The sequence below is a fragment of the Streptomyces yatensis genome, assembly GCF_018069625.1.
Taxonomy (GTDB): Bacteria; Actinomycetota; Actinomycetes; order Streptomycetales; family Streptomycetaceae; genus Streptomyces; species Streptomyces yatensis.
In genome coordinates this window covers 3,557,321-3,788,006 of the sequence record NZ_CP072941.1, presented here as the reverse complement: position 1 = coordinate 3,788,006, position 230,686 = coordinate 3,557,321, and the positions used below count along the sequence as shown (strand labels likewise).

The window sequence follows — 230,686 nt, the reverse complement described above, 5'->3', positions numbered from 1 at the left end:
CCGACGGAAGGGGGAGGGTGTGATGCCGTTGGTCTAATCCTGCGAAATACTGGTGGAGCTGCGGTAACAACCGCGCGTGGTAGAAACTTTCACGAAGTGAAAACCCGGAGAGGGCTCTGACGTGCACAACAACGGGGCATTGCCACCCGAGCAGGGTGCGGGTGGCACCATGGGCGGCATTGGTGTGGACCATGCATTCCTGGCTCTGGAGCGCGAATTGGCGGTTTTCCTCCGGAGAGCCCGTGCCGCCTCGGGGGAATTGGCCCGGGAGGTCCACCCGGAGCTCGAATCCGCCGCCTATGGGCTGCTGATGCGGCTGGAGGACGCGGGTCCGCAGCGTGCCACCGACCTCGCGGGCTTCGTGGGCGTCGGTAAGGCCACCATGAGCCGTCAGCTCCGCGCCCTGGAGGGGCTCGGTCTGGTGACGCGGACGCCCGATCCGGCGGACGGCCGGGCCTTCCTGATGGAGTTGACCGAGGAGGGCCGCAGCCGCTTCCGCGCCGTACGGGTCGCCCGGCGGGCGCGGTACGCCCGCCGGCTCGCCGCGTGGGAGCGCGACGAGGTCGCCGAACTCGCCAGACTGCTGCACCGGTTGAACGCGGAGCAGGAGGCCGAGGACCCCGGTCAGGCGGCGCGTGCGGCACAGGAGTCCGGGGATTCCGGCCCAGCGGCGCGGGCGGCGCAGGAGTAAGGCGCTCATACACGCCAGGATCGGCGACCCCCGCACATCCGGCGACGCGGATGTGGCAACCGCGCTACCCCGCCCCACACGGCGGTCCGACGGGGGTGCCCCGCCGCTCAGGGCTCCACGAAGACCACGGCCGCGTCGTCGTGGGTCTTGCCCCGCGGAAACGCCGTACCGTCCGGATCGGCGTGCTCGGCCGCCCGTACGCGGTCGATCAGCGCCTGCGAGCCCTCCTTGCGCAGCAGCGCGAAGCACTCGGCCCAGTCGCCCTCGCCGAACCGCTCCACCCAGCGCGTCGCGCCGTCGGTGAGCGCCGCCAGCGCCCGTACCTCGCCGCGCGGGAGCTCCCCGGTGACGGCCTTGGCGGAGACCGCGGGGTCGGCGGCGGCGGTGAAGAAGCCGCCCTCCGCGTTGCGCAGCGGGGCGAGCCGCCGGCCCTCGGCCCGCAGCCGGTCGATGCGGTCGTCCAGGACCGGAGTCACTCCGCCGTGGGCCCGCTCGATGAGCAACACCGAGTCCGAGAGCACCAGATACTCGATCCGCTCGGTGTCCCAGCGCGCCGCGACGGCGGTTGCCTGCGGAGTGAGAAGGTGAGAAAGGTCACACGTTGAACTATGTGCCGCGGCGGTTCGGGCGATCGCCTCCGAGAGGCACTGTGTCAGGGGCATATCCCGTCGCGAACCGGACAGTTCGAGCAGCGATCCGCCGAGTCGCGCGGTGAACCAGCTCACGCTGTGTACGCATCCGTCGTCGCCGGCGGGCGGAGTCACCCCGTCCAGAACCACCAGCGCACCGCCGCTCCCCGAGGCCGGAAGGGCTACCGATGCGTAGTCCTCGTTGGGATATTGCTGATCGCCGGGGGCGGTCGCGAGTTCGATGCGCATTCCCTCAGTCTGCCGGACCGCCGTTGATCACCGCCGCCGCGGCGAGCTGGGCGGGCGTTGGTCCGTACCAAATCCCTCGCCCGTTTCTCGGCTGCCTGATTGGGGTGGGATTGACACTTCTGGGAAGCTGCGGGTGGGCATCTTGTCAGGGCGGTGAGGTCTTTACCAATCCGCGTAAGGTGGCGGGAGGGTATGGCCGCGAGTCAAAGTTGGTGGTCAACTACCCAATGCGGTTCACTCGTTCGGGTGGCCGGGTGGGTGATGCATGCCCGCCCCAGACCCGTCCTGAAAGGGTCGGAATCCCTACCAGAGGTGGGGAAACACAATTGTTGATCCGTCGTCACCTCTGGTCCACAGAGCGGTCGGGCGAGAATGGATTGTGAGCACCGGTGCGGAAGAAGCGGCTTCGGGGCACCACACGCGATGCGGTAAGCGAGCCACGTCAGGACGAGGCGACGTCGCGACGGCACACCGCACGCGTCCGCCGTCGGCTGACCACGTCGGTCGCCCTCGTCTCCGTCGCCGTCCTCGGGGCCGGGACTCCCGCGGTCCTGCTCGCCCTCGATGACACCACCGACGCCCAGCGGCTCGTCGACCTCGCCGAGACCAACCGCGGCGCGATGACCCTCGCCCACGCCCTCGCCGACGAGCGCGACGCCATGACGCGGTACGTCGCCGACGGGCGCACCACCGCCTCCGGCCGCGGGGTCTCCGAGGAGACGCGGGCCCGGGTCGACCGCCGCGTCCGCGAGGTGCGGGGGCAGGTCCCGGCGTCGGTCCGGCGGCTCCTCGACGCCCTCCCCGAGGTGCGGCAGCAGGCGCTGACCGGCAAGGGCTCGGCCCTCGACGTCTTCACCTCGTACACCCGGACCGTCCAGGCGCTGAACGGGATCACCGACACCCTCGCCCGCCGGCTCCCCGCCGACGCCGAGTCCGGCGCCACCGCCGCGCTGGCCCCGCTCGGCCGCGCCGTGGAGGAGGCGTCCGCCACCCGCGGGCTGCTGCTGGCCGCGCTCGACGCGGGCGGCGGCCAGCCCACGCTGGTCTCCGCCGCCCAGCGGACCAACCTCCGCGAGCAGTCCGCGCTGGCCGACTTCGAGCAGCTCGCCCCGGCCACCATGCGCGACGCCTACGACCGCACCGTCAACGGCACCGAGGTCGGCGACGCCGAGCGCTATATCGCCCGGCTCACCGACCAGAACCGCTTCGCGGGCAATGACTTCTTCCTCGACGAGGACCGCGTCGAGGCCGCCCTGGACACCCGGATCAACCGGATGCGCGGCGCACAGTCCTCGCTGGCCTCCTCCGAGGCCGCCCAGCTCGCCCGGTTGCGGGACGACGAGGTCACCGACCTCGAGCTGCGCATCGGCATCGTCGGCGCCGCCCTGCTGGTCGCCCTCGGCGCCGGGGTGCACGGCGCCCGCTCGATGACCCGGCCGCTGGCCGCGCTGCGGCTCGGCGCCCGGCGGGTCGCGGCCGACCCGGCGGCCGAGGAGCCGGTCGCCTTCAAGGGCCGCGACGACGAGTACGCGGACGCCGTACGGGCCGTCAACGAACTCCACGCCAAGGCCGCGCGGGCGTACGAGCGGGTCGCCGAGCTGGAGACCGAGCGCACCCGGCTCGTCGGCGAGCGGCAGCGGATGGCCGATGAGCGGGACGGGCTGCGCGCCGAGCGGGACGCGGTCGCCACCCGGCTGGAGGGGCTGCGGGCCCGGGTCCACGGCAGCTTCGTGGGGCTCGCGCTGCGCTCGCTGGGCCTGATCGAGCGCCAGCTCGCCATCATCGAGTCCCTGGAGGAGCGGGAGCAGGACCCCGACCGCCTCGAGACGCTCTTCCAGCTCGACCACCTGGCCACCGGGATACGCCGCTACGGCGAGAACCTCCTGGTCATCGCGGGCTCCGAGCAGAAGTCCACCCACCCGGGGCCGGTGCCGCTGCTGGATGTGCTGCGCGCCTCGATCAGCGAGGTCGAGCGGTACGACCGGGTGCAGATCCAGGCGCTGCCGCCGCATGCCCAGGTCGCCGGGTTCGCCGCGGACAGCGTCAGCCACCTGATCGCCGAGCTCCTGGAGAACGCGACATCGTTTTCTCCGCCGGACGCGGCGGTCCAGATGTCCGGCTGGCTCCTGGAATCCGGCGAGGTCATGCTCTCCGTCCAGGACGAGGGCATCGGCATGACGCCCGAGCGCTTCCTGGAGCTGAACACCCGGCTCGCCGACCCGGTGCCGGAGTATTGCCAGGGCCCCCAGCCGGAGGACCCGCTGGGCCTCGGGCTGTACGTGGTGACCCGGCTCGCCGCGCGCCACGGCATCCGGGTGCAGCTGCGCGAGCAGCAGCCGGGCGGGGTGGCCGCCGTGGTCGTCCTCCCGACGAAGATCCTCCCGGCCGGTCCGCCCGGCGCCGGGCTGCCGCCCGCCCCGCCGGTGAGCGTGGGCGCGACGTTCGGCGGCGCCGGACCGTCGTCCTTCCTGGGCTTCCCGGGCTCCGAGGCCGAGGCGAACTCCAACGCGCTTCCCGGGCAGACCCGTTCGGTCGCCCGGGACCAGGAGGGTGTGCCGAGCGCGGGCGCCGCGGCGGGGGTCGGCCCCGAGCCGTCGGCCGAGCCGGTCGCGCCGCCCGTGGAGCCGGATCCGGCGCCCCAGGCCGCCGAGCCGGAGCCCGAGCCCGCGCTCGACCCGGAGCCCACGCCCGTCGAGGCGGCCGCGGACTCCGAGCCGGGCGCCGCCTGGGCGGTCCCCGCCGAGCAGTGGGGGCAGACCGCGGACACGGGCCGTGACTACCCCATGGAGCCCACGCCGCCGCGCGGCCACCCGAGCCCGGGGAACGGTGGCCCGCTGCCCACCCTGCCCAAGCGCGTCCCCAAGTCGGCCCGGTCCGACGGACAGGACGGCGCACGGCCCGGTGCGGACGCCCCGGCCCCGGCACCCCAGGCGGCCCCGGCACCCCAGGCCGAGGAGGCGGAGGTCCCGGCCGTCGAGCAGACGATGGAGCTGACCCTCCGGCGCCTGCGCGAGGCCCATGGGGACCCCGAGGACCGCGACGGGCGTTCGGATCGTACGGATCGTACGGATCGTACGGATCGCACGGGCCGCACGGATCACGCCGACGGCGACGGCCGTGAGGACGCCGCGGACCGCGCGGACGCCGACGGCGACGAGTACGCGGACCCCGACTGGCGCTTCGGCGGCCACGGCATCCGCCCGGTCGGCGCGGACGCCTGGGGCCCGGCCGGCGGCGCATCGGCGTGGCCCGGCGGCCCGGCGGCAGGCGGTCCGGCATCGTCCGGCCGCCTGGCGGACGGCGGCGCCCCCGCGTCGCAGGACGGCCCGGAGGACAACGTCCCGTCCTCGCCCGGCGGCGGCCCGGCGGCGGGTGGTGAGCGGGCAGGCGGCGGTCGGCCGTCCCCCGTCGATCCGTACGCCATCGGCCCCGACCAGCACGCCCGCCCGGAGGACCAGGCGGCGCGCACCGACAAGGGGCTGCCCAAGCGCACACCGCGGAACGTGGCCCTCCGGGAGCCCGATCCACGGGAGCGGACCGGCTCGGTGAACGCGGAGGAGCTGCGGCGCCGCCTCGGTGGCTTCCAGCGCGGCGCCCGCGACGGACGCCGGGACGCCGCCGCCGAGGTCGCCGCCCGTGGCGAGCCCGCGCGGCGGCAGCGGGGAACAGCAGGACAAACGGGGGCGCAGAGCGAGGGTGGCACGGTTGAGGAGGCACGCGGGTGAATGCGCCCAGTAGTACGTACGGGTTGAGTCGCGAGGCCCGTAATCTGCACTGGTTGCTGGCGAACCTGGTGGAGGAGGTGCCGGGCGTCCGCTCGGTTGTGGTCGTCTCGACCGACGGGCTGATGCTGCTCTCCTCCGACACACGGCACCATGCCGCGTCGACCGATCCGGCGGCACAGGACGGCCCCAAGGGGTCCAGTGCGGATCTCGCGACGATCGTCTCGGGGGTCGGCAGCCTGACGCTCGGCGCGGCGAAGCTGATGGACGCCGGCGGCGTCAAGCAGACGATGGTGGCGATGGACGAGGGCAGTCTGTTCGTCATGTCGATCAGTGACGGTTCGCTGCTCGGGGTGCATGCCACCCCCGACTGCGACATGACCGTCGTCGCCTATCACATGGCACTGTTCGTGGGCCGGGCCGGACATGTGCTCACCCCCGAACTCCGCAATGAACTACGCAGGTCGCTGGAGCACGCACAGTGACGGCAGCCGGGTCCAGCCGGCCCGCCCGTAAACCCGCTCGCGTACGTCCGTACTCGCTCACCGGCGGTCGCACCCGCTCCGGCCATGTGCTGCTGGTGGAGACCTTCGTGGCGTCGCTGGAGTCTCCGGACGGACGGCTCGACCTGGCCCCCAGTGGGTTGAACGCCCGGATGATGCCGGAGATCCGGGCGATCATCGAACTGTGCGACAGGATGCGCTCCGTCGCGGAGGTCTCCGCGATGCTCAAGATCCCACTCGGGGTGGTGCGCGTCCTGCTCAGCGACCTGGCCGACCAGGGAAAGATCCGCGTCTACGGCACCGGGCGGGGTCCCGGCCAGCCGGACCGCGCGTTGCTCGAAAGGGTGCTCAGTGGACTTCGCAGGCTCTGAGACGATCACGGCGACCCCGCCGGCGACGTCGGAGATACCCGGGGCCGGGATACCCGGGGCCGAGGAGGTGCTCCAGAGGTGGCAGACGGACCGCTCCCGCGCGCCGATCGCCACCAAGATCGTGATAGCGGGAGGGTTCGGGGTCGGTAAGACGACCTTCGTCGGCGCGGTTTCGGAGATCACTCCGCTGCAGACCGAAGCGCTGATGACGCAGGCCAGCGAGAGCGTGGACGACCTCGAGGCGACGCCGGAGAAGCTGACCACCACCGTCGCGATGGACTTCGGCCGGATCACGCTGGAGAACGATCTGGTCCTGTATCTCTTCGGCACCCCCGGCCAGCAGCGCTTCTGGTTCATGTGGGACGACCTGATGCGCGGGGCCATCGGCGCGGTGGTGATGGTCGACACCCGGCGCCTGGACGAGAGCTTCCCGGCGCTGGACTACTTCGAGAGCCTGGGTCTGCCGTACGTGGTGGCGGTCAACCACTTCGAGGGGACCCCGCTCTACGAGCCCGAGGACGTGCGCGACGCGCTCTCCGTGGCGCCCACCGTGCCGGTGGTGATGATGGACGCCCGGCGCCGGATCGCGGTCGTGGACGCGCTGCTGGCGCTGGTGAGACACGCCGTTGACGCCTCACCCGAGTGACGTAACCTCAGCTCCGCCCGCGGGATGGAATGCTCCATTCCCTTTATCGGTCCGAGCTTGAGGGAGAGTCGACAGCCATGCGGAAGATACTCATCGTGGGTGCCGGTCAGTCCGGCCTCCAACTCGCTCTCGGCCTGCAGTCCAAGGGCTACGAGATCACGCTGATGTCCAACCGGACGTCCGATGAGATCCGCGGCGGACGGGTGATGTCCACCCAGTGCATGTTCCGCACCGCGCTGGACCACGAGCGCGATCTGGAGCTCAACTTCTGGGAGGAGCGGGCGCCGCGGGTCGAGGGCCTCGGGGTCTCCGTCGCCGGGCCGCCGGCCTCCGAGGGCCAGGCCCATCCGCGGGTCATCGACTGGGTCGGCCGGCTGGACGGCCACGCCCAGTCCGTCGACCAGCGGATCAAGATGGCCGGCTGGATGGAGACGTTCGAGCAGCGCGGCGGCCAGGTGGTCATCCACGGCGCCGCCGTCTCCGACCTGGACGTCCTCGACCGGAAGTACGACCTGGCGCTGGTGGCCGCGGGCAAGGGCGAACTGGTCTCGCTCTTCGGCCGGGACGCCGCCCGCTCCCCGTACGACACTCCGCGGCGCGCCCTCGCCGTCGCCTATGTGCACGGCCTCGGCCCGCGCCCCGAGCACCCCGGCCTCGAGGCGGTGCGCTGCAATCTCGTCCCCGGCGTCGGCGAACTCTTCGTGATGCCCGCGCTCACCACCACCGGCCGCGCCGACATCCTCTTCTGGGAGGGCGTCCCGGGCGGTCCGGCCGACGTCTTCCAGGGCATCACGGACCCCTCGGAGCATCTGGCGCGCGTCCTGGAGCTGATGGAGCGGTTCACGCCGTGGGAGTACGCGCGCGCCACCAAGGTCGAACTGACGGACGCGGGCGGCACGCTCTCCGGGGGGTACGCCCCGACCGTGCGCAACCCGGTCGGGCGGCTGCCGGGCGGCGGGCTGGTCCTGGGCGTCGCCGATGTCGTGGTGGCCAACGACCCGATCACCGGCCAGGGCTCCAACTCCGCGGCCAAATGCGCGGCGGCCTACCTGGAGAGCATCGTCGAGCACGGCGACCGGCCGTTCGACGAGGCGTGGATGCGGGCCACCTTCGACCGCTACTGGGAGACCGCGCGGCACGTCACCAAGTGGACCAACGCCATGCTGGGCCCGCCGCCGGAGCACATCGTGGACCTCCTCGGGGCGGGGGCCGCCTTCCCCGCCGTCGCCCACCGCATCGCCAACGGCTTCGACGACCCCTCCGACTTCGAGAACTTCTTCTACGAGCCGGAGAAGACGGCCGCCTATCTGGACGAGGTCAGGAAAGAGGCCGAGGCCGAGTCCGCGGAGGCCGAAGGCGAGACCGAGGTCTGCGAAGAGACCGAGGTCTGCGAGGGGGCTGAGGTCTGCGAAGAGGCCGGGGCCGACGGCCGGGCCGGGGCCGAGGCCAGGGCCATTCGGTACGTCGGCTGACACCGGCCGCCGCCGGGGCGCTCAGCGCTTGGCCACGGGGGCCGGACCCGGGCGCACCGCCCCGTGCAGCGGATTGGAGGCGAGCGGGGAGAGCTTCACCCGCTGGCCGGGACGCGGCGCCTGGACCACCTGGCCGTTGCCCGCGTACATCGCCACATGGCTCGCGCCCTTGTAGTAGATCACCAGATCGCCGGGGCGCAGCTTGTTGAGCGGCACCCGTGGCAGCTGGCGCCACTGCTCCTGGCTGGTGCGCGGAATGAGCTGCCCGGCGTGCGCCCAGGCGGAGGAGGTCAGCCCCGAGCAGTCGAAGGAGTTCGGCCCCTCGGCGCCCCAGACGTACGGCTTGCCGATCTGGTTCAGCGCGTAGGCGAGCGCCCGCTTCCCGGCCTCCGGGGTCGCCATTCCGGGGCGGCCGGGGGCCGGGCGGGGGCGGGGCGCGGTGACGGTGGCGACCGGGGAGGGGGTGCCCGCCGGGGTGGCCCCGCCGGGCCCGGGGGCCGGGGTGGTGCGGGTGCCGCGGCCCGGGGTGGGGGCGGGCGGCGAGGCGTTTTTCGTGGGGTCGAGCGCCCCGGAGTCGAGCAGTTTGCGCTGCGCCTTCGCGGTCTGCTCGCGTTCGCGCTGCGCCACCTGGGCGATCTGGCGGGCGGTCAGCGCGGCCAGCAGCTTCTCGATGGAGCGCAGCCGTTTCTCCACCTTGTCCCGCTGTTTCTTGCGCTTCGCCGTCAGGGACAGCTGTTTGTCCAGCGCGGTCCGCGCCCGGGTGGCGATGGTGTCGGCGCGCCGCTCGCCCCTGGTCAGCCGCCGCATCAGGGCGGCCTCGCGGCCGGCCGCCCGCTCCAGCTCACGCGCCTCGTCGGCGGCGCCCTCCGGATGGGGGGTGAGCAGGGTCAGCAGAAAGGCGTAGGAGGAGAGCGAGCTGTGGCCCTGGTACTGCTGACGGGCCAGCCGTCCCGCGTCGTCGTGGCTGTCGGCGAGCTCCGTACGGGCGTGCACGAGCTCGGCCGTGAGCTCCCTGGTTCTGGTGCGCTGCTTGCGCAGCTTCTCCTCGGTCGCGTTGTACGTCTCCGTCGCCTCCTCGGCCTTCCGGTACAGCGTCTTGAGCTGCGTCAGCAGCTCGGACACGGACCGGTCGGCGGGACGGGAGGGGGCGGCCGTCGCCGTGGCCGCCGGAACGGCGGGCACCAGCGCGGCGGTCGCCGTGATCGCCGCCGCGCAGACCGAGCCCACGATCCGTCCTGACACGTGATCACCTCCGGCTCACTGACGCCTCCGTTCGGCGTCCAGCTCAGCAGGATCGTGGCATGACGTTCGTATCTTCAGGAGAATTGTGGGCGAGTCGGGCGAATACGGTCACCCGTCCGGCGGGCCGTCAGCTCGGCTTCGACCACGGCCACTTCGGCCCACCGCCCGGTTTTCCCTCCGGGTCGTACTCATAGGCCCAGCCCCGGACCAGGCCCAGCCGCTTGGAGGTGGCGGCCGGAACCCTGCGGTAGACATGCACCGTCGGCGGTTCGCCCGCCTCGTTCTCCACCGGCACCTCGTAGGTCTTGGGCGGCTGGCCGGTGAGGCCGACCAGCACCGGCAGCACCCGGCCGTCCAGCGGCCCGCCCACGAAGGGCGTCTCCTCGCTTCTCACCGCACCAGTCTCACAGCATCGTCCGCGCCCCGGCCGTCACCGGCCGCGCCCACCACAGCAGTCACCGATCGCACCCGTCACCGATCGCCCCCGTCACAGCAGATGCGACGCCTCGCCCAGCGCGGGCACGACACGGCGGGCCAGCCGCCCGATCGAGCCCTCGGCGGGCTCCATGATGAGCGCGGCCCGCATCACCCGGGCCGCCTGCGGATCGGTGGTCGCGGTGGCGGTCAGCATCGCCACGAACTGGTCCACCAGCCAGTCGCGCAGCTCCTCCACCGGCGGCTGCTTCTCCTCGTCCAGCCAGATCAACGAGGCCGCCTCGACGGCCGTGATCCAGGTGCGCACCATCATCCGCAGCCGCGCACCGGGCCCCTTGACCGCCAGATGGAGCAGAATCTCCTCGGCCGCCGCCCGCCGCACCTCGTCCACGATCGCGTTCGTCCGCGACGTCTCGACCACGCTGCCGCTCTGCAACAGCGCGCTGAACCCGGCGTCGTGCTCGTCCACGAAGGCCAGATAGCGGTCCAGCACCCGGCTCAGCCGGCCGCTGAGCGGACCGCTCCTGGGCTCCTCGAAGCACCGCTCCAGCTCATCGGCGGCGCTGCGCAGCGCCGCCTCGTACAACTGCTGCTTACCGCCCGGGAAGTAGCGGTAGACCAGCGGACGGGAGGCTCCGGCGGCCAGGGCCACATCGTCCAGCGACACGTCCTCGGGCGCGCGATGGGCGAAGAGGCCGAGCGCGGCGGTGAGGAGTTCGGCCCGCCGCGCCTCGACGCTCAGCCTGCGGTAGCTCCCCCGCCGGGCGGCCGGCGGGCGGGCGGTGGCCGGGGATTCCGCCGCAGGGCGCGCGGCGGCGCTCGCCTCCGCCGGGGGTGTCGCCTCCGGGGGCGCCGAAGCGGTGCCGCTGCCTGTCGTCATGCCTGGCAGCGTAACCGGCCAGGGTGACGAAGCGGATGGCCCCTTGGGCCCCGGCCTGGATGGCCCCTTGGGCCCCGGCCTGGATGGGCACTGGGGTCCGGCCCGAACGCGCCCTTGGGCCGGCCGGCCCAAGGCCCCTCGGCCCGGCGGCCGATGCCCCCTGGCCCCAGCCCCGCGGGGTGTCCGCCGCGTGGCCGGGCTTCGCCCCTGGACCCGGGGGTCCGGGGCGGACTCCCCACGCGGTGGAGCCGCGTATCGACGCTGCGTGGGAAGGGGCGGGGAGGGGAAAGCATCGATATGCGGCTCCGCCGCGTGGCCCGCCGCAGGCGATCCCTAGGCCAGCAGTCCCGAGCTCTTCCACAGTCGGCGGCCCACACCCCGCATCACCCCGACGTCGTCGAGGAATTCGGTCAGCTTGCTCGCGCCGCTGCGCATCACCTCACGGCGATGGGCGCTGGCCCGCACTTGAGCGACGGCCGCGCGCCGGTCGAGCCCCACATCCGAATAGACCTTGGGGTTGATGAACGCCTGCGAGAAGATCCGGGAGAACTCGCCCGAACCGATCCGGGTCAGCTCCGCCTCCCAGCGCGGCGCCCGCAGCATCTGGCGGCGCAGCTCCTCGCGTGCGTACCGCACATGGCGCGCCTCCTCGACCACATGGATCCGGGTCACGCCGCGCACCAGCGGCTGCACGCGCTCGTCGGGGAAGGTCAGCCGCTGCATCCAGTCCAGGATCTCCTCGCCGAGGAGGGTCGCGGTGAACGAACCGGGCGTGGTGGAGATCGCCTTGAAGATCCGGCCCAGGTTGTGGTGGAGCCGGGTGACCGGATAGGCCGGGGTGCCGCTCTTGGTGATCAGCCGCGCGAACATCTTGGAGTGGCGGCACTCGTCGGCGATCTCGGTGAGCGCGTACCGCACATGGGCGCTGGTCGCGGGCTTGTCGTAGATGTGCCGGGTCATGAGCTGGATCAGGATGATCTCGAACCATATGCCCAGCGAGGCGAGCGCCGCCGCCTCGTGCCGGGCCAGCAGTTGCCGCTGCTCCTCGGACATCTGCCGCCACATGGGCGTGTCGTAGAGCGAGACCAGCTCCGGTGGCCAGAACCACTTGCCGGGCTCGAACGGCGCGTCCCAGTCGAGTTCGGTGTCGGGGTCGAAGGAGTGCTTGGCGGAGGATTCGAGCAGTCGCTCCGCGACCCGTTCGCGGTCCTTGATCAGCCCGAGCGCGTCCCGGAGCGCGGGCGGTTCGGTCGTGGTGGTCATCGCTGAGGGCACCTCACTGGTGGCTCGGACAAACGCCGGTGGGATGGGTTACCGGTGGATACCTCTTATGAGACTCTGTGTCAGCAAGGGCGTCAATCCCTTGGGGAGGTCTTATTGACCGGCGAGTAACGGTCATGTGAGCCTGCCGAGTACGCATCCGTTCACGGGGGAGCGAGGCGAAGGAGGCGTCGGTGTCGACGCAAGAGCTCTACGCGATGGATCCCGGGGACCCCCACTGGCAGGTGCCCGCCGGTGGCGCCGCCCGATTCAGCTGGGAGTACGACGACCACCGGGCCCGGCTGCTCGCCCTCTACCAGAAGGGCAAGGACAAGCAGTGGGACGCGGTCAAGCGGATCGACTGGGGCCTGGAGGTCGATCCGTACGACCCGCTGGGAACCCCCGATGAGTCGCTCGCCCTCTACGGCACCCGCCACTGGGACCGGATGACCGAGCGGGACAAGGGCGAGCTGCGGCACCACGTCGCCGCCTGGCAGTTCAGCCAGTTCCTCCACGGCGAACAGGGTGCGATGGTGTGCGCGGCCCGGATCGTCGAGGCCGCGCCCGACCTCGACGCGAAGTTCTACTCCGCCACCCAGACCATGGACGAGGCGCGCCACGCCGAGCTCTACAGCCGCTTCCTGCACGACAAGCTCGGCACCTTCTACCCCATCAACACCGATCTGCGGACCCTCCTCGGCGACACCCTCCGCGACTCCCGCTGGGACATGGCGTATCTGGGCATGCAGGTGCTCATCGAGGGCCTGGCGCTCGCCGCGTTCGGCCTCATCCGCGACACCACCGACAAGCCGCTGCCCCAGCAGATCCTCGCCTATGTCATGCAGGACGAGGCCCGCCATGTCGCCTTCGGCCGGATGGCCCTGCGCGACTACTACCGGCAGCTGAGCGATGCGGAGCTGCGGGAGCGCGAGGAGTTCGTCATCGAGGGCTGCTACCTGATGCGCGACCGGCTGCGCGGGGTGGAGGTCCTGGAGAACTTCGGCATCCCGAAGGCCGAGGCCGAGGAGTACTGCGAGCAGTCGCCGTTCCTGCATATGTTCCGCAAGCTGCTGTTCAGCCGGATCGTCCCCTGTGTGAAGGACATCGGGCTGTGGGGCGAGCGGCTTCAGCGGGCCTATGTCGACATGGGCGTGCTGGAGCTGGGCGACAGCAACCTCGACCTGCTGATGAGCCAGGACGAGGAACTCGCCGAGCGGCTGGACCAACGGCGCTTCGCGGCGGAGGAGGCGGCGCGCACGGGCGAGGTCGAGGAGGCGATCGCCGAGGGCGCGGCCGAGGCCCAGGCATGAGACCGGATGGGGCCGGGTGGGCCCGAGTGGGCCCGGGTGGGCCCAGGTGAGACCTTACGGCCCCCTCAACCTCCCCTCGAACCAGTGTCCTTGGTAGGTTCTTGATCACCGCCAGCGGAGAAGGCCGAGGTCATTGGGGTGACCTCGGTCCGATGGCGTTCATATGCCTTCATATGAAGGAACGGCCGAAGGGTGCTCTCCACGGCGGTGGGGGGCACACCTTTGTTCCGGCGTTCCGGAGGATGATGGTGGGGTGCGGATTCGAACGAGCACCAGTGAAGAACTCCCCGTCCTCCAGGACATAGAGCGCGCCGCCGGACTCTGCTTCCGGGACATCGGGATGGACGAAGTCGCCGATGACGAGCCCCTGAGCCTGGAGGAGCTGAGCCGCTACCAGCGGGCCGGACGGGCCTGGGTCGCGGTGGACGACGCCGACCGGGCGATGGCGTACCTGATCACCGACCCCGTCGACGGAAACGTCCACATCGAGCAGATCTCGGTCCACCCCGACAGCGCCCGCCGTGGTGTGGGACGGGCCCTGATCGACCACATCGCGGTGCGGGCCGCCGACGACGGCGTCCCCGCGCTCACCCTGACCACCTTCGTCGACGTGGCCTGGAACGCCCCGTACTACGCCGCACGGTGCGGCTTCCGGGCCCTGACCGAGGCCGAGCTGACCCCCGGCCTCCTGGAGATCCGGCGCTGCGAGGCGGGCCATGGGCTGGACCGCTGGCCACGGGTGTGCATGCGCCGGGATGTGGGCCTGGGGCGGGCCGCGACGGGCTAGGGGCGTCCGACGGATCTTGACGCGTACGGGGCCCGCTCCCCTCCCCGCCTCTTCCCGCGGCGCCGAATGCGGCTTCGCCGCGTGGCGGGACTTCGCACCTCAATCTGGGGTCCAGGGGCGAAGCCCCTGGTAACGGGAAGGGGCGGGGAGGGGAAAGCATCGATATGCGGCTCCGCCGCGCGGGCCGCCTGACACCCCGTAGCGTGGGCCATGGCACAGCACGGGCGCGGCCCCGAGGTGGCGGAGGCCGCCGCCTGGGGTCTGCCGTTCGGATCAGACCCCGCGAGCCCGGCCTCGAACGACGGACCCTAAGCGCACAGCTCCTCCACCGCCCGCCCGAGCGCCCGTATCCGCGCCGTCTCGTCCGCCCGCCGCCACACCAGGCCGAGCATCGAGTCCGGTACCCCCTCGACCGGTACGAAGGTGATGTCCCGGCGGCGGTGATACTCCGCCGTCGGGGCGCACAGCAGCATCCCGCCCCGGCCCGCCGCGACCGCCGCCAGCCCCTCCTGGAGCGTGTGCACCCGCGGCCCGCGCGGGATGGGCCGCCCGCTGGGGGTGAGGGCGGGCGCCATCGCGTCGTGCCAGTAGCGCGGCGCGGGGGCGGACGGGCCGATCAGCGGGCTCTCGGACAGCGCCTCGGCATCCACCCGGGCGCGGCCGGCGAACGGATGGCGGGCGGAGACCACCACCGTCCGCGGCTGCTTGGAGAAGACCGGCCCGAGGACCAGATCGGGCTCGACGACCGGCAGACACACGATCGCGGCGTCCACCTCGCCGGCCCGCACCGCGCCGAACGGATCGGCCAGCGGGACCTCCACGGTCGTCGTCTCACAGCCGGGGTGGCGGTCGCGGAAGGCCGCGATGGCCGCCGTCACCCGTTCATCGGCGGCCCCCTGGAAGCCGATCCGCAGCACGCCCTCCACCCCGCGCGCCGCCCCGCGGGCGCTCTCGACGGCCCCGTACAGCGCCTCGTAGGCGGGCCGGAGATCGGCCAGGAACCGCTCGCCGAACGGGGTCAGCCGCGCCCGGCGGCTGGTGCGCTCCAGCAGCCGGGCGCCGATCCGGCGCTCCAGGGACCGCAGCAGCTGGCTCACCCTGCTCTGCGAGATGTACAACCGCTCAGCGGCGCGCCCGAAGTGCAACTCCTCGCTCAGCGCGAGGAAGCACTCCAGCTCGCGGATCTCCAACCCGGCCATGGCCTCCCCGTTGGTCGCGCTCGCGCCGACGCCCATTGCCTCTCCTGGACGCGCATCGCGTTGACGCGCATCGCGTTGACGCGCATCGCGTTGACGCGCATCGCGTTGACGCGCATCGCGTTGACGCGCATCGCATTGAACGCGGCTCGCGTTGACGCGCATTGATGAGCCTCGCTCATAGAAGTCTGAGAACTTCGGCGTTGTTCCCGCAGGGGCACAGCTGTTCGCTAAAGACATGTCCAATAGCACGGAACTCACCGCTCCGGCAGGCACATCCGGGTCACCTCCGGCAGTGCGCTCGCCGCTCAGGGCCTGGCTGGCCGTCGTCGCCGTCGCGGTCGGCACCTTCTCGGTGGTCACCACCGAGATGCTGCCGGTCGGCCTGCTGACGTCGATCGGCTCCGCGCTCGGCGTCTCGGACGGTACGGCGGGCCTGGCCATGACCGTGCCCGGGCTGGTCGCCGCGTTCGCCGCCCCGCTGCTCACCGTCACCGTGGGCCGCTTCAACCGGCGGCTGGTGCTGTGCGGTCTGATGGGGCTGCTGGCCGTCGCCAACCTGCTGTCCGCACTCGCGCCCGGCTTCGCCGTCCTGCTGTTCGCCCGGGTGCTGGTCGGGGTGAGCATCGGCGGGGTGTGGTCGATCGCCGGCGGGCTCGCGGTGCGGCTGGTGCCCGAGCGGTCCGTGGGCCACGCCACCACGCTGATCTTCAGCGGTATCGCGGTGGCCTCGGTCCTCGGGGTGCCGATCGGGACGCTCATCGGCGATCTGGTCCACTGGCGGATCGCGTTCGCCGCCTTCGCCGCCCTGTCGCTGGCCGTGGCCGCCGCCATGGCCGTCACCCTGCCGCCGCTGCCCACGGCCGGGACGATCCGGCTGCGCGAGGTGCCCGGGCTGTTCCGCAACGTCCGGCTGCGGACCGGCCTCATCACCACCCTGCTGCTGGTCACCGGCCACTTCGGGGCGTACACCTACGTCCGCCCGGTGCTGGAAGACGTCGCCGGAGTCGGGGCGGGCCTGATCAGCACCCTGCTGCTGGTGTACGGCGTGGCGGGCATCGCCGGGAACTTCCTGGCCGGCACCACCGCCCACCGCGATCCGCGCCGCACCCTCATGGTCATCTTCACCCTGCTCGCGGCGGCCGAGCTGCTGATCCCGGTCGCCGGTTCCACGACGGCGGGGGCGGCCGTACTGCTGCTGGTGTGGGGCCTGGCGTACGGCGGGGTGTCGGTGACCTGCCAGACCTGGGTGCTGCATGCGGCGCCGGACGCGCGGGAGGCGGCGTCGGCGCTCTTCGTCGGGGTCTTCAACGTGGCGATAGCGCTGGGCGCGCTGCTCGGCGGCCGGGCGGCGGACGGGATCGCGGTCCCCAGCGTGATGTGGTTCGGGGGCGGGCTCGTGGTCCTCGCCCTGGCGACCATGGCGCTCTTCGGCAGCCGGGGGACCGTCCCGGCGTCCGGCCGGACGGGGGCCTCGTCGGGCCAAGGGGCCACGTCAAGCCATGTGGACCAGGCGCTCAGGTGAGACCCTGAAACCAGGGGACTCGTCTGCGCGGGAGTGGGTCCGATGGCAGTGAGCATGCATGTGGTCTGGAGCAAATGCGAGCCGGGACGCGTCATCTACGAGACGCATGCGATCGAGACGGTCACCGACGGCTCGGGCGTCCACGCGACCGTCGACAGCCACACGTATGAGATCTCCGTGCGCAGCCGTGCCCAGGCGGAGTCCATCGCGGACGAGGAGGGCTACGAGCTGTACCGGAAGGGCGAGGCGTGGGAGAGCCTCCCCGAGGAGGAGGAGTGAGCGGGCTGAGGGGAACGAGCAGGAGCAGCGCCCGCGGGCGCTGCTCCTTGTCGCTGACCCGACGGGCCTGCCCTCGCCTGACGGGCCTGCCCTCGTCGTAGAGCCTTCAGCGGCGGCCCCGGAGCGTGAGACGACGGGGCCGCCGCCGCACGCTCGGGGCCGGAGACGGGGGCCGTCTCAAGTGCCCGGTTTGGACACGGGGCCCCGCCCCGAGCTCCGGGCTCGGGAACGGCTCATCTCAAGCTCCGAGCTCGGGGATGGGCCCGGCTCAAGCTCCGAGCTCGGGGATGGGCCCGGCTCAAGCTCCGGGCTCGGGAATGGGCCCGGCTCAAGCTCCGGGGCTCGGGGACGGGCCCGTCTCACTCCTCGCCGTGACCCAGCAGGAAGTCCACATCCCGCCGCTCGGTGCCCGCCGCGCCGCCGACCGTGATCTGGCGGGTGGCCGGGGCGTAGCCGCTGGCCACCACCGTGTAGTGGTCGCCGGTGAGCGCCTCGAAGCCGAAGGCCCCGTCGTCACCGGTGATGACCTGGCCGACCACGTCACCGGACGCGTCCAGCAGCGAGACCCGGGTGTCCCCGAGCGGCCGGCCGCCCCGGTCCCGTACGGTGCCCCGGACCCGGGCCGCCGGCGGCAGCTCCGCGTCCACCCGCACCGGCTCACCGACGGCGAGCGCCACCTGGGTGGCGTACGGCCGGTGCCCGGCGGCGGCCACGGTCAGCGTGTACGTCCCCGGGGTCAGCTCCGGCAGCGCGAACTCGCCCTTCTCGTCGGCGGTCGCCGTCGCCGCCACCTCGCCCTCGGGCCCGGTGGCCGTGGCGGTCGCACCGGCCAGCGGCTCCCCGCCGACGGCGCGTACGGACCCGGTCAGTCCGCCCCCGCCGGACAGCCGCAGATCGCAGACCACCGGCAGGTCCGTCACCAGCAGTGTGGCGGCCTGCGGCTGGTACCCGGTGGCCGAACCGATGAGGACGACGCTCGCGGTGTCCGGGGCGGGCACGCGGTACCGGCCGTCGCGGCCGGTGACGGTACGGCCGAGCTGACGGCCGCCGGTGTCGATGAGGGTGATGGCGGCGTCGGCGAGCGGGGTGCCGCCGGGGCCGAGGACCCGGCCGTGGATGACGCCGCCGGTGAGGGCGGACACGTCCTCCGCCGCGTAATCGGCGTAGGCGAGGTCCCCGGCCTCTGTCGCAGAATCTGTCGTGGTCCCTGTCGCGGTCTCCGTGGCAGTCGAGGCGGCCGGGGCGCCCACGAGCGCGGGGACGGCCACGGGCGCGGAGTCGGCCACCGGGGCGGAGTCTGTCGCGGGCGCGGGCGCCGAGGTGGCCACGGGAGCCGAGCCCGCCAGCCCGGCGCGCCGGCGCGCGGGCAGGAACAGGGCGATCAGCAGGCCGCCGACCGAGGCGGCACACGCCACCAGGAACGACGTCTGGAACCCGTCCTTGCTCGGCAGCGGCACCCCACCGAAGTCGGTCGTCTGGTGTGCCAGGATCACGCCCACCACCGCGCTGGAGGTGGACATGCCGATGGACCGCATGAGGGTGTTGAGCCCGTTCGCCGCCCCCGTCTCGGCGGCCGGAACGGCGCTGACGATGAGCGTGGGCATCGCCGAGTACGCGATGCCGATGCCGATGCCGAGCGCGGTGGACAGCACCACGATCTGCCAGATGTAGTCCATCATCACCAGGCCCGCGCCGTACGTCGCGCCGATCACGATCAGCCCGAGGACCAGCGAGACCTTCGGCCCCTTCGCGGCGTTGATCCGCGCGGACAGCGGCGAGACCAGCATCATCGCCACGCCCATCGGGGCGAAGTAGAGCCCCGCCATGACCATCGACTGGCCCAGGCCGTAGCCGGTGGCCTTCGGCAGCTGCAGCAGCTGCGGAAGGATCAGCGACATCGCGTAGAACGAGAAGCCGACCATGATCGAGGTGAGATTGGTGAGCAGCACCTGACGCCGCGCCGTGGTCCGCAGATCGACCAGCGGCTCGGCGGTGCGCAGCTCGAAGACGCCCCACAGCAGCAGGATCACCACGGCCGCGCCGAACAGCCCGAGCGTGGTGCCGCTCGTCCAACCCCAGTCACCGCCCTTGGTGATGGGCAGCAGCAGACAGACGAGTCCGGCCGTCAGCCCGAGCGCGCCGATGACGTCGAAGCGGCTGGGGGTGCGGACGGAGGACTCCGGGATGACGGTGAGCACCAGGGCGATCGATATCAGGCCCAGCCCCGCGGCCCCGTAGAAGAGCACATGCCAGCTGGTGTGCTGCGCCACGAACGCGGCGGCGGGCAGCCCCAGCGCACCGCCGATGCCCAGCGACGAGCTCATCAGAGCCATCGCCGAGCCCAGCTTCTGCGGCGGCAGCTCGTCCCGCATGATGCTGATGCCGAGCGGAATGGCCCCCATGGCCCCGCCCTGGATGGCCCGGCCGATCACCATCACCACCAGGTCGGAGGTGACGGCGCAGGTCAGCGAGCCGATAACCATCAGCGCCAACGCGACCATCAGCATCCGGCGCTTGCCGAACATGTCCCCGAGCCGGCCCATGACCGGGGTGGAGACGGCGCCGGCGAGCAGGGTGGCGGTGACCACCCAGGACGCGTTGGAGCTGGTGGTGTGCAGCAGCTGGGGCAGCTCGGTGACGAGCGGAACGACCAGCGTCTGCATGACGGACACGGCGATACCGCAGAACGCGAGCACCGCCACGAAGCCACCGCCGACCTCCCGCGGGAGCGGCGTGCCGGACGGCGCGGCGCTCAGACGTTCCGCGACGCGAGGTGGGGCTGACTGGGGCATGCGAATGCCGCCTCCAAAGAGATTTCGAGAGATGTGCGAAAAGGAGAACGAGGAGAGATGTGCATCCTACACATGGCGTGTATCGTGCACACTTCCAATGAGGGGCGCGGGGGAGGCGAGGAGGAATCGTGCCGGATCGGCGGCTGGAGCGGCTGGAGCGCGAGCTCATGCTGGTGGCCAGGTGTTCAGTGCTGACACCTCGCGAACGGAAGGGCCAGGCCACGGAGGCCCAGGACTCCCCGGCGCAGCCGAACACCGGCCCGACCCCCAAGGAGCCCCACCCGGATCGCTGCACCGACGAGCCCTGCGCCGTCCCCACCCGCCTGGACCGCTCCGGCTATCTGCTCCTCTCCCGCCTCGACGCCGAGGGCGCGATGTCCATCGGCCAGCTGGCCGACGCGTTCCAGCTGGACGTCTCGACCGTCAACCGCCAGACCGGTGCCCTGCTCCGGGCCGGTCTCGTCGAACGCATCCCGGACCCCGACGGCGGCCTGGCCCGCAAGCTCCGCATCACCCCGCAGGGCGCCGACCGCATGGCGGCGGAACGGACGTGCCGGCAGACCGACCTGTCTCGGCTGCTGGAGTCGTGGCCCTCCGACGAGGTGGCCCGCCTCGAGGACATCCTCACCCGCTTCAACCGCGAGGTGGAGCGCCAGGAGGGCCGGGCCTGGCCCCGCGAGCCGGGCGAGGCGTGACGCCTTCGGGAATGACGCGAACGCCTCTGAACGCTTCCGGAATGACGGTGGCGCCGAGGGCGTTGCCGCAGACAGGAGACATGACGCCTGTCCCACCGGGCAGCAGCCGGGAGACACCGGAGGGAGCCGCATGCGAGACACCGGAAGGTGCCGCATGAGAGACACCGGACGGTGCATCACCCGAAACCGAACCGCATACCGAGGAGGCCAGGAAGAGATGACCACCCCCGCTTCCCACCCCAAGACCACCGGCACCGGCGGACACCGCGTAGACGTGGAGCGCGGCTCCCAGCACGTCACGGTCACGATCGACGGCCGCGTCGTCGCGGAGTCGTCCCGCCCCCTGCTCGTCCACGAGACGGGTCTTCCCGTCCGCTACTACCTCCCCCCGGAGGACGTGGACCTGACCCTCTTCCAGCCGACCGACTCCCACACCACCTGCCCCTTCAAGGGCGAGGCCGCGTACTGGACCTACCGCGGCGCGGCAGGCGATGAGGCGGAGCCCCGGCCGGACGTGGTGTGGGCGTACCCGCAGCCGATCGAGAAGGTGGCGGAGATCAAGGACCATCTGTCGTTCTACGACGAGGTGGCAAAGATCGAGATCTCGGAGTAACGACTCGGCCGGACCGGAGGAACGACCCGGCCGGACCGGAGGAACGACCCGGAGCGAAGTAACGACCCGAAGCCGAAGGCGCCACACCAGGCAACACAGCCACCACACCAGGCATCACCCCATCAGGGGCCTTCCGGGAACCCCCCGGAGGGAACCCCTGACGCGTGCACATCCACGCGTACTCGTGGCTCGGCGAGAAGGAACTGTTCGACCGCGAGTCCCTCCGCCGCCCACCGGACCGCCTCCGCGCGCCCGTCACGGCGGAGGACGAGGCGTACGACCGCGAGCACGAGGCATACGACCGCGAGGACCAGGAGCGCTACCGCACCCTCCTGGAAACCTTCCGCCACTCGGATCTCCCTCCACTGGAAACGTCCCTCTGGCTGCTGAAGTCCCCCGCCCTCATCCGCGCCACCTTCGAGGAGCCCAAGGACGCGGCGGCCTGGCTGGGCCGCGAACTGACCGAACACGCCTCCGGCTTCCTCTCCCACCAGGAAGCCGACACCGCCCGCCTGGCCCGCCTGGTCACCACGGCCGCCGACCGCCTGACCCACGGCACGGACGTCTCCTTCGGCTTCTACCTGGGCCGCACCTCATTCCTCTCCCTGGCCCTGGTGACGTGCTCTCCGAACCACTGGGCCCCGGACCTGCCCTGCCCCCTGAGATGACCCCGCCGGAGTGCGTCCGCGCATCCGGCGGGGTCGTGGTGCAGGCGCCTGAGCCGTAAGGGGTGCCGCTCAGCCGAAGTTCACGTCACTGCACAGGAAGTACGTCTGGTCCATGTGCGACGCCTGCCAGATGGTGTAGACGACGTGGCGGCCGGTGTAGCCGGAGGTGCTGACGTCGATCGCGTAGTTCTGGCTGGGGGCGTACTTGCCGGTCGTGGTGACCAGTTGCAGGTCACTCCACTTGAGCGGCTGGGTGGTGGGGTCGTACCCCTGGCGGGACACATACACCTTGAAGTAGTCCGCACCGTGGCTGGCCTGGTCGTACAGCTTGACGGTGAACTTGCCGCCGATGTTCGTCGTCTGCCAGGCGCCCGGCGTGTCCAGCGAGTTGTAGCGGCCGCCCTCGGTGTGGCCACCGCTGCACAGTTGCCCGTCGGGGATCACCGCCGGGAAGTTGCCGGCGGAGCCGTTGCGGTACAGCCCGTTCCAGTTCCACATGGCGTTCGGGTTGTCCTGCCAGGCCTGCCAGCACATGGGGTCCAACTTCGCCATCTCAGGGTTCTGGAAGTCGTCGCCCCAGCGCAGCCAGCAGCCGTAGTTGCGGGAGGCCGGGTCTACGACCGACCCATGGGCGCTCGCGGTGGTGGACCACGGGATCAGGCACAGCAGCGCCGCGGCTAGCAGACCAAGGGCGCGAGACGCCCAACGTAAGGAATTGCCGCGTTCATGACAAAGCATTCGCGATCTTCCTCCATCGTCCGTGGGGAGTGGTGGGGATGTGGTGGGAGCGCTCCCAAGTTGCCTGCTTCCCGAACGACGAGACCTCGAAACATGAGACCTCGAACCTGGAGGCGAGGCGGCAACACCCCACCCCGAAGCGCCGACCGACCCCGAACTGCCCAGAACCCAAGTCAGGTTGACCTCCCCGGCGGTGCAGCCCGCCCCGACCCGGGGTAGTCGGCAGGGCATGGGCGAGATTCTGGTCGGCACCTGTTCATGGACGGACCGCGCGCTGGTGTCCAGCGGCTGGTACCCGCCGGGGCTGCGCGACGCGGAGGGAAGACTGCGGCACTACGCCGCCCGGTTCCCGGTGGTGGAGGTCGACGCCACGTACTACTCCCTGCGCAGCGCCCGTAACAGCGCCCTGTGGACCGAGCGCACCCCGGACGGATTCCGCTTCGACGTCAAGGCGTTCTCCCTGCTCACCGGGCACCCGACGACCCCCAAGGCCCTGCCCGCCGACCTGCGCCCCGCACTGGCCGGACGAAGGGGTGCACGCCCGAGGCCCGCAACCATCGATCCGGGGCTGCTCGACGAGGTATGGCAGCGCTTCAGCGGAGCGCTCGAACCACTGAAGAAGGCTGGGCGCCTGGGCACCCTTCTCTTCCAATTCCCACCCTGGTTCGCCCCGGACGACACACAGGCAAAGCCGTTCCTCGCCCAATGCGCCCAGCGCACGGCGGACTGGCCCGTCGCTGTGGAGTTCCGTCACCCCGCCTGGTGGCAGGAGGACGAGCGCGCCGAGACCGAGGCGTTGCTCAAGGACTGGGACATGTCTGCCGTTGCCGTGGACATGACCCAGAAGCTGCCCGCCTCCATACCCCCGATCACTCCGGTCACCTCACCCCGCCTCGCGGTGGCCCGCTTCCACGGCCGTAACGACGCCTGGGGCACGGGGACCAAGGAGGAGCGGTTTCGCCACACCTACGCCACGGACGAACTGACGGAGTGGATCCCGCGTCTCCGCGGAATGGCCGAACGGGCCGACGAGGTCCACGTCCTGTTCAACAACTGCTGCGCCGACGCGGCCGTCCGCGCCGCGGAGTCGATGCGGCAGCTGCTCGGCGCACCCGTGGGCCCGGGGTGACCACATGGCCATCGCCAGTGCCCGGCCGGCGAGCCGTCGGGCGACGCCGGCGATATGTGTCGCCGGAAGATGGGAGTTGGCGACGCGATGCCAGGGCCTCGGCGACCTCGGCGACGAATCGGCATACCGTAAAAGGCTCGGTGCTCAGCCGGCCCGGTCAGCCGCCCGGAAGGGACATCCGGTGCCGACGCGCTCCTCGAGATCGGCCCGCAGAACGGCGAGCTCGGCCATACGCGTGTCGATGACCCGGATTTTCTCCTCCAACAGCGCGGACAACGCCTCAGCGGCATCCGGAGCGTCGCTCAGTTCCTCGCCGTGCTGTGCGATCTCGGCCAACGAGAAGCCGAGCGTTTGTGCGGTGCGGACGTAATGCAGCCACGTCACCGTCTCCGCCGGGAAGTCGCGATAGCCATTCGCCAGCCGCTGACCTGCGACGAGGCCGATCTTCTCGTAGAAACGAATGGTGTCCTTGGTCATACCAGCTTGCGCGGCCAACTCTCCGATACGCATGGCTCTCCCCCCGAACCGCGACTTGACCTTGGAGAGTACTCCACTGTTTACGGTGAGGCCGTCGCTGCCGTGAGACCAGCAGGAGCCTTGTCGTGATGCGTCTTTTCGCCCCTTCTCGCCGCACCTATCTTCGCCTCGTCCGCGCGAGTGCCTGGTACGACCTCGTGGTCACAGCGGGATTCGCCACACCGTGGAGCTACGCGCTGCTGCACACCGCGCTGTCGTCGCTGGGCGACACACTCGGGATGGGCGTTCTGCCCGCCCGCGACCCGATGCAGACCCTGTACGCGAACCTGATGGGTTCGGTGGTGGTGGTCTGGGCACTCCTGCGGATCGTGAAGCCGCTGCCGTTGCACGGACTCCTCGACGGTGTCGCGCGCACGCTGTTCGCCACGTGGCTGGCGTATGCGATGGCCCACGGTGCCCCGCGGCTGCTGTGGCTCTTCCTCGTCGTCGAGGTGGCGTTCGACGTCGTCCAGCTATTGCCGTGGTGGCGGGCCCGCACCAACCTCACGGACGACCCCGCCGGTCCGGTCGCCGAACACCCGCTCAGCGCCCCGGCTCGGTGATGTCCGGGTCGGGGCAGAAGCGGCGGCCCACGGGCAAGCAGGCACAGCGCCTGGGGCGCGTGGAGCCGTTGGCCCGGTAGTTCCATCGGCGTGGTAGGCCCGTGAGCGGCGGCGAGGCGAGGAGTGCAAGCGCACCGGAAGGCGAATGCCCAAGCCGTCAGCGTTCCCGCCGAGTACGGCGAGGCAGAGTTCCTGATGGCCAATGCCGTGGTGGAGCGGACCGTAGTTCTTCTTCAAGCGTGCTGAGCAGTGTCGCATCCGGCTTGAAGTCGTAAGATTCGAGCCCCGCGATATCCAGGTCACGACGCAGCAGGGCGACGGTGAGATTCCGCCACCTATAGAAGTCAGTTGGCTCGGACCCGGTCCTGGCCCACTTGGAGCAGCATTTCCGCAGGCCTAGTATCGCGCCGCGGGTGGTCTTGTCTGCACACATGCCGCCGGTCGAGTAGAACCACGTGTTCAAGCTGCGCGATACCTCGCTGGCAATCTCACGCGTGATCGGGCTGCTGTAATGAGAGAGTTGGAGGAGTGTGGAGAAGATTTCCGGATAGGACTCCAGACGGGCCTTATGGAGTTCGAGTGCCCATGCGGATTTGAGGTCAACGCGCCACTTGTTCTGATCTCTGCGGAGTTGAAACCACGTCAGGGCGCCGGTGGTTCCGCCCACAACTAACGCGACCAGTCCAGATATCAGCGCTGATGCAACTTGCTCGTTCATGGGGGCGCGTTCCTCCAGTCGTCGACAGCGCTCGCCAGGAAACGTGCGGTTGTGTGCTTCCTGCGGGCCAACGGCCTGTGGCTGAGCGCCGCAGTAGGCGAGTCTGAGCGCCTTACCTGGCGGGCAGGTTAGCGCCGGGAACATGACTCTGCTCCCGATTCGGGCGAAACCGGCACCCTGGGCGCCCACGGTCTCTCGCCCTCGGTCGCCACGACCGGGCCGGCCCCCGCGCACGGTCCGCCGAACCGTTCACCCAGCGAGATGTGCCGTCCCAGGGACAGGGAGGGTGCGGGGCCGGACGGGTGGGGTTATCCCCACCGTGTTCGGGCTCGCTACCCGGATGGCCCGGTAGATCTTGACCAAGCAGGGTGGACGCATCCGGATCTACGAGCGAAGGAAACTCTGGATGTTCAGCTTGAAGTCGGTTCGCCGCCGTGGGGCGCGGATCACCGCCGTCGGCGCTCTCGCCGTCGCGACGTGCGCCACCCTGATGACCGGCAGCGCCGGAGCGATCGTCAGCGGGACCGATCTCACTGAGCGGTACCCGTTCATGGCGACGATCCCGGAGTCGGCCCCGAAGCACGGGCTGTACGACGGTACCTGCGGGGCGTCGCTGATCGATCCGCAGTGGGTGCTGACGGCGGCCCACTGCGTACAGGGCGACGGCCTTGAGCTGGACGGCATCGTCCGGATCGGCAGCGAGGAGCGGAAGTCCGGGGGAACCGTCCGGGCGATCGAACGGACCGTCAATCCACCCCGGCTATGTGAACGGTGACGGAAAGGCCGCCAACCAGGACGACATCGCGCTGATCCGTCTGGACCGCCCGGTCACCGAGAAGCCCATCCGGGTCGCGGAGCGGGCCGCCCAACCCGGCACCCCCACCCGGATCCTGGGATTCGGCACCACCGTCGACACCGAACTGAAGTTCGCGGAGCGGTTGCGGGAGCTCGAGACGCGCAGGGGCGCCGACGCCGAATGCGCCCCCGGCTATGCGGACCGGACCCGGCTGTGCACGATCAGTCGCGTGCCCGAGGCCATGGCGTGCTTCGGGGACTCCGGTGGGCCGCAACTCCAGAAGGGCCGGCACGGGCGGTGGGAACTCGTTGGAGCCACCTCGGGCCCAGGCCCCGGGAGTCGCGTGCTCGGCCGGGCCAGGCCTGTACACCAATGTGCCGGCCTACGCGGACTGGATCCGGGAGACCCTCAAGCGCGACGCCTGACGCCTGAGGGCCGCCGGGCGTCGCATCGATCCGCTGCGATGCTCGGCGGCCACGCCGTAGTGCGGCGCCATGCAGATGATGGCCAGATGGCGGCGAAAACGTGGGCTCTTCGCCTGCAGTCGTCCTCGGCCGCACGTACGCGAAGACCCCGCACTCAGCCGCTGGGCTGATGGCGGGGTCTGCTGGCACCTTCTTCAAGGTGCCCCCGGCAGGATTCGAACCTGCGCACACGGCTCCGGAGGCCGTTGCTCTATCCCCTGAGCTACGGGGGCCTGTCGCTGCTGTCTCGCGGCGACAGGTAGAACACTATCAGCTCGCAGAGGGTGGTCATGAACGGTTATCGGGAGCTGGTGGGAGGGGGAGCGGAGGGGCGTATACCGCATGTGGAGGTGGGGGTGCAGGGGTCTTGGGGAAAGGTCCCTCGCACGGGGCGGAAGTGGGGAAAACCCGGACGCGGCCGTGGCTGCGCGCCTACTCTTCAGGGTGTGCCTGGCTTGTCCGGCCGGGTCCTTGTCGTCGACGACAACAAGGTCATCCGGCAGCTGATCAGGGTCAACCTCGAGCTGGAGGGCTTCGAGGTCGTGACCGCGGCCGATGGTGCCGAGTGCCTGGAGATCGTTCACCAGGTGCGGCCCGATGTGATCACTCTCGATGTTGTGATGCCCAGACTCGATGGGCTGCATACGGCGTCGAGGCTGCGCGCTGATGCTCGAACGTGTCATGTGCCCGTCGCGATCATCAGTGCGTGTACGCAGTACGAGATGGACAGCGGGAAGGCGCTGGGTGTCGATGCCTTCCTCGCGAAACCCTTCGAGCCCGTCGATCTTGTCGAGCTCGTGCGGAGGCTGATGCGGCAGGGCGCGGCCGGTGCGGCGGCTCCTGGTGATGCCGAGCCGGTTGTGGGGCCCACCGGGTAGTGGTGGGCCCCAGGGCCGGCCCGTCGCTTGCGGGCTGGGGGTCTCGGCTTTGGTTCGTTTCGGTGCGCCCCGTGTGCGCGTCCGATGGGCGAAACCGGTTCGCTTCGGTACCCCCCTCCTCCCATACGCTGGTCCCGTGACTCCCGCCCAGCTCTCCCGCACTGTGCTGCACACCGTGCGTCGTGCCGTTGAGGACGACGAGCTGTGCGTTGCCGTGCCGGAGCGGGTGAAGGTGCGGATTCCTCCTCGGCCCGGGTGCGGGGATTACGCCACCAATGTCGCCCTGCTGCTGGCCAGGGGTGAGGGGGATGCGCTCGTTGTCGCCGAGGTTTTGCGGCGGCGGCTTGTACTCGCTCCCGGGATCGCCCGCGTCGATATCGCCGGGCCCGGGTTCCTCAACATCACCCTTGAGGGCAACTCCCACGCTCAGCTCGTGCGGGACGTCCTCTCCCAGGGGCTCCGCTACGGGCACGGCGATGCGCTCGCCGGGGTGTCGGTTCCGCTCGGGGGCAGTGATGAGGTCCGGGCCGCGCTGGTCGCTCATGTGGTGCGGGGGCTCGTCGATGCCACCGGGGGAGTCGTTGTTCCTGGTGACGGGCCCGTCGTGCGGGCCGTTCCGGTTTCCGGGCGCGATCTGCTCACCCGTCTCGGGCCCGACGCCGCCCGCTGGGCGCTGCTTCGGCCCGCCGGGCACGATCTGCCCGATCTCGACCCCGGCCATCTTCTGTCCCAGCGGGAGGACAGCTCCCTCTTCCGGGTTCGGTACGCCCATGCCCGTACCCGGGCCCTGATGAGGAACGCGGGCCAATTGGGCATCGCGCCCGAGCCCGGCGCCTACGACCACCCCGCCGCGGCCGCCCTGCTCGCTCTCCTCGCCGACTACCCCCGCACCCTCGAGGCCGCCGCCCGGCACCGTGCGCCCGATCGGCTCGCACGGCAGCTCGTCGCCCTCGCCGATGCCTTCTTCCGGTTCCATGACGCCTGCCCGGCGCTCCCCGCGGGCGAGCGCAAACCCTCGGCCGTCCACCGTTCCCGGCTGGCCCTCGCCGACGCCGCCGGGGCGGTGCTCGCCGGCGGCCTGCATCTGCTCGGCATCAGCGCACCCGAACATCTGTAAGACCTTGAATGACCTTGAACTTCTGTAAGACCTTGAGAGAGACAGCAGAGACAGCATGAGCCGTTCCGCCCATCCCGCCGGGCCCCGCCACGCCGATGTCCTTCCCGAGGGGCACTACGCCGCGCCGCCCGCCGATCTCAATCAGCTCGACCCCCGCGTGTGGTCCCACACCGTCGGCCGGAACGCCGACGGTGTCGCCACCGTCGGCGGGATCGACGTCAAGACGCTCGCGGAGGAGTTCGGGACCCCCGCCTACTTCCTCGACGAGGCCGACTTCCGGGACCGCTGCCGGGCCTGGCGGGAGGCGTTCAAGGCAGAGGGGGAGGACGCCGACGTCTTCTACGCCGGGAAGGCGTTCCTCTCCCGCGCCGTCGTGCGCTGGCTGACCGAGGAGGGGCTCAACCTCGACGTGTGCTCCGCCGGGGAGCTGGCCACCGCGCTCGCCGCCGGGATGCCCGCCGAGCGGATCGCGCTGCACGGGAACAACAAGTCCACCGGTGAGATCGAGCGGGCCGTCGAGGCGGGTGTCGGGCGGATCGTGCTCGACTCGTTCCAGGAGATCGCGCGGGTCGCGCACATCGCCCAGCGGCTGGGGAAGCGCCAGCGGGTGCAGATCCGGATCACCGTGGGTGTGGAGGCGCACACCCACGAGTTCATCGCGACCGCGCACGAGGACCAGAAGTTCGGCATTCCGCTCGCGGGCGGGCTGGCCGCCGAGGCCGTGCGGCGGGCGCTCAAGCTGGACGGGCTGGAGCTCATCGGGATCCACTCGCACATCGGGTCGCAGATCTTCGACACGTCCGGGTTCGAGGTCGCGGCGCACCGGGTCGTGGGGCTGCTGGGGGAGATCCGGGACGAGCACGGCGTCGAGCTGCCCGAGATCGACCTCGGTGGCGGCCTCGGCATCGCGTACACCTCGGAGGACGACCCCCGCGAGCCGCATGAGATCGCCAAGGCGCTGCGCGACATCGTCCACCGGGAGTGCGACGCGGCCGGGCTCGCGGTGCCGCGGCTGTCGGTCGAGCCGGGGCGGGCGATCGTCGGGCCGACCGCGTTCACGCTGTACGAGGTGGGCACGGTCAAGGAGCTGCCGGGGCTGCGGACGTACGTCAGCGTCGACGGCGGGATGTCCGACAACATCCGTACCGCGCTCTACGACGCGGAGTACTCCGTGGCGCTGGTCTCCCGCTCCTCCACCGCCGAGCCGATGCTCTCCCGCGTCGTCGGCAAGCACTGCGAGTCCGGCGACATCGTCGTACGGGACGCCTTCCTGCCCGCCGATCTGGCGCCCGGCGACCTGATCGCCGTCCCCGCCACCGGCGCGTACTGCCGCTCGATGGCGAGCAACTACAACCACGCGCTCCGGCCGCCCGTCGTCGCCGTACGGGACGGTCAGGCGCGTGAGATCGTCCGGCGCGAGACGGAGGAAGATCTCCTGCGGCTCGATGTCGGCTAGCGAGAAAAGGATCTCGGATACTGGACCCGGGACAGGAAATCCCGTCCAGTGCCTGAGACTGGTGCATTAACGCGCTGATGCATGAACGCGATGGATGAGAAACGAGGTCGGATGATGCGTACGCGTCCGCTGAAAGTGGCGCTGCTGGGCTGTGGAGTGGTCGGCTCAGAGGTGGCGCGCATCATGACGACGCAGGCGGACGATCTCGCGGCGCGCATCGGGGCCCCGGTCGAGCTGGCCGGGATCGCGGTGCGGCGCCCCGGCCGGGTCCGGGAAGGGGTGCCGGCGGAGCTGGTGACCACCGATGCCACGGCCCTGGTCAAGCGCGGGGACATCGATGTGGTGGTCGAGGTCATCGGCGGGATCGAGCCCGCCCGCACCCTCATCACCACCGCCTTCGACCACGGCGCGAGCGTGGTGTCCGCCAACAAGGCGCTGGTCGCCCAGGACGGCGCCGCGCTGCACGCCGCGGCCGAGCAGCGCCGTGCGGACCTCTACTACGAGGCCGCGGTCGCGGGGGCGATCCCGCTGGTGCGGCCGCTGCGCGAGTCGCTCGCCGGCGACAAGGTCAACCGGGTCCTCGGCATCGTCAACGGCACCACCAACTTCATCCTGGACCGGATGGACGGCAGCGGCGCCGGCTACAGCGAGGCGCTGGACGAGGCCACGGCCCTGGGCTACGCCGAGGCCGACCCGACCGCCGATGTCGAGGGCTTCGACGCCGCCGCGAAGGCCGCGATCCTCGCCGGGATCGCCTTCCACACCCGGGTCACGCTCGACGATGTGCACCGCGAGGGCATCACCGAGGTGACCGCCGCCGACATCGCCTCCGCCAAGCGCATGGGCTGCACCGTCAAGCTGCTCGCGATCTGCGAGCGGGCCGCCGACGGCCGCTCGGTCACCGCGCGGGTGCATCCGGCGATGATTCCGCTGAGCCACCCCCTCGCCTCCGTCCGCGAGGCGTACAACGCGGTCTTCGTGGAGGCCGACGCCGCGGGGCAGCTGATGTTCTACGGACCGGGCGCGGGCGGTTCGCCGACCGCCTCGGCCGTCCTCGGCGACCTCGTCGCCGCCTGCCGCAACAAGCTGGCGGAGGCCACCGGACCAGGGGAGTCCGCGTACAGCAGGCTCCCGGTGAGCCCGATGGGCGATGTGATCACTCGCTACCACATCAGCCTGGACGTCGCCGACAAACCGGGAGTTCTCGCACAGGTCGCCACAGTCTTCGCCGAGCATGGCGTGTCCATCGATACGGTCCGCCAGCAGGGGAAGGACGGCGAGGCGTCCCTCGTCGTCGTGACCCACCGCGCGAGCGACGCCGCGCTGACGTCGACCGTGGACGCGCTCCGCCGGCTCGACACGGTCCGCGATGTCGCGAGCATCATGCGGGTCGAGGGCGAGTAGAGGCCGGGTAGCGGCCGCGCTGAGGCCGAACAGAGGGTGAGCGGAGAGTAAGGGAAATCATGAACGCAATCGCCGACGCCGGGCCTCGAATGTCCGGCACCCGCCAGTGGCACGGCTGGCGGGGCATCATCGAGGAGTACCGCGACCGGCTCCCGGTGAGCGAGACGACGCCCGTCGTCACCCTGCGCGAGGGCGGTACGCCGCTGGTTCCCGCGCAGGTGCTCTCCGAGCGCACCGGCTGCGATGTGCACCTCAAGGTCGAGGGCGCCAACCCCACCGGGTCGTTCAAGGACCGCGGGATGACGATGGCCATCAGCGCGGCCAAGGAGGCCGGCGCCAAGGCCGTCATCTGCGCCTCCACCGGCAACACCTCGGCCTCCGCGGCGGCGTATGCCGTACGGGCCGGGATGGTCTGCGCGGTGCTGGTCCCGCAGGGCAAGATCGCGCTGGGCAAGATGGGCCAGGCGCTCGTCCACGGCGCGAAGATCCTCCAGGTCGACGGCAACTTCGACGACTGTCTGACGCTGGCGCGCGGGCTGTCGGAGAAGTACCCGGTGGCGCTGGTCAATTCGGTCAACCCGGCCCGGATCCAGGGGCAGAAGACCGCCGCCTTCGAGATCGTGGACATGCTCGGGGACGCGCCCGACATCCATGTGCTGCCGGTGGGCAACGCGGGCAACATCACCGCCTACTGGAAGGGCTACCAGGAGTACGCGGCGCCGTTCGCCGACAGCGGGCCGCGCGCCTCCCGTACGCCCCGGATGTGGGGCTTCCAGGCGTCCGGCTCGGCGCCGATCGTGCGCGGTGAGCCGGTCAAGGAGCCGAGCACCATCGCCACCGCCATCCGCATCGGCAACCCGGCCTCGTGGACCTACGCCGAGCAGGCACGGGACGAGTCCGGCGGCTTCATCGACGAGGTGACCGACCGTCAGATCCTCGCCGCCTACCGGCTGCTCGCCGCGCAGGAGGGCGTCTTCGTGGAGCCGGCCTCCGCGGCGAGCGTGGCGGGTCTGCTGAAGGCGGCCGAGCAGGGGCTGGTCGACCCCGGCCAGCGCATCGTCTGCACGGTGACCGGAAACGGGCTCAAGGACCCGGACTGGGCGGTGGCGGGAGCGCCGCAGCCGGTCGTGGTCCCGGTCGACGCGGACGCCGCGGCCGTACGGCTCGGGCTGGTCTGATCCGGCCCCGCGCGGGGCTCGGCACGGCGTGCCCAGGCCCGGCCCCGCAGACGGCCGTGACCTGGAGGGATGAGGGTTTCGGCGGGTCGCGGCCGCGCGGCTCGCCGGGCCCCCTCCGGGCCGTTCTCCAAAGATCCACTCAAGTGGTGGCAGAGCAGCGCGAGGGCGCGCGTGGCGACCCAGTAGAGTGGTCGCGGATGGTTGCAGGGAGCGCGACACGCATCGTGCGCCTCCCGTGCGCCCTATGTCGCCACAGAACCTTCCTTCGATAGGCTGTACTGAATCCGCCCCGACGCAGAGCGCTCGCCTCTGCGCGGCGTCGCCGTACGTGTCGCGGCCCCCGCGGTGTTCCGTACCTCTTCGAGCAATCGCACGTAACCACAAGGAGAGTCATCGAGCGATGGCCGGTCCAGCGTTCCGCGCCGCCGCCGTCCGAGTGCGCGTCCCCGCATCGAGCGCCAATCTCGGTCCCGGCTTCGACGCCCTCGGCCTGGCCCTGGGCCTCTACGACGACGTGGTGGTCCGGGTGGCCGACTCCGGGCTGCACGTCGACATCGCGGGCGAGGGCGCGGAGACGCTGCCGCGCGACGAGAGCCATCTGCTCGTACGCTCCTTGCGCACCACCTTCGACCTGCTGGGCGGGCAGCCCCGCGGCCTCGAGGTGGTCTGCGCCAACCGCATCCCGCACGGCCGGGGCCTGGGCTCCTCCTCCGCCGCCATCTGCGCCGGGATCGTCGCCGCGCGCGCGGTGACCATAGGCGGCGCCGAGCGGCTCGACAACGAGGCGGTGCTGGAACTGGCCACCGAGATCGAGGGCCACCCCGACAATGTCGCCGCCTGTCTGCTCGGCGGCTTCACCCTTGCCTGGACGGACGCGGGGTCCGCCCGGGCGATCAGGATGGACCCTGCGGATTCCATCGTTCCGGTGGTCTTCGTCCCTGGCCGGCCGGTGCTCACCGAGACCGCCCGCGGGCTGCTGCCGCGCACCGTCCCGCATGTGGACGCGGCGGTGAACGCGGGCCGGGCCGCGCTGCTCGTCGAGGCCCTGACCAGGCGTCCCGAGCTGCTGCTCGCGGCGACGGAGGACCGGCTGCACCAGGAATACCGTGCTCCGGCGATGCCCGAGAGCGTGAGCCTGGTGAACCGACTGCGGACGGACGGCGTCCCCGCGGTCATCTCCGGTGCGGGCCCCACGGTGCTCGCGCTGGTCGAGGACGGTGCGGCCGACAAGGTCGCACGGCTGGCGGGCGAGGGGTGGGCGGCCAACCGGCTGGCTCTCGACGCCGGGGGGGCGAGCGTCCTGCCGCTCACCTGACACCCCGGTCCGGGGCGTCCCGGACCCGGGAAAACTCGATAGCCGGTCTTGGAAAGGGGGAATGTTTGTTGGATCCGGTAGTGTTAACCTCAAGTCAGCACTTGATGCCTCTTGGATCTATTCGGAGGCGAGGTGCTCAGTGTCCCCATCCGGGACCACCCTTCTTCCGGGAGCCTCCCCCACTGCCTGAGCAGCCTGCCTGAGCAGTAGCGAGCACGCTCCGGAATCGGCGTGGCGGATCTCAGTGAACCCTCCACCGCGTCGGAACCATGAATTGATCTCTCCGCCGTACCCCGGCGGACCACCGCCCCGGCCCGGTCCGTTACGGAAGGACCACAGCCGGACAGCACAACCGGTCGCCGAGCCAGACAGGCCGACGCCCGCTCCAGGGAAGGACCCTTCGTGAGCGACACCACCGATCTGATGGGCGTGAACGCCTCCGGCACCTCCGACAGCGGTGTCGGCAACAACGCGCCCGCCACGGACGCCTCCGCGCCCGCCACCGGTGCTGCCACTGGCGCTGCCCCGCGGCGACGCCGCTCGGGCACCGGCCTTGACGCCATGGTCCTGGCCGAGCTGCAGCAGCTCGCCTCGAGCCTTGGCATCAAGGGCACCGCACGGATGCGCAAAGGCCAGCTGATCGAGGTCATCAAGGAGAAGCAGGCCGCGGGCTCCGGCTCCGCCGAGGGCGCCGAGAGCACCCCGTCCGCCGCGGAAGGCGCGACCAAGCCCAAGCGCCGCGCCACCTCGCGGACCCGCACGGGCGATGACGCCGAGGAGAAGGCCGGCGGCGCCAAGTCCTCGAAGTCCGCCGGGAAGGCGGAGAAGGCCGACAAGGCCGACGCCGAGGAGAAGGCCGTCGCGCAAGCGCAGATCGAGATCCCGGGCCAGCCCGGTGAGCCCGCGGGTGATGAGCAGCCGGCCGGTGAGCGCCGCCGCCGCCGCGCCACCGCGCCCGCCACCACCCCCGACGCCGGGGGCACGGCCACCGCGGTCGAGACCAAGACGGAGACTCGTACGGACGCCTCCGCCAAGACCGAGACCAGGACCGAGCCCAAGGGCGACGGAAAGGCCGAGGCCGCCGTCGACACCGCCGAGGGCAAGGGCGCCAGGGGCGGTGACCGCCAGGAGCGCGGCCAGAAGGGCGACCGCCGGGAGCGTCAGCGCGACCGCGGGGAGCGCGGCGAGCGCGGTGACCGCCGCGGCAAGGGCGACGACGGACAGCAGGGCGGCGGCCGCCAGCAGCGCGACGGGCGCGGCCAGAGCCAGCAGCGCGCCGACGAGAGCGACGAGGACTTCGACGGCGGCCGCCGCGGCCGCCGGGGGCGCTACCGGGACCGCCGTGGCCGTCGTGGCCGCGACGACTTCGGCAACGAGCCGCAGGTGTCCGAGGACGACGTCCTGATCCCGGTCGCGGGCATCCTCGACATCCTCGACAACTACGCGTTCATCCGGACCTCCGGCTACCTCCCGGGCCCGAACGACGTCTACGTCTCGCTCGCCCAGGTCCGTAAGAACGGTCTGCGCAAGGGCGACCACGTCACCGGCGCGGTCCGTCAGCCGCGCGAGGGCGAGCGCCGCGAGAAGTTCAACGCGCTGGTGCGGCTGGACTCGGTCAACGGCATGGCGCCCGAAACCGGGCGCGGGCGGCCGGAGTTCGGCAAGCTGACGCCGCTTTACCCGCAGGACCGGCTGCGTCTGGAGACCGAGGCCGGCGGGCTGACGACCCGGATCATCGACCTGGTCGCGCCGATCGGCAAGGGGCAGCGCGGTCTGATCGTGGCCCCGCCGAAGACCGGTAAGACCATGATCATGCAGGCGATCGCCAACGCGATCACCCGCAACAGCCCCGAGTGCCATCTGATGGTCGTCCTCGTCGACGAGCGGCCGGAAGAGGTCACCGACATGCAGCGGTCGGTCAAGGGCGAGGTCATCTCCTCGACCTTCGACCGCCCGGCCGAGGACCACACCACCGTCGCGGAGCTGGCGATCGAGCGGGCCAAGCGCCTGGTCGAGCTGGGCCATGACGTGGTCGTCCTGCTGGACTCGATCACCCGCCTGGGCCGTGCCTACAACCTGGCGGCGCCCGCCTCCGGCCGCATCCTGTCCGGTGGTGTCGACTCGACCGCGCTCTACCCGCCGAAGAAGTTCTTCGGCGCCGCGCGCAACATCGAGGACGGCGGCTCGCTGACCATCCTGGCCACCGCGCTGGTCGAGACCGGCTCGCGGATGGACGAGGTGATCTTCGAGGAGTTCAAGGGCACCGGCAACATGGAGCTCAAGCTCGACCGGAAGCTCGCCGACAAGCGCATCTTCCCGGCGGTGGACGTCGACCCGTCCAGCACCCGTAAGGAAGAGATCCTGCTGGCGCCGGAGGAGCTGAACATCGTCTGGAAGCTGCGCCGGGTGCTGCACGCGCTCGACTCCCAGCAGGCGATCGAGCTGCTGCTGGACAAGATGAAGCAGACGAAGTCCAACGCCGAGTTCCTGATGCAGATCGCCAAGACCACGCCCACTCCGGGCAACAACGGCGACTGAGCGGACATCTTCCGGAACGCTCCGTAGACGAGGCCCCCCGCACCGCGGGGGGCCTCGCCGCGTTCGGTGAGAGGTGAGCCACAGCGGCAAGCCGGGCCACGGACTGGTCCTGATCATGTTATCGCCCGCGAAAGTGCAGGTCAGAGCGGTAAGGCGGACGAAGGGGACGAACGGAGCGTCCAGCGGCCCGCACGAAAACCGGCCATGGCACGTATGCAACCCTGGCGCACGGCCTTCCATCTGTCAGGTCGGAATACGGGGCCGGAACACAGGCAGACTCCACCGCGAAACCGCGACGCCACGCCTGACCGTGACGGCAGGGGGTACTCGGGCAGCACATAGAGGACTGAGGAGCACATGGCCGAGGACAGCAGCAACGCACCGGGAAACCCGGGCCGCCACCGCGCCCGCGGGGCAGTGTCGGGCCGCCGCCGCAAGCGGCCCAGCACGCGCCGCAGAGCCGTGCTCTACACGGTGTGGACGCTGGCCGCCGTGCTGGTGCTGGGCGGTGCCGGACTCGGCTACCTCTACTACAAGCTGAACGGGAACCTCACCGGCGTCGACGTCAACGCCGCCCTCGGTGCCGACCGCCCCGAGAACGTCGACGACGGCTCGATGGACATCCTCGTCCTCGGCTCCGACTCCCGGGCCGGCAAGAACGCGAAGTACGGCACGGACGAGGGCACATCGCGCTCCGACACGGCGATGATCGTCCACGTCTACAAGGGCCACAAGAAGGCCAGCGTCATCAGCATCCCGCGCGACACCCTCATACAGCGGCCGTCCTGCACCACCAAGGGCGGGCAGGAGACGCCCGCCGTGCAGGCGGCGATGTTCAACAGCGCGTACGAGGCCGGCGGCCCGGCCTGCACCATCAAGACCATCGAGTCCATGACCGGCATCCGCATGGACCACTTCCTCGAGGTCGACTTCTCCGGCTTCAAGCAGCTGATAAACGACCTCGGCGGCGTCAACCTCACCACCACCGCCCCGATCCACGACCCGAAGAGCCACCTCGACCTGGCGCCCGGCCCGCACACGCTGGACGGGGAGCAGTCCCTGGGCCTGGTGCGCACCCGGCACGGCGTGGGCGACGGCAGCGACCTGGGCCGGATCAAGCTCCAGCAGGCGTTCGTCAAGGCGCTGCTGGACCAGGTCAAGCACGTCGACCTGTTCGGCAACCCGAAGAAGCTCTACGACCTCGCGGACACCTCCACCAAGGCGCTCACCACCGACTCCGAGCTGGCCTCGGTGACCAAGCTGAAGGGCTTCGCCGAATCGATGAAGGGCATCGGCTCGGGCGACATGAAGATGACCACGCTGCCCGTCGAGTACGACCCGCAGAACCCGGCCCGGGTGCTGCCCATGGAGCGCAAGGCCAAGCTCATATGGACGGCGCTCCGCAACGACCAGCCGGTCCCCGCCTCGGCCACCAAGGGCTCCGCGGGCGACGCCACCGACGCGGGCAAGGTCGTCAAATAGCCTCCGGGAAGGGCCGGGAATATCCCGGCCCGACCCCCGGTTTTGGGAGATGCGGCCAGTACTGGCAAACTGGATCGTCGGTCCCGGTTCACGACAGGCATCCCGCCCGTCGACCCGGTGCCCTCCCGAACCTAGGAGAATCCCTTGAAGCGCGACATCCACCCGGAGTACGTCGAGACGCAGGTCAGCTGCACCTGTGGCGCCTCCTTCACCACCCGTAGCACCGTGGGCGGCGGCACCATCCGTGCCGACATCTGCTCCGAGTGCCACCCGTTCTACACGGGCAAGCAGAAGATCCTCGACACCGGTGGCCGCGTGGCGCGGTTCGAGGCCCGCTTCGGCAAGAACGCCGGGTCCGCCAAGAAGTAGCGACCCGCACGGCGCCGGTCTTCGGTCGCCCCTTCCCTGGGGCGACCGGACCGGCGTTTTGTCGTCACCGGCCCTTCCGGCACCCCTTCTCCGCAACACCCCCACGCAGACCACCCAGGGAGCCCCCCGATGTTCGAGGCGGTCGAGGAACTGATCGGCGAACACGCCGACCTCGAAAAGCGGCTCGCCGACCCCGCGGTCCACGCAGACCAGCGGGAGGCGCGTCGGCTCAACAAGCGCTACGCCGAGCTGACCCCGGTGATCGCCGCCTACCGCGCCTGGAAGCAGGCCGGGGAGGACATCGAGACCGCGCGCGAGCTGGCCCAGGACGACCCCGACTTCGTGGACGAGGTCAAGGAGCTGGAGCTCTCCCGCGAGGAGCTGACCGACCGGCTGCGGCTGCTGCTGGTGCCCCGCGACCCGAGCGACGACAAGGACGTCATCCTGGAGGTCAAGGCCGGAGAGGGCGGCGAGGAGTCCGCGCTGTTCGCCGGCGACCTGCTGCGGATGTATCTGCGGTACGCCGAGCGCGTCGGCTGGAAGACCGAGATCCTCGACGCCAACGAGTCCGACCTCGGCGGCTACAAGGACGTCCAGGTCGCGGTGAAGACCAAGGGCGGGAACGGCGCCACCGAGCCCGGCCAGGGCGTCTGGGCCCGGCTGAAGTACGAGGGCGGGGTGCACCGGGTGCAGCGGGTGCCCGCCACCGAGTCCCAGGGCCGCATCCACACCTCCGCGGCCGGTGTGCTGGTCACGCCCGAGGCCGAGGAGGTCGAGGTCGAGATCGGCCCCAACGACCTGCGGATCGACGTCTACCGCTCGTCGGGACCCGGCGGCCAGTCGGTCAACACCACCGACTCCGCGGTGCGCATCACCCACCTGCCCACCGGCATCGTCGTCTCCTGCCAGAACGAGAAGAGCCAGCTCCAGAACAAGGAGCAGGCGCTGCGCATCCTGCGCTCGCGGCTGCTGGCCGCCGCCCAGGAGGAGGCCGAGCGGGAGGCGTCGGACGCGCGCCGCAGCCAGGTCCGCACGGTCGACCGGTCCGAGCGCATCCGTACGTACAACTTCCCGGAAAACCGGATCTCGGACCATCGAGTCGGCTTCAAGGCGTACAACTTGGACCAGGTGCTCGACGGTGAACTCGAACCGGTCATCCAGGCATGCGTCGACGCCGACGCGGCCGCCAAACTGGCGGCCGCGGGCTGAGCCACCCACCGTCGTAGGCTTCGTGCTCTTGTCCGGACCGGCTGGAGGAATTCAGTGAACGTGCTGCTCGCCGAGGTGGCGCAGGCCACTCAGCGGCTGGCCGACGCGGGCGTGCCCTCACCGCGCTTCGACGCGGAGGAGCTCGCCGCCTTTGTGCACAGCGTCAAGCGGGGAGAGCTGCACGGCGTGCCCGACGCCGACTTCGACGCCCGCTACTGGGAGGCGGTCGCCCGTCGCGAGGCCCGCGAGCCCCTTCAGCACATCACCGGCCGCGCCTTCTTCCGCTACCTGGAACTCCAGGTGGGCCCCGGGGTCTTCGTGCCCCGGCCGGAGACCGAGTCGGTGGTCGGCTGGGCGATAGACGCGGTCCGCGCGATGGACGTCGTCGAACCGCTCATCGTCGATCTGTGCGCCGGCTCCGGGGCCATCGCCCTGGCGCTCGCCCAGGAGGTGCCGCGCTCCCGGGTGCACGCCGTGGAGCTGGACGAGGGCGCCCTGCGCTGGGCCCGCAAGAACGTCGAGGGGTCCCGCGTCGTTCTCCATCACGCGGACGCGTTGACGGCCCTGCCCGAGCTCGACGGACAGGTGGACCTCGTCATCAGCAACCCGCCGTACATCCCGCTGACCGAGTGGGAGTACGTGGCGCCGGAGGCCCGCGACCACGACCCCCAGCTCGCGCTCTTCTCCGGAGAGGACGGCCTCGATGTGATCCGTGGCCTGGAGCGCACCGCCCACCGGCTGCTGCGCCCCGGGGGCGTGGTGGTCATCGAGCACGCAGACACCCAGGGCGGCCAGGTGCCGTGGATCTTCACGGAGGAGCGTGGCTGGGCGGACGCCGCCGACCACCCCGACCTGAACAACCGGCCCCGGTTCGCCACCGCGCGGAAGGCCATGCCGTGACGGCGGCACCGCACCACACATTGGCCACGTACGAGGAGGTCCGTTAAAGATGGCACGGCGATACGACTGCGGGGACGCGACCGACCGCAAGACCGGCCTGCGCGAGGCCGCCTCCGCCGTCCGCCGCGGCGAACTGGTCGTGCTGCCCACCGACACCGTCTACGGGATCGGCGCGGACGCCTTCAACGCCGAGGCGGTCGGCGATCTGCTCGAGGCCAAGGGCCGCGGCCGCAATATGCCCACCCCGGTGCTGGTCGGCTCCCCGAACACCCTGCACGGCCTGGTCACCGACTTCTCCGAGATGGCCTGGGAACTGGTCGACGCCTTCTGGCCCGGTGCGCTCACCCTCGTCGCCCGGCACCAGCCCTCGCTCACCTGGGACCTGGGGGAGACCCGGGGCACCGTCGCGGTGCGGATGCCGCTGCACCCGGTCGCGATCGAGCTGCTGACGGACTTCGGCCCGATGGCGGTCTCCAGCGCCAATCTGACCGGACACCCCTCTCCGCAGGACTGCGACGCCGCTCAGGACATGCTGGGGGACTCCGTCTCGGTGTACCTCGACGGCGGGCCCACCCCGGCCGCCGTGCCCTCCTCGATCGTCGACGTCACCGGCAAGGTGCCGGTGCTGCTCCGGGCGGGTGCGCTCACCGCCGAGCAGCTCCGGGAGGTCGTACCCGACCTCGAGGTGGCGAATTGACAGCCCCTGAGGGGCGTGGCATAGCGGAACACCGTGAGAAGAAGCCCGAGGCCACCTTCCGCATCCTCCACGTCAGCACCGGCAATGTGTGCCGCTCGCCGATCACCGAGCGGCTGACCCGGCATGCCCTCACGCACCGCCTCGGCACCGTCCGCACCCGCGGTCTGATCGTGGAGAGCGCCGGCACCTGGGGCCATGAGGGCGCGCCCATGGAGGCGCACGCCGCGACGGTCCTGACCGACTTCGGCGCCGACCCGGCGGGCTTCCTCGGCCGTGAGCTGCTGGACGAGCACGTCATCCGTGCCGACCTGGTCCTGACCGCCACCCGCGACCACCGGGCGCAGGTCATCTCGATGGGGCATTCGGCCGGCTTGCGCACCTTCACGCTCAAGGAGTTCACCCGGCTGGTGCGGGCCATAGACCCCGCGACGCTGCCCGATCCGGAGGAGGCGGGCGGTGTGGTGGAGCGCGCCCGCGCCCTGGTGCAGGCGGCGGCCGCGCTGCGCGGCTGGCTGCTGGCGCCCACCGAGGACGCGGACGAGGTGCACGATCCGTACGGGGCGCCGATCACCTTCTTCCGCTCCATCGGGGACGAGATCAACCAGGCCCTGGACCCGGTCGTCACGGCCCTGACGGGGGTCCCCGCCCCCGCGTAGCCCCTGGCGGGGCCCCGGGCGCGCCGACGGGGGTTTCCCGGGGCTCACGGCGCGCCACGAGGGCGCGTGGGGCCTACATTGGGGGTGACCACCTTCGACGACCCGCCGTCCCCTCCCAAGGCTGTGAGCACGCCATGGCCGTCACCCCCCGGGGCCCCGATTTCGGAGCGCTCGCCCGCCAGGACCCGGAGCTGGCGGGGATCATCCTGAGCGAGATCGACCGCGTCTCCTGCGGCCTCCAGCTGATCGCGGCCGAGAACTTCACCTCGCCGGCCGTGCTGGCGGCGCTCGCCTCGCCGCTGGCCAACAAGTACGCCGAGGGCTATCCCGGCGCCCGCCACCACGGCGGCTGCGAGATCGTGGACATCGCCGAGCGGGTCGCCCAGGACCGGGCGAAGGCCCTGTTCGGCGCCGAGCACGCCAATGTGCAGCCGCATTCGGGATCCTCGGCGGTGCTGGCCGCCTACGCCGCGCTGCTGCGGCCCGGGGACACGGTGCTCGCGATGGCGCTGCCGCACGGCGGCCATCTCACCCATGGCTCGCCCGCCAATTTCTCCGGCCGCTGGTTCGACTTCATCGGCTACGGCGTCGATCCGGCGACCGGTCTGATCGACTACGAGCAGCTCCGCGCGCTCGCCCACGCCCACCGGCCGAAGGCGATCGTCTGCGGTTCCATCTCCTATCCGCGCCATCTGGACTACGCCGCCTTCCGTGCCGTCGCCGACGAGGTGGGCGCGTATCTCATCGCCGACGCCGCCCATGCGATCGGTCTGGTGGCGGGAAAGGCGGCGCCGTCCCCGGTGCCGTACGCCGATGTGGTGTGCGCAACGACACACAAGGTGCTGCGCGGGCCGCGCGGCGGAATGCTGCTGTGCGGCGCGGAGCTGGCCGAGCGGGTCGACCGGGCGGTGTTCCCGTTCACCCAGGGCGGCGCCCAGATGCACACCGTCGCGGCCAAGGCGGTGGCGTTCGGCGAGGCCGCGGCGCCCGCCTTCACCGCCTATGCGCGGCGGGTGGTGGCCAATGCCCGGGTGCTCGCGGACGCCCTGGTCGCGGAGGGTCTCGCGGTGGCCACGGGCGGCACCGACACCCATATGATCACCGCCGACGCGGCCCCGCTGGGCCTGGACGGACGGACCGCGAAGGCGCGCTGCGCGGCCGCCGGGATCGTCCTGGACACCTGCGCGCTGGCGTCCGCCACCGAGCCCCGGGGGTGCGTCAAGGGGATCCGGTTGGGCACCGCCGCGGTGACCACCCAGGGAATGGGAGCGCCGGAAATGGAGCGGATAGCGGCCCTGATGGGAACCGTCTTGCGGGACGAGGGCGTGGTACGGGAAAAGGTGGCGGAACTGGCCGGGAGATTTCCGCCCTATCCGGACGAGGGCCGAATCATGCAACCATCCGAAGGTGTAGGACGTCTGTAAGTACGTTCACCGCGAGGCGTCCGACACGCATAAGGTGTGAGGCTGTGATGGCCAGCGATACCTCTGGGGCAGCCTGTGCGTGAATACCTGCTGACTCTGTGCATCACGGCCGCGGTCACCTATCTGCTGACCGGGCCGGTGCGGAAATTCGCCATCGCGGCCGGTGCGATGCCGGAGATCCGCGCCCGTGATGTGCATCGCGAGCCCACTCCGCGGCTCGGTGGCATCGCCATGTTCGGCGGGCTGTGCGCGGGGCTGCTGGTCGCCGCCCATCTGACCAACCTCAAGGACGTCTTCGAGGTCTCCAACGAGCCACGGGCGCTGCTGTCCGGTGCCGGGCTGATCTGGCTGCTGGGCGTGCTGGACGACAAGTGGGGCGTGGACGCGCTGATCAAGCTGGGCGGCCAGATGATCGCCGCCGGTGTGATGGTGCTCCAGGGTCTGACCATCCTGTGGCTTCCGGTGCCCGGTGTGGGGCCGGTCTCGCTGACGCCCTGGCAGGGCACGCTGCTGACCGTCGCCCTGGTCGTCATCACCATCAACGCGGTCAACTTCGTTGACGGGCTCGATGGTTTGGCGTCGGGGATGGTGTGCATCGCCGCCGCCGCGTTCTTCATGTACGCCTACCGCATCTGGTACGGCTACGGCCTGGAGGCGGCCGCGCCCGCCACCCTGTTCGCCGCCGTCCTCATGGGGATGTGCCTGGGCTTCCTGCCGCACAACGCGCACCCCGCGCGGATCTTCATGGGCGACTCGGGCTCGATGCTGATCGGGCTGGTGCTGGCGGCGGGCGCCATCTCCATCACCGGCCAGGTCGACCCGGACGCGATGAAGCTGTTCGAGGGGTCCGAGCAGGCCGCGGTGCACGCCACCGTCCCGGTCTACATCCCGCTGCTGCTGCCGCTGACCGTCATCGCGGTGCCCTTCGCCGACCTGGTGCTGGCCATCGTCCGGCGCACCTGGCGGGGCCAGTCGCCGTTCGCCGCGGACCGCGGCCATCTGCACCACCGGCTGCTGGAGATCGGGCACTCGCACAGCCGGGCCGTCCTGATCATGTACTTCTGGTCGGCGCTGATCGCCTTCGGCGCCGTGGCGTACTCGGTGAACTCGGCCGGTGTGTGGTTCGTCCTCGCGATCGTCGCGCTGAGCGGGGTCGGTCTCGTGCTGTTGCTGCTGCCGCGGTTCACCCCGCGCGTTCCGCGCTGGGCCGAGGCATTCGTGCCGCCGCGCTACCGCCGCGCCAACCGGATCGCACGGGCCGAGCAGGGCGCCGAGGCGCCCGCGGAGCCGGTGGCGGCCGTGGCCGGTGCGGGGTCCGCGGCGTCGGATCCGGAGCCGGCCGCGCCCGAGCCGGTGGGCTCCGGCGTGAACGGCGGCGCGAACGCGGGGATGAACGGCGGGGTGAACGGTGCCACCGCGATCGGCGACCGGTCCCGCTTCACCCACCGCCGCAGGATCGGCTCACCCCAGTAACCGCCCTGGTGATTCCCCCAGAAAGTGCCGGCGGGAACGGTCCGGGGAGAGCGCCGAAGATCACAGGACGGCGTCAGCACGGTACCCAGCCGATAACTCTCCCGTGTGACGTGCAGCACATCCGAAGGGTAAAGACCTCATCAAATAGTTTGTGATACCGTTCACTAAACCCGGTGCTAGACCCGAGGGGCCGTAGGGCGACGGCTCTTCGTCGTGAGGTCTCCTCTGTCCCCGGGGATACGCTCGTCCACGACGAATCGTTGCTTCCGACACTTGCCGGAGAAACCCTTCATGCAGTCCAACGACGCCAGAACGCTCCTGAGTTGCGCCGTGCCCACCGCCGTCGCCGGCGTGGTCGCCGTCGCTGTCGGTGCCGCGTTCGCAGGCGGCAAGGGAGCGATCGGCGCGGGCTTCGGCACATTCGTCGCCATGGTGGTGATGGCTTCGGGGCTGATCGTGCTGGAGCGCACCGCGAAGCATCTCCCGCATCTGTTCCAGGCCATGGGCATGGTGCTTTTCATGACCGAGTTCCTGCTGGTGGCGGTCGTGCTCGCGGTGTTCCAGGACACCACCATGTTCAACGTCAAGGCTTTCGCCCTCGCGCTGCTCGCGGCGACCCTGGTGTGGGTCGGCGCACAGACCCGTGCGCATATGAAGGCGAAGATCCTCTATGTGGAGCCCGAAGCCGAGGACGAACGTAAGCCCGAGGGGGCGAAGAAGTCCGCTCCCGCCGGGTCCACGTCGTGAGAAGTAGGGCCGGGATAAGAGCATGTGCGCTCACCTGCTATCGTCCGGTGCCATCTGAGGCACAGCGGGCGCAGGTAGCTGAACCCCCGGATTCCACGGGACGGAATCGGCGGCCCATGCAGCTGATGCCCGACATACCACTCGGCCACGCGCCGATCAGCCGCCCCCACATCCGCAAGACCAGTCCAGTGCCGTTCCGTGGCCGCGTGCCGCGCCGACACAACGAGGTTGCCGTACCCATGCGCCACGCTGAAGGAGCTCGCGGTGAGTTCTGACCAGACGCTCGCCTTCGAGACGAACTGCCACATCTTCGACGGGTGCGGCTTCCCGGCACCCGGACTCCATTCCTTCAAGTTCGAGCCGCTCTTCTCCGTCGGCGGCTTTGACTTCAACAAGCCGATGCTGCTGGCCCTGCTGGGTACGGTCGCCATCGTCTGGTTCTTCTGGGCCGCTTTCGCGCGGGCCAAGGTCGTGCCGGGCAAGCTTCAGATGATCGGTGAGGCCGGCTACGACTTCGTGCGCCGCGGCCTGGTCTATGAGGCCCTCGGCAAGAAGGAGGGCGAGAAGTACGTCCCTCTCATGGTCTCGATCTTCTTCTTCGTCTGGATCATGAACCTCTGGTCGATCATTCCGGTCGCTCAGTTCCCGGTGACGTCGATCATCGCCTTCCCGGCCGGTCTGGCCGCGATCGTCTACATCCTCTGGATGTACCTGACCTTCAAGAAGCACGGCTTCGTCGGCGGCTGGAAGAACATCACCGGCTACGACAAGGAGCTCGGCGCGATCCTGCCGATGATCGTCGTGATCGAGTTCTTCTCGAACGTCATCATCCGGCCCTTCACCCACGCGGTCCGGCTCTTCGCCAACATGTTCGCGGGTCATCTGCTGCTGCTGATGTTCACCATCGGCACCTGGTACCTGCTGAACGGCATCGGCATCGTCTACGCGGGCGCGTCCTTCGTGATGACGATTCTGCTGACCGCCTTCGAGCTCTTCATCCAGGCTGTCCAGGCGTACGTCTTCGTGCTCTTGGCCTGCAACTACGTCCAGGGCGCGCTCGCCGAGCACCACTGAGCGGACCTGGCTCCCAGACCATCAGACGTCCGGTGGCCAACCCCCACCGGCCCATGAAACGCAAAGGAAGAACCGGCATGTCCGCTCTCCAGACCCTCGCCGCCGACGGCATCACCGGCAACCTCGGCTCGATCGGTTACGGTCTCGCCGCCATCGGCCCCGGCGTCGGCGTCGGCATCATCTTCGGTAACGGCACCCAGGCCCTGGCCCGCCAGCCCGAGGCCGCCGGCCTGATCCGCGCCAACCAGATCATGGGCTTCGCCTTCTGTGAGGCGCTCGCGCTGATCGGTATCGTCATGGGCTTCCTTTTCAAGTCCTGAACGGACCGCTTTAACCACGACAGACGGAAGGCACTGATGTGAACGCCCTGGTACAGGTGGCGGCTGAGGAGAGTGAGAACCCCCTCATCCCGCCGATCCCGGAGCTGGTCATCGGCCTGATCGCCTTTGCCATCGTCTTCTTCTTCCTCGCCAAGAAGCTCCTCCCGAACATCAACCGGGTTCTGGACGAGCGCCGTGAGGCGATCGAAGGCGGCATGGAGAAGGCCGAGGCCACTCAGGCCGAAGCCCAGCAGGTCCTCGAGGACTACCGAGCCCAGCTCGCCGACGCCCGTCACGAGGCCGCGCGACTGCGCCAGGAGGCGCAGGAGCAGGGCGCCGCGCTCATCGCCGAGATGCGCGCGGAGGGCCAGCGGCAGCGTGAGGAGATCATCGCCGCCGGCCACGCCCAGATCGAGGCCGATCGGAAGCAGGCCGCTCAGACCCTGCGCCAGGACGTGGGCAGGCTCGCCACCGACCTGGCCGGCCGGATCGTCGGCGAGTCGCTCGAGGACGTGGCCCGGCAGAGCCGCACCATCGACCGGTTCCTCGACGAACTCGAGGACAAGGCTTCCAAGACGAACGACGGCTCGAAGGCCGAGGCCGGCCGATGAACGGAGCGAGCCGGGAGGCACTGGCAGCCGCGCGCGAGCGCTTCGACGCCCTGACGGACAACACCGCCGTCGACGCGTCGAAGCTCGCCGAGGAGCTGGCCGCCGTCACCGCGCTGCTCGACCGCGAGGTCTCGCTGCGCCGGGTCCTCACCGACCCGGCGCAGCCCGGCGAGGCCAAGGCCGAGCTGGCCGCGCGGGTGCTGGGCGGACAGGTCGGCGGCGAGGCCCTCGACCTGATCTCCGGCCTGGTCCGGTCCCGCTGGTCGCGCTCGCGTGACCTGGTGGACGCGCTGGAGCAGCTGGCCAGCGCCGCCGACCTGGTGGCGGCCGAGCGGACGGGTGCCCTCGACAACGTCGAGGACGAGCTGTTCCGGTTCGGCCGGATCGTCTCCTCCTCGTCCGAGCTCCGGGGTGCGCTCACCGACCGGCGCGCGAGCGTCTCGGCCAAGGCCGGGCTGGTCCGCGAGCTGCTCGGCGGCCGTGCCGACCAGGTGACCGAGCGGCTGGTGATCCGTCTGGTGACCCATCCGCGGGGTCGTAGCCTGGAGGCGGGTCTCGACGAGCTGTCCAAGCTGGCGGCGGAGCGCCGGGACCGTACGGTCGCGGTCGTCACCTCCGCGGTGCCGCTCAGCGACCGGCAGAAGCAGCGGCTCGGCGAGGCACTGGGGAAGCTGTACGGACGGAAGATGCACCTCAACCTCGACGTGGACCCGGAGGTCCTCGGCGGGATCGCCGTGCGCGTCGGCGACGAGATCATCAACGGGACCATCACGGACCGCCTCGAAGAGGCGACCCGTCGGATGGCCGGCTGACACAGCCACCAACTCAACAAGCATGTAAGCGGCCCGAGTTGGGCCGTAGTCAGACACTTCGGGCCCAACAAGGAGAGCAGGGAACCCAGATGGCGGAGCTCACGATCCGGCCGGAGGAGATCCGGGACGCGCTGGAGAACTTTGTCCAGGCGTACAAGCCGGACGCGGCCTCGCGCGAGGAGGTCGGGACGGTCAGCGTTGCCGGCGACGGCATCGCGAAGGTCGAGGGTCTTCCCTCGGCCATGGCGAACGAACTGCTGAAGTTCGAGGACGGCACCCTCGGCCTCGCCCTCAACCTCGAGGAGCGCGAGATCGGTGCGGTCGTCCTCGGTGAGTTCAGCGGCATCGAGGAGGGCCAGCAGGTGCACCGCACCGGCGAGGTTCTCTCGGTCGCCGTCGGCGAGGGCTACCTCGGCCGCGTGGTCGACCCGCTGGGTGCCCCGATCGACGGCCTCGGCGAGATCGAGACCGAGGGCCGCCGTGCCCTTGAGCTGCAGGCCCCCACGGTCATGGACCGTAAGTCGGTGCACGAGCCGATGGAGACGGGCTACAAGGCCGTCGACGCCATGACCCCGATCGGCCGCGGCCAGCGCCAGCTGATCATCGGCGACCGGCAGACCGGCAAGACCGCGCTGTGCGTCGACACGATCATCAACCAGCGCGACAACTGGCGCTCCGGCGACCCCAAGAAGCAGGTCCGCTGCATCTACGTCGCCATCGGCCAGAAGGGCTCCACCATCGCTTCCGTGCGCGGTGCGCTGGAGGAGGCCGGTGCCCTGGAGTACACCACCATCGTCGCCGCCCCGGCGTCCGACCCGGCGGGCTTCAAGTACCTCGCCCCCTACACGGGCTCGGCCATCGGTCAGCACTGGATGTACCAGGGCAAGCACGTCCTGATCGTCTTCGACGACCTGTCCAAGCAGGCCGACGCCTACCGCGCGGTGTCCCTGCTGCTGCGCCGTCCGCCGGGTCGTGAGGCCTACCCGGGCGACGTCTTCTACCTGCACTCCCGGCTGCTGGAGCGCTGCGCCAAGCTCTCCGACGAGATGGGTGCCGGTTCGATGACCGGTCTGCCGATCGTCGAGACCAAGGCGAACGACGTGTCGGCGTTCATTCCGACCAACGTCATCTCCATCACCGACGGTCAGTGCTTCCTCGAGTCGGACCTGTTCAACGCCAACCAGCGGCCGGCCCTCAACGTCGGTATCTCGGTCTCCCGAGTCGGTGGTTCGGCTCAGCACAAGGCCATGCGCCAGGTGTCCGGCCGCCTCCGGGTGGACCTCGCCCAGTACCGTGAGCTCGAGGCCTTCGCGGCCTTCGGCTCGGACCTGGACGCGGCCTCCAAGGCGTCGCTGGAGCGCGGTGCGCGCATGGTCGAGCTGCTGAAGCAGCCGCAGTACGCCCCGTTCTCCACCGAGGACGAGATCGTCTCCATCTGGGCCGGCACCACGGGCAAGATGGACGACGTTCCGGTCGAGGACATCCGCCGCTTCGAGCGGGAGCTGCTGGACTACCTCCACCGTGAGCACAAGTCCCTGCTGACCAGCATCGTCGAGGGCGGCAAGATGTCCGACGACACGATCGCCGCGCTGGGCGAGGCGGTCGACGGCTTCAAGCGGCAGTTCGAGACCTCGGACGGCAAGCTGCTGGGCGAGGACTGAGCATGGGTGCCCAGCTCAGGGTCTACAAGAGGCGGATCAAGTCCGTCTCCGCGACCAAGAAGATCACCAAGGCGATGGAGATGATCGCCGCCTCGCGCGTCGTCAAGGCGCAGCGCCAGGTGGCCGCGTCGACTCCGTACGCCACCGAGCTCACCCGGGCGGTGGGCGCGGTCGCCAAGGGGTCCACCACCCAGCACGCGCTGACCACGGAGAGCGAGAACCCGACCCGTGCCGCGGTCCTGCTCATCACGAGCGACCGCGGTCTCGCGGGCGGCTACTCCTCCAACGTGATCAAGGCGGCCGAGCAGCTCACCGAGCGGCTCACCGGTGAGGGCAAGCAGGTCGACACCTACATCGTCGGCCGTAAGGGCGTGGCCTACTACGGCTTCCGTGAGCGCAAGGTCACGGAGTCGTGGGGCGGCTTCACCGACAACCCCACCTACGCGGACGCCAAGAAGATCGCGGGCCCGCTGATCGAGGCCGTGCTCCAGGAGACGGCCGAGGGCGGCGTGGACGAGCTGCACATCGTCTTCACCGAATTCGTCTCGATGCTGACGCAGACCCCGGTCCAGGACCGGCTGCTGCCGCTCAGCCTCGCGGAGAAGGCGGAGGAGCAGGAGAAGAAGGGCGAGATCCTTCCGCTCTTCGACTTCGAGCCGTCGGCCGAGGACGTCCTGGACGCCCTGCTGCCCCGGTACGTCGAGGCCCGCATCTACAACGCCCTGCTCCAGGCCGCCGCCTCCAAGCACGCGGCCACCCGGCGGGCGATGAAGTCGGCGACCGACAATGCCGAAGAGCTCATCAAGACGCTCACGCGGCTTGCCAACGCGGCCCGCCAGGCCGACATCACCCAGGAAATCAGCGAGATCGTCGGTGGCGCGAGCGCTCTGGCCGACGCCTCCGCGGGGAGTGACTGACACTATGACCACCACTGTTGAGCCAACCGCTGTGGCCGCGGGCCGCGTCGCGCGGGTCATCGGCCCGGTCGTCGACGTGGAGTTCCCCGTCGACGCGATGCCGGAGATCTACAACGCGCTGACCGTCGAGGTTTCGGACCCGGCGCAGGACGGTGCGAAGAAGACCCTGACCCTCGAGGTCGCCCAGCACCTCGGCGAGGGCCTGGTCCGCGCCATCTCCATGGAGCCCACCGACGGTCTGGTCCGCCAGGCCGCGGTGACCGACACCGGCGACGGCATCACCGTGCCGGTCGGCGATGTCACCAAGGGCCGGGTGTTCAACACCCTCGGCAAGATCCTCAACGAGCCCGAGGCCGAGTCCGAGGTCACCGAGCGCTGGTCCATCCACCGCAAGGCCCCGGCCTTCGACCAGCTCGAGTCCAAGACCGAGATGTTCGAGACCGGCCTGAAGGTCGTCGACCTGCTGACCCCGTACGTCAAGGGCGGCAAGATCGGTCTGTTCGGCGGCGCGGGCGTCGGCAAGACCGTGCTCATCCAGGAAATGATCATGCGTGTGGCCAAGCTGCACGAGGGCGTTTCCGTGTTCGCCGGTGTCGGCGAGCGCACCCGTGAGGGCAACGACCTGATCGAGGAGATGGCCGAGTCCGGCGTGCTCCCGCAGACCGCGCTGGTCTTCGGCCAGATGGACGAGCCCCCGGGCACCCGTCTGCGCGTCGCCCTGGCCGGTCTGACCATGGCGGAGTACTTCCGCGATGTGCAGAAGCAGGACGTGCTGTTCTTCATCGACAACATCTTCCGCTTCACCCAGGCCGGTTCCGAGGTCTCGACCCTGCTCGGCCGGATGCCCTCCGCGGTGGGCTACCAGCCGAACCTGGCCGACGAGATGGGCATCCTGCAGGAGCGCATCACCTCGACCCGTGGTCACTCGATCACCTCGATGCAGGCGATCTACGTCCCCGCGGACGACCTGACCGACCCGGCCCCGGCGACCACCTTCGCGCACCTCGACGCGACCACGGTGCTCTCCCGGCCGATCTCGGAGAAGGGCATCTACCCGGCGGTGGACCCGCTGGACTCGACGTCCCGGATCCTGGACCCGCGCTACATCTCGCAGGAGCACTACGACTGCGCCTCGCGCGTGAAGTCGATCCTGCAGAAGTACAAGGACCTCCAGGACATCATCAACATCCTGGGCATCGACGAGCTCGGCGAGGAGGACAAGCTCACCGTCTTCCGCGCCCGCCGTATCGAGCGCTTCCTGTCGCAGAACACCCACGCGGCGAAGCAGTTCACCGGCCTCGACGGATCGGACGTGCCGCTGGACGAATCCATCGCCGCGTTCAACGCGATCGCCGATGGTGAGTTCGACCACTTCCCCGAGCAGGCGTTCTTCATGTGCGGTGGCCTGGACGACCTCAAGGCCAAGGCCAAGGAGCTGGGCGTCTCCTGAGCCCGGTAGCTCCGGGAGAGGGGTGGGCCCGGTCCCACCCCTCTCCGTACGCCCGTTATTCTTTGACGAAAGCCCTGCCCGACCCGGCAGGGAGAGACCCGAGGAGCCACGTTGGCTGCTGAGCTGCACGTCGAGATGGTCGCGGCGGACCGTAGTGTCTGGTCCGGTGCGGCCACCTTGGTCATCGCGCGCACCACATCGGGTGACATCGGCGTCATGCCCGGCCACCAGCCGCTGCTCGGTGTGCTGGAGTCCGGCCCGGTGACCATCCGTTCGGTCGACGGCGGGACGGTCGTGGCCGCGGTGCACGGTGGGTTCATCTCGTTCGCGGACGACAAGCTCTCACTGCTGGCCGAGGTCGCGGAGCTGTCCGACGAGATCGATGTCAAGCGCGCGGAGCGGGCGCTGGAGCGTGCCAAGTCGGAGGCGGACGCCGCCGCCGAGCGGCGCGCCGACGTCCGGCTGCGTGCGGTGGCGGGAGCGCACTGAGCCTGTCACGTACGGTCGGAAAACCTCAGCCGCGGACCTCGCTGGAGCCCTTTCAGCGGTCCGCGGCTGAGGCGATGCAGGTGCGGTTTTTCCGGATGACGCGAGGAGGTCGGTGAAGATGGTCCTCGCTCTGCTTGTGGGCGGCCTGGTCGTCGCGCTGGTGGTGGTGGGACTCTTCGTCTTCGGTCTCCGGCGGCGGCTGATCCAGCGGTCCGGCGGAACCTTCGACTGTTCCCTGCGCTGGGACCCACCCGCAAGCGAATCCGAGACCAGCGGCAAGGGCTGGGTGTACGGGGTCGCCCGCTACAACGGCGACCGCGTCGAGTGGTTCCGGGTCTTCTCCTACGCGCCGAGGCCCCGGCGGATGCTGGAGCGCGCCTCGATCGAGGTGCTGGAGCGGCGCACCCCCAAGGGCGAGGAGGAGCTGGCGCTGCTCTCCGACGCGGTGGTGCTCGCCTGCCGGCACGGCGGGATCCGGCTGGAGCTGGCCATGAGCGAGGACGCCCTGACCGGCTTCCTGGCCTGGCTGGAGGCCGCTCCCCCCGGCCAGCGCGTCAACGTCGCCTAGCTTGAAGGGGCACGGGGCTGTGTCGACGTGCGGCTCCGCCGCGCGGGCGCGACCGGCCACGACACAGCCGCGGATGAACGACCGCACCTCGCGGCACTCCCCGCGGAGCACTTACCGCACACCCAGTTCCTGGGCCAGCACCGCGGCCTGGACCCGGCTGCGCAGCTCCAGCTTGTTCAGCAGCCGGCTGACATGCGTCTTCACCGTCGCCTCCGCCATGCTCAGCCGCGCCGCGATCTGCGCGTTCGACAACCCCTGACCCAGACAGGCCAGCACCTCCCGCTCCCGCGGGGTGAGCGAGGCGAGCGCCGCGGGACTGGGCGTGGTGGGGGAGGGGGCGGCCTGGGGCCGGGCGAACTCCGCGATCAGGCGGCGGGTCACCGCCGTGGCGATCATCCCCTCGCCGCGCCCCACGGTACGGACCGCCTCGATCAGATCGGCCGCCTCGCTGTCCTTGAGCAGGAACCCGGAGGCGCCCGCGCGCAGCGCCCCGAAGACGTACTCGTCGAGGTCGAACGTGGTGAGCACCAGCACATCGGCCAGCTGTTCGGCGACCACCTGGCGGGTCGCCGACACCCCGTCCAGCCGTGGCATCTGGACGTCCATCAGCACCACATCGGGGCGCAGCGCCCGGGCCATCTCCACCGCCTGGAGGCCGTCGACCGCCTCGCCGACCACCTCGACATCGGGGGCGGACCGCAGGATCAGCACCAGCCCGGAACGCACCGCGCTCTGGTCCTCGGCGACCAGAACCCGGATCGGCTCGGACGCGGTGCCGGAGGGCGGGGCGGGCGGGGTCACGGTGGCTCCTGGTCGTCGAAGGGTCATGGCACACTCGGAGCGCTCTCGTCACCCCGGGGCAGCGCGGCCCGCACCTGCCACACCATGCCCCGGGGCCCGGTGACGGGCCCGGCGTCGAGGGTGCCGCCGAGCAGGTTCACCCGCTCCCGCATCCCGATCAGCCCGGTGCCGGAGCCGGGTGCCCGGGGGCCAGAGCGGTCGCCGTAGGGGCTGATGACGCTGACTTCGAGCGGACCGTCCGCGCGATGCGCCAGCGTCACGTCCACCCGGCCGGGCGCGGCGTGCTTGAGGGCGTTGGTGAGCGACTCCTGGACGATGCGGTACGCGGCGAGCTCGACCGGGGCGGGCAGCGGGTCGGCGCCGGCGGGCCGCTCGTCGCACAGGACGATGTCCTGCCCGCCGGGGCGGGCGTTGGCGCGGGCCTGCTCCAGCAGGGTGTCGAGCGCGTCGAGCGTGGAGATGGCGGCCGGTTCCGCCGTGTCCCCGGGGTCCCGCAGCAGCCCGATCAGCCGGCGCATCTCGGCCAGGCCCCGCACGCTGTTCTCCCTGATGACGCCGAGCGCGTCGTCGGTCGCGGCGGGGTCCTTCAGGGAGAGCGCGGCGCTGGAGTGGATGGCGATGGCCGACAGGTGGTTCGCCACCATGTCGTGGAGTTCGCGCGCCATCCGGGAGCGCTCGGAGGCGACCGCCTCCCGCCGGTCCAACTCGGCCAGCAGGGCGACGCGTTCCGCCTCCAGACGGGCCGCCGCGGCCTCCTCGCGGTGGTTGCGGACCACCGTCCCGGTCCACGCCGGGGTGAGGGTGAGCAGCGCGACGAACGGGCCGACCAGCAGCGCCACCGGATCGCCGAAGATGGCCAGCGGCACCACGGTCGCCAGCCCGGTGAGCAGCCCGCAGATCTGGGGGATGCGCCGGGCGGCGAGCGGGCCGGAGTACATGACGGCCGCGTACACCAGGTCGGTGTAGATCAGGAACGTCACGGCCAGCCCGCCGCTGAGGATGTCGACGCCGAGCGCGGCGGTCCCCACGCCCAGACCGACGAGGGGCCGGGAGCGGCGCAGCAGCACGGCCGCCGAGATCACGAACAGCGCGATCAGCCCCAGCCATCGGGGCGTGTGGAAGAACGACTGGTTGTTGTGCACCCCCACCGCCCACATCAGGCCCCCGCCGAGCAGTCCGCAGAGGCCGATCAGGACGTCGTGCCGGTGGGGGCGCGGGAGGTGGGGACGGGACGGCATGGCACCCATCACACCATGTGGCGCGCGGGGTGGGCCTCCCCCTTGAGTCCGGGGCCGCCGCCCGGCGGCGTACATCGAAGGATGCAGCCGGGTTTCATCGCCGACGACGACGCGGGCGCCCTGATCGCCGGGAGAGGGTGGGGCCAAGGGCAGAGCGAGAGAGGAAACATCGTGGTTGTCGCGTTGATCATCGCCTGTGAGGTCGGCTTCTGGGTGCTGCTGGCCATCGGGCTGCTGCTGCGGTACGTGGCGAAGATGCCGAAGGCCAGCACCGCGGTGCTGCTGTGCGAGCCGCTGCTGGAGCTGGTGCTGTTCGTGACGACCGTGATCGACCTGCGGAACGGCGCGGAACCGGACTGGAAGCACGGCCTGGCCGCCGTCTACATCGGATACTCGGCCGCGCTCGGCCATTCGACGATCAAATGGGTCGACGCCCGGGTGGCCCACCGGTTCTTCGGCGGCCCGCCGCCGGTCAAGCCGGCCAAGTACGGCGCGGCCAAGACGCTGCACGAGTGGAAGACGGCCGGCCGCTGGGTGCTGGCGGCGGTCATCGCCATCGCCCTGCTCCAGGGCGCGATCTGGTACGTCGGCGACGACGGCGAGATCGGCTCGCTGCGCGACTGGCAGCTCAAGATGCTCTTCCTGATCGGCATCAACGTGGCCATCGCGCTCAGCTACACACTCTTTCCCAAGCGGGAGCGCTCGGCTTCCTCTGCCCGCTAACCCCCGTAGCGGACAGACCACACCGAGCCCCGCCCCCGCCCCGTCGGCCCCGGCGACGCGCTGCCACGCGCGGCTGGGCCGGCGGGGCCCGTGGTTTTTCAGCGGTTCTCGCCCGGGACCCACAGGACGTCGCCGACCTCCTTGTTGGCCGCGCGGGCCAGGATGAACAGCAGGTCCGAGAGCCGGTTGAGATAGGTGGCGGTGAGCGCGTTCATCGACTCCCCGTGCTCGGCGAGCGCCGCCCAGGTGGAGCGCTCGGCGCGGCGCGCCACCGTGCACGCCTGGTGCAGCAGCGCGGCGCCGGGGGTGCCGCCCGGGAGGATGAAGCTGCGCAGCTTCTCCAGACCCTCCAGGAAACCGTCGCAGTCCGCCTCCAGCTTGTCGATATAGCCCTGCTCCACGCGGAGCGCGGGGTGCTCCGGGTTCTCCACCACGGGGGTGCACAGATCCGCGCCCACGTCGAACAGGTCGTTCTGGACGCGGACCAGCACCTTGACGATCTCGGCGGGCAACTGGCCCAGGGCGATGGCCACCCCGATCGCGGCGTTCGCCTCGTTCGCGTCGGCGTACGCGGCGATCCGGGTATCGGTCTTGGCGGTGCGGCTCATATCGCCGAGGGCGGTGGTGCCCGTGTCCCCGGTACGCGTATAGATGCGGGTGAGATTGACCATGGGTCCGAGCCTACGCGGCCGCCCTACGCCCCGGCCTGACGGAAGAGCCGTGCCCCGAGGGTGACGGCCACCACCGCGAGCGCGGACGCGACCAGCGAGGCCAGCGCGATCTTCCCGTCCCCGTACTCGCCCGCGAAGGCGGCCCGCACCCCGTCCACGAGATAGCGGAACGGCACGAAGTGCGAGGCGATGTCGAGCCAGCGGGGCCCGAGCGACATCGGCAGCAGAATCCCGGACAGCAGCATCGCGGGCATGGTGATGGAGTTGATGACCGGCGCGAACCCCTGGGGGGACGCCACCCGCATCGCCAGCGCGTAGGAGAGCGAGGCGAGCGAGATGGTCAGCACGCCGACGAAGACGAAGCCGATCGCCACGCCCAGCACCGGGGCGCGCAGCCCGAGCACCACGGCGACGCACACCAGCAGCAGCGACTGCACCAGCAGCAGGACGACGTCCTTGAGCACCCGGCCCATGAGCAGCGCCAGCCGGCTGACCGGGGTGACCCGCATCCGCTCGATGACGCCCGTGCGCCGTTCGAGGATCAGCCCGATCCCGGTGAACGAGGCGCTGAACAGGCCGAGTTGGACGAGGATTCCGGGGACGACGGTCTGCCAGGAGCTGGCCCGGCCGCCCAGCGGCAGATCGGTGAGCAGCGGGCCGAAGAAGACGAGGAAGAGCAGCGGCTGGACCATCCCGAAGATCAGGGCGGGCTTGGAGCGCAGCGTCTGGCGGGCGTAGCGGCCGAATATCAGGGCCGTGTCGGAGACGACGTGGGGCATGGGGCCTTCCTTGGGGGGCTTCTTGCGGGGCTTGGGGCGCTGTGGGTGACCGCGCGTCAGACAGCGAGCGGGGCGGGATTCCGCGGGGCGGTGCCGCGCCCGGTGATGGCGATGAAGGCGTCCTGGAGGGTGGCGTCCGGTGAGCCGCCGTGCTCGGCCTTGAGCCGCTCAGCCGTCCCCTCGGCGGCCACCAGGCCCTGGTCGACGATGACCAGACGGTCGGCCAGGGCCTCCGCCTCGTCCAGGTAGTGGGTGGTCAGGAAGACCGTCATGCCGTGCTCGGAGCGCAGCCGGCGGATCAGCTGCCACAGATCGGCGCGGCTGCCGGGGTCGAGGCCGGTGGTCGGCTCGTCCAGGAAGAGGATCTCGGGCCGGTGGACCAGGCCGAGGGCGATGTCCAGCCGCCGCCGCTGCCCGCCGGAGAGCGCGGCGCAGGGGCGGTCCAGCAGGTCGGCGAGGCCCAGGTCCTGGGCCAGCTCCCCGGCGCGGGCGGTCGCCTCGGCCCTGGCCATCCGGTAGAGCCGCCCCTGGGTGACCAACTCCTCCCGTACGGAGACGGTCGGATCGACCCCGCCGGCCTGCGCCACGTAGCCGATCCGCCGGCGCACCCCCGCCGGATCGCGGGCGAGGTCGCGCCCGGCGACGGTGGCGCTGCCGCCGGTGGGCGGGAGCAGCGTGGTGAGCATGCGCAGCGTGGTGGTCTTGCCCGCCCCGTTGGGCCCGAGGAAGCCGAGGATCTCACCTGGCTCGACGGTCAGGTCGATACCGCGCACGGCGGTCACGGGGCCGCGCTTGGTCCGGAAGGTGCGGGTGAGGCCGTTCGTCGTGATGACTGCCATGCGACTCAGAAAAACAGAGACTCACTAATTTTGCAACGACCCCAAAAATCAAGCAGCCCCAGCGAAGCTAGGATGGGGCCATGGCGGAAGGACTCAGGGAGCGGAAGAAGCGGCAGACCAGGCAGCACATCTCGGACGTGGCGACCGGGCTGTTCATGGAGCGCGGCTTCGACGCGGTCACGATCGCGGAGATCGCCGAGGCGGCCGAGGTCTCCGTCAATACGGTCTACAACTACTTCCCGGCCAAGGAGGACCTCTTCGTCGACCGCGAGGAGGAGGTCGTCGACCGCCCCTCCCGGCTGGTCCGCGAGCGCGCGGCCGGACGGTCGGCGGCGCGGGCGCTGATGGACCAGTTGCGCCAGGACATCCGCGAACGGCACGCCTACGTCGGGCTGACCGAGGGCTATGAGCGGTTCCGTCAGGTCATCGTGGAGTCCCCGACGCTGATGGCCAGACTCTTCGCCATCCAGGGCCGGACGGTCCACCAGCTCGGTGCCACCCTGCGCGAGGAGGCCGCCGCCGACCCGCGGGACCCGACGCCCGAGTTCATCGCGCACCAGCTCATCGGGTTGCAGAACGCCGTCCTGCGCTCCATCATCCGCGGGCTCGCGGAGGGCGGCGGCGTGGCCGAGGTCGCCGAGGACGCCCTGCGCAACGTCGATGTCATGGAATCGCTTCTCAGCGACACGGTGCTCAACTATGCGGTGAAGAACACACCGTGACGCGCGTTACGAGGGGCTGCCCGCAGGGGTGAACGGGCGTTAAGGTCCGGCACATCGGACTGTTGACCAGATCAGGTGGAACGAAGGGGTGTGTGTCGTGGCCAAGAAGCTCGCGGTCATCGGAGCCGGACTCATGGGGTCCGGTATCGCGCAGGTCTCGGCCCAGGCCGGCTGGGACGTGGTGCTGCGCGATGTGACCGATGAGGCGCTGCGCCGCGGCACCGACGGCATCAGGGCCTCGTACGAGAAGTTCGTCTCCAAGGGCAAGCTGGCGGCGGAGGAGGCCGAGCGGGCGCTGGGCCGGATCACCACCACGACCGACCTCGAGGCCGCCGCCGACGCGGATGTCGTGGTGGAGGCGGTCTTCGAGAAGGTCGAGGTCAAGCGGGAGATCTTCCGTACCCTCGACGAACTGGTCAAGGACGACACGATCCTGGCCTCGAACACCTCCGCCATTCCGATCACCAAGATCGCCGCGGCCACCCGGCACCCGGAGCGGGTCGTCGGCACCCACTTCTTCTCGCCCGTCCCGATGATGGGTTTGTGCGAGCTGGTCCGCGGTCACAAGACGAGTGACGAAACCCTGGCCGCCGCCCGGGAGTTCGCGGAGGGCGTCGGCAAGACCTGCATCGTCGTCAACCGCGATGTCGCGGGCTTCGTCACCACCCGGCTGATCTCCGCACTCGTCGTGGAAGCGGCGAAGCTGTACGAGTCGGGGGTCGCCACGGCCGAGGACATCGACACGGCCTGCAAGCTGGGCTTCGGCCATGCGATGGGACCCCTCGCGACGGCCGACCTGACCGGCGTGGACATTCTGCTGCACGCCACCGACAACATCTACACCGAGTCGCAGGACGAGAAGTTCGCACCGCCGGAGATCATGCGCCGGATGGTCGACGCGGGGGACATCGGCCGCAAGAGCGGCGAGGGCTTCTACCGCTACTGAGGGCCCTGGTGCGGCGCCAGGCCCGGAACTCACCCTCCTGGGTGAATTCGGTATCGGTTCGCTTACAGACGGCAACTTCCGCGTGTGAGAGGCAGTCAGTTCTGTAGACAGAAATGGCGCATTGACGACACGACGCACCGTATAGGGGAGCGCATATGCACATCAGGGGCGACCACGCCGAGCTGGTCGTCGGGGGCCGACTGGACGTCCGGAGCGCGGCGGACGCCCGTACGGCCCTGCACACCGCCGTCGACGCCGGCGGCGGGGATCTCGTTCTCGACCTGACCGAACTGGACTCCTGGGACGCCACCGGGCTCGGGGTGATCATGGGCGCGCACCGCCGCGCGGGCCGGATGGGCAGACGGCTGGTGCTGCGCGGGGTGCCGCCCCAGATGCAGCGGCTGCTGGTGGCCACCCGGCTGCATCGCATCCTGGCGATCGAAGGCGGGCTGGAGGCGGAGTCACTGCCGCGAGTGTGAGCCGTGCGGGCCGGATATCCGGGGGTGGTGGGTTACCCGGGGTGGCGTGGGCCCCCTCCCGCGCGGTGGATACTGTGAGCAGGTCCAGGCCGTGTGATACGGCCCGGGGTTCGGTGAATGCCGGACACATTCCCTACGGCGGCACCGGACCAGAAGCGAAGGCAGGCCGGGGAGCCTTACAGCACGCCACGCATCTGGGGGGCAAGGACCATGGACCCGAAGAACCGCGGATCGCACGAGCACGGCTGGGACGAGTCCGGGCCGGGCGCGGCGTCCGGTGCGCCGCATGCGGCGGACACCCCCGGCGCCGGCTCGCCGTCACGCCCGCCCGCGCCGTCGGGGCGGCCGGGGGACATACCGACGCCGTCGCTGGGCAGCCCGGTGCCCGGCTCCTCCGCCTCGTCGGCCTCCTCGGCATCTTCCGTATCCTCCGACCCTGCTGGGCCTCCCGCCCGCACCGCGCGCATCGTCACCGGTGACTACCTGCTCACCGTCAACCCCGTCGACGGCAGCGAGATAGAACCCTGCCCGCCCGGACAGCGCCCCGCCCGGCCCGAGCGCCACGGCCCCGACGAGCGGGCCGAGCTGCGCCACGCCGCCGCCGCGCCGCGTCCCTCCGGCACCGTCCTGCCCGACCTGCCGATGCTGGAGCGCGACGAGGAGCGGGAGCGGCTGGCCCGGCTGCTCGCCCGCGGCCGCTCGGTGCGGGTCACCGGGCCCTCCGGCTCGGGGCGCAGCACCCTGCTGGAGGCCGTGGCCGCCGACTGCGAGCGGCTGGCGCCCGACGGTGTCGTACGCCTCTCCGGCTACCACCGCACCCCCGCCGACCTCCTCCACGACCTCTACGCCGCCGTCTTCAGCGCACCGCTGTACCGGCCCGAGCGCGCGGAGCTGCTGGAGGCGGTCCAGGGGGTCGGCGCGGTCGTCGTCCTCGACGACATCGAGTTCGGCGGCGCCGCGCTGGACGAGTTCCTCGACGCGACCCCCGAATGCGCGTTCCTGATCTCCGCCACCCCCGACGTCCCGGCGCCCTCCGCCGAATCCCACCTCGAAGAGGTCTTCCTCTCCGGGCTCAGCCGTACGGCCGGGCTCGACCTGCTGGCGCGGGCCGCGCGACGGCCCCTGGAGGAGGACGAGGCGAGCTGGGCGGCCGACCTGTGGTTCGAGTCCGAGGGGCTGCCGCTGCGCTTCGTCCAGGCGGGCGCGCTGCTGCGGCAGCGCGACGCCCTGCGCGACGACCCCGCCGCGCGGGAGGCGGGCGGGGGCCATGACGTCCCGCTGCCCTCGATCGCCGAGGCGGCGTCCCCCGCCGCGCTGCTCGCCGGACGGCTGAGCGAGGCGGCCCACGACGCCCTGCGGTTCGCGGTCGCGCTCGGCGGCGAATGCCCGCACCAGGTGCATCTGCGCGCGCTGTCCGCGGACACCCACGCGGACGCGGCCCTCGGCGAACTGCTCGGCTGCGGCCTCGTCACCGCGGCCTGGGCGCACCACCGGCTGGCGGCGCGCGTCACCGCCCAGCTCGCGGAGGAGGGCTACGCCGACGCGGACGCCGGGCGCGCCCACGCCGTCGCCGGGCACTACGCCTGGTGGGCCGGGCACCCCTCGGTGGCCCCCGAGCGCGTCGCCGCCGAGGCCGACGCGATCCTCGCGGCCATGACCGCGCTCATCGGCAGCCGCGAGCCGGGCCACGCGGACGCCGCCGTGCTCCTCGCCCGCGCCGCCGCGCCCGCCTTCGCCGCGGCGCTGCACTGGGGCGCCTGGGAGCGCGCGGTGCGGCACGGCCAGGAGGCCGCGCGGCTGGCGGGACAGGTCGCGGACGAGGCGTACTTCCACCATGAGCTGGGCGTCCTCGCGCTGTGCACGGGCCATCCGGACCGGGCCCGTGCCGAGCTGGAGGCGTCCGTCGGGCTGCGGGGCGTTCTCGCGGACAAGCGGGGCACGGTCGCGGGCCGGCGCGCGCTGGCGCTGGTCGCCGACCGCTCGCCCGGTTCGGCGATGGCCGGGGCGTTCGGGGCGGGCGGCGGAAGCCGTAAGGGCGAGGACGTGACGCCCCCGGCGGCGGGCGCCGCACCGGGCGACACCGAGACCACGATCGTCACCCCGAAGGCGGCCACGACGACGCCGATGCCTGCCACGGGTACCCCGGCCCCGGCAAAGGCGGTGACGGCGGTGGTCCCGGCCGTCTCCCGGACCACGGTGGCCGCCACCCCCTCGGCCCTGACCTCCGCTTCGGCCCCCGCTCCTGCCGGGCCCTCGGGCGACGAACCGCGGGGTCTGCGCCGGCTGGCGATGCAGGGTGCCCGGCGCAATGTGGTCGCGGCCTCCGCGGGCGTGCTGCTGGTGGCCGTGCTCGGCACCGTCGTGACCCTGGGCGCCACCTCGGGCGACGACTCCGACAGCCCCTCCGACAAGGTCAAGCCGGACCGGTCGGCCTCTCAGCAGGACGACGACAAGGGCCTGACCGCCGACGAGCCCACCCACGGCACCGGCCAGGACCCCCAGCCCGGCCTCAGCGGGACACCCAAGGCGTCCACCTCCCCGACCGCGCCGAGCGGCAGCGGCTCGCCCAGCGGCACCACGACGTCCAGCGACCCGTCGTCCACCAGCGGTTCGCCCTCCGACACCGAGCAGCCGCCCTCGCCGCCGTCGTCGGACCCGACGACCAGCGGTCCGCGGCCCACGACCAAGCCGCCGACGAGCAAGCCGCCGACGCCGACCGGCGAGCCCACCAAGCCGACGCCCACGACCTCCGCCCCGACGCAGACCCCCACCGGCGACACCTCCACGACGGCGAGCGCGCCCACGACCCACACGGCGTCGGGCACGGCCTCTCCGGTCGCGTAGCCGGGGGAGCGCTGTACGGGGGCGCGAGGGGCGCGCCCTGGGCGCCGGGCGCCGGATCACGCCAGACGGTGTCCGGCCCGCGTGGCGTGATCTCGTCGCCCCACGGAGCCCGTACGACGGAAGGGCGCCGGGGCCCGATGGCCCCGGCGCCCCCGTGTCGGCCCGGCGTCAGCCCCGTGTCAGAACAGGCGGAGCTTGTCGTCCTCGATGCCCCGCAGCGCGTCGTAGTCCAGCACCACGCAGCCGATGCTCCGGTCCGTGGCGAGGACGCGGGCCTGGGGCTTGATCTCCTGGGCGGCGAAGATGCCCTTCACCGGGGCGAGATGCGGGTCCCGGTTGAGGAGTTCGAGATAGCGGGTGAGCTGCTCGACACCGTCGATCTCACCACGGCGTTTGATCTCCACGGCGACCGTCGTCCCGTCCGCGTCGCGGCAGAGAATGTCCACGGGACCGATGGCAGTGGGGTATTCACGCCGAATAAGCGTCCAGCCATCGCCCAGTGTCTCGATCCGGTCGGCGAGCAACTCCTGCAGATGGGCCTCCACACCGTCCTTGATCAGGCCAGGGTCGACGCCGAGCTCATGCGAGGAGTCATGGAGGACCTCCTCCATGGTGATGATGAGCTTCTCGCCCGCTTTGTTCACGACCGTCCACACATCGTCGTCGCCTTCTTTCAGCGTGCACGGCGGAGACATCCAGTTGAGGGGTTTGTAGGCCCTGTCGTCCGCGTGGATGGACACACTGCCGTCGGCCTTGACGAGGATCAGGCGGGGTGCCGAGGGGAGGTGGGCGGTGAGGCGGCCGGCGTAGTCCACGGAGCACCGGGCGATGACGAGACGCATGGTCGGCAACGCTACTCGACCACCGCCGCCCGACGCGATTCGTCCGGCGATGGACCCCTTCGGGGATGGCTGGTTGTGTGCCCATTCTCCTGGTGCGGGCGGAGTGGCCGAATTACCGTTGAAGCGGGCGGTCGTCGGACGGGTACGCTGCGTCGCCGTCCGCCCTTCCCATCCCTGAGACCCCGCGCGCGGGGTCGCGAGAGGAGAACCCATGTCGCTCGACGTCTCACCGGCCCTGCTCGAACAGGCCGAGCGAGGCGAGGTCGACGAAGCAGCCTTCGTCGACTGCGTCCGGAACTCCCTACCCTACGCCTGGGAGATGATCAGCTCTCTGGTGGCCCAGCTGAAGGTGGACGGCGGGGAGTTCGCCGACAACCAGACGCCGCCGCCCGATGAGCAGGCACGCGGTCAACTGCTTCGCGCACTCGCCAGTGACGCGATACGCGGCGCGCTGCAGCGCCACTTCGGGGTGCGGCTGGCCTTCCAGAACTGCCACCGGGTGGCCGTCTTCCCGATGGACGCGTCCGCCGACGAACGCCTCGCCCGCTTCACCTCGGTCCGGGGGCAGCTGCTCAACCAGTCACCCGAACTCCGCGACTGCTGACGGGACATCCGCTGCCGCTCCACCAGGGGGAGGTGTATCAGCGCAGGAGCGGCAGCACCTCACCACCGAGCCGTCGTACGTTCTCCTCCGTGGCGACCAGGTCGCCCGACCCCTCGACCAGCAGCGCGAACCGGCGGATCCCGGTGCGCTCGGCGGTCGCCGCCAGCCGGTCGGCGCACAGCCGCGGCGATCCCACCGGATGCAGCTCGCACAGCAACTCCGCATAGGCGACCGGGTCGCGCATCCGGCGCTCCCGGCCGTCGACCGTCACATGCGCCTCGAGACCCTGCCGCAACCACCCGGGCATCGCCTTGGTGAGGATCTCGGCCGCCGCGGGGCGGTCGTCCGCGATCTGCACCACCCCGGCCGAGACATGGCGCGCCGCCACCGCCTCGACGTCCTCCGGTGAACGGCCCGCCTCCAGCGCGGACTTCCGCCACAGGCCGACCACCTCGGCCTTCTCCTCGTCCCCGCAGTGCATGCCGAGCAGCATGGGCAGCCCGCGCTCGGCGGCCAGCCGCACACTGGCGGGGGAGGTGGAGGCGACGACCACCGGCGGGGCGTCCACCGCCTGCCCGCCGAGCGCGTCGTCGGGGCGCGGCACCACCGCCACCTCGCGGAAGGCGAACCGCTCACCGTCCGCCCCCACCCGTGGCTCGCGCAGCCAGCGCAGCAGCAGATCGAGTGATTCGGGGAAGCCCCGCTCGTACGCCCGCAGCCCCGAGCCGAAGACTTCCAGGTCCACCCAGGGGCCGCCACGGCCGACCCCGAGGGTGAACCGGCCACCGGAGAGGAGATGGAGCAGTGCCGCCTGCTCACCCAGCGCGACGGGATGCGCGGTCGGCAATACGCTCACCGCTGTACCGACGCCGATGCGGCGGGTACGTCCCAGCAGGAGCGCGGCGAGGGTGACCGCGGACGGGCAGACGCCGTACGGAACGAAATGGTGCTCGGCGACCCAGACCGCGTCCAGCCCCGACTCCTCGGAGAGCTCGGCCGACCGCACCGCCCGGTGCAGCGCCTCCTCCTGTCCCTGGCCTGGGAATTGAGCGGCCAGGATGAAAGCCCCCACATCCATCGTGATCCCTGCCTCCTTGTCGCGGCTGATGTGCCGGCGCGGGCATCCCCCCTCGTAGGCATTAACGCCTGACACGTGCCAAGGGCACGGCCAGGCATGAATTTTTCATGATGATCAGAGGGTGAGTGTGGACGACGACTTTCCAGGACGGTGACCGTAGCGCGTACGCTGGTCACAGCCCGTTAGTCACAGTTCTGTCGAGGTGCCCCGTGTCTCCACGCCGAAACCGCCCGCGAGGCGGCGAGAAGCCCGTCGGCCACGAGAGCGCGGATCGCTACGGCCTCGATCGCATGGAGACCTGGCAGGGCGAGGAGTGGGTGGTCCGGCAGGTCGGCGGCGGGGCCGCCGCCAAGCACTACCGCTGCCCGGGCTGTGACCAGGAGATTCCGCCGGGGGTGGCGCATGTGGTCGCCTGGCAGCAGCACATGGGCGCGGACGACCGGCGCCACTGGCACAAGGCGTGCTGGGGCGCACGGGACCGCCGGGGCGCCAAGCTCCAGCGGTCCCGTAACGCACCGCGATACTGACTCGGGCCCCGGCCTTCGGGCGCTGACCCTCGGGCCCAGGCCCTCGGGCCCCGACCCTCGAGCCCCGACCCTCGGGCCCTGGCCTCCGCAGAGGCTACGGAGCGCTACACATCCCGCTTCTCCAGCAGCGCATACGCGGCGATCATCGCCGCCGCCGTGACCACGGCCAGCGCCGACAGCTGGGGCCAGCCGCTGTTCAGGCTCTCGTCGATGCGGAAGAGGGAGGCCAGCGACTGCGGCGAGGAGTACTCCAGCATCTTCGTCCCCAGGCCGCGCAGGCTGTCCGACATCATCAGGAACGCGGGGAGGATGGCCGGCAGCAGCACCACACCGAGCATCGTGGTGATCGCGCCCGCGGAGTGCCGCAGGATGGCTCCGACGGCCAGCGACAGCAGCCCCAGCAGCGACACATAGAGCCCCGCGCCGATCGTCGCGCCCAGGATCTGGTCACTCGTCGGCTCCGTGACCTCCGGCCCGCTGTGCATCCCCATGCTCGCGTAGGCCACCAGCGCGAGCGAGACGGTCGTGGTGGCGAACGAGAGGGCGAAGAAGACCAGCGCCTTGGCGGTGAGCACCCGTGAGCGCTGCGGGGAGGCGGTGAGGGTGGTCCGGATCATCCCGGTGCCGTACTCGGAGGTGATCACGAGCACCCCGAGCGTGACGATGCACAGCTGACCGAGCAGCGTGCCGAAGAACCCGGGGAGGGTGGTGGGGAGGGTGCGGTAGTCGGCGTCGTTCGTGGTCGCCGACACCAGGAGTCCGATGCCGATCACCAGCGCGACCAGGATGCCGAGCGTCCAGATCGTGGAGCGCACCGACTTGATCTTGGTCCACTCGGAGGCGAGGGCGTTGCCGAGGTGGGTGCGCCGGACCGGGATCGGCGAGGTGTACGGGCCCATTCCGGCGTACGGCCGCGACGGGGGCCCGGAGGGCACCGGCTGCTGGTACGCCTGGGGCGCGGGGTGGTGGGGTGCTTGGTGCGGGGCTGCTTGGTGCGGTGCCGCTTGCTGCGGGGCCGGCTGGTGTGGGGCCTGAGGCGGCATCTGCGGGGCTGCCTGAGGGGCGGTCTGGGGAGGACCCTGCGGAGGGCCCTGGGGGGCCTGCGGGGCCTGCGGAGGGACGGGCGCCTGGGACTGGTGCTGGTACGGGGTCGTCATCGGGCGTCGTCCTCGTTGTCGCTCTTGGTCAGATCGGCGGGGGCCGGGGGCGCCGCGGGCGGCTGAGCCGGGGGAGCGGGGGGAGCCGGAGGCGGCGTCGCGGGGGCGGCCGGAGTGGGAGATGCGGCAGGGGCAGGTGCGGCAGGGGCAGGTGTGGCGGGCATGGCCATGCCCGGAGCGTGCGGCTGCGGCGGGGCCGGCGGTTCGGCGTACCCCGGCAGTACCGTCCCCGGCGGGAAGCCCATAGGCGCGCCCTGTGCTCCCGGAGCGCCCGGCGCATAGCCGTACGGCGCGCCCTGCGGCCCCGCGCCGGGCATCTGCTGCTGCAGGGCGGCGCGCTCGTCGGCGGTCGAGCGGAAGTCCACCGCGCCCTGTGTCATCCGCATGTACGCCTCTTCCAGCGATGCCTGGTGCGGGGAGAGCTCCCACAGCCGGACGTCCGCCCCATGCGCCAGATCGCTGATGCGCGGCAGCGGCAGCCCGGTCACCCGCAGCGCGCCGTCCTGCTCGGGGAGCACCTGGCCGCCCGCCTCGCTCAGCGCGGCGGTCAGCTTCTCGCGCTGCCCCGGGTCGCCCTCGGGGGTGCGGACGCGGGCGAAGTCCGCCGAGTTGTAGGAGATGAAGTCCTTGACGTTCATGTCGGCGAGCAGCTGACCGCGCCCGATCACGATCAGATGGTCGGCGGTGAGCGCCATCTCGCTCATCAGATGGCTGGAGACGAAGACGGTGCGGCCCTCGGAGGCCAGCTGCTTCATGAAGTTGCGGACCCAGAGGATGCCTTCGGGGTCCAGGCCGTTGACCGGCTCGTCGAAGAGCAGCACCTGCGGGTCGCCGAGGAGGGCGGCCGCGATGCCCAGACGCTGCCCCATGCCGAGCGAGAAGCCCTTGGAGCGCTTGCGCGCCACGTTCTGCAGGCCGACCACGCCCAGTACCTCGTCGACCCGGCGGGCCGGGATCCCGGACAGCTGGGCCAGGCAGAGCAGATGGTGACGTGCGCTGCGGCCGCCGTGCACCGCCTTGGCGTCCAGGAGCGCGCCCACCTGGCGGGGGGCGTTGGGCAGCTTGCGGAACGGGTAGCCGCCGACCGTGACATGGCCTGCGGTGGGCTCGTCGAGGCCCAGGATCATCCGCATCGTGGTGGACTTGCCCGACCCGTTGGGCCCGAGGAATCCGGTGACGGCGCCGGGCCGCACCTGGAAGGACAGGTTGTACACGGCCGTCTTGGCGCCGTAGCGCTTCGTCAGACCGACTGCCTCGATCATTCTCCGCCCCTCATGAGCATGGGTCGGGCGTGCTCGCCCCCGGTGAGGGTTAGGAGGATAACCGGGGTGTTGACGGTTCCCGCTATTCGGGAGATGTGAGCGCACCGTAACTCTTGGGGCCTGCGGAGGCTGTGGGGGCTGCGGGGCTTTTGGTGCGTGCAGGGCTTGCGGGGTCTCTGGGGGTGCCGGGGGTGCCGGGGGCGTCGGGGGCGTCCGGGTCGTCGGGGGTGCTGGGGGTGTCGGGGGAGTCGGGCTTGTCCTCCGGGCAGCGGAGGAGGTCGGGCTGCGGCATCGCCCAGCCCTCCTCCTGGAAGATCCGGGTGCCGGCCTTCCGTACGGCGGGGTCCGCGCCGGCGCGGGCCACCCAGGTGCCGGGATCGGGCCCGAGGAGTTCGCGCAGCCGGGGCGAACCGGCGAGCAGGCGGCTGAGCAGGGCGCTCTGGTCGCCGCCGCCGGGGAGGGGCCGTTCGGTGCCGTCCGGGGACATCAGCACTCCGCGCTCGCCGACGTAGAGGTACGCGCCGCCGAGGCGCTCGCCGGACGGCATCACCATCGGGTACTCCGTGCCGGACAGCAGGACGCGGCGGTAGTTGGGGTACTCGGTCGCGTCCACGGCCGCCAGCTGCTCGGTGTCCAGCCAGCTGATGACGAGGGGGGTACGGGCTCCTGGGGCCGTGTACGGGGCGGAGGCCACATAGCCGTACCGGGCGATGTGGGCCGAGCAGCCGACCGCGATGCCGTGCACGTCGACCGGGACCATGGGGACGGTGGCCGGGTGGCCGGGGCGGGACAGCTTGTGGTGCAGCTGGGCGGGGGAGGCGTTGGAGCCGACCGCGATGAGGGGGTGGCGGGTGGCGGTTGGGGGGTGGCCGAGGGTGGTGAGGAGGGTGTCGAGGGGATGCGTTGGGCTTTCCTCCGGCCTTTCCTCCGGCCTTTCTTTCGGCCTGCCCATCGGGTCTTCCTCCGGCCCGTCCTCCGGCCCTTCGCCGGGGCTTGTGTCTACTGCCCAGGTGCCCAGGCGGCCGCCCGGTGTTGTGGGGGTGAGATTCCACAGCTCGCCTGCGGTGAGGAGGGTGGGGCGGGTGATGGGGCGGCCGGGGTAGGTGAGGGGGTGTTTGGCGGGGATGTCGGTGAAGCCGAGGGTGGGGAGGGTGCGGTCGGTCACGGAGGGGTGTCTCCCCTGCCCCGCCCCTTCCCGAAACCGGGCCCCCCGGCCTGGCCCCGGCCGGGGCTCCGCCCCTGGACCCCGCTCCTCAATCGCCGGAGGGGCTGGGTTTTCCCACGCGCCGGGGGCCGGGGCGCCCGGGCTCCGCCCTGGGCCCGTGCGGGGGCTCCGCCCCCGGACCCCCGCTCCTCAATCGCCGGAGGGGCTGGTTTTGCTCACGCCCGGAGGGGCTGGGTGATGCGCCGGGTTGGGCGCGGCGCGGCCGGAACTATGCGCGGGGTCGGGCGGGACGCCGGAACTGCGCGGGGTTGGGCGTGACGCCAGAACTGCGCGGGGTCGGGTGCGGCGCGGGAACTGCGCGGGGCTGGGTGCGGGGCCGGAACCATGTGCGGGGTGCGGCGCGGGAACTGCGCGGGGTCGGGTGCGCGGCCGGAACCATGTGCGGGGTGCGGCGCGGGAACTGCGCGGGGTCGGGTGCGCGGCCGGAACCATGTGCGGGGTGGGGCGCGAGGCCGGGACTGCGCGGGGTTGGGTGTGAGGCCGGAACCATGTGCGGGGTTGGGTGCGCGGCGCCGGAACTGCGCGGGGCTGGGGTGCGCGGCCGGAACCATGTGCGGGGTTGGGCGGGACGCCGGGACTGCGCGGGGTGGTCCGAACTCAGGCCGCCCGCCCCAGATATGCGCGTGCCCCGCGCCGCGGTTCGCGGCGCGGGGCATCGTACGCTCCGTTGGGGCCTCGGGTCACCGGGACTGCTGGGCCGGGACGCCGCGGGTGGCCGCCTCGTCCTCGCCCGGGGCACCGGCCGCGGCCACCGCCGCACCGGTCAGCGTGGCCAGCATCTCGCGGACGTTGGTCAGCTGGGCGTTGATGCTGTCGCGGCGGTTGGTGAGGGCCGCGAGCTCGCGCTCGGATTCGCTGCGGATCCGGTCGGCCTTGGCGTTGGCGTCGGCCACGATGTCCTCGGCCTGGCGCTGCGCGGTCTCCACCGTCTGGCGGGCGCGGCGCTCGGCGTCGGTGCGCAGCTTCTCGGCCTCGAGGCGCAGCTGCTCGGCGCGGTGCTCGATCTCCGCGAGCCGCTTCTCGGCCTTGGCCTGACGCGAGGCCAGGTCGCGCTCGGACTGCTCGCGGCGCTTGGCGAGGTTGGTCTCGAAGTCGGCGGCGGCCTGCGCGGCCTTGGCGCGGGTCTCCTCGAAGAGGGAGTCCGCCTCCTCGCGCTTGGACTGGGCGTCCTTCTGCGCCTCCTGGCGCAGCGTGGTCGCCTCGCCCTTCGCCTTCTCGACGATCCGCGCGCCCTCGTCCTCGGCCTTCGCCTTGCGCTCGGCGGCGAACGACTCGGCGTCGTTGCGGACCTGCTGGGCGGCCGACTCGGCCAGCTCACGGTGCTGTTCGGCGGCGCGCCGAGCCTCCTCGCGCAGATCCTTCGCCTCTTCCTCGGCGAGACGGAGGATCTTCTCGACCCGGGCGCCGAGCCCCGCGTAGGACGGCTCCGAATCGTTGATCTGGGCCTGAGCGTTCTGCGTCTCGAGGTGCAGCTCCTCGATGCGCTTTTCCAGAGAGGTGATACGGGCCAGTGCACTGTCACGGTCGGCGACGAGCTTGGAAATGCGGTCGTCCACCTGACCGCGGTCGTACCCACGCCGCACGAGCTCGAAGCCGAAGGGGGAGGAAGTGTCGCTCATGGGGTTCCTGTCGAAAGAGACCGGTGAGGTGATAGAGGGAATCCTAGGGGTCCGAGCGGCGTGTCATCGAGTCAACGTCTGTTTGATCTGCAGAATGTCCAGCCTTTTGAGTGGCAGTAAGACGGAGACCTCGTCACTCGTCGGGATGATACGGACATGCCGTGATGGACGCAGACCGACGCGAGAGTTACGCGAAATTGACGCGGACGGGCACAGCCGACCCTCGTCCCCCGCATACGGTTACCCCTCCGACCGCTTTCCACTCCTCGTCGCACCCGCGCCCGCCGCTGTCTTGACTCCGTTGTTCTCCTTGCCGCCCGCGCCACCCGACGCGGGGGTCTCGAAGGATTCCAACGCCTCTAGCACGTCCTGGACACGGGAGATCTCCGCGTTGATGTCCTCGCGGCGCCGCTTGAGCAACTCCAGCTCGCGCTTGCCCTCGTCCACGATCTGCTGCGCCTCGTCCGTGGCCTGGTTACGGAGCCGCTCCGCCTCCCGCTCGGCCTCGGTCTTCTTCTGCTCGGCCTCCTTGAGCAGACCCTCGGCCTTCTTCACCGCCGCGATCCGCACCCGGCTCGCTTCGCTCTCCGCCTCCGCGACCAGCGACTTGGCCTTCTCCTCAGCCTTCATCAGCTGCGCGGTGGCGGCCGCGACCAGCTTGTCGACCCGCTCGCCGGTGGCCTTCATCTGCTCCGCGGACTCCCGGCGGGCCCGCTCGTGCAACTCCTCGACCTCGGCCTCGGTACGAGCGCGCAGCTCCTCGGCGCGCTCCCGGATGGCCGTGGCGTCGCCCCGGGCCTCGCCGAGCATGGTGTCGGAGTCCGTACGGGCCTTCTCCACCATGGCGTTGGCCTCGGCCGTGGACTCGGCGATCAGCCGGTCGGCCTCCTGGCGGGCCACGCCCACCATGGTGTCGGCCTGCTCCTCGGCCGCGGTCGCCGTGCGCAGCGCCGCCTCCCGCGCCTCGGAGGTGAGCCGCTCGGCCTCCGCCGAGGACTCGGTGACCAGCCGGTCGGCCTGCTCGGCGGCGTCGGAGCGCCGCTTGTTGGCGTCCTCGCGCGCCCTGTCGACCAGCCGGTCCGCCTCGGCCTGCGCCTCGTTGCGGATCCGCTCCGCCTCGGCCGCCGCCTCGGTCTCGATCCGCTCGGCCTCGGCCCGGGTGCGCGCCGCGTGCTGCTGCGCCGAACCCACGGTCTCCGCGGCCTCGCCGCGCAGCCGCTCCGCCTCCGCGCCGGCCTCCGCGTGCAGCCGCTCGGCCTCGCTGCGGGCCTCGGCGACCAGCCGGTCGGCCTGCTCGGCCGCCTCCGAGCGGATGTTGTTGGCGTCGCCGCGGGCCTGGGCCCGGGTGCGGGCCGCGTCCTGCTCCGCCGTCGCCCGTGCGTCGGACGCCTCCGTGCGCAGCGCCTGCGCCCGCGCGGTGGCCTCCGAGACCAGCCGCTGGGCCTCCTCGGTCGCGCCGCCGACCAGCGTATCGGCCTGCTCGGCCGCCTCGGCACGCGTCTTGTGGGCCGAACGGCGCGCCTCGTCGAGCGTTTCGTTGGCCTCCGCGCGCAGCCGCTCGGCCTCGTGGGTGGCCTCGGTGACCAGCCGGTCCGCCTGCTCGGCGGCCTCGGCGCGGCGCCTGCCGGCCTCCTCGCGGGCCTGCTCGGTCAGCCGCTCCGACTCGGCGATCGCCTCGGCGACCGTGCGCTCCGCGAGCGACTTGGCGGCCTCGGACTCCTCCTGGGCCTCCCGCCGCATCCGCGTGGCGTCCTGCGAGGCGCGCTCCCGCTCCGCCTGGGCGTCCGCGCGGACCCGGTCGGCCTCGCCCTGCGCCTCGCCGCGCATCCGCTCCGCGGCGTGCTCCGCGGCCGTGCGCAGCGCCGTGATGTCCTGCTCGGCCTGCTCGTGCAGCCCCGCGACCGAGTCCCGCACCTGCTGTGCGGTCTGCTCGGCGGCGGCCACCAGATCGGCCGAGCGCCGCTCGGCCTCCTCGACCAGCCGCTGCGCCTCGGTCTGCGCCTCGGAGACCCGGTTCCGGGCGGCGGCCAGCAGCTCCTCGCTCTGCTCCCGGGCCGCGGTCCGCTCCTCCTGCGCCTCCTCGCGGGCGTCGGCGAGCAGCTCCTCGGCCTCGCGGCGGCGGCGGGCCGCCTCCTCCTGGGCGGCGGCCAGGGCCTCCGCGGCCTCGGCGCCGATCCGCTCGGCGGCGCTCGCCGCCTCCGCCCGCACCCGGTCGGCCGTCTCCTGGGCCTCCGAGCGCAGCCGCTCGGCCTCCGCGGCGGCCTCGCCGCGCAGCCGTACGGCCACCGACTCGCCCTCGGCGCGCGCGTTGGACGCGTCCGCGGCGGCCTCGTCGCGCAGCCGTACGGCCTCGTCCTCCGCCTGCTGGCGCAGCGCGTTCAGCCGTTCGGCGGACTCCGTGCGCTGCCGCTCGATCTCCTCGGCGGTCTCCTTGCGCAGCCGCTCCGCCTCGGTGCGGGCGTCCCGCAGCGCCTCGTCGGCGGAGGAGAGCCGCTGCTCGGCCTCCTGGTGCAGCCGGTTCAGCTCGCCCTCGGCCTCGGAACGGCGGTCCTCGGCGGCCCGCTCGGCCTCCTCGCGCAGCTCCTCGGCCGCGACGGACGCCTCCGACTTGACCCGCTCGGCCTGTTCCTCGGCCGAGGTCACCAGCTCCTCGGCCTCGCCGCGGGCCCGCTTCAGCAGCTCATCGGCCTGCCGGCGCAGCGCGTTGGCCCGCTCGATGGCCTCGGTGCGCACCCGCTCGCTCTCGGCGGTGGCACCCGAGCGGGTCTCCTCCGCGTCGGCCTTCGCCTTGGTCAGCAGGTCCTCGGCGGTGCTGGCCGCCTCCTCGATCTGCTGGACCGCCTCCCGGCGCGCCTCGGTGCGGATCCGCTCGCCCTCGGCGACCGCCTCCGACCGGAGCTGCTCGGCCTCGCCGCGCAGCCGGCGGGCCTCCTCCTGCAGCTCGACGGTCTTGGCGCGGTACTCCTTGGTGTCGTCCTTCGCCGTGCCCTTGAGCTGCTCGGCCGTGTCGTGCGCCTCGGCCCGCAGCCGGTCCGCCTCTTCCTCGGCCTCGCTCCGGATCCGCTCGGCCTCGTCGGTGGCCGCCTTGGTGGTGGCCTGCGCCTGCTCCGAGGCGCGGGTCAGCACCTCCTCGGCGCTCCGGGCCGCCTTGGCCAGCTGGGCCGCCGAGTCCTCGGCCGCCCTGGCCCTGGCGTCGTCGCCCGCCTCGGCGACCATCCGCTCGGCCTCGGCGCGGGCGTCGTCCCGCAGCTGCTCGGCCTCGGCCCGCAGCCGCTCGGCCTCCTTGGTGGCCTCGCCGACCAGCCGGGCGACCTCCGCCTTGGCGGTACGGGTGCGCTGCTCGTTGTCCGACTCGGCGGCCGCGACCCGCTTGGCCGCCGCGTCCTTGGCCTCGGTGACGACCTTCTCGGCCTCGCTGCGCGCCTCGCGCAGCGCCTGCTCGGCCTCCTGCATCCGCTGCTCGGCGGCGCGGGTCTGCTCGGCCGCGTTACGCCGCGCCTGGTCCGCCTCGGCGGCGGTGGTGGTGCGCAGCTGCGCCGCGTGGTCGGTGGCCTCCTGGGCCTGGGTGCCCGCGTTGGTCAGCAGCCGCTCGGCGTCGTTACGGGCCCGGCGCAAGATCGCCTCGGCCTCGGCACGGGCGGCCTCCGCCTCGGAGCCCAGCCGCTGACGGGCCTGTTCGGTCATGCGCTGCGCTTCGGCGCGCGCCTCGGCCAGGGCCTGCTCGGCCTCCGTCCGGGACTCGTCCATGAGCCGGCGGGCCTGCGCCTCGGTACGGGCCCGCAGCTGCTCGGCCCAGGCCACGTTCTCGTTGACATGCGACTCGACGGTGGCGCGGCGCTCGGCCAGCTCCTGGTCCAGCCGCTGACGCCGGGCCACGGCCTCGGCGTGCAGCTCGGCCTCCAGCCGGGCCTGCCGCTCGGCCTGCTCCTGGAGCAGTCGCTGGGTCTGCGCCCGCGTTTCGCGCAGCTCCCGCTCGGCGTTGGCGCGCAGCTGGTCCGCCTGGAGCTGGGCGTCCCGCAGCAACTGCTCTGCCTGGTAGCCGACGTTGGCGCTGTCGTAGGCGGGGCGGGCCGCCAGGTTGCGGCGCGCCTCATGGAGCTTGGCGCGCAGCACCTCGACTTGGTAGCCGAGGTCGTCGGCGTGCTGGACGGCCTTCTCACGCTCGGTCTTCAGCCGCTCCATCTCGGCTTCGAACTTGGAGAGCTGATCGTCAGGCTCGTAGCGGTCGTAGCCCCGCACTGCGCGGTCCCATCCGTCCCCTGGTCGCATTGGCGGCCGGCTCCGTCACCCTCGTGGTCCCCCGTGGTCCCTTGCGGTGCCCAGGGGTTCCTCGACGGTTCCCTTGCGGTACCGACCAGGCGAAGTGCGTGCCGGGTCGGACCGGAGCTGGCCCTTCCGAAGAAATGGTGTCAGATCATCGGCGAAGCCCGGGCCGGACCCCGATCCCTTTCCGATTCCGTACCCCGGCCGATGCTGCACTCTACCGGCCGGGGAAGGGGTAGGTCAGTGGTCCGCTTCAGTGATCCTCTTCGCCCTTGTGGGCGGCGGGGTCCGCGGCGGTGACGAGCTCGGTCAGCACACCGTGACAGTCCTTGGGGTGGAGGAAGGTGATCCGGGAGTCCATCGAGCCGCGGCGGGGCTGTTCGTAGAGGACCCGGACGCCCTTGTCGCGGATGGCCTCGGAGTCGGTGTCGACGTCCGCGGTGCCGAAGGCGATGTGGTGGACGCCCTCACCGTTCTTGGCCATCCACTTGCCGACCGCGGAGTCCTCCCGGATCGGCTCGAGAAGCTGCAGGTACGAGGCCCCGCCGTCGGAGGTCTCATTGATCTTGAGCATGGCCTCGCGGACGCCCTGCTCCTCGTTGATCTCGGAGTGGAACACCTCGAAGCCGTACGTGGCACGGTAGAACTCAACAGTCTTGTCGAGATCGAAGCAGGCGATCCCGATGTGGTCGATTCTCGTCAGCATGGGAACAGTGCACCGCCGCACAGCCGGTTACGCAACGTGCGCGCGATCACACCGATGGGCCGGTGACCGCGCGGGTACTCGTCAGTACATTGACGATAACCCTCGTTAACTTCCTTCTCCTCGTGAAGGGGACGCACCAATGACTCGTACGACCTCTGTGATGGTGGCGGGCGCCCGGACGCCCATGGGACGGCTGCTCGGCGGCCTGCGCCCGTTCTCCGGCGCGGACCTGGGCGGAATCGCGATCAAGGCCGCGCTGGAGCGGGCCGGGGTCGGCGCGGAGCAGGTGCAGTACGTGATCATGGGGCAGGTGCTCCAGGCGGGCGCCGGGCAGATTCCGGCCCGGCAGGCGGCGGTCAAGGCCGGCATCCCGATGAGCGTGCCCGCCCTCACGATCAACAAGGTCTGCCTCTCCGGGCTGGACGCGATCGCCCTGGCCGACCAGCTCATTCGCGCGGGCGAGTTCGACATCGTGGTCGCGGGCGGCCAGGAGTCCATGACCAACGCCCCCCATCTGCTGCCCAAGTCCCGTGAGGGCTACAAGTACGGCGCGATCGAGATGCTCGACGCGATGGCGCACGACGGGCTGACCGACGCCTTCGAGTCCATCGCCATGGGCGAGTCCACCGAGAAGCACAACACCCGGCTGGGCATCCAGCGCCCCGAGCAGGACGAGTTCGCCGCCCAGTCCCACCAGCGGGCCGCGGCCGCGCAGAAGAACGGCCTCTTCGACGCCGAGATCACCCCCGTGGAGATCCCGCAGCGCAAGGGCGAGCCGGTGGTCTTCGACAAGGACGAGGGCATCCGCGGCGAGACCACGACCGAGCTGCTGGGCCGGCTGCGCCCCGCGTTCGCCAAGGACGGGACGATCACGGCGGGCACGTCGTCGCAGATCTCGGACGGGGCCGCCGCGGTCGTCGTGATGAGCAAGGCCAAGGCCGAGGAGCTGGGGCTGGAGTGGATCGCCGAGATCGGCGCCCACGGGAATGTGGCGGGACCCGACAACTCGCTCCAGTCCCAGCCGTCCAACGCGATCGCGCACGCCCTGGGCAAGGAGGGGCTGACGGTGGACGATCTCGATCTCATCGAGATCAACGAGGCGTTCGCCGCGGTCGCCGTGCAGTCCATGAAGGATCTAGGTGTTTCCCCCGAAAGGGTGAATGTGAATGGGGGCGCGATTGCCCTCGGCCACCCCATCGGGATGTCCGGTGCGAGGATCGCGCTGCATCTCGCGCTGGAGCTGCGACGGCGTGGGGGCGGGACCGGGGCGGCGGCGTTGTGCGGTGGGGGTGGGCAGGGGGACGCGTTGATCCTGCGGGTGCCGGCGGGGGAGTAGGCGGTTCGCCTGTCGTGGGTGGATTGCCTGTGGGCGGTTCCCTCGCGGGGCGTCGGTTTCCGTTGGGATGTAGCGATGTAGCGATGAAGCGGTAAGGAGTACGGCAGCCATGGCTGATGTGCCCACGCTGGTGGAGCAGGCGCGGCAGGGGCGGCCGCGTGCGGTCGCCCGGCTCATCTCGCTGGTCGAGGGCGCCTCGCCGCAGCTGCGCGAGGTGATGGCCGCGCTCGCTCCGCTGGCCGGGGGTGCGTATGTGGTCGGGGTGACCGGCTCGCCGGGGGTCGGCAAGTCCACCTCGACCTCCGCGCTCGTCTCCGCCTACCGGCGGATCGGCAAGCGGGTGGGCGTCCTCGCCGTCGACCCCTCCTCGCCGTTCTCCGGCGGGGCGCTCCTGGGCGACCGCGTACGGATGTCGGAGCACGCCTCCGACCCCGGCGTCTACATCCGCTCCATGGCCACGCGCGGTCACCTCGGCGGACTCGCCTGGGCCGCTCCGCAGGCCATCCGGGTGCTGGACGCGGCCGGGTGCGACGTGGTGCTGGTGGAGACGGTGGGCGTCGGTCAGTCCGAGGTCGAGATCGCCGCCCAGGCCGATACGAGTGTGCTGCTGCTCGCGCCGGGGATGGGGGACGGGATCCAGGCGGCCAAGGCCGGGATCCTGGAGATCGGCGATGTGTACGTGGTCAACAAGGCCGACCGGGAAGGGGCCGATGCCACGGCCCGGGAGCTCAACCACATGCTGGGCCTGGGCGAGGGGCGGGCGCCGGGGGACTGGCGGCCGCCGATCGTGAAGACCGTGGCGGCGCGCGGCGAGGGGATCGACGAGGTCGTCGAGGCGCTGGAGAAGCACCGTGCGTGGATGGAGGAGCACGGTGTGCTCGCGGAGCGCCGGATGCGGCGGGCGGCGGGCGAGGTCGAGACGATCGCGGTGACGGCGCTGCGGGAGCGGATCGGCGATCTGCACGGGGATCGGCGCCTGGGGGCGCTCGCGGAGCGGGTCGTGGCCGGTGAGCTGGATCCGTATACGGCGGCGGATGAGTTGGTGGCCGGGGTGACGGAGCAGGGGTGACGGAGCGGGGTTGCCCCGGGGCGGGGAGTAATTCAGCCCCTCCGGCGTTTGAGGAGCGGGGTCCGGGGCGGAGCCCCGGCGGGGGTCCAGGTCGCAAAGCCCTGGGACGGGGTGGAGGCTGTCGGCCGGAGGCGCCCACGGCCCGCACACGGTCTACTCGGGCGCCCCGCTGCCCACCGGGCAGGGCGCGGTGGAGGGCATCCGGCGGGAGACGGCCGCCATCACGGGTGCCCGTGCCGGGTTCGGGCGTCGGTCGAGCGGCAGCGGGCCTTCGTGGCGGACGTCTCCCATCCGGAGCTGCTGGACCTGGACGGCGCGGTGGAGGACGTGGTGCGGCTGCAGCGGCTCGCGGCCGATCTGCTGCTGGCCCGGCTGGACGCGCTGGTGCGCGAGGGCGAGCGGGAGCGGATCTTCGAGCGGTTCGTACGGCTCGACGACGCCCGCAGCCGCGACGATGGCGGGGCCGGGCTCGGCCTCGCCATCGCGCGGGACGTGGCGGTGCGCCACGGCGGCACCTTGGCCGTCCGGGCGGCACCTGAGGGCGGTGCCCTGTTCGAGCTGCGGGTTCCTGCCTAGACCCGGCCCCGCTGGGCGCGCAGATGCTCCGCGACGGGCACCAGCGATCCGTACAGCGCCTTGAGGTCCTCCGGCGCGAGCAGATCGATGAAGTGGCTGCGCACGGACGCCACATGGTGGGGTGCGACCTTGCGCATGGTTTCCCAGCCGTGCTCGGTCAGCACGGCGTACAGCCCCCGTCGGTCGGATTCGCAGTTCTCGCGGCGGACCAGGCCGGCGTTCTCCATCCGGGTGATCTGGTGGGACAGCCGGCTCTTGGACTGCAGGGTCGCGGAGGCGAGATCGCTCATCCGCATCCGGCGGTCCTCCGACTCCGAGAGGTTGACCAGGATCTCGTAGTCGTTCATGGTCAGGCCGAACGGCTGCAGGTCTTTTTCGAGCTGGTAGGTCAGCAGCCGGCTGACATCCAGGTGGGTGCGCCACGCGCGCTGTTCCTCATCGCTGAGCCAGCGCGTGCCGTTCTCGGTCTCCATGGGATGTATTCTACCTATAGAAGTTGAATTCCGAACCAATGGATGTATCGGGCTAGAGGTCACCTGTTCGACGTTACACTCCGCATGTTCGCGCTCACGAACCGGTACCCCCTGTCTCGCCGACCGATATCTCGGCGACGACCTGCTCCGTGGACTGCAGCAGCACGGTCCCCGCGCCCACGAACTCGAACTGGTGCTCCTCGCCCGACGCGCCCCCGATCCCCGTGCGCGACCTGATGGCCCCGAGGAACCCGCGCAGATACTGGTGGTCGTAGTGGTGGCACGGTGTCGGGCAGTCCGCCCAGCCCACCAGCGCCTGCGGGTCCACCCGGATCGGCGGCTCCATGAAGACCACGGGCCCATTGGACGCGGCCACGAACTTCCCCGTGCCGATGAGGGTGAGAAAGCCCGGGACGATGGACTGCTTCAGGGACAGCGACGGCTGGAAGGCCAGCAGATTGCCGGACCGGATGGAGAGGTTGCCGTCGTCCAGGTCATAGGAGTTGACGTCGAAGGCGCGGTCGGCGAGCACCATCTTTCCCTGACCCTCGGCCACCACCCAGTCCGCCGCGTGCAGCGGGGAGTGGAAGCTGTACGCGATGAGGTGGTCGAGGTGGCCCATGCCGACGCCGTGGAAGTCGATCTGCCCGTAGTAGGCGACCATCTTCCCCTTCTGCAGGAACCACTGGCCGTTCAGGTCCACGCTGAAGGCGTACGGATTGATGTTGTCGTCGACGGGCAGCGTCCAGGCGTCGTGGATCACGGGGCCGTTCACAGCTTCTCCTCCGATGCCTGGACATAGACCATGCCGGTGCCGGACAGCTCCAGTTGGAACGCCTCCCCCGAGCCGCGGCCCACCATTTCGCGCCAGCCGATCGCCGTCGAGAGCTTATTGCGAACATCACCCCGGTGGGCGACATAGGCTTGCGGATCGACATGCACCGGACGTCCCGGGCCGATCGGCAGCTCCAGCACCCCGCCGTGCGCCATGACCGCCGCGGAGCCGTGTCCCTCCAGGGTGGTGGTGAACAGCCCCTGTCCGGTGACCTGGCCGCGCACCATGCCCATCACCCCGCCCTGGGAGCCGAGGAACATCGTGCCCTGGCGCAGCGAGCCGTCGAAGGCCAGCAGCCGGTCCGACTCCACATAGAGGGTGTCGCCGGCCAGGTCGATCACCTGGACGTGATGGCCGCCGTGCCCGAACATCACCGTGCCCTGGCCCTCGACGGTCATCAGCGGGGTGTCCTCGTCGGCGATCCGCCGCCCGATCATCCCCCGCACCCCGCGCTGCCCGCCGGTGATGCTGGGGGTGAACCGTACGTCCCCGCGGTAGGCGAGCATCGCGCCGCGCTGGCTGAACAGGGTCTGCCCGGGCAGCACCTGGGCCTCGACCATGCGGGAGGTGAGCATCGTGAACGGCATCAGAGCTCACCTCCAATGGTGTTGCGTTCGCTGGGCTGGACGTAGACCAGTCCGTCGCCCTCGAAACGGATCTGGAAGGACTCCCCGCCGCTCTCGCCTATCAGCGCCCGGAAGTTCACCCCCGTCTGGAAGTGCTGCTTGAGGCCGCCGGTGTGGGCGAGGTAGGCGCCCGGGTCGACCTGCAGCGGCGTCTGCGGGGTGACGCGCAGCACGATCGCCGTGCCGGCCGAGACGAGCGCGGCCTGGCCGGTGCCCTCGACGGTCGTGGTGAACAGGCCGTTGCCCTGTGCGGAGCCGCGCAGCCCGGTGAAGGAGGCGCCGGTGCGCAGCGCGGAGTCCGTGCACAGCAGATTGCTGGACTCCACGTACAGCTTCTCGCCGTGCAGCGACACCAGGTTGATCTCGCTCGCCCGGTCGGCGAAGTAGCACGTGCCGTGCCCCTTCACCTCCATGACCGCCATCTGCTCCCCGGTGAGCCGCCGGGTCACCATCCCGCGCAGCCCCTCCCCGCCGCCGGTCTTCTTCTTGAAGGTCATCTCCCCCTCGTAGGCGACCATCGCGCCGTTCTTGGCCTTCACGGAGTCGCCGGTCAGGTCGACCGCGAGCACCCTGCTTCCCTGGAGCCGAAACTGAGCCACGGAGCCGACGGTAGCGGGCTCTGACGTCGGCGGACAGGGAGCGCCGGGGGCGGGGGGTGCCCCCCGGGCCATGATCGCCCGCGAAGCTGCGACAATGGGCGCAGGCTTGTGCATAGATTCACAAGCCGGTCTGTGTTCTGCCGTACCCCTCTTCACACGAAGGTGCTCTCGTGGACTTCAAGACCGCCACCGCGCTGCGCCGGCTCCGCCTGGTCTCCGCGCCCGAGGCCGTGTCGTTCCTGCTGCTGCTCATCTGCTCGGTGCTCAAGCGCACCTCGGACTTCAACGCGGTGCCGGTGATGGGCATGGTGCACGGCGTGCTCTTCATCCTCTACGTGGTCTTCTGGGCGGACGCCTGGAACCGGACCAAGTGGAAGTGGCAGACCGCGGCCCTGTACTTCGTCCTCTCCGTCCTGCCCACCGGCGGCTTCTTCGCCGAGCGCAAGCTCAAGCGGGAGACCGAGGCCGGTGTGATCGCGGCCCGCGCCCGTAAGGAGGGCGTGGTCAACGCATGATCGTCGCCTTTTCGGTGACGCCGCTGGGCGTCGGCGAGGACGTGGGGGAGTACGTCGCCGACGCGGTGCGGGTGGTCCGTGAGTCGGGGCTGCCGAACCGTACGGACGCGATGTTCACCTCGATCGAGGGCGAGTGGGACGAGGTCATGGACGTCGTCAAGCGCGCCGTCGCCGTGGTGGAGGCCCGGGCGCCCCGGGTCTCGGTGGTCCTCAAGGCCGATATCCGCCCCGGCGTCACGGACGGTCTGACCTCCAAGGTCGAGACGGTCGAGCGCCATCTGTCCGACTGACCGGTTGCCCGGCCGACCAACTGACCGAGAGCGGCCGACCGCCTCGGGGCCGCTCAGCCCCCGCCCACCAGGGCCATGCCCAGCGGTGTGCGCTCGTACAGCACCTGATGGCCCTGGCGCCGTGAGCTGAGCAGTCCGGCGGCGCGCAGCACCGCGAGATGGGCCGAGACCGACGAGGGCGCGAGGCCGAGGCGGGCGGCCAGGGCCGTGGTGGAGGCGGGCTCCTCCAGCGCGGCGAGGACCGCCGCGCGGCCCGCGCCCAGGAGGCGTACGAGCGCGTCCCGCCCCTCCGCGTCCGGCTCCCGCCACAGCCCGCCGACCCCGCGCGCCGGATAGATCACCGTGGGCTGCCACGGCGGGGCGAAGCCGCTCACCACATCCGGCCAGACGAAGACGCTGGGCATCAGCAGCACCCCGCGCCCATTGAGGTCCTGCGTGCGGGCGGGGAGCGCGGAGGTATGGATGGTGAGCGTGCCGTCGGTCCACCGCAGCGCGGGCCGCAGATCGGCGAACAGCCGCTCCAGGCCGCCGTCGGCCAACTGCCGGGAGCGATAGCCGATATCGGCCTCCAGCAGGGCCCGCAGCCGGGGCCAGTCGGGTTCGACCAGGGCCCGCCAGGCCCGTTCGGTCACATCGGCCAGCCGCTGGACGGCCCGCGCCGGATCGGCCAGCATCGCCCGGCCCCGCGGGGACTCGGCGGCCCCCGGCGTGCACGCCAGGGACAGGACCAGCTCCCGGTGGGCGGCGGCCGGGTCGGTGGCCCGCATCCGCGCCAGCTCGTCCTCGAACGGCGCGTAGGGCACCTCGGGCGGCGGACCCAGGAAGTCCGGGGTGTAGCCGCCCCGCCCGGGCATCAGCAGCCACAGCTCCGACAGATCGAGCCCGGTCACCGCCTCCCGCACCCGCCGCAGCCACGGCAGGTGGTAGCCGTGCCGCTCGGTCCGGCGCAGCGTGCGCACCGCCTCGTGCGTCTGGCACAGGGGCGAGATGGCGAACCGGCAGCGCAGCAGATCGGCGGCGCCGAAATGCATATGCAGTGGCATGGTCCCGCTCCCGATCGCGAAGATTCGGCTCTGGCCGAAACACTAGAGCCCGCCCCGCCCGTACGGGCACGCTTCCGGCATGTCAACGCCCTCCGGGCCCGGTACCACGGGTCCTGCCGAGTCGCGCCCCGACGCGCACGCCTCCCGACCCGAGCTCGCGCCCGGTGACGACCAGGGGCCGCCGCGGGGTCCGGGGGGCGCGGGCTATGGCGCGGTGTTCGCGGTCCGGGAGTTCCGGGCCGTCTTCGCCGCGCATCTGGTCTCCATGCTGGGCGAGGTGGTCGGCCAGCTCGCGCTGTCCGTGCTGGTCTTCCGGCTCACCGGGTCGCCGCTGCTCAGCGCCCTGACGTTCGCCACCTCGATGCTGCCGTATGTGATCGGCGGCGCCCTGCTGTCCTCCGTCGCCGACCGCTTCCCGGCCCGCCGGGTGCTGGTGGTCTGCGATCTGGTGCACGCCGGATGCGTGGCCGCCATGGTGGTGCCGGGGATGCCGGTGGCCGCGCTGCTCGCGCTGCGCTGTGTGCCCGCCGCGATCTCGCCGGTGTTCAGCGGGACCCGGTCGGCGACGCTCGGCGACATCCTCGGCGAGGGCGACGCCTTCGTCCTGGGCCGCTCGGTCATCCGGATCACCGCCCAGACCGCACAGCTCGCCGGGTTCGGGGTCGGTGGCCTGCTGCTGGCCGCCGTCTCGCCGCGGGCCGCGCTGGCGCTCACGGCGGCGGCGCTCGTCGGCTCGGCGCTGGTGCTCCGCTTCGGCACCCGCCGCCGCCCTGCCCGGCAGGTGGCCAGTGGCGGGGCTCCCCCAGCTACCGCTGGGAGGTGCCCCCTGCTCGGGGACTCGCTGAGCGGGATGCGGCGGCTGTTCGCGGACCGCAGGATCCGGGCGCTGATGCTGCTGTCGTGGGTGCCGCCGATGTTCGTGGTGATGCCGGAGGCGCTGCTGACGCCGTACTCCGATGGGCTGGGGCTCGGCTCGGTGGGGCTCGGGCTGCTGATGTGCGGGATGCCCATCGGCGCGATCGTCAGCGAGGCACTGGTGGGCTCGCTGCTGGGGCCGCGGGCCCGGGCCCGGCTGACGCTGCCGGTCGGCGTCCTGGCGATGCTGCCCGCCCTGGGGTACGCCGTCCGTCCGTCGTTCGGCTGGGCGCTGGCCCTGCAGCTGCTGACCGGCTGCGGTATCGCCTACAGCCTCGGCCTCGACCAGTGGTTTCTCGCCGCCGTACCGGACGAGCTGCGCGGCCGGGCGATGACGGTGCTGACGGCCGGGCTGATGACCGCGCAGGGTCTCGGCATGGCGGTCTCCGGCGCGGTCGCCGAGTTCGTACCGGTCCATGTGGTCGCCGCGACGGCGGGTGGCTGCGGGGCGCTGTGCTCACTGCTGGTGGCGCTGGAGGTGCGGCGCACCGTCCCCGGGTCCGCCCGGCCCGAAGTGTGAGATGGGGCTGACCACGATATGACCGGCCGGTAGGGTCGGTGGTGTGCCGAAGCCGCTCAGCCTGTCGTTCGACCCCATCGCCCGTGCCGATGAGCTCTGGAAGCAGCGGTGGGGGTCCGTGCCCTCCATGGGCGCGATCACTTCGATCATGCGCGCCCACCAGATTCTGCTCAGCCAGGTCGACGCGGTCGTCAGACCGTACGGACTGACCTTCGCCCGCTATGAGGCTCTGGTGCTGCTCACCTTCTCCAAGTCCGGTGAGCTGCCGATGTCCAAGATCGGCGAGCGGCTGATGGTCCACCCGACCTCGGTCACCAATACGGTGGACCGCCTGGTCAAATCGGGTCTGGTCGACAAGCGGCCGAACCCCAACGACGGCCGCGGCACCCTGGCCTCGATCACCGACCGGGGCCGTGAGGTGGTCGAATCGGCCACCCGCGATCTGATGGCGATGGAATTCGGGCTCGGGGTCTACGACGCCGAGGACTGCGGCAAGATCTTCGAGATGCTGCGCCCGCTGCGGGTCGCCGCGGAGGACTTCGAGGACGGCTGACCAAGACCCGGGGGCGGCGAAGATCGCCCCGGAACGGGCGGTTACGCTCAGGGCATGAAACGCAGCGTGCTGACCCGCTACCGGGTCATGGCTTACGTCACCGCAGTGATGCTGCTCGTGCTCTGCACCTGCATGGTGTTCAAGTACGGCTTCGACACGGGCGAGGACCTCACGCTCGTGGTCTCCCAGATCCACGGTGTGCTCTACATCATCTACCTGGTCTTCGCCTTCGACCTCGGCTCCAAGGCCAAGTGGCCGTTCGGCAAGCTGCTGTGGGTCCTGGTCGCGGGCACCATCCCGACGGCCGCGTTCTTCGTCGAGCGCAAGGTCACCCGCGAGGTGGAGCCGCTGGTCAGCGGCGCCGAGCCGGCGCCCGCGCAGGTCTGACCGGCGGTCTGCAGCCCTTCCGCGCGTCCCTTCCGCGCGTCCCGTCCGGGGTCGGACGAGGCGCGCGGCCGGGTGGTGGAGTACCCCCGATCGGCTCACCGCGGCGCGTTCGCGTCGACAATTACTAGGACGTCCTAGTACTTTTGAGGCATGGACGCCGAAGGCATTGAGGCGGGCCGCCGACGGTGGCAGGCCCGGTACGACGCGGCACACAAGCGCGAAGCCGACTTCTCCACGCTGTCGGGGGACCCCGTCGAGCCGGTCTACGGACCCGCTCCGGGCGACACCGTGGCGGGGTTCGAGCGGATCGGCTGGCCCGGCGAGTTCCCGTACACCCGTGGCCTCTATGCCACCGGTTACCGGGGCCGGGCCTGGACCATCCGCCAGTTCGCCGGGTTCGGCAATGCCGAGCAGACCAACGAGCGCTACAAGATGATCCTCAAGGCGGGCGGCGGCGGGCTCTCGGTCGCCTTCGACATGCCGACCCTGATGGGCCGCGACTCCGACGATCCGCATGCGCTCGGCGAGGTCGGCCACTGCGGTGTCGCCATCGACTCCGCCGCCGACATGGAGATCCTCTTCAAGGACATCCCGCTCGGCGATGTCACCACCTCGATGACCATCAGCGGTCCCGCCGTCCCCGTCTTCTGTATGTATCTGGTCGCCGCGGAGCGCCAGGGCGTGGACATCTCGCGGCTCAACGGCACCCTCCAGACGGACATCTTCAAGGAGTACATCGCGCAGAAGGAGTGGCTCTTCCCGCCCGAGCCGCATCTGAAGCTGATCGGCGACCTGATGGAGTACTGCTCCGAGGGCATCCCGGCGTACAAGCCGCTGTCGGTCTCCGGCTACCACATCCGCGAGGCCGGGGCGACGGCCGCGCAGGAGCTGGCGTACACCCTCGCCGACGGCTTCGGCTATGTGGAGCTCGGCCTCTCCCGCGGGCTGGACGTCGACACCTTCGCGCCCGGGCTCTCCTTCTTCTTCGACGCGCATGTCGACTTCTTCGAGGAGATCGCCAAATTCCGCGCCGCCCGCCGGATCTGGGCCCGCTGGATGCGCGATGTCTACGGGGCGAAGACCGAGAAGGCGCAGTGGCTGCGGTTCCACACCCAGACCGCCGGGGTCTCGCTCACCGCCCAGCAGCCGTACAACAACGTGGTGCGGACGGCGGTGGAGGCCCTCGCCGCGGTCCTCGGCGGCACCAACTCGCTGCACACCAACGCCCTGGACGAGACCCTCGCCCTGCCCAGTGAGCAGGCCGCCGAGATCGCCCTGCGCACCCAGCAGGTGCTGATGGAGGAGACCGGGGTCCTCAACGTGGCCGATCCGCTGGGCGGTTCCTGGTACCTCGAGGCGCTGACCGACCGGATCGAGGCCGACGCCGAGAAGATCTTCGAGCAGATCAAGGAGCGCGGCCGCCGCACGGTGCCGGACGGGCAGGAGCCCCGGTGGCCGATCACCGCCGGCATCCTCCAGGGCATCGAGGACGGCTGGTTCACCGGCGAGATCGCCGAATCCGCCTTCCGCTACCAGCGGTCCCTGGAGAAGGGGGACAAGAAGGTCGTCGGCGTCAACTGCCACGAGGGCTCGGTCACCGGCGATCTGGAGATCCTGCGGGTCAGCCACGAGGTCGAGCGCGAGCAGGTGCGGGTGCTGGGTGCCCGTAAGGCCGGCCGGGACGAGGCCGAGATCGCCGAGGGGCTGAAGGCGCTGGTCGCCGCCGCCAGCGAGGGCTCCAACATGATCGAGCCGATGCTGAAGGCCGTGCGCGCCGAGGCGAGCCTCGGAGAGATCTGCGACGCCCTGCGCGAGGAGTGGGGAATCTATACGGAGCCGGCCGGCTTCTGAGCCCCGTCCGGGGCGGGGCCGGCCGCGGCGCCGCCGGAATCCGCCCCGGTCAGTCCGTACAGCAGCAGATCCGTGAAGTCCCGGGCCCATCGCGGGTCCACCGGCTCCGCGCTGATCATCAGCCGGTGGAGCACCGCCCCGGCGACCGTGTCGAAGATCAGGTCCGCGTTGCGGGCCGACTCCTCCGGGTCCTCCTCGCGCGGCAGCTCACCGCGGAGCCGGGCGCGCTCCCGGCCGACCATGACCAGCCGCTTCTGGCGGTCCACGATCGCCGAGCGGACCCGGCACCGCAGCGCCTCGTCGTGCATGGCCTCCGCGATGACGGCCATCAGCGCGGTGCCGGTCTCGGGGCGCTCCAGCAGTGACCCCAGCCGGATCACCACGGCCTCCACATCGGCGTGCAGACTGCCGCGGTCGGTCGCCTCCAGGTGCTCGTCGAAGACCGCCGCGATCGCGTCCACCACCAGCTCGCACTTGCTGGCCCAGCGGCGGTAGAGCGTCGTCTTGGCGACCCCGGCGCGGGCCGCCACATCGCCCAGCGTCAGCTTCGCCCAGCCCAGTTCCACCAGGGCGGCACGGGTGGCGCCCAGGATGGCTCGGTCGGCCTCGGCGCTGCGCGGGCGCCCGGTGCGGCGTGCGGACGGGCTCATGCGCGGCACCCTACCCGCCAGTACCGCACACCGCCCCTGGTGAGTTACGCTACGGCTCGTAGCGTAAGGGTGTGCCACGGCCGGGCCATCGGCCGATGCGCTTTTCCCTTCACCGCGGGAAGAGGGGAGGATGGGACCATGCAGCCACGGAACATGTCCATGAGTGGAGTGGTCGACCTCGCCGCGGTGAAGGCGGCCGGAGAAGCGAAGCAGAAGGCGGAGAAGGCGCGGGCCCAGGCGGCCCGCTCCGGGGGCGCCGCGGCGCCCGCCCGTCTGATCTTCAATGTCGACGAAGCGGGTTTTCAGCAGGACGTCCTGCAGCGCTCCACCGAAGTGCCGGTCGTCATCGACTTCTGGGCCGAGTGGTGCGAGCCGTGCAAGCAGCTCGGTCCCGTCCTGGAGCGGCTGGCGACGGAGTACGCCGGGCAGTTCGTCCTCGCCAAGATCGACGTCGACGCCAACCAGATGCTCTTCCAGCAGTTCGGCGTCCAGGGCATCCCCGCGGTCTTCGCGGTGATCGCGGGCCAGCCGGTGCCGCTCTTCCAGGGTGCCGCGCCCGAGGCGCAGATCCGCCAGGTGCTGGACCAGCTGATCCAGGCGGCGGAGCAGCAGTTCGGCATCGTGGGTACCCCTGTTGAACCCGGCGCCCAGGACGAGGCTGCCGAGGAGGCCGCCCCGGAGGTCCCCGAGTCGCCGCAGGAGACCGCGCTCGGCGCGGCCCATCAGGCGCTGGACGCGGGAGACCTGGGCGGTGCGGTGCGGGCGTACCAGAGCGTGCTCGCCGACGACCCGGCCAACAACGAGGCGAAGCTGGGTCTGGCCCAGGCCCAGTTGCTGGAGCGCGTTCAGGGAGTGGACGCCACCCAGGTGCGCAAGGCGGCCGCGGAGAACCCCGCGGATGCCAGGGCCCAGATCACGGCGGCCGACCTGGACTTGGTGGGCGGTCATGTGGAAGACGCCTTCGGGCGGTTGGTGGACACGGTGCGTCGCACCACGGGGGACGACCGGGACGCGGCCCGCGTTCATCTCCTGAGTCTGTTCGAGGTGATCGGCGGTGAGGACCCCCGAGTGGTGGCGGCGCGCAGCGCGTTGGCGCGCGTGCTGTTCTGACCTCGGGCTCCTCAAACAACACAGCGGCCGCTCTTTACCAAAACTTGGTAAACGCGGCCGCTGTTACTGCCAGTAAATGCGGGCCCGGGCTTTGTCCGGTCTTGGAGTAAATCTCCCTCTCTTTCCGGTCACAGTCCGGCAACCCTGCGTGCCCGATCTCGACCGTCCTGCCGCAGTTCGGTTATCCGTCCGTTACTCGCTAGTAACGAACCCCTTGTGCCCGGGCCGGGAATGGACCACGATCGGCCAAGCTCGGTCCATCCCCCCGTAGCTCGGCATCCGGTCGGCGCGTCGGTGTGGTTGGGTCCCCACCGGGCAGGCCGGCGGCAGTGGCGCCGGCCGTGGACAGGGGGGTCTCTGCCCAAAAGGCAGGGCCTGTCCAGGAGGTTGCGCGAGATTGCGTGGCCAGTGGTTGTCGCTCGGGGGTGATCGCCGGTGTTGCGGGTGCGGTGTGCGCCTGTCAGACGTGGGCGCTCTCCTTCCCGAGGACGTAGCACTTCTCCCATCCCAGGTCCGGGGTTCGCCCCGGCCGGAGATGTACGTCCGAGAAGGAGGAAAGTCATGGAGTCCGTGGCTCGTGGCGGCACCAGATGGAAGCGGTTCGCCGTTGTCATGGTGCCGAGCGTTGCTGCCACGGCCGCGATCGGCGTCGCCCTGTCCCAGGGTGCGCTCGCGGCCTCGTTCAACGTGTCCGGTCAGCAGTTCAAGGTCTCGGTCGACCGGCTCGACGGCACCGGGTTCGCGCAGTACGGAGCGCTGGACACCCAGCACGGGGGCAAGAAGGTCCCCGTCGCGGTGTCGGCGTTCAAGAGCGCGAAGCTCAAGGGCCTGTGCCAGTCCGTCGTGATCCCGGTTCCCGTCTTCGGCGATGTGTCGCTGAAGCTGACGGCAGGCAACGGCAGCAAGCAGGTCGAGGCCAAGAACCTCTTCATCGATCTCGATCAGCTCAACGCGGACGCCACGTTCCGTGGGATCGACATCGGTGTGGCGGCGGGTGACGCGCACAAGGGCCCTGGCATCAACAAGGGCGATGCGGCCGATCCCGGCTCGTTCGGCCAGCAGTCGGATTCGGCGACGCTGGTCGGTGTGAAGCAGACCGCCTGGGCGACCAGTGCGGGCACGTTCAAGCTCTCCGGCCTTTCGATGAAGGTCAGCAAGGGCAAGAACGAGTGCTTCTGATCCGTTGAGCTGAGGGTGAGGGGCCGCGGTGCTGCCCCTCACCCGGGCATCGACCAGCAGCGCGAATGCGCCACGCTAGTACTGCTGTAGAACAACCGCGATCACACCGATCGCCAGCCCCAGGGAGCTGTTTTCGATGAGTGCCGAGTCGCCGGGGGCGAGTGACCGTATCAGCCGTTGGCGGGAGTCCTTCAGGGCGTGGCGCTGGCAGCGCCCGTTCTGGGCCGGGCTGTTGAGCCTGCTCGCGGGGCTGCCGATCATGTACTTCCCGTACAACGACGTCAACGCGGGCGGATTCACCATCAACATGTCCACCACCGCCGGATCGGCCTCGCTGATCATCGGGGTGCTGTTGGTGGTCCTGGGCCTGACCATGTGGTTCCAGCCCATGGTGCGGGTGTTCGCCGGAGTCGCCACGATCCTGCTCGGCCTGGTGTCGATCCCCGTTTCGAACTTCGGCGGCTTCCTGATGGGATTCCTGCTCGCGCTGTTCGGCGGCGGCATGAGCATCTCCTGGGCACCGGGTGAGACTCCCTCCGCGCAGCCGGCCGAAGGGCCGGGAGCGGCGCCGCAGGACGACGGGAACGGTGACAACGTGCCGGAACCGGCCGGGGCCGGGTCCGCACCGGACCAGGAAGCCAGGAATGGGAGGCACCGTGCGGGGTGAAGACCGACCCGAGCAGCCGGAGGGAGTGAGCCCGCGCCGGGTCAGAACGGGCCCGCGGCACGCGGCACCGAAGAAGTCGGTACTCACCCGCCTTCAGGTGCCCGCCGGCAAGGCCATAGCGCTGGCCGCCATGCCGACGGCCGTGCTGATGGGCATGGGGCTCACTCCGCAGCTCGCCTCGGCCAACCCCCGGCCCGAGGACCGGTACAAGGCCGGGCCGTGTGTGTCCCAGCCGGACGAGGCGGACAAGGACGACTCCAAGGGCGGCAAGGACGCCTCGGACTCGCAGCGCGACGACAAGGCCGACAAGGCCGACAAGGACTCCAAGGACGACAAGGGCGCCGAGGACGCGAAGGGTTCGCCCGAGAAGGGCTCCCAGGACGGCTCCAAGGGCTCTGAGGACTCCTCGGACGGCAAGGCGGGCTCGGACGATGGCAAGGCCACCTCCACGCCGTCTCCGTCCCGTTCCTCCGCGCCCTCCTCCGATGCCGGGGACTCCGGCGCCGGGGACGAGGAGCCGTCGGCCTCGCCGAGCCCGTCGAAGTCCAAGAACCCCCTGGACCCGCTGGGTCTCGGGGACGCGCTCCACGACATCCTGACGCCCGAGGAGAAGGCGAAGGAGTCGGCCGAGCCGAGCGCCTCGCCGAGCCCCTCGTCGAGCGAGGAGCCCAGCTCGTCGCCGTCGCCCTCCCCGTCGAAGTCCAAGAGCTCCGACAAGCTCACCGATCCGGTCAAGGACACGGTGGACAAGGTGGGCAAGGGCGTCAAGGACACCGTGGACGGGGTGGGGAAGACCGTCGAGGACGCCAAGGACAAGGCGGACAAGGCCCTTCCGAAGCCCTCCTCGTCCCCCTCGAAGGACGCGGACGGCAAGGAGGCGTTCCCCTGCCCCGAGTTCGACGCCGACGCGTACGAGAACGCCGAGACCGAGCCGACCTCGAGCCTGCTGCCCGAGGACCCCTGGACCCTCAAGAGCACCCTGCTGAGCCTGCACGGCCTGGACTACAAGGGCATCGTGGAGGTCAAGACGCAGGGCGGCCAGGTCAAGAAGGTCCTGAAGTTCACCGCCTCGGGCGTGGACATCAAGGATCTGCACCAGCTGGTGGTGGGCCCGGCCGGGACCACGACCCATGTGCAGGCGCGCGAAGGGTCCACCTCGACCATTCGCAACGGCACCGTGACCATGTACACCGAGGAGCTGAAGGGGAACCTGCTGGGGCTCATCCCGATCACCTTCAGCCCCAAGAGCCCGCCGCCGGTCAACATCCCCGAGGTGTTCTTCACCGACGTCACGGTCACGCAGGCCGGCCAGTTCGGTGGCGACCTGACCGTACCGGGCATGCATCTGTTCAAGACCGGGGAGTGACTCCGCGAGATCACCGACCCGTTCGGGAGCCGCACACCCCTCCTCCGGGAGGGAAACGACCGTGGGCACCGCCTCCACTCGGAGACGGTGCCCACGGGCGTGTTCGGCGCGCTACCGGCTCGCGCCGCCCAGGTGGTGCACCCGGACCATGTTGGTGGTGCCGGGGACGCCGGGAGGCGAGCCGGCGGTGATGATCATGGTGTCGCCCTCGGTGTAGCGGCCCAGCTTCAGCAGCTCGGCGTCCACCAGGTCGACCATCGCGTCGGTGTGCTCGACATAGGGCACCACGAAGGACTCCACGCCCCAGCTCAGGGTGAGCTGGTTGCGGGTGGCCACATCGGTGGTGAAGGCCAGGATCGGCTGCTGGGCGCGGTAGCGGGAGAGCCGGCGGGCGGTGTCACCGGACTGGGTGAAGGCGACCAGCGACTTGGCGCCCAGGAAGTCGGCGATCTCGGCGGCCGCGCGGGCCACCGAACCGCCCTGGGTGCGCGGCTTCTTGCCGGGCACCAGCGGCTGCAGACCGCGCGAGAGCAGCTCCTGCTCGGCGGCCTGGACGATCCGGGACATCGTCTTGACCGTCTCGATCGGGTACGAGCCGACCGAGGACTCGGCGGAGAGCATCACCGCGTCCGCGCCGTCCAGGATCGCGTTGGCGACATCAGACGCCTCGGCGCGGGTCGGCCGGGAGTTGGTGATCATCGACTCCATCATCTGGGTCGCGACGATCACCGGCTTGGCGTTGCGGCGGCAGAGCTCGATCAGCCGCTTCTGCACCATCGGGACCTTCTCCAGCGGATACTCCACCGCGAGGTCACCACGGGCCACCATGACCCCGTCGAAGGCCGCGACGACGTCGGTCATGTTGGCGACCGCCTGCGGCTTCTCCACCTTGGCGATCACCGGCACCCGGCGGCCCACCTCGTCCATGACGCGGTGCACGTCCCGGACGTCGGACGCGTCCCGGACGAAGGACAGGGCGACCATGTCGCAGCCCATCCGCAGGGCGAACTTCAGGTCCTCGACGTCCTTCTCGGACAGCGCGGGCACATTGACCGCCGCACCCGGCAGGTTGATCCCCTTGTGGTCGGAGATCACCCCGCCCTCGATGACGATGGTCCGGACCCGGGAGCCCTCGACCGCGGTGACCCGCAGCTCGACATTGCCGTCGTTGATCAGGACCTGGTCGCCCTTGGACACATCGCCCGGCAGCCCCTTGTAGGTGGTGCCGCAGATGGTGCGGTCACCCTCCACGTCCTCGGTGGTGATGATGAACTCATCCCCGCGGACCAGCTCCACCGGGCCGTCCTTGAAGGTCTCCAGGCGGATCTTGGGGCCCTGGAGGTCGGCGAGGACGCCGACCGCGTGCCCGGTCTCCTCGGATGCCTTGCGGACGCGGTGGTACCGCTCCTCATGCTCCGGGTGGGTTCCGTGGCTCATGTTGAACCGGGCCACGTTCATCCCGGCCTCGATGAGGGACTTCAGCTGGTCGTAGGAGTCGACAGCGGGGCCCAGAGTGCAGACGATTTTGGAACGGCGCATGAGGCAGATCCTATCGGTTTGTTTCGGAGCGGAATTTTTCAGTCTTGGGCAGAGCGGAGCCGGAACCGGAGGCTAGGCGTTGACCAGGTCGAACGTCTGGCCGGCGATCTCCAGCTCCTCATCGGTGGGCACCACGGCCACCGCGACCCGGCTGGACTCCGTGGAGATCAGCCGCGCCGTGGCGGAGCGCAGCGCGTTGCGGACGCCGTCCACCTCGATGCCGAACGCGGTGAGGTCGCGCATCGCCGCCTCCCGTACCGCCGCGGAGTTCTCCCCCACACCGGCGGTGAACGCGATGGCGTCCACCCGCCCGAGTACCGCGGTGTACGCGCCCACATACTTCCGCAGTCGGTGGATGTAGATGTCGAAGGCGAGCTGCGCGGCCTGATCGCCCTCGCCCATCCGGCGGCCGATCTCGCGCATGTCGTTGTCCCCGCACAGACCGGCCAGCCCACTGGCCTTGTTGAGCAGTGTGTCGATCGCATCGGTCGACATACCGCCCACCCGGGACAGATGGAAGATCGCCGCCGGATCGATGTCGCCCGAGCGGGTACCCATCACCAGGCCCTCCAACGGGGTCAGCCCCATCGAGGTCTCCACGCAGACGCCGCCGCGCACCGCCGAGGCGCTGGCCCCGTTGCCCAGGTGCAGCACGATCGTGTTGACCTCCGCCGGGTCCTTGCCCAGCAGGGCGGCGGTGGCCCGGGAGACATACGCGTGCGAGGTGCCGTGGAAGCCGTAGCGCCGCACCCCCCAGCGGTCGGCGGTCGCCACGTCGATCGCGTAGCGCGCCGCCGCCTCCGGGATGGTCGAGTGGAACGCCGTGTCGAAGACCGCGACCTGCGGCAGGTCCGGGCGCAGCGCGCGGGCCACCTTGATCCCGGTGACATTGGCCGGGTTGTGCAGCGGGGCCAGCGGGATCAGCTTCTCGATCTCCTCGACCACCTCGTCGGTGATCAGGGCCGGCTCGGTGAACCGGGTGCCGCCGTGCACCACCCGGTGGCCGACCGCCGCCAGCTCGGGCGAGTCGAGGCCCAGCCCCTGGGCGGCCAGTTCGTCGGCCACCTGCTTGAGGGCCGCCGCGTGGTCGGCGACGGGCCCCTCGCCGATCCGCTCCACGATGCCGGAGGCCGGCCGGGAGCCGTCGGCCATGTCCAGAAGCTGGTACTTCACGGACGAGGAACCGGAGTTGAGGACGAGGACTCGGGAGCCGTTCACGCGGACTGCGCCTTCTCTGTGGAGGATGCCGGGGACGCCGGGGACTGGGCCTGGACGGCGGTGATCGAGACGGTGTTGACGATGTCCTGGACGAGTGCCCCGCGGGACAGGTCGTTCACCGGCTTGCGCAGCCCCTGCAGCACCGGGCCGACCGCGACCGCGCCCGCCGAGCGCTGCACGGCCTTGTAGGTGTTGTTGCCGGTGTTCAGGTCCGGGAAGATCAGCACGGTGGCGTTGCCCGCCACCTCGGAGTCGGGCAGCTTGGTCGCCGCGACCGCGGCGTCCACCGCCGCGTCGTACTGGATCGGGCCCTCGACCAGCAGATCGGGGCGGCGCTCGCGGACCAGCTCGGTCGCCTTGCGGACCTTGTCCACATCCGCGCCGGAGCCCGAGGTGCCGGTCGAGTACGACAGCATCGCGATCCTCGGCTCCACCCCGAACCGGGCGGCCGTCGTCGCCGACTGGATGGCGATGTCCGCGAGCTGCTCGGCGTCCGGGTCGGGGTTGACCGCGCAGTCGCCGTAGACGAGCACCCGGTCGGCCAGGCACATGAAGAAGACCGAGGAGACGATCTCGGCGCCCGGAGCGGTCTTGATGATCTCGAAGGCGGGCCGGATGGTGGCGGCGGTGGAGTGCACCGCGCCGGAGACCATGCCGTCGGCCAGGCCCTCCTGGACCATCAGGGTGCCGAAGTAGGAGACGTCGGCCACCACGTCGTACGCCAGCTCGTAGGAGACGCCCTTGTGGGCGCGCAGCTTCGCGTACGCCTCGGCGAAGCGCTCGCGCAGCGGGGAGGTCTGCGGATCGACGATCTGCGCCTCGGCGAGCTGGATGCCGAGCTCGGCCGCGCGCTTGCGGATCGCGTCCTCCTCGCCCAGCAGTGTGAGATCGCACACATCGCGGCGGAGGAGTACGTCGGCGGCGCGCAGCACCCGCTCCTCCGCGCCCTCCGGCAGCACCACCCGGCGGCGACGGGACCGGGACCGCTCGATCAGCTCGCGCTCGAACATCATCGGGGTGACCCGGGCCGAGCGGCCCACCGAGATGCGCTCGGTCAGGGCGGCGGTGTCCACATGCCGCTCGAAGAGGCCGAGCGCCGTCTCCGCCTTGCGCGGCGCGCTCGCCGTGAGCTTGCCCTCGATGGCGAACAGCTCGGCCGCCGTCGGGAAGGACCCGCCCGCCACCGACACCACCGGGGTCCCCGGGGCGAGCCGCGAGGCCAGCGCCAGGATGTCCGGGCCCGGCCGCTCGTCCAGGGTGAGCAGCACCCCGGCGATCGGCGGGGAGCCGGCGCTGTGCGCCGCGAGCGCGCCCACGATCAGGTCCGCGCGGTCCCCGGGCGTCACCACCAGGCAGCCCTCGGTCAGCGCGGGCAGGAAGGTCGGCAGCATCGCGCCGCCGAAGACGAAGTCCCGCACATCCCGGGAGAGCCCGGTGTGATCGCCGAGCAGCACCTCCGCACCCAGCGTGCGGACGATCTGGGAGACGGTGGGCGCCGACAGCGACGGTTCCTCGGGCAGCACATAGCTGGGGACCGGCAGCTTGGCGGCCAGCCGCTCGGCGATGGCCTCGCGGTCCCCGGGCACCACCCGGTTGACGACCACCGCGACCACGTCGCAGCCCTGCGCCTCATAGGCGCGGTAGGCGTTGTGGGCCTCGGCGCCGGCCGACTCGGCGGTCTGCCGCTGCCCGCCGACGACCGTGATCACCGAGGCGCCGAACTCATTGGCGAGCCGTGCGTTCAGCCCCAGTTCGTCGGGGAGGCTGGTGGCCGCGTAGTCGCTGCCCAGCACCAGGACGTAGTCATACGCGTCGGCGACCTCGTGGAAGCGGCCGACCAGCTGCGAGACCAGTTCGTCGGTGCCCCGCTCGGCCTGGAGGGTGGCCGCCTCGTGATACGTCATGCCGAAGACCGACTCCGGCGACTGGCTGAGCCGGTAGCGCGCCCGCAGCAGGTCGAAGAGGCGATCGGGGTCGTCGTGCACCAGGGGGCGGAAGACCCCGACCCGGTCGACATGACGGGTCAGGAGCTCCATCACCCCCAGCTCCACGACCTGGCGTCCGTCGCCACGCTCGACTCCGGTCACGTACACGCTGCGTGTCACGCGCACTCTCCGTTCCTCTGGCGTTCTCGGGTGTTTTCCGTTTGTGCGCCCATGGGACACAAATTGGCCACATTGAACGGCCCGGTCCTCTTGACAATACCTGCGACCCTGATTAAGGCGCTGGCCGCTTTGGGGATACAGCACTACCCCGCCCATGAAACAATCGGACTGGCTCACATCTACCCGTAGGGAGCAGGAGACACAGCACGATGCGCATCGGAGTTCTCACCGCAGGCGGCGACTGCCCCGGCCTCAACGCTGTGATCCGGTCGGTGGTGCACCGCGCGGTCGCCGGCCACGGAGACGAGGTGATCGGGTTCGAGGACGGCTTCAAGGGACTCCTCGACGGCCGTCACCGCAAGCTGGACCTCGACGCCGTCAGCGGCATCCTCGCCCGCGGCGGCACCATCCTCGGCTCCTCGCGGCTGGAGCGCGCCCGGCTGCGCGAGGCGTGCGAGACCTCGAAGGACCACGCGCGCGACTACGGGATAGACGTGCTGATCCCGATCGGCGGCGAGGGCACCCTCACCGCCGCGCGGATGCTCTCCGACGCGGGCCTGCCGATCGTCGGCGTCCCGAAGACGATCGACAACGACATCTCCTCCACCGACCGCACCTTCGGCTTCGACACCGCCGTCGGCGTCGCCACCGAGGCGATGGACCGGCTCAAGACCACCGCCGAATCGCATCAGCGGGTCATGGTCGTCGAGGTCATGGGGCGCCACGCGGGCTGGATCGCGCTGGAGTCCGGGATGGCCGGCGGCGCCCACGGCATCTGCCTGCCGGAGCGGCCCTTCGAGGTCGACGGGCTGGTGAAGATGGTCGAGGAGCGGTTCTCCCGCGGCAAGAAGTTCGCGGTCATCTGCGTCGCCGAGGGCGCGCACCCGGCCGAGGGCTCCATGGAGTACCAGAAGGGCGAGATCGACCAGTACGGCCATGAGCGGTTCACCGGTATCGGCAACCGCCTCGCGGCCGAGCTGGAGCGGCGCCTGGGCAAGGAGGCCCGCCCGGTCATCCTGGGCCATGTGCAGCGCGGCGGCACGCCCACCGCGTACGACCGCGTACTGGCCACCCGCTTCGGCTGGCACGCCGTCGAGGCGGCGCACCGCGGCGACTTCGGCATGATGACCGCGCTGCGCGGCACGGACATCACGATGGTGCCGATCGCCAACGCGGTCACCGAGCTCAAGACCGTTCCGGTCGACCGGATGGACGAGGCCGAGTCGGTCTTCTGAGCCGTCAGGCGCCTGCTTGCTTCTGCTCGTTGATTCCCACTCGTCGGCTCTCTCGTCGGCCGTGGCGGCCTTGATCATCCCCCCGTGGAAGATCAACGCCGCTGCGCCCGTGCGCCGTTGGCGAGGTTCACTCTTGAACAGTCCGCCGGAGTGAACAAGGCTGTCCCTTGTCCGGGACATGCCCGGGAGCAGTCCTGGACAGGGCCGGGACACAGGGGCGGGGGAGAGAACCACAGATGGCCGATGCCGACAGGGCTCCGGATCCACGGCGGGCGGAGAACGCCCGCGAGTTCATCGCCGCGCTGCAGGCGCTCAAGGACTGGTCCCGGCTGACCTACCGGGAGTTGGCGGCGCGGGCCGACGCGGTCGGGGACGTCCTGCCGCGCAGCACGATCGCCAATATGCTCGGGCGCGCCACGCTGCCCCGCGAGGAACTGGTCGCGGCCTTCGTACGGGCCTGTGGCGTCGGGCCCGCGGAGCTCACCGTGTGGCTGGCCGTCCGCAAGGAGCTCGCGACGCGCGCCGCCGAACCGGGGGCGGGTCCCCTCACGGAGGCGGCGGCGGACGCCACCTCGGGTGAGCCGCGTGAGCCTCTAGGGCAGGGCGAGCCCGCATCGCCGACGGGGCCCTCCTCCTCCCGTACGCCCGAGGCGGGCGCCCGGCGCTCCCGTACGCGGCTGCTGACCGCCGCGCTCGCTCTGACGGTCGCCGTGGCCGCGACGGCGGCCGTGCTCGTCTGGCGGGCGCACGACGACGACGGCGGCGGCGAGGGCGACGAACCGGGCCGCAAGGGCGGGCCCGCGGCGGTCTCCTCGGACGGTCCGACGCCCGCGCCCGTTCCCGGGAAGTACCGGATCCGGGCCGTCCACTCCTCGTTGTGTCTGTCCGAACGTCCCCAGGACAAGACCGCCTGGGTTTATCAGGCGCCGTGCGAGGACGTCTTCCCCTCGTTCTCGCTCCAGCGCCTGGACGACGGGCTGTGGCGGATCGCCACCCTGCACCCCGAGCACGGCCCGGGCTGCTCCGGAATCATGGGCCAGAGCAAGGCCGAGGGCGCCTGGCTGGGCGACGACTACTGCGAGAGCCGGGGAGCGGGCGAGGAGTTCCGGCTGGAGGCCGTCGACCGGCCCGCTGAGGGATTCCGGCTGCGGCCCGTGCACACCGGCCAGTGTCTGGGGCTGCCCGACGGCACGACCCGGCGCTGGGCCCACGTGGTCCAACTGCCGTGCCGGTCCGGCGTCCCGGGACAGGTCTTCCGCTTCGACCCGGTGGGGTCGGGGGCGAAGAAGGGGCCCTCGGGGACGAAAGAGGAGCCCTCCGGGCCGAAGAAGGAGCCCTCCGGCGCGAAGGGATAGCCCTCCGGTGCGAAGGGGTAGCCGCGCCGCCGTCGTGCCCACGCCCCTCTGATACTGTCCCCGCCTGATCAAGGGGGAACTGGTCAGGGGATGTAAGGAGTTAAGGGCGGGATGCGTGGTTTATGGGGCCGTGTGTGGCAGCGCCGCACGCCCCTCGTCGTACTGATGGCGGTGGTGGGGATCGCGGGCACCGTCCTCGCGACCCGGGACAGCGGTGGCGGCCATCTCGCCGCCAACCAGGCCCAGTTGAGGAAGGCGTGCGACGGCACCCTGCCGTACGGGGACCTCAAGCGGCTGGTGCGTGACGAGCGGCCGGGCAAGCTCAGAGAGCACGGCACGATGCTCGCTCCCGGGCAGGAGAGCCGTTCGTTGCTGGACTGCTCGCTGTCGTGGGGAGACGGCTACGGGGTCACGGTCCATGCCGAGGCGCTGGTGTCCGACGTCCCCCAGGCCGTCGAGACCAGGGACCTGCTGGAACCGGCCGGTGGCCACGGCACCTTCGTGGCACCGGGCACCACCGGCCAGTACGGCAAGCGGGGAGCCTGGCTGGTGACCGACTGCCTGGGCGGGCTCGGCGGCCGGGTCCGGCCCACGACCGATCTGTATGTGACGGCCCGGGTGACGGACGGGACCGACGGGGCGGACGGAGTGGACGAGGTCGACCAGACCGAGGCGGCAGACGACGCCGACGAGGCGACGTCGGGGAAGAACGGCAAGCCGGACCGCGCCACCGCACTCCTCGGCTTCCGTACCGCCGTACGGGTCGCCAACGTCCTCACCAAGGCCCAGCACTGCGGCTCCGGCCCGCTCACGATGCCGGAAACCGTGGTCGACACGGACGAGACGCATGGCGCGCCCGGCCGGGCGTTGCGCAAATGCGAGTGGATCGATGACTCCTCGCTCCCCGGCATCGCCTCCGGCGCCTGGACCACCCTCGGCGATCTGCAGGAGTCCACCGCCCTGAGCGCCTGCGCCGGGGAGTGGGACGCGGAGAAGAACGCCGGCGAGCGCCCGCGTCCGAAGGAGTGGCAGATCACCGAGGTCGAGGCGGCGAGCTGGTCGGGAGTGCTCGGCCGGTCCGCGTACGACTCCTACGAACGCGAGGGCCATGTGCCCGGGTGGGGAGCGCAGGAGGGCGGGGGCCCCTCAGAAGCCGGTTCCGAGGCGGACTCCGAGGCGGACGCCGATCGTGGTGGGCTGCGCCAGGAGGACCGCGTCTCCTCGTACGCCGGACGGCCCCAACTCGCCCTGTGGGCACGGTCGGTGTGCGGCGGCCGCAGCACCTACCACCGGGTCGCCGTCTTCCCCGAGATCCAGCTCGGGGACGGCGAGACCGCCGTCATCAGCGGCAAGGACCGCACCAGGCTCTCCGCCACCGCCCGTACGGCCCTCGACCGCTATCTCGACGCCGAGGACGGCTGGCCCGCGTCGGCGGACTGCCGTGACACCAAGGTGCTCGGGGAGGTGGAGCAGTGGCACTGACCCGACTCACACTCACCCGGCGCGGGGTCCGGATCCTGGCGGCCGTAGCGGTCGCGCTGGCCGCCCTCACCGGAACGATCGTCTGGTTCGCGGGCAGCGAGGACCGGGCGCTGGACGAGGCCTGCGACGGGGTGCTTCCGGTCGGCGAGGTCCGCGCGGTGCTCGGCGAGGACGCCGCACTGGACGTGACCAACCACACCGAGGGCGCCTTCGGTGACAAGGGCGCCAAGAGCGGCGACAAGGCGGCCAAGACCGGCGACAAGGCCGCGACCAGCGGCGGCAAGCGGGCCAACAGCCTGTCCGTCCGCTGCCGGATCGCCGCCGAGGGCACCGGCCACATCGCCGTCACCATCGCGGGCTCGCCGCGCCCCCGCGCCGAGTACGGGTACGGCGAGCTCTACGCCGCCGTACCCGCGAGCCACACGCTTCCCGTCCCCCTCGGCAACGGCTGGTCCGGCCTGTTCGCCACCGACACCGCACGGCTGGGCGACGCCGAGGACGGCACGGCCACCACCGCCGTGCTCCTCGACTGCGCCCGGCGCGGCGACAGCCTGCTGATCACCGTCGAGACCGCGCTGCGCGGCGCCACCACCCTCGACGACCCCGCCACCCGCCCCGACTTCGTCCGCACCGCCACCGCCACCGCCGAGGCGGCCAACGACCACTGGGGCTGCGGCGCCCGCCTGGGCACACCCGTCCGTACGGTCGGCCTGCCGGTGAACGAGGACGAGTACGAACCGCTGCTCGGCGCCAAGGGCACCTGCGCGGCCGTCCCCACCGCCTCCCGCTCCGCCGTCTCCACGGCCCGCGAGACCGCCCGCGACCGCGCGCCGCGCGAGAGCTGCGTCCTCGGCACGCGGGACGGCTCACCGCTCTACCGCCTCGAGGCGTACTACGGCCCGTACGCGGAGGACGCCCGCTCCCAGTACACCCGGGACTACGACTACGAGAACGTGACCCCCGCCGAAAAGCCCGCCGGGCGGCTCGGCCAGAGCGCCTACTGGGCCGGTGCCACCTGCCCACGCGGCGCCGAGTCCGCCCTCTACCTCATCCGCGCCGCCGACGCCGACGGCGAAACCCGCCGCCGCCCCGACCTCGCCTACGAACGCGCCGCGCTGGCGGCTTTCGCTACCGCCTCGGCCACACACCACGGCTGCGCGGCGCCGAGCCTGCCCAAGGACTGAGCCACCGGCGGGACCGGGGATGTCCGGCGGACTGTGCCGCCTGCGGCGGGCTGTTCCCCTCCCCGCCCCTTCCCGAAACTGGGGCTCTGCCCCAGCCCCCGATATCGGGAACGGGCGGTCATCTGGCCCCCCCGTCCCGGGGCGTCGATGTGGGGGCTCCGTCGCGTGGGGTTCTGCCCGAGCCCGTGGTAGCGGGAACGGGCGGTCATCTCGCCTGCCTGCCCCGGGGCGTCGATGTGGGGGCTTTGCGGCGTGGGGTTCTGCCCCAGCCCGTGGTGGTGGGAATGGGTGGGCGTCTCGCGCGCCTGTCCCAGGGCGTCGATGTGGGGGCTCCGTCGCGTGGGGTTCTGCCCGAGCCCGTGGTAGCGGGAACGGGCGGTCATCTCGCCTGCCTGCCCTGGGGTGTCGATGTGGCGGTCCGCCTGTGTGGCGGGTTCTGTCCCTGGAGTCCCCTGCCCGCCCCTTCCCGCAACTGGGGCTCTGCCCCAGTCCCCGGTGGCGGGAACGGGGCGTCTCGCCTCCCTGCCCCTTGCCGGGGCGTCGATCTGTCGGCTTCGCCGTGTGGCGTGGGCTCCGCCCCCGGGGTCCAGGGGCGGAGCCTCTGGTATCGGGAAGGGGCGGGTAGGGGAAGAACGAACCGCCGGGCACCCTGTAGCAGCCCCGCCGTCCTCACCCCTTGACGGCGCCGCCCAGGGCGAAGCCGCCGCCCAGGCGGCGGGAGATCAGGACGTAGAGCAGGAGCACAGGCGTCGAGTAGAGGATCGAGAAGGCGGCCAGCTGGCCGTAGACGACCTGGCCGTAGTTGCCGAAGAAGGTGAAGATCGAGACGGACGCGGGGAGTTGTTCGGGGGAGAGCAGCAGCATGAAGGGGACGAAGAAGTTGCCCCACATCATGATGAAGCTGTAGATCATCACCACCGTGATGCCCGGCCCCATCAGCGGCAGGATGACCCGGGTCAGGCTCTGCAGCCAGGAGGCGCCATCCGTCCAGGCGGCTTCTTCCAGGATCACCGGCACGCCGTCCATGAAGTTCTTCATCAGCCAGACGGCGAACGGGAGTTGGGAGGCGGCGAGGAAGAGCGCCGTGCCGGACATCGTGTCGATGAGGTCCACCTGGACGAAGAGTCCGTAGACCGGAACCATGATCGCGGTGATCGGCAGACAGGTGGTGAAGAGCACCGTCAGCAGATACGGGCGCACGACGCGGGAGCGGAAGCGGGAGAGGGGATAGGCGGCAAGGGCCGCGCAGGCGACGGTCAGGATGGTGGCGCCGCCGCACAGGAGCAGGCTGTTGAGCATCGGCGTGAAGGTGATCTCGTCCGTCCACACCGCCGAGAAGTTGTCCAGCGTGGGCGAGCCGGGTGCCGAGACCCGCAGGGTGGCGTCGCTGTCGATGGAGGCCAGGACCAGCCAGGCGAGCGGGAGCAGAAACGCGGCCGCGATGAGCAGCAGCGCGGCGTCGGCGGCCAGTCGGCGGCGCCTGCTCGGGGACCAGCGGGGGCGCGGGCGGGGCGTGGCGGAGCCGGGCCATGGGCGGGCGGGGCGGGCGGAGAGCGTGGACAACCTCGGACCTCCTCGCGCGCTTGCGAGCGCAGTCGATCAGCGTGCCGTCCATGAAACCGTTTGCGGCTCGCGTTGGGGAAGACGCGTGCGTGGTTCGCTCGATCTACTGCGTGGGCTCACGGTCTCGCCTTACGGCGTCTGTGGGGCGATGTCCACCGGCTGGTCGTTCCGCAGCTGGTCGAAGAGGCGCCTCGCCTGCGTCACGTTCCACTGCACCGCGCTGCCCTTGGAGGTCCGGAGGTTGGTGTTGGACACCGGGACGTTGAGCTGCCTGCCGTTGCCCGAGGTGACGCCCTTCATCGCCTCGAACAGCGACATCAGGTTCCGCAGCCCCATGTCCTTGTCCACGATGAGCGTGTCCAGGCCCGCGCGTACGGTCGGGAAGGCCGCGAACGGGTTGGCGAGGACGCCCGGTGTGGCGGCCTTGTCGGCGAGGGCGGCCAGGAACTTCTGCTGGTTCCGGGTGCGGCCCAGGTCGCCCTTGGCCTCCTGCTTGCGCTGGCGCACGAAGGCGAGCGCCTTGGCCCCGTCGAGGGTGTGGCAGCCCTTCTGCAGGTCAAGGCCGGATTTGGGGTCCTTGATGTCGCGGTCCACGCACATCCGTACGCCACCGACCGCGTCCACGACGTCCACGAACCCGGAGAAGCCGATCTCCGCGTAGTGGTCGATGCGCAGCCCGGTGTTGCGCTCGATGGTCGAGACGAGGAGATCGGGGCCGCCCATCGAGTACGCCGCGTTCAGCTTGTTCTGGGACGGGGCGAAGGTCTTGCCGGTGTCGGGGCGGAGGAACCCCGGGACGGTCACCCAGGAGTCGCGCGGCAGGCTCATCATCGTGGTGCCGTTGGAGCCGGTGTGCAGCACCATCATCGAGTCGGTGCGGCGGCCCTCGGCCGAGCCGGTGCGCAGGTTCTTCCTGGCCTGCTCGGACAGGCCCTCCCGGCTGTCGGAGCCCACGATGAGGTAGTTGGTGCCCTTGCCGGGCGGTGGGCGGTCCGGCGACTTGCCGAGGTCGACCTCGCGGTTGAGCTGGGTGTCGGCCCAGACGTAGGCGCTGCCGGAGGCGAGCAGCAGCGCGGAGACGGCCACGACGGCCAGCCGGGTGATCCGGCGGCGCCGGCTGAGCGGCTCCTTGGGGGCGCGGCGCCGGACCGTGGGGGCGGGGGTGAGGGTGGGTTCGGATTCGGGGTCGGGTGTGGGGGCGATGGTGGGGGTGGCGACGGTCTCCTCGCCCCTGCGGTACGGCGCGGGCTTCGTCGGGACGCCTGGGGTTCCGGGCACGGGCATGCCCTGGGTGGCCCCCTGCGGGGGCATGCCCTGGGCCCCCTGCACGGGGATGCTCTGCGTGTCCGCCGTGGAGATGTCCCAGGCCTGCCCCGACGGCCGGTTCGCGGCGGCCCACCCGTCCAACCGATCGCTCATGGGCGCAGTCTGCCCAGCGGCCGGACGGGCCCGCCGTCGCTTCATAGAGCTATGACAACTTCGGTCCGGCGTTGAACGCGGACCCGGTCGCCGTACGTCACTTCGACGTCAGGCTCCGGTACGCCGGCGCCTCGCCCAGCGCCTGGGCGGCCGTCCCCGAGCGCTGGATGCGGTGCCACCTCAGCCGCGTCCCGAGCAGCAGGGCGACCACGGACTGGATGACCACCAGATACATCAACTGCCGGTAGACGAAGAGCTGGAAGGGCAGCGACCACAGCGCCCGCATCCGCTCACCGTCCAGCCGCAGCGCGTATCCGGCGCAGACCATCTGGATCGCGAGATAGCCGAACCACACCCCGGCCGCCTGCCCCGGGTCCAGGAAGAGCGCGCCGTACAGGGCGAAGAGGTCGATCACGGGCGCCAGCAGCGGCAGCAGCACCTGGAAGAGCGTGAGATAGCTGAGCCCCCGGCGGCCGAACCGCCCCACCGAGCCGAGGGAGACCACCGCGCGGCGGTGTTTCCACATGGCCTGGAGGGTGCCGTATCCCCAGCGGTAGCGCTGGCGCCACAGCTGGCGCAGGGAGGTGGGCACCTCGGTCCAGGCGACGGCGGTCTCCTCGTACACCACCCGCCAGCCCGCCCGCCACAGCGCCATCGTCAGGTCGGTGTCCTCGGCGAGGGTGTCCTCGCTGACGCCGCCGACGCCCATCAGCGCGTCCCGCCGGAAGGCTCCGATGGCTCCGGGCACGGTCGGCATGCACTCCAGCACCTCGAACATCCGCCGGTCGAGGTTGAAGCCGAAGACGTACTCCAGATGCTGCCACCGGCCCAGCAGGCTGCGCCGGTTGCCGACCTTGGTGTTGCCGCTGACGGCACCGATGGCCGGGTGGGCGAGGGGCTGGATGAGCTGGTGGATGGCGTCCGGTTCGAAGACGGTGTCGGCGTCGACCATCACCACGATGTCGTGCCGGGTGTGGGCCAGCCCGGTGTTGAGGGCGGCGGCCTTGCCCGCGTTGGGCTGGCGGACCACCAGCACCCGGGGGTCGTTGACGCTCGCGGCGATATCGGCCGTACGGTCCGTCGAGCCGTCGTCGATCACGACGATCTGCAGGCGCTGATGGGTGGAGGCGAGCAGCGACCGGACGGTGGCCTCGATGCCCGCCTCCTCGTTGTACGCGGGGATGAGCACCGTCACCGGCTCGTTGACCTCGCGCAGCCAGGGCGCGCCGGGCCGGAAGCGGGTGAGCCGCCGGACATGGGTACGGGCGAACAGCACGAGTGTCAGCAGCCGCAGCACTCCCAGCGCGCCCGCGATCCCCAGCACCCAGGTCATGGTGGACACGAAGCCGCGGCCGATGGCCGCGACCCAGATCAGCGCCTTGCCCTCCCAGCGTTCGAGACCCGAGACCGGCACGTCGACCGGGGGCACGCCGAGCCCGCCGGTCACGGTGGTGAACTTCTTCGCCCGCGGGTCCTTCAGCAGCTTCTCGGTCTCCTGATACGCGGTGTCCGTCTGGCTGAACTGCCGGACCACGCCCTGTGAGGGCTTCTTGGCCGACCGGTCGGCGGCCACCAGCGCGTACCCCTCCGCGGCCACTCGCCGCGCCGCCTGCCACTCGTCCCCGCACAGGGTGTCCACATCGGTGGTCAGCGGCAGCCGCAGCAGCCTCGGCTGGACGCCGACGGAGCCCGCCAGCGCCGACTCGGTGAGGGACAGCTCCATCCGGGAGCGGCTGGGGGAGGCGGTGCCCATGTCGGCGCCCGTGTAGGTGTTCGACCCGAGCTCATGGCCCTCGGCGCGGATCCGGCGTACGAGGCCGGGGTACTGCGCCGCCTTGGCGCCGGAGACGAAGAACGTGGCCCGCGCGTCGTACCGGCGCAGCAGGTCGAGCAGACGCGGGGTCTGGACGGGGTCGGGCCCGCCGTCGTAGGTGAGCGCGACGGTTCCGGCGGGCATGCCCACGGTCCGCACCTGACCGCCGTTGATCTGCACCACCGGCCCACCGTCGGCCAGCGCCCGGGGCACCGGGCTGGTGCAGGGCCGCCGCGCCTTCGCCGCGTCGACCTCATGGGTGGTCCAGCCCTGGAACATCAGCAGGCCGAACATGACGGGAAGGACGAGGATCAGAAGCAGCCAGTGCGCGCGCGGGTCACGGGACCGCTTGTGCCGGCCTCCTCGGGACACGTGGCTGGATTCCTGGCGTTTTTTCGACCGGTTGCCCTCAAACATGGTTGGTCGCACGGTAGTTGCGGGGCGTGGGGCGGGTCCGGTGATGCAGCGCGAATGGATAAGAATTCCCGGGTCGCCCCCCGCCACCCGGGCGCATCGCGTAGTGGGCCCGCGGAAGGCCCGCCTCCGCGGGGCGCTTCTGCTTGACTGACGCCCATGACCTCTGCCGATGCGTCCGTCTTCGAGACCACCAGGCCCGCCTCCGCCGACTACCTCATCCGGTTCGCCGCGAGCGACGCCGGACGCGACTACAAGGGGCGGATGCTGGACGCGCTCGATCTCCGGGCCGGGCTGGCCGTCCTCGACGCCGGCTGCGGCCCCGGCGCCGATCTCCCCGCCCTCGCGGAGGCGGTCGCCCCCGGCGGTACCGGCGGCAGCGGCGGTAGCGGCGGTACGGTCATCGGGGTCGACCGCGACCAGGAGATGCTGGACGCGGCGGCGGCGCGCACCGCCGCGCATCCGGGCGTCGAGCTGCGGCGGGGTGATGTCCACGCCCTCCCCCTGGACGACGCCGAGGTGGACCGCGCCTGCACCGACCGGGTGCTGCAGCATGTGGACGATCCGGCGCGGGTCCTGGCCGAGTTCCACCGGGTCCTGCGGCCGGGCGGGCGGCTGGTGATGGGCGAGCCCGACTGGGACACCCTCGCCGTCGACCACCCCCATCCGTCGCTCTCCCGCGCCTACACCCGCCACATCACCGAGCAGGTGGTCCGCAACGCCGCCATCGGCCGCCAGCTCGCCCGTCTCGCCACCGACGCCGGGTTCCGCGTGCCGGAGGTCATCCCGGTCACCCAGGTCTTCCGCGATGTCCGGGCGGCGGACCGGGTCTTCGGATTCGAGCGCACCACCCGCCGCGCCGTCGAGGCCGGTTACCTCAGCGAGTACCAGGCGGCCGTCTGGCTGCACCACCTCGCCCACCGCCCGTTCTTCGCCTCGGCGACGCTGTACGTGGTGGTGGCGGAGGCATAGCCGAACCGGCGGCGGCGCGACCGCCTCAGCCAGTGCGTCCTCGGGCGCTCCAGGGCTTCCTCGGGAACCCTGGAGCGTCCTACGGCGTCCTCCCCATCCGGTGCAGGAGTCGCGTCTGCGCGGATGTGTCATGAGCGAGCACGCCCTGGGGAGCGGCGAAGAACCGGTGCGTGGTGTCGACGGCGGTGGGTGATTCCGCCAGGCCGGCGTAGATCTCCTCAAGATGCTCGTCGATCCATGCCACGAGGCGTGCGTCGAGGGTGTCGTCCACGTCGATGGCCCGGGCGAGATCCCAGGTGTGGACAGTGCTGTCCGTGATCCTCACGGCGAGCGCCTGTCGGCCGGTCACCGGACCCAGGGGATAGTCCAGCATCCGCTGAAGAGCACCGGCCTCGCCGAACGCGTGGGCACACTCCCGGACGGACCGGGCGTACGCGCCCACAGGATCCGTGCCCAGCGCGTCGGCGTCCCGCAGCCGCAGGAAATCGGCGGCACTGCCGCCGTGCAGCAGACCCACGTAGTTGAGGTTTCCGCGCGTCATGTGGTTGACCAACTGCCGCACGTTCCACCCCGTGCAGGGAGTCGGCCAGCACCACTGCTCGGATCGCACGGCTCGCAGCTTCCGTTCGAACTCGGCGCCGGCCCCGAGGAACCGATCGATGAGCCCTTCACACGCGTTGACCATGTGGCCCAGCATGCTCGCCGCGCGTGGCCGGGTCCGGCGGGTATCGGACGTCGAGTTCACGGCACGGGGAGCCGCGACGGCCTCAGGTCGCCCGGAACCAGGTGGCCAGGGCCTCGTGCAGCCCGTCGTTCGCCGTGCCCTGCCAGGCGATGTAGCAGTCGGGCCGGAGGAGCAGGGCGGTGTCCAGGGTGGGGGCGGGCACGGTGTCGAGGTGCGGCGACCAGGGGCCCGGGTCGAGGGTGGCGGTGGGGTCCAGCAGGAGCGGGCGGGCGGTGCGGGTCAGGTCGCGGAGGCCCGGGAGGTCCGGGGCCCAGTGGCCGACGAGCGGGCCGGTCGCCGGGCCCATGGCGTACGTGATGTCCGCGCCGGCGAGCAGCCCCGCGATGTGCTGCCGGGTGGTGGGCTGGTCGAGCAGCTCGCCGAAGAGTTCGCGCAGCGCCGTCACCTCGCCGCCCGGCCGGATCAGCAGCGACTGGGCCTGCGTGTGCATGGCGACCCGCCGCGCCGCCGGGTGTCGTTCCGACTCGTACGTGTCCAGCACTCCCTCCGCCGCGTGGCCGCGCACCTCCGCCGCCAGCTTCCAGCCCAGGTTCACCGCGTCCTGGAGGCCCAGGTTGAGCCCCGGGCCGCCGATGGCCGAGTGCACATGCGCGGCGTCGCCGAGCAGCAGGACACGGCGATCGCGGTAGCGCTCGGCGATCCGGGTGTTGCCGCCGAACAGCCGCCGCATCAGGTGTGGTCCCGGCCCGGTCGGCGGGTCGAGGGCTATGTCCGTGCCGAGCACCCGGCGGGCGCTGGCCCGCAGTTCGTCCAGCGATGCCTCGCCCTCGGGAGGCTGCCCCCATTCCACGGTGGTCAGCTTCGGGTCACCGTCCGGGGAGGGCGCCCAGGCGATCAGTCCGCGCTCGGTCCGCAGATGCTGGAACGGCGGGATGGCGCCGAAACCGGGCACGGTGAGGCTGCCGTCCGGGCCGATCAGGTCTGCGGGCACGCTCACATGCCCGGTGCGCGACACCGAGTCGTCGCTGGTCACGCCCGGAAAGTCGATGCCCGTGAGCTTACGGACCGCGCTGCGCCCGCCGTCCGCGCCGACCAGGAACTCCGCCTCGATCGGCTCCCCCTCGCGCAGCTCGACCGTCACCGACTTCTCGCCCTGCGTCAGCCCGATGACCTCGTGGCCGCGCCGGATCTCGACCCCCAGTTCCGCCGCGCGCTCGGTGAGCATCCGCTCGATCCGTAGCTGCGGCACGAGGAGTGTGTACAGCGGGTTGTCCGGCAGATCGCTCAGATCGAGCGGGAAGGCGCCGAATGTGAAACGGGGCGCCGGTCTGGGCGTGGTGCCGGTGCCGGGCGTGGCCAGCCGCTCGTACAGCCCGCGCCGGTCGAGCATGCGGATGACCTGGCCCACGAGGCCGTTCGCACGCTGGGTGTCGGTGGGTTCGGTGAGGCGTTCCAGGACGACCGGACGCACACCGGCCAGGGCGAGTTCGCAGGCGAGCATCAGGCCGTTGGGTCCCGCGCCTGCGATGACGACCTCGATCATGAATTCCCCTTCGGGGCAGGTGAGTTGAGGGGCTTATGGGGTGCTCGGCGTGGACAGCCCGGCCGCGAACCGGGCGAGGGCGTCCGTGAGCAGGGGGCGCACCGGCACGGGCGGATCGGTGCGGAGATGGTGGGCGATGGCGGTGTGTACGGCGGCCACCACCGCCGAGGCGACGAGGTGCGGATACAGGTCTTGATCGAGGTCGCTGCCCGTGCGTTCGGCGATCGCCGCCGCGATCTCCGCCTCGGCGATGGCCCCGGCCCGCAGCATCTCGCCCCGCAGGGTTGGTTCGGCGACCATCACGCGGACGCCCGCCGTCCACTGCGCCACGTCGGTGGCCGGGGGATGGGCCATCGACTCCGCGTCCGCCGCGAACTGCGGCAGTACGGAGTCGGTGATCGCGTCCCACAACGGCTCGTCCGGCCGCTCGCGCAGCGCCTCCGCGATGCGCAGGAAGCGGTCGAGGTGGCGGAACGCGATCGCCTCGGCCTTGCTCGAGAAGTAGTTGTTGAACGTACGCGGCGAGACACCGGCCGCCTCGGCGATGTCCTCCACCTTCACCTTGTCGAACCCGCGCTCCACGGTCAGCCGGATCGCGGCCCAGCTCAGCGCCGCGTGCGTCTGGGCCTTCTTGCGCTCTCGCAGTCCCATGCGACCGAGAGTAGCAATTTTTGCGTGCCCCGCAAATCTGCGGGGCCCGCACTTTTTGGGATCAGGGTTCGGCGGTTGACGCCGCCAGGTCCAACTCGGCCCAGATCTCCTTGCCTACGGTCCGCTCGCGCACGCCCCAACGCGCGGCGAGGGCGTGGACGATGAGCAGGCCGCGGCCGCGCCTGTCGCGGGGCGACGGGTGGCGGGGGCGGGGGAGCCGCTCGCCCCGGGGATCGGATACGGCGATGCGTAAGCGGGTCTTGGTGAGCGTGAGCTGGACCCGGAAGAGCCGCCCGGGGATGCGGGCGTGCCGTACGGCGTTGGTGGCCAGCTCGGACACGATGAGCGCGGCGTCGTCGGCGAGCGCGGGATGCCCCCACTCGGCGACGAGTCGCGTGGCGTACTGGCGGGCCCTGGTCACGCTTATCGGTGTCGGGACGTAGTCGACGCGGCCCTCGTCGACGACGGGGTCGCTGGGGTCCGGGATCCGGGGGTCTTGGGGCGCGAATGCCATCGCGTACCTCCAGTGGGCAGGGCAGGACGGAGCACGTCCGCCAACTGACGTCCCTGTGCGAGCGGTTCATTACGGACCGTAGCCCCGTTCACTCACCTTGCACAAGTTCCTCTTGGAGGAATTCCCCCGATCTCGTTTGCGGCGGCCGCGACGGGCGGCCAGACTGTGCGCGTGACGACAAGTCAGCCGATGCAGGGCAATAGCACCTCGACCGTTCTGGGACGCAGGCTCGGTGGTGAGCTGACCAAGCTCCGCACCGCAGCGGGCCTGACGCAGACCCACGCGGCCAAGGTGCTCACCGGGTCCACGACCAAGGTCGCCAAGATGGAGGGCGGCTGGGTCCCGGTGCGGGACCCGGACATCCGCGCGCTGTGCGAGCTGTACGGCCTGAGCGATCCTGCGGCGGTGGGCGGGCTGTTAGAGCTGGCGAGGGTGGACCGCGAGCGCCGCAAGGCGAAGGGCTGGTGGAACGAGTTCCCGAACCTCGGGGACATGCAGGAATACGTCGCGTTGGAGAACGCGGCTACGAGCATCAGGACATGGCAGCTCTGCCTGGTGCCCGGCCTGCTCCAAACGCCTGACTATGCCCGTGCGTTGGCGCTGGGCAATTCGACGAAGGGCCACCCCGACAGGGGTGAGACGTTGGTTGCCAGCAGAATCGCGCGACAGCGGCGGCTTTCCGAGGAACCGACTCTCGGCCTGTGGGCGGTGGTCCACGAAAGTGCACTCCGGCATCGCGTGGGCGGTTCGACGGTGATGCGTGAGCAGTTGCAGCGCCTGGAGGAGGCGGCCCAGCAGTCGAACATCACCGTCCAGATCTTGCCGTTCGAGGCCGGAGCGCATCTGGGCATGGGCGGGGCGTTCAACATCATCTCGTTCGCGGAACCGGGAGCCATGGACGTGGTGTATACAGAAACTGCCTTCGGCCAGCTATGGGTTGAGGGAGGTGACGAAGCCGCTCAGCATCAGGAGCTGTTCGAGAAGATCGCCCGCCACGCCCTCACCGAGTCGGAGAGCAGGTCATTCATCGAAGCGCTCCGAGGAGAGATGTGAGCATGGCGGCTCTTGAGTTCCGGAAGTCCAGCTTCAGTACTGGCGATCGCGAGTGCGTTGAGGTGTCCACGAACGTGCCCGACCTCGTGGCGATACGCGACTCCAAGGACCCCGGCGGCCCGATACTCCGGTTCACCCCCGCCACCTGGACGGACTTCCAAGCCGCCCTCGCCGGCGGGCGGATCGTGCCCGCCCCTCACGCGTGAGCGAGCCCGTGGTGTCTGCTTCCGTAGACACCACGGGCCATGGAGGTATCTCCAGGTCACCACCAGATGGTGCAGGCGACATCCGGATAGTTGCTGGCCTTGCCGCAGGCCCGCATGAGATTGCCCTTGTTGTTGAACGCGTCGGTGTGGTTGCTGCCGCCAGTGTTGATCTTCGTGACGCTGAGCTGGTTCCATGTTCGGCCGCCGTCGTAGCTGCGGTCCACCCACACCAGGTCACCCGGGGAGCCGAAGATCCTGCCCCATGCGCATGTCCCGTTGTACCGCAGCTCGATGCCGCGGGAGTGGGTCGAGGCGGACGCGACCGTCCTGGCGTTGTTGGTGTTGCAGCCTTCGGCGGCCTGGGCCGGAGCCGCTGTCACCGCGGTGAGCATGGCTCCGGTGAGCCCTGCTGCGGCGATGGTCCCGAGGAGAGCGTTGCGCGTACCCATGACTGGCGTCCTTCCGGTTGCGTATATCGCTCGTGCAGCGACATTCGGGGTATACCGCAAGCTCTTCGGGACCGGTCCCGCCCGGTGTGACTGGGTATGGCCTGAAGCGACCGCTTCATCGCGTTCGAGTCCTGGCGCGACGGCCTGGTCCCCCGGGGGCTGTGCCCTACATCATGTGAACGCGAGAGCCCCCGCGGACGGTTGTGGGTGAGACCGCAGACAGGGACAGGGTGGCGTCATCAAGCCGATGACGACAGGGCCTTGAAGCGGGCGGCGCCGTGCTGGGTCAGCCAGTCCTCGAAGGTGAGCAGGCCGGGGTGGATGGCGCGCAGTGACTCGATGTCGACCAAGGGGTAGATGCCGTCGTTGAGGGACTGGATGCCGCGGGCCGCCTCATCGCTCTGGGCGCGTACGGCCTCGAGGGGGATGTGGACGTACGGGACCTCCTGCCCGGTGGCCCGGCTGATGGCGGCGGCGGTCTCCGGCGGGGTGAGGGTGTCGCCCGCCAGGTCGAAGGCGCGGGAGCGGAAGCGGTCGGGGTCGTCGAAGGCGAGGGCGGCGAAGGCCGCGATGTCGCACAGCGCGATGAACTGCTGGCGGGTGTCCGGGTTGTAGGGGGTGGCCAGGGCGCCGTCCCGCAGACCCCATACGGGGTGGAGGAGGTTTTCCATGAAGGACGTGGGGCGCAGGACGGTCGCGGGCATGCCGATCGCGTCGATGTGCTCCTCGATGCGCCGCTTGCTCTCCAGCGTCGACAGCCCGCTGTCGACGTCGGCGCCGAACGCCGAGGTGTAGACGAGGAGTTGGGCCCCGGCCGCCAGCGCCGCGTCCGCCACGTTCCTGCCCCGCCGCACCTCGTCGTCCGGTCCGTAACCCGCGGGCAGGCCCGGCATGCCGGGGGTGGGCTGGACGCTGAAGACACCGTGGGCTCCGCGGGCGGCTGCGTCGAGCGAGGCCCGGTCGTCCAGATCGCCCGCGACCAATTCGGCGCCCGCCGAGGCGAGGGCGACCGCCGCGGGGCTGGTGGTGTCCCGAGTGAGCGCGCGTACGTGGCGGCCGTCCGCGAGCAGTCGCCTCGCGGTGGCGCCGCCCTGCTGACCGGTCGCGCCGGTCACCAGGATGATGCGTTTCGACGTCATGGGGGTCATGGAGGAAGGCTCCCGAGTAGAATCGGAACGAGTAACCCGGTTAACGTACCGGAACGGACGACCCGCTTGTCAATGAGGGGACGGAGATGACGGCGAGGGAAGCGGCGCACGGCGCGGCAGAGGGTGAAGGGCTGCCCCCGAGTGGGCCACTCGCGGGCGGGCCGCCCCCGGAAGGGCTGCCCTCGCGGGCCGACGCGCGGCGGAACAGGGCGCGGGTACTGGCCGCGGCCAGGGCCTCGTTCGCGGCGGAGGGCAGCATGGCGCCGCTCGGCGCCATCGCCGAGCGGGCCGGGGTGGGCGCCGGGACGGTGTACCGCCACTTCCCCTCCAAAGAGGACCTTTTCGAAGCGGTGATCGCCGACAGCGTGGAGGGGTTTGTCGCCGAGGGGCGGGCGTTGGCCGCGGCCGAGGACCCGGGGGCGGCGTTCTTCGGCTTCCTGGAGCGCGTGGTCAGGGAGGCGTCGCTCAACCGTGCGCTGTGCGAGTCCTTCGCCCGGGAAGCACCCGGCCGTTCGCCCGATGCGGCGGTCGGTGCCCGGCGCGAGTTCGGTGAGGTGCTGAGCGTGCTGCTCCAGCGGGCCCAGGAGGCCGGAGCGGCGAGGGCGGATGTCCAAGCGGCGGACGTACAGGCGCTGGTGGCGGGGTGCGCGGCCATGGAGCAGGGGCGGGGCCCCGGGTCCGGGGCGCTGACGGCGGTGATGTGCGACGGATTGCGGGCGGAACAAGCCGTAACGAAAATCCGTAACGGAATAGAGGAGGTCGGCAGCGGAGCCGCCGGTCCGCGTGACGTAATCGGTCGGTGCGAGATGTGCGGCGGCCCGCTGCCCGGCGACCGCACCAGCCGCGCGGGCCGCCCCGCGCGGTTCTGCGGGGCGGCGTGCAGGCAAAAGGCCCACCGGCGGCGCACGCGCGCCAGTGGCTGACCGCCTGCCCGTGACCGATCGGACGCGGAGGCGGCAGGGTGACGCACGTCATGGGAACGCGGCGGCCCGCGCGGACAGTTGAGGGTGTGATCACAGACAGGGACATCAGCCCGGCGTCGGGTATCGGACCGTCGATGAGCGTCGCGGTGGCGGTGTGCGCCCTGCTGGTCGCGGTGGTGCTGACGGGGGCCGCGCTCGCGGCCCCCGGGTCCGGCCTCGGCGTGCGGACGGAAGGCGTGGCCACCGACGTGGGAGCCCCCACCGGCGTGGAAACCGCCACCGGGGTGGGAGGCGCCACCGACGCCAAAGCCCCCACGGGCGTGGGAGCCGCCCCTGGGGGCCCGGCCCGGGCCATCATCCCGGCGGGGTTCGGGGTGGAGTTCGGGGTGGGGTTCAGACCTCCTCGCGCATCAGCCTCAGGTACACCAGCGAGAACAGGGCTCCCACCAGCAGCAACAGCAGTGCCACCGCCGTGCCGTAGCCGATGAGGGACTTGTTGAACGCCTGGTCGTACATGAAGACCGGGAGCGTCTGGCTGCGGTTTCCCGGGCCGCCTCGGGTCATTGCCCAGATGAGGCCGAACACCGAAAGCGTCTGCAGGGTGTTCAGCATCAGATTGGTGCCGATGGAGCGGCGGATCATCGGCAGGGTGATGTGCCAGAAGCGGCTCATCCCGCCCGCGCCGTCGACCTCCGCCGCCTCGGTGATCTCCTTGGGGATCTCGGAGAGGGCGGCGGAGTAGACGAGCATCGAGAAGGCCGTGCCGCGCCAGACGTTGGCGAAGGACACGGCGAGGATGGGCAGGGTGTAGAGCCAGTTCTGGGACGGCAGGCCCAGCCCGTCCAGCAGTGCGTTGAGCGTGCCCTCGCGGCGGAAGAACGCGTACAGCAGGAAGCCCGCCACGATCTCGGGGACGACCCAGGCCGCGATGACGATCGAGCCGGTCAGGGTCCGCACCGGGCGGGAGGCGCGCTGCATCAGGGCGGCGAGGGCCAGGCCCAGGGTGTTCTGGCCGACGAGGGAGGAGAGCAGGGTGAAGACGAGGGTGAGGACGACGGCGTTGCGGAAGTCGTCGTCCCCGAAGGCGCGCTGGAAGTTGTCCAGGCCCACGAAGTCCGTGGAGGACGCGCCCGTGAGCTGCATATTGGTGAAGGCGATATAGACGCAGTACGCGATGGGGCCACCGAGGAAGAGCAGCAGCATGACGGTGGCGGGGGCGAGCGGAAGCCAGCGCAGGGGGCGGCCGCGACGGGGGCCCGGGCGGGCCGGGGTTTCCGTCGGGGCCGCCGCCACTTTGGTCACGGTTGCCATCGGGGCCCTCAGCCCTGGCCGCTCGCCGCCACCGTGGCGCCGTCGGCGATGGAGGTGAGCTGGTCGTCGTAGGACTTCGCGGCCTTCTCCGGTGAGGCGTCGCCCGTGGTCGCCGCCTCCATCGCCTCGCCGATCGCCGTGGACACCTGGGGATAGACGGGGGTGGTGGGGCGGTAGTGGGTGTACTTCACCAGGCCCGTGAAGAAGGTGATCCCGGGCATGGAGGAGGTGTACTTCGGGTCCTGCGCGACGTCCTTACGGACCGCGATCTGGGCGTCGACGATGTCCCAGGTGACCGCGTTCTCCTTGGTCTGGAGCTGCTGGATGAACTTCCAGGCCAGATCGGGGTTCTTGGACTTCGCGGTGATCGCCCACGTCCAGCCGCCGGACATGCTGACCTTGCCGGGCGCCTGCCCGTTCTGGGTGGGCATCGGGGCCTGGCCGAGGGTCTTGGACCACTCGGGCCACGGCTTGCCGCCGGTCTTCAGCCAGTTCTGGCCCAGCCAGGAGCCGTCGAGGGCGATGGCCAGCTTGCCCTCGGGGAGCCATTCGCTGAAGACGGTGGTGCCGACGTTGGGATCGAGGGCGTCGGAGATGTCCGGGCCGAGCTTCTCGGAGTAGACGGTCCTGAGGAAGCTCAGCGCGTCCTGGAAGCCCTTGCCGCCGGTGACCCACTTCTTGGCGCCGGGGTCGTAGAGCGGGTTCCCGCCCGCCTCGCCCGTGCCGTACAGCAGCATCTCGAAGCTCTGCATCACGGAGGTCTCGCCCGGGGCCTTGCCGGTGTAGGTGTTGAGCGGGGTGACGCCGGGGACCTTCCGCTTGATCGTGCGCGCAGCCTTGAGGATGTCGTCCCAGTTCTTGGGCGACCAGTCGGCCGGCAGTCCGGCCTTGGCGAAGATCTTCTTGTTGAACCAGAGGCCGCGGGTGTCGGTGCCGTCCGGGACGCCGTACGTCTTGCCGTCCTCGGCCTTGGCCGCCGCCTTCGCGGTGTCGACGAACTGGTCCCAGGTCTTCCACTTGGCCAGATAGCTGTCGAGGGGGCGCAGATAGCCCGCCTTGATGTCCGAGTTGATCCGGAAGGTGTCCTCGTAGACCAGGTCGGGGGCGGTCTTGGGGGACCGCATCATCTGCTGGACCTTGGTGGCGTAGTCGTTGTCCTGCGCCTGGATCGGGACCAGCTTGACCTTCTTGCCGGGGTTGGCCTTCTCGAACTGCTTCTTCACCTCGGCCAGATGGTTGTCCTTGAAGCGGATCTTGTTGTCCGTGGAGCGGTTGTAGACGACCTTGACGGTGTCCGGGTCGCTGCCCGAACCGCCACCGCAGGATGTGAGTCCTGCGGTGGCGGCGAGGGTGGCGGCGAGGATCAGTGGGGCGGTGGGGCGCACGGGCACGACCTCCTTGCTGGCCTCTGTGGGCTGCGCGCTGACCGTAAGGTCGGCTTCAACGGAAGGTCAATCCCCGTGACCTGGATCGTCACTTGATCGAACGCCGCCGCGGGTGTACGCCCCCGTACGCCCCGGGTGTACGGGGGCGTGGCTCAGCCGGTGGCAGCCGGACTCAGCCGTTGTAACCCGCGAGCACCTTGGTGAAGTCGTACGTGCCCTGGTCGATCCCGCTGCAGGCGTCGCCGTCGGTGCCGGAGCCGCACTTGCGGTCGCGGTTGAGCGACCAGAAGCTGACGCGGGCCAGGTGGTGGCTCTTGGCGTAGGACACCATGTTCTTGAAGTTGTTCAGGGATATGGTCTCGCCCGCGACGTCGGTCTTGCCGTTCATCGAGGAGAAGCCGACCTTGCGGTAGGCGGCGTCGGAGGAGAGGCCGTACGCGCTCGCCACGGTGTTCTTCAGACCGTCCACCGCCGACTTGGTGGCCCCCGCCATGTCGATGGAACCCTGGCCGAAGTCGAACGGCATGACAGCCCAGCCGTCCACGTCGAGCCCGGCGGTGGCGCCGCGCTTGACCAGGTCCTTGCCATTGGAGTCCGGGCCGGAGGTGGTGGTGCCGAAGGTGACGTACACCTTGATGCCGCTGTTCTTCTGCTTGACCGTCTTGAGCGCGTCGACCACCCGCTGGCGGACCGTCGCGTTCTCGAACTCGCTCGCCTCGATGTCGATGTCGATCGACTTGAGCTTGTAGGCGTCGATGACCTTCTGGTACGCGCCGGCCAGGGCGGAGGCGGAGGAGCACTTCTCGCCCAGCTTGTTACCGCTCCAGCCGCCGAAGGAGACGGTGACATCGCCGCCGGCGGAGCGGATGGAGTTGATCGTCGACTGGTCGTTGCCGCCGGTGAGCGCGCGGGAGCCGTCCCACTTGGGGTTGCAGCCGCCGTCGGAGAGCATGAACGCCATCGTGAACTGCGTGGTGCCGGTCGCCGACATGACGTCCGTGGCCTTGGGCGGGGAGCCCCAACCCAGATAGAGGTAGGGCCCGTTGAGCCCGCTGGGCGCGGCGGCGGTGGCGGTGTGCCGCGGCGCCGCCTGGGCGGTGGCCGCCGTGGTGACGCCCGCGGCGAGCATGCCGACGGCGGCGGCGAGGGCGAGTCTGCGGTGGTGCCGGGTTCGAGGCATGGCTGACGGAGCCTCCTGGTGGGGGGTGGGAGGGGGTCGAGCGAGGCGCGATCTGGCGAGGCTGAACCTAGCGAGGCGGCATGGCCGCGACAAGATGTCGGATAGGAAACTTTCCTATCGGGCGAGATTCGGCCGCACGGCCCCCTCCCCGGTACCCGGGGCTCGGCGGTGCCGGGCCGGGCTAGCCGGTGATGGTCCGGTTCCAGAAGTGGTGGATGAGACCGCTGGCCGAGGTCGCCGACTCGATCGTGAAGCGGTCCTGGACCTCGGCCTGCCCGTCCCACAGCGAGACCCCGGTGCCGAGGGTGATCGGCACGGTGACCAGGTGCATGAAGTCGATGAGGTCGGCCGTCAGGAACTGCCGGACGGTGGAGGGGCCGCCGCCGATGCGAACGTCTTGGCCGTCGGCGAGGTCCTTGGCGTAGGCGAGCGCGTCCTCGGGTGTGGCGTCGAGAAAGTGGAAGCTCGTCCCGTTGTCGAAGTGGAGGGGGTCACGTCGATGGTGGGTGAGGACCACCACGGGCGTGCGGAACGGGGGCGCGTCGCCCCACCAGCCTCGCCAGTCCTCGTCGGTCCACGCGCCGGTCTGCGGACCGAACTTGCCCCGGCCCATGATCTCGGCCCCGACGCCCTGCCCCCAGGTGCTGGTGAGGGCGCGGTCGAGGGTGATCGGTTCATCCGCGACGTCCACGCCGTGGATGAACCGCCCGTCGAAGCGCGAGAAGAGCCGCTCGGCACTGCCGATGGGCTGGTCGAGCGTGATGGTCTCGCCCGCGCTGTAGCCGTCGAGGGAGACGAAGAAGTTGTGCACTCGGGCTCTGGCCATGCGGCCCACCTCCGGTGAGTGATTGCGAACTGCAACTGGTTGCTGAACTCTACGATGGAGGGGTTGCGGGTTGCAATCAGTCGGGAGGTGGGAGCGCGATGCGTGAGGAGCCGCGTTCGGGTTGTGCGATCAACGCCGCGGTGGAGGTCCTGGGGGACCCGTGGACGCTGATCGTGCTGCGCGACGTGATCTTCGGTGGACGTCGTCACTTCCGCGATCTGCTGGCCCGGAACGACGAGGGCATCGCGTCCAACATCCTCGCCAGCCGGCTGCGCAAGCTCGTCGAGGGAGGGCTGCTCAGCCGCGACGGTGCCACGCGTGGCCAGAAAGCGACCTACACCCTCACCGAAGCCGGCATCCAGACGCTGCCGGTGATGGTCGCCCTCGGCGCGTGGGGGCTGCGGCACCGGCCCACGACCCCGGAACTCGCGGTGCGTGCCCGCCTCCTCGCGGAGGGCTCCCCGCACCTCGTCGATGAGCTCATGGACGAACTGCGCGAGATCCACCTCGGCGTCACACGCGAAAGCCCCAAGAGCCCCACCGCTTCGGAGCGGCTGCAGCAGGCGTACGAAGCCGCGGTCGCGGCCTCGACCGCGGACAGCGCCTAGTGTTCGCCAGGGGGTCAGAGGAAGTCCGCGACGGTTCGGGCGGCTTCGGGCGGCCCCCGAAGGGGCGCGGGGCTGTGTCGATGTGCGGCTCCGCCGCACGGGCGCGACCAGCCACGACGGCGCCGCGGTCGGCCGACGACGCATCCCGACACTTCCAGCGGAGCGCCTAGTGCTCGCTGAGCCAGCGGTACAGCAGCTCGGGGCGGCCGATCTGCCCGTAGTGCGGGGCGCGGGCGGCTCGTCCGGCCTCCACCAGGTGTTCCAGATAGCGGCGGGCGGTGATCCGGGAGATCCCCACGGTCTCGGCGGTGGCCGCGGCCGAGATCCCCTCCTCCGCGCCGCGCAGCGCCTCGGTGACCGCGTGCAGGGTGGCCTGGGTCAGCCCCTTGGGCATCGCGGCGGGCTGCGGCGCCCGCAGCGCGGCCAGCGCGCGGTCCACCTCGTCCTGCCCGCTCGCCTCGCCCGCGGTCGCCCGGAACTCGGCGTAGCGGAGGAGGCGGTCCCGGAGAGTGGAGAAGGTGAACGGTTTCAGCACGTACTGCACGACCCCGAGGGAGACCCCGTCGCGGACCATCGCCAGGTCCCGGGCCGACGTGACCGCGATCACATCCGCCCCGTTCCCGGCCGCGCGCAGCGCCCGTACGAGCTGCAGGCCGTGCCCGTCCGGGAGGTAGAGGTCCAGCAGCAGCAGATCGGCGGGCGTCCGCTCCAGCAGCCGCTGGGCGTCCCCGCCGCTCCGCGCGGTCCCGACGACGGCGAAGCCGGGGACGCGGTCGACGTACATCCGGTGCGCGTCCGCCGCGACGGGGTCGTCTTCGACGACGAGAACCCGGATCGGCGCCGGATCCCCCGGTTTCGCCTGCGGCGGGCTCATGGACGGATTCCTCTCGGGTGCGGTGCGGTGCGGTGCGGTGCGCGATGCGGTGCAACGCGGTGCGGTGCGGTGCGTGGAAGGCTTAGGGCTCCAATTTACGGAGGGTAACCGCGGGTGGCCAGATCCCTACGGTGACGATTCCCCTACCGCCCGTGCTACGGGCCTTCGGCACCCCGGCTTCCCGCCCCCCGGGCGGCTGGATGTGGCCCCTGGCCGGGGGTGAGGTGGCGGGCGGCGATCCGCTGGGGGAGCCGCGCCCGGCTCGGACGCGCGGGGGTGGCCGGCCGCTCCCGGCGCCGGGCGGGGTGGGGCGCCGTGCGGCGGGCGGCGCTGGGCCGGGCGGGCCCGTCCCGCCGAAGCTCTGGTCGCCCCCCGTGCCGCCCGCGAGCGGCTGGATAAGGCCGCCCGGCGGCCAGGGTGGCGGGGCGCCCCGACACCGCGTGCCGATGCTGGGCGGGGGCATCTCGGCGGGTGCGGCGCGCCGTGCTGCCATGCCGGGATGGGGTGGCCGTCCGGCCGGGCCCGCCCCGGTGGAGCCGAGCCCCTGCCGCGATGGCGCGCCGAGGTGGCGGGCATTCGGCGGACGCGCCGTGCTGCCGTGCGGTGGTCGGGCGGGCGGCCGTCCGGCCGGGGCCGCCCCGTGCGGCGCTCGGGGCGCCTTGGCCCCGGGCGCGGGCCGTTCGGCCGGAGGGCGGCGCGGGGCCGTGAAGGGGGTCACGGTGTGGGGGCCGGGGACGCCAATGGCAGGCGGATCGTGAATTCGGCGCCGCCGTCCGGGGCGGCCGCCACCTCCACCGTGCCCGCGTTGCGGCGGGCGGCCTGGCGGACCAGGGCCAGGCCCAGGCCGCGGCCCGGGGACTTGGTGCTCCAGCCGCGGCGGAAGACCTCCTCGGCCGCCGCCGGGTCGAGCCCGGCGCCGGTGTCCGCGACGCGCAGCGTCAGCTCGCCCCCGTCCGCGCGGGCGGTGACCGTGACGCGGGCGCTGCGGGGGGCCCCGCCGTGGCCGACGCCCTCGGCGGCCGCGTCCGTGGCGTTGTCGATGAGGTTGCCGAGGATGGTCACCAGGTCGCGGGCGGGCAGGCCGGGCGGGAGGACGCCGTCGTCGATGCGGCTGTCGGGGGCGAGGACGAGCTCGACACCGCGCTCGTTGGCCTGGGCCGCCTTGCCCAGCAGCAGCGCGGCCAGCACCGGTTCGGCGACCGCGCCCACGACCTGGTCGGTCAGCGCCTGGGCCAGCTCCAGCTCGGCGGTGGCGAAGTCGACCGCCTCGTCCTCCCGGCCCAGCTCGATCAGCGAGACGACGGCATGCAGCCGATTCGCGGCCTCATGGGCCTGGGAGCGCAGCGCCTCCGCGAAGCCGCGCACCGAGTCCAGCTCGCCGGAGAGCGCCTGGAGCTCGGTGTGGTCGCGCAGGGTGACGACCGTGCCGCGCTGTTCCCCGCTGCTCACCGGAGAGGTGTTGACGACCACGACCCGTTCCGCGGTCAGATGCAGTTCGTCCACGCGCGGCTCGGTGGCCAGCAGGGCGCCGGTCAGCGCGGGCGGCAGGCCCAGGTCGGAGACGTAGCGGCCGACGGAGTCCTCGGGCAGGCCGAGCAGCTCCCGTCCGCCGTCGTTGATCAGCGCGATCCGCCGCCCGCCGTCGAGCATCAGCAGCCCCTCGCGCACGCCGTGCAGCGCGGCCTGGTGGTAGTCGTGCATCCGGCTCAGCTCGTCTGCGTTCATGCCGTGCGTATGGCGGCGCAGCCGGGCGTTGATGACATACGCGCACAGGCCGCCGATCGCGAGCGCGGCGGCGGCCACACCGAGCAGCGCGAGCAACTGGCGGCGCACCTGGGCGCTGATCGTGTCCACCGTGATGCCCGCGCTGACCAGCGCGGTGATCCGGCCGCCGGCGCGGTCGTCGCGCACCGGGGCGACCACGCGCACCGAGGAGCCGAGCGTGCCCGTATACGTCTCGTCGAAGATCCGGCCGCGCAGCGCGGGCTTGATGTGGCCGAGATAGGTGGCGCCGATCTGGCGCGGATCGGGGTGCGCCCAGCGCACCCCGTGGGTATCCATGATCGTGACGAAGGTGACGCCGGTGTCCCGGCGCACCTTCTCCGCATACGGCTGGAGCCGGGCGGTGGGGTCCTCGGACCGTGCGGCCTCGGCGACCGACGGGGAGTCGGCGACGGCCACCGCGGCGGCCGTCGCCCGCTGCCGCGCGGCCGCCACCGCCTGCTCGCGGTCGGTGACGTAGGCGAAGACGGCGCATCCGGCCACCAGGGCGGCGACCAGCACGACCTGCATCGCGAAGAGCTGGCCGGCCAGGCTCCGTGGGTGGGGGATGCGCATGGCCATCAGTCTGCACACGGATCTTTGTATGAACGAAATGAACGGAAGGGTGACCCCCATCACAGCGTGGGGCATAGTCGCCGGGACCGTTCAAGGCGGTGTGCGAGCCGCACACAGTACAGCGCCGGGACAGTTGGACGGCAGATGAGAAGGAGGCAGCACCGTGGCTGCGGACACCACGCCGCCCGCATCCGGGCGTACGGAGCCGGACGGGACGAAGCCGAAGAAAGAAAGGATTCACTACCTCTACCTCGCCGTCATCGGCGCGGTGGCGCTCGGCATCCTCGTGGGCTTCGCGGCCCCCGATACGGCGGTGGAGCTCAAGCCCATCGGCGAAGGTTTCGTCAACCTGATCAAGATGCTGATCTCGCCGATCATCTTCTGCACGATCGTGCTCGGGGTCGGTTCGGTGCGCAAGGCCGCGAAGGTCGGCGCGGTCGGCGGTCTCGCGCTCGGCTACTTCATGGTGATGTCGACCGTGGCCCTCGCCATCGGCCTGGTCGTCGGCAACTTCCTCGAGCCGGGCAGCGGCCTGCACATGAGCCATGACGCGGCCCAGGCCGGACAGAGCCAGGCCGAGGGCGCCTCCGAGTCGACGGCGGACTTCCTGCTCGGGATCATCCCGAAGACGCTGGTCTCCGCCTTCACCGAGGGCGAGGTGCTGCAGACCCTGTTCGTGGCCCTCCTCGCGGGCTTCGCCCTGCAGGCGATGGGCAAGGCGGGCGAGCCGGTGCTGCGCGGCATAGGCCACATACAGCAGCTCGTCTTCAAACTGCTGTCGATGGTCATGTGGGCCGCTCCGGTGGGCGCCTTCGGCGCGATGGCCGCCGTGGTCGGCGAGACCGGTCTGGACGCGCTCAAGGCGCTCGCGGTCATCATGATCGGCTTCTATGTGACCTGCGCGCTGTTCGTGTTCCTCGTCCTCGGGACGATCCTGCGGCTGGTCGCGGGCGTGAACATCTTCCTGCTGCTGAAGTACCTGGCGCGGGAGTTCCTGCTGATCCTGTCCACCTCGTCCTCCGAGTCGGCGCTGCCGCTGCTCATCGCGAAGATGGAGCACGCGGGCGTCAGCAAGCCGGTGGCCGGTATCACCGTCCCCACCGGGTACTCCTTCAACCTGGACGGCACCGCCATCTACCTGACGATGGCCTCGCTGTTCATCGCCGAGGCCATGGGCGACCCGCTCTCCATAGGCCAGCAGATATCCCTCCTCGTCTTCATGATCGTCGCGTCGAAGGGCGCCGCCGGTGTGACCGGCGCTGGCATGGCGACACTGGCGGGCGGTCTGCAGTCGCACCGGCCCGAACTGGTCGACGGCGTCGGCCTCATCGTCGGCATCGACCGCTTCATGAGCGAGGCCCGCGCCCTCACCAACTTCGCGGGCAACGCGGTGGCGACCGTCCTGGTCGGCACCTGGACCAAGGAGATCGACAAGGAGCGGATGAACGAAGTCCTGGGCGGACGGCTGCCGTTCGACGCCGAGGGCTTCGCGCGCCACGGCGGCGGTCACGGCCCGGCCGCCGACGACTCCGACGGGGCCGAGGGCAAGACCCTCCCCGAGCGGCGTGACGGTGACACGGCGAAGGAGCACGTGCCCGCCTGACACCTTGCGCGCACCGCGGCCCTGCCCTCCTGAATCGGGGCAGGGCCGCGGGCGTTTCACGAGCGCGTACGGTGCGCACACGCGCGTCGCGTACACACGCCTTGCGCGCACACGCGCGTCGCGTACACACGCCTTGCGCACACGGCGAATGGCGCCCCGCGTCTTCCCCCCGTTGGAGGACGCGAGACGCCGCCATTGCTACGCCGCCACTGCCCGTCGGCGGTCTCCTGGGCGCCGGAGGCGCCTCAGCGCTCACCGTCCGGCGCGCGGCGCAGCTGTTCCGGGAGGGCCGTCCATTCGGGGCCCTCGTGCAGGGGTTTGACCCAGGCGACGTTGCCGCCGGTGTCGACGTAGGCGACGCGCCCCATGGCCTCGCGTTCGAGGTCGTAGACGAGCTCGCCGATCCGAGGTGTGCTTCGTGTTCCTTCAGCCGTGGTCATGAGCCGCCTCCTCGGCACCTCACTGCCATGCTGTCCCCCGTTCATTGGTGGATGAGGGCCCCGGACCGGACACTTCCGGTTCGGTCGCCGCCGCCGCGGTGACCGGGTGGGCTTCTGGTGCCCATGGGGCCCTCGATGACCGTAGGGTGCTACGAGCCGCTGATATCCCGCTGATGCCTCGCTGACCCGAACCCGTGGGTAGGCTTCCACATGGTCACAGTGAAATCTCTGGTACCAACGGGGGCAGTGTGTGGATGGGACCGAGTTTCGCCTGTTGGGACCGGTCGGAATATGGCAGGGCGAGCGTCTCCTGGGGCCGACCGCCGCGCAGCAGCGGTCTGTTCTGGCGATGCTGCTGATGGCCTCCGGCCGCGTGGTGTCCGTCGACAGGCTGGTGTTGGCAGTATGGGGCGAGGACCCGCCGGGGTCCGCGCGAAACGCCGTGCAGGTGCAGATTTCCAAGCTGCGGCGGATCCTTTCCGCCTTGCCCGGGGCCGAGTTGACGACATCGGCGAAGGGCTATTCCCTGACCGTCGCGCGTGAGCAGGTCGATCTGCACCGGTTCCGCGATCTGGTGCGGGCCGCGCGGGAGGGCCCCAAGGACGCTGGGGCCAGTGGGGCTGCCGGGGCCGTCGGGTCGGCCGCCCGGGCCGCCGGGTTCGCCGAGGGACCCGAGGGCCGGGCCGGGGAACTGCTGCGCGCGGCACTGCAGTTGTGGCGCGGGCCCGCACTGGCGGACGTCGCGGGCGGCTGGCTCCCCGACACCCTGGGCGCCGGGCTGGAGGAGGAGCGGCGGACGGCGGTCGAGGAGCTCGCCGCGATCGACCTGCGCTCCGGACGGCACCACGAGGCCGCCGCGGAGCTGTCCGCCCTGGTGGCCGAACACCCTTTGCGGGAGCGCTCGGTGGCGCTGCTGATGGAGGCGCTGCGGCGTGGCGGCAGGCGGGCCGACGCCCTCGCGCTCTTCCGCTCCACCCGCCGGAGGTATGTGGAGGAGCTGGGCATCGAACCCGGCGACGAGCTGCAGCGGCTCCACCGGGAGGCACTCGAGGACAGCCGGGACGGCCGGGACAGCCGAGACGGCGGCCGGTCCGGGGATCCGTCCGGTCCGCCCGGATCGTACGGGAGCGCTCCCGTACCCCCGGCGCAGCCGTCCGACGCGGCGCCCGCCCCGTCCCCCGCCCCGGAGGGCGTCCCGGCCGCCGACGAGAGCCCCGAGCCCGTCACCGCGCCCGCCGCGGAACTCGCCTCCCCGCCCACCTCCGCCGATCCGCCCCACGCCGGTCCACCCGTCATCACCCCCGGGCCCATCTCTGTCGTCACCGCCGTACCGCAGCAACTCCCCTCCGACGTCGCCCACTTCACCGGCCGGGAGCGCGAACTGGCCGGGCTGGACGCCCTGCTGCGCGCGGGCTCGGGCGAGGGCGGCGGACGGGCGCCCACGGCCGCGGTGATCACCGTGATCGCGGGCAGTGGCGGCCTCGGCAAGACGACCCTCGCGGTGCACTGGGCCCACCGCGTCCGCGACCGGTTCCCCGACGGTCAGCTCTATCTGAACCTGCGCGGTTTCGGCCCCACCGACTCGGCCATGACCGTCGCCGAGGCCGTACGGAGCCTCCTGGACGCCTTCCAGGTGCCCGCCCACCGGATCCCCGCGACCGTCGAGGCGCAGACCGCGCTGTACCGGAGCCTGGTGGCCGACCGCCGGATGCTGATCCTGCTCGACAACGCCCGGGACGCCGAGCAGGTGCGGCCCCTGCTGCCCGGTTCCCCCGGCTGTCTGGTGGTGCTGACCAGCCGTAACGAACTCACCAGCCTGGTCGTCGCCGAGCAGGCCCAGCCGCTGCCGCTCGATCTGCTCGACCGCGCCGAGGCGCGCGAGCTGCTGATCAGCCGGGTCGGTGCCGAGCGGGTGGCCGCCGAACCCGAGGCCGTGGCCGAGGTGATCACGGTGTGCGCCGGGCTGCCGCTCGCGCTCGCCATCGTGGCCGCCCGCGCCGCCGCCCACCCCCGCTTCGGCCTGGAGGCGCTCGCCGGGGAGCTGCGCGACGCCCGCGGCAGCCTCGACGCCTTCGAAGGCGGGGACGCCACCACCGATGTCCGGGCCGTCTTCTCCTGGTCGTACCACGCCCTGGGCCCCGACGCCGCCCGGCTGTTCCGGCTGCTGGGCGTCCACCCGGGCCCCGACATCGCGGCCCCCGCCGCCGCCAGCCTGGTGGGGGTCCCCGTCCCGCAGGCCCGCCGGCTGCTGATCCAGCTCACCCGGGCGCATCTGATCACCGAACGCGCCCCCGGCCAGTACGGCTTCCACGATCTGCTGCGCGCCTACGCCGTGGAGCTCACCCGGGCGTACGACGGGCAGGAGGAGCGCCACACCGCGCTGCACCGGCTGCTCGACCACTATCTGCACACCGCCGTGGCCGCCGGGGCCGCGTTCACCCCGCACCGCGAGCCGATCAGGGTCGAGCCGGTCAGCCCCGGGGTCAGCGTCGGGGAGTTCGCGGGCCACGCCCAGGCACTGCTCTGGTTCAGCCTCACCTATCCGGCGCTGATCGCGGCGCTGCAGCAGGCCGCCGAGACCGGATTCGAGGCCCACGCCTGGCAACTGGCCTGGTCGCTGATGGAGTTCCTGGACCAGCGCGGCCACTGGCACGATCAGCGCACCGTCCACCGGACCGCCCTGGGCTCGGCCCACCGCATCCGCGACCTCACCGGCCAGGCCCACGCCTGCTACGGCCTGGGCCTGGCCGATCTGCGGATGGGGCGCTACGACCGGGCCCGCGGCCATCTGGTGCGCGCCCTGAACCTGCACCGCGAGACCGGCAACGCCGTCGGCCAGGCCCTGGCCCATGGCGCGCTCAACTTCGCCTGTGAGCGGGAGGGCCGCCTTGACGAGGGGCTGCACCACGCGCTGCGCGCCCTGAAGCTGCACCGGGCGGCGGGCCGGCGCAGCGGCGAGGCGTACGCGATGAACAACGTCGGCTGGGCCTACGCCATGCTGGGCGACTTCCAGCAGACCCTCGTCCACTGCGAGAAGGCGCTGAACATGATGCGGGAGGCGGGGGACAGACGGGGGGAGTCCGCGGCCTGGGACAGCCTCGGCTACGCCTATCAGCACATCGGCGACCACCAGCAGGCCATCAGGTGCTACCGGCACGCCGTGGAGCTGCGGCGCGGCCGGGGCGAGCGGGTCCGGGAGGCGGAGTCCCTGCACCGGCTCGGCAGCGCACAGCTCGCCGCCGGGGACCGGGCCGGGGCCCGCGACAGCTGGCAGCGGGCCCTGACCCGGTTCGACGCCCTCGGCCACCCCGACGCCCAGCGGCTCCGGGACGGGCTCACCCGGCTGGGCGAGCCCGACGGCTGACGGGACGTAGGCATCGGGAGGGGCGGCTCAGGAGGTGTGCGGCTCAGGCGGGCCGCAGCCAGATCGTGGCCAGCGGCGGCAGCACCGGCAGGATGGAGGCCGGACGGCCGTGCCACCCCGTGGGCTCGGCCTTCAGCGGCTCGGCGTTGGCCACACCGCTGCCGCCATAGCGCCCGTCGTCGGTGTTCAGCACCTCACGCCACACCGGCACCGCCTCCGGCGTCCCGATGCGGTAGTCCTGGCGGACCACCGGGGAGAAGTTGCTGATGGTCAGCAGCGGGGAGCCGTCGGCGTCGAAGCGGAGGAAGGCGAAGACATTGTCCTCGCGGGCATCGCCCTCGATCCAGGAGAAGCCCTCGGGGTCGGTGTCCCGCTGCCACAGCGCGGGCGTGGCCGCGTACACCTGGTTCAGATCGCGGACCAGATCGCGGACGCCCCGGTGGTCGGGCTCGGCGGAGTACGACGGATCCAGCAGCCACCAGTCCGGCCCGTGCGCCTCCGACCACTCGGCCCCTTGGGCGAACTCCTGCCCCATGAAGAGCAGTTGCTTGCCCGGATGGGCCCACATGAAGCCGAGGTACGCGCGGTGGTTGGCGCGCTGCTGCCACCAGTCCCCGGGCATCTTCGACACCAGGGCCCGTTTGCCGTGCACCACCTCGTCGTGCGAGATCGGCAGCACATAGTTCTCGCTGTAGGCGTACACCATCGAGAAGGTCATCTCATGGTGGTGGTAGGCGCGGTGCACCGGCTCATGCGCGAGATAGGCCAGCGAGTCGTGCATCCAGCCCATGTTCCACTTCAGCCCGAAGCCGAGGCCGCCGAAGCCGCTGGGGCCCACATGGTGGGTGGCGCGGGTGACCCCGTCCCAGGCGGTCGACTCCTCGGCGATGGTGATCACACCCGGGCAGCGGCGGTAGACGGTCGCGTTCATCTCCTGCAGGAAGGCGACCGCGTCCAGGTTCTCCCGGCCGCCGTGCGCGTTGGGCGTCCACTGGCCGGGCTCGCGGGAGTAGTCGAGGTAGAGCATGGAGGCGACGGCGTCCACCCGCAGACCGTCGATATGGAACTCCTCGCACCAGTAGACGGCGTTCGCCACCAGGAAGTTGCGCACCTCCGTGCGCCCGTAGTCGAACTCCAGCGTGCCCCAGTCGGGGTGCGCGGCCCGCAGCGGATCCGCGGGCTCGTACAGCGGACGGCCGTCGAACTCGGCCAGCGCCCAGGCGTCCTTGGGGAAATGCGCGGGCACCCAGTCCACGAGCACCCCGATGCCCGCCTGGTGCAGCGCGTCCACCAGGTACTTGAAGTCGTCGGGGGTGCCCAGCCGGGCCGTCGGCGCGTAGAAACCGGTCACCTGGTAGCCCCACGAGCCGCCGAAGGGGTGCTCGGCCACCGGCATCAGCTCGACATGGGTGAAGCCGAGGTCCTTCACGTACGCCGGGAGCTGCTGGGCGAGCTGCCGGTAGGTCAGCCCCGGCCGCCAGGACGGCAGATGCACCTCGTAGACGGAGAACGGCAGCTCATGGACGCGCCCGCCCTCCCGGCGCGCCAGCCACGCCTCATCCCCCCAGTCGTGGTGGGAGGCATGGACGACGGAGGCGGTGGCGGGCGGGCACTCGGTGCGCCGCGCCATCGGGTCGGCGCGCAGGGTGCGGCCGCCGTCGGGCCGGGTGATCTCGAACTTGTAGAGCGCGCCCTCGCCGACACCGGGCAGGAACAGCTCCCACACACCGCTGCCGCCGAGCGAGCGCATCGGCAGCGCGGTGCCGTCCCAGTAGGTGAAGTCGCCGGTCAGCCGCACCCCGAGGGCGTTCGGCGCCCATACGGTGAAGCGGGTGCCGGAGACGCGCTGGTGGGTCATCGGATGCGCGCCGAGCGCCCGCCACAGCTCCTCGTGCCGGCCCTCGCCGATGAGGTGCAGATCGAGTTCGCCGAGGGTGGGCAGGAAGCGGTACGGGTCGTGCAGCTCCAGCTCGGCGTCCTCGTACGTCACCAGCAGCCGGTACTCCGGGATCTCCCGCAGCGGCAGCACCCCGGAGAACAGCCCGTCCCCCTCGGCCCGCAGCCGGGCGCGCAGCCCGGCGGCGGCGACGGTCACCGAGTGGGCGTACGGGCGCAGGCAGCGGAAGAGCACACCGCCGCGCACGGGGTGGGCGCCGAGCAGATCGTGCGGTGCGTGGTGCGCCCCGGTCAGCAGCCGCCGCCGCTCCTCGTCCCCGAGCGCGGGCGCGGGCCGCACCCCGTGCTCGTCGTACACCTCGTCGGCCTGCCCGCCGCCCCCGGCCACGGGCCGCCCGGCGACGCGCGACGGCTCGGCCGCGCCGTCCGGCTCCTCATGCCGCGCCTGGTCCGCGCGCGGCGCGCGGGGCACGGGCGCGGCACCGTAGGACACCCGCGCCTCGCGGCCGGGGCGGCCACGGTCGGCGGGCTGGGCCTCCTGGCCCGGGCCACCGTCGTGAGTGGGTGCCGCCAACCCCGGGCCGCCACTTCCGACTGCCGCCTCCGGCCGTCCGGCCGGATCCGCCGCCGTGGCGGACGGGTCGGGAGACTCCCGGTGGGACGCGGGCTCGATCCCCGCCGACTCGGCGGACGCGGGGTCCTCCCGGGGGGCCGGGGCCGGCCCCGGGGCGTCCTCGGGGGCCGGGCGCCGGTCGGGGCGCGGATTCCCGGCTGCCGAGGTCGCGTCACGGGGCCCACCCGGTGTGGCCGCTTCGTGGGGCCCGGCCGGTGTGGTCGTGTCCCGGGGCTCGGCCGCCGCGGCGGTCTCGCGTGCCGGGGTTGGATGCGCCTCCGGGGTGACCGGCCCGGGGGAGCCGGCCGGCGGCGGGGCGCCGGGGCCCGGGCGCGGATTCCCGGCTGCTGGACCTGCTTCCCCGGGCCCGCTCGCCGCGATGGCCCCCCGCCTCGGCTCGTCGTCGGGGCTCGGCCGTCGGTCCGGGTGCGGGTTCCCGGCTGCTGAGGACGCCGACGGGGGCCCGGCCGCCGCGGCGGCCTCCCGCGCCGGGGCGGGGTCCGTCGCCGAAGCCGGGTCCGCCTGGGCGGCGTCCGGGCCGGGGGAGGTGGTCGGCGTTGTGCGGTCCGCGCTCTCGCCCGGCCGGACGGGCTCGGGGCCCGGGTGCGCGGTGGCGGGCTGGGGCCGCGGATAGGTGCGGCCGGGGAGGAACGTCGGGGGGACGCCCGGGACCGCCGGACCGGTCGTGGTGGCGGGTGGGTGGCCCGGTCCCTCGTCGGACGGGTGCTGGCCGGACGGCGGTCGTGCGGTCACGGGGTGGTCCTCCCGGAGGTGTCGGGCGTCGGACGGTCGGAAGCGGGGATGCGGACGGGGACCGTGCGGCGGCGGTCCGTGGGCGGGGGCCCGGCGCCGGGCCCCCGCGCCGGGGCCCAGAGCAGGGCCGGGGCCGGTGCCGCCCGTGGCCCCATGGGTCAGGCGCGGGCGGTGGCGAGGCGGCGGATCGCGGTCATCGGGACCGACAGCCAGTCGGGGCGGTGCCGCGCCTCGTAGAGCACTTCGTAGACGGCCTTGTCGGTCTCATGGGCGCGCAGCAGCTCCGGTTCGTCGCGCGGATCGGTGCCGGAGGCCTCCGCATAGCCCGCGCAGTAGGCGGCGCGGGTGCGGCCCGCCCACTCCTGCGGGCGCTCATGGCGTCCCACGGCCGCCGCGTAGTCGAAGGACCGCAGCATGCCGGCGATATCGCGCACCGGCGGCTGCGCGCGGCGGCGTTCGGCCAGCGGGCGGGACGGCTCGCCCTCGAAGTCGATCAGCGACCAGCGCCCGCCACCGCTACCGTCCCCGCTACCACCTCCGCCGCCGACGTCCCCGGTCAGCAGCGCCTGCCCCAGATGCAGATCGCCGTGGATGCGCTGGGCCGCCCAGGTGCGCCCCGCGCGCCCCAGCGCGGCCAGATCCTCGTAGGCGCCGTGCAATTCGGCGCGGTAGGGCTGGAGGGCGGGCACCGCGGCGGCGGCCGAATCCAGCCGTTCGCTCATGGCGGCGGCGAGATGGTCGATCTGCGGGCGGCGCAACACGGAGGTGGGCAGGGCGCGGGCCATCGCCAGATGGACCTCGGCGGTCGCGTGCCCCAGCGCCCGGGCGGCCTCGGTGAAGTCGCCCCCGGCGGCCAGGGCGTCGAGCGCGAGCTGCCAGCCGTCCCGGGAACCGGCCAGGAACGGCTGCAGCACCCCCAGGGTGACGGGCTCCGGCGGCGGCACGGCGCCCTCGGCAAGCGGCTCGGCCTCGAACCAGGCGGCGGGCGCGGGCACCCGGGTGCAGCCGGTGTGGGCGAGCGCGAGGGGGAGTTCGAGGTCGGGGTTGGTGCCGGGGCTGACCCGGCGGAAGAGTTTGAGAATAAACGTATCGCCATAGATCACCGAGGAGTTGGACTGCTCGGCGGTCATCACCCGGGGCGGCAGCGCGGAGGGGATCGCGCTGGACGGCTCCCGTACGAAGCGCAGCGGGCCGAGCCGCCCGGGCGTCCGCAGCCGCTCCAGCAGCAGCGTGGTGAGCCGGGGGTCGAACAGCGCCTCGTACACCGTCTGCCCGTCCAGCGGCCCGCCGCTGGGCCGGCCGATGAGCGCGGGGGCGAGCGGCGGCGGAAGGGTGGGGCGCGCCCCGAGCAGGAGCTGGTAGCAGTCGCTGGCTGCCGCCCCGCGCCGGTGGCCGCAGCCGAAGCCGTGCCGGTGGCCTGGCGGCTCCGGCTGCTGGGCGCGGATCAGCAGATGGAGCAGCCCGGGCATGCCGCCGCCCGCCCGCCACGGCAGCAGCTCGGTCGCGGAGACCAGCGCGAAGCCGGTGACGGGACGGCCCTTGCCCGCGAACCAGCGCTGGCGGGGCAGCCACTCGGCGAGCAGCGGCGCGAGCGAGGCGAGCAGCCCGGACGGGCCCGCTGCCGCGGCCGCGGCAGCGGCCGTGGCGGTGCGGGTGGCGGACGTCGGGGGCTGGTCCCGCGGTACGGCGGGCGGCGGGTGTTGTGCCCCCCGGGAGAGCGGAGCTTCCGGCATGGCGTCGCGTCCTTTCCCCGGGCACACGACAGATCAGGGCAAAGTGTCCCGGATTGCGGCATTGACTGTGCGACGGTGCGGGACGTGTCGGGCGAGGATCGTCCGTACGGCGAGCTCGGTGTACGCGATCGGGTCCGCCGGTGGCGCATGTGAGTACAGAGTGCCCATGACGGGGGGTCGAAAACGCCCGTACGCGCCCGAGATGGACGCGTACGGAGGAGCGAGGGGCGGGGCGGAGGGTGTGCCCTGTGTGCCCTGGCCGAAACCACGTGGCCGGGCGGGGCGCCTGCGGCGGGCCGTTCCCCTCCCCGCCCCTTCCCGAAACTGGGGCTCCGCCCCAGACCCCGCTCCTCAAGCGCCGGAGGGGCTGGGTGGTGGGGTTCTGTCCCAGGCCCTGCTCCTCGAGCGCCGGAGGGGCTGGGTGGTGGGGTTCTGCCCCAGGCCCTGCTCCTCGAGCGCCGGAGGGGCTGGGTGGTGGGGTTCTGCCCCAGGCCCTGCTCCTCGAGCGCCGGAGGGGCTGGGGGCGGCGGGGCTCTGCCCCAGACTCCGCTCCTCGAGCGCCGGAGGGGCTGGAGGGCGGGGCTTCCGCCCTCAGGCCCCGGGGTCCAAGGGCGGAGGCCCCGGTGCCCCGTGCCCCTTCCAGGCGTCTCACTCGGCCCAGTGGTCCATCGGTTCGCCTCGCCGCAGCCGGAACCAGTAGAAGCCGTGGCCGGCCATGGTCAGCAGATACGGCAGCTCCCCGATGGCCGGGAAGCGGACCCCGCCGATCAGCTCGACCGGATGGCGGCCGGCGAAGGACTGCAGATCCAGCTCGGTGGGCTGGGCGAAGCGCGAGAAGTTGTTCACGCACAGCACCAAGTCGTCCTCGCCGTCCCGGGTGGAGGGGGCCTCGCGCAGGAAGGCGAGGACCGCCGGGTTGGAGGACGGCAGCTCGGTGAAGGAGCCGAGCCCGAAGGCGGGGTTCTGCTTCCGGATCTCGATCATCCGGCGGGTCCAGTGCAGCAGCGAGGACGGGCTGCTCATGGCCGCCTCGACATTGGTGACCTGATAGCCGTAGACCGGGTCCATGATGGTCGGCAGGAACAGCCGCCCCGGATCGCAGGAGGAGAAGCCCGCGTTGCGGTCGGGGGTCCACTGCATGGGGGTGCGCACGGCGTCGCGGTCGCCGAGCCAGATGTTGTCCCCCATGCCGATCTCGTCGCCGTAGTAGAGGATCGGGGAGCCGGGCAGGGACAGCAGCAGCGCGGTGAACAGCTCGATCTGGTTGCGGTCGTTGTCCAGCAGGGGGGCGAGTCGTCTGCGGATGCCGATGTTGGCCCGCATTCTGGGGTCCTTGGCGTACTCCGCGTACATGTAGTCGCGCTCTTCGTCGGTGACCATCTCCAGCGTCAGCTCGTCGTGGTTGCGCAGGAAGATGCCCCACTGGCAGCCGGAGGGGATGGCGGGGGTCTTGGCGAGGATCTCCGAGACCGGATAGCGGGACTCGCGCCGCACCGCCATGAAGATGCGCGGCATCACCGGGAAGTGGAAGGCCATATGGCATTCGTCGCCGCCCGCCGCGAAGTCGCCGAAGTAGTCGACGACGTCCTCCGGCCACTGATTGGCCTCGGCCAGCAGCACGGTGTCGGGGTAGTGGGCGTCGATCTCGGCCCGGACGCGCTTGAGCAGTTCATGGGTGCGCGGGAGGTTCTCGCAGTTGGTGCCCTCCTCGGCATACAGATACGGGACGGCGTCGAGCCGGAATCCGTCGATGCCCAGGTCCAGCCAGAAGCGCAGGGCGGCCAGTACTTCCTCCTGGACGGCCGGGTTCTCGAAGTTGAGGTCCGGCTGGTGCGAGAAGAAGCGGTGCCAGTAGTACTGCTTGCGTACCGGATCAAAGGTCCAGTTGGACGCCTCGGTGTCGACGAAGATGATCCGCGCGTCCTGGTACTGCTTGTCGTCGTCGGCCCATACGTAGTACTCGCCGTACGGTCCGTCCGGGTCGCTGCGGGACTCCTGGAACCACGGATGCTGGTCGCTCGTGTGGTTCATGACAAAATCGATGATCACGCGCATCCCGCGCTGATGCGCGGCGTCGACGAACTCCACGAAGTCCGCGAGGTCCCCGAACTCCGGCAGCACGGCGGTGTAGTCCGAGACGTCATAGCCGCCGTCGCGCAGCGGTGAGGCGAAGAACGGTGGCAGCCACAGGCAGTCCACGCCCAGCCACTGCAGATAGTCCAGCTTGGCGGTCAGGCCCTTGAGGTCGCCGACGCCGTCCCCGTTGCTGTCCTGGAAGGAGCGGACCAGGACCTCGTAGAAGACGGCGCGCTTGAACCAGTCGGGATCACGGTCCTTCGCGGGTGTGTCCTCGAATGTGTCCGGTACGGGCTCATTGACGATCATGTTGTGGGTGACCCTCCGATCGGTGAGGACGGTCGCAGGGACAGCACATGCGCCGGAGCCGGCCCACGCCCCGGCTCCAGGCGCACATAGTTGTCCCTGCCCCAGTGATAGGTCTCGCCGGTGAGCTCGTCGCGCACCGGGACGGACTCATGCCACTCGAGGCCGAGTTCCGGCATGTTCAACGAGACCGTCGCCTCCTGGGTGTGGTGAGGGTCCAGGTTGACGACCGTGACCACACACGAGTCGCCCGCGCGCTTGGAGTAGACGATGACGGAATCGTTGTCGGCGTGGTGGAATCTGAGGTTGCGCAGCCGCCGCAGGGCGGGATGGCGGCGGCGCAGCCGGTTCAGCCGGGCGAGCAGGGGGGTGATCGTTCTGCCCTCGCGCTCGGCCGCCGCCCAGTCGCGCGGCCGCAGCTGGTACTTCTCCGAGTCCAGGTACTCCTCGCTGCCCGCGCGCACCGGGGTGTTCTCGCACAGTTCGTAGCCCGCGTAGACGCCCCAGGTGGGGGAGAGGGTGGCGGCGAGCACGGCCCGCGCCTCGAAGGCGGGGCGGCCGCCCTCCTGGAGGTGGGCGTGGAGGATGTCGGGGGTGTTGACGAAGAAGTTGGGCCGCATCCAGGCGGCCGCGTCCCCGGCCAGCTCGGTGAGGTAGTCGGTGAGCTCCTGTTTGGTGTTCCGCCAGGTGAAGTAGGTGTACGACTGGTGGAAGCCGACCGCGCCGAGGGTGTTCATCATCGCCGGGCGGGTGAACGCCTCGGCGAGGAAGAGGACATCGGGGTGGGTGCGGTGGATGTCGCCGAGCACCTTCTCCCAGAAGACCACCGGCTTGGTGTGCGGATTGTCCACCCGGAAGATCCGCACCCCGTGCTCCATCCAGAAGCGCAGCACCCGCTCGGTCTCCCGGACCAGGCCGTGGAAGTCCCGGTCGAAGGCGATCGGATAGATGTCCTGGTACTTCTTGGGCGGGTTCTCGGCGTACGCGACGGTGCCGTCGGCGCGCTGGTGGAACCATTCGGGGTGCTCGGTGACCCAGGGGTGGTCCGGGGAGCACTGGAGCGCGAAGTCCAGCGCGACCTCCATGCGCAGCTCGCGGGCGCGCGCCACGAAGTGGTCGAAGTCCTCCAGGGTGCCCAGGTCCGGGTGGATCGCGTCATGGCCGCCGTCGGCCGAGCCGATGGCCCACGGGGAGCCCACGTCGAAGGGGCCGGCGGAGAGGGTGTTGTTGGGGCCCTTGCGGAAGGCGGTGCCGATGGGGTGGATCGGCGGCAGATAGACGACGTCGAAGCCCGCGGCGGCCAGGGCGGGCAGCCGCTCGGCGGCGGTGCGCAGGGTGCCGCTGACCGGCCGCCGCCCCTCGGTCACCCTGGCCCCCTCCGAGCGCGGGAAGAGTTCGTACCAGGAGCCGAACAGCGCCCGCTCCCGGTCCACCTGGAGCGGCATGGGGCGTGATGAGGTGACCAACTCCCGCAGCGGGTGGCGGTCGAGGGCCGCGGTCACATCGGGCGCGAGCGCCGCGGCGAGCCGGTCGGCCACCGGGCGGCGCTCGTCGCGCAGCCCGTCGACGGCCGCCAGGACCGCCTCCCGGCCGTCGTTCTTGGGCACTCCGGTGGCGGCCCGCTCATGCAGCCGGGCCCCCTCCTCCAGGACCAGATCGGTGTCGATCCCGGCCGGGATCTTGATCCGGGCGTGGTGGCGCCAGGTGGCGATCGGATCGCTCCAGGCCTCGACCGTGTACGTCCAGCGGCCGGGCGCGCCGGGGGTGACCTCGGCGCCCCAGCGGTCGGTGCCGGGGGCGAGTTCGCGCATCGGGGTCCAGGGGCCCGAGCGCCCGGACGGATCGCGGAGGACCACATTGGCGTTGACCGCGTCATGGCCCTCCCGGAACACGGTGGCGCTGACCTCGAAGGTCTCGTCCACCACCGCCTTGGCGGGGCGGCGGCCGCAGTCGATCAGCGGGCGGATATCCAGAATGGGAATGCGACCGATCATAGGATCACCTGACGGCGTTGCGGATGGAGACGCTAGGGCGGCTTTTGTCCTTTGTATCGGTTTTGCCGCCGGGCGATGGGTTGCGGGCATGACAGCTCCTGTCCGCGTTCACTCTGGTGGGCGGATGAGGTCGGCCATGGGGGGCGCGCGTGGAAAGCCTTCCCCTGTGGAACGGGGAGACAATCCGGGTTCCCGTGAACTACCGGTCCGTAACGCCGGGTGCATGAATCGACCCCGCCCGTAGGCGGGGCCGTCCACCCGATGCGTTGTGTCGCTACGTCAGTTGGCCACCCGCAGCAGACGGTTCGGTGAGCCCGCGCCCGCGCCGCGCACCCGGCCCCCGCTCGCCCCGGCTATCAGCGCCGCGCCGACCTGGGCAGGGGTGGCGAGGGGATGGTCGGCCAGATACAGCGCGGCGGCGCCCGCGACATGCGGGGCCGCCATCGAGGTGCCCGACAGCGTCCTGGTCGCCGTATCGCTCGCGTTCGACGCCGAGACGATCCGGTCACCGGGCGCGAACAGGTCAACTCCGGGGCCCCAGTTGGAGAAGCCCGAGCGCCGGTCGGCGCGGTCGGTCGAGCCCACCGTGAGCGCCGGCGCCACCCGGCCCGGCGAGAAGGCGGCGGCGGGCCGGTCCTGATTGCCCGCCGCCACGGTGAAGACCAGACCGGCCGCGATCCCCGTCCGCACCGCCGCGTCCCATTCGGGCAGCGGGGTGGCCGCCGCCGAGCCCAGGCTCAGATTGACCACCGCGGGCCGCCTGGCGTGTCGCAGCACCCAGTCCATTCCGGCCAGCACCTGGGCGATGGTGCCCTCGCCCCGGTCGTCCAGCACCCGGACGGCCACGATCGCCGCCTTCTTCGCCACGCCGTAGCGGGTGCCCGCCGCCGTGGCCGCCACATGGGTGCCATGGCCGTTGCCGTCCTCGGCCACCGGATCGTCGTCCACGAAGTCCCAGCCGGAGCGGGCCCGGCCGCCGAAGTCCTCATGGGAGGCGCGGACCCCGGAGTCGATGACATAGATCGTGGTGCCGCGCCCGCCGCCCCCGGGTGCGGTGTACGCCCCGTCCAGCGGCCGGTCCGGCTGGTCGATCCGGTCCAGGCCCCACGGCGGCCGCGCCTGGCGGCGGGGCGGGGCCGGCAGCCGCAGCCGGGTCCACCGCAGGGACACCCGCTCGTCCCGGGTCACCGAGGCGATGCGTCGGTCGGCCGCCAGCCGCCCGGCCTGCGCCGCGCTCGCCCGTACCGCATAGCCGTTGAGCGCGGAGCCGTAGACCCGGCGCACCCGCGCCCCGTACCGCTCGACCAGCGCCCGGCCCGCCCCGGACGCCGCCGCGGGCGCTCCCGCGCCCCGCTTCAGGGCGACGATATAGCCGTGGGTCCCCGCCCCGCCCGCGGCCTGGACCCCCTGCGCGGGAACGGTCTGGGCGGGCGACAGGGCCACCAGGACCACCGCGACGACGGCGGCCGGCGCCCCCACCCTGCGCCGGCGGCCCGCAGATGCGCATGCCATGGAGCGATCCCCTCCCCAACTCGACGGCATACCGGGCGTCGCGACGCCGCGGAGATCCGTCAGAAGGACCCCAGCCTCGCGTGAGAGGAAAGATCCCGACAAGGGCGCATCAGGGGGCGTAAAACGTGCCGGCCTCCCGCGCCAGCAGCCGCAGCGCCGCCTCCGACGGCGAACCCGGCTCCGCCCCGTACATCAGCAGCCCCTGGCCCCCCGAGTCCGGCAGCCGGGTCATCTCGAAGTCCAGCTCCAGCGGCCCCACCAGGGGGTGGTGGAAGGACTTGGTGCCGAACGCGCACCGGCGCACCGGATGGCGCGACCACAGCGCCGCGAACTCCGGGCTCTTCATGGACAGTTCGCCGATCAGCTCGGCGAGCCGCCGGTCGTCGGGGTGCGCGCCCGCCGCCACCCGCAGCGAGGAGACCGCCCGCCGCGCCTCGCCTGGCCAGTCCGGATACAGCTCACGGGTGTGCGGATCGAGGAACAGCATCCGCTGGGTGTTGGGGCGGGCGGCGGGCCGCTCGGGCGCGTCGGCGGGCAGATGCCCGGCGATCAGGGCGTGCCCCAGCGGATTCCAGGCCAGGACGTCGAAGCGGTGGTCGAGGACCACGGCCGGCACCCCGTCCATCGCGGCGATCAGCCGCCGGGTCGCCGGGCGCGCGGAGCCGGCGCGTGGCGCGGGACGGCGCGCGGCGCGTGGCGGACGGGCCAGATTGCTCAAGTGCGCCCGCTCGTCCGGGCTCAGCCGCAGCGCGCGGGCGATGGCGTCCAGCACCCCGTCCGAGGCGCCGGTGGACTGGCCCTGTTCCAGCCGGGTGTAGTACGCCGCGCTCACCCCGGCCAGCTGCGCCAGCTCCTCGCGGCGCAGCCCCGGGACGCGGCGCCGGGTCCCGTAGGCGACCAGGCCGACGTCCTCGGGGCGCAGCCCGGCGCGGCGGGTGCGCAGGAAACTTCCCAGCTCGGCAGGTGCGTCCATGCCCACCAGTGTCCGGCATGGGCACGCGCCGTGCCTGTCCCTGTGAGGGTCAGGCACGGCGCGCGGTGGTTCGTGGCCAGGCGGCGATCACCGGTAGGTGATGTCGGAGGAGCTGTACTTGCAGTAGGTGCCGTCGGGGCCGCTGCCGTTCTTGCTCGGCTCGGCGCCGGTGTTGTTCCCGATGTACTTCTGGCACGGGACGATCTTCTTGCTGCTGTCCCCGACGACGGTGATGCCGCGCAGGGTCAGCGAGTCGCCGTAGTTGGTGTTGATCCCGCCGATGACCTTGCCCGGGGCGGTGATCTCGGTGTTGCTCACATTGATGGTGCGCTTGTACTGCGAGGAGCAGTTGCCGCAGGACCGGACGAAGGTGGAGAAGTCCTGGCCGGCGAAGTTCGAGATGGTGAGCGTGCCGCCGCCGTTGAACTGGAAGATCTTGTCCGCGGCCTTGCGGGCGCCGCCGCCGATCACGTTGAACGTCTTGCCGGTGCCGCGGAAGGTGGCGGCGTCCTCGCCGACGTCCTCCCACCAGACGTTCTGCAGGGTGCAGCTGCCCTCGCAGTGGACGCCGTCGGCGGCCGGGGCGCCGAGGATGACGTTCTTCAGGGTGGCGCCGTCCTTCAGCTCGAACAGCGGGCCCTGGTCCTCCTCCTGGCCGTCGCCGCCGAGGTCGCCGGAGCCGTAGTAGCGCTTCATACCGCCGTCGGTGGTCCCGCTGACGCTGATGGTCTTGGAGACCGCCTGCGGGGTGCCGCTGGGGGTGGGCCAGGTGGCGGCGGAGGCCGCGGGCAGGGTCAGCCCGGTGGTGATCGCGCCCGCGGTGAGGGCGACGGCGCCGAGGACGCCGGCTATCGCGCGGTGCCCGGTGCGTTGTTCAGCCATGTCGGAACTCCTTCTCTGTGGGGGGTTTCACGGGGTGGTGATGGCCGGCCGCGGCGGGGTCGCCATCTTGTCGCCGAGGAAGAAGCTGGGGTGCGGGGGCTGGTTGTAGGCGGTGTTCTGCCAGGCCAGCGCCTCGCGGTACTGCCGGTCGTGCAGCAGCGTGGTGATCTTCCGGTCGGTCTCGTACGGCGTGGAGTAGATCCGCAGCGCCTTGTTGTCGCCGGTCGGCCAGACCACCTCCTCGCGCCAGTCGCCGAGGATGTCGCCGGACAGCGACGGGGTGGCCTTGGTGCCGTTGTTGGAGTGCACCCCGGAGCCGGTGAGCAGCCGGGTGTCACCGGAGGGGCCGTACTTGTCGATATGCGTGCCGTCCAGCAGCTCGCGCACCGGATCGCCGTCCCACCAGGCCAGGAAGTTGATCGAGGACGGTTTGCGGCCCTTGGCGCCGCCGCCCTCGTCGCGGATCTGGTCGTCCCGCGCGGACCACATCTCGGCGCCGTCGTTGCCCGCCCAGATGTCGCCGGCCGCACCGCGCCCGTTGTCGCCGCCGGACGCGGTGGACCACAGCACCTGGCCGGTGCGGGCGTCGGCGAAGTACGAGCCCGGCTTGGACGAGTCCTCGTCCACCTTGAAGTACTCCAGGCCCGGCCGCGCGGGGTCGAGGTCGCCGAGGTGGGCGGCGTCGCCGTGGCCGTTCCTGTTGGTCCACAGCGCCGAGCCGTTGTCGTCCACGGCCATCGAGCCGTAGACGATCTCGTCCCGGCCGTCGCCGTCCACGTCTCCGGTCGCCAGCGCGTGGTTGCCCTGGCCGTCGTAGCCCTTGCCGGTGTTGGTGGAGCTGTTGGTGTCGAAGGTCCACTGACGGGTGAGCTGCCCTCCGCTGAACCTCCAGGCGGAGATCACCGTGCGGGTGTAGTAGCCGCGCGCCTCGATCAGCGAGGGGGTGGAGCCGTTGAGATACGCCGTACCGGCCAGGAAGCGGTCCACGCGGTTGCCGTAGTCATCGCCCCATGAGGAGACGGTGCCGCGCGGCGGGACGTAGTCCACCGTGCTCATCGCGGCCCCCGTGCGCCCGTTGAACATCGTCAGATATTCGGGCCCGCTGAGCACATAGCCGCCGGAGTTGCGGTAGTCGGCGGAGGCGCTGCCGATGGTCTTCCCGGCGCCGTCGACCGTGCCGTCGGCGGTCTTCATCGCGACCTCGGCCCGGCCGTCGCCGTCGTAGTCGTACACCTGGAACTGGGTGTAGTGGGCGCCCGAGCGGATGTTGCGGCCCAGGTCGATCCGCCACAGCCGCTGCCCCTGCAGGGTGTAGCCGTCCACGACGGTGTTGCCGGTGACCCCCGACTGGGAGTTGTCCTTGGCGTTGGTCGGCTGCCACTTGAGGACGAAGTCCAGATCGCCGTCGCCGTCGAGGTCGCCGACCGAGGCGTCATTGGCCTCGTAGGTGTAGCCGGAGCCGCCCGCCGGCGGTGAGATCGGCACATCGTAGTACCCGGGGCGGAACTGCGTCGCGCTCGGCGAGGCGGGCTGCTCGACCCCGCCCACGATGGCCCGCACGGTGTAGTCCGCGCTGTTGGGGGCGTCCTTGTGGAGGTAGTTGGTGGTGGTGATGGGGGAGGAGTTGACCTTGACGGCGCCCCGGTAGAGGTTGAACGTCACGTCATTCGGATCGGTGGCCAGCCAGCGCCAGCTGACCAGGTTGTCATTGCCGGTGTGCACGCTCACCAGCCCCCGGTCCAGCCTCTCCAGCTGGGCCGCGGCGGCCGCCTTCGGCGCGGCCCCTTTGTCCTCGGCGGCCTCCGAGACGCTCACCAGTGAGGTGACGGTCAGCGCGCCCGCCGCGCAGGCGACGGCCAGCATCCGGCCGCGGGTCGGTGTCCTCCGCACCGGGAATCCGGGCGGATGGGCGGGGGGTGGAGTGTGCGAACTGTCCCGGGAGCGCACGTGGTCCTCCAAGGCATGGGGGGAAGGTGTGCCCCCTAGTCGCCCCCTTGGCCGGAAAGGTTGCCGCCTTCGGGCCGACTTCTCGGGAGCGGGGCGAAACAGCCGAAACGGGGACTCGTCGGCCGCTACCGTCGAAGGGTGAAGGCCATTCGTCGATTCAGCGTGCGCCCCGTGCTTCCGGAGCCCCTGCGACCGCTCCACCGGCTGGCGCGCAATCTGCGCTGGTCCTGGCATCCCGAGACCCGCGAGCTCTTCGAGTCCGTGGACCCCGAGGGATGGCGGGAGTCGGGCGGGGACCCGGTGCGGCTGCTGGGCGCCGTGCCCGTCTCCCGGCTCGCGGACCTCGCCGAGGACCGCTCCTTCCTGCGGCGTCTTACGGCGGCCGCGGATGATCTGCACGACTATCTGACCGGGCCGCGCTGGTACCAGGGGCGGGTCGCCGCGGAGGACCGCGCGGGGCCGGGGCCCGGCGCGTCCGCGGCGTCAGGCGCATCCGGTGTACCTTCCGGCGCATCCGTACCGTCCGCACCCCCAGGCGCGCCCGCACCCTCCGCACCCCCAGGCCCATCCGCCCCCTCCGGACTCCCCGCCGCGATCGCCTACTTCTCGCCGGAGTTCGGGATCACCGCCGCCCTGCCCCAGTACTCCGGCGGCCTGGGCATCCTCGCCGGTGACCACCTCAAGGCCGCCAGCGACCTCGGCGTGCCCCTGATGGGCGTCGGACTGCTCTACCGCCACGGCTACTTCCGGCAGTCGCTCTCCCGCGAGGGCTGGCAGCAGGAGCACTATCCGGTCCTGGACCCCAACGAGCTGCCGCTCACCCAGCTGAGCGAGGCGGACGGCCGGCCCGTCCGGATCCCGCTCACCCTGCCCGGCGGCCGTCCGCTCCACGCCCGCGTCTGGCACGCCCAGGTGGGCAGGGTGCCGCTGCTGCTGCTCGACTCCGATGTGGAGGAGAACGGCCACGGTGAGCGCGATGTCACCGACCGGCTCTACGGCGGCGGCAGCGAGCACCGGTTGCTGCAGGAGATGCTGCTGGGCATCGGCGGCGTCCGCGCCGTGCGCGCGTACTGCCGGCTCACCGGCCACCCCGACCCCGAGGTGTTCCACACCAACGAGGGCCACGCCGGTTTCCAGGGCCTGGAGCGCATCCGCGAACTGATCGCCGACGGGGCCGACTTCGGCGCCGCCCATGAGGCGGTGCGGGCCGGGACCGTCTTCACCACCCACACCCCCGTCCCCGCCGGTATCGACCGCTTCGACCGCGAGCTGGTCGCCCGCCACTTCGGTGACGACGCCGAGCTGCCGGGAATCGAGGTCGAGCGGGTCCTCGCGCTCGGCATGGAGACCTACCCCGGCGGTGAGCCCAACCTCTTCAACATGGCGGTGATGGGGCTGCGCCTGGCCCAGCGCGCCAACGGGGTGTCCACGCTGCACGGCCGCGTCAGCCGGGAGATGTTCGCCGGGCTCTGGCCCGGGTTCGACCCCGAGGAGGTGCCCATCACCTCCATCACCAACGGGGTGCACGCACCCACCTGGACGGCCCCCGAGGTCACCCGGCTCGGCGCCCGCCAGTTCGGCCACCTCCCCGACGCCGAGCTGTGGGAGCTGCGCCGCACCCTGCGCAAGCGGCTGGTCGCCGAGGCCCGCCAGCGGCTGTACGACTCCTGGCGGCAGCGCGGCGCGGGCACCGCCGAGCTCGGCTGGATCGACGGGGTGCTCGACCCCGACGTCCTCACCATCGGCTTCGCCCGCCGCGTCCCCTCCTACAAGCGGCTCACCCTGATGCTGCGCGACCCGGAGCGGCTGATGGAGCTGCTGCTCCACCCCGAGCGGCCGATCCAGATCGTCGTCGCGGGCAAGGCCCACCCGGCGGACGACGGCGGCAAGCGCCTGGTCCAGGAACTCGTCCGCTTCGCCGACGACCCCCGGGTCCGCCACCGCCTGGTCTTCCTGCCCGACTACGGCATGGGCATGGCCCAGCAGCTCTACCCCGGCTGCGACATCTGGCTCAACAACCCGCTGCGCCCGCTGGAGGCATGCGGCACCAGCGGTATGAAGGCCGCGCTGAACGGCTGTCTCAACCTCTCCGTCCTCGACGGCTGGTGGGACGAGTGGTACGACCCGGACTTCGGCTGGGCCATCCCCACCGCCGACGGTGACGCCATCGACGAGACCCGCCGCGACGACCTGGAGGCCACCGCCCTCTACGACCTGCTGGAACGGCGGATCGCCCCGCGCTTCTACGACCGCGGCCCGGACGGCCTCCCCGGCCGCTGGATCGACATGGTCCGCCGCACCCTCACCACCCTCGGCCCCAAGGTCCTCGCCGGCCGCATGGTGCGCGAATACGTCGAGCGGCTCTACGCCCCGGCCGCCCGCTCCCACCGCGCGCTGGACCCGGTGGCGGCCGCCGAACTGGCCACCTGGAAGTCCCGGATCCGCGACGCCTGGCCGGGCGTCGCCGTCGACCACGTCGAGGCCCACCTCACCCCACCCGCCCCCGCCGGCGCCGCCGAACTCGGCTCGACCCTCTCCCTACGGGTCCGGGTGCGCCTGGCCGGACTGGCCCCGGCGGACGTGGAGGTCCAGGCGGTGGCGGGCCGCGTCGACGACACCGACCGCATCACCGACGCCACCCACGTCCCCCTCAAACCCACCACAGACCCCGACCCCGAAGGCCGCCACCTCTACGAAGGCCCCCTCGCCCTCGACCGCACCGGCCCCTTCGGCTACACGATCCGCATCCTCCCCACCCACCACCTCCTGGCCTCCGCCCCCGAGTTGGGCCTCACCGCGCTGCCCGGCGATTCCATGACCGAGGCGGCGGGAGTCCTGATGCGCTGAGCGTTCAGGGCGCCCGCCGGGTCGGAGTTGTCCGGTTGTGCACTGTTGGTGGTTCAACTCGTTTTATAGGCTCGCGGGTTGGCTGTCCGCGTTTTCGGGAGGTGTCGTGCGAGACCAGAAGATTTATTGCTACACCTGTGGAACGGACGAAATGCACCGTCGTCTCACTGCCGACGAGAAGGCCTGGCTCAAGAATCGGACCGGCCGGAAGACGGTCGAGGAGTTCTTCATGTGCAAGGCGCCGGGCTGCCGCAATCTGCGGACCGGTTTTCAGAAGCGTCCCTTTGACCCCGTCATCCGCATGCCGCTGGATGACTGACTCCGCGTCAGGCGGCGGTGCCGTGCGGCGGCAGGGGGACGGGCTTGCCGCTCGGTGCCGTCGGGCCGTTCGGGCCCCGCGGACAAGGGTCGTTGAACGCGGGACGAACATTGCATGAGAGGTGGGCCACATCGGCCCCGTAAGCGTTCTCGGAGCGTACATTCGCCCCCCTGAAGCCATGGCATGCACGGGGGGAAATCGTGAAGTGGCTGGAACAGTTGACGGCGCCCGAGAATCTGCTGGCGCTTCTCGGTGTGATCGTCACGCTCGGGGGGCTCTCGTATGAGCGGCTGATTCCCGGGCGGAAGCGTATCGGCTATCGCGTGCAGATGGACACGTTGATAGACGACAGTACCCAGGACGGGCCGGTCCATCAGCGGCTGCGGATGCTGGAGAACACCCCGGATCTGGCCGGGGCCTCACTCGTCCTGCTGCGGATCGAGAACGACGGATTCCGCAGCCTTGACGCCGACGACTACATCACCGCACCCGCGACGAACCACCGAGGGCTCACCGCGACCTTTCCCAATCGGATCGTGCGGGACGTGGCGGTCACCGAGCCCAGCCACCCCGATCTGCTGCGCCACCTTCCGCAGCACGGGACCCCCGAGAACCCCGGGCTGGTCTGTGAGGGCAATGAGATCTCGCTGCCCCGGGTGCCGCTGAACAAGGGGGATCACTTCAAGCTGCTGGTGCTGCTGACGGGCGCGGGGACGGACAAGCCGCCGCATGTGGGCGGGCGGATCAAGGAAGGCAGGATCCGCAACAACGAGAAGTTCCGGCGGCCCAGCAACCGGGTGCTCGGGCTGATCGGCAGCCTGCTGGCGCTGCTGATCCTCCAGCCCTTCGGCACCCAGCTGTTGCGGGACGATCCGCTGCCGCGCGGATGTGCCGAGGGGAAGCTGACGATCGTCGGCTCGACCGCGTTCAAGCCGGTCACCCAGGATGTGGGCGCGGCGTATCAGGGCGACTGCCGTGGTGCGCAGGTCACCGTGGAGGCGCAGGGCAGTGGGCGCGGTACGAAGACGCTGATCGATGCCGGGGAGGCGGCGCAGGGTGGATTCCCGGCGTATCTCGCCTTCTCCGATGGCCCGGACGGAGACGGGAACCCCAAGCTCAAGGAGCATCTGGTGGCGCTGTCCGTCTTCAGCATGGTGGTGAACAAGGACGTCCGGGTCACGGATCTCTCCCTGGAGGATCTCCGCGGGCTCTACTCCGGCCGGATCACCAACTGGAATCAGCTGCCCGACGGCCCCGATCTGCCGGTGCGGCTGGTGAGCCGGGACGCGAAATCCGGAACGCGCGGGGTGTTCGAGAACCGGGTGCTGGGCGGCAATGAGATCTCCCGGACGTCGGACAACTGCCGGAGCCCGAAATTCGCCAAGGACCATGTCATCCGCTGTGAACTCGACAGTACGGGTGAGGTGTTGAAGACGGTGGCGAGCACACCCGGCGCGATCGGATACGCCGAGCTGCATTCCGCCCAGGAGAGCGCCCGCAAGGGGGCACTCCATCTGGTGGCCCTGGAGGGACGCAAGCCCTCCGTCGACGCGGTGCGGGAGCGCACGTACTCCTTCTGGGAGCCGGAGTACGCCTACACCTACACCGCGCCGCCCCCCAACTCCCTGACCTCGAAGTTCCTCGACTATCTGGCGGGCGACACCGGGCGGAACCTCGTCGAGAAGCACGGTCATCTGCCCTGCTCCGCCGCGGAGAACCAGCGGGCGTGTCAGCTGGCGGTCGGCGGGCGGTAGGGGCGCCGCCGGCGGGGGTACCACCCACCGTGAGTCACCGGTCGGCCGGGCGGGCACGGAGCCGCCCGCCCGGCCGACCGGCGAGGCCTACTTCACGTTCACGCCGCCCCAGGCGTTGTCGACCGCCTTGTACTCGGCGCTGCTCGCGCCGTACAGGGCCTTCGCGGCCTTGAGGGTCGCGGTGCGGGCCTTGGCGTAGTTGGTGGTCGAGGTCATGTACGAGGACAGGGCCTTGTACCAGATCTTCTCTGCCTTGGCCCGGCCGATGCCCTTGACGGTGCGGCCGTCCTTGGTCGGGCTGTCGTAGGTCACCCCGCCGATGACCTTACGGCCGCTGCCCTCGGCCAGCAGGTAGAAGAAGTGGTTGGCGATACCGGAGGTGAAGTGCGGGTCGTCGTCGCCCACACCGCTCTTCCAGTAGTCGTAGGACAGACCGTCCTTGCTGGGCTTGTCCATGTAGCGCAGCGGCGTGCCGTCGCCATTGATGTCGATCTTCTCGCCGATGAGGTAGTCACCGGGGTCCTTGGCGTTCTTGGCGTAGAACTCCACGGCGGTGCCGAAGATGTCGGAGGTGGCCTCGTTGAGCCCGCCGGACTCGCCGCTGTACTCCAGGTTGGCGGTGGCCGAGGTGAGCCCGTGGCTCATCTCGTGGCCCGCGACGTCGAGCGCGGTGAGGGGCTTCTTGTTGCCCGCGCCGTCGCCGTAGGTCATGCAGAAGCAGTCGTCGTCCCAGAAGGCGTTCTCGTACGCGTCGCCGTAGTGGACGCGCGAGTACGCGGCCTTGCCGTTGCCCTTGATGCCGTTCCGGCCGAGGACGTACTTGTAGTAGTCCCAGGTCATGGCCGCGCCGTAGTGGACGTCCACGGCGGCGGTCTGCGCGATGGTGGGCTTGCCGTTGCCCCAGACGTTGTCGGCGTCGTAGAACGCCGACCCCTTCTTGGTGTCTTCCCACGCGTGCTTGAGGTTGTACGTCTGGTGGCCGCCCCGCGGGGCGTCCTTCAGCATCCACTGGCTGCCGCTGCGGACGCTGCCGACGGTGACCTTGCCGTTGTGCTGACCGGTGCCGGTGCCGTTCTCGACGGCCTGGAACTCGTACAGCTTCTTGCCGGTGTCGGCGTCGGTGATGACGTGCAGCTTGCTGGGCGTACCGTCCTTCTGGACCCCGCTGACGACCGTCTCGTAGGCGAGCGTGGGCTTGCCGGTGGCGGCCCAGATCACCTTGCGCGGCGCGGCCTTGGCGCCGGTCTCCTTGTCGCCCGCGGCCCGCGCGGCGCTCAGGGCGGACCGCTGGGCGCCGGAGGGGGCGACGGCGGCGCTGGTGTCGGCGACCTTGATATCGGCGTCGGTCGCCTTGTCGACACCCTGGGAGGCGCCACTCGCGGACTCATGGGCGATCAGATCGCCGCCGAGGACGGGAAGTCCGGCGTAGGTGCGCTCGTAGCGGGTGTGGGTGGTGCCGTCGGCGTCCTTGATGACGTCCTTGACGACCAGCTTCTCCTTGGCCCCGAGCCCCAGCGACTTCGCGGTGGAGACCGCGGTCGCCCCCGCCTCGCGCAGCAGTTCGGCGCGGACGGAGGGGGAGAGGGAGACGGCGGAGGCGGAGGAGGCCGAAGAGGCCGAGGGGGCGGCCGCGTTCGCGGAGCCGGCGGTGGCGCCGGCGGCGAGCAGGGAGGCGGCCAGGGTCGCCGCTCCGGCGGCGAGGGCGGTACGCGAGCGTCTGAGACATGATATGCCGGATATCGCTGACGTCGAACGTGAATCCACGCGTATCTCCAGTTGTGATGGTGAGTTGGGCGAAGGTTCCGCCCAACGCGACAAAGATGCCGCTTTGCCGTGGATAAAACATACCGGTGCCCGGGGCCTGAGGCCCCGGGCACCGGCAAAGTGTCGTGCGACGAACTGGATTGGTCCTACTTGACGTTGACCCCGGCCCAGGCGGCGTCCACGCCCTTGTACTCGGCGCTGTCGGCACCGAAGAGGTCCGTGGCGGCCTTCAGCGTGGCCTCACGGGCGGCGTGATAGTCGGTGTTGGAGGTCATGTACGTGGTCAGGGCCTTGTACCAGACCTTCTCGGCCTTGTCCCGCCCGATGCCCTCGACCTTGGAGCCGTCGGAGGTGGGGCTGTCGTACTTCACCCCGTTGATCTCCTTCGCGCCGCTGCCCTCGGACAGCAGGTAGAAGAAGTGGTTGGCGACACCGGAGGAGTAGTGCACGTCCTGGTCGCCCACGCCGTCGGACCACGCGTCCGCGGACTGCCCGTCCTTGCTGGGCTTGTCCATGTAGCGCAGCGGGGTGCCGTCGCCGTTGATGTCGATCGCCTCGCCGATGAGGTAGTCACCGACGTCGGTGGTGTTCTTGGTGCTGAACTCCACCGAGGTGCCGAAGATGTCGGAGGTGGCCTCGTTGAGGCCGCCCGACTCGCCGCTGTACTCCAGGCCCGCGGTCTTGGAGGTGACGCCGTGGCTCATCTCGTGGCCCGCCACGTCGAGCGCGGTCAGCGGCGCCTTGTTGCCCTCGCCGTCGCCGTAGGTCATGCAGAAGCAGCTGTCGTCCCAGAAGGCGTTGACGTAGCTGTCGCCGTAGTGCACGCGGGAGTAGGCGCCCTTGCCGTCGCCGGCGATGCCGTCGCGGCCGTGCACGTTCTTGTAGTAGTCCCAGGTGGCGGCGGCGCCGTAGTGGGCGTCGACGGCGGCGGTCTGGGGGTCGTCCGGCTTGCCGGTGCCCCAGTTGTCGTCGTCGTCGGTGAACGCCTTGCCCTCGCCCTCCTCGCCGTTCTCCAGGTTGGTGGTCTTGTGGCCGCCGCGGTCGGCGTCGGTCAGGGTGTAACCGCTGCCTTCCTTGGTGGTGCCGAGCTCGACCGAGCCGCTGTACTCGCTCGCGCCCTTGCCGGTCTCGATGCCCTGGTACTCGTAGAGCTTCTTGCCGGTGGCGGCGTCCGTGATGACGTGCAGCTGGTTCGGGGTGCCGTCCTTCTGCACCCCGCCGACGACGGTCTCGTAGGCGAGCACGGGCTTGCCGGTGGCGGCCCAGATCACCTTGCGCGGGGCCTGGTCGGCCGCCGCCTGGGTGGTGTCGTCGGCCTTGGCCAGCTTGACGGCGGCCTTGGCCGCGGTGCTCGGGGCGATCCCGGCCGCGGTCGAGGCGACCTTGACGGTGGCCTTGGTGGCCTTGGTGACGCTCTTGACGTCACCACCCTTGGCCTGGTGGACGATCAGGTCGCCGCCCAGGACGGGCAGGCCGTCGTAGGTGCGGTCGTAGCGGGTGTGGGTGGTGCCGTCGGCGTCCTTGATGACGTCCTTGACGACCAGCTTCTCCTTGGCGCCGAGGCCGAGCGACGAGGCGGTGTCCGCCTTGGTCGCGTTGGCCTCGCGGAGCAGCTCGGCGCGGGCCGAGGCGGTGAGCGCCGTGGGCTGGCCGCCGGACTTGGCCGGGGCGGCACCCGCGGTGCCGGTGGTCATTCCCGAGGCGAGCAGGGCCGCCGCGGCGACCACGGTACCGGCCGCGATCACCGAACGCCGCTTGCCGGTACCGGATATGGGCATGCTGAAGGTCTTGCGCACGCGATCTCCTCGTTGCTGTGGGGGGTCAGCGCCGGGCTGCGGGGAAGTGCGGCCCGGTGCTGAACAAGAGGTACTGATGCGTAATGCGTTCGGCAGACTGTCATATAAGTCCCGGACATGTCACGGGTTTCACGACAGGTCGAAGGGAAAATGTTCGTTGAATGCTGATCAACCTTCGGAATCCGGACAGCTCGGCGTAAGAGTCGGGGGCTACCGGAGCGGGGGACCGGGAGCAGGTTCAGGAGCCAGGCCAGGACCGGGGCCAGGACCAGGTCAGGGCATGAAGAGGCGCCGCCAGGGGGAGTCGGGTCGACCCCTGGCGGCGCCTGTCCTGAGGGAGCCTCACGGCTCGGTCAGAAGGTCAGCTTCCAGCTGTTGATGTAGCCGGTGTCCTGCGCGTACATGTCCTGGACCCGCAGCTTCCAGGTGCCGACCGCGGTTTCCGAGGACGCGTTCACGGTGTACGTGGTCCGCACGTCGTCCGCCGAGTCGAAGAGGCTGGCGCTCTTGAGCGGGTAGGCCGTACCGTCCGGGGCGATCAGGTCGATCGCCAGGTCGCCGCGGTAGCTGTGCACGATGTCCACGCCCACCTGGAGGTTGGACGGCGCGTTTCCGGCCCGGCTCACCGCGATCGGCGAGGTGACCGGCGCCCCCGCGTCCGGGATGGCGATGTCCGCGGTGTTCTCGAAGACATTGCCGCCACTGGTGTTCACGGTCCAGGTGAAGGACGCCGTGCCGGTCTTGCCGGCCGAGTCGGTCACCGTGACCGTCACCTGGCTCGACCCGACGGTGGTCGGGGTCCCGGAGATCAGGCCGGTCGAGGAGTTGATCGACAGGCCCGCGGGCAGTCCATCGGCCGCGTAGGAGAGCGCGCCCGGGTTGGAGCTGGTCGCGGTGATCTGCAGGCTGGTGGCCTGGTTGACGATGCTGGTCTGGGCGCCGGGCGGGGTGACGGTGACGCCGTCGGCGATCCGGGTGCCGACGTTGACCCCGGCCCAGGCGTTCGCCACCGCGTTGTACTGCGCGCTGCCCTGGCCGAAGAGCTCGCCCGCCGCCCACAGCGTGGCGTCACGGGCGCCCGCGTAGTTGGTGTTGGAGGTCATCCGCTGGCTCAGCGCCTTGAACCAGATCTTCTCCGCGTTGCCCCGGCCGATGCCGGTGACCGGGAGGTTGTCGTAGGTCGGGCTGTCGTAGCTGACGCCGTTGATGACCTTGGTACCGCTGCCCTCGGAGAGCAGGTAGAAGAAGTGGTTGGCGATGCCGGACGAGTAGTGGACGTCCACATTGCCGACACCGGAGTACCAGCTGTCCTTGGAGGCCCCGTCCTTGCTGGGCTTGTCCATGTAGCGCAGCGGGGTGCCGTCGCCATTGATGTCGATCTTCTCACCGACGAGGTAGTCCCCGGGGTCGCTCGCGTTGTTCGCGTAGAACTCGACGGCCGCGGCGAAGATGTCGGAGGTGCCTTCGTTGAGCCCGCCGGACTCACCGCTGTAGGTGAGGTTGGCGGTGGCCGCGGTGACCCCGTGGCTCATCTCGTGGGCGGCGACATCGAGGGAGGTCAGCGGCTTGGCATTGCCCGAGCCGTCGCCGTAGGTCATGCAGAAGCAGGCGTCCTGCCAGAAGGCGTTGACATAGCCGCTGCTGTAGTGGACCCGGGAGTACGCGCCGACGCCGTCGCCCCGGATGCCGGTGCGGCCGTGGACGTTCTTGTAGTAGTCCCAGGTCTCGGCGGCGCCGTAGTGCGCGTCCACACCGGCGGTCGCGGCGTCGGAGGTGTTGCCGCTGCCCCAGACGTCGTCGGCGTCGGTGAAGAGCGTGCCGGTGCCCGAGGTGCCGCGGTTGAGGTTGTACGTCTTGTGGTTGCCGCGGCCGGAGTCGGTGAGGTTGTACGAGCCCGCGCTGCCCGAGGTGCCGAGGGCCACCTGGCCGCTGTACTGGCTGTTCCCGGTGCCCTTCTTGACACCCTGGAACTCGAACAGCTTGGTGCCGGTGGCCGCGTCGGTGATGACGTGCAGCTCGTTCGGGGCGCCGTCCTCCTGGAGGCCGCCGACGACCGTCTCATAGGCGAGGGTCGGGGTGCCCTTCGCGGCCCAGATCACCTTGCGGGGCGCCCGCTCGGCCTCGGTCTTCCGCGAACCCTGCGCGTTCGCCGCCTTCACGGCGGCCTTCTCGGCGGTGGCGGGCGCGACGACGGCGGTGGTGGTCGGCACGGCCAGCCGGGCCTTGGTCGCCTTGGCGACGGTCAGCTGCGCACCGCTCTTCGCCCGGTCCACGACCAGGTCGCCGCCGAGGACGGGAAGTCCGGCGTAGGTGCGCTCGTAGCGGGTGTGGGTGGTGCCGTCGGCGTCCTTGATGACGTCCTTGACGACCAGCTTCTCCTTGGCGCCGAGCCCGAGGCCCTTGGCGGCCGCGCTCTTGGCGGCGTCGGCCTTCCGGATCAGCTCGGCGCGCTGGGCGGGGGAGAGCTTGGCGGGGAGGGCGCCGGGGTCGGGGGCGCCGGAGATGGTGCGGGCGGCGGGGCGGTCGGCGGCGCCGTCCTGGCGGGCCGCGGCGGTGCCGCTCTGGATGCCGACGCCGATCATCGCCGCCGCGACGACCAGCGCGCCGGTCGCGACACCTCGCTGACCTGGGGTGCGACCGGATCTGCGGGGGCTGGGTCTGAGGTGCCGTTGGGGGAGGGATCTCACGCTGACTCCTTCTGCGCTGGCCGCACGGTGGCACGGCCGGGACGACCGGGCGGCTGGGTCGCCGTCCGGGCAGGGCAGGGCAGAGCGGGGCAGAGCGGGTTTACCGTCCCCTGGTGTTACCGGGTGCGCCCTGTCGCAGATGAACGACGGGGTGCGGCCGCGGTGCGACCGGGGGTTTCCCTGGCGTTACCGGGTGCGCCCTGTCGCGGATGAACGACGGGGTGCGGCCGCGGTGCGACCGGGGGTTTGGGGGTACGGCCTTGGGTCCGCACACTGTGGGAATGCGGGCGTCTCGGCCGAGGGAAGAGTGGCACCACTGGACTTGACCTGTCAGGATCGCGACAAGAACTTGTCCGGAAAGCGTCCGTTGACAGCTATGCCGTGTTCGTATGACGGTGATTTACGGTCAAATTCGGCAATGACCGATGTCGGTGGCGTTCCGTAGCATCGCCCCCATGTCCGACCCCGTGAACCCGATCGACGAGCCCCCGCATTCGCTGACCGAGCCTCACCACATGCTCGGCGCCTATCTCGACTACTTCCGCTCCGTGGTGCCCAACAAGCTCCACGGCCTCTCGGAGCACGAGCTGCGCACCAGCCGACTGCCGTCCGGCTGGACCCCGTTGGAGCTTCTCCGCCATCTGACCCATGTCGAACGGCGCTGGCTTCGCTGGGGATTCCTGGGCCAGGCGGTCGACGAGCCCTGGGGCGACCGCGGCCCCGAGGACCGATGGCGGGTCCCCGAGGGCATGACCTCCGCCGAGGTGCGGGCGCGGTACGAGGAGCAGTGCGCCTGGTCGCGGGCGACCGTCGCGGGCGTACCGCTGGAGCGGCGGGCGGCCACCGGCGGGCGGTTCGCCACCGAGGCCGAGGCCCCGACGCTCGGCTGGATCCTCTTCCATCTGCTCCAGGAGTACGCCCGCCACGCCGGACAGCTCGATGTCGTACGGGAGTTGGCCGACGGCTCGGTCGGTGAGTGAGCCGCCCGGCCCCGCCGTCAGGACGCGTGCGCGGCGGAGTCGAAGCGCGGCTCCTCCCGCAACAGCGCGCTCAGATCGGCGCCGGGGCGCAGCTCCGCCGGGTCCTCGCCCCTGCGGAACAGGATCGCCCCGGCGTCGATGCCGCCCAGGGTCAGCCGGTCCGCGTTCCGGCGCAGCCAGGTGCCCTCGCGCAGTCCGACCACGGGGACGTCGTTCTCCTCCAGGAACTGCTCGAGCCGCAGGGCACGGCTCTCGCCCATGTGGGCGGTGTTCGGCTCGGCGTCGAGGTAGTGCGGGTTGATCTGGAACGGCAGCAGCCCCAGCGCCTCGAAGGTGGGCGGCTGGACGATGGGCATGTCATTGGAGGTGCGCAGGGTCGGGCAGGCCATGTTGGTCCCCGCGCTGGAGCCCATGTAGACGGCGCCCGCGGCCACCCGTTCCCGTATCGCCCGGACCAGATCGCGCTCGTGCAACGCCTTGAGCAGCCGGAAGCTGTTGCCGCCGCCGACGAACACCGCCTGCGCCCCGCGCACCAGCTCGGCCGGGTCGTCGGCGGTGTGCGCGCCGGTGACCGCCACGCCCAGTGGCTCCAGGGCCGTGGCCACCTTGGCGGTGTAGCCGTCGTGGTCGGCCAGCGCGTACGGCACGAAGACGAGCCGGCGCGCGCCGTCCAGTGCCGAGGCGATCTCCTCGAGGGCGTGGTCCAGATAGCCACGGCCGGGCGCGGCGGAGTTCGACAGCAGCAACAACTGCATGAGGAGGCCTTTCTGGCGGAACGGTGGAACGGAGGTGCGGCGGAACGGCGGAACGGCGGAACGGAGGACTGAAGTGGCGAGGGGATGTGGGGGGAATCGTCGGGACGGGCAGTGTGCGTGCGCCGCGCGAATTGGCGCCACTCGGTGCCGCTAGCGGCGCGGGGCGCGTCGCGGCCGGGTCGGCGTCAGCAGCCTGCCCAGATCGGCGGCGCCCTGCAGTAGCGGCGCGATCAGCTGCTCCCGGCGGGGGCGCAGCACCTCGGGCGCGGCGGCCAGAGTCAGGGTGCCCACCGGACGTCTGCCCACCAGAACCGGCGCCGCGAGCGCCGCGCTGTCCGGATCGTACTCGCCCTCGGAGTAGGCGTAGCCGTCGCGCCGCACCTGGGAGAAGCGCTCCTCGAGCCGCACCGGATCGGTCGGCGTGTGCTCGCTGAAGCGCGCCATCGGGCGGCCGTACAGCAGCACGGCCCGGTCACCGGGCGGGAGCATACCGAAGTAGGCGCGGGAGGTGGCGCCGGCGTGTGCCGGGTACAGCTCGCCCGCCAGCACGTAGTAGCGCAGCGGGCCGGTGGCCCCGTCCACCGCCGCGACACAGCGCATATGCACCCCGTCCGGGACCGCGAACAGCGTGTTCACCCCGACCGCCTCGGCCAGCGCCTCCAGGATCGGCCGGGCCAGGCTGGCCATGCCGCCGCCGCGCTCCCACACCCAGGACAGATGCCACACCGCCGGGCCCAGCCGGTAGCGCCGTGAGCGCTTGTCGGAGACCAGGAAGCCCCGGTAGGCCAGCGCGGCCAGCAGCCGCTGGGCCACCGACTTGTCCAGCCCGAACTCCTCGGCGATCTCGGTGACGCCCCACTCCGGGCGCTCGCGGTCGAAGGCGAGCAGCACGTTCAGCACGCGGTCCGCGGTCTGGAGGGGCGGGGTGCCGGTTACGGGCTTCTGTTCAGGCATGACGAAAGAGTAAACATTCTCGGATATCGAGAAAACATTGCGCACAGCGCGACGCCGGGCGGACCCTGGCGGAGCCGACGGCCGGGCGGATCCCCGGCCAGGCCGGTGCCCGGTGGCAGTGCCCGCCCCGCGCGCCGCTTTCCCCGCTCGTCCGATCGGGCCATCGGCGTCACCGATCGCCTTACCGAGGCATGACCGATCGCCTCACCGACGGCATCGCCGACGTCCTTACCGATCGCATCTGCCGGTCACATCGCCGACGGCGCCCCTGACCGCCTTACCGACCGCATCTCCCACCGCATCTCCCACCACATCACCGACCGCGTCACCGACCGCGTCACCAACCGCGTCACCCCGCCGTGAGAGGCCAGCCGTGCTCAAACACGTCCTTGACATCATCGAACTCCTCGACCGTCCGCAGACCAGCGGCGCCCTCCTCGCCGACCATCTGCGCGCGGTCCAGGCCGCGGCCGGGGCCGACCCGCAGACGGCGCCCCAGGTCGAGGTGCGCACCGTCGAGGGCGACAAGGGCAGCACGGACTTCGTCTCCGTCACCGTCCCCGGCCGCCGCGGCAAGCTGGGCGGCGGCCACGCCCCGACCCTGGGCATCCTCGGCCGGCTCGGCGGAGTCGGGGCCCGCCCGGAGCGGATCGGGCTGGTCTCGGACGCCGACGGGGCGGTGGCGGCGCTGTCCGCCGCGGCCAAGCTGCTGGACATGCACGCCCGCGGTGACGTCCTGGACGGCGATGTCACGCTCTCCACCCACGTCTCCGGCTGGGCCCCCACCCAGCCGCACGACCCCGTGCCCTTCATGGACTCCCCGGTGGACACGCTGACGTGCAACCGCGAGGAGATCTCGCCCGCGATGGACGCGGTCGTCTCCATCGACACCACCAAGGGCAACCGGTTGCTCAACCACCGCGGCGTCGCCCTGTCGCCGACGGTCTGCCAGGGCTGGATCCTGCGGGTCAGCGAGGATCTGGTGGCCGTCCTGGAGAGCGTGACCGGCGAGTCGGCGCGCATCCTGCCGATCACCACGCAGGACATCACCCCGTACGGCAACGGAGTGCACCACCTCAACTCCATCCTCCAGCCCGCCGTCGCCACCACCGCCCCCGTCGTCGGCCTCGCGATCACCGCGGGCTCGGCGGTGGCCGGATGCGCCACCGGCGCCAGCCACGAGACCGACATCGCGGTCGCGGCCCGGTTCGCGGTCGAGACCGCGAAGGAGTTCGGACGCGGCGTCGCCCGCTTCCTGGACCCCGAGGAGTTCGCGCGCCTGGTCGAGCTGTACGGCCCCATGACCCACCTCCAGGCCCTCACCCCGGCGGGGTGACCGACCCGTCCCCAGCGGACGGGTGACCGACCCGTCCCACCGGACCCCGCAGGAGTCCCCATGAACCCGAACCCCCAGGCCGGCGCGGACGCCGCGGCCGCGGCCGCGGACGCCCCACCGCGGTCGCACCCCAGAGCCTTCGAGCCGGTCACCCTCGTCCTGACCATCGTGCTGTCGGTTCTCGGCGCCCTGATCGGCATCGTGCTGATCACCTCGCTCGGGGTGTCGCCCAACACGGCCGTGATCGGCGCCCTGGTGGCGATGCTCATCGGCCGTATCCCGGTCGGCGTGCTGACCCGGATGCGCTCCAAGCACCGGCAGAACCTGGTGCAGTCGGCGATCTCCGGCTCCACCTTCGCCGCGGCCAACTCGCTGCTCACCCCGATCGCGGTGCCGTTCGCCCTGGGACGTAACGACCTGGTGTGGCCCATGCTCGGCGGGGCCGTCATCGGCCTGGCCGTCGACAGCTGGGTGCTGTACCGGGTGTTCGACTCCAAGCTGCTGCCCGCCACCGGGTCGTGGCCGGCCGGGATCGCGGCGGCCGAGACGATCAAGGCCGGGGACACCGGCGGGCGCAAGGCCGCGATCCTGGGCGCGGGCGCGGTGATCGGCTTCGTCGGCGCGCTGTTCAAGCTGCCGACCAGCGCCGCGGGTGTGGGGTTCCTGGGCAACATCTGGGCGCTCGCCATGTTCGGCGTCGGGCTGACCGTGGGGCAGTACGCCCCCGAGTTCGGCTTCGATCTGGGCGCCCGCCATGTGCCGCACGGGCTGATGATCGGCGCGGGGCTCGTCGCCCTGGCGCAGGCGCTGCTGCTGATGCGGACGCGGAAGGGCGGGGCGAAGGGGACCGCCGACGGTCCGGCTGCCGAGGGCCCGGCGGCCCACGGCTCGGATGCCGACGGCGGTCTTACGGTCCAGGCCCCCCAGCTGCGCAGGGGACTGCTGGAGGGCATGGGCCTCTTCGTCTGTGGCGCGATCGTGGTCGCGATCGCGGGCGGTGCGGTGGGCGGGCTCTCGCTGCCCGCCCTGGTCGGCTGGGTGCTGCTGGCCGGTGTCGCCGCCATCGTCCACCAGCTGATCGTGGGGCTGGCGGCGATGCACTCCGGCTGGTTCCCGGCCTTCGCCGTCACCCTGATCTTCTTGATCATCGGTCTGGTGCTGCACATCCCGACCGTGCCGCTCGCCCTGCTGGTCGGCTACACGGCCTCCACCGGCCCCGCCTTCGCCGACCTCGGCTACGACTTCAAGGCGGGCTGGCTGCTACGTCGGGACGCCGCGCCCTGGCGACCCTTCGAGATCGAGGGGCGGCGTCAGCAGTACCTCGCCCAGCTCGTCGGCTTCGGCGTCGCGCTGGTCGTCGTCGCCGTCGCCTGGAAGACCTTCTTCTCCGACGGCAAGGTGCCGCCGGTCGCCGAGGTCTACGTGACCACCATCAAGACCGGCCTCGAACCCGGCACCATGACCACCATGCTGCTGTGGGCGATCCCCGGCGCGCTCGTCCAGCTCCTCGGCGGACCCTCCCGGCAGATGGGCGTCCTGCTGGCCACCGGACTCCTGGTGGCCACGCCCCAGGCCGGCTGGATGGTCCTCGGCGCCCTGGTCGTCCGCCGGCTCTACACCCTGTGGCGGCGGCGCGGGATCGCCGACGCGGAGGCGCGCAAGGAGTCCGACGAGCAGGCCGAGAACGACCTGTCGCTGGTCGGCGCGGGGCTCGTGGCCGGAAGCTCCCTCAACGACGTGGGCCAGCTCACCAAGGCCCTGTGAGGGAAGGCCCAGCGAGGGAAGGCCCAGTGAGAAAGGACGTGCACGCTGTGGACGACATGGACACCAGGGACACCAGGGACACCAGGGAGACCGGAGGCCCCGGCCATCCGGCGGGCGCCCCGGCCCTCGGCCTCGTCACCATCGGCCAGGCCCCGCGCGCCGACCTCCGCCCGGACGCCGAACCACTGCTGCCCGGGGTGCGCCTGGTCGAGCACGGCGCGCTCGACGCCGAACGGTTCGACGGCGACGCCGAGGCGGCGACCCGCCGGCTGCTGGCCCCCGAGGAGGGCGAGGCACCGCTGGTCTCCCGGCTGCGGGACGGCCGTTCGGTACTGCTCGGGCACGGGGCGATCGTCCCGCGCATCACGGACGCGGTCGCCCGCGCGGAGCGGGACGGAGCCGCCGCGACCCTGCTGCTGTGCACCGGCCGCTTCCCGGCGGTGCGGGCCCGGCGGCCCCTGCTGTTCGCCGAACCGCTGGTGCAGCAGGCCGTCGCCGCGACCGTGGGCACCGATCCCGTGGGCATCGTCTGCCCGCACCCCGACCAGGCCGAGGACGTCTCCCGCCGCTGGGCGGAGTTGCTGCCGGGCCGGGTCCAGGCCGCGACCGCCGATCCGTACGGCCCCACCGAGCGCGTCCTGGACGACATCGCCGCCGCCGCGCGCGCCCTCGCCGACCGCGGCAGCTCCTGGCTCGTCCTGGACTGCATCGGCTACACGGAACAGATGCGCACCGCCGCGCTGCGGGCCGCGGGCCGCCCCGTACTGCTGGCCCGCGCCATCGCCGTCCGCATGGCGGCAGAGGTGGTGGCGGCCTCAGCGTGACGATGACGCGGCGCGCCGCCCGGGTCGGCGCGCGCCGCCGCCCAGCAGTGCGGCTGGCCGCCGCGCACCCCGCCACCCCGCGGCGCCGCCGAGCATCTGCCTGCACCCTGCCGCCCTCGTAAGGCGCCACGCGCCCGGCCACAGGCTGTCGCCCCCCGTAACGCCTCCACGCACTCGCTCGCACCCTGCCGACCTCGCATCGCCTCCGCGTATCCACCGGCCCCGTGAGACTTCCGCGCCTCCGCGCGCCCCGCAAGCCTCCGCGTCCTCGCCCGCACCCTGCCGTCGCGTAACGCAGCGGCGCACCCACCTGCCCCGTATCGCCTCCTCGCACCAGCCGCCCCCGTGAGGCTTCCGCAGCCCCCACCCGCACCCTCCGCCTACGCCGTAGCGCCTCACCCACCGGAGGTCCACCGTGTCCATGCCCTCGCCCGCGTCCGTGTCCGCGTCCGCCGCCCCAGCCCGCCCCATCGGCGTGATCCGCGTCCTCACCAGCGAGGATCCTGCCGCCGTCGCCACCCACGGCACGGCCATCGAGGAGCGCTACGGTCTGCCGACCGTCTCGCGGTGCATCCCCGGCCAGCCCCACGGCATCCATGACGACGACTCCGAGGCCCGCGCCGAACCCGAGATCGTCGACCTCGCGCGGGAGTTGGCCGATGCCGGGGCGCGGACGCTGATCATCAGTTGTGCCGCCGATCCGGCGCTGCAGCAGACCCGCCAGGCCGTCGGCATCCCCGTCATCGGCGCGGGCTCGGCGGCCGCCGCCGTCGCGCTGGGCCTCGGCCGCAGGGTCGGGGTGCTGGGCATCCGGGACGAGGCACCGCCCGCCGTACGCGCCGTGCTCGGCGACCACTTCGCCGCCTCCGCACGCCCCGACGGCGTCCACCGCACCACCGACCTGCTCGCCCCGGAGGGGCCCGCGGCGGTGCTGGAGGCCGCGGCCGGGCTCGTCGCATCGGGCGCGGACACCCTGCTCCTCGCCTGCACCGGCCTCAACACCATCGGCATCCGCCCGCTGCTGGAGGAGCGGCTGGGCGTCCCGGTCGTGGACCCGGTGCTCGCCGCCGGACTGCTCGCCTCGTACGCGTACGGCGGCTGAACAGCCGTAAGGGCTCCGCGCGTGGGCCGAGCAGCCGTAAGGGTTCCGCGCGTGGGCCGAGCAGCCGTAAGGGCTCCGCGCGCCGGCCGAGCAGCCGTAAGGCTTTCGCCCGGCGCGTCACACCAGGCTGTCCCGCCACGCCTGATGCAGCGCCGCGAAGCGGCCCTCGCCCGCGATCAGGCGGTCCGGCGGTCCGTCCTCGACGATCCGGCCGTCGGCCATGACGAGCACCCGGTCGGCCGTCTCGACGGTCGACAGCCGGTGGGCGATGACGACCGCCGTACGGCCGCGCAGCACCGTGTCCATGGCGCGCTGCACCGCCTGCTCGCCCGGGATGTCGAGGGAGGAGGTGGCCTCGTCGAGGATGAGGACCGATGGGTCGGCGAGCAGGGCGCGGGCGAACGCGACCAGTTGGCGCTGCCCGGCGGAGATCCGGCCGCCGCGCTTGCGCACGTCCGTGTCGTAGCCGTCGGGCAGGGCGGCGATGAAGTCGTGTGCGCCGATCGCCTTGGCCGCCTGCTCGATCTCGGCGCGGGTGGCGTCGGGGCGGCCGATGGCGATGTTCTCGGCGATCGTGCCGGAGAACAGGAACGCCTCCTGCGTCACCATGACCACACCGCGCCGCAGTTCGGGCATGGCCAGATCGCGCAGATCCACCCCGTCGAGCAGCACCCGGCCGTCGCTGGGGTCGTAGAAGCGGGCCAGCAGCTTGGCGAGGGTGGACTTGCCCGCACCGGTCGCCCCGACCACCGCGAGCGTCTGCCCGGCGGGCAGCGTGAGGTCGAAGCGGGGCAGCACCTCGCCGCCGGTGCGATAGGCGAAGCGCACCCCGTCGAAGACCACCTCCCGGCCGGGGGTCTTCGCCGGGCGCGGCGGCAGCGGCTTGGGGTCGGCGGGCTCGGGGACGGAGGGGCGCTGGGCCAGCAGTCCCGCGATCTTCTCCAGCGAGGCAGCCGCCGACTGGTAGGAGTTGAGGAACATCCCCAGCCGGTCGATCGGGTCGTACAGCCTGCGCAGATACAGCGCGGCCGCGGCGAGCACCCCGAGCGCGAGCGAACCGGAGGCCACCCGGTAGGCGCCCCAGAGCACGAGGGCGGCCACCGCCGCGTTGGCGACCAGCCGGGAGCTGACCACATAGCGGGCCATCTCCAGGATCGCGTCCCCGTTGGCGCGCTCATGGCGGTGGTTCAGCTCCCGGAAGCGCGTGTCGTTGGCGCGCTCGCGGCGGAACGCCTGCACGGGGCGGATGCCGTTCATGGTCTCGGTGAACGTCACGATCACCGCCGCGATCGCCGTCGACCGCTTGCGGTACACCCGCATGGAGCGCCGCTGGAAGGAGCGGATCAGCAGATACAGCGGCCAGAAGGAGAGCACGGCCGCCCCGCCCAGCCCCCAGTCGAGATAGAGCAGCGTGATGGAGATGTAGACGACCGACAGCGCGACCCCGAGCAGCTCCTCCAGCCCCTCGCTGAGCAGCTCGCGCAGCGACTCGACATCGGTCGTGGCGCGGGAGATCAGCCGGCCGGAGGTGTAGCGCTCGTGGAAGTCCACGCTCAGCGCCTGGGCATGGCGGAAGATCCGGCCGCGCAGATCCAGCAGCACGTCCTGGCCGATCCGGGCGGAGAAGCGGATGAACGCGTACTGCAGCGCCCCGGAGGCGAGCGCACAGCCCAGATAGACCGCGCCGACGGCGATCAGCGGGCCGTGGGCGCCGTCGCGGAGTGCGGGCACGGCATGGTCGATGGCGTACGCGACGAGCAGCGGACCCGCCTGGACGGCGGCCTGCTGGAGCAGCAGCAGGACGGCCGCCAGCCAGACCCGCCGCCGGCGCGGCGAGAGCAGTGAACGCAGCAGGGCCAGGGACGCGCCCTTGGGCACCGGCAGGACATCGCGGTCGAACGGGTCGGACGACGTCGCCCGGCCCTTGTCGCTGTCCTCGCCCCAGCCCTCGTCGTCGGTGCTCTCCCGCTCCTCCTCGACCGTGGTCATGGTCTGCTCTCCCCCTCCTCGCGTTCCTGACCCGACATCAGCGCCCGGTACTCCGCGCTCTCCCGCAGCAGCCGCTGATGGGTGCCGACGGCGGTGATCCGGCCCCCCGACAGCAGCGCGACCCGGTCGGCGAGCAGCACGGTGGACGGCCGGTGCGCGACGACCAGCGCGGTCGTGGCCGCCAGCACCTGCCGCAGCGCCGCCTCCACCAGCGCCTCGGTGTGCACGTCGAGGGCGGACAGCGGATCGTCGAGCACCAGGAACCGCGGGCTGCCCACGACGGCCCGCGCCAGCGCGAGCCGCTGCCGCTGACCGCCGGACAGGCTGAGCCCCTGCTCGCCGACCTCGGTGTCGGTGCCCTCCGGCAGGGCGTGCACGAAGTCGGCCTGCGCCACCTTCAGGGCCCGCAGCAGCTCCTCCCGGCCCGCGTCGCTCGCGCCCATGAGGACGTTCTCACCGGCGGTGGCGGAGAACAGCGTGGGCTCCTCGAACGCGACGGCCACCAGGGAGCGCAGCTCCTCCCGGGTCAGGGCGGTGATGTCCCGGCCGTCGAGGGTGATCCGCCCGCGCGTGATCTCCTGGAGCCGGGGGACGAGAGCGGTAAGGGTGGTCTTCCCGGAGCCGGTCGCCCCGACCAGCGCCATGGTCTCGCCGGGCCGGATGTGGAGATCGACCCCGCGCAGCACGGGCGGCTCTTCCGGTGGCGCGTCCGCGTAGGCGAACTCCACCCCCTGGAACCGGAGCCCGCCCTCGCGGTCCTGGCTGTCCACCGCGCTCTGGCCGTCCTGGCCGCGCCGCGGCGACCCCGCGGGCCGCCGGTCGGCCGCGGCGGCCGGTTCCGCGTCCATGACGTCGAAATAACGGTCGGTGGCCGTCGCCGCGTCCTGGCTCATCGCGAGGAGGAAGCCCAGGGACTCCACGGGCCAGCGCAGCGTCAGGGCGGTGGAGAGGAAGGCGACCAGCGTGCCCGCCGACAGATCCCCGTCGGCCACCCGCACCGTGCCGAGCACCAGCGCCGCGCCGATCGCCAGCTCCGGCAGGGTCATGATCAGCGCCCAGATCGTGGCCAGCAGCCGTGCCTTGTGCAGCTCGGTGGAGCGGACCTGCTCGGACAGGGTGCGGAAGGCACGGGCCTGGCTGCGGTGGCGGCCGAAGCCCTTGACGATGCGGACGCCCAGCACGCCCTCCTCGACGACCGTCGTCAGATCGCCGGTCTGGTCCTGCACGGTGCGGGCCACCGTCGCGTACCGCTTCTCGAAGAGCGAGCAGAGGATCATCAGCGGCACCGCCGGGAACAGCAGGATCAGGCCCAGCGTCCACTCCTGCGACAGCAGAATGGCGAATCCGGCAAGGATGGTGACCCCGTTGACCACCAGGAAGGTGAGCGGGAAGGCCAGGAACATCCGCAGCAGCATCAGATCGGTCGTGGCCCGCGACAGCAGCTGGCCGGAGGCCCAGCGGTCATGGAAGGAGACCGGCAGCCGCTGCAGATGGCGGTAGAGATCGGCGCGCATCGCGGCCTCGACGGAGGCCAGGGGCCGCCCCACCAGCCAGCGCCGCAGCCCGAAGAGCCCGGCCTCGGCCGTGCCCAGGGCCAGCAGCAGCGCACCGCCCAGCCAGACCCCGCCCGGGTCCCGGTGGGCCACCGGCCCGTCCACCATCCACTTGAGGACCAGCGGGATGACCAGGCCCAGACAGGAGGCGACGACCGCCACCCCGGCCGCGCCGAACAGCCGCACCCGCACCGGGCGCACATACGGCCACAACCGCAGGAGCGAACGCGTGGCGGAGCGGTGCCGCGGGGCGGCACCGCCCTCTAGGGCGCGGGGTTCACTCGTCACAGCCATCAGTGGCGAGACTACGGTCCGCCACCGACAGCGCTCACTCGGTTTTTTGGCGTAGGTCCGTGGCGTCGAGGGCGCGCAGCAGCAGGACCGAGCGCGCTGGAAGCTCGATGGGGGCGCCCGCCGCGAACCGTGTGCCCGGGGGCGCCTCCTGGTCCTCACGGGAGGTGTCCAGAAGGAGTTCGTACCCACGGGCCCAGGGCGGTCCGGGCAGGGTGAAGGAGAGCGGCCGCTCGCCCGCGTGCAGCAGTGCCAGGAAGCTGTCGTCCGTGACCGGGGCGCCGTGCGGATCGCGCTGGGGCAGATCGCGGCCCGAGAGATAGGCCCCGAGGGCGGTCGTCGGCGCGTACCAGTCGGATTCGGTCATCTCGGTGCCGTGCGGGGTGAACCACGCCAGATCGCGCAGCCCCTCGGGGGGCCGGGCCAGGCCGGAGAAGAAGGCCGGGCGGCGCAGCACCGGATGGGCCCGGCGCAGCCGTATCAGCCGGGCGGTGAGCTCGGTGAGGGCGCGCCAGCCGGGGTCCTCCAGCAGCGACCAGTCGAGCCAGCCGGTCTCGTTGTCCTGGCAGTACGCGTTGTTGTTGCCGCCCTGGGTGCGGCCCAGCTCATCGCCCGCCACCAGCATCGGCACCCCGGTGGACAGCAGCAGGGTGGCCAGCAGATTGCGCAGCTGGCGGCGGCGCAGCGCGCGTATCTCCGGATCGTCGGTCTCGCCCTCGGCGCCGCAGTTCCAGGCGCGGTTGTCGGCGGTGCCGTCGCGATTGCCCTCCCCGTTGGCCTCGTTGTGCTTGCGCTCGTAGGAGACCAGGTCGCGCAAAGTGAACCCGTCGTGCGCGGTGATGAAGTTGACCGAGGCGTACGGGCGGCGGCCGCTCCACGCGTACAGATCGCTGGAGCCCGAGAGCCGGTAGCCCAGATCGCGGGCGTCGGGCAGCGCCCCGCGCCAGAAGTCCCGCACCGCGTCGCGGTAGCGGTCGTTCCACTCCGCCCACAGCGGAGGGAAGGCGCCCACCTGATAGCCGCCGGAGCCCACGTCCCACGGCTCCGCGATCAGCTTCACCCGGCGCAGTACGGGATCCTGCGCGATCACGGCCAGGAAGGGCGAGAGCATGTCCACGCCGTGCGCGGCGCGGGCGAGCGCGCTGGCCAGGTCGAAGCGGAAGCCGTCCACCCCCATCTCGGTGACCCAGTAGCGCAGCGAGTCGGTGATCAGCCGCAGCACCTGCGGCTGCAGGACGTGCAGGGTGTTGCCGCAGCCGGTGAAGTCGGCGTAGCGGCGGGGGTCCTGCTGGAGGCGGTAGTAGCCGCGGTTGTCGACACCGCGCAGCGAGAGGGTGGGGCCCAGCTCATTGGCCTCGGCGGTGTGGTTGTAGACGACGTCGAGGATCACCTCGATCCCGGCGGCGTGCAGGGCCCGCACCATCCGCCGGAACTCCCCGACCTGCTGGCCCCGGGTGCCGCGGGCCGCGTATCCGGCGTGCGGCGCGAAGTAGCCGATCGAGTTGTAGCCCCAGTAGTTGCGCAATCCCCGCCGCAGCAGGTGGTCCTCATGGGCGAACTGATGCACCGGCAGCAGCTCGACCGCCGTGATCCCGAGCCGGGTCAGGTGCTCGATCGCCGCCGGATGCGCCAGCCCCGCGTAGGTGCCGCGCAGTTCGGGCGGCACCCCGGGGTGGCGCATGGTGAAGCCGCGCACATGGAGTTCGTAGATCACCGACTCGGCCCAGGGCGTCTTGGGCCGCCGGTCCTCGGTCCACTCGTCGGGCGCGCCGTCCGCCGTGTCGTCGCCGACGACCACGCCCTTGGGGACGTACGGGGCGGAGTCGCGGTCGTCCCGGACGGTGTCCGCCACATGCTGCTGCGGCCAGTCCCGCATATGTCCGTAGACCTCGGCGGGCAGCGCGAAGTCCCCGTCCACGGCGCGGGCGTACGGATCCAGCAGCAGCTTCGCCGGATTCCAGCGGGCGCCGGTCCAGGGGTCCCAGCGGCCGTGCACGCGGTAGCCGTACCGCCGGCCGGGCAGCACACCGGGCACGAAGCCGTGCCACACCTCATGGGTGAGCTCGGTGAGCGGACAGCGCAGCTCGTGGCCGTCGTCGTCGAACAGACACAGGTCGACGGCCTCCGCACCGCCCGCCCACAGCGCGAAGTTGGTCCCCCACACCCCGTCCGGCCCCCGGCAGGGGCGGGCGCCGAGCGGCTCCGGGCTGCCCGGCCGGACGGCGGGGCCCGCCGCCGGGGCGGTGCTGCGGTCGGGCCGCGGGGCGGGCGCCGTGGGGCGGTGGCCGAGGCGACGGCCCACCGCCGTCGCCGAGGGGCGTGCGGGGACCCCGTCGCGTGTCTCCTGCCCGGCTGCACTGGACACATCGGCCTCCGCGGCTCGTGGCCAACCGCCCCCGCCCCGACGGAGGGAAGGCGGGCAGCACCTCATGGCGGGCCGGCGGGCCCCGCGGCGTCCCGTACCGCACGGACCCTGGCCCACGCTCTCCCACCTGTTCTGCCCGCAATCGCGCCGACTCGCACGTTTCCCCGCACTCCGCCGCTGCCCGGCATGGGCCGATCGTCCCGTGACCGGCCCCCGCCCTGCGACTGAACCGTGACCAACGAAGGGAAGTCCACTGTCGGTGACGTGTGATTACCTATCGCCAGGCGCGCCCTGCGCGTGATCGGGCTTGCCGCGGGGGCGCGGCTCCGGGGGAGGGAGAGCTGTGGTGACGGTGCGGTGGATACCGGGGGCGGCGCGCGGCGGCCGCAAGGGGCTTCTCGCGCTGCTGCTCGGGGCGTTGCTCATGGCGGTGGCCGCGTGCGGCGGAGGCGGTGGCTCCGGCGACGGTGAGAAGGGCAAGGACGGCAAGGGCGACGGCCGGCCCAAGACCTCGCGGGCCGTGGTGACGATCGCGCCCGGGGACGGCGCGAAGGGCGTGGACACCAGCGGTGCGCTGAAGGTCACCTCCGCGAAGGGCACCCTGTCCTCGGTCAAGGTCAAGGACGCCAAGGGCACCGCGGTCGAGGGGAAGGTCGGCGAGGACGGAAAGAGCTGGCTGCCCGCCGCCCATCTCCGCTCGGACACCACCTACACGGTGGACGCGGTCGCCAAGGACACCCATGGCCTGACCACGACCCGGCACGCGACCTTCACCACCCTGCGCCCCAAGAAGACCTTCGTGGGCATCTACACCCCGGAGGACGGCTCGACGGTCGGCGTCGGCATGCCCGTCTCGCTCCACTTCAACCGCGGTATCACCCACCCGGAGGCCGTGGAGAGGGGGATAAAGGTCAGCGCCTCGCCCTCGGTGCCGCTCGCGAGCCACTGGTTCGGCAACGACCGGCTGGACTTCCGCCCGGAGAAGTACTGGAAGCCCGGCACCAAGGTGACGCTCAGCCTGGATCTGGACGGGATCGAGGGCAGGCCGGGGGTGTACGGCGAGCAGCGGAAGTCGGTGACGTTCACCATCGGCCGCAGCCAGATCTCGGTCGTCGACGCCAAGTCCAAGAAGATGACGGTCAAGCGGGACGGCAAGACCATCAAGACCGTCCCCATCACCTCGGGCGCGCCCGGCCATGAGACCTACAACGGCAAGATGGTGATCAGCGAGAAGCATCCGGTGACACGGATGGACGGCGCCACGGTCGGCTTCGACGGGGAGTACGACATCAAGGACGTGCCGCATGCGATGCGCCTGTCGACCTCCGGCACCTTCATCCACGGCAACTACTGGGCAGGCCGGGCCACGTTCGGCTCGTCCAATGTCAGCCACGGCTGTGTGGGCCTGTTCGACCAGCGCGGCGGCGGGGACTCCTCCACCCCGGCCTCCTGGTTCTTCCGCATGTCGATCATCGGCGATGTGGTCATCGTGAAGAACTCGCATGACGAGACCGTCCAGCCGGACAACGGGCTCAACGGCTGGAACATGTCCTGGGAGAAGTGGAAGGCGTGACCCCGCGCCGGAGCCGGGGCGCCCTGGTGCCCTGCCTCCGGCCCCCAAGCGTCCCTGCGTCCCCGCGTCATGCCATCGCCCCGGGCTGCCGCCCCGGCCCACCGCTCCCGTGTTAGCGGGCGCTAACCTGCGCTCATGACTGTGAACCTCGAGGTTGCCGACGGCGTTGCCACCTTCCGCCTTGACCGCCCCCCGATGAACGCGCTCGACACCGCCACCCAGGACCGGCTGCGGGAACTCGCCGCCGAGGTGACCCGCCGCGACGATGTGCGCGCCGTGGTCATCTGGGGCGGCGAGAAGGTGTTCGCGGCCGGCGCGGACATCAAGGAGATGCGGGAGATGGACCACGCCGCGATGGTGGCCCGCTCCGGTGATCTGCAGGAGTCCTTCACCGCCGTGGCCCGGATCCCCAAGCCCGTGGTCGCCGCCGTCACCGGCTACGCCCTCGGCGGCGGCTGCGAGCTGGCGCTCTGCGCCGACTTCCGGATCGCCGCGGAGAACGCCAAGCTGGGCCAGCCCGAGATCCTGCTCGGCCTGATCCCGGGTGCGGGCGGCACCCAGCGGCTGGCCCGGCTGGTCGGCCCGGCCAAGGCCAAGGACCTCATCTTCACGGGCCGTCAGGTCAAGGCCGACGAGGCGCTCACCATCGGCCTGGTGGACCGGGTCGTACCGGCCGAGGAGGTCTACGAGCAGGCCCACGCCTGGGCGGCGCGGCTGGCCCGGGGCCCGGCGATCGCGCTGCGCGCGGCCAAGGAGTCGGTGGACCGGGGGCTGGAGACGGATCTCGACAGCGGTCTCGCCATCGAACGGACCTGGTTCGCCGGGCTGTTCGCCACCGAGGACCGGGAGATCGGGATGCGCAGCTTTGTCGAGGACGGACCGGGTAAGGCCACGTTCCGCTGACATCCGACCGGTTCCGATCGTGTCGGCCCGGGTCACGGAGCCGGGTATGCCCCGTGCGAGCGAATTTTCTTCGCCAACGGTCGGCCTCTGCATGCCCCGTTCCGGTACGCTGGGTGATCACGCGTACGCGCGGTGACATCGCTGGTCAGCCGGGGTGTTGTGATGCCCCAACTGCCGTTGGCATATGTCGGATCGGGTTTGTGGAGCCTGGGGCTCCGGTGTTCGGGATCCCACGGTTCCGCCCCGGATGACCTTTTGGGCGGCCATGATGGGGGGCATGGCGGGCTTGGAGGGAATGGAGCAGCCGCAGCAGCGCACTGGTACGGCTGCGGTGCGCGGGGTGCCGTCCGTCGAGGACGAGCGGGCCCGCAGGGCGCTTGACCTCTTTGGTAACCCCGCGGCCGAGGAGGTGCGGCTGCCCTCCCGTCCCGAGTCCGCGGCGACCGCCCGCCGGCTGGCCGAATTCGTGGTGGCGCGCGACTGGGGGCTGGGTCCTCAGCTCGCCGAGCACACCGTGCTGCTCGTCTCCGAACTGGTGGGGAACGCCGTACGGCACACCGGCGCCCGCACCTTCGGGCTGCGGATGCTGCGGCGGCGCGGCTGGATCCGGGTCGAGGTCCGCGACCCCTCCCGGGGGCTGCCGTGTCTGCTGCCGGTGGGGGAGCTCGACACCAGCGGGCGCGGGCTGACGCTGGTCGACCAGCTCTCCCAGCGGTGGGGGGTCGATCTGCTGCCGTGCGGCAAGACGACCTGGTTCGAGATGCGCGTGGCCGAAAACTGACCGGATGAGCGCCGGTGCGGGCGTCGGCGCCGAGCGTGTAAGGCGCCCAGCGTGTGAAACGCGTAAGGCGCGCCCAGCGTGTGAAAAGGGTCCCCGCGTCGTCGTGCGCCGACGACACGGGGACCTCTTTTCGTCCCCGGCCATGGCACGAAAGGGGTGTTCGTCATGGCATTCGGGGGAAGCGACCTCGCTCGGGTCAATGGGGTCGCGGCCCCGACTATCGCAGAGACGGTAGATCACTTCCAAGCCAATCAAAGGTGAGCTGTAACACTTACCTTGCTAATGGCGGGTAGAGGGGCAATCTTCCTTTGTTGTCGACCTCTTCCTGATGAATCTCCAGTGGTCCAGACCGTGACACGAAATCTTTCTTTGCCCGTCGGTTCTTGGCATGGCCCTGCCGAGCACTCACCATGGAACAGCGCTACGCGCGTCACACCCCCACGTTTCACCCCCCCTTTGTCCCGGCTACGCCATTCGGGAGATCCCCCATGGAAGCGCACGGCCGCACCCCGACCCGGCGCGCCCTGCTCCGCTCGGGCGCCTATCTCGCCACCGCCGCCACCGGACTGACCGCCACCGCCGCTACCGCCACCGCCGCGAACGCCGACGACAGACGTCGCCGCCGCGCGGCCGCTTATCCCCCCACCCACTGGATCCCGGCCTCCCCCTCCAACTACCGCGTCTCCAGCCGCCCGACCTCGTATCCGATCGACTTCGTCGTCATCCATGTGACGCAGGAGACCTTCCCGGACGCGATGAAGATCTTCCAGGACCCGGCCAAGCAGGTCTCCGCGCACTACATGGTCGCGTCGGCCGACGGCTACATCGGGCAGTTCGTCCGGGAGAAGGACGTCGCCTGGCACGCCGGCAACAAGGACTACAACAACCGCAGCATCGGCATCGAGCACGAGGGCTGGGTGGACGACCCCAAGTGGTTCACGGACGAGATGTACGCCTCGTCCGCCGCCCTGACCGCGGCCGTCTGCGACCGCTTCGGCATCCCCAAGACCCGCGACCACATCATCGGCCATGTGGAGGTCCCCGGAACCGACCACACCGACCCCGGCCCGCTGTGGGACTGGGACCGCTATATGTCCCTGGTCAACAAGGCCTACGCGCCGGGAACCCGGCGAAGGTAGCGAACCTGGCGCATGCGGCGAACGCCGCGCGCGCCGCTTATGTCGTGTACATCGCGACGCGGCCGATGGGCCGGCCGCCGCCGACCGCTAATCTGTGCGGGTCAAGCACACGCACGGAAGGGGCGGAACAGGTGGCGGATATCGAGGCGGCGCGCAAGGCGTTCGAGCGGTATGACCTCAACGGTGACGGCCAGATCACCGCGGCCGAGTACAAGAGCGTGATGGCGCAGCTTGGGGACCCGTATGTCACGGAGCCCGTCGCCCAGGCCGTCATCAACGCCCACGACGGCAACGGTGACGGGCTGCTCACCTTCGACGAGTTCTGGGCGGCCCAGAACAAGGACGGCAGCAAGACCGCCTGACCGGACCGCACGGCGGCAAGACCGCCCGACCGGAGCGCACGGCGGCAAGGAAGCGAGCCGCACGGCAGCCGCACGGCGGCAACGGGCCGCATGGCGGCACGGCCGGCGCGTCAGCGCCAGCCGCGCCGCTGTGCGCTCGCCCGCCGTCTGCGGTCGTTGCACAGCAGACAGCGGCCGTAACCGGGCGGCAGCGGGTCCTCCGGATCCCCGTACAGCGGATCGACGGCCCCGCGCGGATGCTCCGGGCAGCCCGTGGCGCCGCGCTCGGCGGTCAGCGAGCCCGCGGCGGCCAGCGCCCGGCGCAGGGCGTCGGTGAGCAGCTCGGTCTCCGGCCCGGAGGGCGCGGCGTCCAGCGAGAAGGCGATGTCCGACGCGGTGGTGAGCGCGCTGCGGAGTTCGCGCAGGTCTGCGTAACTCATACCGGGCAGCGTAGGCGCACCCACCGACAACATCCCGAGGGCCCGGTCAGGCCCCGCCCTCCCGCGCCTCCTCGCCGGCTTCGGCCTCGTCCGCGTCGTCCACACCCTCCGCGAGGTGGACGTCCTCGGCGTCCTCCGTCTCCTCCGCGGTGAGCGCCGCCCGGCTGGGATCGGCCCATGCCTGCAGCGCGGCCTTGCTGGAGAAGTTCGCCACGTCCTTGTCCAGGGGGCGGTCGGTGTACTGGTGGATCCGCCACTTCGCCTTGATGCGCGGCTTGCCCGCCGACACATAGTCCGCTATCCACAGGCCGTCCCCGGCGTAGGACGTGGTGTCGTAGTTGAGCCAGAAGCTCCGGTTGCAGTAGAGCATCACGCGGTGCGTGGGACGCAGCTTCTTGACCTCGCGGATGAACCGGTCCTTCTCGGCGTTGCTGGCGCGGGTGCCGGAACCGGTGGTCTCCCAGTCCACGGCGAGCAGATCGTGCTTCTGGGACGCGCACTTCTCGACGAAGTACTGCGCCTGCGCGGTGATGTTGCCCGGCCAGAGGAAGTGGTAGAAGCCGACGACGCATCCCGCCTTCCGCGCCCGGGACGCCTGCGAGGCCTGCTTCGGGTTGATATACGACCGTCCTTCGGTGGCCTTGATGAAGACGAAGGCCAGCCCGTCCGGGTCGAAGGTGGACTGGTACGAACTCACGTCGATGCCGTGCAGCATGGCGCCTACCTCGGGTCAAGAACGAGTGAATACACGGGTGTTATTCCCCCTCTCGTACGGAGGACCCTACTGGGACGGGATCTCGGTCCGCAGGCGTTCGGGCCGGGGAAGCGGCACGCGGAACGAGCAGGCCCAAGGAAGGGACAGGCCGGCACAACGGCACAAAGAGAAGCGGACCCGAGGGTTTGGCCATCCCCCGGGCCCTGTGATGCCGCCCAACTGCGCACGCCCCCCCGGATGGGAACGGGTCAATCTGATGTCGTCGTGTTCTTCCGTTGAACTACCGCTCCACGAAGCGGGGCGGGCCGGATTCGAACCGGCATCCGACGACCAAGCCCGTGCCCGGTCGGTGAGGCGATCGGCGGCGAATGCTGAGGCTGGAGCAGGAATCTGAGATTGAACGCGTGCCACGGGCGCACGGCCCGCTCGAAGACCGGGGGCTAATCCCGGCTACCTCCTGAGGCGGACCGTCCCCTCTCGTGACCAAGTGCTCGGAGAGGTGGTCGAGTTTCGCCACGGGAGGGACGCTAGCAGGGCGCGATGACCGTTCTCGAACGATATTCGAGGCGGTGTTCAGGGGCGTTCCCGTCCCCGCAGCAAACGGATTGTCCGGGCGTACCAGGCCGACGAGGCCACCGCCGGTCCGGTCGCGAGACCGGCCACGGCGATGAGAAAGACGACGATCAGCCAGGTCAGAAGCGTGAAAACGGGGCCGAGCGGGCCGAAGTCGGCCAGGCTGCGGGCCATCGCCACGGGCATGAGCAGCCGGGAGAGGTAACCCAGCAGGACGGTCCCCACACCGGCGAGCGCGGCGCCCGGCAGCAGATATGTCCAGGTGACGCGGCCGCTCAGCAGGAGATGCTGGGTCCACCACCACAGCAGGACGGCCGACAGCAGGGACAGCACCAGCCCGGAGACGATGCCCGTGCCGAACCCCCTGCGCACCGGCGCCTGGACGAGGAGTACCGCGAGCCAGACGAGCAGCCACAGCAGCCAGCGCCACGCCGTCACGCGCACCGCCGCCCTGGGCAGCCCCCAGCACCGTTCGCAGATGGCCTGGAGCGCTCTGCTGAACGCCGTCGCGGACACCAGGGCGACCAGCAGCCCGACGGCCCCCGAGGTGTTCTTGGCCGTTCCCCGGGAGATGAACGTACGGCGTACCTCGTCGAGGACGTCACCGCGCACTCCCACCACCGAGCGCAGCGAGTCGGCCAGGAGGTTCTGCAGCGTGTCGGGGACGAAGGCCGCCACGGCCATCAGCAGGGGGAGGGCGGTGAGGAATGCCTGGGCCGCCAGCCGGGTCGCGGCTTCCAGGACGTTCACCGTCACCAAGCGCTCGAGGAAGCGGGCGGCCGGGCCGCCGCCGATCGCGGTCGTGACGCGCTCCCACAGCGTCCGCGGCGCCCGCATGGCATACCACCCGGCCGTCAGGGACTTCCGTGACGGCCACCCGCCGCGGGGCCGTCGACCGCGGGGCCGTCGGCCGCGGGGCCGTCGGCCGCGGGGCCGGACGCCGCGGGACCCTGGGCTGGGGGGCCGGGGGCCATGGGACCGTTCGCCGTGGGGCCGGACGCCCCGGCGAGGATGCCGAGCAGCGCCAGGACCCCCACGACGATGCCGAGGACGAGCCCCACGGCTGCCGGAGTGGGGCGGTTCCACAGCACCAGGGCCAGCGCGCCGCCCGTGATCGCCACGCCGGTGGTCCAGGCCCGGTGGGTGTCCAGCCAGCGGCCGAAGCCCCCGGTGCGGGCTCCGACCCGGGCCAGACCCCGGCCGATGGCGCCGGTGCCGCGCGCCGCCGCCGAGCGGACGGCGCGGGCCCCGCGCCCGGGGCCGTACAGATACGCGGCGAGCGCGGTGACGACCGCGACGACGAGAAGCGTGCGGGTGCTTTCGCGCAGGAAGCGCACGAGGGCGTCGAAGATGAAGGCCGCCGGGCCCCGGGGCAGGGTCGTGGGCGGGACGGAGTCCAGGTAGACGCCGCGCACCACGGCCAGGCCGACCAGTAGCGCGACCATCATCACCGCCGTGCCGATCCCGGCGGCCAGCAGCGTGAGCCGATGCGCGGGGGAGAGCCACACGGCGAACGCGGCGAGCACGATCGTCACGCCGGGCAGCCAGGTGCCGACGATGTCGAGGAGACGCATCGCGCCTTGCGCCTCGTCCAGCTTGTCCGTCCGCACCAGCGTGAACTGCCGGTCGATGTAAGGGATCTTGGCCGCCTTCTCGTAGCCCGCCCGGACGAGGCGCTGTTTGACGTTGTCGACAAGGGTGCCGATGTCCAGGACGATCGCGTTTCCGCGGGCCTGGACCGCGCTGGTGCCCTCACCGGTGAGGACCTTGACGACGGCGGCGTGGGCGCGGCGGTTGGCCGCGTCCCACACCAACGGGAACTGATCGCTGGTGATCGCCTTGTGGATCACGCGGTGCACGGCGTCGGTGAGGGCGCTCTCCAGCGGCCCACCGAGCATCTTCGTACCGTCCACGACGACGGACGGGGCTCCCGTCTTGTTCAGGTTCCTGGCGAGCTGGGCGGTGATGGCGGGTACGTCGACCTGGTCGACCACGCGTCGGGTGAGCCGGTTGGTGACGGTGGACTGGACGCCGGGGTTCCTGGCGATCGGGGCGACGGTCTGGACGTAGCGGTGCGGGTCGGTGATCTCCTCGTGCAGCCAGGTGGCGACGACGGCGAGTGGCGAGAGCAGCACTGCGAGCACGAGCAGCACACCCGCGCCCGCGTGGCGAAGCCGCCGGTGGCGTACGGCCGCGGCCCCGCGCAGCCGCTCGTACTCCTGTCGTTCGCCCCCGGTCAGCGGGTGGGGCTCGGCGGGGCCAGAGGCATCGGCGGACGGCTCCATGGGTCCTCCCTCGCGCGGGAACGGAGGGAAGTGCCACCGCACGGAGGCGCCACCGGGAAGTGGCGGCGTCACGGCGCTGATCACCCCGGCGGGCGGCGTATCTCCTCGATCCGCGGTCCGAGGTTCTGGAAACGCGGTGACGGGCTGTTTCTATTCACGGCCGGGAGCCGGGAGCCGGGAGCCGGGAGCCGACGTGGGGGTGGGGAGGCCGTCCCGGTCGGCGTGGACGGCGAACCCCTCACCCTGCGGACTCCCCTCCACTGCCACATAGCGCCGGGCGCCCTGCGCGTACGGGTTCCGAGACACCGCCCGGGGGTGCCGGCCGGCAGACCGGCCATGGACTGGCACAGAGTGCGGCGGCTGGCGCTGACCACCGTCAGGACGGCGGCCGGGCGCGGGCCGTACCGATCGCGATTACGGCGCGTGCGGGTGCCGCCCGCCGTCCTCCCCCTCCGCCGGGAAACGGAGGGCCCCGGCGTCGGCCATCCACTCGACCCCGCCTCGCTCCGGCCGGAGGAACGCGACGCGGTCGCCGGTCGTCCGGTGATCGAAGAGCAATTCGGCGACGCTGTGCACCGCCTGCACCACGCCGGTACGCCCACTGACCGGGTCGTACGCCACTTGGCCGGGGGCGGGCACTGGACAGTTGTGGTTCATAGGGCTCGTCCTTCGGGCTGCCGGGGGATGTGGATGATGTGGGCGGGGTGGCGTCGGCGCAGTACCTCGTAGTCGGTGGCCTTGCTGTAGTCCCCGGCTTGTCTGGCCTGTTCGCGCAGTGCCGCGTAGTGGCGGCAGGTGGGGCAGGTGTCGTTCAACGGTCACTCTCCGAGGGGTGTGGGTTGGGCGGTAGGCAGGGGCGGCTGTTGGCGCCGCGCGAGGTCTTCGGGGAGTGCCCCGCAGAAGAGGACGTTTGTCGTCCCTCCCACCGACGGCTCGGCCGAGCCCGCCGAACTCCAGCCACGCCGCCGCGCCACTTCCCGCATCTCGCGGGTGACCCGCTCCGCGACACGATGGCGAGTGGATTCGGTGATGTGTTCGGAGGGAAACACCATGGGGGGTTCTTCCTGACCTGGATGTGTCTTGCGGGCTTTAATCACTCTGTGTACTCCCAGCGTTGCCCTGCGGGGCCGCGCGCAACAGGGATCGGGGCACACCAAGCGGCTTGGGGTGAGGGGAGAACCACAGGTGAGTGAGGCCAAGGAAGGCCAGGAACCGTCGAGCGGAGCGGCGTTCTTAGGAGCCGAGGTACGGACCTGGCGGATGCAGGCGGAGCTGAGCCAGCGGGAGTTGGGCTTGAAGGCCAACTACGGGCAGCAATATGTGGCCAAGGTGGAGGCGGGGGAGCGCTTGGCCAGCCCCGAGTTCGCCGACGCGTGCGATCGGGTCTTCGGCACACCGGGCCTGTTCGCACGCCTGCGGAAGCGGGCCAGCCAGCATGGCTATCCGGACTGGTTCGTGCCGTACGTGCAGTTGGAGCGGCAGGCGGTCGGCATCCTGGACTACTCGGCGACGCTCATCATGGGCATGTTGCAGACGGCCGAGTACGCGCGAGCGGTATTCCGGTCCGCACATCCTCGGGACGCCGCCGACCAGATCGATGCAAGGGTGGCCAGACGATTGCAGCGACGAGAGGTGATGGAGCGGGATGCGCCGCCGTTGCTGTGGTGCGTCCTGAGTCAGGCGTGCCTACGCACTGAGGTGGGAGGAAGGGAAGTGATGCGCGCCCAACTCGCCCACCTCTTGGCCGAAGCAGAGTCTCCGCACATCACACTTCAGGTGCTGCCGTTCTCGGCCGGAGCACCTCCGGTGCCGGGAAGCTTTACCCTTCTGACGTTCGACGATGAACCGAGTGTTGTGTACGCAGATACAGCCATGGCGGGCCAGACGATCGATTCACCGGCAGAAGTGGAGCTCGCGACTGCCAGGTACGACCGCATCAGGGCTTCGGCTTTGTCGCCGGACGATTCGCTGGCCGTGATCCACAGACTGATGGAGGACTACACACGATGAACACCGCCCTCGACCTGTCCGGTGCTGAATGGGTCAAGTCCAGCTACAGCAGCGGCGACGAAGGCCAGTGCGTGGAGTTCGCGCCCTCCATAGCCACCACTGCCGGTGTCGTCCCCGTCCGCGACAGCAAACACCCGGCAGGCCCGGCCCTCGTGTTCCCCGTGGAGGCGTGGGACACGTTCACGACCGCTCTGCGTACCGGAGAATTCCCACGCCTCGCCCTTATTGTTCCCTGAACTCGCGCAGCCACTCCACGTAGTCTTCTGTGCTGTGCAGGTAGGTTGTCGGGTCAGACTTGAGGTCTGCCCCACTCAGGCGATCAAGCGCTTGCCAGACATCGGCGTCCAGTAGGTCCGGGGCGTCTTCCTGCATTGTGGAAGTCGCCCATTCGGAGACCTCCTCCGGGGGGCTGGTGCCTTCGGTAAGCGCCGTGAGTCTTTTGATGATTTCATTCCTCAGATTCATGGGATCCTTAAAATTTTCCTATGAGATTTCCGGTGCCGTCGAACAGGTAGTGCACCTTTTTGCCGCCCGTGAGTTTTACGTCGGGTCTTGTGATGCGTACCCTGCCGCCGTGATCAAGTGATTCGTGCCAAATGCGAGTGGAGTCAGTTGCGGGATCCCACTCTCGGACGAGTCGGCGTCCCATTATTTCGCCTTCCTTCCTTGCGGGTGTTACATTTCCATAAAAGCGGAATCTTCCGCTTTCTAGTTCCCTGTAACCGGCCTTCCCGTATTTTTGGGCTTGTTCGTAGAATCGTCTTAGCCGGGCGTGTTCAGCGGGATTGCCGGCCCAATTGTGGTTGCCGCCTGGACATGGGGATAGTCCTAGGGGATCAAACCAGGTGTGGGGGTTCTGGGTGTAGGCGGCCGGGTTGGGGGCGGGGGATAGACCTAGAGGGTCGGGGGAGAGATAGCGGGCGGAATCCGGGTCGTAATAGCGATGGAAATTGTAGTGGAGGCCGGTTTCCGGGTCGAAGTATTGGCCGGGGAAGCGGAGCGGGGTGTACGCCGTGCTGTCGGCGGCCCAGGTCGTGGTGCCCCAGAGGGTGGAGCGGGTGTGCCACGCGATGGTGCCCGAATCGTCGATGAGTTCGGTGGGGGTGCCGACCAGGTCGGTGACGATCGCGAAGAAGCGGGCGTCGATTTCGCGTTGGGTGGTGGCTTCGGTGACGCGTTCGGTCTGGGCTATGGGGTGAAGGCCGTCGTGGTCCCAGGTGAGGGTGACGGGGTGGGGGAAGTCCGGGGCGGTGGTGGTCTGTTCCACGAGGGTGGGGCCGTCCCAGGTGAAATCCGTTTGCTCCAGGACGGTTTCGCCGTCTGCCGCGAGGCGTTGTTTGGTGGTGCGGCGGCCGAAGGGGTCGTAGCGGTAGCGCCACACCGTGCCGTCGGGGGTGGTGACCGATACCAGGCGGTCTTCGGCGTCCCAGGTGTAGTGCCAGGTATCCGGTTTGCGGGACAGGCGGGTCTTTTGGCGGAGGGTGAGGCGGCCCGCCTCGTCGTGTTCGTAGCGGACCGAGCCCGCGCCGGTGATGCGCGTACCGGTGTAGGTGCGGGGCCCCGTCGCCTCCTGGGCGGGTTGCGTGCTCGGCCAGGTCGCGTGTGTTTGGTTGCCCGCCTCGTCGTAGGCGTAGGTCTCGGTCCAGCCGTGGGCTTGGACGGCGGTGACCCGGCCCGCCGCGTCCAGGTCGAAGGTGCGTCGGCCCGACAAGTGGTCGTCCACCGAGGTGAGGTGGCCGTCGGCTCGGTAGCCGTACGCCCGGTGGTGGATGTCGCCAGATACGCCGGTCAGAGCTTGCGTGGTCAGGCGGCCGAGTCGGTCCCAAGTATGGGTGAGGGCGAGGGCGTCGCCGATGCGGCGCGTGATTTCGCGGCCTGCTGCGTCGTATGCCGAGGCGAGGACGTGGACCCCGGCCGTCAGGGCGATGCGGTTGCCCGCCGCGTCGTAGGCGTAAATAGTCTCCGCCCCTGCCGGGGTACGGCGGGAGACGAGCTGCCCTGCCGCGTCGTAGGCCAGGTGCAGGGTGCGGCCGTCCACTGTCTCGGAGAGCATGCGGCCGACGGGGTCGTACGTCCGGGTCAGCTCGGTGTCCGGGCCGATGGCCTCGAGTATGTCTCCGGCCGGGCCCCAGCGGAAGGTCGATATCTGCCCGGCGGCGTCCTGGGACACTACGCGGCCCAGCGCGTCGTGGACGTAGCCGGTGCGTTGGCCCAGAGGGTCGGTACGCGAGACGAGTTGGCCCGCCGCGTCATGCGCGTAGCTCACCCTACGGCCGTCGAAGTCCGTCTCCGTCACCAGGCGGCCCGCCAGGTCGTACGCGTAACTCCAGGTCAGCCCCTGCGGATTGGTGACCCTCGTCAGCCGCAGCGCCGCGTCGTGCTCGAACTCGTAGCGGGCCCCGTCCGGGCCCGTGCGGGCGGCCAGCAGGTCGAAGTGGGTGTACTCGTACACCGTCGTGCCACCGACGGGGTCGGTATGAGAGAGGCAGTTGCCCTCGCCGTCGTACGTCCAGGACTCCGCCGAGCCATCCGGCCCCGTGCGGCGCAGGAGCTTGCCCTCCGGGCTCCACTCGTAGCGGGTCACCGCACCCAGCGGGTCGGTCTCGGCCACGACGCGGCCGAAGGCGTCCCGCTGGTAGCAGGTCGTGGCCCCCAGCGGGTCGGTGATTTCGACGGGGAGCCCGGCCCCGTCGCAGCGCACCCGGGTCGTCGCGGCCAGCGGGTCGGTGACGGCGAGGAGACCTCCGCGTGCGTCGTACAGATACCGGGTGGTGGCGGCGAGCGGGTCGGTGAGGGTGGTGCGGTTGCCCGCCGCGTCGAAGGTCTGCCGCCATACCGCGCCGTCCGGGTCGGTGATCTGTACCGGGTTGCCCTGTGCGTCCAGCGTCGCGCTGATCTCGCTGCCGTCCGGCCGGATCACGGCCGTCGGATGCCCGTGCTCGTCGTAGCGGAAGCCGGTGGTGCGGCCCAGCGGGTCGGTCTCGGCGACCGTACGGCCCGCTTCGTCGTACACCGTGCGGCTGACCGCGCCGGCCGCGTCGATCTCCCCGACGACCTGGTGCGCCTCGTCGATCAGATAGCGGGTGACCGCACCGTCCGGTGAGGTGAGGGTCGTGACCTTCAGACCGGGGAAGTCCGGGTCCACCCCGTCGTAGCCGATGCGGAGGGTGTAGTGGCCGCCTTCGCCGCCCTCGGCGATGACCCGGTCGTGCTCGTCGTAGGCGTAGGAGTACCAGCGGTTGTTGGTGTCGATCCAGGACGTGACCCGCCCGACCCGGTCGTAGACGAAACGCAGCGGCAGCCCCGAGGAGCCCGTCACTTCGGTGAGCCGGCCGTCGGTGTAGCCGTAGCCCATCACCCGCACGTCCCCCACGTACAGGCCGGTGATCCGCTCGTTCTCCGACGTCAGCCGCAGCCGGTAGCCACCGCTGTGGAGGATTTCGAGGGGCGTGCCGGAGGCGTCGTAGGTGAAGGTGACGCGGTTGCCGTTGCGGTCGGTGATCTCCTGCAGGAGTGCCACCGTTCCGTCGCCGTACGGGGTGAAGGTGCGGACGAGCCCGGCCTCCGGGTGGGTGACGGTGTACGTCACCCCGTCCGCCGTCCGTGCCAGCGGCCAGCGCGGACCCTCCGCGGGGAGGACCGCGGGGCCGCCCGGCACCGGATGCGGATAGGCCAGCAGCAGACCGTCCTCGGTGAAGAAGATCACGCCCTGCTCGTCGGACTCCAGCCGCTGGTCGGCCGTCGATGCCCAGGTCGGGCCGAACCACCGCCCGGCGCGGTATCCGGAGTCCACCCGGCGGGAGAACACCAGCGGCAGCACACCCGGCAGCTCCACATCCGTCTGCGGCAGGAACATCCGCCCGGTCGCCAGATCCACCGGATCGGTACGGCCGTGTCGCACCCGGTCCCAGGTACGGGAGAACACCCCCCGGCCACGGCTGCGGAGAGCGCCGCGCGCCCATTGTGTCGCCTCCCGCGCCGCCAGCCTGGCGCCGATGCGTGAGGCGACCGGGGCCAGGGCGCGCGGGCCGAGGCCCATCAGCAGGGTCTCCGCCAGCCCGCCGCCCATGGCGAGTTCCAGGGGCAGCGCGTAGGGCATGGCGAACATGGCGAGGGTGAGGAGGAGAGGGAGGCCGGTCTCGAGGAGCTTTTCCAGGAGAAAGCGGTCGGTGCCGAGAATGCGGTAGCCCGCCAGAGGGGCCTCGCCGTCCGCGATCGCGGACCAGCGGGACAGCAACAGGACGCCGACGACGAGTGAGCCCGCGCAGACGGCGATGCGGAACTGGACCAGGGCGACGGCCTCGCCCAGCGGAGACGCGCTTGCGGCCCGGTAGCCGCGTACGGCGGACATCAGGCGCCACAGGGTCAGGACCAGCCCGGCCAGGCCGACGCCGACCAGGATGCGCAGCCCGGTGCCCTCGGTGAAGTACTGCTGCAGATCCTTCGTGGACGGGAAGGAACCCACCGCCAGATACAGCAGGGAAGGGACGGCCAGCAGCAGGCTGAGCACCAGGAGGACTTTCTCCTGCCGCGGCCAGCGGGGTCGCTGCTCCCGGGCCCGGTGCCACAGCTGCCGTAAGGTCACGCCGCGCCATGCCTCCTGGCGGTGGGTCGCGTCCATCCGGTGGGTCTGCTGGACGACCGACTCGCGCAGCGGCTCCAACTTCTCCGGGCGGCTACGGGGGTGGGCCGTGGCGTACAGCAGCGCCCGGCGCTGCCGGGCGTAGCCCAGGGCGAGGATCCAGGTGGCCGGGAGGCGCAACAGGGCGTACCCGAGGAGAGCTTCGGGGGCGGTCTGGCCCTGGCGTTCGGCAGCCAGCACGACGTCAGGTTGGTGCCGTCGGCCCAGGCGGGACCGGCGCAGATCCCAGATCCACGCGACGGCAAGGCACCCCAGGATGATCCACAGGCCCCAGTCCCCGGCCAGCTTCTCCCGCCACTCCATCGCGGTTTCGTCGCCCGGGAAGGCCGCGGCGTAATTGGTCACCCAGTGGATCGCGACCGCCCCGGCCAGTGGCACCAGGGCCGCGACCCGGGTCAGGACGCGGCCACCGCACCACAGCAGGCCCACCGCCAGCCCGCCGAGCGCGCTGGCGAAGATGTGTACCTCGTAGGGGAGTGTCGGACCCCCGACTTCGACGGTGCCGGTCGATGAGGGGAACCAACTGCCGAGGATCTGTTCGAGGCCGGGAACGTACGGCGGGTCGATCAGTCCCCCCGCGATCTGCCAGCCCCCCTCGTCCGTGGGGGCGGCCTTACCCGCGGACTCGGCATACATCAGCAGCTTTTCCAGCAGCCCGAACCCAGCTCCGGCGGCGCCGCCCAGCACCACGAAGTCCGCCAGCCCCCACTGCATCCGTCTGCGCAGTGCCCACCCCGCGACCAGGAGCGGCGCGATCTTGACCAGCTCCTCCACTGCCGGAGCCGTCGTCCACGACACCACATCCATGACGCCCGACAGTGATTTCTCCCGCGTGGTGGCCAACTGACGTGCCACCACGAGTTCCAGGGCCATCGAGAGCACGCCGCAGCCGTACGCCCCCACCCCGAAGGCGAGCAGCACCGTCGGCCACCGCACCGTCCGCACCGGCCAGGACAGCAACAGCAGCTGCAGCACAGCCCATACGGACGCAGCAGCCATCCAGAACGCCACGCCCGCGGCCCCCTCCGACGTTGTCAGTGATCCGTCACGCTAAGTCGAACAGCGGTGACATACAAGGGGCGGCCAAGCGACCTGGGGCGGGGGCCGTGAGCCCCGAATAGGGGCGCCTACCCCGGTGCGCTGAGGCCGGCGGCACCAGCCCCAGCGCGCGCGTAGTCGCCCAAGGACGGTTCCAGCAAGTCGAAGACCTTCTCGGCTGAGCGGGTTGCCGCGGTGGCGATCTCCTCGGTGGGGTGGCCCGCGCGGGTCAGGGCCTGGACGTGGTGGAACAGGGTGCGGTGGGCGGCGGTGAGGAGGGCGGCGGCGGCGCGGGGGGTGGGGTCGTCGGGGGTGAGGGCGGTTTCGGTGGTGAGGACGTCGGCCAGGGCCTCTTCGCGTTGGTCGTGCAGTTCGCGGAGTCGGGTGGTCAGGGTGGGGCTGTCGGCGACCATGCGGGCGAACTCCGGGCTGGAGAAGCCGACGACGGGGTCGTGACGCTCGACCGCGGCCAGGTATGCGCGGCGCAGCGCGGTCAGGGCCGATTCGCCGGTCGGGCGGCCCGCGACGGTCCGGGCCAGGGCGGTGGTGATCGTCTCGTGGTAGTCGAGGGCCAGGTCTTCCTTGCGCGGGAAGTAGTTCGTGACCGTCATCTTGGCCACCTGGGCCGCCGTCGCGATCTCGGCGATGGTCACCGCCTCGAAGCCGCGCTCCATGAAGAGCCGGGTCGCGGTGTCGGAGATCATCTGGCGCGTCTGCCGCTTCTTCAGCTCACGCAGTCCTGCTGTCATGGCCCCATCCTCGCATGGTTGCGCCCTAAATTTATGATTGACCTAAGTTTTGGTTCGGGCTAGTTTTCTGGGTGTCAGTCACCACGAACCATCCGAGGAGTGCGCTTGAACCTGCGTCTGATGAGCGTGCACGCCCACCCCGACGACGAGTCCAGCAAGGGCGCGGCCACGCTGGCCAAGTACGCCGCCGAGGGGGTGGAGGTGCTGGTGGTCACCTGCACCGGAGGGGAGCGTGGAGATGTGCTCAACCCCGCCATGGACCGGCCCGGTGTGCGGGAGAACCTCGCCGCGATCCGGCGGGCCGAGATGGCCGAGGCCCGCCGGATCCTGGGGGTGCGCCAGCACTTCCTGGGGTTCGTCGACTCGGGGCTCCCGGCGCCGGGCGAGCCGCTGCCCGACGGCTGCTTCGCGCTCGCGCCCCTGGAGGAGGCGGCCGGACGACTGGTGGGGCTGATCCGGAGCTTCCGACCGCATGTGGTCGTCACGTACGACGAGACCGGCGGCTATCCGCACCCGGACCACATCAGGACCCATCAGGTGACGGTCGCCGCCTTCGACGCGGCGGGGGAGGTGGGCCGCCATCCCGAGGCGGGGGCGCCCTGGCGGCCACTGAAGCTGTACTACCAGGGCGGCTTGTCGCGGCCCTGGTTCCAGGCCCTGCACGACGCCATGACCGCACGGGGCATGGACTCGGGCATGCGGGAGGTGCTGGCCGAACTGCCCGCCGTCGGGCTGGAGATCACCACGCGGGTGCCGTGCGCGGAGCACTTCGCGACCAGGGACCGGGCGCTGCTCGCGCACGCCACGCAGATCGACCCGAACGCCGGGTTCATGCTTCATGACCGTGACATCGAGCGCGAGGTCTGGCCCACTGAGGACTATCGCCTGGCCCGGTCCCACGTCGATGTCGAGGTCGATGGCGCGACTCCCGAGGACGATCTGTTCGCCGGGGTGCGGCGCCCCCGGCGCCCTCAGCGGCCTACGGCGGCGGCAGGTGCCGCAGCTTGTCCGGGTTGCGAATGATGCGGATCTCCGTGATGCGCCCGTCCTCGACCTCCGCGCAGGCGACCGTGTCCGGGCGGCCCGCGACCGTGAACAGCAATCCCGGCCGGCCGTTGACGTCCACCGCGTGCACCCGGGGGTCGTCCATCGGCTGGGCGATGACGGCGGCGAGGAAGCGGGCGACCTTCTCCGCGCCCCGCTGCGGGCGGAGTGCGGCCTTCACCTTGCCGCCGCCGTCGCTCCACGCCGTCACATCGGGGGCCAGCAGCTCCATCATGCGGTTCAGGTCGCCGCCGAGACACGCGGCCAGGAACTCCTCGGTGACCTGCCGCCGCACCTCCGCCGGGGCGTCGTAACGCGGCCGGCGGGCCTGCACATGGGCCCTGGCCCGGCTGCCCACCTGCCGTACGGCCGCCTCGCCGCGATCCAGCATTCCGGCGATCTCCCGGAAGGAGAAGCCGAAGACCTCCTTGAGCACGAAGACCGCCCGCTCCAGCGGCGACAGACTCTCCAGGACGACGAGCATGGCGAGCGAGACCGACTCGGCCAGCTCCACCTCCTCGCCGATGTCCGGCCGGGTGACCAGCGGCTCGGGCAGCCAGGGGCCGACGTACTGCTCGCGGGTGGCGGCGGCCGAGGTGAGCCGGTTGAGCGCGAGGTTGGTGACCGTACGGACCAGATAGCCCGCCGGATTGCGCACCGGCGTGGAGGCCTGACTGCACCGCAGCCAGGCGTCCTGCACCACGTCCTCGGCGTCGGCGACGGAGCCGAGCATGCGGTAGGCGATGCCGAACAGCATCCGCCGGTGCGCTTCGAAGGTGGTCGTGTCGATCACGCCTGTGACGGTACCTCGCAGGCGTCCGAGAAGCCCTGGCTGGTCAGGCCGAAGGCGCTGTTGACGCGCGAGCGGTAGTTCTCCAGACCGACCATGGCGGTGAGTTCGACGAACGCCGCCTCACCGAGCCGCTCGACCAGGGTGGCCGCGAGTTCGTCGGTCACGCGGGGCTCGGTCTCGGTCATCGCCTCGGCGTAGTCCAGGACGAGCAACTCGAGATCGGTGAAGGCGTCCCGGTGGTCGCGCCACCGCGGCACCTTGGAGATCTTGTCCATCGGGAGCCCGAGGTTGTCGGCCTCCCAGTGGCCGAAGTCCATGCACCACGAGCAGTTGATCCTGGCCGTCGCGGCCATGACCGCGAGGTGCTTGAGGCCCGGGTCGAGGCGGTTCCACTTGGCGGCGCCGCGCTCGGCCCGGACGTAGGTGAGCAGCACCCGCGGATTGTGGCCGGCGGCCAGACCGGGGTGGAGCACCTTGCCGTAGGTGCGCCGGGAGTACCAGGCGCCGATGCGGTTGAGCAGGGTGCTGGGCGGGGTGAGCGGGATACGGGCCATGGCGGGCTCCCCATCGTGTCGTACCTGTGGTGGCAATGGCTTGTCCCAGGTGCGACAGATGAGCCCGCCGGAGTGTGACATCCGGCGGGGCGGGGTGTCCGGCCGGTCGTCGTGGTGCAGCGCGCGGGGACTGTCTGGCCATCCCCGGGCCACGTCGATCGGTCCCCGTGCCCGGGAGGCGCTGCTGAGCACCGGTCGTGCCGAGGAGTTCCTCGCGGTGGCCGAGCGGCGCAGCGAGAGCCGTCCGCCGATGAAGGCGCGGACGATCGCCGAGTACGACCCCGTCGCGGCCGGCCCGCAGGCGGACGTGTCCCGGGAATTCCTGGACACGATCGAGGGCTTCACCCCGGCCGCCGACCTCGGCGGCTGCGGCCAACACCGGATCGACCCGATCCTGCTGCGGGCGGCCCAGGAGGCCGGGGGCGAAGTGCACTGGGAGACACACGGATGGTGTCGCTGTGTCAGGCCGGTGACAGTGTCGACGTGACCGTCGAGGACACGGCGACCGGGCGGACATCGGTCGTCGAGGCGGAGTACGTGGTGGCCGCCGACGGGGCCGAGAGCGCCACCCGGGAGCAGGTCGGCATTGCCCGCAGCGGGCAGGGCGTGGTCGGTGGCCAGCACGTCAACGTGCTGTTCCGCGCGGACTTGGGCGAACTGATCGCCGGGCGCGGCTTCTTCCACCGAGCCCCTGTCCTTGGCGGACGCCCGGACCAACCTCGACGGCTCGCCCGGTACCCGGATGCCGCACCCTGTGGTTGGAGCGGGACGGGCGCCGACTGTCGACCGTTGAGCTGACGGCCGGTGCGTTCACTCTGCTCGCGGGGCGGGACGGCGACCCGTGGGCTCAGGCGGCGCGGGCGGCCGGGAAGGAGACCGGCGTCCCGGTCACCGCCGTCACGCTCGGCTCGGACCTGGAGGTGCGCGTCGCCGAGGGCTGCTGGGAGGACGTCGCCGGCCTGACCGAGGGAGGCGCGCTGCTGGTCCGGCCGGACGGGCAGGTCGCCTGGCGGTGTGCGGGGACCGGGGCCGATCACGGGCGGCGCATGGAGCGGGTGCTGCGGCGGATCCTCGACCGCTGAGTGTCTCTCCGGGACATGGCGGGGGCCCGGGTGCCGCGGGGGAGGTGGACGCACGGGCCCCAGGTTCGTGTGTCCGGCGAGGACGTCCCCGATCAGGCCGGCGCCCGCCCCGCCTCCGCGCGGCGCCGGCGGGACTCGAGGCGGACCAGAAGCTGTTCCGTGGAGCCGTCGAGGCGCCGTTGTCGCCGACCGCTTCGGCATGGCGGGTCGACTCAGGGCGCGCATGTGGACCTGGCGTGCGCACGCGTCGGGCCGCCGGGGTCGCCATGCTGGAGAGTCTCGGTGGTGGACACCAGAGATCCCGGAAAGTCGAAATGCCGAAGAGAGGCAGCGCTCTCATGGACTACGAGACGTTCATCAGCACCGTCTCCCAGCGCTCCGGCCTCCCGCGCGAGCAGGCGGAGGCCTTTACCCACGCCACCCTGGCGACCCTGGCCGAACGGATCACCAGGGGCGAGGCGGACGACCTTGCCTCGGAGCTGCCCAAGGCGCTCAAGGAGTCTCTCGTGTCTCCGACCCCGGAGGCGGAGGGCTTCGGGCTAGACGAGTTCGTCAACAGGGTGAGCACGCGGGCCCGGACCAGTCCGGAAGTCGCCCGGGAAGGCGTGGCAGCGGTGCTGAGTACCGTCCGGGAGGCGGTCAGCGGCGGTGAGTTCCGTCATGTCCTGTCGCAGTTGCCGAAGGAGTTCGAGGAACTCATCCACACTCCGGCCTGATCTGCCGTGCGGCCATGACAACAGACGCGACCGCGACCGCCGAACAGATCGGCTTCGCCGATCTGCGACTGCGCCCTGAGCTGCTGCGGGCACTCACGGGGCTGGGCTACGAGGAGCCGACCCCGATCCAGCGCGAGGCCATCCCTCCGCTGCTGGACGGCCGCGATCTGCTGGGCCAGGCCGCCACGGGAACCGGGAAAACCGCCGCGTTCGCCCTGCCGGTGCTTCAGCGCATCAGCCAGGACGGTGGTGGGGCAAAGCCGTCGGCCCTGGTCCTGGTGCCCACCCGTGAGCTGGCCATGCAGGCGTCGGAGGCCCTTCATCGCTACGGGCACGACCTGGGCACCCGGGTCCTGCCCGTCTACGGCGGGCAGCCGATCGGGCGGCAGTTGCGCGCCCTGGAGCGCGGCGTCGACGTGGTGGTGGCGACACCGGGCCGGGCGCTCGACCACATCGGACGCGGGACGCTGCGGCTCGACAGCCTGGAGACACTGGTGCTGGACGAGGCCGACGAAATGCTCGACATGGGCTTCGCCGAGGACATCGACGCGATACTCGAGGGCACACCGGCGGATCGCCAGACCGTGCTCTTCTCCGCGACGATGCCGACGCGCATCGACGCCATGGCCCGGCGCCATCTGCGCGATCCGGTACGCATCCAGATCGAGCGGGAGAAGCCGGCCCCCGGTGAGACGCCCAAGGTGCGGCAGTCCGCGTACGTCGTGGCACGGGCGCAGAAACCCGCCGCGCTCGGTCGGGTGCTGGACGTGGAATCGCCGGAGGCCACCATCGTCTTCTGCCGGACGCGGGACCAGGTCGACCAGCTCACCGAAACGCTCAACGGACGGGGATACCGCGCCGAGGCACTGCACGGCGGAATGAACCAGGAACAGCGGGACCGGGTCATGGGCCGGGTGCGCGGCGGCACCGCGGACCTGCTGGTCGCTACCGATGTGGCCGCCCGCGGGCTGGACATCGAGCAGCTCACCCATGTGGTCAACTACGACGTGCCCTCCGCGCCGGAGTCCTATGTCCACCGGATCGGCCGGGTCGGGCGGGCCGGGCGGGAGGGCGTCGCCATCACGCTGGCCGAGCCCCGGGAACATCGGATGCTCAAGGCGATCGAGCGGACGACCCGGCGGCAGATCCGCGTGGAGAAGGTGCCGACCGTCGCCGATCTGCGCGCCCGCCGGCTGGAACTGACCCGAGCGGCACTGCAGGAGTCCATCGTCGAGGACGATCTCGACCGCTTCCGGGTGGTGGTGGAGACCCTCGCGGACGAGTTCGACGTGATGGATGTGGCGCTGGCCGCGGTCAAGCTGGCGCATGAAGCAGGGGGCGCGGCGGTCGACGAGGAGGAGATTCCCGAAGTCGCCGTCCGCGGCGGGCGGGGGGACCGTGAGGGTCGCGGCGGACCGGGCCGCGGTCCGCGGGGAACCAGTGCGCCCGCGGAGGGCATGACGCGCTTGTTCATCGGGGCTGGGCGCAGCGCGGGCATCCGGCCACAGGATCTGGTGGGCGCCATCGCCGGGGAGTCCCGGCTGAGCGGGCGGGACATCGGCTCGATCGAGATCGCCGACCGCTTCTCCCTGGTGGAGGTCCCCGCCTCCGCGGTCGACGAGGTGATCCGCGCGTTGCGCGGCACCACCCTCAAGGGCCGGAAGCCGATCGTCCGGCGGGAGCGCGACCGGGCGGGCTGACCCGTGGCGCCGCACCCGGGAGTTACCTTCGGACGGGCTCAAGCGCTGGTGAGGTACGGTCTGTTCGCGGTTCAGGACCACCGCGGCTTCGCGTGGTCGTACGCCTCGTCGTTCAGCCTCACCGTCATGCGTAACCACCTCTCACGTGCTGTCCGCCGGTCACGCCGGGTGGTGGAGGGCGGCCGCCACCGCGGTCCTGATCAGGCCCGGGTGGGGCCTTACGGCGGCACCCTCGACGAGTACGGTCGGCGTGGCGCTCACCCCGCGTTCGGCCGCCCTGGCGGTGACGTACGGAGGCCAGTCCAGATGAACACCGTCGCGCACGCACGCGGCGAAGGCGTCGGTGAGCCCGACCCGCAGGCCGAGCGCGATCAGCTCCTCATCACTGAGCCCGGGCCCGCCCTCCGGCGGCTGGTGGGCGAAGAGTGTGTGGAGGTACTCCATGAATGCCCCGCCGTCGGAGGCGCAGCCCGAGGCGGCCGAGGCGCGGGTGGAGTACCGGCTGGTGGACATGGCGTCCAGGAAGGCCATCGGGTGATAGACCAACGTCACCTGCCCCTCGGTGACCATGGCATCGAGCAGCGGCCCCGATGACTCCTCGAACATCCGGCAGAAGGGGCACTGGAAGTCGATATACGCATCGATGATCACTGGGCCGTTGCCGACGGCGATGCCATCGCCTTCCTGAGGCGCGTGGGCCGGCACCCGAGCCGGGAGTGGCACCTGCGGTTGCATGCGGGTTCTCCTCGCTGCTGGAAAACGGCGGTGGGGGGCGGATGTCCCGCTCTTCCGCGCCCTCGGAGTACCCGCATTCCCGTACATAACGCGCAACGGATACCGAGGGGCGCGACGGGGCGGGTCGCGACGGGCGACCCGCCCCTCGGCCCGTTATGCGGCCGGCCTCGCGGTCCGCCGCCCACGGTCAGCCGGCGGCGCTCTTCAGGAGGTCCTTCGTCCGGTCCACGAGTGAGGCGAACGGCCCCACCGCCCACTGAGCCGCGGGGGACCCGGCCACGCCCGGGTGCGGGTGCGTCGGGGCGATCTTCTCCGTCATCCGCAGCATCGTTCCCATGCTCCGGCGCTTGTCCTCGGAGCAATCCCGCAGGATCGCGGGGAACTCCTCCCGCTCCTCGTGCTCGGCGTGGTCGATGACCGCCTTCTCGAGTCCGGCCAGCCCTCTGTCGAATTCGGCCGTTGAGACGTCCATCTTCTCGAGCTCGACGAGGACCTTGTTCGCTTCCTTCTCCTCCTTGTTGCGGGCGCCGGCCTCCTGCTCGCCGGCTGTTTCCTTCGCGACCGGGCGCAGAATCATCTCCTCGCCGGTCTCATGCACCGCCAGCAGGGCCCGCAACTCGTCAAAAGCCTGCTGCTTGTGCTTGCCCTCGGCACCCTTCACATCCGAGAACAGGTCGCGGATGCGTGCGTGCTGCTCGAGCAGAATGGCCACCACATCACCCTTCGGCAGCTTCGCTGCCTCCGCACGTTCGGTCTGCGCAGTGCTCATGGCGCTGTCCTCCGCATTTCGGTGGATGTCAGCCCATAGGGTGACCAGAACCGGGCGGCGGAAACCGGTGTGCCACTTGATTGGGTCTCCGGGCTACGGGCACCTCGGGCGAGGCACGGCGGAACCGGGCACTGTGCCACCAGAAAAGGCCCCGACAGCGCCAAACGGTGCGAACGCGCTGGTCAGGGCCTGTTCCCTCAGCACTCGATGACGTTCACCGCGAGCCCGCCCCGCGCCGTCTCCTTGTACTTGACCTTCATATCGGCGCCCGTCTGCTTCATCGTCTTGATGACCTTGTCGAGTGAGACATGGTGGCGGCCGTCGCCGCGCAGGGCCATCCGCGCGGCGGTGACCGCCTTGACCGAGGCCATGCCGTTGCGCTCGATGCAGGGGATCTGGACCAGGCCGCCGATGGGGTCGCAGGTGAGGCCGAGGTTGTGTTCCATGCCGATCTCGGCGGCGTTCTCCACCTGTTCCGTGGAGCCGCCGAGGACCTCGGCGAGGCCGCCGGCGGCCATGGAGCAGGCGGATCCGACCTCGCCCTGGCAGCCGACCTCGGCGCCGGAGATCGAGGCGTTCTCCTTGAAGAGCATGCCGATGGCGCCCGCGGCGAGGAGGAAGCGGATGACGCCGTCCTCGTCGGCGCCCGGCACGAAGCGCGTGTAGTAGTGCAGGACGGCGGGGATGATGCCCGCCGCGCCGTTGGTGGGGGCGGTGACCACGCGTCCGCCCGCCGCGTTCTCCTCGTTGACCGCCATGGCGTAGAGGGTGATCCACTCCATGGCGCGGGCGGCCGGGTCGCCCTCGGAGCGCAGGGCGCGGGCGGCGGTGGCGGCGCGGCGGCGGACCTTGAGGCCGCCGGGGAGGATGCCCTCCTGGGACATGCCGCGGGCCACGCACGCCTCCATGACGTGCCAGATCTCCAGGAGGCCGTCCCGGATCTCCTTCTCGGTGCGCCACGCCTTCTCGTTCTCCAGCATCAGGGCCGAGATGGACAGGCCCGTCTCCTGGGAGAGCCGCAGCAGTTCGTCGCCGGTGCGGAAGGGGTGGGTGAGGACGGTGTCGTCGAGCTTGATGCGCTCCTCGCCGACCGCGTCCTCGTCCACCACGAAGCCGCCGCCGACCGAGTAGTACGTCTTCTCCAGCAGCGGATGGCCCTCGGCGTCGTACGCGAGCAGCGTCATGCCGTTGGCGTGGTACGGCAGGGAGCGGCGGCGGTGCAGGATCAGCTGGCTCGACGCGTCGAAGTCGATCTCCTGGCCGGGGCCGATCTCCGCGCCGAGCAGCCGCAGCCGCTTGGTGGTGCGGATGCGCTCCACCTCACCGTCGGCCGCCTCGACGTCGACGGTGCGCGGGGAGTTGCCCTCCAGGCCCAGCAGCACGGCCTTCGGGGTGCCATGGCCATGACCGGTGGCGCCCAGCGAGCCGAAGAGCTCGGCGCGCACGGAGGCGGTGTGGGCCAGCAGGCCCTCGTTCTTCAGCCGGCGGACGAACATCCGCGCGGCCCGCATCGGGCCGACGGTGTGCGAGCTGGACGGGCCGATGCCGATCGAGAAGAGGTCGAATACGGAAATGGCCACCGGGGGACTCCTTCGTCTGCACGCGGGGGAGGCGTGCGGGCCGTGCGGGGGTGGTGCGGCGGGGGCGCGCCAGGGCGGGCGCGCCCCCGTGTCCGGGGTTACTTGGACAGATGGGCGTACAGCGGGTGCTTGTCGGCCAGGGCGGTGACCCGGGCCTTGAGCGCCTCCGCGTCGTAGGACGGCTTGAGCGTCAGCGCGATCACGTCGGCGACCTCGCGGAAGTCCTCCGCGGTGAAGCCGCGCGTGGCCAGCGCCGGGGTGCCGATCCGCAGACCCGAGGTGACCATCGGGGGCCGCGGGTCGTTCGGGATCGCGTTGCGGTTGACCGTGATGCCGACCTCGTGGAGCCGGTCCTCGGCCTGCCGCCCGTCCAGCTCGGAGTCGCGCAGATCGACCAGGACCAGATGGACGTCGGTGCCGCCGGACAGGACGGCGACGCCCGCCTCGCGGACATCGGGCTGGGCCAGGCGCTCGGCGAGGATCCGGGCGCCCTCCAGCGTGCGCTCCTGGCGCTCCTTGAAGGCCGAACCCGCGGCGACCTTGAAGGAGACCGCCTTCGCCGCGATGACATGCTCCAGCGGGCCGCCCTGCTGACCCGGGAAGACCGCCGAGTTGATCTTCTTGGCCAGATCGGCGGTGGAGAGGATCACGCCACCGCGCGGACCGCCCAGGGTCTTGTGGGTGGTGGTGGTCACCACATGGGCGTGCGGTACGGGCGAGGGGTGCAGCCCGGCCGCCACCAGACCCGCGAAGTGGGCCATGTCGACCATCAGGTACGCGCCGACCTCGTCCGCGATCCGCCGGAAGGCCGCGAAGTCCAGCTGGCGGGGGTAGGCCGACCAGCCCGCGATCACCATCTTGGGGCGGTGCTCCTTGGCCAGCCGCTCGACCTCGTCCATGTCGACCAGACCGGTCTCGGCGTCCACGTGGTAGGGCACCACGTTGTAGAGCTTGCCGGAGAAGTTGATCTTCATGCCGTGGGTCAGATGGCCGCCGTGCGCCAGGTTCAGCCCCAGGATGGTGTCGCCGGGAGAGAGCAGGGCGAACATCGCGGCCGCGTTGGCCTGGGCGCCCGAATGCGGCTGGACGTTCGCCGCCTCGGCGCCGAAGAGCTCCTTCACCCGGTCGATGGCGATCTGCTCGACCACATCGACGTGCTCACAGCCGCCGTAGTAGCGGCGGCCGGGGTAGCCCTCGGCGTACTTGTTGGTCAGGACCGAGCCCTGGGCCTCCATGACCGCCGCCGGGGCGAAGTTCTCCGAGGCGATCATCTCCAGGGTGGACTGCTGGCGGTGGAGTTCGGCGTCGACGGCGGCGGCGACGTCCGGGTCGAGCTCGTGCAGGGAGCTGTTGAGAAGCGACATCAGGGTCCCGATCGGAAGAGGAGGGTCAGTTTTCGGCGAAGGCGGTGTACGCGTCGGCGGAGAGCAGCTCCTCCGGCTCGCCCGTCACCCGCACCTTGAACAGCCAGCCGCCCTCGAAGGGAGCGGAATTCACCAGCGCCGGGTCGTTCACCACGTCCTCGTTGGTCTCGGTGACCTCACCGGAGACCGGCGAGTACAGGTCGCTGACGGACTTGGTGGACTCCAGCTCTCCGCAGGTTTCACCGGCGGTGACGGTCGAGCCGACGTCCGGGAGCTGGACGTAGACGACATCGCCGAGCGCGTTGGCCGCGAACTCGGTGATGCCGATCGTCGACACGCCGTCCTCGTCGGCGGCCGACAGCCACTCGTGCTCCTTGCTGTAGCGCAGCTGCTGGGGGTTGCTCATGGTCCGATTCTCCTGGATACGGGGGAGTGCTTGGGAAACGGGTCTTAGCTGGTGGGACGCGACGCCGGTGGGTGCGGTGCCGGTGGGTGCGGTGCCGGGGGTGCGTGCCCGCGCGGTGGGACGCCGGTGGGACGCCGGTGGGTGCGGCGTCGGCGCGATGTGGCGACGCCGGGTGCGGCGCCGATGGTCTCGGTGCCGGTCCAGAGGAGGACGCCAGTGGGGCGCGGCGTGTTGCGGCCGGACCGCTCAGCGCTCGCGCCGGTAGAAGGGGAGCGCCACGACCTCGTACGGCTCCCGGGTGCCCCGGATGTCCACCGAGACCCCCTCGGTGCCCGGCTTCGCGTACTCCGGGTCCACGTACGCCATCGCGATCGGCTTGCCCAGCGTCGGCGAGGGCGCGCCCGAGGTGACCTGGCCGATCCGTGAGCCGTCGGCGGCCACCACGGCGTATCCGGCGCGCGGCACCCGGCGGCCCTCGGCGACCAGGCCGACCAGGGTGCGCGGGCTGACGGTGTCCGCCTCGCGGGAGGCGGCCTCCAGGGCCTGGCGGCCGACGAAGTCGCCGGGCTTGTCGAACTTCACCACCCGGCCGAGCCCCGCGTCGAACGGGGTGGTGTCGGTGGTCAGCTCGTTCCCGTACAGCGGCATCCCCGCCTCCAGGCGCAGGGTGTCCCGGCAGGACAGACCGCAGGGCACCAGGCCCACCGGGGCGCCCGCCTCGGTCAGCGCGTCCCAGACCCGCTCGGCGTCGGCGGGCGCCAGGAACAGCTCGAAGCCGTCCTCGCCCGTGTAGCCGGTGCGGGCGATCATGGCGGGGACGCCCGCGACGGTGCCCGGCAGCCCGGCGTAGTACTTGAGCCCCTCCAGGTCGGCGTCGGTCAGGCTGCCCAGGATCCCGGGGGACTCGGGCCCCTGGACGGCGATCAGCGCATAGGCGTCCCGGTCGTCCCTTACGGTCGCCTCGAAACCGGCGGCCCGCTCGGTCAGCGCGTCCAGCACCACCTGGGCGTTGGAGGCGTTGGCCACGACCAGGAACTCCTCGTCCCCGAGGCGGTAGACGATCAGGTCGTCCAGGATGCCGCCCTCGTCGTCGCAGATCATGGTGTAGCGGGCGCGGCCCACGGCGAGCGCGGACAGCCGGCCGACCAGCGCGTGGTCCAGGGCCTGCCCGGCCTGCGAACCGATGAGAGAGATCTCACCCATATGGGAGAGATCGAAAAGCCCGGCGCGGGTGCGCACCGCGGTGTGCTCGTCGCGCTCACTGCCGTAGCGCAGCGGCATGTCCCAGCCGGCGAAGTCGGTCATGGTGGCGCCGAGCGCACGGTGCCGTGCGTCCAGCGCGGTACGGCGTGGGGTGGGCGGGGCGTCGGTCACGATTCAGGCTCCAGGAGATCGGGGTCGCGCGACGGCGAGGACGGACGACAAGGACGCGTGCGTCCTCCCCATCTGTCATCGGAACCTGAGAGGTTCGCCGTGACGCCCGTAAGGGGCCCGGCTTGCACCTTGGGTGGAGCCGCGCCCGCGGCTCGCTTTTCAGATCTGCCTCGTCCACGCGGTATCGGGGCCTGAGAGATTCAAGGGAGGACTTGCTCCTTCGGCGCCCCGGACACCCGGCGCATTGCCGGTGACCAAGGACTCTCCCGCGCGGATTCAAGCGGCCGGTATGGAGTTGCGCGCACATCATCGCATGTGTGGCCGAGAAAGGAAGCCCCGATCGGGTCGGCTCCGGCCGGATCGGGCAGAGGCAGCCTTGATGGACATTACCTTTTCTTGACACTCTGCGGGTACGAGCAGCGTTGACCGACCTGGGAGGACGATCACGGTGCAAGGGCAGGGAACATACGGGACCGCACAAAGGCTCCTGCCGGCACGGCGTGGCCGCATCCCCTCCGGGTCGACGGCCATCCCCGGCCGGCGCATCGCGGTGCACGATCTGCGCGGGCAGGCGCGCGGCGGCGGTGCGGACCGGCGTGAGCTGCGCTTCCCGGTGGGGGACGTGCTGGTCGCCTCCGGGCTGCCGGGCGCCGGCAAGAGCACGCTGATCAATCGGACGGTGCCTGTTCTGGACGGGACGGGCACGGTCGTCATCCGGGTGGACTCGCAGAACACCCGGGAGGCGTGGGAGCGCCGGATGCCCGGCTGGCTGCCGTACGCGCTCTATCGCCCGCTGGTCCGGTACGCCCACTACGCCGGGCTGCGCCGGGCGCTGCGCTCGGATGTGAGCGTCGTGGTGCACGACTGCGGCGCGCTGCCGTGGGTCCGCCGCTGGCTGGCCCGGGACGCGCGGCGCCGGGGCCGCAGTCTCCACATGGTGCTGCTGGACGTGGAGGCCACGGTGGCCCTGGAGGGCCAGGCCGCCCGTGGCCGCGGGGTCTCCGGCTATGCCTTCGGACGGCATCGGCGCGCGATGCGGCGGCTCATCGCGGGGATGGAGGAGGGGCGGCCGCCGGAGGGGTGCGCCTCGGCGGTGCTGCTGGACCGCTCGACCGCGAGCGAACTGCGCTGCATCTCCTTCGAATGAGCTCGCACCGGAAGTGAACCCCGCCCTGGGAGGGGACGGGTGCCCTCCCCGGGGACGAGAGGGAAACGCCGGGTGACCTTGGCCGGAAATGAGCATGACGGCATCACCCAGTGTGACCGCGGCGGGGGCCGGGCGAGGTGGGGAAGTGCTGTGGAGATGACGCCGCCCCCGCCGGCCCCGGGCCGCCCAGCCGCTAGGGTGCTTTGGGCAGGTAGGACGAGATGGCGGTTGGACGAAGATGAGCTTCCCGGAGCAGTACGGCATGGCCCCGGCTCACGGAGGATTCCCCGACGGCGCGCAGACCGCGTTTCCGGCGTTTCCGGCGTTTCCCGGCAATGAGCTCGAAGAGGTGATGGCCGCCTCGATCGACGTCCCCGGGGCCGGAGCGCGCCTCGTCGAAACGCTCTCCCGCAGCCATGTCTGGGTTCCGCTGCCCAACGGCGGTGGCCCGGGCAGCCCGAGCCTGGATCTGCCCACGGTGGAGATCGAAGGCGCCGCGTATGTCCCGGTGTTCAGCTCCGAGCAGCAGTTCCTGCAGCTCGTCGGCTCCCATATGTCCTTCACCATCGCCCCGGCCGTGGAGTTCGCCCGCGGCCTGCCGCCCCAGCTCGGCATCGCGGTGAACCCCGGTGGCGCGGTGGTCGTACCACTGCCTCCGGCCGCCGTCCGGGAGCTGTGCCGTGCCGGGCGCAGCGAGCTCGACGGCCCGGCCACCGGGGGCAGGGTGCGGCTCTTCGAACCGGACTGGCAGGACGAGCCGGTGGACTTCCTGGCCGCCGCCGGGATCGAGTTCGCCAAGGACACCGGGGTGCGGACCGCCCGGCGCGCGCTGGCCAGCGTCGAGGGCGACGAGCCCGCGCTCTTCGTCGGCGTGCAGCTCGACGCCCCCGGCCCCGACGGCCAGGCGCGGGCGGTGGACGCGCTCGGCCGCGCTCTCGGTGTGGTGCCCGTGCGGTGGAAGGTCCAGCTGGTGCTGCTGGACGTGGCGCAGGGGGATCCGGTGGTCGACTGGATGATGGGGCGCGTACGGCCGTTCTACGACCGTGACCTCTGACTCACCCCAGGGTCCGCTACGGCGGCCCGTAAGCTGGTTTGATGACCAGGAGGGGTGCGAGCACGCTCCCCGGTGAGGTGCGGGACAAAGGGCGAGAGAAGGGGCGGACCCAGGTGAGCGCGGGCGCGGATTGGGGGGCGGCGGCCGGCCAGGTTGAGCGAGCGTTGCAGCAGGTCGCTCCCGGCCGGTACGACGCCTATGAGGCGCTGCTGCGGGCCATCGGCGAGGGCCAGGTCTGGATGCTGCTGTGGCACGGTGCGCCCGGCACGCCCGAGGCCCAGTACGGGAACATGGATGTGGACGGCCTCGGTTACGCCCCGTGCGTGACCTCCGCACAGGAACTGGCCGCCAGTGGCTGGAACCGTGCGCATGAGGTGGTCGACGGACGCCTCATCGCCGACTCGCTCTACCGCGACCGCTACGGTCTTTGGCTCAACCCCCACGCCCGCGGCGGCGGAGTGGGCATCCCGTGGCCGGATCTGCGCCGGATCGCGGGCGGTCTGGACCGGCTGCCCGCCGGGCCGCTGCGGCTGAGCGACCCCGCCATCGACATCCCGCAGTTCTACGCCCTGCTGGGGCAGAACGCGCATCGCACCACCGCCGTGCGGTCGCTGCGGCGCGTCTGGGTGCAGCCCGCGCTGGGCGCTCCGTATCTGGCCATCGGGCTGGATCTTTACGACAGCAGCCCACCGGCGGTGCAGTCGGTGCGGGTGATGATGGAGCAGTCGATCACCGCCGTGCCGGACGGGCTGCCGGTCTCCACGGTCGCGCTCTCCGACGAGTACGACCCCGTCGCCCTGTGGATGCGGGCCAACGCCCGGCCCTTCTTCGACCGCGACGCCTATGGCACCGCCCCCGCCGCGCCGTCCTACGGCTACGGCTACCCGCCGCCGCGTCCCGCCTACTGATCCGCTGGCTCTGCTGATCCGCTGCCTCGCCGGGCCGGTGCCGCCACGCCGATCCGTCGCGCCCGCCGACCCGCCGTGCCCGCCGAATCGCCGCGCCCGCCGATCCGCTGATCCGTCGCCGACCCGCTGGTCCGCGCACCGATTGACGGGATTGCCCACCCGGCCTACCGGGCCTTTGGGGCCGAACATCCCATAGCGGGCGCGAGGTTACTGCTGCGTTCTCGTGTCGCGACCGTCCGTATAGCGGAGCGGTACTCCTCACATCACGGTTAGGCATCCATTGCCCGGGAGTACTGGCGGGTGATCACAAACGCGTTGAAGACTCCCGCTCCAAGGGGTGCGGTTCCTGCGTACGACCCCTTCCGAGAAGGTTCCGTACCAGAACGCGACTTTCACCAGGGTTGTGAACAAAGCCGCCACAGCGGCGAGTCGTGGGCCGGTCACCACCGGTCGAGAGGGGTCTCCACCACGATGACGGCACCATTGCACGGCACGAGCACGGACAGCGATCCGGTGGCGACTGCCGATGTAGCGGCGGATGTGGTCAAAGCGTCCGTCGAAGGCAGATCGCTGCGGCAGATCGCCTGGACACGCCTGAAGCGGGACAAGCTCGCGCTGGCGGGTGGCATCGTTGTCGTCTTCCTGGTTCTGGTGGCGATCTTCGCTCCACTGATCGTGAGCCTGCTCGGGCATCCGCCCAATGAGTTCCACCAGGAGGAGATCGACCCGCTGTTCGGCACCCCGAAGGGGTCCATGGGCGGTATCAGCTCGGACTTCCTCTTCGGCGTGGAGCCGTCCAACGGCCGCGACGTCTTCAGCCGCGTCGTCTACGGCGCCCGGATCTCGCTGCTGGTGGCCTTCCTCGCGGCGGTGGTCGCGGTGGTCCTCGGCACCATCTTCGGCATCATCGCCGGGTACTTCGGCGGCTGGGTGGACTCGGTGATCAGCCGGGTGATGGACATGCTGCTGGCCTTCCCGCAGCTGCTCTTCATCATCTCCCTGGTCTCGGTGCTCCCCAACGACCTGCTGGGACTGACCGGCAGCGGGGTGCGCATCGCCATCCTGGTCTCGGTCATCGGCTTCTTCGGCTGGCCGTACGTCGGCCGCATCGTGCGCGGCCAGACGCTGTCGCTGCGCGAGAAGGAGTACATCGAGGCCGCGCGGAGCCTGGGTGCCGGCCGGCGCTACATCCTCTTCCGTGAGCTGCTGCCCAACCTGGTGGCGCCGATCACCGTCTACGCGACGCTGATGATCCCCACCAACATCCTCACGGAGGCCGCGCTCAGCTTCCTCGGCGCGGGCGTGAAGCCGCCCACCGCCTCCTGGGGGCAGATGCTCTCCAAGGCGGTCGGCACCTATGAGGACGACCCGATGTTCATGATCATCCCGGGTGTGGCGATCTTCGTCACGGTGCTGGCCTTCAACCTCTTCGGCGACGGCGTCCGCGACGCACTGGATCCGAAGGGCACCCGATGACGGTGCGGCACACGGCCGCCCGGTCGTACTCGAACGCATCAGCAGCCCCTGCCGCATCCGGCAGAAGGCTCCCCAAGGTATTCCGCGGCGCCATGCCTAGGACCGCTAACCCGGAGGTTGCAGCAACTATGAAACGGCTCTCGAGAAGCAGGCGGATCGCCGGAGCGACGGCTGTCGTCGGCGCCCTGCTGGCCACCGCCGCCTGCGGTGGTGGCAGTTCCGACGACGAGGGCTCGGGTGCCGGGTTCAACGCCGCGGTGAAGGGTGTCGCCGCCAAGTCCGCCAAGAAGGGCGGCACCCTCAAGTTCATCAACAAGCAGGAGTTCGACTCCCTCGACCCGCAGCGCCAGTACTACGGGTTCGCCTGGGACTTCTCCCGCTTCTACGCGCGCCAACTGATCTCCTACACGCCGAAGCCGGGCAACGCCGCGAACGAGCTGACCCCGGACCTCGCCACCTCCACCGGCAAGATCAGCAACGGCGGCAAGACCTACACCTACACCCTGCGCGACGGGATCACCTGGGAGGACGGCTCCCCGATCACGTCCAAGGACGTCAAGTACGGCATCGAGCGCATCTGGGCCAAGGACGTCGTCTCCGGCGGCCCCGGCTATCTGCGCCAGGTCCTGGACCCCAAGAGCGAGTACAAGGGCCCGTACAAGGACAAGTCCAAGGACAAGCTGGGCCTGAAGGCGATCCAGACGCCGGACGACAAGACCATCGTCTTCAACCTCGCCAAGCCCAACGGTGACTTCGAGCAGATGCTCGCGATGCCGACCGGCTCCCCGGTGAAGGCGGACAAGGACACCGGCGCCAAGTACACCAACCGGCCCTTCTCCTCCGGTCCGTACAAGGTCCAGTCGTACACCCCGGGCAAGAGCCTGTCGCTGGTCCGCAACACCAGCTGGAAGAAGGCGTCCGACCCGATCCGCCCGGCCCTGCCGGACAAGGTCTCGGTCACCTTCAACTCCAACCTCGAGGCGATCGACCGGCTGCTGATCAAGGGCGACTACGACGTCTTCCTCAGCGCCACCGGTATGACTCCCTCGGGCCGCAACGACGCCCTCAAGCACAACAAGGGCAACGTCGACAACATCACCACCAGCTTCGTCCGGTACGTCGACTTCACCACCAAGGTCAAGCCGTTCGACAACATCCACTGCCGCAAGGCGGTCGTCTACGGCACCGACTACAAGTCGCTCCAGACCACCCGCGGTGGCCCGCAGGCCGGTGGTGACATCGCCACCAACATGCTCCCCAAGAGCGTGAAGGGCGCGGACAACTACGACCCGTACGGTGTCCTGAAGCGCGGTGGCAAGGCGGACGTGGCCAAGGCCAAGGACGAGCTCAAGCAGTGCGGCAAGCCGGGTGGCTTCTCCACCAGCATCGTGGCCCGCAACGACCAGCCCGCCGAGGTCGAGGCCGCCGAGGCGCTGCAGGCGTCGCTGAAGAAGGTCGGCATCAACCTCAACGTGGAGCCGATCCAGGGCAGCACCTCCGCCAGCATCACCGGCTCGCCGTCGGTGATGAAGAAGCGCGGCTACGGCCTGTCCATGACCGGCTGGGGCCCGGACTTCCCGACCGGCCAGGGCTTCTCCCAGCCGCTGATCGACGGCCGCTTCATCGAGCAGACCGGTAACTACAACGTCTCCGAGACCAACGACGCGGAGATCAACAAGTACTTCGACGACGCGCTCAAGGAGACCGACCCGAGCAAGGCCGGCGCGATCTACCAGAAGATGAACCACAAGGTCAGCGACCTGGCCGTGCAGATGCCGTTCATCTACGAGAAGAACATCACCTGGCGCAGCTCGCGGCTGACGAACGCCTTCTCGTCGGCGGCCTACAACGGTCGCTACGACTACTCCCAGCTGGGCGTCGTCAAGTGACGGCCGGTCACCCGACCCGCCGCACACGTTAACCATCGCCGCACCCGATAGGCCCGAAGGGCAGGTGATGGCCGCGGGTGGTGGCCCGTGATCCCCCTCAACCGGGGTCACGGGCCACCCCCGGGCCGCGCACAGTGCTTGCTTATCTCATCCGGCGCTTGTTCGCCGTCGTCGTGATGCTGTTGGTCGTCACCCTCACGACCTTCGCCATCTTCTTCGTGATCCCGAAGTGGGCCGGTTCCGATCCCGCGCTGCTGTTCGTCGGCAAGCAGGCCGACCCCGCGGCCATCGAGGGCATCCGGGAGAAGCTCAGCCTCGGTGATCCGGTCCTCGTGCAGTTCTGGCACTTCGTCCAAGGCCTCTTCGTGGGCCGTGACTACGCCAACGGCACGGATGTCACCCACTGCCCGGCGCCCTGCTTCGGCTACTCCTTCCGCACCGAGCAGGCGGTGTGGCCGCAGCTCACCGACGCCATGCCGGTGACCCTCTCGCTCGCCGCGGGCGCCTGCCTGCTGTGGCTGGTCGGCGGCATCACCACCGGTGTCGTCTCCGCGCTGCGCCGGGGCACCCTGTGGGACCGCTCGGCGATGACGGTCGCGCTGGCCGGTGTCTCGCTGCCGATCTACTTCACCGGTCTGCTCTCGCTGGCGATCTTCAGCTACTCGCTGAAGTGGGTCAACGTGGACTACAAGGGGCTCGGTGACGATCCGGCGATGTGGTTCGAGAGCCTGATCCTCCCGTGGATCACGCTCGCCTTCCTCTATGCGGCGATGTACGCCCGGCTCACCCGGGCGACCATGCTGGAGATCATGGGAGAGGACTACATCCGCACCGCCCGCGCCAAGGGTCTGCGGGAGCGGGTGGTCATCGGCAGGCACGCGATGCGCTCGACCTGGACCCCGGTCCTCACCCTGCTCGGCCTCGACCTGGGCGCGCTGCTGGGCGGCGCGGTCCTCACCGAGACCACCTACAACCTGCCCGGCCTCGGGCGGCTCGCGGTGAACGCGATCACCGAGAAGGACCTGCCGGTCATCCTCGGCGTCACCCTGATCGCGGCCGTCTTCATCGTGGTCGCCAACCTCATCGTGGACCTCCTGTACGCCGTCATCGACCCGCGAGTGAGGCTCGGATGACCGACCTGACCAAGTCCTCCGGACAGCCCGGGAACGGCGATCTGCCGGCCACCGGCACCGCCGCCGTGGGCGAGGTGGCAGCGGCCGGCTCGCCCGCCCCCACCGCCTTCCTCGAGGTGCGCGATCTGCACGTCCACTTCCCGACCGACGACGGTCTGGTGAAGTCCGTGGACGGGCTCAGCTTCCGGCTGGAGAAGGGCAAGACCCTCGGCATCGTCGGCGAGTCCGGCTCCGGCAAGTCCGTCACCTCGCTCGGCATCATGGGGCTGCACACCGCCGGGCAGTACGGCCGCCGCAAGGCGCGGATCTCCGGTGAGATCTGGCTCAACGGCCAGGAGCTGCTGGGCGCCGACCCCGACGAGGTGCGCAAGCTGCGCGGCCGCGAGATGTCGATGATCTTCCAGGATCCGCTCTCCGCGCTGCACCCGTACTACACCATCGGCCGCCAGATCATCGAGGCGTACCGGGTGCACAACGAGGTCACCAAGGAGGTGGCCCGCAAGCGCGCGATCGACCTGCTGGACCGTGTCGGCATCCCGCAGCCCGACAAGCGCGTGGACAGCTATCCGCACGAGTTCTCCGGCGGTATGCGCCAGCGCGCCATGATCGCGATGGCGCTGGTCAACAACCCCGAGCTGTTGATCGCGGACGAGCCGACCACCGCCCTGGACGTCACCGTCCAGGCGCAGATCCTCGACCTCATCCGGGATCTGCAGAAGGAGTTCGGCTCCGCGGTCATCGTCATCACCCATGACCTGGGCGTGGTCGCCGAGCTCGCCGACGATCTGCTGGTGATGTACGGCGGCCGCTGTGTCGAGCGGGGCCCGGCCGAGAAGGTCTTCTACGAGCCCCAGCACCCGTACACCTGGGGGCTGCTGGGCTCGATGCCCCGGATCGACCGCGACCAGACCGAGCGGCTGATCCCGGTCAAGGGCTCCCCGCCCAGCCTCATCAATGTGCCGTCCGGCTGCGCCTTCCACCCGCGCTGCCCGTACGCCGATGTGCCGAAGGACAACATCACGCGCACCGAGCGGCCGGAGCTCGCCGAGGCCGGGGGCGGCGGGCACTTCTCCGCATGCCATATGTCGCAGGAGGAGCGCACCCGGATCTGGACCGAAGAGATTGCGCCGAAGCTGTGACCGACACGAAGGATCCGAAGATGACGGTCCCGGAGAAGGCGACGACGTCGCCCGAGCCCCTGCTCAAGGTGTCGGGTCTGGTCAAGCACTTCCCCATCAAGAAGGGGCTGCTGCAGCGGCAGGCCGGTGCGGTGCAGGCGGTCGACGGGCTCGACTTCGACGTCCGGCCGGGGGAGACCCTGGGTGTGGTGGGCGAGTCGGGCTGCGGCAAGTCCACCATGGGACGGCTGGTCACCCGGCTGCTGGAACCCACCTCGGGCAAGATCGAGTTCGAGGGCAAGGACATCACGCATCTGAACACCGCTCAGATGCGGCCGATGCGCCGTGACGTCCAGATGATCTTCCAGGACCCGTACTCCTCGCTGAACCCCCGGCACACCGTCGGCGCGATCGTCAGCGCGCCCTTCCGGCTCCAGGGCGTCACCCCGGAGGGCGGCGTCAAGGCCGAGGTCCAGCGGCTGCTGGCGCTGGTCGGGCTCAACCCCGAGCACTACAACCGCTATCCGCACGAGTTCTCCGGCGGTCAGCGGCAGCGCATCGGCATCGCCCGGGCGCTGGCCCTCAAGCCCAAGCTGGTCGTCGCCGACGAACCGGTCTCGGCGCTGGACGTGTCGATCCAGGCGCAGGTGGTCAACCTGCTGGACGACCTCCAGGAGGAGCTGGGCCTGACGTATGTGATCATCGCGCACGATCTGTCGGTCATCCGCCATGTCTCGGACCGGATCGCCGTGATGTACCTCGGGAAGATCGTCGAGCTGGCGGACCGCAAGGACCTCTACGAGCGTCCCATGCACCCGTACACCAAGGCCTTGCTGTCCGCGGTGCCGGTGCCGGACCCCAAGCGGCGCGCCAAGCGGGAGCGGATCCTGCTCAAGGGCGATGTGCCCTCGCCGATCTCCCCGCCGTCCGGCTGCCGCTTCCACACCCGGTGCTGGAAGGCGACCGAGGTGTGCAAGAGCCAGGAGCCGCCACTGGTGACGCTGGCCACCGGCCACCAGGTGGCCTGCCACCACCCGGAGAACGCAGCGGACCAGGCGCCGCAGGAGAAGCCCGGTGCCGAGGCGGCACAGAAGGTGACGAAGAAGACCGAAGGCTGAGACGGGACGGGGCCCGGACGGGGCCGGGCGCATCCGCGGATAACAATGTCGGGTGCTCATCGAACTGTTCACCCCGTCCGTCCAGCACGCGCTCGAAGTCGCCGGGATCTTCGTCTTCGCGATGTCCGGCGCGCTGCTCGCCGTGCGGAAGAACTTCGATGTCTTCGGCATGGCGGTGCTCGCCGAGGCCACCGCGCTGGGCGGCGGGATCTTCCGCGACCTGGTGATCGGCGCGGTGCCGCCCATCGCCTTCACCGACCTCGGCTATTTCCTCACCCCGCTCGTGGCCACCGGCATCGTCTTCTTCCTCCATCCCGAGGTCGAGCGGATCACGGCGGCGGTGGGGGTCTTCGACGCGGCGGGCCTCGGGCTGTTCTGCGTCGAGGGCACGATGAAGGCGCACGATTTCGGGCTCGGTGTCACCGCGTCCGTCACCCTCGGCATGGCCACGGCGGTCGGCGGCGGTGTGATCCGCGACCTGCTCGCCCATGAGGTGCCCTCCCTGCTGCGCTGGGACCGTGACCTGTACGCCGTCCCGGCCATCCTCGGCTCCTCCATAGCGGCGCTGCTGCTTCACTTCGACGCCCTCACGGCGGCCACGAGCGCACTCGCGGCCGCCGTGACGTTTGTGGTGCGGCTGCTGGCGATGCGGTTCGGCTGGCGGGCGCCGCGGGCCTGGAACCGGCGCAGTACGGCGACGGAGGAGAGCTGAGGGGCTCGGGCCGTGGGCCGCACGCAGCGTAAATACCCTTGCGGTTATATAGCCGGGCCGTTATGTTGAGGCCATGGCCATACCGTTCGATGTGCTCGCGGAGCCGAGTCGTCGGCAGATCCTGGACCTCCTGCTGGAGCGGCCCCGCCTGGTCGGTGAGCTGACCGAGCATCTGGGGCTCACCCAGCCGGGCACCTCCAAGCACCTCCGAGTGCTGCGCGAGGCCGGTCTGGTGCGGGTCCGCCGGGACGCCCAGCGCCGCTGGTACGAGCTCTGCCCGGAGCCGCTCGCCGAGGTGGACGCCTGGCTCGCGCCGTACCGTCGGCTGTGGACCGACCGTCTCGACGCGCTCGAACGACACCTGGACACGATGCCGGATTCCCTCGACGCGACCGGCGAACCCGACGTACCCGACGTACTCGACGCACCCGACGGAGAAGCGCCATGAAAGACACCCTTGCCCAGACCGGCGGCGGCCGCTCGGCCCTGCGCCTGGAGCGCCGGCTCGCCCACCCCCCGGAGAAGGTCTGGCGAGCGCTGACCGATCCCGCCCAGCTCGTCCACTGGTTCCCCTCCGAGGTCCAGGTCGAGCTCAAGACCGGCGGCCGGATGGGCTTCGTCTTCCCCGGGCGCGAGGCCCCGGACATGGACGGCGTCGTCACCGAGCTCGATCCGCCCCATGTCTTCGCCTTCACCTGGGGCGAGGACGAGCTCCGCTGGGAGCTGCGCCCCGAGGGCGACGGCTGTGTGCTGACCCTCACCCACACCTTCGGCGACCGCTTCGGCGCGGCCAGCTTCGCCTCCGGCTGGCACGCCTGCATCACCGGTCTTGCGGCCCTGCTGGGCGGCGAGGAGATCGCCCATGGCGACATGGCCGAGCTGCACGAGAAGTACGTCGAGGCGTTCGGCCTGGCCGAGGGGGCGGTGGAGACCACCGAGGACGGCGGCTGGCGGCTGCGCTTCGAACGCCAGCTGGTCCGCCCCGCCGAGACGGCCTGGCGGACGCTGACCGGCCCGGCCGACGACACCCCCGAACCGGCCGCCGGGGCGCCGGTCCCCTTCGGCTTCCGTACGGACGCGGTCCCGGCGGGCCCGATCACCGAGGCGCATCCGCCCCGGGTGCTCGCCTATGCCTGGGAGCGCGACGGCCGTCCCGCCGGGACGGTCCGCTGGGAGCTCACCCAGGGCACCGGCCACGGCGCCCGCCTCATCCTGACCCAGACGGGCCCGGCGGACGCGGAAGCGGAACGCACCGAAGCCCAGCAGGCATGGCGCCACCACATCGGCCTCCTGGCCGCCAAGCTGCTCCGGGTGAGCAGCTGAAAACCCGGCCCGTCCGGTGTTCGAGGACCGGGGTCCGGGGCGTAGCCGCTGGGCAATCCCGGCCCGTCCGGTGTTCGACGACCGGGGTCCGGGGCGGAGCCGCTGGGCAATCCCAGCCCGTCCGGCGCTTGAGGACCAGGGTCCGGGGCGGAGCCCCGGCACGCGGCGGAGCCGCAGGTCGGGAAGGGGCGGGGCAGGGGAGCAACCGCCGGAGGCGCAACCTCAGCCGTCCCCGAGGAACCCGCTCAGCGCAACCGCGAGCTCCGCAGGCGCATCCTCCTGCACCAGATGCCCCGCCCCCTCGATCAGCCGAAACCCCGCCCCCGGAATGCGAGCGGCAAGCTCCCGCCCCCGCTCCACCGGAATCCAGGCGTCCTGCGCGCCCCAGCAGACCAGCACGGGCAGGCTGATCTCCCCGTAGCGGCCCTCGATCTCATCCGTGAACCGCTGATCGTTCTGCGCGATCTGCCGATAGAACGCGGACTGCTCCTCCGGACCGCACCAGCCGTCCACGATCCGCTCCAGCACCCGCGGAGGGAGGCCCGGGGCGCTTCCCGAGCGGACGTACTCGCGCACCAGACCCCGGTGCAGCTCGGGCGGCAGCTGCCCGAAGACCTCGTGGTGGGCGCCGAACAGCCGGTACGTCGGGGACCCCCAAGGCGCCAGCGCCACCACGTCCACCAGCGCCAACCGGCGATACCGCGCACCGTGCAGCAGATGCGCACGCAGCGCGACGCATCCGCCGAAGTCATGGGCGACGACGGCCGGTTCCGCCCCGGCCCCGGTCAGCCCCCACATGTCGAGCAGCTCGCCGAAGACCCGGCCCTGGGCGGCCAGCGAGACGTCCTGGCCGGCCCGCTTCTCGGAGGCCCCGTAGCCCGGCATGTCCCAGACGAACACCCGGTGCCGGTCGGCCAGCGCACGGGCGACGCCCCGCCATACGTACGACGAGAACGGCGTGCCGTGCAGCAGCACGACCGGCGGCGCGTCCGGCGCGCCGAACGCGGCCCAGCGGACCTCGCCGGAGGAGCTGCGGTAGGTGCGGTCCAGCGTCCACTCGGTCTTCCACTCAGTCGCTGTCATGAGTAAAAACGTAGACGGTCCTTACCGATGCTGTCGAGGGGCCGCGCGAGGCGGTGCGAAAGAGGTAGCGGAACGACCGTGCGCCCGCGCGCCCGCTACGCACCCCGCAACGCCTCGTAGAATCGAGGCCACCATGGTTTATCTCGACCACGCCGCCACCACTCCGATGCTCCCGGAGGCGGTGCAGGCGATGACCGCCCAGCTCGCCGTCACGGGCAACGCCTCCTCGCTGCACGCCGCCGGCCGGCGTGCCCGTCGTACCGTCGAGGAGTCGCGTGAATCCCTGGCCGCCTCGCTGGGCGCCCGCCCGAGCGAGGTCGTCTTCACCGCCGGCGGGACCGAGGCCGACAACCTCGCGGTCAAGGGGCTCTACTGGTCCCGCAGGGACGCCGATCCGGCCCGCGCCCGGGTGCTCGCCAGCCCCGTGGAGCACCACGCCGTGCTCGACGCGGTCGACTGGCTCGCGGAGCACGAGGGCGCCCGGGTCGAATGGCTGCCGGTCGACTCCCTCGGGCGGGTCCACCCCGACGCGCTGCGCGAGGCGATCGCCCGCGACCCCTCGGACGTCGCCCTCGCCACCGTCATGTGGGCCAACAACGAGATCGGTACCGTCCAGCCGGTCCGCGAACTCGCCGCGGTCGCCGCCGAATTCGGCGTCCCGCTGCATGCCGACGCGGTCCAGGCGTTCGGCCAGATCGAGGTCGACTTCGCCGCCTCGGGGCTGGCCGCGATGACCGTCAGCGGCCACAAGATAGGCGGCCCCTATGGCATCGGCGCGCTGCTGCTCGGCCGTGAGCACACGCCGGTGCCCGTGCTGCACGGCGGCGGCCAGGAGCGCCAGGTGCGCTCCGGGACCCTCGACACCCCGGCCATCGCCGCCTTCGCCGTCGCCGGAGCGTATGCCACCGAGCACCGCGAGGAGTTCGCCCGCGAGATCGGCGCCCTGCGCGACGCGCTGATCACCGCCGTCCGTACGGCCGTGCCCGACGCGGTTCTCGGCGGCGACCCCGATCCGGCGGGCCGGCTCCCCGCCAATGCCCACTTCTCCTTTCCCGGCTGCGAGGGCGATTCACTGCTTCTGCTGCTGGACGCGCAGGGCATCGAATGCTCGACGGGCTCGGCCTGCACGGCCGGTGTCGCCCAGCCCAGCCATGTGGTCCTGGCCACCGGCAGCGACTCCGACCTGGCCCGCGGCACCCTGCGCTTCTCGCTCGGCCACACCTCGACCAAGGCCGATGTCGAGGCCGTCGCCGAGGCGATCGGCCCGGCGGTGGAGCGGGCGCGCGGGGCGGGGCTCAGCTGAACGGGCGGAGCATCGGCCCGTATCTCCGCCCCCCCGGACCGCCACATAATAACCACGTAATTCGAATTGTCCTGGCGGCCATTTCACATAACCTACGGAACACTCTTCTCCGCTTGAAATGGCGGAGAGCCGTGGGAAAGGATTTCCCCGTCAACGGACCTGGCATGCGCGGAAAGCGCACAGGTTTTCTTCACGGGGAAATCCAGGAGTTCATCGATGTCGCAGCCTTCGCTGCCGCCGCACCACCCGTCGCATCAGCCCCCGCGGTCGCAGGGGGCGCAGCGGCCGCCGTCGCGGGGGCGGCGTGCCAAGCCCGCCCTGAAGCTGATCGTGGGCGGGGCCCTCGCCGTCGCCCTGGTGACCGGCTGCGGGTCCGGAGACGATGACGACGGCGGCAAGAACGGCGGATCGTCCCAGGGCGCCCAGGCGAAGACGCTGGGCAAGGTCGCCATGCCGAAGGTCGGCAAGGAGACCAACACCATGGGCACCTGGGTCACGGACACGACCTTCGCGAAGGGCGATGTCAACAAGATCGTCGGCTACTCGCTCGACGGCGCCACATCGCGGTGGGAGATACCCCTCGGCGGGCAGCTCTGCTGGGCCTCACCGCATATGACCAAGGAGGGGCTGACCGCGGTCCTGTTCCGGGACGGCGCGGGCGAGGACGCGCTGTGCACCCGGGTCGGGCTGGTCGACCTGAAGAAGGGCAAGCTGGTCTGGCAGAAGGAGGGGTCGGACAGCGAGGGCAATTCCGGGGTGCAGTTCGACGAGGTCACCATCGGCGGTGGCACCGTCGCCGCGGGCGGCACCGGCGGCGGGGGAGCCTGGTCGCTGGACGGCACGCCGCTGTGGAAGCCGGCCTACCTCGCGGACTGCGACGACAACGGCTACGCGGGCGGCGATGACAAGATCGTCGCGATCCGCGGCTGTGACAGCGAGGACTCCAGCACCGAGCGGCTGGAGGTCCAGACGGTGGACCCGAAGACCCGCGAGGTGACCTCGTCCTACCAGCTGGACGAGAAGGTCGAATACGCGCATGTGATCTCCACCGCGCCGCTCGTCGTGGCCGTCGACACCGGCGACTCGGACGCCGGGACGGGCACCACGGACATCCTGACCATCGACGACAGCGGCAAGCGGGGCAAGCTGCTCAGCACGATCGACGTCCTGGCCAAGGGATACCAGCCCAACTGCCCGGCCACGAGCGTGGAGGGCTGCGCCGAGCTCGCCCTCGACAAGGCGAGCGGCACCCTCTACCTCTCCTCGGAGGTGGACGTGGACCACGGCGGCCCGGGGGAGCGGATCAGCGGCCTGAACCTGAAGACCGGCAAGGAGACCGGGAAGACGAAGATGGCGGAGAGCAGGTCGCTGATCCCCGTCCAGACCGATGACGACGGTGCCCTCATCGCCTATCTGGGCTCGATGTACAGCGAGGCCGGCGGGGTCGTGCGCGTCGACCCCAAGACCTTCGAGATGGAGACGCTCCAGACCCATCCGGACGACATGAAGGACGCGGAGTCCGGTATGGACGTCTACGGGGACTGCACCATGATCTACACCGGTAAGAAGCTCTACATCGGCGACAACCGGGCGAGCAGGCCCGCCAGCGGCGACGGCGCGGGCCGTCCGCTGGCCGTCGTCTTCGGCGCCTGAGCCGTCTTCGGCGCCTGAGCCGCCGTCCGCGGGCGTCCTAGGACGGCGTCCGTGGCAGGCGCACCGCTCGCACCGCCCGTATATAGCGGTCCCAGTCCCAGTGGCGGCCCGGGTCGGTGTGATCGGTGCCCGGCACCTCCACATGGCCGACGATGTGCTCGCGGTCCCGCGCTATGCCGTACCGCTCGCAGATCGAGGCGGTCAGCCGTGCCGAGGCGCGGTACATCGCGTCCGTGAAGGAGCTCGGCTCGCTCACGAACCCCTCGTGCTCGATGCCGATGCTGCGCTCGTTGTACGAGCGGTTGCCCGCGTGGAACGCCACGTCCAGCTCGCGCACCATCTGAGCGATATGCCCGTCGCGGCGCACCACATAGTGCGCCGCGGCGCGGTGTCCGGGGTCCCGGAAGACCCGCACCGCGTCGTCGTAGCTGCCCTGGACCACATGGATCACCACCCGGTCGATGGGGTAGTCGTCCGGCCGGTCGGCCCACCGCCAGTTCGCCCCCGAGGCCGCGATCCACTCGGCGCCCGGCTGGTCGACCGCGCCCGCCTTGCGCGGCTTTTCGATCCCGGGCAGCCGCCACCACATCCGGGACAGCTCGTCCCGCGCGGCATAGCCCGCTACCCCGGCCGCGCCGAGCCCGACCGCAGAGCCCCCGATCAGGAGGGTGCGCCTGCTGACGCGGCGTCCACCGCCGGTGGTGCTCTCGCTCACGGAACGCTCAACGCGCGGGGGAGGGCATCCGGTTCCGGCCGCCGGGATCATGGCCGGAAGCCTTCGTTCCCGGCGGCGGCCCTCTGGCCGTCCGGGTAGATGAACGTTGAACTGTCTCTGAGGTATCGCTGTTTCCGGGTCTCCGGACCACGGAACGTATCCACCGGAACCACCCACCGGAACCACCCACCGGAATGTGTCCATCCGCTCGACGAGGAGCTGACGGTATGCGCATCGGATTCGCCCTTCCCCAGTTCGGGCCGCTGGCCCACCACCCCGAGGACATCGCGCGGTTCGCCCGCCGGGCCGAGGAGCTCGGCGCGGACAGCCTGTGGGTCGGGGACCGCCTGCTCGCCCCGGTGAACCCGACCGTCGGCTACGCGGGCAGTGATGGGATCCCGCCGGAATTCCGCGCCGTGCTGGATCCCTTCACCGTGCTGGCCACCGCCGCCGCGGCCACCGAGCGGGTCCGGCTCGGCACCGATGTCATCAACGCCCCCTGGTACCCGCCCGCGGTGCTCGCCCGCACCCTCACCACCATCGATCTGCTGAGCGCGGGCCGGCTGCTGGTCGGGCTCGGCACCGGCTGGTCCCCCGAGGAGTACGAGGCGGTCGACATCCCCATGGCCGAGCGCGGCCGGCGCCTCGACGAATGCCTCGACGCGCTGGATGCCTGGTGGACCCGGAACCCGGTCGAGTACCGCGGGGACCACTGGACCGTGCCCGCCTCCCATGTCGACCTCAAACCGGCCTCCCGCCCCCGTCCGCCCGTCTACCTCGCCGCCTTCGCGCCCGCGGCCATGCGTCGGGTGGCCCGGCGCGCCGACGGCTGGCTGCCCGTCGCGATCGTCCCGGCGGCCCCCGGCGCCCCCGACCCCGTCGCCACCCTCGCCGAGGGGCTGGGCGGGGTGCGGGAAGCGGTCGAGCGGGAGGGCCGGGACCCGGCGGCGTTCGACGCGATCCTGCGCGTCAACGCCGGCGCTGGCGCCTCCGTGGACGACATCGCGACGACCCTGGTCCGGGCCGAGCGGGAGGCGGGCATCCAGCACGCCTTCGTCGATCTGATGTATCTCGGGAAGGACACCGACCAGACCCTGGACCTCGTCCAGCGGGTGCTGGAGGGGGCCCGCGCGAGCTGAGCGGGGGCGGTGGCCGACCGCCGCTTACTCATTTAGTCGTTGCACAGGGGGCGACTTATGCTGGTCGGGTTATGACTGACTTCCCCGGTGCGCCCACAGGTCCCCGCGACGGCCGTCGGCTGCGCGTTCTCGCCGCCATGTCCGGCGGTGTGGACTCCGCGGTCGCCGCCGCGCGGGCGGCCGAGGCGGGCCACGACGTGACCGGCGTCCATCTCGCGCTCTCCGCCAACCCGCAGTCGTTCCGCACCGGCGCCCGCGGCTGTTGCACCATCGAGGACTCGCGGGACGCCCGGCGCGCCGCCGATGTGATCGGCATTCCCTTCTATGTGTGGGACCTCGCCGAGCGCTTCCGCGAGGACGTGGTCGAGGACTTCATCGCCGAGTACGAGGCGGGCCGCACCCCCAATCCGTGTCTGCGCTGCAACGAGAAGATCAAGTTCGCCGCGCTGCTGGACAAGGCGCTCGCCCTCGGCTTCGACGCCGTCTGCACCGGGCACTACGCCACGATCGTGGAGCAGCCGGACGGCTCGCGTGAGCTGCACCGCGCCAGCGATATGGCCAAGGACCAGTCCTATGTGCTCGGCGTGCTCGACGAGCGCCAGCTCGCCCACGCGATGTTCCCCCTCGGCGACACCCTGACCACCAAGGACGAGATCCGCGCGGAGGCCGAGCGGCGGGGCCTGGCCGTCGCCAAGAAGCCCGACAGCCATGACATCTGCTTCATCGCCGACGGCGACACCCAGGGCTTCCTGGCAGGTCATCTCGGCACGGCCGAGGGCGACATCGTCGACGAGGACGGGCACAAGCTGGGCACCCACGAGGGCGCGTACGGCTTCACCATCGGCCAGCGCCGGGGGCTGCGCATCGGCCACCCGGCGCCCGACGGCAAGCCGCGCTATGTCCTGGACATCTCCCCGGTGGACAACAGGGTCACGGTCGGCCCGGTCGAGGCGCTGGACGTGGCCGCCCTGACCGCCATCAAGCCGCGCTGGTGCGGGGCCCCTCCGGTGGGCCCCGGCAGCTACACCGCCCAGCTGCGCGCCCATGGCGGCGAGACCGAGGTGACAGCCGAGCCGATCGGGGTATCCGGGCTGCGGGTGACTTTCGACGAGCCGGTGCGGGGCGTGGCCCCGGGGCAGGCGATCGTGCTCTACGACGACACCCGGGTGGTGGGCTCCGCCACCATCGCCACGACCGAGCGCGCCCAGGTGGTCGCCTCCTAGACGGGCCGCCGACCCCGGAGGATATCCCCTTTTGGCAAGGGAGAATATCCGCTTTTGGCAAGAAAGAAGCCGAAAGTCAGGATGGGGTGGATTATCTCCGTTTGGCGCGATCAGTTTCTCTGAAATTAACGTGCGTCCGGCCATTCCGGTGGCATGCGTCACGTGAATCTGGGAATGCGCCACGCGGACACGGGTGCCGTGGTCCGCTGTCTCAGCACCGGAGGTTCCGTTATTTCTGCGCAACCTGTACAGAAATTTGGCAACAATCCAGTTGATGTCAGGGACACTGATCACTACACAGAGGAGTACGTACCCAGCTTCGTCGAAAAGTGGGACTCGCTGATCGACTGGGACCGAAGGTCGGAGAGCGAGGGTACGTTCTTCATCGACCTGCTGCGCGAGCGCGGCGTCAAGAAGGTCCTCGACGTGGCCACGGGGACCGGCTTCCATTCGGTCCGGCTGCTCGAGGCCGGATTCGAGACCGTGAGCGCCGACGGCAGCGGCGAGATGCTCGCCCAGGCGTTCGCCAACGGGCTCAAGCACGGTGACCACATTCTCCGCGTCGTCCAGGCCGACTGGCGCTGGCTCAACCGCGACGCCCACGGCGAGTACGACGCCATCGTCTGCCTCGGGAACTCCTTCACACATCTGTTCTCCGAGCGCGACCGGCGCAAGGCGCTCGCGGAGTTCTACGCCATGCTCAAGCACGACGGAATCCTGGTCCTGGACCAGCGCAACTACGACGCGATCCTCGATCGCGGGTACAGCAGCAAGCACGTCTACTACTACTGCGGAGAAGACGTCGCCGTCGAACCGGAGTACGTGGACGAGGGGCTGGTGCGCATGCGCTACAGCTTCCCCGACGAATCCGTCTACCACCTCAACATGTTTCCGCTGCGCAAGGACTACACGCGCAGGCTGATGCAGGAGGTCGGCTTCCAGCGGATCGAGACGTACGGCGACTTCCAGCACACCTACCGGACGGAGCGCCCCGACTTCTTCATCCACGTCGCGGAGAAGGAATACATCGCGACGGACGAGCCGGCCGGACCGGCCGCTCCGGCCACCGGCGAGGGAGAGTACGCGGGAGCCGTCGGCACCGCCCGCGACTACTACAACTCCTCGGACGCCGACGCCTTCTACTGGCATGTCTGGGGCGGCGAGGACATCCACATCGGCATCTACGACCGGCCCGACGAGCCGATCGCCGAGGCCAGCAGGCGCACCGTGGCCCGGATGGCCGGAAAGCTCGACCTCACCGAGTCATCCGTCGTCCTCGACCTCGGCGCGGGCTTCGGCGGCTCCGCACGCTATCTGGCGGAGACCTACGGCTGCCGTGTCGTCGCGCTCAACCTCAGCGAGGTGGAGAACGAGCGCCATCGCGCGCTCAACGCCGAGCGGGGGCTGACCGAGTCCATCGAGGTGCTGGACGGCTCCTTCGAGCGGATCCCGCTGCCGGACAACAGCGTCGACGTCGTCTGGTCCCAGGACGCCTTCCTGCACAGCGGCAACCGCGCCCGCCCCCTGGAGGAGGCCGCCCGCGTGCTGCGCCCCGGCGGTCATCTCATCTTCACCGACCCCATGGCCGCCGACGGCTGCCCCGCCGAAACCCTCCGTCCCATCCTGGACCGCATCCACCTGGAGACCATGGGGTCGCCCGAGTTCTACCGCCATGAACTGGCGCGGCTCGGCTTCACCGAGGTCGCCGGCGGCTTCCAGGAGCACCGCGAGCAACTGATCACCCACTACGCCCGGGTGCTGGAAGAAACCCGCCGCCAGGAGGCCGACGGCCTGACGGAACACGTCAGCGCCGACTACCTCACCCATATGAAGAAGGGCCTCAGCAACTGGGTCGACGGCGGCACAAACCGCCATGTGACCTGGGGCATCTTCCACTTCACCCGCTGATCCCCGCCGGGTGGCCGGTGTGGTGGGCCCTGTCCCGCCACACCGGCCACCCCGGGTGCTCATCCGGTGTTCGCGGTCACTTCGCGGTCTACTTCGCGGTTACTTCGCGGTCAGGGGGAGGCCCGCGACCTGCTCGTGCAGGGCGGCGAGCGGTGCCGCGAGGTGCCCCTGGCCGACGGACGCGGACGGTGGCGGGGTCTCGCCGGTGACGGCGAGGGCCTGTCGCCAGTAGCGCAGCGAGAACGAACCGGCGCGCCTCCCGCGGCGGAACAGGGCGCGCAGATGCGCGCGGAACGCCGGTGTGTCGTCATGGCCGTTGACACGGGCGTAGGTGCGTACGAACTGGCCGAGCGCCTCGGCGCGCCGCTCCGGACAGCCGGAGACCAGGGCCTCGCCGGCCAGTGCGCAGGCGTCCAGCAGACCGGCGTAGAACGACGCGACGTCGCCCACCTGGTGGGGCTGCGGCTGCCGGCGCCGGTCGTCCGCGGTGGCCAGGGCGTGGAGTTCGGCGTAGGCGAGGACGGTCGCGGTGGTCGGGGTGGCCGGGGCGCTTTGGGCTGCCGGTGGCGCGGGCACCGCGCCCTCGATGACGGCCTGGGCCAGGCGGCGCGGCAGACCGGCCGGGAGCGCCCAGTGCCAGTACCGCACCAGCCGATCGTGGGCGTCGTCCGGGCTGCCCACCCCGGCGAGCAGGGCGAGGCGGCGCGGCCGTTCCGGCGCGGGGCAGTCGTCCAGCGCGCGGAGCACCTCCCGGCGCCAGGTCGCCTCACGCAACTGTTCCTGGACCGCGTCCAGTTCGCGGCTGACGAGTTCGCCCAGCGAGCGTTCCCCCGCCATGACCGCGGCGATCGCGGCGATGGGGGTGCCGAGCGCACGGAGGCGCTGGATGAGCCGGAGCCTGGGCAGCGCGTCCGCGGCGTATCTGCGGTGGCCGCCCGGGGTGCGTCCGCTCTCGGGCAGCAGCCCGATGTCCGAGTAGTAGCGGATGGTCTTCACCGGCAGTCCGGTGCGCGCGGCCAACTCGCCGATGCCCACCGTGTTGGCGCCCGGCGTGCCGCCCGTGTCCCCGCCTTGTGTGCCGCTCGTGGTCCTGCCTTGCGTGGCGCGCGTGTTGGCGTCCTGTGTGCCGCTCGTGTTCCTGCCTTGCGTGCCGCCCGTGTCCCCGCCCTGTGTGCCGCGCGTCACAGCCGCTTGAACCTCCCCCGCGCAGGAGCCCTTAGCGTCCGTGGCGAACGCCGTCGTCCGAGTATGCGCCGGGCGGCACTCGCCGAGGAGGAACATCCATGCGGATTCTGATCGTGACCGCCGGTTCGCGAGGTGACGTCGCCCCGTACACGGGCCTGGGGCGGCGTCTGCTGGCGGCCGGTCACGAGGTGGCCGTGGCCGCCCATCCGCCCTTCGCCGGGCTCGTCGGCGGATGCGGCCTGGACCACCTGCCGCTGCCGGGCGATCCGCGGGAGTTGATCCGCACCAGGGCCCGGGCCGCGTCGTGGGAGGAGACACGGGCGGCGATGGCGGCGTTCCTGGACCGGCTCGCCGACGGGGTGGTGGCGGCGGCGGACGGGGCCGACCTGGTGCTCACCGCGTTCGGCCCGGCGGCACTCAGCCGGGCGGCCGGTGAGGCGTACGGCATCCCCGTCATCGGCACCTATCTCGCACCGGCCTGTGCCACCCGGGAGTTCCCGCTGGCCGGCCCGACGGGCGGCGACGACCTGGGCCCGGACGGCAACCTGGCGGCGGGCCGGAAGCTGCTGGCCGATGCCGGAGCGCTCCAGGCGGGGGCCGTGGCGGGGCTGCGCACCCGGCTCGGGCTGCCGACCGCCGCCTCGCAGCAGACGGGGGCGGACATCCGGCCGGTCTTCCACGGCTTCAGCCCGCTGGTCGTACCGCGCCCGGCGGACTGGCCGTCCGGGGTCGAGGTCGCGGGCTACTGGTGGCCCGCCCGGCCCCGGGGCTGGCGGCCCCCGCCCGAGCTGGTCGACTTCCTGCAGGCCGGTCCGCCGCCGGTGTTCATCGGGTTCGGCAGCATGGCGCCGGGCGAAGGGGATCGGCTGGGCGAGCTGGTGACGGCGGCGGTGGCCCGGGCGGGGGTGCGCGCGGTGGTGCAGACGGGGTGGGCCGGGCTGGCCGCGGCCGGCGATGACGTCCTTACGGTCGGCGACCTCCCGCACGACTGGCTGTTCCCGCACATGGCCGCCGTCGTCCACCACGCCGGAGCGGGCACCACCGGGGCCGGGCTGCGCGCCGGGGTGCCCGCGGTGCCGGTGCCCGCCATGGCTGATCAGCCGTTCTGGGCGACGCGGCTGCACCGGCTCGGAGTGGCCCCCCGGCCGCTGCCGCTCGACGCGCTGACCGCCGAATCCCTGGCCACGGCAATCACAACGTGCCTGACCAACCCCGCCCTCGGCCGCCGGGCGGCGGAGCTCGCCGAAGCCGTCGCCACGGAGGACGGCGCCGCGGCGGTGCTGACCCATATCGGCGTGGTGGGCAGGGGATAGGCCCGGGCGCGGAGGCAGGGCGTGCAGGGGTCCGGCGGGTCTTGACGCCTGCGGCGGGCTGTTCCCCTCCCCGCCCCTTCCCGAAACTGGGGCTCTGCCCCAGGCCCCGGACGGGGCTCTGCCCCAGAGCTTTGGTCCCGGGGCTCCGCTCCTTCCCGTGGTGTCGTTTTGCGGGGGCGTCGCCGGGTGGGGCTCCGCCCCAGGCCGGGGGTCCAGGGGCGGGGCCCCCGTCTGGGGCCAGTGCTCTGCCCCCGGCCCCGGACGGGGCTCTGCCCCAGAGCTTTGGTCCCGGGGCTCCGCCCGTTCCCGCGGTGTCGATATGTGGCGGCGCCGCCGGGTGGGGCTCCGCCCCAGGCCGGGGGTCCAGGGGCGGGCCCCTGGTATCGGGAAGGGGCGGGGAGGGGAAAGCATCGTTATGCGGCTGCGCCGCGTGGCAGGGGTTTGGCCCCCCGGGCCACGGGGTCCAGGGGCGGAGCCCATGGTCAAGGGAAGGGGCGGGGAGGGGAAAGCGCCGCCGCACGGCGCGACCCGTGGCGCGACGCAGCGAGGGTGTCCGACCCGGCTCGTAGAGTGGCGGGCATGAACATCTGCGTCTTCTGCTCCGCCGCCGACCTCGACGACCGCTACACCGCCCCCGCCCGCGAGTTCGCCGAGCTGATCGGCAAGGGCGGGCACACGCTGGTCTGGGGCGGGTCCGATGTCGGACTGATGAAGGTGATGGCGGACGGGGTGCAGGAGCACGGGGGACGGCTGGTCGGGATCTCCGTGGAGTTCCTCGCCGCCAAGGCCCGGGAGAGCGCCGACGAGATGGTGATCGCCAAGGACCTCGCCGAGCGCAAGGCGCAGTTGCTGGCCCGCGCCGACGCGGTCGTGGTCATGGTCGGTGGCACCGGGACGCTGGACGAGGCGACCGAGATCCTGGAGCTGAAGAAGCACGGGCTGCACATCAAGCCGGTGGTGCTGCTCAACGCGGCGGGGTTCTACGACGGGCTGAAGCAGCAGTTCCAGCGGATGGAGGAGGAGGGGTTCCTGCCGATTCCGCTCAGTGAGCTCGTCTTCTTCGCGGAGAGCGGGGCCGAGGTCATGACGTATCTGGAGTCCGTCTGAGCCGTGGTGACGTTACCGGTCCCGTTACAGGACGGGGGCGCCCGGCGGGAAGTCCGCCCGGGTTTCGGGCATGGGATCGCGCCAAGCCGGGACCGTTGTCGGGGCGTGTCCGGCGGTGAGGCAAGCTGGGGAGCATGGGAACGCATCTGATCACTGGGGCAGGCTCGGGCATCGGCGCGGCGGTCACCGAGCGGCTGGCCGAGCGCGGCGAGGAGCTGTGGCTGCTGGCGCGGGACGCCGGGCGGGCGAAGGAGCTGACGGAGCGGTTCCCGGGCGTGCGGACGGTCGTCGGCGACCTGGCGGACCCGGACCGGCTCTCCTGGGCGCTGGGTCACCAGACGCTGCCCGACCGGCTCGACTCGCTGCTGCACATCGCCGGGGTGGTCGACCTGGGCGAGGTCGGTGAGCTGACCCCGAAGGCGTGGACCCGCCAGCTCAACGCCAACCTCGTGGCTCCCGCCGAGCTGACCCGCCTGCTGCTGCCGCAACTGCGGCTCGCCCAGGGGCATGTCATCTTCGTCAACTCCGGGGCCGGGCTGCGCGCCAACGCCCAGTGGGCCGCGTACGCCGCCAGCAAGCACGGGCTCAAGGCGCTGGCCGACGCGCTGCGCTGGGAGGAGAGCGACAACGGCCTCCGGGTGACCACGGTCTACCCGGGGCGCACGGCCACCCCGATGCAGGTGAAGGTGCACCAGCAGGAGGGCAAGGAGTACGACGCGGAGCGCTGGATGGAGCCCGGGACCGTGGCGACGACCATCCTGACCGCGCTCGACCTGCCGCGCGACGCCGAAATCACCGACCTCCAGGTCCGCCCCCGCGGCTGAGCCGTCTCGGCGCAGAGGTCGGCTGCGGTTCGGGTGCGCCGCGAGAGGTGCCCCCGAGAGGTGCACCCGAGGGGCGCGGGGAACTGCGCGATCAGCCACAACGTTGCCGCGGACGACCGACGGCATATCAACGCTTTCAGCGGAGCGCTTACGTGAGTGAGAAGAGCACCAATACGCACCACTGGGGCCCCGGGGCCGCCAGCGGCGTCGGGTCGATGCCGGGCGGCGACGCGCGGGAGGCCGTGAAGACCGTCACCGGGTCGCTGGAGGCCCTGCCGTATCTTCCGGAGCTGCCCGCGCGGGGGCCCGGCGCGGACATGATCGGGCGCACCGCCGGGATGCTGGCTGAGCTGTACGCGCATGTGGAGCCGAGCGGCTGGCGGATCAGCGACCGGCCGGGCCGGGATACCCGGCGGGCCCGCGCCTGGATGGGCGAGGACCTGGACGCGCTGGAGGAGTTCACCCAGGGGTACCAGGGTGCGCTCAAGGTGTCGGCCGTGGGCCCCTGGACCCTGGCCGCCTCCCTCGAACTGCGCGGCGGCGAGGTCGCGCTGAGCGACCCGGGCGCCTGCCGTGATCTGACGGCCTCGCTCGTCGAAGGGTGCCGCGCCCATCTGGCGGAGGTGCGCCGCCGGGTGCCGGGCGCCGAGGTGGTGCTGCAGCTCGACGAGCCGTCGCTGACCTCGGTGCTGCGCGGGAGCGTCCGCAGCGCCAGCGGCTACCGCACCCACGCCGCCGTGGACCGGGGCGTGGTCGAGGGCGCGCTGCGGACTCTGGTGGAGGCGGCCGGCGGGCCGGTGGTGGTGCACTCGTGCGCGCCCGCCGTGCCGTTCGGGCTGCTGCGGCGCGCGGGCGTCGAGGGCATCTCCTTTCCCCTGTCGCTCCTCACGGAGAGTGAGGAGGAGGCGATCGGGGAGGCCGTGGAGGGCGGTACGGCGCTGCTCATCGGCGCGGTACCCGGCACCGATGCCCCATTGTCGGACCCTGCCGGTAGCGTCAGTGGTGTCAGGACGCTGTGGCGCAGGCTGGGGCTGTCACCGGAGACTCTCGCGGAATCCGTGGTGATCACCCCGTCGTGCGGGCTCGCGGGCGCCTCGCCCGGGTACGCCCGCGCCGCGCTGGCCCACTGCGTCCGGGCGGCGAGATCGCTCGCGGACAACCCTGAGTAACGGGAGGACGACACGGTGGCCGGCGAACAGCAGTCGAAGGTCCCCGCCGAGGTGCGGGAGAGGCACGCCAGGCTCGCTGAGCAGATCGAGGAGCACCGCTTCCGGTACTACGTGAAGGACGCGCCCGTCGTCAGCGACGCGGAGTTCGACAAGCTCATGCGCGAGCTGGAGGCGCTGGAGGAGGAGACCCCCGCGCTGCGTACGCCCGACTCGCCGACCCAGAAGGTCGCGGGGGCGTACGAGACGGAGTTCACCGAGGTCGCGCACCGCGAGCGGATGCTCAGCCTCGACAACGCGTTCGACGACGAGGAGCTGGCCACCTGGGCGGACCGCATCGCCAAGGAGCTGGGCAGCGGCGCCTACCACTTCCTGTGCGAGCTGAAGGTGGACGGCCTCGCGGTCAACCTCACCTATGAGCACGGGCGGCTGACCCGCGCCGCGACCCGTGGCGACGGCCGCACCGGCGAGGACATCACCCCCAATGTGCGCACGATCGCCAAGATCCCCAACCGGCTGACGGGCGACCGGATCCCGGCGCTGGTGGAGGTGCGCGGTGAGGTCTTCCTGGCCCGCGAGCGATTCGAGGAGCTGAACGCCGGTCTGGTCGAGGCGGGCAAGCCACCGTTCGCCAACCCGCGGAACGCGGCGGCCGGTTCACTGCGCCAGAAGGACCCGAAGGTCACCGCCTCCCGGCCGCTGGACATGGTGGTGCACGGCATCGGCGCGCGCGACGGCTTCGACATCGACCGGCTGTCGCAGGCGTACGAGCTGCTGCACGAATGGGGGCTGCCCACCGCCGCCCACTTCAAAGTGGTGGACACGATCGAGGCCGTGCGCGAGTACATCGCGTACTACGGGGACAGCGACCACCGGCACTCGGTGGAGCACGAGATCGACGGCGCGGTCGTCAAGCTGGACGAGATCCCGCTGCAGGGGCGGCTGGGCTCCACCTCGCGGGCGCCGCGCTGGGCGATCGCCTGGAAGTTCCCGCCCGAGGAGGTCAACACCAAGCTGGTCGACATCCGGGTGGGCGTGGGGCGCACGGGGCGGGTGACGCCTTATGCGGTGGTCGAGCCGATCACGGTCGCGGGCTCGGAGGTCGAATTCGCGACGCTGCACAACCAGGATGTCGTCAAGGCCAAAGGTGTGCTGATCGGTGACACCGTGGTGCTGCGCAAAGCGGGCGACGTCATTCCGGAAATCCTGGGCCCGGTCGTCGATCTGCGGGACGGCAGCGAGCGGGAATTCGTGATGCCGGCCACCTGCCCCGAGTGCGATACGCCGCTGCAGCCCGCCAAGGAGGGCGATGTCGATCTGCGGTGTCCCAACAGCCGGTCCTGCCCGGCGCAGCTGCGCGAGCGGATTTTCTATCTCGCCGGGCGGAAATCCCTCGACATCGAGAATCTCGGCTATGTCGCCGCCGCCGCCCTCACCCAGCCGCTGGAACCGACCGATCCACCGGTGAAGGACGAGGGCGATCTGTTCGATCTGAAGATCGAACAATTGCTGCCCATTCGGTCGTATGTACTGGACCCGGACAGCGGACTGCCCAAGCGCGATCCCGAGACCGGCGAGGAGAAGGTCGTCACCTTCTTCGCCACCCAGAAGGGCGAGGCGAAGAAGAACGCCCTGGCGATGCTGGCCAATATCGAGGCGGCCAAGGAGCGCCCGCTGGCCCGGATCATCACCGGCCTTTCGATCCGTCATGTCGGCCCCGTCGCCGCCACCGCACTGGCCCGTGAATTCCGCTCGCTGGACCGGATCGCCGAGGCGGGCGAGGAGGAGCTGGCGGCCGTGGAGGGGGTGGGGCCGACCATCGCCGCCTCGCTCAAGGAGTGGTTCGCGGTCGACTGGCACCGCGAGATCCTGGAGAAATGGCGGCGGGCCGGGGTCCGGCTGGAGGAGGAGGGCGGCGAGGACGAAGGCCCTCGTCCGCTGGAGAGCCTCACCGTCGTCGTCACCGGAACGCTCCAGTCGTACACCCGAGATGGGGCCAAAGAGGCGCTGCAGAGCCGTGGTGCCAAAGTCACCGGATCGGTTTCGAAAAAGACCGATTTCGTGGTAGTCGGCGACAATCCGGGCTCGAAGTACGACAAAGCGATGCAGGTGAAGGTTCCCGTGCTCGATGAGGAAGGATTTGGCGTCCTCCTCGAACAGGGACCGGACGCGGCGAGAGAGGTCGCGATGACGCCTCCGGAAGAGTCCGCCGAGTAGCACGGACGGCCCGTGGAGCGGCGGTTGGAGTAGCCGCTCCACCCATCCGGCGCAGTGGTCCGGCCATCTTGTCCGCCCGGCGGGTGCAAAGCTGGCCGGATTACGACTGGGAGCACTTCCCGGGTACAGCCGGCGGGCATCACCCTTACAGCGCATAGCAGAAGGTCATGGATCGTCGGGCGGCATTCGGGGAACCGTCGCCGATCGCCGCCCGTCTTCCCCTTCTGCCGCCTACTGTTGAGGTGTGCGCCCGCCGTGGCGCTGGCACCGCCGGCTGTGAGAGGGACGGGTATGAAACCGACCGAAAGCGCCGCCCCGGCGTCGCGGCTGCGCCGGGCCGTGCTGCCCGCGCTGCCGGCCGCGGCGGTCGCCATGGCGGCTTTCGCACTCGGCATCGGGGTATTCCGAGTGCTCGACGCGGGCAATGCGCTCTTTCCCGACGGCACCGTGGGCTGGTCGCTCGCCGTGCTCACCGGAATCATCGTCGGCCATCTGGTCGCCCTCGGGCGCGACCGCTGGTGGGGCGGCACCGGTTCCGGGGCCGCGTTAACCCTGGCCGCGCTGCTGCTCTACGGCTGGATTCCGGCCGTGCTGGTGAGCCTCGCCGTGGTCGTCCTGGTCGGCGCCGCCCGCCGGCACCGATGGCGGCAGGCCGTCCTGCACGGCGCGGTCGACATTCTCGGGGTCGGCGCGGCCGCCCTCACCCTCGCCGCCTTCGGCACCACCCCCTCGGTCGAACACCCCTGGCGCACCGACACCTGGGACGTCTCCGCCATCCCCCAGACGGCCCTGGCCGCCTTCGTCTATCTCGCGGTGACCCGCGCACTGCTGTGGTGCTCCCTCGCCCCGCCCGGCGCCGGACTGCCCACCGTCGCCCGCACCGCCCTCTTCCGGCAGGCCCTCGTCGGCATCGCGCTCCTCGGCATCGCCCCGCTCATCGTGGTCGTCGCCGGGGACACCCCGCTGCTGCTCCCGCTGTTCGCGGTGCCGCTGGTCGCCCTGGACTCCACGCTGTGGATCGCCCGGGTCCGCGCCGAGGAGCAGTTGCGCGACCCGCTCACCGGGCTGCCCAACCGCCAATGGCTGCTGGAGCGCACCTGGACCGCGCTGGACGAGTCCGAGCGGGCCGGCACCCGCACCGCGCTGGTCCTGCTGGACCTCGACCGCTTCCGTTCGGTCAACGACACCCTGGGCCATCTGGCCGGTGACCGGCTGCTGCTGCAGATCGCCGAGCGGCTGCGGCTCGCCCTGCCCCGCGGGGCGGAGGTGGCCCGGCTCGGCGGCGACGAGTTCGCGGTGCTGCTGCCCACCACCGACTCGCTCACCAGCGCCCAGCGCAGCGCCCGCGTCCTCGTCGGCGACCTCGGCTCCCCCCTCGACCTCGACGGACTGACCCTGGTGCTGGAGGCCAGCGCCGGGGTCGCCGTCTACCCCGACCACGCACTGGACGCCGAGGGGCTGCTGCGCCGCGCCGACGTCGCGATGTACCAGGCCAAGCGGGACCGCAGCGGAGTCGAGCTCTACGAGGCCCGGCGCGACGGCAACACCCCCGACCGGCTCGGGCTGCTCGGCGATCTGCGGCGCGCCCTGGACGCGGGCGACGTCGAGCTGCACTACCAGCCCAAGGTCGGCTTCGACGGGCATGTGGCGGGCCTGGAGGCGCTGGTGCGCTGGGTCCACCCGGACCGGGGCAGGGTGCCGCCGGACGAGTTCATCTCCATGGCCGAGAGCTCCGGGCTGATGCCCCGGCTGACCGAGTACGTCCTGGAGACCGCCCTGGGCCAGGTCGCGCGCTGGCGCGCCGACGGCCTCGAGGTGCCGGTCGCGGTCAACGTCTCGCCGCGCGATGTCCACACCCCCGGCTTCGCGGGCGCGGTCGCCGGGCGGCTGGCCCGGCACGGCGTCCCGGCCGGCGCCCTGCAGCTGGAGATAACCGAGCACGTCCTGCTGGAGGACCCGCAGCGGGCCGCCGACACGCTGGCC

197 protein-coding genes, 1 tRNA gene, 2 pseudogenes and 1 riboswitch (1 of these 201 only partly in view) are annotated in these 230,686 nt (G+C 71.2%); of the genes and pseudogenes, 115 read left to right on the top strand and 85 right to left on the bottom strand.

Going from position 1 to position 230,686, the window contains the following annotated elements; translation table 11 throughout:
• Positions 1–169 precede the first annotated feature (169 nt).
• Positions 170–691 carry a MarR family winged helix-turn-helix transcriptional regulator gene (locus J8403_RS15305; RefSeq protein ID WP_211128261.1) on the top strand — a complete coding sequence of 174 codons (522 nt, stop codon included), beginning with the start codon at positions 170–172 and terminating at the stop codon, positions 689–691.
• Positions 692–798: 107 nt separating this feature from the next.
• Here the strand turns inward: J8403_RS15305 and J8403_RS15300 are convergent, their stop codons facing one another.
• A complete protein-coding gene (locus J8403_RS15300) occupies positions 799–1,569 on the bottom strand; it encodes a protein phosphatase 2C domain-containing protein (RefSeq protein WP_211123669.1) in 771 nt (256 codons plus the stop codon).
• 389 nt (positions 1,570–1,958) lie between these two features.
• On the opposite strand from J8403_RS15300, the gene J8403_RS15295 reads away from it, so the two are divergent.
• From J8403_RS15295 to J8403_RS15275, 5 genes are all read left to right on the top strand, one after another.
• Positions 1,959–5,294: a sensor histidine kinase gene (locus J8403_RS15295; RefSeq protein ID WP_211123668.1), complete on the top strand. Its 3,336-nt coding sequence runs from the start codon at positions 1,959–1,961 to the stop codon at positions 5,292–5,294.
• Positions 5,291–5,776 (top strand): roadblock/LC7 domain-containing protein, encoded by a 486-nt coding sequence (locus J8403_RS15290; RefSeq protein WP_211123667.1) that lies wholly within the window; start codon positions 5,291–5,293, stop codon positions 5,774–5,776. Before J8403_RS15295 ends, J8403_RS15290 begins: the two co-directional genes overlap by 4 nt.
• Positions 5,773–6,165, top strand: a complete 393-nt coding sequence (locus J8403_RS15285) for a DUF742 domain-containing protein (protein ID WP_093464640.1) — start codon at positions 5,773–5,775, stop codon at positions 6,163–6,165. The genes J8403_RS15290 and J8403_RS15285 overlap by 4 nt, the downstream gene beginning before the upstream one ends.
• A 34-nt stretch (positions 6,166–6,199) precedes the next feature.
• A complete protein-coding gene (locus tag J8403_RS15280) occupies positions 6,200–6,811 on the top strand; it encodes a GTP-binding protein (protein ID WP_246586337.1) in 612 nt (203 codons plus the stop codon).
• Positions 6,812–6,888: 77 nt separating this feature from the next.
• Positions 6,889–8,283, top strand: a complete 1,395-nt coding sequence (locus J8403_RS15275; RefSeq protein ID WP_211123666.1) for a styrene monooxygenase/indole monooxygenase family protein — start codon at positions 6,889–6,891, stop codon at positions 8,281–8,283.
• A 21-nt stretch (positions 8,284–8,304) separates the two neighbouring features.
• On the opposite strand, the gene J8403_RS15270 is transcribed toward J8403_RS15275, so the two are convergent.
• From J8403_RS15270 to J8403_RS15255, 4 genes are all read right to left on the bottom strand, one after another.
• Positions 8,305–9,525 (bottom strand): C40 family peptidase, encoded by a 1,221-nt coding sequence (locus tag J8403_RS15270; protein WP_211123665.1) that lies wholly within the window; start codon positions 9,523–9,525, stop codon positions 8,305–8,307.
• A 127-nt stretch (positions 9,526–9,652) separates the two neighbouring features.
• Positions 9,653–9,919 carry a hypothetical protein gene (locus J8403_RS15265; RefSeq protein WP_211123664.1) on the bottom strand — a complete coding sequence of 89 codons (267 nt, stop codon included), beginning with the start codon at positions 9,917–9,919 and terminating at the stop codon, positions 9,653–9,655.
• Between the two features lie 93 nt (positions 9,920–10,012).
• Positions 10,013–10,840 (bottom strand): TetR/AcrR family transcriptional regulator, encoded by an 828-nt coding sequence (locus J8403_RS15260; protein WP_246585852.1) that lies wholly within the window; start codon positions 10,838–10,840, stop codon positions 10,013–10,015.
• 333 nt (positions 10,841–11,173) lie between these two features.
• On the bottom strand, positions 11,174–12,103 hold the full coding sequence (locus J8403_RS15255; RefSeq protein ID WP_211123663.1) for an AurF N-oxygenase family protein: 930 nt from the start codon (positions 12,101–12,103) through the stop codon (positions 11,174–11,176).
• Between the two features lie 191 nt (positions 12,104–12,294).
• Here J8403_RS15255 and J8403_RS15250 point away from each other — a divergent pair, with 191 nt between their 5' ends.
• Positions 12,295–13,410: a ferritin-like domain-containing protein gene (locus tag J8403_RS15250; RefSeq protein WP_211123662.1), complete on the top strand. Its 1,116-nt coding sequence runs from the start codon at positions 12,295–12,297 to the stop codon at positions 13,408–13,410.
• A 253-nt stretch (positions 13,411–13,663) separates the two neighbouring features.
• Positions 13,664–14,197, top strand: a complete 534-nt coding sequence (locus tag J8403_RS15245) for a GNAT family N-acetyltransferase (protein ID WP_211123661.1) — start codon at positions 13,664–13,666, stop codon at positions 14,195–14,197.
• A gap of 308 nt (positions 14,198–14,505) precedes the next feature.
• On the opposite strand, the gene J8403_RS15240 is transcribed toward J8403_RS15245, so the two are convergent.
• Complete coding sequence (locus J8403_RS15240; RefSeq protein WP_211128258.1) at positions 14,506–15,396, bottom strand: LysR family transcriptional regulator; 891 nt, start codon at positions 15,394–15,396, stop codon at positions 14,506–14,508.
• A 235-nt stretch (positions 15,397–15,631) separates the two neighbouring features.
• On the opposite strand from J8403_RS15240, the gene J8403_RS15235 reads away from it, so the two are divergent.
• A complete protein-coding gene (locus tag J8403_RS15235; RefSeq protein ID WP_211123660.1) occupies positions 15,632–16,918 on the top strand; it encodes an MFS transporter in 1,287 nt (428 codons plus the stop codon).
• 42 nt (positions 16,919–16,960) lie between these two features.
• Positions 16,961–17,197, top strand: coding sequence for a hypothetical protein (locus tag J8403_RS15230; protein ID WP_014054887.1), 237 nt, complete (start codon positions 16,961–16,963; stop codon positions 17,195–17,197).
• Positions 17,198–17,556: 359 nt separating this feature from the next.
• On the opposite strand, the gene J8403_RS15225 is transcribed toward J8403_RS15230, so the two are convergent.
• Positions 17,557–19,989: an MFS transporter gene (locus J8403_RS15225; protein ID WP_211123659.1), complete on the bottom strand. Its 2,433-nt coding sequence runs from the start codon at positions 19,987–19,989 to the stop codon at positions 17,557–17,559.
• A 128-nt stretch (positions 19,990–20,117) separates the two neighbouring features.
• On the opposite strand from J8403_RS15225, the gene J8403_RS15220 reads away from it, so the two are divergent.
• The 3 genes from J8403_RS15220 (at position 20,118) to J8403_RS15210 (ending at position 21,965) form a co-directional block, all read left to right on the top strand.
• A complete protein-coding gene (locus tag J8403_RS15220; RefSeq protein WP_246585851.1) occupies positions 20,118–20,684 on the top strand; it encodes a MarR family winged helix-turn-helix transcriptional regulator in 567 nt (188 codons plus the stop codon).
• A gap of 217 nt (positions 20,685–20,901) precedes the next feature.
• Positions 20,902–21,297, top strand: a complete 396-nt coding sequence (locus J8403_RS15215; RefSeq protein WP_211123658.1) for a DUF427 domain-containing protein — start codon at positions 20,902–20,904, stop codon at positions 21,295–21,297.
• Between the two features lie 164 nt (positions 21,298–21,461).
• A complete protein-coding gene (locus J8403_RS15210) occupies positions 21,462–21,965 on the top strand; it encodes a hypothetical protein (RefSeq protein WP_211123657.1) in 504 nt (167 codons plus the stop codon).
• Between the two features lie 69 nt (positions 21,966–22,034).
• On the opposite strand, the gene J8403_RS15205 is transcribed toward J8403_RS15210, so the two are convergent.
• Complete coding sequence (locus J8403_RS15205; protein ID WP_211123656.1) at positions 22,035–22,703, bottom strand: lytic polysaccharide monooxygenase auxiliary activity family 9 protein; 669 nt, start codon at positions 22,701–22,703, stop codon at positions 22,035–22,037.
• A gap of 229 nt (positions 22,704–22,932) precedes the next feature.
• Between J8403_RS15205 and J8403_RS15200 the strand changes: the two genes are divergently transcribed.
• Entirely contained in the window at positions 22,933–23,832 is a 900-nt protein-coding gene (locus J8403_RS15200) for a DUF72 domain-containing protein (RefSeq protein ID WP_211123655.1), read from the top strand.
• A 144-nt stretch (positions 23,833–23,976) separates the two neighbouring features.
• Here the strand turns inward: J8403_RS15200 and J8403_RS15195 are convergent, their stop codons facing one another.
• Positions 23,977–24,342, bottom strand: a complete 366-nt coding sequence (locus tag J8403_RS15195) for a MerR family transcriptional regulator (RefSeq protein ID WP_211123654.1) — start codon at positions 24,340–24,342, stop codon at positions 23,977–23,979.
• Between the two features lie 92 nt (positions 24,343–24,434).
• On the opposite strand from J8403_RS15195, the gene J8403_RS15190 reads away from it, so the two are divergent.
• Complete coding sequence (locus tag J8403_RS15190) at positions 24,435–24,911, top strand: hypothetical protein (RefSeq protein WP_425519791.1); 477 nt, start codon at positions 24,435–24,437, stop codon at positions 24,909–24,911.
• A 157-nt stretch (positions 24,912–25,068) separates the two neighbouring features.
• Here the strand turns inward: J8403_RS15190 and J8403_RS15185 are convergent, their stop codons facing one another.
• On the bottom strand, positions 25,069–25,629 hold the full coding sequence (locus tag J8403_RS15185; protein ID WP_211123652.1) for a hypothetical protein: 561 nt from the start codon (positions 25,627–25,629) through the stop codon (positions 25,069–25,071).
• A gap of 406 nt (positions 25,630–26,035) precedes the next feature.
• Here J8403_RS15185 and J8403_RS15180 point away from each other — a divergent pair.
• Positions 26,036–26,850 (top strand): annotated as a pseudogene (locus tag J8403_RS15180) (S1 family peptidase).
• Between the two features lie 200 nt (positions 26,851–27,050).
• Here J8403_RS15180 and J8403_RS15175 read toward each other — a convergent pair.
• Positions 27,051–27,122: transfer RNA gene (locus tag J8403_RS15175), tRNA-Arg, on the bottom strand.
• A gap of 213 nt (positions 27,123–27,335) precedes the next feature.
• Between J8403_RS15175 and J8403_RS15170 the strand changes: the two genes are divergently transcribed.
• From J8403_RS15170 to J8403_RS15050, 25 genes are all read left to right on the top strand, one after another.
• Positions 27,336–27,767 (top strand): response regulator, encoded by a 432-nt coding sequence (locus tag J8403_RS15170; protein ID WP_232546197.1) that lies wholly within the window; start codon positions 27,336–27,338, stop codon positions 27,765–27,767.
• A gap of 136 nt (positions 27,768–27,903) precedes the next feature.
• Positions 27,904–28,884 (top strand): ArgS-related anticodon-binding protein NrtL, encoded by a 981-nt coding sequence (gene nrtL / locus J8403_RS15165; RefSeq protein ID WP_211123651.1) that lies wholly within the window; start codon positions 27,904–27,906, stop codon positions 28,882–28,884.
• Positions 28,885–28,939: 55 nt separating this feature from the next.
• Positions 28,940–30,340, top strand: coding sequence for a diaminopimelate decarboxylase (gene lysA / locus J8403_RS15160; protein WP_211123650.1), 1,401 nt, complete (start codon positions 28,940–28,942; stop codon positions 30,338–30,340).
• Positions 30,341–30,451: 111 nt separating this feature from the next.
• Positions 30,452–31,744: a homoserine dehydrogenase gene (locus J8403_RS15155; RefSeq protein WP_211123649.1), complete on the top strand. Its 1,293-nt coding sequence runs from the start codon at positions 30,452–30,454 to the stop codon at positions 31,742–31,744.
• 59 nt (positions 31,745–31,803) lie between these two features.
• The gene (gene thrC, locus J8403_RS15150) at positions 31,804–32,922 is read left to right on the top strand and encodes a threonine synthase (protein WP_246585850.1); all 1,119 of its coding nucleotides are present in this window, start codon (positions 31,804–31,806) and stop codon (positions 32,920–32,922) included.
• 400 nt (positions 32,923–33,322) lie between these two features.
• Positions 33,323–34,237 carry a homoserine kinase gene (thrB, locus tag J8403_RS15145; RefSeq protein ID WP_014054912.1) on the top strand — a complete coding sequence of 305 codons (915 nt, stop codon included), beginning with the start codon at positions 33,323–33,325 and terminating at the stop codon, positions 34,235–34,237.
• A gap of 402 nt (positions 34,238–34,639) precedes the next feature.
• Complete coding sequence (rho, locus tag J8403_RS15140; RefSeq protein ID WP_211123648.1) at positions 34,640–36,775, top strand: transcription termination factor Rho; 2,136 nt, start codon at positions 34,640–34,642, stop codon at positions 36,773–36,775.
• Positions 36,776–37,132: 357 nt separating this feature from the next.
• Positions 37,133–38,257 carry an LCP family protein gene (locus J8403_RS15135; protein ID WP_211123647.1) on the top strand — a complete coding sequence of 375 codons (1,125 nt, stop codon included), beginning with the start codon at positions 37,133–37,135 and terminating at the stop codon, positions 38,255–38,257.
• A gap of 144 nt (positions 38,258–38,401) precedes the next feature.
• Entirely contained in the window at positions 38,402–38,626 is a 225-nt protein-coding gene (gene rpmE / locus J8403_RS15130) for a 50S ribosomal protein L31 (protein ID WP_030823398.1), read from the top strand.
• Positions 38,627–38,755: 129 nt separating this feature from the next.
• Positions 38,756–39,835 (top strand): peptide chain release factor 1, encoded by a 1,080-nt coding sequence (prfA, locus tag J8403_RS15125; protein ID WP_211123646.1) that lies wholly within the window; start codon positions 38,756–38,758, stop codon positions 39,833–39,835.
• A 54-nt stretch (positions 39,836–39,889) separates the two neighbouring features.
• Complete coding sequence (prmC, locus tag J8403_RS15120; RefSeq protein ID WP_059147679.1) at positions 39,890–40,735, top strand: peptide chain release factor N(5)-glutamine methyltransferase; 846 nt, start codon at positions 39,890–39,892, stop codon at positions 40,733–40,735.
• 49 nt (positions 40,736–40,784) lie between these two features.
• Positions 40,785–41,432, top strand: coding sequence for an L-threonylcarbamoyladenylate synthase (locus tag J8403_RS15115; RefSeq protein ID WP_014054918.1), 648 nt, complete (start codon positions 40,785–40,787; stop codon positions 41,430–41,432).
• Positions 41,429–42,088, top strand: coding sequence for an arsenate reductase/protein-tyrosine-phosphatase family protein (locus J8403_RS15110; RefSeq protein ID WP_059147678.1), 660 nt, complete (start codon positions 41,429–41,431; stop codon positions 42,086–42,088). Before J8403_RS15115 ends, J8403_RS15110 begins: the two co-directional genes overlap by 4 nt.
• Before the next feature lie 134 nt (positions 42,089–42,222).
• On the top strand, positions 42,223–43,512 hold the full coding sequence (locus J8403_RS15105) for a serine hydroxymethyltransferase (RefSeq protein WP_211123645.1): 1,290 nt from the start codon (positions 42,223–42,225) through the stop codon (positions 43,510–43,512).
• A 63-nt stretch (positions 43,513–43,575) separates the two neighbouring features.
• Complete coding sequence (locus tag J8403_RS15100; RefSeq protein WP_211128255.1) at positions 43,576–44,985, top strand: MraY family glycosyltransferase; 1,410 nt, start codon at positions 43,576–43,578, stop codon at positions 44,983–44,985.
• Positions 44,986–45,276: 291 nt separating this feature from the next.
• Positions 45,277–45,732: a Cg1360 family ATP-synthase-associated protein gene (locus J8403_RS15095; protein WP_014054922.1), complete on the top strand. Its 456-nt coding sequence runs from the start codon at positions 45,277–45,279 to the stop codon at positions 45,730–45,732.
• Positions 45,733–45,996: 264 nt separating this feature from the next.
• Positions 45,997–46,806, top strand: a complete 810-nt coding sequence (atpB, locus tag J8403_RS15090; RefSeq protein WP_059147674.1) for a F0F1 ATP synthase subunit A — start codon at positions 45,997–45,999, stop codon at positions 46,804–46,806.
• A gap of 77 nt (positions 46,807–46,883) precedes the next feature.
• Positions 46,884–47,126, top strand: coding sequence for an ATP synthase F0 subunit C (gene atpE / locus J8403_RS15085; protein WP_037951036.1), 243 nt, complete (start codon positions 46,884–46,886; stop codon positions 47,124–47,126).
• Positions 47,127–47,164: 38 nt separating this feature from the next.
• Entirely contained in the window at positions 47,165–47,737 is a 573-nt protein-coding gene (locus J8403_RS15080; RefSeq protein WP_211123644.1) for a F0F1 ATP synthase subunit B, read from the top strand.
• Positions 47,734–48,549, top strand: coding sequence for a F0F1 ATP synthase subunit delta (locus J8403_RS15075; RefSeq protein WP_211123643.1), 816 nt, complete (start codon positions 47,734–47,736; stop codon positions 48,547–48,549). The genes J8403_RS15080 and J8403_RS15075 overlap by 4 nt, the downstream gene beginning before the upstream one ends.
• 89 nt (positions 48,550–48,638) lie before the next feature.
• Positions 48,639–50,210 (top strand): F0F1 ATP synthase subunit alpha, encoded by a 1,572-nt coding sequence (gene atpA / locus J8403_RS15070; protein WP_211123642.1) that lies wholly within the window; start codon positions 48,639–48,641, stop codon positions 50,208–50,210.
• A 2-nt stretch (positions 50,211–50,212) separates the two neighbouring features.
• Complete coding sequence (locus tag J8403_RS15065) at positions 50,213–51,127, top strand: F0F1 ATP synthase subunit gamma (RefSeq protein WP_211123641.1); 915 nt, start codon at positions 50,213–50,215, stop codon at positions 51,125–51,127.
• A 4-nt stretch (positions 51,128–51,131) separates the two neighbouring features.
• Entirely contained in the window at positions 51,132–52,577 is a 1,446-nt protein-coding gene (gene atpD, locus J8403_RS15060) for a F0F1 ATP synthase subunit beta (RefSeq protein WP_211123640.1), read from the top strand.
• A 111-nt stretch (positions 52,578–52,688) separates the two neighbouring features.
• Positions 52,689–53,066, top strand: coding sequence for a F0F1 ATP synthase subunit epsilon (locus tag J8403_RS15055; protein ID WP_211123639.1), 378 nt, complete (start codon positions 52,689–52,691; stop codon positions 53,064–53,066).
• A gap of 118 nt (positions 53,067–53,184) precedes the next feature.
• Complete coding sequence (locus J8403_RS15050; RefSeq protein WP_211123638.1) at positions 53,185–53,634, top strand: DUF2550 domain-containing protein; 450 nt, start codon at positions 53,185–53,187, stop codon at positions 53,632–53,634.
• Between the two features lie 111 nt (positions 53,635–53,745).
• Here J8403_RS15050 and J8403_RS15045 read toward each other — a convergent pair whose 3' ends face one another.
• Positions 53,746–54,462 carry a response regulator gene (locus J8403_RS15045; RefSeq protein ID WP_425519789.1) on the bottom strand — a complete coding sequence of 239 codons (717 nt, stop codon included), beginning with the start codon at positions 54,460–54,462 and terminating at the stop codon, positions 53,746–53,748.
• Positions 54,459–55,673, bottom strand: a complete 1,215-nt coding sequence (locus J8403_RS15040; protein ID WP_211123636.1) for a sensor histidine kinase — start codon at positions 55,671–55,673, stop codon at positions 54,459–54,461. Before J8403_RS15040 ends, J8403_RS15045 begins: the two co-directional genes overlap by 4 nt.
• 171 nt (positions 55,674–55,844) lie before the next feature.
• Between J8403_RS15040 and J8403_RS15035 the strand changes: the two genes are divergently transcribed.
• The gene (locus tag J8403_RS15035) at positions 55,845–56,396 is read left to right on the top strand and encodes a hypothetical protein (protein ID WP_211123635.1); all 552 of its coding nucleotides are present in this window, start codon (positions 55,845–55,847) and stop codon (positions 56,394–56,396) included.
• Between the two features lie 98 nt (positions 56,397–56,494).
• Here the strand turns inward: J8403_RS15035 and J8403_RS15030 are convergent, their stop codons facing one another.
• Genes J8403_RS15030 through J8403_RS15020 form a run of 3 tightly spaced genes read right to left on the bottom strand, consistent with a single transcriptional unit; the run spans position 56,495 to position 58,685 of the window.
• Complete coding sequence (locus tag J8403_RS15030; protein ID WP_211123634.1) at positions 56,495–57,067, bottom strand: cob(I)yrinic acid a,c-diamide adenosyltransferase; 573 nt, start codon at positions 57,065–57,067, stop codon at positions 56,495–56,497.
• A gap of 23 nt (positions 57,068–57,090) precedes the next feature.
• Positions 57,091–57,846 carry an ABC transporter permease gene (locus tag J8403_RS15025; protein WP_211123633.1) on the bottom strand — a complete coding sequence of 252 codons (756 nt, stop codon included), beginning with the start codon at positions 57,844–57,846 and terminating at the stop codon, positions 57,091–57,093.
• Positions 57,847–57,902: 56 nt separating this feature from the next.
• A complete protein-coding gene (locus J8403_RS15020; protein ID WP_211123632.1) occupies positions 57,903–58,685 on the bottom strand; it encodes an ABC transporter ATP-binding protein in 783 nt (260 codons plus the stop codon).
• 80 nt (positions 58,686–58,765) lie between these two features.
• Here J8403_RS15020 and J8403_RS15015 point away from each other — a divergent pair, with 80 nt between their 5' ends.
• The 4 genes from J8403_RS15015 (at position 58,766) to J8403_RS15000 (ending at position 63,676) form a co-directional block, all read left to right on the top strand.
• Complete coding sequence (locus tag J8403_RS15015; RefSeq protein ID WP_211123631.1) at positions 58,766–59,407, top strand: TetR/AcrR family transcriptional regulator; 642 nt, start codon at positions 58,766–58,768, stop codon at positions 59,405–59,407.
• Between the two features lie 97 nt (positions 59,408–59,504).
• Positions 59,505–60,353, top strand: a complete 849-nt coding sequence (locus tag J8403_RS15010) for a 3-hydroxyacyl-CoA dehydrogenase family protein (protein WP_211123630.1) — start codon at positions 59,505–59,507, stop codon at positions 60,351–60,353.
• Positions 60,354–60,508: 155 nt separating this feature from the next.
• A complete protein-coding gene (locus J8403_RS15005) occupies positions 60,509–60,832 on the top strand; it encodes an STAS domain-containing protein (protein WP_211123629.1) in 324 nt (107 codons plus the stop codon).
• Between the two features lie 210 nt (positions 60,833–61,042).
• Positions 61,043–63,676, top strand: a complete 2,634-nt coding sequence (locus tag J8403_RS15000; protein ID WP_211123628.1) for an ATP-binding protein — start codon at positions 61,043–61,045, stop codon at positions 63,674–63,676.
• Positions 63,677–63,855: 179 nt separating this feature from the next.
• Here the strand turns inward: J8403_RS15000 and nucS are convergent, their stop codons facing one another.
• Complete coding sequence (nucS, locus tag J8403_RS14995) at positions 63,856–64,518, bottom strand: endonuclease NucS (protein WP_203348529.1); 663 nt, start codon at positions 64,516–64,518, stop codon at positions 63,856–63,858.
• A 211-nt stretch (positions 64,519–64,729) separates the two neighbouring features.
• Between nucS and J8403_RS14990 the strand changes: the two genes are divergently transcribed.
• Entirely contained in the window at positions 64,730–65,122 is a 393-nt protein-coding gene (locus J8403_RS14990) for an SCO5389 family protein (protein ID WP_037951008.1), read from the top strand.
• Between the two features lie 37 nt (positions 65,123–65,159).
• On the opposite strand, the gene J8403_RS14985 is transcribed toward J8403_RS14990, so the two are convergent.
• A complete protein-coding gene (locus J8403_RS14985; RefSeq protein ID WP_211123627.1) occupies positions 65,160–66,200 on the bottom strand; it encodes an LLM class flavin-dependent oxidoreductase in 1,041 nt (346 codons plus the stop codon).
• 209 nt (positions 66,201–66,409) lie between these two features.
• On the opposite strand from J8403_RS14985, the gene J8403_RS14980 reads away from it, so the two are divergent.
• Positions 66,410–66,727 (top strand): ATP/GTP-binding protein, encoded by a 318-nt coding sequence (locus tag J8403_RS14980; protein WP_211123626.1) that lies wholly within the window; start codon positions 66,410–66,412, stop codon positions 66,725–66,727.
• Between the two features lie 104 nt (positions 66,728–66,831).
• On the opposite strand, the gene J8403_RS14975 is transcribed toward J8403_RS14980, so the two are convergent.
• The 6 genes from J8403_RS14975 to mce form a co-directional block, all read right to left on the bottom strand.
• Complete coding sequence (locus tag J8403_RS14975; RefSeq protein WP_246585849.1) at positions 66,832–67,662, bottom strand: ABC transporter permease; 831 nt, start codon at positions 67,660–67,662, stop codon at positions 66,832–66,834.
• Between the two features lie 218 nt (positions 67,663–67,880).
• A complete protein-coding gene (locus J8403_RS14970; protein ID WP_211123624.1) occupies positions 67,881–69,146 on the bottom strand; it encodes an ABC transporter ATP-binding protein in 1,266 nt (421 codons plus the stop codon).
• Positions 69,147–69,228: 82 nt separating this feature from the next.
• Positions 69,229–70,311, bottom strand: coding sequence for a hypothetical protein (locus tag J8403_RS14965; protein WP_246585848.1), 1,083 nt, complete (start codon positions 70,309–70,311; stop codon positions 69,229–69,231).
• Positions 70,312–71,051: 740 nt separating this feature from the next.
• Positions 71,052–71,990 (bottom strand): coiled-coil domain-containing protein, encoded by a 939-nt coding sequence (locus J8403_RS14960; RefSeq protein WP_078643689.1) that lies wholly within the window; start codon positions 71,988–71,990, stop codon positions 71,052–71,054.
• 240 nt (positions 71,991–72,230) lie between these two features.
• A complete protein-coding gene (gene scy, locus J8403_RS14955; RefSeq protein WP_281427922.1) occupies positions 72,231–76,259 on the bottom strand; it encodes a polarized growth protein Scy in 4,029 nt (1,342 codons plus the stop codon).
• 247 nt (positions 76,260–76,506) lie between these two features.
• A complete protein-coding gene (gene mce / locus J8403_RS14950; protein ID WP_059147653.1) occupies positions 76,507–76,959 on the bottom strand; it encodes a methylmalonyl-CoA epimerase in 453 nt (150 codons plus the stop codon).
• 157 nt (positions 76,960–77,116) lie between these two features.
• Here mce and J8403_RS14945 point away from each other — a divergent pair, with 157 nt between their 5' ends.
• From J8403_RS14945 to J8403_RS44735, 3 genes and pseudogenes are all read left to right on the top strand, one after another.
• A complete protein-coding gene (locus tag J8403_RS14945) occupies positions 77,117–78,295 on the top strand; it encodes an acetyl-CoA C-acetyltransferase (protein ID WP_211128253.1) in 1,179 nt (392 codons plus the stop codon).
• 109 nt (positions 78,296–78,404) lie between these two features.
• Positions 78,405–79,364 carry a methylmalonyl Co-A mutase-associated GTPase MeaB gene (meaB, locus tag J8403_RS14940; protein WP_059147651.1) on the top strand — a complete coding sequence of 320 codons (960 nt, stop codon included), beginning with the start codon at positions 78,405–78,407 and terminating at the stop codon, positions 79,362–79,364.
• 393 nt (positions 79,365–79,757) lie between these two features.
• A pseudogene (locus tag J8403_RS44735) lies at positions 79,758–79,940 on the top strand (ATP-binding protein); the annotation flags it as partial.
• Here J8403_RS44735 and J8403_RS14930 read toward each other — a convergent pair.
• The 4 genes from J8403_RS14930 to J8403_RS14915 all read right to left on the bottom strand — a co-directional run bounded on the left by J8403_RS14930 (position 79,937) and on the right by J8403_RS14915 (position 82,473).
• Positions 79,937–80,413 carry a MarR family winged helix-turn-helix transcriptional regulator gene (locus J8403_RS14930; RefSeq protein ID WP_093464724.1) on the bottom strand — a complete coding sequence of 159 codons (477 nt, stop codon included), beginning with the start codon at positions 80,411–80,413 and terminating at the stop codon, positions 79,937–79,939. The pseudogene J8403_RS44735 and the gene J8403_RS14930 sit on opposite strands and share 4 nt — an antisense overlap.
• Positions 80,414–80,507: 94 nt before the next feature.
• Positions 80,508–81,188 carry an AIM24 family protein gene (locus J8403_RS14925; protein WP_211123623.1) on the bottom strand — a complete coding sequence of 227 codons (681 nt, stop codon included), beginning with the start codon at positions 81,186–81,188 and terminating at the stop codon, positions 80,508–80,510.
• Positions 81,185–81,835 carry an AIM24 family protein gene (locus J8403_RS14920; RefSeq protein ID WP_211123622.1) on the bottom strand — a complete coding sequence of 217 codons (651 nt, stop codon included), beginning with the start codon at positions 81,833–81,835 and terminating at the stop codon, positions 81,185–81,187. The genes J8403_RS14925 and J8403_RS14920 overlap by 4 nt, the downstream gene beginning before the upstream one ends.
• Positions 81,835–82,473 carry an AIM24 family protein gene (locus J8403_RS14915; RefSeq protein WP_211123621.1) on the bottom strand — a complete coding sequence of 213 codons (639 nt, stop codon included), beginning with the start codon at positions 82,471–82,473 and terminating at the stop codon, positions 81,835–81,837. Before J8403_RS14915 ends, J8403_RS14920 begins: the two co-directional genes overlap by 1 nt.
• A 170-nt stretch (positions 82,474–82,643) precedes the next feature.
• On the opposite strand from J8403_RS14915, the gene J8403_RS14910 reads away from it, so the two are divergent.
• On the top strand, positions 82,644–82,988 hold the full coding sequence (locus tag J8403_RS14910; protein WP_078643714.1) for a DUF3817 domain-containing protein: 345 nt from the start codon (positions 82,644–82,646) through the stop codon (positions 82,986–82,988).
• Positions 82,985–83,278: an MTH1187 family thiamine-binding protein gene (locus J8403_RS14905; RefSeq protein ID WP_020868372.1), complete on the top strand. Its 294-nt coding sequence runs from the start codon at positions 82,985–82,987 to the stop codon at positions 83,276–83,278. Before J8403_RS14910 ends, J8403_RS14905 begins: the two co-directional genes overlap by 4 nt.
• A gap of 53 nt (positions 83,279–83,331) precedes the next feature.
• Here the strand turns inward: J8403_RS14905 and J8403_RS14900 are convergent, their stop codons facing one another.
• The gene (locus J8403_RS14900) at positions 83,332–84,321 is read right to left on the bottom strand and encodes an ArsR/SmtB family transcription factor (protein WP_211123620.1); all 990 of its coding nucleotides are present in this window, start codon (positions 84,319–84,321) and stop codon (positions 83,332–83,334) included.
• A gap of 79 nt (positions 84,322–84,400) precedes the next feature.
• Between J8403_RS14900 and J8403_RS14895 the strand changes: the two genes are divergently transcribed.
• The 4 genes from J8403_RS14895 (at position 84,401) to icmA (ending at position 88,547) form a co-directional block, all read left to right on the top strand.
• Positions 84,401–85,756 carry an MFS transporter gene (locus J8403_RS14895; protein ID WP_211123619.1) on the top strand — a complete coding sequence of 452 codons (1,356 nt, stop codon included), beginning with the start codon at positions 84,401–84,403 and terminating at the stop codon, positions 85,754–85,756.
• 43 nt (positions 85,757–85,799) lie between these two features.
• Entirely contained in the window at positions 85,800–86,309 is a 510-nt protein-coding gene (locus J8403_RS14890; protein ID WP_137967465.1) for a MarR family winged helix-turn-helix transcriptional regulator, read from the top strand.
• Positions 86,310–86,363: 54 nt separating this feature from the next.
• Positions 86,364–86,696, top strand: coding sequence for a DUF3817 domain-containing protein (locus tag J8403_RS14885; RefSeq protein ID WP_079059741.1), 333 nt, complete (start codon positions 86,364–86,366; stop codon positions 86,694–86,696).
• 150 nt (positions 86,697–86,846) lie between these two features.
• Positions 86,847–88,547 (top strand): coenzyme B12-dependent isobutyryl-CoA mutase large subunit, encoded by a 1,701-nt coding sequence (icmA, locus tag J8403_RS14880; protein WP_211123618.1) that lies wholly within the window; start codon positions 86,847–86,849, stop codon positions 88,545–88,547.
• Here the strand turns inward: icmA and J8403_RS14875 are convergent.
• Positions 88,523–89,197, bottom strand: coding sequence for a TetR/AcrR family transcriptional regulator (locus J8403_RS14875; RefSeq protein WP_211123617.1), 675 nt, complete (start codon positions 89,195–89,197; stop codon positions 88,523–88,525). The two genes, icmA and J8403_RS14875, sit on opposite strands and share 25 nt — an antisense overlap.
• A gap of 138 nt (positions 89,198–89,335) precedes the next feature.
• On the opposite strand from J8403_RS14875, the gene J8403_RS14870 reads away from it, so the two are divergent.
• The 4 genes from J8403_RS14870 to J8403_RS14855 all read left to right on the top strand — a co-directional run bounded on the left by J8403_RS14870 (position 89,336) and on the right by J8403_RS14855 (position 93,519).
• Positions 89,336–90,307 (top strand): tetratricopeptide repeat protein, encoded by a 972-nt coding sequence (locus tag J8403_RS14870; protein WP_211123616.1) that lies wholly within the window; start codon positions 89,336–89,338, stop codon positions 90,305–90,307.
• Between the two features lie 561 nt (positions 90,308–90,868).
• Positions 90,869–91,486 carry a DUF6230 family protein gene (locus tag J8403_RS14865; RefSeq protein ID WP_211123615.1) on the top strand — a complete coding sequence of 206 codons (618 nt, stop codon included), beginning with the start codon at positions 90,869–90,871 and terminating at the stop codon, positions 91,484–91,486.
• Positions 91,487–91,622: 136 nt separating this feature from the next.
• The gene (locus J8403_RS14860) at positions 91,623–92,153 is read left to right on the top strand and encodes a DUF6114 domain-containing protein (protein WP_093464739.1); all 531 of its coding nucleotides are present in this window, start codon (positions 91,623–91,625) and stop codon (positions 92,151–92,153) included.
• Positions 92,131–93,519 (top strand): hydrogenase expression protein HypF, encoded by a 1,389-nt coding sequence (locus J8403_RS14855; protein WP_211123614.1) that lies wholly within the window; start codon positions 92,131–92,133, stop codon positions 93,517–93,519. The genes J8403_RS14860 and J8403_RS14855 overlap by 23 nt, the downstream gene beginning before the upstream one ends.
• Before the next feature lie 111 nt (positions 93,520–93,630).
• On the opposite strand, the gene pyk is transcribed toward J8403_RS14855, so the two are convergent.
• The 3 genes from pyk to pta all read right to left on the bottom strand — a co-directional run bounded on the left by pyk (position 93,631) and on the right by pta (position 98,381).
• Positions 93,631–95,058, bottom strand: a complete 1,428-nt coding sequence (pyk, locus tag J8403_RS14850) for a pyruvate kinase (protein ID WP_211123613.1) — start codon at positions 95,056–95,058, stop codon at positions 93,631–93,633.
• 72 nt (positions 95,059–95,130) lie between these two features.
• Positions 95,131–96,276, bottom strand: a complete 1,146-nt coding sequence (locus J8403_RS14845) for an acetate kinase (RefSeq protein ID WP_211123612.1) — start codon at positions 96,274–96,276, stop codon at positions 95,131–95,133.
• Entirely contained in the window at positions 96,273–98,381 is a 2,109-nt protein-coding gene (gene pta, locus J8403_RS14840; RefSeq protein WP_211123611.1) for a phosphate acetyltransferase, read from the bottom strand. Before pta ends, J8403_RS14845 begins: the two co-directional genes overlap by 4 nt.
• A 209-nt stretch (positions 98,382–98,590) precedes the next feature.
• Here pta and J8403_RS14835 point away from each other — a divergent pair, with 209 nt between their 5' ends.
• From J8403_RS14835 to J8403_RS14820, 4 genes are all read left to right on the top strand, one after another.
• Positions 98,591–99,616, top strand: a complete 1,026-nt coding sequence (locus tag J8403_RS14835; protein ID WP_211123610.1) for a 6-phosphofructokinase — start codon at positions 98,591–98,593, stop codon at positions 99,614–99,616.
• A 236-nt stretch (positions 99,617–99,852) separates the two neighbouring features.
• Positions 99,853–100,971: an XRE family transcriptional regulator gene (locus tag J8403_RS14830; RefSeq protein WP_211123609.1), complete on the top strand. Its 1,119-nt coding sequence runs from the start codon at positions 99,853–99,855 to the stop codon at positions 100,969–100,971.
• 111 nt (positions 100,972–101,082) lie between these two features.
• Positions 101,083–102,453, top strand: a complete 1,371-nt coding sequence (locus J8403_RS14825; protein WP_211123608.1) for a hypothetical protein — start codon at positions 101,083–101,085, stop codon at positions 102,451–102,453.
• The gene (locus tag J8403_RS14820; protein WP_211123607.1) at positions 102,444–103,637 is read left to right on the top strand and encodes a hypothetical protein; all 1,194 of its coding nucleotides are present in this window, start codon (positions 102,444–102,446) and stop codon (positions 103,635–103,637) included. Before J8403_RS14825 ends, J8403_RS14820 begins: the two co-directional genes overlap by 10 nt.
• A 669-nt stretch (positions 103,638–104,306) precedes the next feature.
• Here J8403_RS14820 and J8403_RS14815 read toward each other — a convergent pair.
• The 3 genes from J8403_RS14815 to J8403_RS14805 all read right to left on the bottom strand — a co-directional run bounded on the left by J8403_RS14815 (position 104,307) and on the right by J8403_RS14805 (position 108,849).
• Positions 104,307–105,200 carry a carbohydrate ABC transporter permease gene (locus J8403_RS14815; RefSeq protein ID WP_374212112.1) on the bottom strand — a complete coding sequence of 298 codons (894 nt, stop codon included), beginning with the start codon at positions 105,198–105,200 and terminating at the stop codon, positions 104,307–104,309.
• A gap of 129 nt (positions 105,201–105,329) precedes the next feature.
• Positions 105,330–106,619: an LCP family protein gene (locus J8403_RS14810; protein WP_211123606.1), complete on the bottom strand. Its 1,290-nt coding sequence runs from the start codon at positions 106,617–106,619 to the stop codon at positions 105,330–105,332.
• Between the two features lie 97 nt (positions 106,620–106,716).
• Positions 106,717–108,849 (bottom strand): bifunctional polysaccharide deacetylase/glycosyltransferase family 2 protein, encoded by a 2,133-nt coding sequence (locus J8403_RS14805; protein ID WP_211123605.1) that lies wholly within the window; start codon positions 108,847–108,849, stop codon positions 106,717–106,719.
• 156 nt (positions 108,850–109,005) lie between these two features.
• Here J8403_RS14805 and J8403_RS14800 point away from each other — a divergent pair, with 156 nt between their 5' ends.
• On the top strand, positions 109,006–109,818 hold the full coding sequence (locus J8403_RS14800) for a methyltransferase domain-containing protein (RefSeq protein WP_211123604.1): 813 nt from the start codon (positions 109,006–109,008) through the stop codon (positions 109,816–109,818).
• Positions 109,819–109,897: 79 nt separating this feature from the next.
• Here the strand turns inward: J8403_RS14800 and J8403_RS14795 are convergent, their stop codons facing one another.
• The 4 genes from J8403_RS14795 to J8403_RS14780 form a co-directional block, all read right to left on the bottom strand.
• A complete protein-coding gene (locus J8403_RS14795; RefSeq protein ID WP_246585847.1) occupies positions 109,898–110,503 on the bottom strand; it encodes a TIGR03086 family metal-binding protein in 606 nt (201 codons plus the stop codon).
• 82 nt (positions 110,504–110,585) lie between these two features.
• The gene (locus tag J8403_RS14790) at positions 110,586–112,046 is read right to left on the bottom strand and encodes an FAD-dependent monooxygenase (protein WP_211123602.1); all 1,461 of its coding nucleotides are present in this window, start codon (positions 112,044–112,046) and stop codon (positions 110,586–110,588) included.
• 33 nt (positions 112,047–112,079) lie between these two features.
• Positions 112,080–112,697 (bottom strand): acyl-CoA-like ligand-binding transcription factor, encoded by a 618-nt coding sequence (locus J8403_RS14785; RefSeq protein ID WP_211123601.1) that lies wholly within the window; start codon positions 112,695–112,697, stop codon positions 112,080–112,082.
• Between the two features lie 61 nt (positions 112,698–112,758).
• Positions 112,759–113,211: an ATP-binding protein gene (locus J8403_RS14780; RefSeq protein WP_211123600.1), complete on the bottom strand. Its 453-nt coding sequence runs from the start codon at positions 113,209–113,211 to the stop codon at positions 112,759–112,761.
• A 189-nt stretch (positions 113,212–113,400) separates the two neighbouring features.
• Between J8403_RS14780 and J8403_RS14775 the strand changes: the two genes are divergently transcribed.
• On the top strand, positions 113,401–114,264 hold the full coding sequence (locus J8403_RS14775) for a helix-turn-helix domain-containing protein (protein WP_211128251.1): 864 nt from the start codon (positions 113,401–113,403) through the stop codon (positions 114,262–114,264).
• Between the two features lie 2 nt (positions 114,265–114,266).
• Positions 114,267–114,470: a DUF397 domain-containing protein gene (locus tag J8403_RS14770; RefSeq protein ID WP_211123599.1), complete on the top strand. Its 204-nt coding sequence runs from the start codon at positions 114,267–114,269 to the stop codon at positions 114,468–114,470.
• A gap of 56 nt (positions 114,471–114,526) precedes the next feature.
• On the opposite strand, the gene J8403_RS14765 is transcribed toward J8403_RS14770, so the two are convergent.
• Together J8403_RS14765 and J8403_RS14760 are read right to left on the bottom strand one after the other, a co-directional pair.
• The gene (locus J8403_RS14765; RefSeq protein WP_198276460.1) at positions 114,527–114,919 is read right to left on the bottom strand and encodes a glycosyl hydrolase; all 393 of its coding nucleotides are present in this window, start codon (positions 114,917–114,919) and stop codon (positions 114,527–114,529) included.
• A 239-nt stretch (positions 114,920–115,158) separates the two neighbouring features.
• Positions 115,159–116,058, bottom strand: a complete 900-nt coding sequence (locus J8403_RS14760; RefSeq protein ID WP_246585846.1) for an NmrA family NAD(P)-binding protein — start codon at positions 116,056–116,058, stop codon at positions 115,159–115,161.
• A gap of 95 nt (positions 116,059–116,153) precedes the next feature.
• Here J8403_RS14760 and J8403_RS14755 point away from each other — a divergent pair, with 95 nt between their 5' ends.
• Complete coding sequence (locus tag J8403_RS14755) at positions 116,154–116,990, top strand: TetR/AcrR family transcriptional regulator (RefSeq protein ID WP_211123597.1); 837 nt, start codon at positions 116,154–116,156, stop codon at positions 116,988–116,990.
• Between the two features lie 393 nt (positions 116,991–117,383).
• Here J8403_RS14755 and J8403_RS14750 read toward each other — a convergent pair whose 3' ends face one another.
• The 4 genes from J8403_RS14750 to J8403_RS14735 all read right to left on the bottom strand — a co-directional run bounded on the left by J8403_RS14750 (position 117,384) and on the right by J8403_RS14735 (position 121,692).
• On the bottom strand, positions 117,384–118,301 hold the full coding sequence (locus J8403_RS14750) for a carbohydrate ABC transporter permease (protein ID WP_211123596.1): 918 nt from the start codon (positions 118,299–118,301) through the stop codon (positions 117,384–117,386).
• Between the two features lie 8 nt (positions 118,302–118,309).
• Positions 118,310–119,686, bottom strand: a complete 1,377-nt coding sequence (locus J8403_RS14745; protein ID WP_211123595.1) for an ABC transporter substrate-binding protein — start codon at positions 119,684–119,686, stop codon at positions 118,310–118,312.
• A gap of 172 nt (positions 119,687–119,858) precedes the next feature.
• Complete coding sequence (locus J8403_RS14740) at positions 119,859–120,866, bottom strand: chitinase (protein WP_211123594.1); 1,008 nt, start codon at positions 120,864–120,866, stop codon at positions 119,859–119,861.
• Positions 120,867–121,047: 181 nt separating this feature from the next.
• Positions 121,048–121,692, bottom strand: coding sequence for a dihydrofolate reductase family protein (locus tag J8403_RS14735; protein WP_211123593.1), 645 nt, complete (start codon positions 121,690–121,692; stop codon positions 121,048–121,050).
• 98 nt (positions 121,693–121,790) lie between these two features.
• On the opposite strand from J8403_RS14735, the gene J8403_RS14730 reads away from it, so the two are divergent.
• Positions 121,791–122,300 carry a winged helix-turn-helix transcriptional regulator gene (locus tag J8403_RS14730; protein ID WP_211123592.1) on the top strand — a complete coding sequence of 170 codons (510 nt, stop codon included), beginning with the start codon at positions 121,791–121,793 and terminating at the stop codon, positions 122,298–122,300.
• A 166-nt stretch (positions 122,301–122,466) separates the two neighbouring features.
• Here J8403_RS14730 and J8403_RS14725 read toward each other — a convergent pair whose 3' ends face one another.
• Both J8403_RS14725 and J8403_RS14720 read right to left on the bottom strand, forming a co-directional pair.
• A complete protein-coding gene (locus J8403_RS14725; RefSeq protein WP_093464769.1) occupies positions 122,467–123,174 on the bottom strand; it encodes a response regulator in 708 nt (235 codons plus the stop codon).
• A gap of 714 nt (positions 123,175–123,888) precedes the next feature.
• Positions 123,889–125,511 (bottom strand): sensor histidine kinase, encoded by a 1,623-nt coding sequence (locus J8403_RS14720; protein WP_211123591.1) that lies wholly within the window; start codon positions 125,509–125,511, stop codon positions 123,889–123,891.
• A gap of 163 nt (positions 125,512–125,674) precedes the next feature.
• On the opposite strand from J8403_RS14720, the gene J8403_RS14715 reads away from it, so the two are divergent.
• Complete coding sequence (locus J8403_RS14715) at positions 125,675–127,114, top strand: cation:dicarboxylate symporter family transporter (protein ID WP_211123590.1); 1,440 nt, start codon at positions 125,675–125,677, stop codon at positions 127,112–127,114.
• 245 nt (positions 127,115–127,359) lie between these two features.
• Here J8403_RS14715 and J8403_RS14710 read toward each other — a convergent pair whose 3' ends face one another.
• Positions 127,360–127,554 (bottom strand): hypothetical protein, encoded by a 195-nt coding sequence (locus J8403_RS14710; RefSeq protein ID WP_093464772.1) that lies wholly within the window; start codon positions 127,552–127,554, stop codon positions 127,360–127,362.
• Positions 127,555–127,828: 274 nt separating this feature from the next.
• Between J8403_RS14710 and J8403_RS14705 the strand changes: the two genes are divergently transcribed.
• Positions 127,829–130,918, top strand: a complete 3,090-nt coding sequence (locus tag J8403_RS14705) for an AfsR/SARP family transcriptional regulator (RefSeq protein WP_246585845.1) — start codon at positions 127,829–127,831, stop codon at positions 130,916–130,918.
• Positions 130,919–130,961: 43 nt separating this feature from the next.
• On the opposite strand, the gene glgB is transcribed toward J8403_RS14705, so the two are convergent.
• From glgB to J8403_RS14665, 8 genes are all read right to left on the bottom strand, one after another.
• Positions 130,962–133,202: a 1,4-alpha-glucan branching enzyme gene (gene glgB, locus J8403_RS14700; protein WP_425519895.1), complete on the bottom strand. Its 2,241-nt coding sequence runs from the start codon at positions 133,200–133,202 to the stop codon at positions 130,962–130,964.
• 1,136 nt (positions 133,203–134,338) lie between these two features.
• Positions 134,339–135,913 carry a maltokinase N-terminal cap-like domain-containing protein gene (locus J8403_RS14695; RefSeq protein ID WP_211123588.1) on the bottom strand — a complete coding sequence of 525 codons (1,575 nt, stop codon included), beginning with the start codon at positions 135,911–135,913 and terminating at the stop codon, positions 134,339–134,341.
• 648 nt (positions 135,914–136,561) lie between these two features.
• The gene (treS, locus tag J8403_RS14690; RefSeq protein ID WP_211123587.1) at positions 136,562–138,298 is read right to left on the bottom strand and encodes a maltose alpha-D-glucosyltransferase; all 1,737 of its coding nucleotides are present in this window, start codon (positions 138,296–138,298) and stop codon (positions 136,562–136,564) included.
• Positions 138,295–140,289, bottom strand: coding sequence for an alpha-1,4-glucan--maltose-1-phosphate maltosyltransferase (locus J8403_RS14685; protein WP_211123586.1), 1,995 nt, complete (start codon positions 140,287–140,289; stop codon positions 138,295–138,297). The genes treS and J8403_RS14685 overlap by 4 nt, the downstream gene beginning before the upstream one ends.
• A 279-nt stretch (positions 140,290–140,568) precedes the next feature.
• Entirely contained in the window at positions 140,569–141,801 is a 1,233-nt protein-coding gene (locus J8403_RS14680; RefSeq protein WP_211123585.1) for a S8 family peptidase, read from the bottom strand.
• Between the two features lie 109 nt (positions 141,802–141,910).
• Positions 141,911–142,774: a helix-turn-helix domain-containing protein gene (locus J8403_RS14675; protein ID WP_211123584.1), complete on the bottom strand. Its 864-nt coding sequence runs from the start codon at positions 142,772–142,774 to the stop codon at positions 141,911–141,913.
• Positions 142,775–142,861: 87 nt separating this feature from the next.
• Positions 142,862–143,656, bottom strand: coding sequence for a pectate lyase (locus J8403_RS14670; RefSeq protein ID WP_211123583.1), 795 nt, complete (start codon positions 143,654–143,656; stop codon positions 142,862–142,864).
• A 27-nt stretch (positions 143,657–143,683) separates the two neighbouring features.
• Positions 143,684–145,519, bottom strand: coding sequence for a rhamnogalacturonan lyase (locus J8403_RS14665; protein ID WP_246586334.1), 1,836 nt, complete (start codon positions 145,517–145,519; stop codon positions 143,684–143,686).
• Positions 145,520–145,741: 222 nt separating this feature from the next.
• Between J8403_RS14665 and glgP the strand changes: the two genes are divergently transcribed.
• From glgP to J8403_RS14650, 3 genes are all read left to right on the top strand, one after another.
• The gene (gene glgP / locus J8403_RS14660; RefSeq protein WP_211123582.1) at positions 145,742–148,450 is read left to right on the top strand and encodes an alpha-glucan family phosphorylase; all 2,709 of its coding nucleotides are present in this window, start codon (positions 145,742–145,744) and stop codon (positions 148,448–148,450) included.
• Between the two features lie 106 nt (positions 148,451–148,556).
• On the top strand, positions 148,557–148,769 hold the full coding sequence (locus J8403_RS14655; RefSeq protein WP_211123581.1) for a hypothetical protein: 213 nt from the start codon (positions 148,557–148,559) through the stop codon (positions 148,767–148,769).
• A 200-nt stretch (positions 148,770–148,969) separates the two neighbouring features.
• Positions 148,970–150,523, top strand: coding sequence for a substrate-binding domain-containing protein (locus J8403_RS14650; protein WP_211123580.1), 1,554 nt, complete (start codon positions 148,970–148,972; stop codon positions 150,521–150,523).
• Positions 150,524–150,610: 87 nt separating this feature from the next.
• Here the strand turns inward: J8403_RS14650 and J8403_RS14645 are convergent, their stop codons facing one another.
• The 3 genes from J8403_RS14645 to J8403_RS14635 all read right to left on the bottom strand — a co-directional run bounded on the left by J8403_RS14645 (position 150,611) and on the right by J8403_RS14635 (position 156,665).
• Positions 150,611–152,287, bottom strand: coding sequence for a M4 family metallopeptidase (locus J8403_RS14645; protein WP_211123579.1), 1,677 nt, complete (start codon positions 152,285–152,287; stop codon positions 150,611–150,613).
• Between the two features lie 146 nt (positions 152,288–152,433).
• On the bottom strand, positions 152,434–154,065 hold the full coding sequence (locus J8403_RS14640; RefSeq protein WP_211128248.1) for a M4 family metallopeptidase: 1,632 nt from the start codon (positions 154,063–154,065) through the stop codon (positions 152,434–152,436).
• A 371-nt stretch (positions 154,066–154,436) separates the two neighbouring features.
• Entirely contained in the window at positions 154,437–156,665 is a 2,229-nt protein-coding gene (locus J8403_RS14635; protein WP_211128247.1) for a M4 family metallopeptidase, read from the bottom strand.
• Between the two features lie 560 nt (positions 156,666–157,225).
• Between J8403_RS14635 and J8403_RS14630 the strand changes: the two genes are divergently transcribed.
• Positions 157,226–157,750: a DinB family protein gene (locus J8403_RS14630; protein ID WP_246585843.1), complete on the top strand. Its 525-nt coding sequence runs from the start codon at positions 157,226–157,228 to the stop codon at positions 157,748–157,750.
• A 17-nt stretch (positions 157,751–157,767) separates the two neighbouring features.
• Here the strand turns inward: J8403_RS14630 and pepE are convergent, their stop codons facing one another.
• Both pepE and J8403_RS14620 read right to left on the bottom strand, forming a co-directional pair.
• Positions 157,768–158,505 carry a dipeptidase PepE gene (gene pepE, locus J8403_RS14625; RefSeq protein WP_211123577.1) on the bottom strand — a complete coding sequence of 246 codons (738 nt, stop codon included), beginning with the start codon at positions 158,503–158,505 and terminating at the stop codon, positions 157,768–157,770.
• A gap of 150 nt (positions 158,506–158,655) precedes the next feature.
• Entirely contained in the window at positions 158,656–159,459 is an 804-nt protein-coding gene (locus J8403_RS14620; protein WP_211123576.1) for an IclR family transcriptional regulator, read from the bottom strand.
• 373 nt (positions 159,460–159,832) lie between these two features.
• Between J8403_RS14620 and J8403_RS14615 the strand changes: the two genes are divergently transcribed.
• From J8403_RS14615 to J8403_RS14600, 4 genes are all read left to right on the top strand, one after another.
• Positions 159,833–160,795 carry a DUF1177 domain-containing protein gene (locus tag J8403_RS14615; RefSeq protein ID WP_211123575.1) on the top strand — a complete coding sequence of 321 codons (963 nt, stop codon included), beginning with the start codon at positions 159,833–159,835 and terminating at the stop codon, positions 160,793–160,795.
• Positions 160,796–160,855: 60 nt separating this feature from the next.
• Positions 160,856–162,559 (top strand): OPT/YSL family transporter, encoded by a 1,704-nt coding sequence (locus J8403_RS14610; protein ID WP_211123574.1) that lies wholly within the window; start codon positions 160,856–160,858, stop codon positions 162,557–162,559.
• Positions 162,560–162,597: 38 nt separating this feature from the next.
• Positions 162,598–163,383 carry an AroM family protein gene (locus tag J8403_RS14605; RefSeq protein WP_343245298.1) on the top strand — a complete coding sequence of 262 codons (786 nt, stop codon included), beginning with the start codon at positions 162,598–162,600 and terminating at the stop codon, positions 163,381–163,383.
• A gap of 421 nt (positions 163,384–163,804) precedes the next feature.
• A complete protein-coding gene (locus J8403_RS14600; RefSeq protein ID WP_211128245.1) occupies positions 163,805–164,485 on the top strand; it encodes an aspartate/glutamate racemase family protein in 681 nt (226 codons plus the stop codon).
• Between the two features lie 117 nt (positions 164,486–164,602).
• Here J8403_RS14600 and J8403_RS14595 read toward each other — a convergent pair whose 3' ends face one another.
• The 3 genes from J8403_RS14595 to glgX are packed head-to-tail and all read right to left on the bottom strand — an operon-like array spanning position 164,603 to position 170,683.
• Positions 164,603–166,474, bottom strand: a complete 1,872-nt coding sequence (locus tag J8403_RS14595) for an ABC transporter ATP-binding protein (RefSeq protein WP_211123573.1) — start codon at positions 166,472–166,474, stop codon at positions 164,603–164,605.
• Positions 166,471–168,321 (bottom strand): ABC transporter ATP-binding protein, encoded by a 1,851-nt coding sequence (locus J8403_RS14590; RefSeq protein ID WP_211123572.1) that lies wholly within the window; start codon positions 168,319–168,321, stop codon positions 166,471–166,473. The genes J8403_RS14595 and J8403_RS14590 overlap by 4 nt, the downstream gene beginning before the upstream one ends.
• Before the next feature lie 34 nt (positions 168,322–168,355).
• Positions 168,356–170,683, bottom strand: a complete 2,328-nt coding sequence (gene glgX, locus J8403_RS14585) for a glycogen debranching protein GlgX (protein WP_211123571.1) — start codon at positions 170,681–170,683, stop codon at positions 168,356–168,358.
• A 346-nt stretch (positions 170,684–171,029) separates the two neighbouring features.
• Between glgX and J8403_RS14580 the strand changes: the two genes are divergently transcribed.
• The 5 genes from J8403_RS14580 (at position 171,030) to J8403_RS14560 (ending at position 175,441) form a co-directional block, all read left to right on the top strand.
• Positions 171,030–172,256: a L,D-transpeptidase gene (locus J8403_RS14580; protein WP_211123570.1), complete on the top strand. Its 1,227-nt coding sequence runs from the start codon at positions 171,030–171,032 to the stop codon at positions 172,254–172,256.
• A 135-nt stretch (positions 172,257–172,391) separates the two neighbouring features.
• A complete protein-coding gene (locus tag J8403_RS14575; RefSeq protein WP_211123569.1) occupies positions 172,392–173,159 on the top strand; it encodes an enoyl-CoA hydratase/isomerase family protein in 768 nt (255 codons plus the stop codon).
• Positions 173,160–173,436: 277 nt separating this feature from the next.
• The gene (locus tag J8403_RS14570; protein ID WP_211123568.1) at positions 173,437–173,940 is read left to right on the top strand and encodes an ATP-binding protein; all 504 of its coding nucleotides are present in this window, start codon (positions 173,437–173,439) and stop codon (positions 173,938–173,940) included.
• A gap of 488 nt (positions 173,941–174,428) precedes the next feature.
• Entirely contained in the window at positions 174,429–175,079 is a 651-nt protein-coding gene (locus tag J8403_RS14565) for an N-acetylmuramoyl-L-alanine amidase (RefSeq protein ID WP_211123567.1), read from the top strand.
• Positions 175,080–175,210: 131 nt separating this feature from the next.
• Positions 175,211–175,441 carry an EF-hand domain-containing protein gene (locus tag J8403_RS14560; protein ID WP_093464824.1) on the top strand — a complete coding sequence of 77 codons (231 nt, stop codon included), beginning with the start codon at positions 175,211–175,213 and terminating at the stop codon, positions 175,439–175,441.
• 110 nt (positions 175,442–175,551) lie between these two features.
• On the opposite strand, the gene J8403_RS14555 is transcribed toward J8403_RS14560, so the two are convergent.
• The 6 genes from J8403_RS14555 to J8403_RS14530 form a co-directional block, all read right to left on the bottom strand.
• Positions 175,552–175,860 (bottom strand): hypothetical protein, encoded by a 309-nt coding sequence (locus J8403_RS14555; RefSeq protein WP_078643828.1) that lies wholly within the window; start codon positions 175,858–175,860, stop codon positions 175,552–175,554.
• A gap of 46 nt (positions 175,861–175,906) precedes the next feature.
• Positions 175,907–176,575, bottom strand: coding sequence for a glycoside hydrolase family 25 protein (locus J8403_RS14550; protein ID WP_211123566.1), 669 nt, complete (start codon positions 176,573–176,575; stop codon positions 175,907–175,909).
• A gap of 573 nt (positions 176,576–177,148) precedes the next feature.
• A complete protein-coding gene (locus tag J8403_RS14545; RefSeq protein WP_211123565.1) occupies positions 177,149–177,985 on the bottom strand; it encodes a YhjD/YihY/BrkB family envelope integrity protein in 837 nt (278 codons plus the stop codon).
• A 17-nt stretch (positions 177,986–178,002) separates the two neighbouring features.
• The gene (locus tag J8403_RS14540; RefSeq protein WP_211123564.1) at positions 178,003–179,433 is read right to left on the bottom strand and encodes a hypothetical protein; all 1,431 of its coding nucleotides are present in this window, start codon (positions 179,431–179,433) and stop codon (positions 178,003–178,005) included.
• A gap of 414 nt (positions 179,434–179,847) precedes the next feature.
• Positions 179,848–180,090 (bottom strand): hypothetical protein, encoded by a 243-nt coding sequence (locus J8403_RS14535; protein ID WP_211123563.1) that lies wholly within the window; start codon positions 180,088–180,090, stop codon positions 179,848–179,850.
• Entirely contained in the window at positions 180,087–180,248 is a 162-nt protein-coding gene (locus tag J8403_RS14530) for a hypothetical protein (RefSeq protein WP_211123562.1), read from the bottom strand. Before J8403_RS14530 ends, J8403_RS14535 begins: the two co-directional genes overlap by 4 nt.
• Before the next feature lie 370 nt (positions 180,249–180,618).
• Here J8403_RS14530 and J8403_RS14525 point away from each other — a divergent pair, with 370 nt between their 5' ends.
• Positions 180,619–181,443 carry a helix-turn-helix domain-containing protein gene (locus J8403_RS14525; protein ID WP_211123561.1) on the top strand — a complete coding sequence of 275 codons (825 nt, stop codon included), beginning with the start codon at positions 180,619–180,621 and terminating at the stop codon, positions 181,441–181,443.
• Entirely contained in the window at positions 181,440–181,679 is a 240-nt protein-coding gene (locus tag J8403_RS14520) for a DUF397 domain-containing protein (protein ID WP_211123560.1), read from the top strand. Before J8403_RS14525 ends, J8403_RS14520 begins: the two co-directional genes overlap by 4 nt.
• On the opposite strand, the gene J8403_RS14515 is transcribed toward J8403_RS14520, so the two are convergent.
• From J8403_RS14515 to J8403_RS14505, 3 genes are all read right to left on the bottom strand, one after another.
• On the bottom strand, positions 181,666–181,908 hold the full coding sequence (locus tag J8403_RS14515) for a DNA-binding protein (RefSeq protein WP_211123559.1): 243 nt from the start codon (positions 181,906–181,908) through the stop codon (positions 181,666–181,668). The genes J8403_RS14520 and J8403_RS14515 overlap by 14 nt on opposite strands.
• A 7-nt stretch (positions 181,909–181,915) precedes the next feature.
• Positions 181,916–187,084, bottom strand: a complete 5,169-nt coding sequence (locus J8403_RS14510) for a DUF6531 domain-containing protein (RefSeq protein ID WP_211123558.1) — start codon at positions 187,082–187,084, stop codon at positions 181,916–181,918.
• Between the two features lie 128 nt (positions 187,085–187,212).
• Positions 187,213–187,872, bottom strand: a complete 660-nt coding sequence (locus J8403_RS14505) for a TetR/AcrR family transcriptional regulator (RefSeq protein ID WP_211123557.1) — start codon at positions 187,870–187,872, stop codon at positions 187,213–187,215.
• 120 nt (positions 187,873–187,992) lie between these two features.
• Here J8403_RS14505 and mca point away from each other — a divergent pair, with 120 nt between their 5' ends.
• Positions 187,993–188,895 carry a mycothiol conjugate amidase Mca gene (gene mca, locus J8403_RS14500; RefSeq protein ID WP_211128244.1) on the top strand — a complete coding sequence of 301 codons (903 nt, stop codon included), beginning with the start codon at positions 187,993–187,995 and terminating at the stop codon, positions 188,893–188,895.
• On the opposite strand, the gene J8403_RS14495 is transcribed toward mca, so the two are convergent.
• Positions 188,852–189,709 carry an RNA polymerase sigma-70 factor gene (locus J8403_RS14495; RefSeq protein WP_211123556.1) on the bottom strand — a complete coding sequence of 286 codons (858 nt, stop codon included), beginning with the start codon at positions 189,707–189,709 and terminating at the stop codon, positions 188,852–188,854. The two genes, mca and J8403_RS14495, sit on opposite strands and share 44 nt — an antisense overlap.
• On the bottom strand, positions 189,706–190,263 hold the full coding sequence (locus J8403_RS14490; RefSeq protein WP_211123555.1) for a carboxymuconolactone decarboxylase family protein: 558 nt from the start codon (positions 190,261–190,263) through the stop codon (positions 189,706–189,708). The genes J8403_RS14495 and J8403_RS14490 overlap by 4 nt, the downstream gene beginning before the upstream one ends.
• A gap of 58 nt (positions 190,264–190,321) precedes the next feature.
• On the opposite strand from J8403_RS14490, the gene J8403_RS43635 reads away from it, so the two are divergent.
• From J8403_RS43635 to J8403_RS14475, 5 genes are all read left to right on the top strand, one after another.
• A complete protein-coding gene (locus tag J8403_RS43635; protein ID WP_246585842.1) occupies positions 190,322–190,750 on the top strand; it encodes a hypothetical protein in 429 nt (142 codons plus the stop codon).
• The gene (locus J8403_RS43630; protein ID WP_246585841.1) at positions 190,747–191,061 is read left to right on the top strand and encodes an FAD-dependent monooxygenase; all 315 of its coding nucleotides are present in this window, start codon (positions 190,747–190,749) and stop codon (positions 191,059–191,061) included. The genes J8403_RS43635 and J8403_RS43630 overlap by 4 nt, the downstream gene beginning before the upstream one ends.
• Positions 191,022–191,345 carry an aromatic-ring hydroxylase C-terminal domain-containing protein gene (locus J8403_RS43625; RefSeq protein WP_246585840.1) on the top strand — a complete coding sequence of 108 codons (324 nt, stop codon included), beginning with the start codon at positions 191,022–191,024 and terminating at the stop codon, positions 191,343–191,345. The genes J8403_RS43630 and J8403_RS43625 overlap by 40 nt, the downstream gene beginning before the upstream one ends.
• A gap of 338 nt (positions 191,346–191,683) precedes the next feature.
• The gene (locus J8403_RS14480; RefSeq protein WP_211123554.1) at positions 191,684–192,061 is read left to right on the top strand and encodes a DUF2267 domain-containing protein; all 378 of its coding nucleotides are present in this window, start codon (positions 191,684–191,686) and stop codon (positions 192,059–192,061) included.
• Between the two features lie 14 nt (positions 192,062–192,075).
• Positions 192,076–193,761: a DEAD/DEAH box helicase gene (locus J8403_RS14475; RefSeq protein ID WP_211123553.1), complete on the top strand. Its 1,686-nt coding sequence runs from the start codon at positions 192,076–192,078 to the stop codon at positions 193,759–193,761.
• A gap of 159 nt (positions 193,762–193,920) precedes the next feature.
• Here J8403_RS14475 and J8403_RS14470 read toward each other — a convergent pair whose 3' ends face one another.
• From J8403_RS14470 to gcvT, 6 genes are all read right to left on the bottom strand, one after another.
• Positions 193,921–194,496 (bottom strand): DsbA family protein, encoded by a 576-nt coding sequence (locus tag J8403_RS14470; protein ID WP_211123552.1) that lies wholly within the window; start codon positions 194,494–194,496, stop codon positions 193,921–193,923.
• Between the two features lie 187 nt (positions 194,497–194,683).
• Positions 194,684–195,265: a hemerythrin domain-containing protein gene (locus tag J8403_RS14465; RefSeq protein ID WP_211123551.1), complete on the bottom strand. Its 582-nt coding sequence runs from the start codon at positions 195,263–195,265 to the stop codon at positions 194,684–194,686.
• A gap of 197 nt (positions 195,266–195,462) precedes the next feature.
• On the bottom strand, positions 195,463–196,845 hold the full coding sequence (locus J8403_RS14460) for an L-serine ammonia-lyase (RefSeq protein ID WP_211123550.1): 1,383 nt from the start codon (positions 196,843–196,845) through the stop codon (positions 195,463–195,465).
• A gap of 98 nt (positions 196,846–196,943) precedes the next feature.
• Complete coding sequence (glyA, locus tag J8403_RS14455) at positions 196,944–198,209, bottom strand: serine hydroxymethyltransferase (RefSeq protein WP_211123549.1); 1,266 nt, start codon at positions 198,207–198,209, stop codon at positions 196,944–196,946.
• Positions 198,210–198,234: 25 nt separating this feature from the next.
• Complete coding sequence (gene gcvH, locus J8403_RS14450; RefSeq protein ID WP_211123548.1) at positions 198,235–198,615, bottom strand: glycine cleavage system protein GcvH; 381 nt, start codon at positions 198,613–198,615, stop codon at positions 198,235–198,237.
• A gap of 246 nt (positions 198,616–198,861) precedes the next feature.
• The gene (gcvT, locus tag J8403_RS14445) at positions 198,862–199,989 is read right to left on the bottom strand and encodes a glycine cleavage system aminomethyltransferase GcvT (RefSeq protein WP_211123547.1); all 1,128 of its coding nucleotides are present in this window, start codon (positions 199,987–199,989) and stop codon (positions 198,862–198,864) included.
• Positions 199,990–200,158: 169 nt separating this feature from the next.
• A riboswitch (glycine riboswitch) is annotated at positions 200,159–200,268 on the bottom strand.
• Positions 200,269–200,437: 169 nt separating this feature from the next.
• On the opposite strand from gcvT, the gene J8403_RS14440 reads away from it, so the two are divergent.
• The 11 genes from J8403_RS14440 (at position 200,438) to J8403_RS14390 (ending at position 211,867) form a co-directional block, all read left to right on the top strand.
• The gene (locus J8403_RS14440) at positions 200,438–201,136 is read left to right on the top strand and encodes an AAA family ATPase (protein ID WP_211123546.1); all 699 of its coding nucleotides are present in this window, start codon (positions 200,438–200,440) and stop codon (positions 201,134–201,136) included.
• A gap of 238 nt (positions 201,137–201,374) precedes the next feature.
• The gene (locus J8403_RS14435; protein ID WP_425519786.1) at positions 201,375–202,190 is read left to right on the top strand and encodes an enhanced serine sensitivity protein SseB; all 816 of its coding nucleotides are present in this window, start codon (positions 201,375–201,377) and stop codon (positions 202,188–202,190) included.
• A gap of 113 nt (positions 202,191–202,303) precedes the next feature.
• Positions 202,304–203,098, top strand: coding sequence for an enhanced serine sensitivity protein SseB C-terminal domain-containing protein (locus tag J8403_RS14430; protein ID WP_211128242.1), 795 nt, complete (start codon positions 202,304–202,306; stop codon positions 203,096–203,098).
• 471 nt (positions 203,099–203,569) lie between these two features.
• On the top strand, positions 203,570–204,574 hold the full coding sequence (locus J8403_RS14425) for an ABC transporter permease (RefSeq protein WP_211123545.1): 1,005 nt from the start codon (positions 203,570–203,572) through the stop codon (positions 204,572–204,574).
• Positions 204,575–204,702: 128 nt separating this feature from the next.
• Positions 204,703–206,463, top strand: coding sequence for an ABC transporter substrate-binding protein (locus J8403_RS14420; protein WP_211123544.1), 1,761 nt, complete (start codon positions 204,703–204,705; stop codon positions 206,461–206,463).
• 134 nt (positions 206,464–206,597) lie between these two features.
• Positions 206,598–207,596: an ABC transporter permease gene (locus tag J8403_RS14415; RefSeq protein WP_211123543.1), complete on the top strand. Its 999-nt coding sequence runs from the start codon at positions 206,598–206,600 to the stop codon at positions 207,594–207,596.
• The gene (locus tag J8403_RS14410; RefSeq protein WP_246585839.1) at positions 207,593–208,735 is read left to right on the top strand and encodes an ABC transporter ATP-binding protein; all 1,143 of its coding nucleotides are present in this window, start codon (positions 207,593–207,595) and stop codon (positions 208,733–208,735) included. Before J8403_RS14415 ends, J8403_RS14410 begins: the two co-directional genes overlap by 4 nt.
• Before the next feature lie 20 nt (positions 208,736–208,755).
• Positions 208,756–209,832 (top strand): ABC transporter ATP-binding protein, encoded by a 1,077-nt coding sequence (locus J8403_RS14405; RefSeq protein WP_211123542.1) that lies wholly within the window; start codon positions 208,756–208,758, stop codon positions 209,830–209,832.
• Positions 209,833–209,884: 52 nt separating this feature from the next.
• A complete protein-coding gene (locus J8403_RS14400) occupies positions 209,885–210,544 on the top strand; it encodes a trimeric intracellular cation channel family protein (RefSeq protein WP_059144113.1) in 660 nt (219 codons plus the stop codon).
• A 73-nt stretch (positions 210,545–210,617) separates the two neighbouring features.
• Complete coding sequence (locus tag J8403_RS14395; RefSeq protein WP_211123541.1) at positions 210,618–210,992, top strand: ArsR/SmtB family transcription factor; 375 nt, start codon at positions 210,618–210,620, stop codon at positions 210,990–210,992.
• Entirely contained in the window at positions 210,989–211,867 is an 879-nt protein-coding gene (locus tag J8403_RS14390; protein ID WP_211123540.1) for an SRPBCC family protein, read from the top strand. The genes J8403_RS14395 and J8403_RS14390 overlap by 4 nt, the downstream gene beginning before the upstream one ends.
• Positions 211,868–212,089: 222 nt before the next feature.
• Here J8403_RS14390 and J8403_RS14385 read toward each other — a convergent pair whose 3' ends face one another.
• Positions 212,090–212,950, bottom strand: coding sequence for an alpha/beta fold hydrolase (locus J8403_RS14385; RefSeq protein ID WP_211123539.1), 861 nt, complete (start codon positions 212,948–212,950; stop codon positions 212,090–212,092).
• A 133-nt stretch (positions 212,951–213,083) separates the two neighbouring features.
• Here J8403_RS14385 and J8403_RS14380 point away from each other — a divergent pair, with 133 nt between their 5' ends.
• Positions 213,084–214,253: a cysteine desulfurase family protein gene (locus tag J8403_RS14380; protein WP_211123538.1), complete on the top strand. Its 1,170-nt coding sequence runs from the start codon at positions 213,084–213,086 to the stop codon at positions 214,251–214,253.
• A 216-nt stretch (positions 214,254–214,469) separates the two neighbouring features.
• Positions 214,470–215,906 carry a hypothetical protein gene (locus J8403_RS14375; protein WP_246585838.1) on the top strand — a complete coding sequence of 479 codons (1,437 nt, stop codon included), beginning with the start codon at positions 214,470–214,472 and terminating at the stop codon, positions 215,904–215,906.
• 37 nt (positions 215,907–215,943) lie between these two features.
• On the opposite strand, the gene J8403_RS14370 is transcribed toward J8403_RS14375, so the two are convergent.
• Positions 215,944–216,672, bottom strand: a complete 729-nt coding sequence (locus J8403_RS14370) for an N-acetylmuramoyl-L-alanine amidase (RefSeq protein ID WP_246585837.1) — start codon at positions 216,670–216,672, stop codon at positions 215,944–215,946.
• Positions 216,673–216,848: 176 nt separating this feature from the next.
• Between J8403_RS14370 and J8403_RS14365 the strand changes: the two genes are divergently transcribed.
• From J8403_RS14365 to J8403_RS14355, 3 genes are all read left to right on the top strand, one after another.
• A complete protein-coding gene (locus J8403_RS14365) occupies positions 216,849–217,760 on the top strand; it encodes a TIGR03619 family F420-dependent LLM class oxidoreductase (protein WP_211123536.1) in 912 nt (303 codons plus the stop codon).
• 71 nt (positions 217,761–217,831) lie between these two features.
• A complete protein-coding gene (mnmA, locus tag J8403_RS14360; RefSeq protein WP_211123535.1) occupies positions 217,832–218,983 on the top strand; it encodes a tRNA 2-thiouridine(34) synthase MnmA in 1,152 nt (383 codons plus the stop codon).
• Positions 218,984–219,136: 153 nt separating this feature from the next.
• Entirely contained in the window at positions 219,137–220,891 is a 1,755-nt protein-coding gene (locus J8403_RS14355; protein ID WP_246585836.1) for a glycine/sarcosine N-methyltransferase, read from the top strand.
• Between the two features lie 99 nt (positions 220,892–220,990).
• Here the strand turns inward: J8403_RS14355 and J8403_RS14350 are convergent, their stop codons facing one another.
• Positions 220,991–222,076 carry a helix-turn-helix domain-containing protein gene (locus J8403_RS14350; protein WP_211123534.1) on the bottom strand — a complete coding sequence of 362 codons (1,086 nt, stop codon included), beginning with the start codon at positions 222,074–222,076 and terminating at the stop codon, positions 220,991–220,993.
• Positions 222,077–222,174: 98 nt separating this feature from the next.
• Between J8403_RS14350 and J8403_RS14345 the strand changes: the two genes are divergently transcribed.
• From J8403_RS14345 to J8403_RS14320, 6 genes are all read left to right on the top strand, one after another.
• Entirely contained in the window at positions 222,175–223,389 is a 1,215-nt protein-coding gene (locus J8403_RS14345; protein ID WP_211123533.1) for a glycosyltransferase, read from the top strand.
• Between the two features lie 579 nt (positions 223,390–223,968).
• Positions 223,969–224,496: an LOG family protein gene (locus tag J8403_RS14340; RefSeq protein ID WP_211123532.1), complete on the top strand. Its 528-nt coding sequence runs from the start codon at positions 223,969–223,971 to the stop codon at positions 224,494–224,496.
• Positions 224,497–224,630: 134 nt separating this feature from the next.
• Positions 224,631–225,320, top strand: coding sequence for an SDR family oxidoreductase (locus J8403_RS14335; protein WP_211123531.1), 690 nt, complete (start codon positions 224,631–224,633; stop codon positions 225,318–225,320).
• Positions 225,321–225,535: 215 nt separating this feature from the next.
• Positions 225,536–226,489 carry a methionine synthase gene (locus J8403_RS14330; RefSeq protein ID WP_281427993.1) on the top strand — a complete coding sequence of 318 codons (954 nt, stop codon included), beginning with the start codon at positions 225,536–225,538 and terminating at the stop codon, positions 226,487–226,489.
• Positions 226,490–226,504: 15 nt separating this feature from the next.
• Positions 226,505–228,703 carry an NAD-dependent DNA ligase LigA gene (gene ligA, locus J8403_RS14325; RefSeq protein ID WP_211123529.1) on the top strand — a complete coding sequence of 733 codons (2,199 nt, stop codon included), beginning with the start codon at positions 226,505–226,507 and terminating at the stop codon, positions 228,701–228,703.
• A gap of 291 nt (positions 228,704–228,994) precedes the next feature.
• On the top strand, positions 228,995–230,686 hold the 5' portion of the coding sequence (locus tag J8403_RS14320) for a putative bifunctional diguanylate cyclase/phosphodiesterase (protein WP_211123528.1). Its footprint extends 417 nt past the window's final position; 1,692 of the gene's 2,109 nt are visible here — the first part of the coding sequence; it begins with the start codon at positions 228,995–228,997; its stop codon lies beyond the right edge, outside the window.

Coding starts and splice junctions, on each gene's coding strand:
- J8403_RS14635 (WP_211128247.1), bottom strand. CDS start 156,665: ATGATCGGCGTCGGCATCCAGAGCGGCACCGCCGCGGCCCGCCAGGAC.
- mce (WP_059147653.1), bottom strand. CDS start 76,959: ATGCTGACGAGAATCGACCACATCGGGATCGCCTGCTTCGATCTCGAC.
- J8403_RS14720 (WP_211123591.1), bottom strand. CDS start 125,511: ATGCGCATCCCCCACCCACGGAGCCTGGCCGGCCAGCTCTTCGCGATG.
- J8403_RS15195 (WP_211123654.1), bottom strand. CDS start 24,342: ATGCGTATCGGAGAGTTGGCCGCGCAAGCTGGTATGACCAAGGACACC.
- thrC (WP_246585850.1), top strand. CDS start 31,804: ATGAACGCAATCGCCGACGCCGGGCCTCGAATGTCCGGCACCCGCCAG.
- J8403_RS14620 (WP_211123576.1), bottom strand. CDS start 159,459: ATGCCTGAACAGAAGCCCGTAACCGGCACCCCGCCCCTCCAGACCGCG.
- J8403_RS14750 (WP_211123596.1), bottom strand. CDS start 118,301: ATGGCAACCGTGACCAAAGTGGCGGCGGCCCCGACGGAAACCCCGGCC.
- glyA (WP_211123549.1), bottom strand. CDS start 198,209: ATGTCGCTTCTCAACAGCTCCCTGCACGAGCTCGACCCGGACGTCGCC.
- J8403_RS14810 (WP_211123606.1), bottom strand. CDS start 106,619: ATGAGCGATCGGTTGGACGGGTGGGCCGCCGCGAACCGGCCGTCGGGG.
- J8403_RS14790 (WP_211123602.1), bottom strand. CDS start 112,046: ATGATCGAGGTCGTCATCGCAGGCGCGGGACCCAACGGCCTGATGCTC.
- J8403_RS14330 (WP_281427993.1), top strand. CDS start 225,536: ATGCCGGGCGGCGACGCGCGGGAGGCCGTGAAGACCGTCACCGGGTCG.
- J8403_RS15005 (WP_211123629.1), top strand. CDS start 60,509: ATGCACATCAGGGGCGACCACGCCGAGCTGGTCGTCGGGGGCCGACTG.
- J8403_RS15000 (WP_211123628.1), top strand. CDS start 61,043: ATGGACCCGAAGAACCGCGGATCGCACGAGCACGGCTGGGACGAGTCC.
- J8403_RS15135 (WP_211123647.1), top strand. CDS start 37,133: ATGGCCGAGGACAGCAGCAACGCACCGGGAAACCCGGGCCGCCACCGC.
- J8403_RS15300 (WP_211123669.1), bottom strand. CDS start 1,569: ATGCGCATCGAACTCGCGACCGCCCCCGGCGATCAGCAATATCCCAAC.
- J8403_RS14740 (WP_211123594.1), bottom strand. CDS start 120,866: ATGCCTCGAACCCGGCACCACCGCAGACTCGCCCTCGCCGCCGCCGTC.
- J8403_RS15020 (WP_211123632.1), bottom strand. CDS start 58,685: ATGGCAGTCATCACGACGAACGGCCTCACCCGCACCTTCCGGACCAAG.
- J8403_RS15230 (WP_014054887.1), top strand. CDS start 16,961: ATGGCAGTGAGCATGCATGTGGTCTGGAGCAAATGCGAGCCGGGACGC.
- J8403_RS15075 (WP_211123643.1), top strand. CDS start 47,734: ATGAACGGAGCGAGCCGGGAGGCACTGGCAGCCGCGCGCGAGCGCTTC.
- J8403_RS14830 (WP_211123609.1), top strand. CDS start 99,853: ATGGCCGATGCCGACAGGGCTCCGGATCCACGGCGGGCGGAGAACGCC.
- J8403_RS15030 (WP_211123634.1), bottom strand. CDS start 57,067: ATGGTCAATCTCACCCGCATCTATACGCGTACCGGGGACACGGGCACC.
- J8403_RS14515 (WP_211123559.1), bottom strand. CDS start 181,908: ATGAATCTGAGGAATGAAATCATCAAAAGACTCACGGCGCTTACCGAA.
- J8403_RS14875 (WP_211123617.1), bottom strand. CDS start 89,197: ATGAGCCCGTCCGCACGCCGCACCGGGCGCCCGCGCAGCGCCGAGGCC.
- J8403_RS14405 (WP_211123542.1), top strand. CDS start 208,756: ATGACGGTCCCGGAGAAGGCGACGACGTCGCCCGAGCCCCTGCTCAAG.
- J8403_RS14505 (WP_211123557.1), bottom strand. CDS start 187,872: ATGACAGCAGGACTGCGTGAGCTGAAGAAGCGGCAGACGCGCCAGATG.
- J8403_RS14775 (WP_211128251.1), top strand. CDS start 113,401: ATGCAGGGCAATAGCACCTCGACCGTTCTGGGACGCAGGCTCGGTGGT.
- J8403_RS14730 (WP_211123592.1), top strand. CDS start 121,791: ATGCGTGAGGAGCCGCGTTCGGGTTGTGCGATCAACGCCGCGGTGGAG.
- J8403_RS14695 (WP_211123588.1), bottom strand. CDS start 135,913: ATGCCGGAAGCTCCGCTCTCCCGGGGGGCACAACACCCGCCGCCCGCC.
- J8403_RS14630 (WP_246585843.1), top strand. CDS start 157,226: ATGTCCGACCCCGTGAACCCGATCGACGAGCCCCCGCATTCGCTGACC.
- J8403_RS14900 (WP_211123620.1), bottom strand. CDS start 84,321: ATGCCACTGCATATGCATTTCGGCGCCGCCGATCTGCTGCGCTGCCGG.
- mca (WP_211128244.1), top strand. CDS start 187,993: ATGAGCGTGCACGCCCACCCCGACGACGAGTCCAGCAAGGGCGCGGCC.
- J8403_RS14380 (WP_211123538.1), top strand. CDS start 213,084: ATGGTTTATCTCGACCACGCCGCCACCACTCCGATGCTCCCGGAGGCG.
- J8403_RS14970 (WP_211123624.1), bottom strand. CDS start 69,146: ATGATCGAGGCAGTCGGTCTGACGAAGCGCTACGGCGCCAAGACGGCC.
- J8403_RS14755 (WP_211123597.1), top strand. CDS start 116,154: ATGACGGCGAGGGAAGCGGCGCACGGCGCGGCAGAGGGTGAAGGGCTG.
- J8403_RS14465 (WP_211123551.1), bottom strand. CDS start 195,265: ATGAGCACTGCGCAGACCGAACGTGCGGAGGCAGCGAAGCTGCCGAAG.
- atpA (WP_211123642.1), top strand. CDS start 48,639: ATGGCGGAGCTCACGATCCGGCCGGAGGAGATCCGGGACGCGCTGGAG.
- J8403_RS15185 (WP_211123652.1), bottom strand. CDS start 25,629: ATGAACGAGCAAGTTGCATCAGCGCTGATATCTGGACTGGTCGCGTTA.
- J8403_RS15095 (WP_014054922.1), top strand. CDS start 45,277: ATGCAGTCCAACGACGCCAGAACGCTCCTGAGTTGCGCCGTGCCCACC.
- J8403_RS14885 (WP_079059741.1), top strand. CDS start 86,364: ATGAAACGCAGCGTGCTGACCCGCTACCGGGTCATGGCTTACGTCACC.
- J8403_RS14870 (WP_211123616.1), top strand. CDS start 89,336: ATGCAGCCACGGAACATGTCCATGAGTGGAGTGGTCGACCTCGCCGCG.
- J8403_RS14685 (WP_211123586.1), bottom strand. CDS start 140,289: ATGATCGGTCGCATTCCCATTCTGGATATCCGCCCGCTGATCGACTGC.
- J8403_RS14575 (WP_211123569.1), top strand. CDS start 172,392: ATGACTGTGAACCTCGAGGTTGCCGACGGCGTTGCCACCTTCCGCCTT.
- J8403_RS14735 (WP_211123593.1), bottom strand. CDS start 121,692: ATGGCCAGAGCCCGAGTGCACAACTTCTTCGTCTCCCTCGACGGCTAC.
- J8403_RS14555 (WP_078643828.1), bottom strand. CDS start 175,860: ATGAGTTACGCAGACCTGCGCGAACTCCGCAGCGCGCTCACCACCGCG.
- J8403_RS14390 (WP_211123540.1), top strand. CDS start 210,989: ATGAAAGACACCCTTGCCCAGACCGGCGGCGGCCGCTCGGCCCTGCGC.
- pepE (WP_211123577.1), bottom strand. CDS start 158,505: ATGCAGTTGTTGCTGCTGTCGAACTCCGCCGCGCCCGGCCGTGGCTAT.
- J8403_RS14865 (WP_211123615.1), top strand. CDS start 90,869: ATGGAGTCCGTGGCTCGTGGCGGCACCAGATGGAAGCGGTTCGCCGTT.
- J8403_RS15260 (WP_246585852.1), bottom strand. CDS start 10,840: ATGACGACAGGCAGCGGCACCGCTTCGGCGCCCCCGGAGGCGACACCC.
- J8403_RS15045 (WP_425519789.1), bottom strand. CDS start 54,462: ATGACCCTTCGACGACCAGGAGCCACCGTGACCCCGCCCGCCCCGCCC.
- J8403_RS14710 (WP_093464772.1), bottom strand. CDS start 127,554: ATGACCACGGCTGAAGGAACACGAAGCACACCTCGGATCGGCGAGCTC.
- J8403_RS14600 (WP_211128245.1), top strand. CDS start 163,805: ATGCCCTCGCCCGCGTCCGTGTCCGCGTCCGCCGCCCCAGCCCGCCCC.
- J8403_RS14540 (WP_211123564.1), bottom strand. CDS start 179,433: ATGGAGCCGTCCGCCGATGCCTCTGGCCCCGCCGAGCCCCACCCGCTG.
- J8403_RS14920 (WP_211123622.1), bottom strand. CDS start 81,835: ATGCCGTTCACGATGCTCACCTCCCGCATGGTCGAGGCCCAGGTGCTG.
- J8403_RS14565 (WP_211123567.1), top strand. CDS start 174,429: ATGGAAGCGCACGGCCGCACCCCGACCCGGCGCGCCCTGCTCCGCTCG.
- J8403_RS14470 (WP_211123552.1), bottom strand. CDS start 194,496: ATGCAACCGCAGGTGCCACTCCCGGCTCGGGTGCCGGCCCACGCGCCT.
- J8403_RS14535 (WP_211123563.1), bottom strand. CDS start 180,090: ATGAACCACAACTGTCCAGTGCCCGCCCCCGGCCAAGTGGCGTACGAC.
- J8403_RS14610 (WP_211123574.1), top strand. CDS start 160,856: ATGAACCCGAACCCCCAGGCCGGCGCGGACGCCGCGGCCGCGGCCGCG.
- J8403_RS15255 (WP_211123663.1), bottom strand. CDS start 12,103: ATGACCACCACGACCGAACCGCCCGCGCTCCGGGACGCGCTCGGGCTG.
- J8403_RS14805 (WP_211123605.1), bottom strand. CDS start 108,849: ATGTTTGAGGGCAACCGGTCGAAAAAACGCCAGGAATCCAGCCACGTG.
- J8403_RS14370 (WP_246585837.1), bottom strand. CDS start 216,672: ATGATCCCGGCGGCCGGAACCGGATGCCCTCCCCCGCGCGTTGAGCGT.
- J8403_RS14340 (WP_211123532.1), top strand. CDS start 223,969: ATGAACATCTGCGTCTTCTGCTCCGCCGCCGACCTCGACGACCGCTAC.
- J8403_RS14760 (WP_246585846.1), bottom strand. CDS start 116,058: ATGACGTCGAAACGCATCATCCTGGTGACCGGCGCGACCGGTCAGCAG.
- J8403_RS14800 (WP_211123604.1), top strand. CDS start 109,006: ATGACCTCTGCCGATGCGTCCGTCTTCGAGACCACCAGGCCCGCCTCC.
- icmA (WP_211123618.1), top strand. CDS start 86,847: ATGGACGCCGAAGGCATTGAGGCGGGCCGCCGACGGTGGCAGGCCCGG.
- J8403_RS14905 (WP_020868372.1), top strand. CDS start 82,985: ATGATCGTCGCCTTTTCGGTGACGCCGCTGGGCGTCGGCGAGGACGTG.
- J8403_RS14930 (WP_093464724.1), bottom strand. CDS start 80,413: ATGGAGACCGAGAACGGCACGCGCTGGCTCAGCGATGAGGAACAGCGC.
- J8403_RS15115 (WP_014054918.1), top strand. CDS start 40,785: ATGGCACGGCGATACGACTGCGGGGACGCGACCGACCGCAAGACCGGC.
- J8403_RS14385 (WP_211123539.1), bottom strand. CDS start 212,950: ATGACAGCGACTGAGTGGAAGACCGAGTGGACGCTGGACCGCACCTAC.
- gcvH (WP_211123548.1), bottom strand. CDS start 198,615: ATGAGCAACCCCCAGCAGCTGCGCTACAGCAAGGAGCACGAGTGGCTG.
- J8403_RS15105 (WP_211123645.1), top strand. CDS start 42,223: ATGGCCGTCACCCCCCGGGGCCCCGATTTCGGAGCGCTCGCCCGCCAG.
- J8403_RS14545 (WP_211123565.1), bottom strand. CDS start 177,985: ATGCGGGCGCCGCGGACGCTGTGGGAGCGCGTCACGACCGCGATCGGC.
- J8403_RS14435 (WP_425519786.1), top strand. CDS start 201,375: ATGAGCTTCCCGGAGCAGTACGGCATGGCCCCGGCTCACGGAGGATTC.
- J8403_RS14595 (WP_211123573.1), bottom strand. CDS start 166,474: ATGACCACGGTCGAGGAGGAGCGGGAGAGCACCGACGACGAGGGCTGG.
- scy (WP_281427922.1), bottom strand. CDS start 76,259: ATGCGACCAGGGGACGGATGGGACCGCGCAGTGCGGGGCTACGACCGC.
- J8403_RS14855 (WP_211123614.1), top strand. CDS start 92,131: ATGGGAGGCACCGTGCGGGGTGAAGACCGACCCGAGCAGCCGGAGGGA.
- J8403_RS14860 (WP_093464739.1), top strand. CDS start 91,623: ATGAGTGCCGAGTCGCCGGGGGCGAGTGACCGTATCAGCCGTTGGCGG.
- J8403_RS15225 (WP_211123659.1), bottom strand. CDS start 19,989: ATGCCCCAGTCAGCCCCACCTCGCGTCGCGGAACGTCTGAGCGCCGCG.
- J8403_RS14550 (WP_211123566.1), bottom strand. CDS start 176,575: ATGCTGCACGGCATCGACGTGAGTTCGTACCAGTCCACCTTCGACCCG.
- meaB (WP_059147651.1), top strand. CDS start 78,405: ATGGCTGATGTGCCCACGCTGGTGGAGCAGGCGCGGCAGGGGCGGCCG.
- J8403_RS14375 (WP_246585838.1), top strand. CDS start 214,470: ATGTCGCAGCCTTCGCTGCCGCCGCACCACCCGTCGCATCAGCCCCCG.
- J8403_RS15275 (WP_211123666.1), top strand. CDS start 6,889: ATGCGGAAGATACTCATCGTGGGTGCCGGTCAGTCCGGCCTCCAACTC.
- atpE (WP_037951036.1), top strand. CDS start 46,884: ATGTCCGCTCTCCAGACCCTCGCCGCCGACGGCATCACCGGCAACCTC.
- J8403_RS14475 (WP_211123553.1), top strand. CDS start 192,076: ATGACAACAGACGCGACCGCGACCGCCGAACAGATCGGCTTCGCCGAT.
- J8403_RS14675 (WP_211123584.1), bottom strand. CDS start 142,774: ATGGACGCACCTGCCGAGCTGGGAAGTTTCCTGCGCACCCGCCGCGCC.
- atpD (WP_211123640.1), top strand. CDS start 51,132: ATGACCACCACTGTTGAGCCAACCGCTGTGGCCGCGGGCCGCGTCGCG.
- J8403_RS14785 (WP_211123601.1), bottom strand. CDS start 112,697: ATGGGACTGCGAGAGCGCAAGAAGGCCCAGACGCACGCGGCGCTGAGC.
- J8403_RS14725 (WP_093464769.1), bottom strand. CDS start 123,174: ATGAGCCCGCCGCAGGCGAAACCGGGGGATCCGGCGCCGATCCGGGTT.
- J8403_RS14835 (WP_211123610.1), top strand. CDS start 98,591: ATGCGCATCGGAGTTCTCACCGCAGGCGGCGACTGCCCCGGCCTCAAC.
- J8403_RS14680 (WP_211123585.1), bottom strand. CDS start 141,801: ATGGCATGCGCATCTGCGGGCCGCCGGCGCAGGGTGGGGGCGCCGGCC.
- J8403_RS14355 (WP_246585836.1), top strand. CDS start 219,137: ATGCGTCACGTGAATCTGGGAATGCGCCACGCGGACACGGGTGCCGTG.
- J8403_RS14480 (WP_211123554.1), top strand. CDS start 191,684: ATGGACTACGAGACGTTCATCAGCACCGTCTCCCAGCGCTCCGGCCTC.
- J8403_RS14795 (WP_246585847.1), bottom strand. CDS start 110,503: ATGGTCAACGCGTGTGAAGGGCTCATCGATCGGTTCCTCGGGGCCGGC.
- treS (WP_211123587.1), bottom strand. CDS start 138,298: ATGATCGTCAATGAGCCCGTACCGGACACATTCGAGGACACACCCGCG.
- J8403_RS15200 (WP_211123655.1), top strand. CDS start 22,933: ATGGGCGAGATTCTGGTCGGCACCTGTTCATGGACGGACCGCGCGCTG.
- J8403_RS15235 (WP_211123660.1), top strand. CDS start 15,632: ATGTCCAATAGCACGGAACTCACCGCTCCGGCAGGCACATCCGGGTCA.
- J8403_RS14665 (WP_246586334.1), bottom strand. CDS start 145,519: ATGCTGGCCGTCGCCTGCGCGGCGGGCGCGCTGACCGTCACCTCACTG.
- mnmA (WP_211123535.1), top strand. CDS start 217,832: ATGACTGACTTCCCCGGTGCGCCCACAGGTCCCCGCGACGGCCGTCGG.
- J8403_RS15240 (WP_211128258.1), bottom strand. CDS start 15,396: ATGGCCGGGTTGGAGATCCGCGAGCTGGAGTGCTTCCTCGCGCTGAGC.
- J8403_RS14510 (WP_211123558.1), bottom strand. CDS start 187,084: ATGGCTGCTGCGTCCGTATGGGCTGTGCTGCAGCTGCTGTTGCTGTCC.
- J8403_RS14395 (WP_211123541.1), top strand. CDS start 210,618: ATGGCCATACCGTTCGATGTGCTCGCGGAGCCGAGTCGTCGGCAGATC.
- pyk (WP_211123613.1), bottom strand. CDS start 95,058: ATGCGCCGTTCCAAAATCGTCTGCACTCTGGGCCCCGCTGTCGACTCC.
- J8403_RS14570 (WP_211123568.1), top strand. CDS start 173,437: ATGGCGGGCTTGGAGGGAATGGAGCAGCCGCAGCAGCGCACTGGTACG.
- J8403_RS15305 (WP_211128261.1), top strand. CDS start 170: ATGGGCGGCATTGGTGTGGACCATGCATTCCTGGCTCTGGAGCGCGAA.
- J8403_RS14985 (WP_211123627.1), bottom strand. CDS start 66,200: ATGGATGTGGGGGCTTTCATCCTGGCCGCTCAATTCCCAGGCCAGGGA.
- J8403_RS15155 (WP_211123649.1), top strand. CDS start 30,452: ATGATGCGTACGCGTCCGCTGAAAGTGGCGCTGCTGGGCTGTGGAGTG.
- J8403_RS14335 (WP_211123531.1), top strand. CDS start 224,631: ATGGGAACGCATCTGATCACTGGGGCAGGCTCGGGCATCGGCGCGGCG.
- J8403_RS14520 (WP_211123560.1), top strand. CDS start 181,440: ATGAACACCGCCCTCGACCTGTCCGGTGCTGAATGGGTCAAGTCCAGC.
- J8403_RS14960 (WP_078643689.1), bottom strand. CDS start 71,990: ATGAGCGACACTTCCTCCCCCTTCGGCTTCGAGCTCGTGCGGCGTGGG.
- J8403_RS14765 (WP_198276460.1), bottom strand. CDS start 114,919: ATGGGTACGCGCAACGCTCTCCTCGGGACCATCGCCGCAGCAGGGCTC.
- J8403_RS15050 (WP_211123638.1), top strand. CDS start 53,185: ATGGTCCTCGCTCTGCTTGTGGGCGGCCTGGTCGTCGCGCTGGTGGTG.
- J8403_RS14990 (WP_037951008.1), top strand. CDS start 64,730: ATGTCGCTCGACGTCTCACCGGCCCTGCTCGAACAGGCCGAGCGAGGC.
- J8403_RS14825 (WP_211123608.1), top strand. CDS start 101,083: ATGCGTGGTTTATGGGGCCGTGTGTGGCAGCGCCGCACGCCCCTCGTC.
- lysA (WP_211123650.1), top strand. CDS start 28,940: ATGAGCCGTTCCGCCCATCCCGCCGGGCCCCGCCACGCCGATGTCCTT.
- thrB (WP_014054912.1), top strand. CDS start 33,323: ATGGCCGGTCCAGCGTTCCGCGCCGCCGCCGTCCGAGTGCGCGTCCCC.
- J8403_RS15205 (WP_211123656.1), bottom strand. CDS start 22,703: ATGCTTTGTCATGAACGCGGCAATTCCTTACGTTGGGCGTCTCGCGCC.
- prfA (WP_211123646.1), top strand. CDS start 38,756: ATGTTCGAGGCGGTCGAGGAACTGATCGGCGAACACGCCGACCTCGAA.
- J8403_RS14780 (WP_211123600.1), bottom strand. CDS start 113,211: ATGGCATTCGCGCCCCAAGACCCCCGGATCCCGGACCCCAGCGACCCC.
- J8403_RS14425 (WP_211123545.1), top strand. CDS start 203,570: ATGACGGCACCATTGCACGGCACGAGCACGGACAGCGATCCGGTGGCG.
- J8403_RS14345 (WP_211123533.1), top strand. CDS start 222,175: ATGCGGATTCTGATCGTGACCGCCGGTTCGCGAGGTGACGTCGCCCCG.
- J8403_RS14770 (WP_211123599.1), top strand. CDS start 114,267: ATGGCGGCTCTTGAGTTCCGGAAGTCCAGCTTCAGTACTGGCGATCGC.
- J8403_RS15065 (WP_211123641.1), top strand. CDS start 50,213: ATGGGTGCCCAGCTCAGGGTCTACAAGAGGCGGATCAAGTCCGTCTCC.
- J8403_RS14670 (WP_211123583.1), bottom strand. CDS start 143,656: ATGGCTGAACAACGCACCGGGCACCGCGCGATAGCCGGCGTCCTCGGC.
- J8403_RS15215 (WP_211123658.1), top strand. CDS start 20,902: ATGACCACCCCCGCTTCCCACCCCAAGACCACCGGCACCGGCGGACAC.
- J8403_RS43635 (WP_246585842.1), top strand. CDS start 190,322: ATGAGCCCGCCGGAGTGTGACATCCGGCGGGGCGGGGTGTCCGGCCGG.
- J8403_RS15025 (WP_211123633.1), bottom strand. CDS start 57,846: ATGCCCCACGTCGTCTCCGACACGGCCCTGATATTCGGCCGCTACGCC.
- J8403_RS14895 (WP_211123619.1), top strand. CDS start 84,401: ATGTCAACGCCCTCCGGGCCCGGTACCACGGGTCCTGCCGAGTCGCGC.
- J8403_RS14365 (WP_211123536.1), top strand. CDS start 216,849: ATGCGCATCGGATTCGCCCTTCCCCAGTTCGGGCCGCTGGCCCACCAC.
- nucS (WP_203348529.1), bottom strand. CDS start 64,518: ATGCGTCTCGTCATCGCCCGGTGCTCCGTGGACTACGCCGGCCGCCTC.
- J8403_RS14490 (WP_211123555.1), bottom strand. CDS start 190,263: ATGGCCCGTATCCCGCTCACCCCGCCCAGCACCCTGCTCAACCGCATC.
- J8403_RS15040 (WP_211123636.1), bottom strand. CDS start 55,673: ATGCCGTCCCGTCCCCACCTCCCGCGCCCCCACCGGCACGACGTCCTG.
- J8403_RS15015 (WP_211123631.1), top strand. CDS start 58,766: ATGGCGGAAGGACTCAGGGAGCGGAAGAAGCGGCAGACCAGGCAGCAC.
- J8403_RS14420 (WP_211123544.1), top strand. CDS start 204,703: ATGAAACGGCTCTCGAGAAGCAGGCGGATCGCCGGAGCGACGGCTGTC.
- J8403_RS14590 (WP_211123572.1), bottom strand. CDS start 168,321: ATGGCTGTGACGAGTGAACCCCGCGCCCTAGAGGGCGGTGCCGCCCCG.
- J8403_RS14410 (WP_246585839.1), top strand. CDS start 207,593: ATGACCGACCTGACCAAGTCCTCCGGACAGCCCGGGAACGGCGATCTG.
- J8403_RS14640 (WP_211128248.1), bottom strand. CDS start 154,065: ATGCCCATATCCGGTACCGGCAAGCGGCGTTCGGTGATCGCGGCCGGT.